The 230,686-nt window shown below is 61.6% G+C and carries 204 protein-coding genes, 1 tRNA gene and 8 pseudogenes (2 of these 213 cut by a window edge); 114 read left to right on the top strand and 99 right to left on the bottom strand.

Features of this window, described 5'->3' with window-relative positions; genetic code table 11:
- Positions 1 to 264, top strand: a pseudogene (locus tag LZK81_RS27325) (IS6 family transposase) (its annotated part extends 230 nt beyond the left edge of the window); the annotation flags it as partial.
- Positions 265 to 573: 309 nt separating this feature from the next.
- Positions 574 to 2,010 (top strand): amidohydrolase family protein, encoded by a 1,437-nt coding sequence (locus LZK81_RS27320; RefSeq protein WP_233957121.1) that lies wholly within the window; start codon positions 574 to 576, stop codon positions 2,008 to 2,010.
- Between the two features lie 171 nt (positions 2,011 to 2,181).
- Here the strand turns inward: LZK81_RS27320 and LZK81_RS27315 are convergent.
- Positions 2,182 to 2,841 (bottom strand): annotated as a pseudogene (locus tag LZK81_RS27315) (ISNCY family transposase); the annotation flags it as partial.
- On the opposite strand from LZK81_RS27315, the pseudogene LZK81_RS27310 reads away from it, so the two are divergent.
- A pseudogene (locus LZK81_RS27310) lies at positions 2,786 to 3,966 on the top strand (IS3 family transposase). The pseudogenes LZK81_RS27315 and LZK81_RS27310 overlap by 56 nt on opposite strands.
- Positions 3,967 to 4,187: 221 nt before the next feature.
- Here LZK81_RS27310 and LZK81_RS27305 read toward each other — a convergent pair.
- From LZK81_RS27305 to LZK81_RS27290, 4 genes and pseudogenes are all read right to left on the bottom strand, one after another.
- Positions 4,188 to 4,997, bottom strand: coding sequence for a shikimate dehydrogenase family protein (locus LZK81_RS27305; RefSeq protein WP_233957119.1), 810 nt, complete (start codon positions 4,995 to 4,997; stop codon positions 4,188 to 4,190).
- Positions 4,991 to 6,964, bottom strand: coding sequence for an FG-GAP repeat domain-containing protein (locus LZK81_RS27300; protein ID WP_233957118.1), 1,974 nt, complete (start codon positions 6,962 to 6,964; stop codon positions 4,991 to 4,993). The genes LZK81_RS27305 and LZK81_RS27300 overlap by 7 nt, the downstream gene beginning before the upstream one ends.
- Before the next feature lie 461 nt (positions 6,965 to 7,425).
- Positions 7,426 to 8,250, bottom strand: a complete 825-nt coding sequence (locus LZK81_RS27295) for an IclR family transcriptional regulator (RefSeq protein ID WP_233957116.1) — start codon at positions 8,248 to 8,250, stop codon at positions 7,426 to 7,428.
- Between the two features lie 190 nt (positions 8,251 to 8,440).
- A pseudogene (locus LZK81_RS27290) lies at positions 8,441 to 8,786 on the bottom strand (biotin/lipoyl-containing protein); the annotation flags it as partial.
- 212 nt (positions 8,787 to 8,998) lie between these two features.
- Between LZK81_RS27290 and LZK81_RS27285 the strand changes: the two are divergent.
- From LZK81_RS27285 to LZK81_RS27275, 3 genes are all read left to right on the top strand, one after another.
- Positions 8,999 to 9,877, top strand: coding sequence for a ribokinase (locus LZK81_RS27285; RefSeq protein WP_233957114.1), 879 nt, complete (start codon positions 8,999 to 9,001; stop codon positions 9,875 to 9,877).
- 146 nt (positions 9,878 to 10,023) lie between these two features.
- Positions 10,024 to 11,034, top strand: a complete 1,011-nt coding sequence (locus tag LZK81_RS27280) for an IS30 family transposase (RefSeq protein WP_233953407.1) — start codon at positions 10,024 to 10,026, stop codon at positions 11,032 to 11,034.
- 107 nt (positions 11,035 to 11,141) lie between these two features.
- Positions 11,142 to 12,152, top strand: a complete 1,011-nt coding sequence (locus LZK81_RS27275; RefSeq protein ID WP_233957112.1) for an IS30 family transposase — start codon at positions 11,142 to 11,144, stop codon at positions 12,150 to 12,152.
- On the opposite strand, the gene LZK81_RS27270 is transcribed toward LZK81_RS27275, so the two are convergent.
- From LZK81_RS27270 to LZK81_RS27230, 9 genes are read right to left on the bottom strand one after another with little or no spacing between them, the layout of a single operon-like run.
- Positions 12,149 to 12,385 (bottom strand): hypothetical protein, encoded by a 237-nt coding sequence (locus tag LZK81_RS27270; protein WP_233957110.1) that lies wholly within the window; start codon positions 12,383 to 12,385, stop codon positions 12,149 to 12,151. The genes LZK81_RS27275 and LZK81_RS27270 overlap by 4 nt on opposite strands.
- A 17-nt stretch (positions 12,386 to 12,402) precedes the next feature.
- On the bottom strand, positions 12,403 to 14,769 hold the full coding sequence (locus tag LZK81_RS27265) for a penicillin acylase family protein (protein ID WP_233957108.1): 2,367 nt from the start codon (positions 14,767 to 14,769) through the stop codon (positions 12,403 to 12,405).
- Positions 14,770 to 14,778: 9 nt separating this feature from the next.
- Positions 14,779 to 15,756: an ABC transporter ATP-binding protein gene (locus LZK81_RS27260; RefSeq protein ID WP_233957107.1), complete on the bottom strand. Its 978-nt coding sequence runs from the start codon at positions 15,754 to 15,756 to the stop codon at positions 14,779 to 14,781.
- On the bottom strand, positions 15,753 to 16,748 hold the full coding sequence (locus LZK81_RS27255) for an ABC transporter ATP-binding protein (protein ID WP_233957104.1): 996 nt from the start codon (positions 16,746 to 16,748) through the stop codon (positions 15,753 to 15,755). The genes LZK81_RS27260 and LZK81_RS27255 overlap by 4 nt, the downstream gene beginning before the upstream one ends.
- 9 nt (positions 16,749 to 16,757) lie before the next feature.
- Positions 16,758 to 17,540, bottom strand: coding sequence for an SDR family NAD(P)-dependent oxidoreductase (locus LZK81_RS27250; RefSeq protein ID WP_233957102.1), 783 nt, complete (start codon positions 17,538 to 17,540; stop codon positions 16,758 to 16,760).
- 28 nt (positions 17,541 to 17,568) lie between these two features.
- Complete coding sequence (locus LZK81_RS27245) at positions 17,569 to 18,432, bottom strand: ABC transporter permease (RefSeq protein WP_046604674.1); 864 nt, start codon at positions 18,430 to 18,432, stop codon at positions 17,569 to 17,571.
- A gap of 10 nt (positions 18,433 to 18,442) precedes the next feature.
- Positions 18,443 to 19,363, bottom strand: coding sequence for an ABC transporter permease (locus tag LZK81_RS27240; protein WP_233957101.1), 921 nt, complete (start codon positions 19,361 to 19,363; stop codon positions 18,443 to 18,445).
- Between the two features lie 18 nt (positions 19,364 to 19,381).
- Positions 19,382 to 20,875, bottom strand: coding sequence for an ABC transporter substrate-binding protein (locus tag LZK81_RS27235; RefSeq protein ID WP_233957100.1), 1,494 nt, complete (start codon positions 20,873 to 20,875; stop codon positions 19,382 to 19,384).
- A gap of 42 nt (positions 20,876 to 20,917) precedes the next feature.
- Entirely contained in the window at positions 20,918 to 21,853 is a 936-nt protein-coding gene (locus LZK81_RS27230; protein WP_233957098.1) for a polysaccharide deacetylase family protein, read from the bottom strand.
- 109 nt (positions 21,854 to 21,962) lie between these two features.
- Between LZK81_RS27230 and LZK81_RS27225 the strand changes: the two genes are divergently transcribed.
- Both LZK81_RS27225 and LZK81_RS27220 read left to right on the top strand, forming a co-directional pair.
- Entirely contained in the window at positions 21,963 to 22,721 is a 759-nt protein-coding gene (locus LZK81_RS27225; protein ID WP_233957096.1) for an IclR family transcriptional regulator, read from the top strand.
- A gap of 321 nt (positions 22,722 to 23,042) precedes the next feature.
- On the top strand, positions 23,043 to 23,702 hold the full coding sequence (locus LZK81_RS27220; protein WP_233957095.1) for a peroxiredoxin: 660 nt from the start codon (positions 23,043 to 23,045) through the stop codon (positions 23,700 to 23,702).
- A gap of 100 nt (positions 23,703 to 23,802) precedes the next feature.
- On the opposite strand, the gene LZK81_RS27215 is transcribed toward LZK81_RS27220, so the two are convergent.
- Both LZK81_RS27215 and LZK81_RS27210 read right to left on the bottom strand, forming a co-directional pair.
- Positions 23,803 to 23,994, bottom strand: coding sequence for a hypothetical protein (locus tag LZK81_RS27215; protein ID WP_046604678.1), 192 nt, complete (start codon positions 23,992 to 23,994; stop codon positions 23,803 to 23,805).
- A gap of 174 nt (positions 23,995 to 24,168) precedes the next feature.
- Entirely contained in the window at positions 24,169 to 25,488 is a 1,320-nt protein-coding gene (locus tag LZK81_RS27210) for an LLM class flavin-dependent oxidoreductase (RefSeq protein ID WP_233957093.1), read from the bottom strand.
- 269 nt (positions 25,489 to 25,757) lie between these two features.
- Between LZK81_RS27210 and LZK81_RS27205 the strand changes: the two genes are divergently transcribed.
- Entirely contained in the window at positions 25,758 to 26,975 is a 1,218-nt protein-coding gene (locus tag LZK81_RS27205) for an SfnB family sulfur acquisition oxidoreductase (protein WP_233957091.1), read from the top strand.
- Between the two features lie 59 nt (positions 26,976 to 27,034).
- Here LZK81_RS27205 and LZK81_RS27200 read toward each other — a convergent pair whose 3' ends face one another.
- Both LZK81_RS27200 and LZK81_RS27195 read right to left on the bottom strand, forming a co-directional pair.
- The gene (locus LZK81_RS27200; RefSeq protein ID WP_233957089.1) at positions 27,035 to 27,490 is read right to left on the bottom strand and encodes an RrF2 family transcriptional regulator; all 456 of its coding nucleotides are present in this window, start codon (positions 27,488 to 27,490) and stop codon (positions 27,035 to 27,037) included.
- Positions 27,491 to 27,599: 109 nt separating this feature from the next.
- On the bottom strand, positions 27,600 to 28,832 hold the full coding sequence (locus tag LZK81_RS27195) for a M24 family metallopeptidase (RefSeq protein WP_233957086.1): 1,233 nt from the start codon (positions 28,830 to 28,832) through the stop codon (positions 27,600 to 27,602).
- 226 nt (positions 28,833 to 29,058) lie between these two features.
- Here LZK81_RS27195 and LZK81_RS27190 point away from each other — a divergent pair, with 226 nt between their 5' ends.
- Both LZK81_RS27190 and LZK81_RS27185 read left to right on the top strand, forming a co-directional pair.
- Positions 29,059 to 29,262: a hypothetical protein gene (locus LZK81_RS27190; protein WP_233957084.1), complete on the top strand. Its 204-nt coding sequence runs from the start codon at positions 29,059 to 29,061 to the stop codon at positions 29,260 to 29,262.
- A gap of 30 nt (positions 29,263 to 29,292) precedes the next feature.
- A complete protein-coding gene (locus tag LZK81_RS27185) occupies positions 29,293 to 30,147 on the top strand; it encodes an NADPH-dependent oxidoreductase (RefSeq protein ID WP_233957083.1) in 855 nt (284 codons plus the stop codon).
- A 16-nt stretch (positions 30,148 to 30,163) separates the two neighbouring features.
- On the opposite strand, the gene LZK81_RS27180 is transcribed toward LZK81_RS27185, so the two are convergent.
- The 9 genes and pseudogenes from LZK81_RS27180 to LZK81_RS27140 form a co-directional block, all read right to left on the bottom strand.
- Positions 30,164 to 31,234 carry an ABC transporter ATP-binding protein gene (locus tag LZK81_RS27180; RefSeq protein ID WP_233957082.1) on the bottom strand — a complete coding sequence of 357 codons (1,071 nt, stop codon included), beginning with the start codon at positions 31,232 to 31,234 and terminating at the stop codon, positions 30,164 to 30,166.
- Positions 31,235 to 32,983, bottom strand: coding sequence for an ABC transporter permease (locus tag LZK81_RS27175; RefSeq protein WP_233957080.1), 1,749 nt, complete (start codon positions 32,981 to 32,983; stop codon positions 31,235 to 31,237).
- 97 nt (positions 32,984 to 33,080) lie between these two features.
- Complete coding sequence (locus LZK81_RS27170; protein ID WP_233957078.1) at positions 33,081 to 34,130, bottom strand: ABC transporter substrate-binding protein; 1,050 nt, start codon at positions 34,128 to 34,130, stop codon at positions 33,081 to 33,083.
- Between the two features lie 112 nt (positions 34,131 to 34,242).
- Positions 34,243 to 34,932 carry a GntR family transcriptional regulator gene (locus LZK81_RS27165; RefSeq protein WP_233957075.1) on the bottom strand — a complete coding sequence of 230 codons (690 nt, stop codon included), beginning with the start codon at positions 34,930 to 34,932 and terminating at the stop codon, positions 34,243 to 34,245.
- Positions 34,933 to 34,936: 4 nt separating this feature from the next.
- On the bottom strand, positions 34,937 to 35,914 hold the full coding sequence (locus LZK81_RS27160; protein WP_233957073.1) for an NAD(P)/FAD-dependent oxidoreductase: 978 nt from the start codon (positions 35,912 to 35,914) through the stop codon (positions 34,937 to 34,939).
- Between the two features lie 2 nt (positions 35,915 to 35,916).
- Positions 35,917 to 37,584: a hypothetical protein gene (locus tag LZK81_RS27155; protein ID WP_233957072.1), complete on the bottom strand. Its 1,668-nt coding sequence runs from the start codon at positions 37,582 to 37,584 to the stop codon at positions 35,917 to 35,919.
- 88 nt (positions 37,585 to 37,672) lie between these two features.
- Positions 37,673 to 39,203 (bottom strand): annotated as a pseudogene (locus LZK81_RS27150) (malonate--CoA ligase).
- The gene (locus LZK81_RS27145; protein WP_233957070.1) at positions 39,203 to 40,576 is read right to left on the bottom strand and encodes a malonyl-CoA decarboxylase; all 1,374 of its coding nucleotides are present in this window, start codon (positions 40,574 to 40,576) and stop codon (positions 39,203 to 39,205) included. The pseudogene LZK81_RS27150 and the gene LZK81_RS27145 overlap by 1 nt, the downstream one beginning before the upstream one ends.
- A gap of 82 nt (positions 40,577 to 40,658) precedes the next feature.
- A complete protein-coding gene (locus tag LZK81_RS27140) occupies positions 40,659 to 41,873 on the bottom strand; it encodes a polyhydroxyalkanoate depolymerase (protein WP_233957842.1) in 1,215 nt (404 codons plus the stop codon).
- Positions 41,874 to 41,989: 116 nt separating this feature from the next.
- Between LZK81_RS27140 and LZK81_RS27135 the strand changes: the two genes are divergently transcribed.
- The 4 genes from LZK81_RS27135 to LZK81_RS27120 all read left to right on the top strand — a co-directional run bounded on the left by LZK81_RS27135 (position 41,990) and on the right by LZK81_RS27120 (position 44,926).
- Positions 41,990 to 42,643: a glutathione S-transferase gene (locus LZK81_RS27135; protein WP_233957068.1), complete on the top strand. Its 654-nt coding sequence runs from the start codon at positions 41,990 to 41,992 to the stop codon at positions 42,641 to 42,643.
- 24 nt (positions 42,644 to 42,667) lie between these two features.
- The gene (gene kynA, locus LZK81_RS27130; RefSeq protein WP_233957066.1) at positions 42,668 to 43,507 is read left to right on the top strand and encodes a tryptophan 2,3-dioxygenase; all 840 of its coding nucleotides are present in this window, start codon (positions 42,668 to 42,670) and stop codon (positions 43,505 to 43,507) included.
- A 74-nt stretch (positions 43,508 to 43,581) separates the two neighbouring features.
- Positions 43,582 to 44,430, top strand: coding sequence for an AraC family transcriptional regulator (locus LZK81_RS27125; protein WP_233957064.1), 849 nt, complete (start codon positions 43,582 to 43,584; stop codon positions 44,428 to 44,430).
- A 73-nt stretch (positions 44,431 to 44,503) separates the two neighbouring features.
- Complete coding sequence (locus LZK81_RS27120) at positions 44,504 to 44,926, top strand: VOC family protein (protein ID WP_233957062.1); 423 nt, start codon at positions 44,504 to 44,506, stop codon at positions 44,924 to 44,926.
- Between the two features lie 16 nt (positions 44,927 to 44,942).
- On the opposite strand, the gene LZK81_RS27115 is transcribed toward LZK81_RS27120, so the two are convergent.
- The 21 genes and pseudogenes from LZK81_RS27115 to modA all read right to left on the bottom strand — a co-directional run bounded on the left by LZK81_RS27115 (position 44,943) and on the right by modA (position 62,255).
- Positions 44,943 to 45,266, bottom strand: a complete 324-nt coding sequence (locus LZK81_RS27115; RefSeq protein WP_046624862.1) for a hypothetical protein — start codon at positions 45,264 to 45,266, stop codon at positions 44,943 to 44,945.
- A 73-nt stretch (positions 45,267 to 45,339) separates the two neighbouring features.
- Complete coding sequence (locus LZK81_RS27110) at positions 45,340 to 46,275, bottom strand: 2-hydroxyacid dehydrogenase (protein ID WP_233957060.1); 936 nt, start codon at positions 46,273 to 46,275, stop codon at positions 45,340 to 45,342.
- 38 nt (positions 46,276 to 46,313) lie between these two features.
- Positions 46,314 to 47,093, bottom strand: coding sequence for an amino acid ABC transporter ATP-binding protein (locus LZK81_RS27105; RefSeq protein ID WP_304656251.1), 780 nt, complete (start codon positions 47,091 to 47,093; stop codon positions 46,314 to 46,316).
- A gap of 35 nt (positions 47,094 to 47,128) precedes the next feature.
- The gene (locus LZK81_RS27100; RefSeq protein WP_233957059.1) at positions 47,129 to 47,929 is read right to left on the bottom strand and encodes a transporter substrate-binding domain-containing protein; all 801 of its coding nucleotides are present in this window, start codon (positions 47,927 to 47,929) and stop codon (positions 47,129 to 47,131) included.
- 52 nt (positions 47,930 to 47,981) lie between these two features.
- Positions 47,982 to 48,638: an amino acid ABC transporter permease gene (locus tag LZK81_RS27095; protein ID WP_233957840.1), complete on the bottom strand. Its 657-nt coding sequence runs from the start codon at positions 48,636 to 48,638 to the stop codon at positions 47,982 to 47,984.
- A 16-nt stretch (positions 48,639 to 48,654) separates the two neighbouring features.
- Entirely contained in the window at positions 48,655 to 49,323 is a 669-nt protein-coding gene (locus LZK81_RS27090; RefSeq protein WP_233957057.1) for an amino acid ABC transporter permease, read from the bottom strand.
- A gap of 114 nt (positions 49,324 to 49,437) precedes the next feature.
- Positions 49,438 to 50,469, bottom strand: a complete 1,032-nt coding sequence (locus tag LZK81_RS27085) for a LacI family DNA-binding transcriptional regulator (RefSeq protein WP_233957055.1) — start codon at positions 50,467 to 50,469, stop codon at positions 49,438 to 49,440.
- Positions 50,470 to 50,563: 94 nt separating this feature from the next.
- Positions 50,564 to 51,388: an inositol monophosphatase family protein gene (locus tag LZK81_RS27080; protein ID WP_233957053.1), complete on the bottom strand. Its 825-nt coding sequence runs from the start codon at positions 51,386 to 51,388 to the stop codon at positions 50,564 to 50,566.
- Positions 51,389 to 52,402 (bottom strand): LacI family DNA-binding transcriptional regulator, encoded by a 1,014-nt coding sequence (locus LZK81_RS27075; RefSeq protein ID WP_233957839.1) that lies wholly within the window; start codon positions 52,400 to 52,402, stop codon positions 51,389 to 51,391. It lies immediately after the preceding gene.
- A pseudogene (locus LZK81_RS27070) lies at positions 52,397 to 53,128 on the bottom strand (glycerophosphodiester phosphodiesterase); the annotation flags it as partial. The gene LZK81_RS27075 and the pseudogene LZK81_RS27070, both read right to left, overlap by 6 nt.
- 11 nt (positions 53,129 to 53,139) lie before the next feature.
- Positions 53,140 to 54,195 carry an ABC transporter ATP-binding protein gene (locus LZK81_RS27065; RefSeq protein WP_233957051.1) on the bottom strand — a complete coding sequence of 352 codons (1,056 nt, stop codon included), beginning with the start codon at positions 54,193 to 54,195 and terminating at the stop codon, positions 53,140 to 53,142.
- Positions 54,195 to 55,052 (bottom strand): carbohydrate ABC transporter permease, encoded by an 858-nt coding sequence (locus LZK81_RS27060; RefSeq protein WP_233957049.1) that lies wholly within the window; start codon positions 55,050 to 55,052, stop codon positions 54,195 to 54,197. The genes LZK81_RS27065 and LZK81_RS27060 overlap by 1 nt, the downstream gene beginning before the upstream one ends.
- Before the next feature lie 2 nt (positions 55,053 to 55,054).
- Positions 55,055 to 56,356 carry a carbohydrate ABC transporter permease gene (locus LZK81_RS27055; protein ID WP_233957047.1) on the bottom strand — a complete coding sequence of 434 codons (1,302 nt, stop codon included), beginning with the start codon at positions 56,354 to 56,356 and terminating at the stop codon, positions 55,055 to 55,057.
- Positions 56,357 to 56,488: 132 nt separating this feature from the next.
- Positions 56,489 to 57,835 (bottom strand): extracellular solute-binding protein, encoded by a 1,347-nt coding sequence (locus LZK81_RS27050; protein ID WP_233957045.1) that lies wholly within the window; start codon positions 57,833 to 57,835, stop codon positions 56,489 to 56,491.
- 182 nt (positions 57,836 to 58,017) lie between these two features.
- Entirely contained in the window at positions 58,018 to 58,314 is a 297-nt protein-coding gene (locus LZK81_RS27045; protein ID WP_046604704.1) for an addiction module antidote protein, read from the bottom strand.
- Position 58,315: 1 nt separating this feature from the next.
- Positions 58,316 to 58,603 carry a type II toxin-antitoxin system RelE/ParE family toxin gene (locus tag LZK81_RS27040; RefSeq protein ID WP_233957043.1) on the bottom strand — a complete coding sequence of 96 codons (288 nt, stop codon included), beginning with the start codon at positions 58,601 to 58,603 and terminating at the stop codon, positions 58,316 to 58,318.
- 42 nt (positions 58,604 to 58,645) lie between these two features.
- Positions 58,646 to 59,707 (bottom strand): molybdenum ABC transporter ATP-binding protein, encoded by a 1,062-nt coding sequence (gene modC, locus LZK81_RS27035; protein WP_233957041.1) that lies wholly within the window; start codon positions 59,705 to 59,707, stop codon positions 58,646 to 58,648.
- Complete coding sequence (gene modB / locus LZK81_RS27030; RefSeq protein WP_046604707.1) at positions 59,704 to 60,405, bottom strand: molybdate ABC transporter permease subunit; 702 nt, start codon at positions 60,403 to 60,405, stop codon at positions 59,704 to 59,706. The genes modC and modB overlap by 4 nt, the downstream gene beginning before the upstream one ends.
- Before the next feature lie 212 nt (positions 60,406 to 60,617).
- Positions 60,618 to 60,845 (bottom strand): hypothetical protein, encoded by a 228-nt coding sequence (locus LZK81_RS27025; protein WP_046604708.1) that lies wholly within the window; start codon positions 60,843 to 60,845, stop codon positions 60,618 to 60,620.
- An 85-nt stretch (positions 60,846 to 60,930) separates the two neighbouring features.
- A complete protein-coding gene (locus LZK81_RS27020) occupies positions 60,931 to 61,161 on the bottom strand; it encodes a hypothetical protein (RefSeq protein WP_233957040.1) in 231 nt (76 codons plus the stop codon).
- A gap of 299 nt (positions 61,162 to 61,460) precedes the next feature.
- Entirely contained in the window at positions 61,461 to 62,255 is a 795-nt protein-coding gene (gene modA, locus LZK81_RS27015) for a molybdate ABC transporter substrate-binding protein (protein ID WP_233957037.1), read from the bottom strand.
- Between the two features lie 245 nt (positions 62,256 to 62,500).
- Here modA and LZK81_RS27010 point away from each other — a divergent pair, with 245 nt between their 5' ends.
- Positions 62,501 to 63,388 (top strand): hypothetical protein, encoded by an 888-nt coding sequence (locus LZK81_RS27010; protein WP_233957035.1) that lies wholly within the window; start codon positions 62,501 to 62,503, stop codon positions 63,386 to 63,388.
- A gap of 177 nt (positions 63,389 to 63,565) precedes the next feature.
- Here LZK81_RS27010 and LZK81_RS27005 read toward each other — a convergent pair whose 3' ends face one another.
- A complete protein-coding gene (locus tag LZK81_RS27005) occupies positions 63,566 to 64,921 on the bottom strand; it encodes an ATP-binding protein (RefSeq protein WP_233957033.1) in 1,356 nt (451 codons plus the stop codon).
- Between LZK81_RS27005 and LZK81_RS27000 the strand changes: the two genes are divergently transcribed.
- Positions 64,920 to 66,029 carry a MipA/OmpV family protein gene (locus tag LZK81_RS27000; protein WP_233957031.1) on the top strand — a complete coding sequence of 370 codons (1,110 nt, stop codon included), beginning with the start codon at positions 64,920 to 64,922 and terminating at the stop codon, positions 66,027 to 66,029. The two genes, LZK81_RS27005 and LZK81_RS27000, sit on opposite strands and share 2 nt — an antisense overlap.
- A gap of 248 nt (positions 66,030 to 66,277) precedes the next feature.
- Here the strand turns inward: LZK81_RS27000 and LZK81_RS26995 are convergent, their stop codons facing one another.
- From LZK81_RS26995 to LZK81_RS26985, 3 genes are all read right to left on the bottom strand, one after another.
- Complete coding sequence (locus LZK81_RS26995; RefSeq protein WP_046609676.1) at positions 66,278 to 67,000, bottom strand: response regulator transcription factor; 723 nt, start codon at positions 66,998 to 67,000, stop codon at positions 66,278 to 66,280.
- Between the two features lie 274 nt (positions 67,001 to 67,274).
- Positions 67,275 to 70,331 (bottom strand): efflux RND transporter permease subunit, encoded by a 3,057-nt coding sequence (locus tag LZK81_RS26990; protein WP_233957029.1) that lies wholly within the window; start codon positions 70,329 to 70,331, stop codon positions 67,275 to 67,277.
- Complete coding sequence (locus tag LZK81_RS26985) at positions 70,328 to 71,563, bottom strand: efflux RND transporter periplasmic adaptor subunit (protein WP_233957028.1); 1,236 nt, start codon at positions 71,561 to 71,563, stop codon at positions 70,328 to 70,330. The genes LZK81_RS26990 and LZK81_RS26985 overlap by 4 nt, the downstream gene beginning before the upstream one ends.
- A 380-nt stretch (positions 71,564 to 71,943) precedes the next feature.
- Between LZK81_RS26985 and LZK81_RS26980 the strand changes: the two genes are divergently transcribed.
- The 3 genes from LZK81_RS26980 to LZK81_RS26970 all read left to right on the top strand — a co-directional run bounded on the left by LZK81_RS26980 (position 71,944) and on the right by LZK81_RS26970 (position 74,677).
- Positions 71,944 to 72,213 carry a hypothetical protein gene (locus LZK81_RS26980; protein ID WP_233957026.1) on the top strand — a complete coding sequence of 90 codons (270 nt, stop codon included), beginning with the start codon at positions 71,944 to 71,946 and terminating at the stop codon, positions 72,211 to 72,213.
- A 260-nt stretch (positions 72,214 to 72,473) separates the two neighbouring features.
- A complete protein-coding gene (locus tag LZK81_RS26975; protein WP_046609680.1) occupies positions 72,474 to 73,196 on the top strand; it encodes a response regulator in 723 nt (240 codons plus the stop codon).
- 44 nt (positions 73,197 to 73,240) lie between these two features.
- Positions 73,241 to 74,677, top strand: coding sequence for an ATP-binding protein (locus LZK81_RS26970; RefSeq protein WP_326491522.1), 1,437 nt, complete (start codon positions 73,241 to 73,243; stop codon positions 74,675 to 74,677).
- Positions 74,678 to 74,801: 124 nt separating this feature from the next.
- Here the strand turns inward: LZK81_RS26970 and LZK81_RS26965 are convergent, their stop codons facing one another.
- The 4 genes from LZK81_RS26965 to LZK81_RS26950 form a co-directional block, all read right to left on the bottom strand.
- Positions 74,802 to 75,779, bottom strand: coding sequence for an aliphatic sulfonate ABC transporter substrate-binding protein (locus LZK81_RS26965; RefSeq protein ID WP_233957024.1), 978 nt, complete (start codon positions 75,777 to 75,779; stop codon positions 74,802 to 74,804).
- 40 nt (positions 75,780 to 75,819) lie between these two features.
- A complete protein-coding gene (locus LZK81_RS26960) occupies positions 75,820 to 76,590 on the bottom strand; it encodes an ABC transporter ATP-binding protein (RefSeq protein WP_233957022.1) in 771 nt (256 codons plus the stop codon).
- On the bottom strand, positions 76,587 to 77,327 hold the full coding sequence (locus LZK81_RS26955; protein WP_233957838.1) for an ABC transporter permease: 741 nt from the start codon (positions 77,325 to 77,327) through the stop codon (positions 76,587 to 76,589). Before LZK81_RS26955 ends, LZK81_RS26960 begins: the two co-directional genes overlap by 4 nt.
- A gap of 115 nt (positions 77,328 to 77,442) precedes the next feature.
- On the bottom strand, positions 77,443 to 78,879 hold the full coding sequence (locus LZK81_RS26950) for a sulfatase (RefSeq protein ID WP_233957021.1): 1,437 nt from the start codon (positions 78,877 to 78,879) through the stop codon (positions 77,443 to 77,445).
- Between the two features lie 154 nt (positions 78,880 to 79,033).
- On the opposite strand from LZK81_RS26950, the gene LZK81_RS26945 reads away from it, so the two are divergent.
- Positions 79,034 to 80,083 (top strand): LacI family DNA-binding transcriptional regulator, encoded by a 1,050-nt coding sequence (locus LZK81_RS26945; RefSeq protein WP_233957020.1) that lies wholly within the window; start codon positions 79,034 to 79,036, stop codon positions 80,081 to 80,083.
- Positions 80,084 to 80,189: 106 nt separating this feature from the next.
- On the opposite strand, the gene LZK81_RS26940 is transcribed toward LZK81_RS26945, so the two are convergent.
- Together LZK81_RS26940 and LZK81_RS26935 are read right to left on the bottom strand one after the other, a co-directional pair.
- Positions 80,190 to 81,728 (bottom strand): ATP-binding protein, encoded by a 1,539-nt coding sequence (locus tag LZK81_RS26940; protein ID WP_233957018.1) that lies wholly within the window; start codon positions 81,726 to 81,728, stop codon positions 80,190 to 80,192.
- The gene (locus LZK81_RS26935; protein ID WP_046604720.1) at positions 81,725 to 82,444 is read right to left on the bottom strand and encodes a response regulator; all 720 of its coding nucleotides are present in this window, start codon (positions 82,442 to 82,444) and stop codon (positions 81,725 to 81,727) included. Before LZK81_RS26935 ends, LZK81_RS26940 begins: the two co-directional genes overlap by 4 nt.
- A gap of 400 nt (positions 82,445 to 82,844) precedes the next feature.
- Here LZK81_RS26935 and LZK81_RS26930 point away from each other — a divergent pair, with 400 nt between their 5' ends.
- Positions 82,845 to 83,294, top strand: coding sequence for a c-type cytochrome (locus tag LZK81_RS26930; protein ID WP_233957016.1), 450 nt, complete (start codon positions 82,845 to 82,847; stop codon positions 83,292 to 83,294).
- A gap of 61 nt (positions 83,295 to 83,355) precedes the next feature.
- Here the strand turns inward: LZK81_RS26930 and soxA are convergent, their stop codons facing one another.
- From soxA to LZK81_RS26890, 8 genes are all read right to left on the bottom strand, one after another.
- A complete protein-coding gene (gene soxA / locus LZK81_RS26925) occupies positions 83,356 to 83,979 on the bottom strand; it encodes a sulfur oxidation c-type cytochrome SoxA (protein WP_233957837.1) in 624 nt (207 codons plus the stop codon).
- 156 nt (positions 83,980 to 84,135) lie between these two features.
- Complete coding sequence (gene soxZ, locus LZK81_RS26920) at positions 84,136 to 84,453, bottom strand: thiosulfate oxidation carrier complex protein SoxZ (protein WP_046604722.1); 318 nt, start codon at positions 84,451 to 84,453, stop codon at positions 84,136 to 84,138.
- Between the two features lies 1 nt (position 84,454).
- Positions 84,455 to 84,913, bottom strand: coding sequence for a SoxY-related AACIE arm protein (locus LZK81_RS26915; protein WP_233957014.1), 459 nt, complete (start codon positions 84,911 to 84,913; stop codon positions 84,455 to 84,457).
- Positions 84,910 to 85,386 carry a sulfur oxidation c-type cytochrome SoxX gene (soxX, locus tag LZK81_RS26910; RefSeq protein ID WP_046604724.1) on the bottom strand — a complete coding sequence of 159 codons (477 nt, stop codon included), beginning with the start codon at positions 85,384 to 85,386 and terminating at the stop codon, positions 84,910 to 84,912. The genes LZK81_RS26915 and soxX overlap by 4 nt, the downstream gene beginning before the upstream one ends.
- Complete coding sequence (locus LZK81_RS26905) at positions 85,346 to 86,614, bottom strand: NAD(P)/FAD-dependent oxidoreductase (RefSeq protein ID WP_233957011.1); 1,269 nt, start codon at positions 86,612 to 86,614, stop codon at positions 85,346 to 85,348. Before LZK81_RS26905 ends, soxX begins: the two co-directional genes overlap by 41 nt.
- Positions 86,611 to 86,931: a c-type cytochrome gene (locus LZK81_RS26900; protein WP_233957835.1), complete on the bottom strand. Its 321-nt coding sequence runs from the start codon at positions 86,929 to 86,931 to the stop codon at positions 86,611 to 86,613. The genes LZK81_RS26905 and LZK81_RS26900 overlap by 4 nt, the downstream gene beginning before the upstream one ends.
- 32 nt (positions 86,932 to 86,963) lie before the next feature.
- The gene (locus LZK81_RS26895) at positions 86,964 to 89,144 is read right to left on the bottom strand and encodes a xanthine dehydrogenase family protein molybdopterin-binding subunit (protein WP_233957009.1); all 2,181 of its coding nucleotides are present in this window, start codon (positions 89,142 to 89,144) and stop codon (positions 86,964 to 86,966) included.
- 11 nt (positions 89,145 to 89,155) lie between these two features.
- On the bottom strand, positions 89,156 to 89,614 hold the full coding sequence (locus LZK81_RS26890; RefSeq protein WP_233957007.1) for a (2Fe-2S)-binding protein: 459 nt from the start codon (positions 89,612 to 89,614) through the stop codon (positions 89,156 to 89,158).
- Positions 89,615 to 90,091: 477 nt separating this feature from the next.
- Here LZK81_RS26890 and LZK81_RS26885 point away from each other — a divergent pair, with 477 nt between their 5' ends.
- The 4 genes from LZK81_RS26885 to LZK81_RS26870 are packed head-to-tail and all read left to right on the top strand — an operon-like array spanning position 90,092 to position 95,161.
- Positions 90,092 to 91,264: an acyltransferase family protein gene (locus tag LZK81_RS26885; RefSeq protein WP_233957005.1), complete on the top strand. Its 1,173-nt coding sequence runs from the start codon at positions 90,092 to 90,094 to the stop codon at positions 91,262 to 91,264.
- The gene (locus LZK81_RS26880; protein ID WP_233957003.1) at positions 91,249 to 92,352 is read left to right on the top strand and encodes a glycosyltransferase family 2 protein; all 1,104 of its coding nucleotides are present in this window, start codon (positions 91,249 to 91,251) and stop codon (positions 92,350 to 92,352) included. Before LZK81_RS26885 ends, LZK81_RS26880 begins: the two co-directional genes overlap by 16 nt.
- A complete protein-coding gene (locus tag LZK81_RS26875) occupies positions 92,352 to 93,374 on the top strand; it encodes a glycosyltransferase family 2 protein (RefSeq protein ID WP_233957001.1) in 1,023 nt (340 codons plus the stop codon). Before LZK81_RS26880 ends, LZK81_RS26875 begins: the two co-directional genes overlap by 1 nt.
- Positions 93,368 to 95,161 (top strand): ABC transporter ATP-binding protein, encoded by a 1,794-nt coding sequence (locus LZK81_RS26870; protein WP_233957834.1) that lies wholly within the window; start codon positions 93,368 to 93,370, stop codon positions 95,159 to 95,161. Before LZK81_RS26875 ends, LZK81_RS26870 begins: the two co-directional genes overlap by 7 nt.
- Before the next feature lie 72 nt (positions 95,162 to 95,233).
- Here the strand turns inward: LZK81_RS26870 and LZK81_RS26865 are convergent, their stop codons facing one another.
- Together LZK81_RS26865 and denD are read right to left on the bottom strand one after the other, a co-directional pair.
- Positions 95,234 to 96,799 carry a diguanylate cyclase domain-containing protein gene (locus LZK81_RS26865; protein ID WP_233956999.1) on the bottom strand — a complete coding sequence of 522 codons (1,566 nt, stop codon included), beginning with the start codon at positions 96,797 to 96,799 and terminating at the stop codon, positions 95,234 to 95,236.
- A gap of 212 nt (positions 96,800 to 97,011) precedes the next feature.
- A complete protein-coding gene (denD, locus tag LZK81_RS26860; protein WP_233956997.1) occupies positions 97,012 to 97,995 on the bottom strand; it encodes a D-erythronate dehydrogenase in 984 nt (327 codons plus the stop codon).
- 179 nt (positions 97,996 to 98,174) lie between these two features.
- Between denD and LZK81_RS26855 the strand changes: the two genes are divergently transcribed.
- From LZK81_RS26855 to LZK81_RS26835, 5 genes are all read left to right on the top strand, one after another.
- Complete coding sequence (locus LZK81_RS26855) at positions 98,175 to 99,620, top strand: FAD-binding oxidoreductase (protein WP_233956994.1); 1,446 nt, start codon at positions 98,175 to 98,177, stop codon at positions 99,618 to 99,620.
- Positions 99,621 to 99,654: 34 nt separating this feature from the next.
- Positions 99,655 to 100,365 (top strand): FadR/GntR family transcriptional regulator, encoded by a 711-nt coding sequence (locus LZK81_RS26850; protein WP_046609697.1) that lies wholly within the window; start codon positions 99,655 to 99,657, stop codon positions 100,363 to 100,365.
- A gap of 338 nt (positions 100,366 to 100,703) precedes the next feature.
- Positions 100,704 to 101,237 (top strand): TRAP transporter small permease, encoded by a 534-nt coding sequence (locus LZK81_RS26845; RefSeq protein ID WP_046604736.1) that lies wholly within the window; start codon positions 100,704 to 100,706, stop codon positions 101,235 to 101,237.
- Complete coding sequence (locus LZK81_RS26840) at positions 101,237 to 102,514, top strand: TRAP transporter large permease (RefSeq protein ID WP_046604737.1); 1,278 nt, start codon at positions 101,237 to 101,239, stop codon at positions 102,512 to 102,514. The genes LZK81_RS26845 and LZK81_RS26840 overlap by 1 nt, the downstream gene beginning before the upstream one ends.
- A gap of 32 nt (positions 102,515 to 102,546) precedes the next feature.
- On the top strand, positions 102,547 to 103,551 hold the full coding sequence (locus LZK81_RS26835) for a TRAP transporter substrate-binding protein (protein WP_233956992.1): 1,005 nt from the start codon (positions 102,547 to 102,549) through the stop codon (positions 103,549 to 103,551).
- A 77-nt stretch (positions 103,552 to 103,628) separates the two neighbouring features.
- Here LZK81_RS26835 and LZK81_RS26830 read toward each other — a convergent pair whose 3' ends face one another.
- Entirely contained in the window at positions 103,629 to 104,543 is a 915-nt protein-coding gene (locus LZK81_RS26830; protein ID WP_233956990.1) for a DMT family transporter, read from the bottom strand.
- An 11-nt stretch (positions 104,544 to 104,554) separates the two neighbouring features.
- On the bottom strand, positions 104,555 to 105,757 hold the full coding sequence (locus tag LZK81_RS26825; protein WP_233956988.1) for a mandelate racemase/muconate lactonizing enzyme family protein: 1,203 nt from the start codon (positions 105,755 to 105,757) through the stop codon (positions 104,555 to 104,557).
- A gap of 484 nt (positions 105,758 to 106,241) precedes the next feature.
- Here LZK81_RS26825 and LZK81_RS26820 point away from each other — a divergent pair, with 484 nt between their 5' ends.
- The 20 genes and pseudogenes from LZK81_RS26820 (at position 106,242) to LZK81_RS26725 (ending at position 131,509) form a co-directional block, all read left to right on the top strand.
- Positions 106,242 to 108,026: an IucA/IucC family protein gene (locus tag LZK81_RS26820; protein WP_233956986.1), complete on the top strand. Its 1,785-nt coding sequence runs from the start codon at positions 106,242 to 106,244 to the stop codon at positions 108,024 to 108,026.
- Entirely contained in the window at positions 108,010 to 109,746 is a 1,737-nt protein-coding gene (locus tag LZK81_RS26815) for an IucA/IucC family protein (protein ID WP_233956984.1), read from the top strand. Before LZK81_RS26820 ends, LZK81_RS26815 begins: the two co-directional genes overlap by 17 nt.
- The gene (locus LZK81_RS26810; protein ID WP_233956982.1) at positions 109,743 to 111,023 is read left to right on the top strand and encodes an AMP-binding protein; all 1,281 of its coding nucleotides are present in this window, start codon (positions 109,743 to 109,745) and stop codon (positions 111,021 to 111,023) included. Before LZK81_RS26815 ends, LZK81_RS26810 begins: the two co-directional genes overlap by 4 nt.
- The gene (locus LZK81_RS26805; RefSeq protein WP_233956980.1) at positions 111,020 to 112,321 is read left to right on the top strand and encodes a DUF6005 family protein; all 1,302 of its coding nucleotides are present in this window, start codon (positions 111,020 to 111,022) and stop codon (positions 112,319 to 112,321) included. Before LZK81_RS26810 ends, LZK81_RS26805 begins: the two co-directional genes overlap by 4 nt.
- Positions 112,322 to 112,579: 258 nt before the next feature.
- Positions 112,580 to 113,095 (top strand): sigma-70 family RNA polymerase sigma factor, encoded by a 516-nt coding sequence (locus LZK81_RS26800; protein ID WP_046604744.1) that lies wholly within the window; start codon positions 112,580 to 112,582, stop codon positions 113,093 to 113,095.
- Positions 113,096 to 113,195: 100 nt separating this feature from the next.
- Positions 113,196 to 114,170 carry a FecR family protein gene (locus tag LZK81_RS26795; protein WP_233956978.1) on the top strand — a complete coding sequence of 325 codons (975 nt, stop codon included), beginning with the start codon at positions 113,196 to 113,198 and terminating at the stop codon, positions 114,168 to 114,170.
- Positions 114,171 to 114,367: 197 nt separating this feature from the next.
- Positions 114,368 to 116,581 carry a TonB-dependent receptor gene (locus LZK81_RS26790; RefSeq protein ID WP_233956977.1) on the top strand — a complete coding sequence of 738 codons (2,214 nt, stop codon included), beginning with the start codon at positions 114,368 to 114,370 and terminating at the stop codon, positions 116,579 to 116,581.
- A 107-nt stretch (positions 116,582 to 116,688) separates the two neighbouring features.
- Entirely contained in the window at positions 116,689 to 116,988 is a 300-nt protein-coding gene (locus LZK81_RS26785) for a DUF2218 domain-containing protein (protein WP_233956975.1), read from the top strand.
- Positions 116,989 to 117,031: 43 nt separating this feature from the next.
- Complete coding sequence (locus LZK81_RS26780; RefSeq protein ID WP_233956974.1) at positions 117,032 to 117,931, top strand: siderophore ABC transporter substrate-binding protein; 900 nt, start codon at positions 117,032 to 117,034, stop codon at positions 117,929 to 117,931.
- The gene (locus LZK81_RS26775) at positions 117,928 to 118,905 is read left to right on the top strand and encodes an ABC transporter permease (RefSeq protein ID WP_233956972.1); all 978 of its coding nucleotides are present in this window, start codon (positions 117,928 to 117,930) and stop codon (positions 118,903 to 118,905) included. The genes LZK81_RS26780 and LZK81_RS26775 overlap by 4 nt, the downstream gene beginning before the upstream one ends.
- A 10-nt stretch (positions 118,906 to 118,915) precedes the next feature.
- Positions 118,916 to 119,857 carry an iron chelate uptake ABC transporter family permease subunit gene (locus LZK81_RS26770; protein WP_233957833.1) on the top strand — a complete coding sequence of 314 codons (942 nt, stop codon included), beginning with the start codon at positions 118,916 to 118,918 and terminating at the stop codon, positions 119,855 to 119,857.
- A complete protein-coding gene (locus LZK81_RS26765) occupies positions 119,854 to 120,612 on the top strand; it encodes an ABC transporter ATP-binding protein (RefSeq protein ID WP_233956971.1) in 759 nt (252 codons plus the stop codon). Before LZK81_RS26770 ends, LZK81_RS26765 begins: the two co-directional genes overlap by 4 nt.
- A 324-nt stretch (positions 120,613 to 120,936) precedes the next feature.
- Complete coding sequence (locus tag LZK81_RS26760) at positions 120,937 to 122,769, top strand: dipeptide ABC transporter ATP-binding protein (RefSeq protein ID WP_233956969.1); 1,833 nt, start codon at positions 120,937 to 120,939, stop codon at positions 122,767 to 122,769.
- A 37-nt stretch (positions 122,770 to 122,806) separates the two neighbouring features.
- Positions 122,807 to 124,342, top strand: a complete 1,536-nt coding sequence (locus tag LZK81_RS26755) for an ABC transporter substrate-binding protein (protein WP_233956967.1) — start codon at positions 122,807 to 122,809, stop codon at positions 124,340 to 124,342.
- Positions 124,343 to 124,408: 66 nt separating this feature from the next.
- On the top strand, positions 124,409 to 125,332 hold the full coding sequence (locus tag LZK81_RS26750; RefSeq protein ID WP_046604752.1) for an ABC transporter permease: 924 nt from the start codon (positions 124,409 to 124,411) through the stop codon (positions 125,330 to 125,332).
- Between the two features lie 5 nt (positions 125,333 to 125,337).
- Entirely contained in the window at positions 125,338 to 126,183 is an 846-nt protein-coding gene (locus LZK81_RS26745; protein WP_233956965.1) for an ABC transporter permease, read from the top strand.
- Positions 126,180 to 127,916 carry a M14 family zinc carboxypeptidase gene (locus tag LZK81_RS26740; RefSeq protein ID WP_233956963.1) on the top strand — a complete coding sequence of 579 codons (1,737 nt, stop codon included), beginning with the start codon at positions 126,180 to 126,182 and terminating at the stop codon, positions 127,914 to 127,916. Before LZK81_RS26745 ends, LZK81_RS26740 begins: the two co-directional genes overlap by 4 nt.
- Positions 127,917 to 128,252: 336 nt before the next feature.
- A pseudogene (locus LZK81_RS26735) lies at positions 128,253 to 129,747 on the top strand (DUF4153 domain-containing protein).
- 47 nt (positions 129,748 to 129,794) lie between these two features.
- A complete protein-coding gene (locus tag LZK81_RS26730) occupies positions 129,795 to 130,499 on the top strand; it encodes a response regulator transcription factor (RefSeq protein ID WP_233956961.1) in 705 nt (234 codons plus the stop codon).
- Positions 130,499 to 131,509: a HAMP domain-containing sensor histidine kinase gene (locus LZK81_RS26725; RefSeq protein WP_233956959.1), complete on the top strand. Its 1,011-nt coding sequence runs from the start codon at positions 130,499 to 130,501 to the stop codon at positions 131,507 to 131,509. The genes LZK81_RS26730 and LZK81_RS26725 overlap by 1 nt, the downstream gene beginning before the upstream one ends.
- 79 nt (positions 131,510 to 131,588) lie before the next feature.
- Here LZK81_RS26725 and hutC read toward each other — a convergent pair whose 3' ends face one another.
- Together hutC and LZK81_RS26715 are read right to left on the bottom strand one after the other, a co-directional pair.
- The gene (gene hutC / locus LZK81_RS26720) at positions 131,589 to 132,314 is read right to left on the bottom strand and encodes a histidine utilization repressor (protein WP_233956957.1); all 726 of its coding nucleotides are present in this window, start codon (positions 132,312 to 132,314) and stop codon (positions 131,589 to 131,591) included.
- Positions 132,311 to 133,657, bottom strand: coding sequence for a formimidoylglutamate deiminase (locus tag LZK81_RS26715; RefSeq protein ID WP_233956955.1), 1,347 nt, complete (start codon positions 133,655 to 133,657; stop codon positions 132,311 to 132,313). Before LZK81_RS26715 ends, hutC begins: the two co-directional genes overlap by 4 nt.
- A gap of 98 nt (positions 133,658 to 133,755) precedes the next feature.
- Here LZK81_RS26715 and hutI point away from each other — a divergent pair, with 98 nt between their 5' ends.
- The 11 genes from hutI to fhuB all read left to right on the top strand — a co-directional run bounded on the left by hutI (position 133,756) and on the right by fhuB (position 147,341).
- Entirely contained in the window at positions 133,756 to 135,009 is a 1,254-nt protein-coding gene (gene hutI, locus LZK81_RS26710) for an imidazolonepropionase (RefSeq protein WP_233956953.1), read from the top strand.
- Positions 135,006 to 136,541, top strand: a complete 1,536-nt coding sequence (gene hutH / locus LZK81_RS26705; protein WP_233956951.1) for a histidine ammonia-lyase — start codon at positions 135,006 to 135,008, stop codon at positions 136,539 to 136,541. The genes hutI and hutH overlap by 4 nt, the downstream gene beginning before the upstream one ends.
- 1 nt (position 136,542) lies before the next feature.
- Positions 136,543 to 137,361, top strand: a complete 819-nt coding sequence (gene hutG / locus LZK81_RS26700; protein WP_233956949.1) for an N-formylglutamate deformylase — start codon at positions 136,543 to 136,545, stop codon at positions 137,359 to 137,361.
- 13 nt (positions 137,362 to 137,374) lie between these two features.
- On the top strand, positions 137,375 to 139,048 hold the full coding sequence (gene hutU, locus LZK81_RS26695) for a urocanate hydratase (RefSeq protein WP_233956947.1): 1,674 nt from the start codon (positions 137,375 to 137,377) through the stop codon (positions 139,046 to 139,048).
- Between the two features lie 4 nt (positions 139,049 to 139,052).
- Positions 139,053 to 139,637 carry a HutD family protein gene (locus tag LZK81_RS26690; protein ID WP_233956945.1) on the top strand — a complete coding sequence of 195 codons (585 nt, stop codon included), beginning with the start codon at positions 139,053 to 139,055 and terminating at the stop codon, positions 139,635 to 139,637.
- A gap of 170 nt (positions 139,638 to 139,807) precedes the next feature.
- The gene (locus LZK81_RS26685; RefSeq protein ID WP_233956943.1) at positions 139,808 to 140,308 is read left to right on the top strand and encodes an RNA polymerase sigma factor; all 501 of its coding nucleotides are present in this window, start codon (positions 139,808 to 139,810) and stop codon (positions 140,306 to 140,308) included.
- Between the two features lie 78 nt (positions 140,309 to 140,386).
- A complete protein-coding gene (locus LZK81_RS26680; RefSeq protein WP_233956940.1) occupies positions 140,387 to 141,322 on the top strand; it encodes a FecR family protein in 936 nt (311 codons plus the stop codon).
- 100 nt (positions 141,323 to 141,422) lie between these two features.
- Complete coding sequence (locus LZK81_RS26675) at positions 141,423 to 143,861, top strand: TonB-dependent siderophore receptor (protein WP_233956939.1); 2,439 nt, start codon at positions 141,423 to 141,425, stop codon at positions 143,859 to 143,861.
- Positions 143,862 to 143,871: 10 nt separating this feature from the next.
- The gene (locus tag LZK81_RS26670) at positions 143,872 to 144,756 is read left to right on the top strand and encodes an ABC transporter substrate-binding protein (protein WP_233956938.1); all 885 of its coding nucleotides are present in this window, start codon (positions 143,872 to 143,874) and stop codon (positions 144,754 to 144,756) included.
- 24 nt (positions 144,757 to 144,780) lie between these two features.
- Positions 144,781 to 145,344, top strand: coding sequence for an ABC transporter substrate-binding protein (locus LZK81_RS26665; RefSeq protein ID WP_233957832.1), 564 nt, complete (start codon positions 144,781 to 144,783; stop codon positions 145,342 to 145,344).
- On the top strand, positions 145,341 to 147,341 hold the full coding sequence (fhuB, locus tag LZK81_RS26660; protein ID WP_233956936.1) for a Fe(3+)-hydroxamate ABC transporter permease FhuB: 2,001 nt from the start codon (positions 145,341 to 145,343) through the stop codon (positions 147,339 to 147,341). Before LZK81_RS26665 ends, fhuB begins: the two co-directional genes overlap by 4 nt.
- A gap of 48 nt (positions 147,342 to 147,389) precedes the next feature.
- Here the strand turns inward: fhuB and LZK81_RS26655 are convergent, their stop codons facing one another.
- From LZK81_RS26655 to LZK81_RS26645, 3 genes are all read right to left on the bottom strand, one after another.
- On the bottom strand, positions 147,390 to 148,148 hold the full coding sequence (locus tag LZK81_RS26655; RefSeq protein ID WP_233956935.1) for an SDR family NAD(P)-dependent oxidoreductase: 759 nt from the start codon (positions 148,146 to 148,148) through the stop codon (positions 147,390 to 147,392).
- Positions 148,145 to 149,164: a ketopantoate reductase family protein gene (locus tag LZK81_RS26650; RefSeq protein WP_233956933.1), complete on the bottom strand. Its 1,020-nt coding sequence runs from the start codon at positions 149,162 to 149,164 to the stop codon at positions 148,145 to 148,147. Before LZK81_RS26650 ends, LZK81_RS26655 begins: the two co-directional genes overlap by 4 nt.
- A gap of 293 nt (positions 149,165 to 149,457) precedes the next feature.
- The gene (locus tag LZK81_RS26645; RefSeq protein ID WP_233956931.1) at positions 149,458 to 150,366 is read right to left on the bottom strand and encodes a helix-turn-helix domain-containing protein; all 909 of its coding nucleotides are present in this window, start codon (positions 150,364 to 150,366) and stop codon (positions 149,458 to 149,460) included.
- A 165-nt stretch (positions 150,367 to 150,531) separates the two neighbouring features.
- Here LZK81_RS26645 and LZK81_RS26640 point away from each other — a divergent pair, with 165 nt between their 5' ends.
- The 9 genes from LZK81_RS26640 (at position 150,532) to kduI (ending at position 159,270) form a co-directional block, all read left to right on the top strand.
- Complete coding sequence (locus LZK81_RS26640; RefSeq protein WP_233956929.1) at positions 150,532 to 150,705, top strand: hypothetical protein; 174 nt, start codon at positions 150,532 to 150,534, stop codon at positions 150,703 to 150,705.
- Positions 150,702 to 151,586 (top strand): carbohydrate ABC transporter permease, encoded by an 885-nt coding sequence (locus LZK81_RS26635; RefSeq protein WP_046609739.1) that lies wholly within the window; start codon positions 150,702 to 150,704, stop codon positions 151,584 to 151,586. Before LZK81_RS26640 ends, LZK81_RS26635 begins: the two co-directional genes overlap by 4 nt.
- Positions 151,587 to 151,588: 2 nt before the next feature.
- Positions 151,589 to 152,497: a carbohydrate ABC transporter permease gene (locus LZK81_RS26630; protein ID WP_233956927.1), complete on the top strand. Its 909-nt coding sequence runs from the start codon at positions 151,589 to 151,591 to the stop codon at positions 152,495 to 152,497.
- A gap of 4 nt (positions 152,498 to 152,501) precedes the next feature.
- Positions 152,502 to 153,611, top strand: a complete 1,110-nt coding sequence (locus LZK81_RS26625; RefSeq protein ID WP_233956925.1) for an ABC transporter ATP-binding protein — start codon at positions 152,502 to 152,504, stop codon at positions 153,609 to 153,611.
- A 32-nt stretch (positions 153,612 to 153,643) separates the two neighbouring features.
- Positions 153,644 to 154,900 carry an ABC transporter substrate-binding protein gene (locus LZK81_RS26620; protein ID WP_233956923.1) on the top strand — a complete coding sequence of 419 codons (1,257 nt, stop codon included), beginning with the start codon at positions 153,644 to 153,646 and terminating at the stop codon, positions 154,898 to 154,900.
- 4 nt (positions 154,901 to 154,904) lie between these two features.
- Positions 154,905 to 156,419, top strand: a complete 1,515-nt coding sequence (locus tag LZK81_RS26615) for a glycoside hydrolase family 28 protein (protein WP_233956921.1) — start codon at positions 154,905 to 154,907, stop codon at positions 156,417 to 156,419.
- Between the two features lie 6 nt (positions 156,420 to 156,425).
- Complete coding sequence (locus LZK81_RS26610) at positions 156,426 to 157,571, top strand: glycoside hydrolase family 88/105 protein (protein ID WP_233956918.1); 1,146 nt, start codon at positions 156,426 to 156,428, stop codon at positions 157,569 to 157,571.
- A 94-nt stretch (positions 157,572 to 157,665) separates the two neighbouring features.
- Entirely contained in the window at positions 157,666 to 158,292 is a 627-nt protein-coding gene (locus tag LZK81_RS26605) for a class I SAM-dependent methyltransferase (protein WP_233956916.1), read from the top strand.
- A 129-nt stretch (positions 158,293 to 158,421) separates the two neighbouring features.
- Positions 158,422 to 159,270 carry a 5-dehydro-4-deoxy-D-glucuronate isomerase gene (kduI, locus tag LZK81_RS26600; RefSeq protein WP_233956914.1) on the top strand — a complete coding sequence of 283 codons (849 nt, stop codon included), beginning with the start codon at positions 158,422 to 158,424 and terminating at the stop codon, positions 159,268 to 159,270.
- 61 nt (positions 159,271 to 159,331) lie between these two features.
- Here the strand turns inward: kduI and LZK81_RS26595 are convergent, their stop codons facing one another.
- On the bottom strand, positions 159,332 to 160,381 hold the full coding sequence (locus LZK81_RS26595; RefSeq protein WP_046604777.1) for a LacI family DNA-binding transcriptional regulator: 1,050 nt from the start codon (positions 160,379 to 160,381) through the stop codon (positions 159,332 to 159,334).
- Positions 160,382 to 160,553: 172 nt separating this feature from the next.
- On the opposite strand from LZK81_RS26595, the gene LZK81_RS26590 reads away from it, so the two are divergent.
- From LZK81_RS26590 to LZK81_RS26535, 12 genes are all read left to right on the top strand, one after another.
- Positions 160,554 to 162,479, top strand: coding sequence for an ABC transporter substrate-binding protein (locus LZK81_RS26590; protein ID WP_233956913.1), 1,926 nt, complete (start codon positions 160,554 to 160,556; stop codon positions 162,477 to 162,479).
- 87 nt (positions 162,480 to 162,566) lie between these two features.
- Entirely contained in the window at positions 162,567 to 164,675 is a 2,109-nt protein-coding gene (locus tag LZK81_RS26585; protein WP_233956912.1) for an alpha-amylase family protein, read from the top strand.
- Positions 164,676 to 164,784: 109 nt separating this feature from the next.
- On the top strand, positions 164,785 to 165,771 hold the full coding sequence (locus tag LZK81_RS26580; RefSeq protein WP_233956910.1) for an ABC transporter permease: 987 nt from the start codon (positions 164,785 to 164,787) through the stop codon (positions 165,769 to 165,771).
- A gap of 10 nt (positions 165,772 to 165,781) precedes the next feature.
- On the top strand, positions 165,782 to 166,972 hold the full coding sequence (locus LZK81_RS26575; RefSeq protein ID WP_233956908.1) for an ABC transporter permease: 1,191 nt from the start codon (positions 165,782 to 165,784) through the stop codon (positions 166,970 to 166,972).
- A 10-nt stretch (positions 166,973 to 166,982) separates the two neighbouring features.
- Entirely contained in the window at positions 166,983 to 168,689 is a 1,707-nt protein-coding gene (locus LZK81_RS26570) for an ABC transporter ATP-binding protein (protein WP_233956906.1), read from the top strand.
- A gap of 11 nt (positions 168,690 to 168,700) precedes the next feature.
- Positions 168,701 to 169,498, top strand: a complete 798-nt coding sequence (otnI, locus tag LZK81_RS26565; RefSeq protein ID WP_233956904.1) for a 2-oxo-tetronate isomerase — start codon at positions 168,701 to 168,703, stop codon at positions 169,496 to 169,498.
- Positions 169,499 to 169,607: 109 nt separating this feature from the next.
- Positions 169,608 to 171,716: a beta-galactosidase gene (locus tag LZK81_RS26560; RefSeq protein WP_233956903.1), complete on the top strand. Its 2,109-nt coding sequence runs from the start codon at positions 169,608 to 169,610 to the stop codon at positions 171,714 to 171,716.
- 126 nt (positions 171,717 to 171,842) lie between these two features.
- Entirely contained in the window at positions 171,843 to 173,138 is a 1,296-nt protein-coding gene (locus LZK81_RS26555) for a flavin monoamine oxidase family protein (RefSeq protein ID WP_233956901.1), read from the top strand.
- 115 nt (positions 173,139 to 173,253) lie between these two features.
- Positions 173,254 to 173,970: a GntR family transcriptional regulator gene (locus LZK81_RS26550; RefSeq protein WP_046604785.1), complete on the top strand. Its 717-nt coding sequence runs from the start codon at positions 173,254 to 173,256 to the stop codon at positions 173,968 to 173,970.
- 36 nt (positions 173,971 to 174,006) lie between these two features.
- Entirely contained in the window at positions 174,007 to 175,257 is a 1,251-nt protein-coding gene (locus LZK81_RS26545; RefSeq protein ID WP_233956899.1) for an NAD(P)/FAD-dependent oxidoreductase, read from the top strand.
- 104 nt (positions 175,258 to 175,361) lie between these two features.
- Positions 175,362 to 176,504: a M24 family metallopeptidase gene (locus tag LZK81_RS26540; protein ID WP_233956897.1), complete on the top strand. Its 1,143-nt coding sequence runs from the start codon at positions 175,362 to 175,364 to the stop codon at positions 176,502 to 176,504.
- A 55-nt stretch (positions 176,505 to 176,559) separates the two neighbouring features.
- Complete coding sequence (locus LZK81_RS26535; RefSeq protein WP_046604788.1) at positions 176,560 to 177,471, top strand: dihydrodipicolinate synthase family protein; 912 nt, start codon at positions 176,560 to 176,562, stop codon at positions 177,469 to 177,471.
- A gap of 73 nt (positions 177,472 to 177,544) precedes the next feature.
- Here LZK81_RS26535 and LZK81_RS26530 read toward each other — a convergent pair whose 3' ends face one another.
- Entirely contained in the window at positions 177,545 to 178,903 is a 1,359-nt protein-coding gene (locus LZK81_RS26530) for an MFS transporter (RefSeq protein ID WP_233956894.1), read from the bottom strand.
- Between the two features lie 329 nt (positions 178,904 to 179,232).
- On the opposite strand from LZK81_RS26530, the gene cyoA reads away from it, so the two are divergent.
- The 6 genes from cyoA (at position 179,233) to LZK81_RS26500 (ending at position 184,874) form a co-directional block, all read left to right on the top strand.
- Positions 179,233 to 180,423: a ubiquinol oxidase subunit II gene (gene cyoA / locus LZK81_RS26525; RefSeq protein ID WP_233956893.1), complete on the top strand. Its 1,191-nt coding sequence runs from the start codon at positions 179,233 to 179,235 to the stop codon at positions 180,421 to 180,423.
- Between the two features lie 31 nt (positions 180,424 to 180,454).
- Positions 180,455 to 182,458 (top strand): cytochrome o ubiquinol oxidase subunit I, encoded by a 2,004-nt coding sequence (gene cyoB / locus LZK81_RS26520; RefSeq protein ID WP_233956892.1) that lies wholly within the window; start codon positions 180,455 to 180,457, stop codon positions 182,456 to 182,458.
- Positions 182,459 to 182,462: 4 nt separating this feature from the next.
- On the top strand, positions 182,463 to 183,095 hold the full coding sequence (gene cyoC / locus LZK81_RS26515) for a cytochrome o ubiquinol oxidase subunit III (protein WP_046604792.1): 633 nt from the start codon (positions 182,463 to 182,465) through the stop codon (positions 183,093 to 183,095).
- Complete coding sequence (cyoD, locus tag LZK81_RS26510) at positions 183,092 to 183,508, top strand: cytochrome o ubiquinol oxidase subunit IV (protein ID WP_037082809.1); 417 nt, start codon at positions 183,092 to 183,094, stop codon at positions 183,506 to 183,508. The genes cyoC and cyoD overlap by 4 nt, the downstream gene beginning before the upstream one ends.
- Before the next feature lie 36 nt (positions 183,509 to 183,544).
- Positions 183,545 to 184,294 (top strand): SURF1 family protein, encoded by a 750-nt coding sequence (locus LZK81_RS26505; protein ID WP_233956890.1) that lies wholly within the window; start codon positions 183,545 to 183,547, stop codon positions 184,292 to 184,294.
- Positions 184,295 to 184,418: 124 nt separating this feature from the next.
- Positions 184,419 to 184,874 carry a hypothetical protein gene (locus tag LZK81_RS26500; protein ID WP_037082810.1) on the top strand — a complete coding sequence of 152 codons (456 nt, stop codon included), beginning with the start codon at positions 184,419 to 184,421 and terminating at the stop codon, positions 184,872 to 184,874.
- A 74-nt stretch (positions 184,875 to 184,948) separates the two neighbouring features.
- Here the strand turns inward: LZK81_RS26500 and katG are convergent, their stop codons facing one another.
- Positions 184,949 to 187,132: a catalase/peroxidase HPI gene (gene katG / locus LZK81_RS26495; protein WP_233956889.1), complete on the bottom strand. Its 2,184-nt coding sequence runs from the start codon at positions 187,130 to 187,132 to the stop codon at positions 184,949 to 184,951.
- A gap of 208 nt (positions 187,133 to 187,340) precedes the next feature.
- Here katG and LZK81_RS26490 point away from each other — a divergent pair, with 208 nt between their 5' ends.
- The gene (locus tag LZK81_RS26490; protein ID WP_233956888.1) at positions 187,341 to 188,258 is read left to right on the top strand and encodes a hydrogen peroxide-inducible genes activator; all 918 of its coding nucleotides are present in this window, start codon (positions 187,341 to 187,343) and stop codon (positions 188,256 to 188,258) included.
- Between the two features lie 283 nt (positions 188,259 to 188,541).
- Here the strand turns inward: LZK81_RS26490 and LZK81_RS26485 are convergent, their stop codons facing one another.
- The 3 genes from LZK81_RS26485 to LZK81_RS26475 all read right to left on the bottom strand — a co-directional run bounded on the left by LZK81_RS26485 (position 188,542) and on the right by LZK81_RS26475 (position 191,073).
- Positions 188,542 to 188,706 (bottom strand): glycoside hydrolase family protein, encoded by a 165-nt coding sequence (locus LZK81_RS26485; protein ID WP_233956886.1) that lies wholly within the window; start codon positions 188,704 to 188,706, stop codon positions 188,542 to 188,544.
- Positions 188,678 to 188,923: a hypothetical protein gene (locus tag LZK81_RS26480; RefSeq protein ID WP_233956885.1), complete on the bottom strand. Its 246-nt coding sequence runs from the start codon at positions 188,921 to 188,923 to the stop codon at positions 188,678 to 188,680. The genes LZK81_RS26485 and LZK81_RS26480 overlap by 29 nt, the downstream gene beginning before the upstream one ends.
- Positions 188,924 to 189,021: 98 nt before the next feature.
- Positions 189,022 to 191,073 (bottom strand): thiol-disulfide oxidoreductase DCC family protein, encoded by a 2,052-nt coding sequence (locus tag LZK81_RS26475; RefSeq protein WP_233956884.1) that lies wholly within the window; start codon positions 191,071 to 191,073, stop codon positions 189,022 to 189,024.
- A gap of 316 nt (positions 191,074 to 191,389) precedes the next feature.
- Here LZK81_RS26475 and LZK81_RS26470 point away from each other — a divergent pair, with 316 nt between their 5' ends.
- On the top strand, positions 191,390 to 191,665 hold the full coding sequence (locus LZK81_RS26470) for a hypothetical protein (RefSeq protein ID WP_233956883.1): 276 nt from the start codon (positions 191,390 to 191,392) through the stop codon (positions 191,663 to 191,665).
- 16 nt (positions 191,666 to 191,681) lie between these two features.
- Here LZK81_RS26470 and LZK81_RS26465 read toward each other — a convergent pair whose 3' ends face one another.
- From LZK81_RS26465 to LZK81_RS26455, 3 genes are all read right to left on the bottom strand, one after another.
- Positions 191,682 to 192,062, bottom strand: a complete 381-nt coding sequence (locus LZK81_RS26465) for a hypothetical protein (RefSeq protein ID WP_233956881.1) — start codon at positions 192,060 to 192,062, stop codon at positions 191,682 to 191,684.
- 22 nt (positions 192,063 to 192,084) lie between these two features.
- Positions 192,085 to 192,171, bottom strand: a tRNA-Leu gene (locus LZK81_RS26460).
- Between the two features lie 102 nt (positions 192,172 to 192,273).
- The gene (locus tag LZK81_RS26455) at positions 192,274 to 192,576 is read right to left on the bottom strand and encodes a SelT/SelW/SelH family protein (protein WP_233956879.1); all 303 of its coding nucleotides are present in this window, start codon (positions 192,574 to 192,576) and stop codon (positions 192,274 to 192,276) included.
- Positions 192,577 to 192,727: 151 nt separating this feature from the next.
- Between LZK81_RS26455 and LZK81_RS26450 the strand changes: the two genes are divergently transcribed.
- Positions 192,728 to 193,177, top strand: a complete 450-nt coding sequence (locus tag LZK81_RS26450) for a DoxX family protein (protein WP_233956878.1) — start codon at positions 192,728 to 192,730, stop codon at positions 193,175 to 193,177.
- A gap of 31 nt (positions 193,178 to 193,208) precedes the next feature.
- On the opposite strand, the gene LZK81_RS26445 is transcribed toward LZK81_RS26450, so the two are convergent.
- Positions 193,209 to 194,078 (bottom strand): NAD(P)-dependent oxidoreductase, encoded by an 870-nt coding sequence (locus LZK81_RS26445; protein WP_233956876.1) that lies wholly within the window; start codon positions 194,076 to 194,078, stop codon positions 193,209 to 193,211.
- Between the two features lie 138 nt (positions 194,079 to 194,216).
- Between LZK81_RS26445 and LZK81_RS26440 the strand changes: the two genes are divergently transcribed.
- From LZK81_RS26440 to LZK81_RS26425, 3 genes and pseudogenes are all read left to right on the top strand, one after another.
- Entirely contained in the window at positions 194,217 to 194,702 is a 486-nt protein-coding gene (locus LZK81_RS26440; protein ID WP_233956874.1) for a GFA family protein, read from the top strand.
- Between the two features lie 23 nt (positions 194,703 to 194,725).
- Positions 194,726 to 195,227 (top strand): annotated as a pseudogene (locus tag LZK81_RS26435) (maltose acetyltransferase domain-containing protein).
- Positions 195,228 to 195,354: 127 nt separating this feature from the next.
- Positions 195,355 to 196,428 (top strand): glycoside hydrolase family 25 protein, encoded by a 1,074-nt coding sequence (locus LZK81_RS26425; protein ID WP_233956873.1) that lies wholly within the window; start codon positions 195,355 to 195,357, stop codon positions 196,426 to 196,428.
- A gap of 93 nt (positions 196,429 to 196,521) precedes the next feature.
- Here LZK81_RS26425 and LZK81_RS26420 read toward each other — a convergent pair whose 3' ends face one another.
- On the bottom strand, positions 196,522 to 197,598 hold the full coding sequence (locus LZK81_RS26420; RefSeq protein WP_233956872.1) for a class I SAM-dependent methyltransferase: 1,077 nt from the start codon (positions 197,596 to 197,598) through the stop codon (positions 196,522 to 196,524).
- A gap of 149 nt (positions 197,599 to 197,747) precedes the next feature.
- Here LZK81_RS26420 and LZK81_RS26415 point away from each other — a divergent pair, with 149 nt between their 5' ends.
- Complete coding sequence (locus tag LZK81_RS26415; RefSeq protein WP_233956870.1) at positions 197,748 to 198,791, top strand: GlxA family transcriptional regulator; 1,044 nt, start codon at positions 197,748 to 197,750, stop codon at positions 198,789 to 198,791.
- 48 nt (positions 198,792 to 198,839) lie between these two features.
- On the opposite strand, the gene LZK81_RS26410 is transcribed toward LZK81_RS26415, so the two are convergent.
- Complete coding sequence (locus tag LZK81_RS26410) at positions 198,840 to 200,195, bottom strand: PLP-dependent aminotransferase family protein (protein ID WP_233957830.1); 1,356 nt, start codon at positions 200,193 to 200,195, stop codon at positions 198,840 to 198,842.
- A gap of 213 nt (positions 200,196 to 200,408) precedes the next feature.
- Between LZK81_RS26410 and LZK81_RS26405 the strand changes: the two genes are divergently transcribed.
- Both LZK81_RS26405 and LZK81_RS26400 read left to right on the top strand, forming a co-directional pair.
- Positions 200,409 to 201,272, top strand: coding sequence for a DMT family transporter (locus LZK81_RS26405; protein ID WP_233956869.1), 864 nt, complete (start codon positions 200,409 to 200,411; stop codon positions 201,270 to 201,272).
- Between the two features lie 87 nt (positions 201,273 to 201,359).
- The gene (locus LZK81_RS26400) at positions 201,360 to 201,683 is read left to right on the top strand and encodes a hypothetical protein (RefSeq protein WP_046609797.1); all 324 of its coding nucleotides are present in this window, start codon (positions 201,360 to 201,362) and stop codon (positions 201,681 to 201,683) included.
- A 67-nt stretch (positions 201,684 to 201,750) separates the two neighbouring features.
- On the opposite strand, the gene LZK81_RS26395 is transcribed toward LZK81_RS26400, so the two are convergent.
- The 3 genes from LZK81_RS26395 to LZK81_RS26385 form a co-directional block, all read right to left on the bottom strand.
- Complete coding sequence (locus tag LZK81_RS26395; protein WP_233956867.1) at positions 201,751 to 202,422, bottom strand: DUF2161 domain-containing phosphodiesterase; 672 nt, start codon at positions 202,420 to 202,422, stop codon at positions 201,751 to 201,753.
- 37 nt (positions 202,423 to 202,459) lie between these two features.
- Complete coding sequence (locus tag LZK81_RS26390; RefSeq protein ID WP_233956866.1) at positions 202,460 to 204,178, bottom strand: ABC transporter ATP-binding protein; 1,719 nt, start codon at positions 204,176 to 204,178, stop codon at positions 202,460 to 202,462.
- 125 nt (positions 204,179 to 204,303) lie between these two features.
- Complete coding sequence (locus LZK81_RS26385) at positions 204,304 to 205,245, bottom strand: LysR substrate-binding domain-containing protein (RefSeq protein ID WP_233956865.1); 942 nt, start codon at positions 205,243 to 205,245, stop codon at positions 204,304 to 204,306.
- A gap of 172 nt (positions 205,246 to 205,417) precedes the next feature.
- Here LZK81_RS26385 and speB point away from each other — a divergent pair, with 172 nt between their 5' ends.
- The 13 genes from speB to LZK81_RS26320 all read left to right on the top strand — a co-directional run bounded on the left by speB (position 205,418) and on the right by LZK81_RS26320 (position 218,294).
- Positions 205,418 to 206,476: an agmatinase gene (speB, locus tag LZK81_RS26380; RefSeq protein WP_233956863.1), complete on the top strand. Its 1,059-nt coding sequence runs from the start codon at positions 205,418 to 205,420 to the stop codon at positions 206,474 to 206,476.
- A gap of 74 nt (positions 206,477 to 206,550) precedes the next feature.
- Positions 206,551 to 207,639, top strand: coding sequence for an ABC transporter substrate-binding protein (locus tag LZK81_RS26375; protein ID WP_046604810.1), 1,089 nt, complete (start codon positions 206,551 to 206,553; stop codon positions 207,637 to 207,639).
- Between the two features lie 195 nt (positions 207,640 to 207,834).
- Positions 207,835 to 208,872, top strand: a complete 1,038-nt coding sequence (locus LZK81_RS26370; RefSeq protein WP_233956862.1) for an ABC transporter ATP-binding protein — start codon at positions 207,835 to 207,837, stop codon at positions 208,870 to 208,872.
- Complete coding sequence (locus tag LZK81_RS26365; protein WP_233956860.1) at positions 208,869 to 209,723, top strand: ABC transporter permease; 855 nt, start codon at positions 208,869 to 208,871, stop codon at positions 209,721 to 209,723. Before LZK81_RS26370 ends, LZK81_RS26365 begins: the two co-directional genes overlap by 4 nt.
- Entirely contained in the window at positions 209,720 to 210,514 is a 795-nt protein-coding gene (locus tag LZK81_RS26360) for an ABC transporter permease (RefSeq protein WP_233956859.1), read from the top strand. Before LZK81_RS26365 ends, LZK81_RS26360 begins: the two co-directional genes overlap by 4 nt.
- Positions 210,515 to 210,526: 12 nt before the next feature.
- Complete coding sequence (locus LZK81_RS26355) at positions 210,527 to 211,297, top strand: carbon-nitrogen hydrolase family protein (protein ID WP_233956858.1); 771 nt, start codon at positions 210,527 to 210,529, stop codon at positions 211,295 to 211,297.
- Between the two features lie 87 nt (positions 211,298 to 211,384).
- Positions 211,385 to 212,464, top strand: a complete 1,080-nt coding sequence (locus tag LZK81_RS26350; protein ID WP_233956857.1) for an iron-containing alcohol dehydrogenase — start codon at positions 211,385 to 211,387, stop codon at positions 212,462 to 212,464.
- A 59-nt stretch (positions 212,465 to 212,523) separates the two neighbouring features.
- A complete protein-coding gene (locus tag LZK81_RS26345) occupies positions 212,524 to 213,426 on the top strand; it encodes an IclR family transcriptional regulator (RefSeq protein ID WP_233956855.1) in 903 nt (300 codons plus the stop codon).
- Between the two features lie 239 nt (positions 213,427 to 213,665).
- Positions 213,666 to 214,715, top strand: a complete 1,050-nt coding sequence (gtdA, locus tag LZK81_RS26340) for a gentisate 1,2-dioxygenase (protein ID WP_233956854.1) — start codon at positions 213,666 to 213,668, stop codon at positions 214,713 to 214,715.
- Between the two features lie 25 nt (positions 214,716 to 214,740).
- Positions 214,741 to 215,610: a fumarylacetoacetate hydrolase family protein gene (locus LZK81_RS26335; protein ID WP_233956852.1), complete on the top strand. Its 870-nt coding sequence runs from the start codon at positions 214,741 to 214,743 to the stop codon at positions 215,608 to 215,610.
- Entirely contained in the window at positions 215,607 to 216,104 is a 498-nt protein-coding gene (locus tag LZK81_RS26330; protein WP_046610196.1) for a MarR family winged helix-turn-helix transcriptional regulator, read from the top strand. The genes LZK81_RS26335 and LZK81_RS26330 overlap by 4 nt, the downstream gene beginning before the upstream one ends.
- A gap of 187 nt (positions 216,105 to 216,291) precedes the next feature.
- Positions 216,292 to 217,350 (top strand): alcohol dehydrogenase, encoded by a 1,059-nt coding sequence (locus LZK81_RS26325; RefSeq protein ID WP_233956851.1) that lies wholly within the window; start codon positions 216,292 to 216,294, stop codon positions 217,348 to 217,350.
- The gene (locus LZK81_RS26320) at positions 217,347 to 218,294 is read left to right on the top strand and encodes an acyl-ACP thioesterase (RefSeq protein WP_233956850.1); all 948 of its coding nucleotides are present in this window, start codon (positions 217,347 to 217,349) and stop codon (positions 218,292 to 218,294) included. The genes LZK81_RS26325 and LZK81_RS26320 overlap by 4 nt, the downstream gene beginning before the upstream one ends.
- A 184-nt stretch (positions 218,295 to 218,478) precedes the next feature.
- On the opposite strand, the gene LZK81_RS26315 is transcribed toward LZK81_RS26320, so the two are convergent.
- The 5 genes from LZK81_RS26315 to LZK81_RS26295 form a co-directional block, all read right to left on the bottom strand.
- The gene (locus tag LZK81_RS26315) at positions 218,479 to 219,201 is read right to left on the bottom strand and encodes an enoyl-CoA hydratase/isomerase family protein (protein WP_233956848.1); all 723 of its coding nucleotides are present in this window, start codon (positions 219,199 to 219,201) and stop codon (positions 218,479 to 218,481) included.
- 10 nt (positions 219,202 to 219,211) lie between these two features.
- A complete protein-coding gene (locus LZK81_RS26310; protein ID WP_233956847.1) occupies positions 219,212 to 221,563 on the bottom strand; it encodes a xanthine dehydrogenase family protein molybdopterin-binding subunit in 2,352 nt (783 codons plus the stop codon).
- Between the two features lie 273 nt (positions 221,564 to 221,836).
- The gene (locus LZK81_RS26305; protein ID WP_233956845.1) at positions 221,837 to 222,616 is read right to left on the bottom strand and encodes an alpha/beta fold hydrolase; all 780 of its coding nucleotides are present in this window, start codon (positions 222,614 to 222,616) and stop codon (positions 221,837 to 221,839) included.
- A 14-nt stretch (positions 222,617 to 222,630) separates the two neighbouring features.
- Positions 222,631 to 223,755, bottom strand: coding sequence for an LLM class flavin-dependent oxidoreductase (locus LZK81_RS26300; protein ID WP_233956844.1), 1,125 nt, complete (start codon positions 223,753 to 223,755; stop codon positions 222,631 to 222,633).
- Positions 223,756 to 223,821: 66 nt separating this feature from the next.
- The gene (locus tag LZK81_RS26295; RefSeq protein ID WP_046610203.1) at positions 223,822 to 224,433 is read right to left on the bottom strand and encodes an NADPH-dependent FMN reductase; all 612 of its coding nucleotides are present in this window, start codon (positions 224,431 to 224,433) and stop codon (positions 223,822 to 223,824) included.
- Between the two features lie 194 nt (positions 224,434 to 224,627).
- On the opposite strand from LZK81_RS26295, the gene LZK81_RS26290 reads away from it, so the two are divergent.
- On the top strand, positions 224,628 to 225,335 hold the full coding sequence (locus LZK81_RS26290; protein ID WP_046604825.1) for a GntR family transcriptional regulator: 708 nt from the start codon (positions 224,628 to 224,630) through the stop codon (positions 225,333 to 225,335).
- Between the two features lie 49 nt (positions 225,336 to 225,384).
- Here LZK81_RS26290 and LZK81_RS26285 read toward each other — a convergent pair whose 3' ends face one another.
- From LZK81_RS26285 to LZK81_RS26270, 4 genes are all read right to left on the bottom strand, one after another.
- Positions 225,385 to 226,059, bottom strand: a complete 675-nt coding sequence (locus LZK81_RS26285) for a spermidine synthase (protein ID WP_233956842.1) — start codon at positions 226,057 to 226,059, stop codon at positions 225,385 to 225,387.
- Positions 226,060 to 226,250: 191 nt separating this feature from the next.
- Positions 226,251 to 226,436, bottom strand: coding sequence for a hypothetical protein (locus LZK81_RS26280; protein WP_233956841.1), 186 nt, complete (start codon positions 226,434 to 226,436; stop codon positions 226,251 to 226,253).
- A 405-nt stretch (positions 226,437 to 226,841) separates the two neighbouring features.
- The gene (locus LZK81_RS26275) at positions 226,842 to 228,002 is read right to left on the bottom strand and encodes an LLM class flavin-dependent oxidoreductase (RefSeq protein WP_233956840.1); all 1,161 of its coding nucleotides are present in this window, start codon (positions 228,000 to 228,002) and stop codon (positions 226,842 to 226,844) included.
- Positions 227,999 to 228,784 (bottom strand): alpha/beta fold hydrolase, encoded by a 786-nt coding sequence (locus tag LZK81_RS26270; protein ID WP_233956838.1) that lies wholly within the window; start codon positions 228,782 to 228,784, stop codon positions 227,999 to 228,001. The genes LZK81_RS26275 and LZK81_RS26270 overlap by 4 nt, the downstream gene beginning before the upstream one ends.
- 224 nt (positions 228,785 to 229,008) lie before the next feature.
- Between LZK81_RS26270 and LZK81_RS26265 the strand changes: the two genes are divergently transcribed.
- Positions 229,009 to 229,800 carry an SDR family NAD(P)-dependent oxidoreductase gene (locus tag LZK81_RS26265; protein ID WP_233956837.1) on the top strand — a complete coding sequence of 264 codons (792 nt, stop codon included), beginning with the start codon at positions 229,009 to 229,011 and terminating at the stop codon, positions 229,798 to 229,800.
- A gap of 139 nt (positions 229,801 to 229,939) precedes the next feature.
- Positions 229,940 to 230,686, top strand: the 5' portion of a protein-coding gene (locus LZK81_RS26260) for an NAD-dependent succinate-semialdehyde dehydrogenase (protein ID WP_233956835.1). It continues 717 nt past the right edge of the window; 747 of the gene's 1,464 nt are visible here — the first part of the coding sequence; its start codon is at positions 229,940 to 229,942; its stop codon lies beyond the right edge, outside the window.

The raw sequence follows: 230,686 nt of genomic DNA, 5'->3' as shown, positions 1-230,686 counted from the left end.
CGTCAGATCATGCCCACGGTCGAGCATCGATCGCACCAGGGCCTGAATAATCGCGCCGGAAATTCGCATTTACCACTGCGAAAACGGGAACGGCTGATGCAACGGTTTCGCTCGCCAGGCGCGCTGCAACGCTTCACAAGCGTCTTCTCGGCAGTCCGAAATCTCTTCGTGCCGCCGCGTTCGAAACACTCAGCTATCGCTGTCCATCTACACCGCCACAGGGCGATCGCGCATTGGAAGGCCGTGGCCGAGACAGGTGCCTGACCCACACGTCTTGTCGAACAAGTACTTCAAGAACTTAACCTGACATCACCAGAGCGAGATGTTTGTTATTTCCAATTAGGTTGCCGCCAAACAAAAAGCATGATCCAAATGAACACGTTAATCTGCGAAAAAGCCTCACTCCTACGAAGGCTTGGCAACAAAAGAGGGGAGGTTTCCCAAGGTTCATCAATGGCCGATGGAGACTTCATGACAAAGAGAATATCTGCGGACCGCTCCGCTTGTGATTGCTGCGGAGATCCCATTCTCCCTAATTTTTCAAGGCGTTCAATGCTTTTTGGCGCATCTGGCATGGCTGGTCTCGGCATGTTGACTAGCGCGGCCCCATTTGCAGCCCCAGCAGCATATGCCCAGCAGGGCACTTCAATTAAACTACCCGGTCGGAGCGAACTGGTAATCAGAAAGGGTTCGATCGTCACCGTTGATGATAAGCTTGGCAATATAGAAGGTGGCGACATTCATGTCCGCAATGGCGAGATCATTGCGATCGGAAAGGACCTTCAAGTTCCCGCGGGCGTGGAGGAGATCGATGCCTCGCGGAGGATCGTCATGCCGGGTTTGGTTGAAACTCACTGGCATACATGGACAAGTGCCGTCAGAAATCTGCTGGCACCCGAATTTGAGTATTTCAAACTGAAGGGCGCCGTCGTTCCGCATATGACGCCCGAAGATTTTTATGCAGCCGACATGCTGGCGATGACTGAGGCGCTTAACGCGGGTATCACCACGATCCACAACTACTGCCACCACGTCATGTCGCGTGAGACCGTGGAGGCAGAGATGCGCGCCCACCAGGATGCCGGTATTCGTGCGCTCTACACGTTCGGGCATCGTGACGGGCTGGCGAACGACAAACTGATCGACCTCGATCTCGCCGCTGGTATCCAGGCCAATTGGTTCGGCAGCAGTTCGCCACTCGACGGGAGAGTGACTTTCGGCATCAACTCGCGCGGGCCGGCATCACTTTCGGAGGCGATTTTCCGGAAAGAACTGGACTGGGCGTTCGAGCGTGATTTGATGGTTGCCATGCATGCAGGCCAGAACCGCTACAGTTATTCCGTGGTGCCGCTGAAGCAGATGGGTTACCTCGGTCCCAAGACGCTAATCGTTCACTTCGTTCTGGCCAAGCCGGAGGACCGGGCTGTCATGGCCGAGACCAACGCACCCCTCAGCTATTCCGTCCACTCCGAACTCAGGTTGGGCGGTGGCGGATATCAGGCGCAGCAGCTGGTAGCCATGGCCAATGACGGCGTGCTTGTCTCGTTCTCGTTCGACGGGAACACGCTTGCGCCGATCGACATGTTCGAAACCATGTCGACTGCCTGGTACATGGGGATTCCGTATACCGGTTCCGAAACTGAAAAGATGAAACCGCTGAACTTCAAGCAGATCATCGAGATGGGCACGATCAACGGCGCAACGGCACTCGGCCTCGGGGACAAGACCGGCTCGCTGACGGTTGGAAAACGGGCGGACATTACCCTGGTCCGGGCGGACGACCTGAACATGATCCCCCATGGGTTCGTCGATGGCATGATTGCGCGCACCGCCCGCGCTTCCAATGTCGATACGGTGATCGCTGATGGGCGCATCATGAAGCGAGGCGGAAAAATCGTCGGTCTTGATGTGGAGAAGGTGAAATCTGATGCGGTGAGATCAGCCTTCAACTTGCGTCAGAAGGCTGGTGGCCGCATCGCTCCGAGTTCGACTACGCCTCCCGCCTTCTGATCAGAACCAAACGCAAAACGGGTTGGATGCTGGCGGAAGAGGCGGGCTTGGATGCGACACTGGCTCTGGCGATCACCCCCGATCCGACCGGCTGGGCCGGGTTGAGAGGGAGGAGCGGGGCGGGTGAGAGCACCGCTTCGGCTTTAGCTTTGAGACTGTGAATGCAGGCGATCATTCCGCTGCTTCCACGCGCGCCAGCACCTTCTGCCGTTTCGCAATGACTTCCGGATCGTTCATGAAATCCGTCCGCCGACCAGGCTTGCTACCGCGCTTCTGATAACCATTGCTCTTGCTGCCATCCGGTATCCCAAACATATGATCCGTCTGGCCAGTGCGGCGAGGGCCGCTCTTGCTACGCTGCTCTTCCCGCCCAGCTTGCAGCTCAGCGACGATCAACAGCACGTCGCACAAACGCTTGTTCTCAACGACTCCGGATGATGTACCGATCGCAACTTGTCGAAGGTTCTGTAGGGTAGGGCAAAGCTCTCGTGCATGATCTCGATGCGACCCTCCGATAGTCGCAGACGAGAACTTCTTACCCGCCAAGGGCCTAGAAAGGTCCGTCGGATCAAGAATGAACAGCACCTTGTCGTAGCGCAGCGTCAGGGCCTGCGACAGCGTGCGGACTTCCTTCCGACACACGGCGCCGTCAAGGTTCTCAAGATCGGCCAGTGGCCGATGCATATCCTTCGGATTGCGTGGCGGTTTGCCAAAACGGGAATTGAAATCCGCAATGAATTCTGACGCATAAGCGTTGGCCGCCTCAATCGTATCAATGCCAAGAAGCCGCAATTCCTTGACCAGTCGGTCCTGCGGCGTCTGGACGAGACGACCGCGCCGGGACCACACCCCGGCTTTCAAGGCGAAGGTGGCGCTTGCCGCCATCAGGGGCGAGCAGACGCTGGTGGAATTGTCCCAGCAGTTCGACGTGCACGCCAACCAGATCAAGCAGTGGAAAGACCCGCTCCTTGTGGGGGCGACAGACGTTTTTGGTGATGAAGCCAAGACGGAACCGGCGGCACCCCCTGTCGATGTGAAACCGCTTCATGCCAAGATTGGCGAACTGACACTGGAGAACGATTTTTTGTCCGGTGCGCTCAGCAAAACCGGATTGCTGGGCGGAAAGAAATGATCGACCGCTCGCACAAATTGTCCGTCGTGCGCCAGGCGAAGCTTCTCGGCTTCAGTCGTGGCAGCATCTATTATCTGCCTCGTCCTGTCTCCGATGGCGATCTCATTCTGATGCGGCGGATCGACGAACTGCACCTCGACTATCCGTTCGTCGGAAGCCGCATGTTGCAAGGGCTTTTGAAGGCAGAAGGGCTTTCAACCGGGCGTCTTCACGTCACCACGCTGATGAAAAAGATGGGCATCGAGGCGATCTACCGTCGTCCGAACACCTCCAAACCAGCGCCGGGGCACAAGGTCTATCCCTATCTGTTGCGCAACCTACCCGTCATCCGGCCAACCAAGTCAGGGCGATGGACATCACCTATATTCCGATGGCATGCGGCTTCGTCTATCTTGCCGCCGTCGTTGACTGGTTTAGCCGCCGGGTCCTGTCGTGGCGGCTGTCGATCACGCTGGAACGGCTTTCTGCATCGAGGCGGTCGAGGAGGCGCTTGCCCGCTATGGAAAGCCAAAAATTTCAACACCGACCAAGGTTCGCAGTTCACCTCTGTCGACTTTACGACCGCGCTGAAGAAGGCTGAGATCGCCATCTCGATGGACGGCAAAGGCGCGTGGCGGGACAATGTCTTCGTCGAGCGGCTCTGGCGTTCGATCAAATACGAGGAGGTCTATCTCCACGCCTACAAAACTGTGCCCGAGGCCCGCGCTGGCATTAGCCGTTATCTGACCTTTTGCAACAGCCGACACCCGCATTCATCCCCTGACCGGCAGACGCCGGATCAGGCTTACTTCAACGCGCTGATGCGAATCCAGGCAGCAGCATAATCAAGGCGGAAATCCACTTACCCAAAGGCCCGAAACTGTTCAAACAAACCGAGCCAGCTCTGTCCGGGGTCAAACACCTAGTGCAAGCCGTCCCGTTGTTGGAATTATCGAGGGACAGCGCGTAACGATGATACGGGATTTGCTGCAACGCCGGATGGCCCGCGAGAATGTGATGCATGACCGGTCAGGAATCACGCTTGGTGCACCAAGTCGAAACGCAGCTAAGCCCAGAGCTCACAGATGTGGTCCACGGTGAGGTTGGCTTGTCCGGTGATCATGTGCATGCCGGAATGGGTTTCGACACCCTTTGCGGCGGCCAGTGCGAGAAGTCTGGTAGTCTCGGGTTGGGCAATGACTTCGGCGAATGTCATGCTAGGCTGCAGGAGATCTGGATTAAGCGGTAGCGCGTCCGTATCCTGAAGGCCGAGTGACGTGGCATTGATGACGAGCTGGCCTGCTTCCGGCTCGGGTTTGCCTGCCTTGGCAACCTTTCTTCCAAAGTCAGCGTTCACCGTCTCCACCAGCGCTTCGGCTTTGTCAAAGGTTCGATTTGACACCGTGATGCTATTGGCGCCGGCCTCGACGAGGGCAAAGGCTATAGCGACCGAAGCACCACCAGCTCCGATGATGAGCGCGTCGCGACCTTCCATCGCGATCCCCTTCGACCGGAGGCCGCGCACAAAGCCCTTGCCGTCGAACTGATAGCCTCGAAAGCTGCCGTCGCGCTCGCGCCGGACGAAGTTGACGGCGCCGACCCGGACAGCCACCGGATCGAGACTGTCGCAGAGATCGATCGCCGTCTGTTTATGAGGTAGGGTAATGCCGAACCCCACGAGGTTCGGCATCGCCTTCAGACCGGCCCAGATTGTAGTCAGGTCCTTTGCGGGAACATGGAGCGGGACAGATACGATATCTGCTCCGCGTGCCGCAAAGAGTGGGTTGACCGCCGCTGGCGACTTGGCCTGGGCGATAGGGTCGCCGATGATGCCAATCAGCCTGGTTGTGCCGCGAATGTTGACACTGCTTACCACGACAGTTCCTCGCGCTTGAGCCAGACGATGCTGCCGTCCTCAATGCCAACAATGATGTCGAGCGCGCCGCGGCCGGCCCAGTCGACGACCTCGGGAGAGGCGACATGCATCGCCATCTGAATGGCCTCGTCCCGGTGCTTAATCGGAACTGGCAATGCAAAGCGCGGCTCTTCCGGTGTTCCGACATTGCGCGAGTAGAACAGTCCTGCCTGCTTCGTTGTATTGCGGGGCGCGCCGGTCTTCGGATCCGGTGGCACGCAGGCGCGGGCATGGGTGCCGAAGATTAGATCCGTGCGACCCGTGCCTTCCCAATCGCAGAAGCAGAGCTTGACGCGCCCGCGACCGCCGCCGACATCGACCGTAAAGCGAATAGCCTCGCCATCTTCCCAACGCAGGAAACGTTTGTCGATGAGTTCCGTGTCGGACGCCTTCCTCCAGTCGCAGAGGACTCCGTCTTCATCCAATGCCACATAGTGGAGGTCGTTGTCCTTGAGCCAGTCGACGACCGCCGGTCGAACCCGCCAGACCGTCTTCAACGGCTTGCCCTTGAAGGTTAGGAACTCCTCCTCGCCAAAGCGTGGCGGCAGAACCTTTTCGCCGGTGTTGCGGAATAGCCTGTGACGGCCCGTAACGTCGCTGACCAAGATGTCCATTCTGCCATTGCCGGTCCAATCCGCAAGGGTCGGGCAGGAATAGCCGAACATCTTCTCCGAAGGTCCCTGGATAGAGCCCGTCAATCCTGCTGCAAGCCGGATCGGCGTGTCGCCACCCTTCAGCATGACTTCCTTGTCGAGATAGATGATCCCGTCTTTTTCAAGGCTCTGGTAGAAGAGCAACTCGCCCGTGCTGTTGCCGACGACCAGATCGTAGTGACCGTCACCGCTGAAATCATAGGCGGCGGGGCTTGGCAGGATGCCCGCGTGAATCAATGGCTTCGTGGTCTCGATGCGGCCGCGCTGCTCGAAACGCGGAAGTCCGTCTTCGCCATCACCGACGTTCTTGAGGAAGCTGATGTAGCCATCCTCGGCACCGTAAAGGATATCTTCGCGACCGTCGCCATCCCAATCGACGACGCAGGGGAGATGGATGCACTGTTCGAGTTCCAGAACCCTGTCGTCGATAGTGCGGATCAGGCTGGTGGGCTCGAAGGTTCCGTCTTCGCGCTGTCGGGCAATATGCAGGATATTCCAGAACTCGCCTGCGATGACGTGTTGCTGCTTAGTCCCGAACTTGCCGAATGTAGGCGCCAGCTGCCCATAGACCTCAAGTGGCGTTTCGCCGGCGATGAGGGCATGACCCTTTTCAAGCACGGGAGCTGCGACCGTACCTTTGTTCTTAAATGCGTATAGGAAGCCTCGCAGCGGTCCGCCGAGCCACCGGTCTGCGTCGTCATAGCCGCGATAGCCTTCGTCGTTCCATTCCAGACCGTTCGGCCAATAGTCGTTCCAGTAGTCGCTACCGACGATCAGTTCCTGCACCCCGTCGCCGTCGATATCGTGGAACCGGGCCATATGGAAATATTCGTTGCCCTTAACCCACTCGGCATCGAGGTCAAGGCGGATCGGGTCACCAAATTCAGGCGCGCCTTTTTTACCAACGTTGGGAAACACATAAATCTGCTTGCGCAGCCGCGACGCGGAGACAAGATGGAAAATATCTCCATCCTTGACGGCCGTTATGTAGCCGCGGACGCCTTCAACCAGCTCTTCTTCACCCAGGATAGGTGTGCCGTCAGGATTGGTGCCGATTTGGCGACGCAGGAAGACGCGACCGTCATAGCAAGCATCCCAAGCCGAAATCAGCATGTCCTTCGTACCCGTACCGCTCCAGTCAACGATCTCGACACAGGTGATGATCCGGCCTGCGACTGCTGCCGTCTCGACGTCCGGATGGTACTTCAAACCTTCAGAGCCGTAATTCGGACCGTGCCAAACAGTGGCGTCATCCTCCCATCGCGTCACGCTCATCGCAAATCCTCTCCACTCGCAGAGTATTAATGGAAACGAATTCTAAAACGAAAGTGCCTTTCAAATCCAGTGAAAAATGGTTCCGGCGCTTCTCCAGGATATGTGCGACACGAACTCAGGGGACAGCGATGGACAACGAGGCGGCGGCTGATGTTATTTCTGGCTAAAGCACAGGGTAACAGCGAGTGCGCTGAAACCTAGCGCGCCTGTCCATCGCGAACGATTAAAGCGAACTGATCGGATAACATCGCAGGACAGATCCAGCGGGTGACTTCGTTAGCCGCCCACCAGTGAACTAACCACTTTCCAGCACAGAAGCGAGGGAGGTTGCGGGAGTTCCTCAGCAAAGGCATATGATGATGTCTGCGATGGCAGAGACCACAATCTTAACGGCATAGCCCTGCGGAGATGGGCGAAGTTCCGAGATGGTGCAGTGAAGTACATAAACAGCCAGGTAGTTGCTACCGCACTGCCCCGGTAGCAACAATCAAAGGGGTCATGGTTCGCTGACGAACTCGGAGAGGCCAGATATCGCTCAGCTCCGCCGCCGCCTTATTGAGAGAACGGACTAAGTCAGGCCAACGATCTTCGGTTATCCGCATTAGGGGCCCTGCAACCGAGATCGTTCCAGCTACCGGAGCTTCGATGTCAGAACTTGTTCGAAACGGAACCGCAACCGCTGCAGTACCAGCCTCTCCCTCTTCGACAGAGGTCGCGAAGCCCCGTTCGCGGGTTTCATTCAGCCGAACTCTGAGTTCATCGATTGATCGAGCAGAATTAGGACCGAGCTTTCGTTTAGCCGTGAAGCCGCGAGAGTAGACGATTTCCAACGCCCGTTCTTCGGGAAGAGTGGAAAGCCATGCCTTCCCGTTCGCCGTTGCGTGAAGAACAATCTCTTGTCCCATGTCCGGATCATATCGGAGACCGGTTGTCGCACCTTGTGCGCGTGCCACCCACACCAAATCCTGACCTTCAAGGATTGCTAGGCGACAATATTCCTGCGTTTCCGCGGCCAACCGATTCAAAACGGATTGGACCACGTCAGGCACATTCCGCGCATCAAGGTTCCGGAACGCTAAGGCGCTCAATCTAAGAGACAGGGCATAGTGTTGACTCGCGGCATCTTGGGTCACCCACCCGTGGCCAATCAGCGTCGTCAAAAGACGATGGACCGCACTAGCCGGCATATCGAGGCGTCCGGCGAGGTCGGACAACTCAATCGCTCCTGCTTCTCCAGCCAGCACTTCCAAAAGGGTGAGGCATCGTGATACGGCTGCAACGGTCAAACCTCAAATCTCCTTTTAATACAGCATATAAGGTTTGTTTCCAATTTGGAATAGGCTTCCACAAACGATCCTCATCTGTCATTGGCCGGGTGCTCGTCCAAGATCATTGTAGGACCCTCTGCGCCATTTTCTGTGGCGCTCAACTTGACAGCCACATCCGTAAAATGGTGAGCGTCGATGGTGAATTGTCTCAAAAGTATATGAGAAGCAGATCCTTGGCATCGATCTGATCGCTGGCCTGCGAGGACTTCTGCCACCGCCCCGTCCTTTCGGCATCAGCACCGTCCGCCTCTTCATCGCCTCGATGGCGAGAAGCACGTCGCCGGGCTCGCGACCTGGCCACCCGTCATGAAGACGCCCCGCATCGGCGCGCCGAGATGAACGTCATTGGCGGCATCCAACTTGCGGCGCACTGCGCCCTTGGCTGCGCCGTGCGCCCCGACCGGCACCTTGATGCGCCGCGGCTGGCCGTGGAACTCGAAGAACACCGTGACTATGCCTTGGCGGTCCACGACGCTCATCGTCTGATTGACGATGGCAGCATCATCATACTTGATGAAAATGGAAATGGATTCTAAAAGGTAAGCAAATTTCAAATATGGGAGCTTCAAATGAGAGTGAGAGCTGATGGCGTCGTTCCAGTGACGCTCACCCGAATGACTGAAGACGATCACATTGCTAGGGCAGGTCATGAGGGAACCGAACATTTCCGCGCCGGCGTCGCAAAGCAAGCTTAGGATTAGCAGTTATGATCGTCACGTTTGGATCAATCAATGTTGACCTCATCTACCTGGTCGAGGAGATACCTCAAGCGGGTCAGACCGTCTTAGCGCGGGGTTCGCGAACCGAGGCTGGAGGGAAGGGGGCCAACCAAGCGTTGGCGGCTGCGCGGGATGGCGCAAAGGTCGTCATGACGGGGGCGGTCGGTGACGACGCCATGGCCCCTATCGCCCTTCAGAATTTGGAGGGCAAGGTCGATATCAGCCGCGTGGTCCGATCGAGGGAACCCACTGGCTCCGCCGCGATAATGATCGATGCCAATGGCCGCAACATGATTGCGGTTGCAGCAGGTGCCAACCTTGCCGCGCAGTCTGATGGTGTTGAAGATGAGCTGCTTCGGAATGCAAGTTACGTCCTGATGCAGATGGAGAGCCACGCTACTCAGATCGAAAATCTAATCAGACGCGTCTCCAATCATCCTGCAAAATCGATCCTCAACCTCGCGCCTGCCTACCGGCTGGATCGCGACCTTCTGTCCTTGATCGACATCGTAATCGTCAACGAAGACGAGGCCGAAGCTCTTGCAGGTTGGCTTGGATGCGAGCCGGGCGCGAGATCATTGTCAGACGCTCTCAACACCGGGGTCTTGCGTACCATGGGAGGCGAGGGAGCCGAAGCTTTCATCAACGGCGAGGAGTTAAGAGTACCGGCGCTCCCCGTCGATGCCGTGGATACGACTGCAGCTGGCGACTGCTTTGTGGGCGTGCTGGCTTCAGCTCTCGATCGAGGCCTCTCTTTCGACGCGGCGATGCGGCGAGCGGCAACGGCCGCTGCAATTGCCTGCTCCCGCCCGGGAAGCCAGTCGAGTATTCCGCACATTACCGAGACGGATAGTTGGATGACCTGAGAACAACCGCGAGAGCACGGATAACAGCATTTTTAAAGTTCCATAATCTATCTTATGCGATACTAGACCGGGTGGGGGGTGGGTTCAAGGATGAAGTGCGACTTGCGAATGATGCCAATGGGTTATCACTCCGCAAGGAAGACGCAATGAGACGCACCTATTCCCAGATTGGATTGGACGAACGCCGTAAGATTGCTCGCTGGAGGACGGCTGGCCTCAGTGTCGCGGTCATCGCCGAGAAGCTCGGACGACATCGTTCGACGATCTTTCGTGAAGTCAGACGCAATATGTTCGTCGACAAGCAGATACCCGATCTCAGCGGCTATTATTGCGTGACGGCGCATGAGATGGCTTGCGAACGTCGTGCGAAGCTGCGGAAGCTTGCGCGCTTCTCACACGTTCGACAATCGGTGATCGAGCGCATCGTGCACGGCTGGTCACCGCAGCAGATCGCCGGTCGAATGCGGCTGGAACGTCATCCGATCTCGGTGAGCCATGAGACGATCTACAAGTTCGCCTATTCGGCCGACGGCCATGCCATCAAGCTGTGGCGGCATTTGCCGGAGCATCGTGCCAGGCGCAGACCACGACACGCCAGACGCAAGCACGGCCAACGGTTTAGCCCGGACTTGAACATCCTGCGCCGCCCAGACGTCGTTGCCGATCGCAAGCAGTTCGGCCATTGGGAATGCGATCTGATCCAGTTCCGCAAGAAGTTCGGAAAGGCCAATGTGACGTCGCTTGTCGAGCGGGTCAGCCGCTTTGCGATCTTTCTGCGCAACAATGATCGGCAGTCCCGGCCTGTTATGGACGGCCTCATACAAGCCCTGCAGTCCCTGCCCCATCTTGCCCGCCGTTCGATCACCTTCGACCGCGGGACGGAGTTCACCGACTGGCCGTATCTCCAGGCCAGCATCGGCACCCAAACGTGGTTCTGCGATCCACAATCACCCTGGCAGAAGGGCACGGTCGAGAACACCAACGGCAGGGTAAGGAAATGGCTTTCGAGAGAGGTCGATCCACTGTCGGTCACAGACGCCGATCTGATCGAGATCTGCAATCGGCTCAATGCGACACCGCGCAAATGTCTTGGCTATCGAACGCCAGCCGAAGTCTTTCGCAAAAAACTGCTCGCTCAGATGAGACACGCCGGTTAGCTTGGGCAGCCCCGCAAGTCGCGGTTCAGCATGAACTCACAGGGTTCAAGGATGAAGTGCGACTTGCGAATGATGCCAATGGGTTATCACTCCGCAAGGAAGACGCAATGAGACGCACCTATTCCCAGATTGGATTGGACGAACGCCGTAAGATTGCTCGCTGGAGGACGGCTGGCCTCAGTGTCGCGGTCATCGCCGAGAAGCTCGGACGACATCGTTCGACGATCTTTCGTGAAGTCAGACGCAATATGTTCGTCGACAAGCAGATACCCGATCTCAGCGGCTATTATTGCGTGACGGCGCATGAGATGGCTTGCGAACGTCGTGCGAAGCTGCGGAAGCCTGCGCGCTTCTCACACGTTCGACAATCGGTGATCGAGCGCATCGTGCACGGCTGGTCACCGCAGCAGATCGCCGGTCGAATGCGGCTGGAACGTCATCCGATCTCGGTGAGCCATGAGACGATCTACAAGTTCGCCTATTCGGCCGACGGCCATGCCATCAAGCTGTGGCGGCATTTGCCGGAGCATCGTGCCAGGCGCAGACCACGACACGCCAGACGCAAGCACGGCCAACGGTTTAGCCCGAACTTGAACATCCTGCGCCGCCCAGACGTCGTTGCCGATCGCAAGCAGTTCGGCCATTGGGAATGCGATCTGATCCAGTTCCGCAAGAAGTTCGGAAAGGCCAATGTGACGTCGCTTGTCGAGCGGGTCAGCCGCTTTGCGATCTTTCTGCGCAACAATGATCGGCAGTCCCGGCCTGTTATGGACGGCCTCATACAAGCCCTGCAGTCCCTGCCCCATCTTGCCCGCCGTTCGATCACCTTCGACCGCGGGACGGAGTTCACCGACTGGCCGTATCTCCAGGCCAGCATCGGCACCCAAACGTGGTTCTGCGATCCACAATCACCCTGGCAGAAGGGCACGGTCGAGAACACCAACGGCAGGGTAAGGAAATGGCTTTCGAGAGAGGTCGACCCACTGTCGGTCACAGACGCCGATCTGATCGAGATCTGCAATCGGCTCAATGCGACACCGCGCAAATGTCTTGGCTATCGAACGCCAGCCGAAGTCTTTCGCAAAAAACTGCTCGCTCAGATGAGACACGCCGGTTAGCTTGGGCAGCCCCGCAAGTCGCGGTTCAGCATGAACTCACATGCGTTCGGGATCGATGATCCGATATCCCTCAGATCCTCTTCGACCAGCAAAAGTCGCCGCCGCGCGGCGAGATCCGGCAATAGCGCCTCAAGCGCGGGGTTGAAGAACAAGGCGTCGAGATCGCCATGGAAGAGGTACTGCATCTTAAGAAAGCGGCCGTAGCGAGCGGTTCGGCGTCGTGCGGCACGCATCCCAGCCTCTCGGCAGCTCAAGCCGGAAGAAGCACGATGCGGTGGATCGTTTCCTGGGCGATGCGGGCGTCGCTGTAGAGGAGTGGCACGTATTCGCCTTTCGACCAAATACTGGCCAAATCCCCGTAATGAGACGAACGGGGATCGCCGGACTGGCCGGGTGTGTTGATGCAGACGCTGTTGTCCCAGTCGCCGACATCCATGACGAGGCGGACCGAGGCGCCGGCGTTGACGCCGAAATCCCCCATCCGGTAGCCGGCATGCATGGGTGTGGAGCGGCTGCCGCCGAGCGGCAGCGGGCCGATGTTCCAGCTACCGGCCCAGTCCGTTGCGCCCTGGGACTTGATGCGGCTGGTCGCGTGTTCGAAGAGCGCCCGGTGAAGGTCGCCCCAGCGCCAGAGGACCGGGTCGGGGCCGAGCCGGGCTTCGCAATCGGCAAAGCCGGCAGAAAGTGTCGAAAGCAGCATGGCGTCCCGTTCGGTGGCATTCCAGTGCGTGCCAGGCTCGCTGAGAAGAAGCAACATGCGGTCGACATCGCCGGGCAGCAGAAGTTGGCGAACGGCTAGATTCGGTGCAAACCTTGCCAGCAGAGCGGGCCGCAGATGCTTCATCCACCATACTTCGAAGAGTGCGGCCGGTGCACTGCCCGCTCCGAGGCGATAGTCCCAGCCAACAAAAAGTTCCGCAGCACGGTTCTGTCGCTCATCTAGTGGTCGGCGGCTGGCAGTTTTTCCCAGCAGGCCGCAGATGATCGCAGCAGGGCGGGAATAGACGTCGGTCTGCAAAGCCATCGAGGCCTTCAGCGTGTGTTTGGGATCGGCGCGCAGGACCGATTTGATGCGCTGGGCGCGGCTCACCTCCGCCCATTCGTGGCCGATCGACGGAGCTCTCGGGTCACGGCTCGCCGGCAGATTCATCTCGTTGGCAGAAGCCACGAAACCATCGGCCGGATTATAGGCGCGCGGAAGCTCGCCGGCGGGCAGGAAACCGTCCCATTCATGGCTGCCGTGGCCCGGCACGGGCAGCAGGCCTTCCCAATTTCGGCGCACCGGCGTGAAGCCGGCGGTGAACCAGCCTAAATTGCCATCCACATCGGCGCTGACATGGTTGACCGAGGGCGTACCCCAGGACCCGAGCGTCTGCGAAAACGCATGCACCGAACCGCTGCGCATATAGGACAGGCTGCCGAGATAAGCGGCGGAACCGGGTGACAGCCAGACGGAGCGCATGGCAATGACCTGGCGGATCTTCGGGTTTTCGTGGAGGATCGGGCCGTGGCGGGTAAACGAAAGCGTCAGCGTCTGGTCGGGATAGCCCCTGACCGGGAAACTCTCCTCGATGCGAGTGATCTTCTCCCAGCCGTCGCCAAAGCGGTACGAATCTGGATCGCCTTCTTTGGTCTCGTACACATAGACGTCTTCCTGGTCGGCGCCGAAGATGGTGAGGCCGAAGGCGGTGCGGTCGTTATGGCCGAGCGAGATGCCGGGCGCGGTCGGTTCACCGGTGCCGATGACGTTGAGGCCGGGAGCCTCGAGATGGACGAGATAACGCAACGACGGCACGGCATGGGCTCGGTGCGGATCGGTTGCAAGGATGGGCCGGCCGGTCTCGGTGCGGGAGCCGTGCACCGCCCAATTGTTGGACCCCTCCTCCGCGATCGCCTGGACGATATCGCCGAGATCGGTGACCTCAGTCCATTTCCAGACGTCGTCCAGCCCAGCGGTTAGGCGGGCCTTGTCGAAGGTGACGGCGGCTGTGGCGAGCTTGAACAGACGCGTCGCGACGAGCGGGATATCGGCGAGTGAAATCCCCTCCTCCGGCTTCGGCGAGACCGGCGGATCGAGCTCGAAGCGCAGCAGGTCGGTCTCTGCGTCCGCAAGTGCCATGATGTTGGCGCGCAGGATTTCGGAAATGCCGTTGCGGGTTAGCGCATGGCTGCGGATACGCACCACATCGGCCGGCTGCCAGCGTGACGGCTTGGTGCCGAAGACGGCGAATTCTGGCGGCAAGCGAGCTGGCTCCACTTCGCAAAGCGCGACATAGGCATTGATGCCGGCGGCGAAAGCGGTGCAGATCGCTTGCGTATCCGGCGCGTAGGAAGTCCATTCGGGAGCCATGTCGCCGCGGTAGAGGAAATGCCGTGCGGCATGGTCCTGCGCCAGGTAACCGGGGCCGAAATCGGCAGCGAGCAGGCCGAGGCCGCGCTTGCGCCACAGGTCGAGTTGCCACAGCCGGTCGCGGGCGGCATTGAAACCCTGGACGAAAAACAGGTCCTTTTCGCTCGCCGCCTTGATATGCGGGATGCCCCATCGGTCGATGCGGATTTCCGCCTGGGCTTCGAGGCCGGCTAGCCGGAGGGTTTCGTGTACCTGGTCGTCGCTCATTTCATTCTTTCATGCGTGATGGCAGGCGACGCGCGCGCCATCGGCACGCAGCGTCAGTTCAGGCCGCTCTTTCGAGCATATTTCGGTCGCAAGCGGGCAGCGCGTGTGGAAGGCGCAACCGGAGGGGATGTTTGAAGGACTTGGCAGCTCACCGCTAAGGATAAAACGCTGCTTGGCACGCTGCACTTCCGGGTCGGCTTCCGGCACGGCCGACATCAGCGCCTTGGTATAGGGATGTTTCGGATTGGCGAAAAAGGTATCACGGTCGGCCATCTCGACGAAACGGCCGAGATACATGACGACGACCCGGTCGCAGATATGCCGGACCACGCCGAGGTCATGGCTGACGAACAGGTAGGAGACGCCAGTGCGCTTCTGCAGCGCGACCAGCAGGTTGAGAATCTGGGCGCGAACAGAAACGTCGAGCGCCGAGACCGGCTCGTCGCAGATCAGGAGATCCGGCTCCAGCGCCAATGCTCTTGCGATCACCACGCGCTGCCGCTGGCCGCCGGAGAACTGGTGCGGATAACGGTCCGCATATTCGGGCCTCAGGCCCACCTGCTGCAGCAGCATCGCGACACGTTCCTTCAGCGCCCTACCCTTGGCGACGCCGCGCACGATGAGCGGTTCGCCGATCGTGGCGCCGACGGTCGAGCGCGGATCGAGCGACAGCGCCGGATCCTGGAAGATCATCTGCACCTTGCGGCGAATGTCGTTGAGCTCCCGGCGGCTGGCGCCGACCACTTCGTCGCCGCTGATCCGGACGCTGCCGGAGATCGGCGCCTGCAGGCCAACGATGGTGTTTGAAAGCGTCGACTTGCCGCAGCCGGATTCGCCGACCAGCGCCACGGTCTCGCCGCGGGCGATATCGAGGTCAACGCCGTTGACGGCCTTGATCACCGGGCCGGCCTTGCCGAGCAATCCGCCGCGGCCGCCGAAATGGACTGCGACATCGCGAATTTCGAGAACGTTCTGCTGCCCGCTCATGCCGCCACCTCGCGGATTTCCGCCATGCGATCGATATGCCAGCAGGCCGAGCGGTGGCCTCCGCCGCAATCGAAAAGCGGCGGCTGTTCGGTGCGACACTTGTCGGTCGCGAGCGGACAGCGCTCGGTGAAACGGCAACCGGTGCCGAATTCGTTCGGCGTCGGCACCGTCCCCTCGATGGTCGCGAGGTCCGCCTTCGGCGCGTGATCGAGTTTCGGTACGCTGGCCAGCAACAGGGCCGTGTAAGGATGTTTCGGCTCACGGAACAGCGCATGCACCGGCGCGATTTCGGCGATGCGGCCGGCATACATGACCGCCACGTCGTCGGCGATATCGGCAACGACGCCCATGTCGTGGGTGATCAGCACGATCGCGGTGCCGCGGTCTGCGACCAGTTTCTTCATCAGGTCGAGGATTTGCGCCTGGATCGTCACGTCGAGCGCCGTGGTCGGTTCGTCTGCGACCAGCACGCGCGGGCCGCAGATCAGCGCGATCGAGATCATGATGCGCTGACACATGCCGCCGGACAGTTCGAACGGATACTGGTCGAGCCGCCGGGTCGGGTCGGGAATGCCGACATCGACCAGCATCTGCCGCGCCTTCTCATAAGCCTCCGCCTTGGAGACGCCGTGGTGGACCCGGTAGGCCTCGGCGATCTGTGAGCCGACCGTCGTCAGCGGGTCGAGCGAGGCGCTCGGCTCCTGAAAGATGATCGAGATGTCTTTTCCGCGCGCCTTGCGGAACTGCCGTTCCGAGAGGGCGGCAAGGTCGGTGTTTTCCAGCATGATGCGGCCGGCGATGCGTTTCGCGGCAGGCGGCAGCAGGCCGAGCATGGCATAGGAGGTCAGCGACTTGCCGCAGCCGGACTCGCCCACCAGCGCCATGACCTTGCCGGGCGCGACGGTGAAGGAGATGTCGTCGACGACATTGGCACCACCGATATCGATGGTCAGCCTATCGACGGAAAGCAGCGGGTTGGCGGCGGCGTCCATCATCTCTCCTCAGCCTGCCGTCTTCGCCCGTTCGGGGCGCTTGTAGTTGCCGATCGAATTGCCGCCATCAACGCTGATCACGGCGCCGGTGATGAAGGCGGCCTTGTCGGAGCAGAGATAGGCGATGGCGCCCGGCGCATCCTCGGGACCACTGGCGCGGCCGAGCGGAATGTTCTTCAGCATGTTGGTGACGTATTCGTCGGAAAGCTCGCTCACCTCGCTGCCCGGCGCAAAGCCCGGCTCGACGACGTTGACGCGGATGCCGTATTCGGCAAGCTCCAGCGCGAAACCCTTGGAAAGCCGCTCGATCGCCGTCTTCGAGGTGCAATAAGGCACGGAATTCTGGTTCATCTTGCGGGCGGCGCCCGAGGAGATGTTGACGATCGAGCCTTTTTTATCTTCGGCGATCATCAGCTTGGCGAACTCGCGCGACAGCACGAAGGGCGCCCGCAGGTTGACGCCGAAGACGCGGTCCCAATCGGAGAATTCCATCTCCAGCAGGCTGAAGCGGGTATAGATGCCGGCATTGTTGACGAGGATATCCGGCGCCTTCCATTCGCGCTTCACGAGGTCGACGAGTTCGAGCATCGAGGCGTCGCTGGTGAGCTCCGTCGCGTGCAGCAGTACCCTGGAGCGGTCAAGGCCGAGATCGGAGACCGCCTTTTCAAGGCCATCCATGCGCACGTCGCTGAGGCACAGCTTTGCGCCTTCCCGAGCGAAATAAGCGGCGATCCAGCGGCCGAAAATGCCGGCCGCGCCGGTGATGACGATGGTCTTGTTTTCGAATTCCATGACTTAAAACCTCAACGCGCCAAAAGACTCAACGGGTACGGGAACGTGGGTCGAGCTGGTCTCGCAACCAGTCGCCAAGCACGTTGACGGAAAAGACGAGCAGGAAGAGACAGGCGCCCGGAAAGGCGACAATCCACCAGGCCCGCTCGATATATTGACGGCCGACGCTCATGATCGAGCCCCAGCTCGAAGCCGGCGGCTGGATGCCGAGGCCGAGGAAGGAAAGGCCGGCTTCCATCAGGATCATCAGGCCGAACTCGGCGGTGGCGACGATCAGCACAGGGCCCGCGATATTCGGCAGGATGTGATGGAAGAGAATGCGCGCCGCCCCCGCCCCGGCAAGCTCGGAGGCCTTGATGAAGGGCAGGTTCGCCACCTGCAGCGTCTGGGCGTAGGCGACGCGGGTATAACGCGGCCAGCGCGTGAGACCGAGCACCAGCACCAGCTTCAGGAAGCCCGGGCCGAGCACCGCGACGGTGAGCACCGCCAGCAGGATCGCCGGGATCGACATCATGATGTCGACCAGGCGCATGATGAGGATCTCGATCTTGCCACGGAACCAGCCGGCGATCATGCCGAGCGTGACGCCGACCAGCGACGAGACGACTACCGACAGCACCGCGACCGAGAGCGAGACCCCGGCCCCGTAGAGCGTGCGCGACAGCAGATCGCGGCCGAGGTCGTCGGTGCCGAGCCAGTAGGTGATGCCGCGCATCTCGAAGCCCGGCGGCTTCAGGCGGCCGAGCAGGTTCTGCCGGTTGGGGTCGGCTGGCGCCACCCAGGGCGCGAAGATCGCCAGAAGCACGATCACCAGGAAAATGACCGATACGATGACGACCGAGATGGGAACCCGGCGAAGGCGTTGGCTAAGGGCGAGGACGGCGGTGCTCAAAGCCTTCTCCTTATCGGACCAGACGGATGCGCGGATCGACGAGCGCGTAGACGAAATCCGCGATCACGCTGGTCAGCACATAAACGAAGGAAATCAGCAGCACGATCACCTGGACGACCAGGAAGTCGCGCGACTGGATGGATTGGATCGCGAGCTGGCCGATGCCCGGCCAGGCGAATACCGTCTCGACGATGACAGCACCGGCGAGCAGGTTGCCGATTTCGAGTGCGGCGATGGTGATGACCGGGATCGCCGCATTGCGCAGCACATGGCGGAACACGACGGAGCCGAGCGACAGGCCGCGGGCGCGCCCTGCCCGCACATAGTCCTTGCCGAGCTCGTCGATGATCGAAATCCGGGTCATGCGGGCGAAAGTCGACATCGAGATTGCCCCGAGTGCGATCGAGGGCATGATCAGCGAGGCGAAGTCGCCGGAGCCGGAGGTCGGCAGCCAGCGCAGCGTCACGCCGAAGAAGAAGATCAGCACGATGCCTGACAGGAAGGTCGGCACGCTCTGGCCGGTGACGACGATCGCCGTCAGAAGCCGTTCGAGCCAGCCGCCACGCCGGGTCGCCATGATGATGCCGGCCGGAATGCCCATGCCGATCGCCACAACCAGCGCGCCTGCTGCGAGCATCGCCGTATAGGGTACACGCGAAATGACGATATCGAATGCCGGCACCCGCTGGACGACGGAAATGCCGAAGTCGAAATGCGCAAGGCCTCCCAGATATTCCAGATATTGCACCCAGATCGGCCGGTCGAAACCGAGCTGGCTGCGCAATTGGGCGATCATCTCGGCCGATGCATCCTGCGGCACCAGCAGCAGGGTCGGGTCGCCCGAGAGATGCATGACGACGAAGACGATGGTGAGAACGCCGAAGATCGCAATGATCGCCTGTATCAAACGCTCGACGGCGTATCTCAACATGGTCGTGTTATCCGTCTGTTACTGCTGCCAGCTCATGTCCATGACGAACATGGCTTCGTTGGCCGTCGGCTGCCATTTCAGCTTCTTGGCGGCTCCGTAGAGCGCATAAGCCTGGTAGAGGCCCATGCCCGGAACGTCGTCCTTCAGGACCTGGTAGGCCTGTTCGTAGAGCTTCAGACGCTCCTTCTGATCGAGGATGACGCGTGCCTTATCCACGGCCGCATCGAACTTCTCGTTCGAGTACTTTGCCCAGATGCTGCCGGTGCGGAACAGCGGGAAGATCACGCCGTCGACGTCCTGGCAGGCGCAGGACCAGGCGCCGAAGGCAAGACCGCCGGCATTGGCCGGATCGCCTTGGCGGCGCTTCAAGAAGGTCGCCTGGTCGCTGGACGAGATTTCCACCTTGAGGCCGGCTTCGTTGACCATCTGCTGAATGGCTTCGACGGTGGCGCGGCTATAGGCGGGAGAGGTGAGGAATTCGACGGTCGCGCCCTCCGCGCCGGCGGCCTTCACCAGTTCCTTCGCCTTGTCGAGGTTGTATTCGTAGCCCTTGATCTTGTCGGTGTAACCGAAGACCGGTTCGGCACCGAGGACTTCGACCGGCTTGCCGTAGCCTTCGAGCAGTGCTTCGACAAGCGCCTGACGATCGATCGCATAGGCGATCGCCTGGCGGACACGGACATCCTTGGTAACGCCGCCCTGGGCGTTGATGAACAGGTAACCGATGCGCTCGGTCGGAACCGAGAGGACCTGCGAATTGCTGTCGTTCTTGATGCTTTCGGCCTGATCCGGTGGCACGTCGCGGACAAGGTCGGCCTTGCCGGTCTTCAGGTCGGCGATACGGGTGGAGACGTCGGGCACGGTGCGGAAGACCACCTTCTGGAACGGCGGCTTGGCGCGCCAGTAGCTGCCATAGGCTTCAAGCTCGGTCTGGACGCCCTTCTGCCAGTTGGCCATCTTGTAAGGGCCGGAGCCGAGCGGCTTCAGGTTAAATTCCTGGTCGCCGACCTTTTCGACATAGGCTTTCGGCACAATCGAAAGCTTGACCAGCTGGGCGAGCAGCGCCGGATAGGGTGACTTGGTCGTCATCTTGACGAGGGTGGGGCTCACCGCCTCGGCCTTGGCGATCTGGTCGAACTGCGAAAGCTGGGGGCTCTTCAGCTTCGGGTCGATGATGCGGTTGATCGAGAAGGCGACGTCTTCGGCGGTCAGCTTCGAGCCGTCCTGGAAGGTTACGTCGTCGCGGATCTGGAATTCGATCGTCTTGTCGTCGAGATATTTCCAGGACTTGGCGATCTGCGGGACGATCTCGCCCTTCACGTCGCGCGTCAGCAGATTGTCGAAGATATTGCGGTAGATCGAATAGCTGTCGGTGTTCCACTGCAGATGCGGATCGAGCGTTGCCGCATCGTTCGGCAGGTCGATGGTCAGCGTATCCTTGGTTTGCGCAAGCGCGGTCGACGCGGTGAGCGCCAGTAGCATGGCGGCTATGGATGCGAATTTGGCAGACATTCCCTTACCCTCATTGTTGTTGCTGCTGTATTCAAGAACTGTTTACGCCGCCTTCGCGCCGGTCTTGAGCCCGGCCTCGTCGGCGCAGAAACGCGCCAGTTCCGCATGGGTGCAGAACCAGACGTCGCCCTTCGATTTGGCGAGCCGAATGATCTCTTCCAGAATGAAGATGCGTGAACGGTGTCCGACGTGATGCGGGTGCATGGTGAGCTGGAACAACCCGCCCTCTTCCCAGGCGACTTCGAGCTCGCGGGCGAAGATGTCGAAAACCATGGCGGGGCCCCCATAAGGTCGGGCGCCGGTCATCCGGTCCATCGCCACATAAGGTGCGTCGTCGCGGATCCACTCGACCGGGATCTCGACCACGCCGGTCGGCTCGCCGTCTTCCAGAAGTTCGTAGGGCTCCTCATCGGCCATCAATGATGAATCATAGAGCAGGCCCATCTCGCGGGCGATCTTCAGCGTATAGGGGCTGAAATCCCAGGACGCGGTGCGCATGCCGACCGGGCGGATGCCGGAAAGCTTTTCCAGAACATCTGCGGCGCGCAGCGCCAGATCGCGTTCCGTTTCTTCGTCGAGGCGGGAATTGAATTCGTGGATCCAGCTATGGATGCCGAGTTCATGGCCGGCAGAGACGACGGTCTTCACTTCCTCAGCGTTTATCATCGCCGAGACGGCCGGCATGAAGAAGGAGGCGGGAACGGAGTACTTTTCCAGAAAGCGCAGAATGCGCGGCATGCCGGAGCGTGCACCATACTGGCCCTGACTCATCTTGCCAAAGGATATGCCGCCATTCTTCAGTTCCAACGTCTCGTGATCGGAATCGAAGGACAATGCGACTGCCATGCGTGCGCCGTTTTTCCATTTCGCGGGCTTAAGGGAACGCCCGGCGCGCACCTTCTGAACCTTCTGCTGCCAGACACTATCCGACCAGGTCCAGGGTTCGGAGACATCATTTTGCTTATTCGGCGCATTCATGAGATCGTTCATCCTATCAGCGCGACACTCGAAATGTGAGTGGCTGCTTTCTAGGCAGAATTGTTATGAGCCGATCCGATAGCCATCAATGGGGGTTTCGTTCACATACATGAACTCCGAAATCAAAAGCGCCGGCAGGATTCTCGATCTCCTGGAATATATGGCTTCCCGCCGGGAAGCGGTGCCGCTGGCCCAGATCGTGCGCGATCTCTCTTTCCCGAAAAGCAGCGCCCATGGCCTCGTCCAGACGCTGGCTGCCCGTGGACACGTGGTCCAGGACGATGCCGGCCGCTATATGCTGGTCGAGGCGAGCCGGCACGGCTTTCCGTTCAGCCGCCATGAAGAGCCGCTGGTCGTGGTGGCAAAACCGTTCATGGAAAAGCTGCGCGACGAATCCGGCGAGACCATCCTGCTCGCCACGATGAACGCCCATTGCGACATAAGACGGCTGGCGAAATGCGTCAGCCGGCATCGGGTTCGTTATGACGTCAACCTTGACGCAGCGATCGCCGCCTATTGCACCGCGACCGGCCGCGTGCTGCTCGCCTTCACGCCGAAGGAAGCGCTGGAGCATTACCTCTCCCGCGTCCAGTTGCTCTCCTATACCCGCTATACGGTGACCGATATCGAGCGCATCCGCGAGATGCTCGTGAAGATCCGCCGGGATGGCTATGCACTGAACGACCAGGAATTCGTCACCGGCTCGACCGGCATTGCCGCGCCGATCTTCGATAGCAACGGCGCGGTCGTCGCCGCCCTCAATCTCGGCGTTCCGACCGTACGCTACAACGAACAGCGCGAGGGCTTTCTGCTGATGGTCCGCAGCGCAGCCGACGATATCAGTCGGGCGCTTGGCTACCGCCGCTGAGGCTCATTCCTGACGCGGATGACGGAACCGATGCAGCTACGGCATGATTTGGAAAGCTACACTCTTTCCTGCCGGCATTTTGGAACAAACTGCGTCGGCCCGCAATGTTGAAGCGGCTATACCCTTCTTGTGATGACGCGGTTCCGGAGCTTTCAATGGTCGATCCTCGCTTTTGGCCCACCGTGGACAGCAGGCCGCTGGAAGAGCAGGCGGGTATCCGCGAAATACTCTATAATTGGCAGGCGACCCAAGCGGCCGATCGATCGGGCCGGCTTTGAAGTCCCGATCGCTGCAGACACAACAATTCAAGGGAGCTGAAACATGAGCCTTCGTATCAACGACATTGCACCGGATTTCACTGCCGAGACCACCCAGGGCACGATCCATTTCCACGACTGGATCGGCAGCGGCTGGGCCGTGCTGTTTTCTCATCCGAAGAACTTCACGCCGGTCTGCACGACCGAGCTCGGCGCCATGGCTGGGCTGGAGGGCGAATTCAAAAAGCGCGGCGTCAAGATCATCGGCATCTCCGTCGATCCGGTCGAAAGCCACGGCAAGTGGAAGGACGACATCAAGACGGCGACCGGTTTCGACGTGGAATATCCGCTGATCGGCGACCGCGACCTCAAGGTGGCCAAGCTCTACGACATGCTGCCGGCCGCAGCCGGCGAAAGTTCGGAGGGCCGTACGCCTGCCGACAATGCGACGGTGCGCTCGGTCTACGTGATCGGCCCGGACAAGAAGATCAAGCTGATCCTCACCTATCCGATGACCACCGGCCGCAACTTCAACGAAATCCTGCGGGCGATCGACTCGATCCAGCTCACTGCCAAGCACCAGGTGGCGACGCCGGCCAACTGGAAGCAGGGTGAGGATGTGATCATCACCGCCGCCGTTTCCAACGAGGATGCGATCACCCGCTTCGGTTCGTTCGATACTGTCCTGCCCTATCTGCGCAAGACCAAGCAGCCCACGGCCTGATATCGGCTCGTCTATTCGAACATCAAAAGGCCGGCGGAGCGGATCGCTTCGCCGGCCTTTTATGTGTTCCGTGTAAACACCTAGTGCGGGACGACCCGTCTCAATAGACGGGATACATGCCCCAGAAAAAGCTTTCCGAATGCTCGCGGTCGAGATCGCGGTTTTTGTCACGATCTTCACGCACCTTTTCAAGCGGCGTGTACTCGGTGCTTTCTGTGTCTGCCTTGCCCGGCACCCGCTGGCTCAGTCCGAACAGATCAAACCCAAACAGGGATAAGCCACTAGCGATCATCGTCAGCCTCCAGTCGGTTGAGCGTCATACCTCCCCACTTTCAGGCCAAATACCGTTTCGGTCAATGTAGTCTATCAAAACCCTATACTAATTCATTGACACATTTGAAATTGTTATGTCCAAAATGTGGCAGTCGGCGAAATAGCGATCCCTGCCCGCTTCCGGTTGATGCCCTCAGGCAAAAAAGCGGTTGGTCGGCCGCGGCAGGCCGAGATGGTCGCGAAGCGTCGCTCCTTCATAGTCTTGGCGGAAGATGCCGCGGCGCTGCAATTCCGGAATGACCCTTTGCGTCACGTCGTCCAGCCCCTGCGGCAGGTAAGGGAAAACCACGGTAAATCCATCGCTTGCCTCTTCCGAAAGCCAGGCCTGCATCTCGTCGGCAATGGTTTTCGGGGTGCCGACGAAGGCGAGGCCGGAATAACCGCCATAACGCTGCGCGAGCTGGCGTACCGTCAGTTTTTCCTGCTCGGCGAGTTTGAGGACCTGGGCGCGGCCGGACTTGCTGGCATTGGTTTCCGGAATGTCCGGCAACGGACCGTCCGGATCGAAACCCGACGCATCGTGGCCGAGGGCTATCGACAGCGAGGCGATGGCGCTGTCGTAATGCACGAGGCTGTCGAGCGTCGCCCGCTTCGCCTTTGCCTCTTCCACCGTATCGCCGACGACGATGAAGGCGGCCGGCAGGATCTTCAGGTGGTCGGGATTGCGCGAGGCGACGACCATGCGGCCCTTGATATCCGCATAAAGCGCCTTGGCAGCGGATAGATCGCGTGGCGAACAGAAGACCAGTTCGGCGGTCTCAGCCGCGAGCTGGCGTCCCGGTTCCGACTGCCCGGCCTGCACGATCACCGGCCAGCCTTGTACCGGCCGGGCGATATTGAGCGGCCCCCGTACGCTGAGTTCGTCGCCCTTGTGGTCCAGCACGTGCATCTTTTCCGGATCGAAGAAGATGCCACTTTGCTGATCGCGGATGAAGGCATCGTCTGCAAAACTGTCCCACAGCCCTGTGACGACGTCGTAGAACTCGCGCGCCCGCTTGTAGCGCTCACCGTGCTCGACATGCTCGTCGAGGCCGAAATTACGGGCGGAATCCGGGTTGGACGTGGTGACGATATTCCAAGCGGCGCGGCCGTTGCTGATATGGTCGAGCGAGGCGAACCGGCGGGCCACATGATAGGGTTCGTCGAAAGTCGTCGAGGCGGTCGCCGCAAGGCCGATCTTCTCGGTGACGGCTGCCAGCGCAGAGAGCAGCGTGAACGGCTCGAACGACGTCACGGTTTGGCTGCGCTTCAGCGCTTCGACCGGCATGTTCAGCACCGCCAGATGATCGGCCATGAAGAACGCATCGAATTTCGCGGCCTCCAGCTTCTGTATGAAGGACTTGATATGCCCGAAATTGAAATTGGCGTCCGCATAGGCGCCGGGATAACGCCAGGCGCCGGTATGCAGGCTGACGGGGCGCATGAAGGCGGTAAGGTGCAGGGATCTTGCCATGGGACGACGCTCTTGTGGGATGAGAGAAGGCTTATCGGCTTAAAGTAGGCATTCCCGTTTCACATGCTAAGCAACGTTGTTGCGCCGATTGCATCGTGCCGGAGAAATTCTCTCTCCTTCCACTCAACTTGGCGTGACAATCCCCAGAACTCTCTCTTCGGCCACCAAAAGAGAAAATTCACTTCGTTCAACGCGTGCAATTGAAGCTTTATTCCTTCTCCCGGCCTTCGTGACGTGGCTCAATGACAGACTTGATCCGGGAGGCGCGTATGAGCAAGGTTTTCCATTTGGCAGGAAAGATCAGAGCAGTGGCTCCGTACCTCGCGACAGAGGACCAGGCGATCGACGTAGCCAAGGGGCTTTCGGCGCGGATCGCCGAAGGATCGAGCCACCGCGACCGGGAGCGGCTGCTTCCGCATGACGAGATGGAACTGGTCGCCCAGTCAGGCCTGCTGGGGATAACCGTGCCCGCCGAATATGGCGGCGCCGACATTTCCAACGCCTTCCTGGCGGAGGTGATCGCCATTCTGTCGGAGGCAGATGCATCTGTCGGGCAGATCCCGCAGAACCATTTTTCCATCCTCGAAGCCTTGCGCCTTTCCGGCAGCGAGGAGCAGAAGAAATATTTCTTCGCTCGGGCGCTGGCTGGTGAACATTTCGGCAATGCCCTTGCCGAGTCCGGAACGAAGGCTGCGGGCGATATCGAAACCCGGCTCGTGCCGCAAGGCATTGGCTATCGTATCACTGGTCGCAAATATTATTCGACCGGCGCGCTGTTTGCCGATTGGGTGGCCATCTTTGGTCTCGATCCCGAGGGAAAAGCCGTCATGGCGATTGTGCCGCGCGATGCTGAAGGACTGACGATCGTCGACGATTGGGACGGGTTCGGCCAGCGCACCACAGCCAGCGGCACCGTGCTGATCGACAACGTTTACGTTTCGCCGGATTCGGTCATCAGCTACTACCGGAGTTTCGAACGGCATGCGCCACTCGGCTCGCTTGGCCAGCTCTTGCATGCCGCCGTCGACCTGGGGATCGCGCGCGCCGCCTTTGCCGACATGCTCGGCTTCGTTCGCAGCAAATCCCGCGGGATCCGCAATGTCGGCATCGAGACGGCAAGTGCCGATCCGCTGACCATCGCGCGGACCGGTTCGATCGCCGTGAAGCTGGAGGCGGCAAGTGCGGTTCTCGAGCGTGCCGGTCGCAAGGTCGATGTCGCCCAGATCAACCCATCCTCGCAGACTGCGATCGAGGCCTCGCTTTCCGTCGCTGCCGCAAAGATCCTGACGACGGAAGCAGCACTCGACGCGACCAACGGTCTGTTCGAACTCGCCGGAACTTCTGCGACCAAGGAGGACCTGAACCTCGACCGCCATTGGCGCAACGCCCGCACCCATACGGTGCACGATCCGGTACGCTGGAAACATCACGCGATCGGCGACTTTCACCTGAACGGCAACGTCCCGCGGCCGAACGGACAGTTCTGAAACCATGCCGCGCAGAAGGCGCAGTGGTGTGCGGTTGCGACAGGCGAACCGGTTGAATTCTATTTGCTGCCGGCCTGAGCGTCGTCGAGAAGGCCGCTCGAGCGCTTGGCGACCATCTGTTCCAGCGTCATGTTGTCGAGGACCGCGGCGATCGCGTCACGCACTTCCGTCATCGAATGGCGGATCTGACAGTCTTCCGGGTGGTCGCAATCGTCGCAGGCCTCGAATGCCGTCTTGCTGGCGCAGCGGATCGGCGCCAGCGGACCGTCGAGAATGCGGACCGCCTGGCCGACATAGATCTGTGAAGCGGGCTTGGACAGCGCATAACCGCCGCCCGGCCCTTTTTTCGAGCGTAGCATGCCGCCCTTGCGCAGCTCCAGCAGGATCGCGTCGAGGAATTTCTTGGAAATATTGTTCTGTTGGGCGATGTCGCTGACGAAAGCGGTCTTGCCGGGTTCGAGCTGTGCGAGGTGGACAAGCGCCTTGAGCCCGTATTTTCCCTTTTTCGTAAGCATCGAGGATCGAAATTCCGCCTGACTGGTGTCCTTCCCGGCGAAACCGCCGAAGGTGTGACACCGATACAGGAGCGGTGCCAAAGGTTCAACGTCGGTTTGCACGTCTGCCCTATTCTGCCGAAAGATCGCGCAATGTCCGCGGCAGCGTATTCATGCATTCGGCCCCCGTTTCGGTGATCAGGAACTGATCCTCGATCATCAGCGCGCCGATGCCCTGTCCGTAGAACGGCGCCTCCAGCGCCACCACCATGTTCGGCTGAATGATCTCCGGATTGCCGGCGGAGAAGAACGGCCATTCCTCAATGCCGACGCCGCCTCCGACCGAATGGCCGAAATGGCCGCGATCATATTCTGCAAAGCCGTCCTCTCGCATCGAGGCGAGCATGGCCGCATGCACCACGCCGAACGTATTGCCTGGACGAAGTATATCGAGCCCGGCTGCGAAAGCGTTTTCGAGCGCCTTGAAGATTTCGCGCGACAGTGGCGATGCACGGCCATGGGTGAAGGTCCGTGCGCCGTCCGAGGAGTAGCCCTCGACCAGCGTTCCGACATCGGCCTTGATCAGCGCGCCCGGCGTCACGACCGCCGACATGTCCGAAAGATCGGCGCCGACCGAGATGAAGTCCCAGTGGCCGCTCAGATCGAAGCCGCCTTCCGCGGCGGCCTCCTGGGCGCCCGCCTTCCAGGCGCAAGAGAGTTCGGTAAGCCGCGCGCCGGGTTTCACTGCCGCCGCCATGCGGGCGAGCCCGGCTTCCGCAGCCTTGGCGGCACGACGCAGCCGTTCGATCTCGCGCGGCGTCTTGACGGCCCGCAGACGGCGCAGCACGTGCGAGCCGTCGGTCCAGGTTACCGTCGGCAAAGCCAGTTTCAGGGCCTCGAAATCGGCGGTCGGCATGAATTCCAGGTCGGCGCCGATCCGAGCGCGATCAAGGCCACGCTCGTTCAGCAGATCGCCGAGCAGGTCGAAACAGGCGGACCGATCGAACGTTTCCGGCCGGGGTCCGGAAGACCCGAGCCGGCGATAGGCCTCGTTGATCTGCTCGACGCTCTCGGCTCCCGTCAGATCGAGCATGTCGATCCAGATGCGATGGGTGCGCAGGTCCACGTCTGCCGCGGCCTTGCGGATCGAGCCGGCGGCGTGGTCGCTGGCGATTGCGGCGAGACCAATCGAGGCATCGGCCGGCACAAGCGCGATTGCGGCACCCGCCCTGCCCCACATGGTCGCCACACCGGCCGGCGCGCCGATCGCGTACCGAAAGGCTTCGGGCTGGAAAATTACCAGGGCGTCGAGGCCGGCGTGCTTCATCAGGCGCTCTGCATGGCGGCGGTCAATATCACTCATCGCGCTCTCCAAAACCGTCTTTTCTCAAGGCCTTAGCCGGCCTCCGGCCAAATCGCCAGCAGGTAGAACAAAAATTCCTGAATGCTGCCGTGGCGGCGAAGAGCATTTCCCGCCCGTGCCCAAAATCGCCCTCCGTCATCCTTCCGGCTGAAAGGGACTGAGATATTCTCCGCCAGTATACAATGGCTGAAAAAGGTCAGCATGATCAGGGGGGTAACATGGCCGGTTGACGATCCGCGTCGTCGAACTGCTCAGGCAACTGTCGAAGACCTTGACGCTGGTGCTCGTTTCCCAGGATATCGGCCTCGTCGCCTCGCTTTGCGAGAAAACCATCATCCTCGAACGCGGCAGAATCCGAGATATCCTCGCCATCCCTCGTCATGCCCACACGCAAAAACTCTTGTCCAGCATTCCCAGCATGCCGGCCTGACCCCTCTCTCATATTCAAAGGAGTTCTTCGATGTCAGTTTCCCGCTTCGCCTCCGCGCCTGAAACTTCCCCGACCCCGGCCGATCTGGTGCGCCAGCGCTATGGATCGGACCAGCCGGCCGCGACGGCGGAGTGGAATGCCGCGCTCGAGGCGATCCTTTCGCACCGTTCCGTTCGCACCTATCTCCCGAAACCGGTGCCTGAAAGCGTGCTGCAGCTGATCGTCGCGGCCGCCCAATCGGCGCCGACCTCTTCCAGCCTGCAGGCCTGGAGTGTCGTGGCGGTCGAGGATCCCGAGCGGCGGGCTAAGCTCGCCGAACTCGCCTCCCCCAATCCGCAGATCATCTCCGCACCGCTCTTCCTTGTCTGGATCGCCGATCTGTCACGGCTCCGGAAAATCACCACCGAACAGGGCAAGACCGGCGAAGGCCTCGACTATCTCGAGAGCTTCCTGCTGGCGGCAATCGACGCGTCGCTGGCCGCCCAGAATGCGCTGGTCGCGCTGGAATCGCTCGGCCTCGGCACCTGCTATATCGGCGGCATCCGCAACCATCCGGCCGAAGTGGGCGAAATCCTCGGCCTGCCGCCGGAAGCATTTGCGGTCTTTGGCATGACCGTGGGGTATCCCGATCCGGCCATCGAGACGGATGTGAAGCCGCGCCTGCCGCAATCGCTCGTGTTGCACCGCGAGAAATATCAGACAGCGCAGCCCAAGGCGGATCTCGCTACCTATGACGACACGATGCGGTCGTTCCAGACCGACCAGGGAATGGCTGTCCGCGGCTGGACGGGCGTTGTCGCCAGCCGCATCGCCGATGCACCGGCCCTCAAGGGCCGGCACGTGCTGCTCGATGTCGTGCGCCGCATGGGCTTCAGGGTAAAATAGCGGACTGAGGCAAGCCTCAATCCACGATTGGGACGATCTGGGTCGGATCGATCTGCAGCCAGGCCGGAGCGCCGACCTGGAAGACATCGGCCGGCGGCGCTGCGACGCGGAACTGCAGCCCACTGTCCTTCGGCTGGAAGACGTAGTCCCAGGTCTCGCCGAGGAATGCGGATTGCCGAACCAAGCCCTCCAGGTTGATGGCCTTGTCCTTGGGCGCCTCCGTCGCCGAAAGCTTCATCGCCTGCGGCCGGATCGAGACGGTGACCGGTCCGTAGCCCTTCACTTCCTCACCGATCAGGGCAAGCGGCACGCTGAAGCCAGCGAAGTCGATCATCTGGTTGCCGCAATTGCCCGAGAGGAAATTGGTGCGGCCGATGAAGCTCGCCACGAACCGTGTCTTCGGCCGACTGTAGAGCGCATATGGCGTGTCGATCTGTTCGAGGCGACCGTTGTTCATCACCGCGATGCGGTCCGAGGTCACCATTGCCTCGCCCTGGTCGTGGGTGACGTAGACCGAGGTGATCTTGAACTCGTCATGCATGCGCTTGATCTCGAAACGCATTTCTTCGCGCAGGTTTGCATCGAGATTGGAGAGCGGCTCGTCGAGTAGCAGAACCGCCGGGCGGATGACGACGGCGCGGGCGAGCGCCACGCGCTGCTGCTGGCCGCCCGAGAGCTCGGCCGGATAACGGTCGGCGAGATGGCTCATCCGCACCGTTTCCAGCACTGCGCCAACGCGTTTCTTGACTTCGTCGGAGGGCAATTTCCGCAGGTTGAGGCCGAAGGCGACGTTCTGCGAAACCGTCATGTTCGGCCAGATCGCATAGGACTGGAAGATCATCGACATGCCACGCTTTTCCGGCGGCACCGAGCCCGAAGGTGCCGACAATATCTTGCCGTCGAGCTCGATCGAACCGGAGGTCGGGTCGATGAAGCCGGCGATCATCCGAAGCGTCGTCGTCTTGCCGCAGCCGGAGGGGCCAAGCAGCGAGACGAATTCGCCGGGCTTGATATGCAGGTCGAAATCAAGCACCGCATCGACGGCTCCGAAACGACGACCGAGTTTCCTGAGGACAAGTCCGTCCATTTAGCTTCTCCTCAACATGAAGTCGCGTCCGAGATAACGCATCCCGATGGCGACGACAGCGACAATGATGATCAACAACAGGGAGCCCAGCGCGGCGAGCTTTTCGAGCTCGCCTTCCTCGCTGAGATCGAGCAGCACGACTGAAACGACGCGCGTGGTGGGGCCGACCAGAAAGATGGCGGTCGAGAGTTCCTGTGCGGCCGGCACGAAGATCAGCAGCCAGCCGCCGGCCAGCGTCCGCTTCAAGAGCGGCCCGACCACATGCCGGAGCGCCGTCACCCGCCCGCCGCCGAGAATGCGCACCGCCTCCTCCATTTCCGGATGGATGCTGCGCACGCCGGCCGAGCTGGTGGTGAAGGCGATCGGCAGGAAACGGGTGATGAAGGCGAGCGCCATGATCGTATAGGTGCCGTAGAGCGCGATCGGCGGCAGGGCATAGGCCGCATAAAAGCCGATGGCGAGCACGATGCCGGGCACGACATAGGGCGAGACGGCGAGGAAGGCGAGCAGGCCCGAGAACGGGATCAGCTTGCGCTGGACGATATAGGCGATGAACAGCGCCAGCGTGATCGCCACCGTCGCCGCCACGATGCCGAGCCCGATACTGCCGACCAGCGCCTTTTGTGAACTCGAATGTTCGAAGAGCACATAGTGGAAATTGGAAAGCGTCAGGTTGCTGAACGAGAAACCGGTCGTCCAGGAGTTCGAGAAGGCAGCGAGAAGCAGCACGAACAGCGGCATCAGCACCGAAAGCGCAACGACGCAAAAGCAATAGCCAAACAGCACCCAGCGCCATCTGCCGAGCTTGACGATGCGCCGCTCGCCTCCCTTGCCGCTGACCGACACATAGCCCTTGCGGCGCAGGATCAGTTTCTGCAGCCCGAGCATCGCGGCGGTGATCAAGAGCAGCGGGATCGAATAGGCGGCCGCCACCTGGATCCGCAACGGGAACGAGAAGAACTCGGTGAGTTGGATCACCACGACCGGATAGCGCGCCGGGATCGAGATCAGCGCCGGCACGCCATAAAGCGCGATTGCGCCGAGGAAGGACAGAAGCGCTGCGCCGATGATCGCCGGCATGACGAGCGGGAAGGTTACCTTCATCGCCGTCTTGAACGGTCCGGCGCCGAGGATATTGGCGGCATCCTCCATCTCGGAATTGATCATCTCGAAGGCCGAGCTCACCAGCACGAAGACGAGGAAGAAGCCGCCGATCGCGGTGACCAGCACCAGTCCGCCGAAGGAGAAGACATTGACAAGCGGTTCGGTCGAACCGGAAAGGCTGTGCCAGACGCGGTTTATCCAGCCGGTATTGGGGCCGGCGAGCAGGATCCAGCCGACGCCGGCGAGATAGGGCGGCATGATGAAGGCGCCGAACACGCTGTAGCGCACGAAATTGCGGCCCGGCATGTCGGTGCGGGTGCAGGCCCAGGCGAGCGGCACGCCGAAGGCCAGTTTCAGCACGACGACGACCGCGCCCATCTTCAGCGTGTTGGTGAGCGCCGTGATATGGCGTTCCTTGCCGTAGGCCTCGACATAGTTGTGAAGCGTCCAGCCGCCGGTCTTGGCGTCGGTGAAGCTGGAGACGACGAGCGTCCACATCGGCGCTACGATCAGCACGACCAGAATGCCGGCCAGGAAAAGCCAGAGCAGATTGGCCGGCTGAAGCCGCTGGTGCCAGGGCACACGCACCTTCACCGGCTGGTCTTCCGACCAGGTGGAGGCCGCGGGATGGGAAACACTCGTCATAATCGGCGCTCGCTTTGTCACTGGAGGCGTCGGAAACAGGTCACGCCGCCGGGCGTGATGGGCGGAGGCCAGCAGATGCCGGCCTCCCGGTTACGGTTCAGATCCCGAATGTGTCGCGGAACTTCTCCTGCACCTCGGGCAGTTTCTTGATGCCGTCGGCCGTCGCGATCGACTTCGTCTTGTAGCTGCTGAGCGGACGCATGCCCTCTGCCAGCGGCACGCCGGCCCGAAGCGGGTAACGGTAATCCTTGGCGAAGTATTCGGCGATCTCCGGCCCGAGCAGGAAGTTCTCGAACAGTCTCGCGGCATTGGGATGCGGTGCGTCCTTCAAGATGGCGGTTGCCGAAGGCGGCAGCAGCGCGCCGTCGGTCGGATAGACGACCCCGATCGGTACCTTTTTGAGCATCGAGTCCGACAGGATCAGCGGCAGCGGCGCCAGCGCCACCTTGCGTTCACCCGAGGCGACGAGGTTATGACCGTCGGCCACGGAGCGGCCGATCTGGGGCTTGTTCTTCTCGATATTCTTGAAGAAGTCCCAGCCGTAGAGATCGTTCATCAGCACCGTCCACAGCCCGACGCTGCCGGAGAAGCTCGGATGGCCGATGGCGACCTGGCCCTTCCACTTCGGATCGGCAAGATCGGTCCAGTTCTTCGGTGCTTCCGCCTCGGTCACCAGTTTGGTGTTATAGGCGATGACCAGCGGCGAGACGCCCGAGGTGATCCAGTAGTTGTCCTTGTCGGCCAGTGCGCGAAGTTCCGGCACCATATCCTTGAGGTTTTCCGGTGCGAACTGGGCAAGCGCACCCTGTTCTTTGAGCTGCAGCATCTGGCCGTCGTCATTGGTGGACATCAGGTCGCCCTGCACGGCCTTGGCCTGCAATTCCTGCACGAGGCGCTGGAAGATGACCTGGCCGGAGGCGCGCACGACGTTGCAGCCGACGCCGGCATATTTCGCCTTGAACAGACCGCACATGCCGTCGGCGAACTCGGTGGTCGTCTGGGAGACGTACCAGGTAACAGAACCTTCCTTCTTCGCGGCGTCGTAGAGCTGCCTTTCGCCGGCCGTCATATCGGCCGCGCCGGCAAGACCGGCCGCCAGCAAGAATGCCGGAACCAGGCCGGCCACATAGGTAATGGCATGCTTCATGATCTCTCCTCCCATTGATCCGGCCCATCGCCGGCGATAAGCTCGACCCTCCCGAGCTTAAAAACTCATGCGTTCGTTCCGTCCCGCTCGATCCCGGTGGCGATGTTCCTCATCATTCGCCGGGGATCAACTGGCGTTCCACCGGGCGCATCAACGCCAGGAAGTCGCTGAAATATTCGCCCTGGATGACCACGTGGTTGCGCATCGCATCGCGGGCGCGGGCATCGTCTCGGTCCCGGATCGCTGCAAGCACCTCCTCGTGCTCCGACAGCGAGCTGTTGACGCGCCCGGGCACCCGCAGCTGCAGGCGTCGATAGGGCTTCAGCCGCCGCTGCAGCGCATGGGCGTTCTCGGCGAGGAAGCCGTTGCCACTCGCCTCGTAGATCAGGCGGTGGAATTCCGCATTGGCGTAATAATAATCGTCCGAATTGCCGGCCTGCTGGGCCGTAGCACAGGCGGCTTGGGCCTCTTCGAGCCGCGTCAACTGTTCCGGGCGGATGCGGCGGGCGGCAAGCCGGGCACACATGGCCTCGAGCTCGCCCATCACCTCGAACATCTCGACAAGCTCGGTGATCGACAGCTGAGTGACGAAGGCGCCGCGATTGGGCACCATCTTGACGAGGCCCATGGTGCTGAGCTGGATCAGCGCCTCGCGCACCGGCGTGCGGGAGACCTGGTGTCGGGCCGCAAGCCCCGCCTCGTCGAGCCGGTCGCCGGGAGAATAGAAACCCGTGACGATATCCTGCTCGATCGCATCGCGAACGCTCGGTTTGCCCTGCTTGCCTTTGAGCTGCACGTTCATGGGCCTATCCTGCCGATGCGGCCGCCGCAAACCGCGGCTCCGCCTGTTGGGTATCGCCGTTCCGTTCCGCGAGATAACGCACGGCGGAAATCGCGGCCGTCACGCCGTCACCTGCGGAGGCTGCCAGATGTGCAACCGAGCGCGAGCGGATGTCGCCGGCCGCGAAAATGCCCGGAACGGACGCCTGCATGTCGAGATCAACGACGATCCGGCCATCGACCGCAAGCGTCACCGTATCGCCGAGGAAGGACGTATTGGGTTCGAGCCCGACATACACAAAGACACCGTGACAGGGGAGCTCGCTCTCTGTGCCGGTCGACAGATCGCGGGCGGTTATGGCGCTGACGCCGCCGTCACCGCGGATCGCGGTCGCGACCGTGTTCAGTCTGACTTCGATGTTGGAGGCTTCGTTGGCTTTCGCCTGCAAAGCGGCGCTGGCGCGGAGGCGCGAGCCGCGATGAATGACGGAGATGCGGGCAGCATGCGGGACCAGCGCCAGCGCTTCGTCGAGTGCGGAATCCCCGCCGCCGATGATGCAGACGTCTTTGCCGCGCATCAGCGGTCCGTCGCAGGAGGCGCAGTGGGAAACGCCGCGTCCCTCGAATTCCGCCTCGCCCGGAATGCCGAGCGTGCGCTTGGCGGAGCCGGCGGCGATGATCACCGCGCCCGCCGTCAGATCGAGATCGGCGCCGGCGATGCGGAAGCCGGTATCCGTCTTCGAAATTGTCTCGATCGTATCGAGCGCGAATTCGACGCCGGCCTCGTCCGCCTGCATCTGCAGCATCGGGCCGAGTTCGAAACCGGACATGCCCTCGGCCGGCCCCGGAAAATTGTCGATGCGATCGACATTGATCACCTGGCCGCCGGCGCCGAGCATGTCGACGATCATCGTGCGCGCGCCGTGGCGTGCGGCGGCGATGGCGGCGTTGAGCCCCGCCACGCCCGCGCCGATCACCACGATGTCGTAATCGTTCGGGCTCATCGTTAGCGCCAATCGTCGACGGAAACGGTGGTGCGGTAATGCGCGCCGTAGATCTGCCAATAGCCGTTGGACTCGCCGCCGACGACCACGACGTTGATATCCTGCGGGCGGAAGATATGGACGAGTTCGTCCTTGCCGGGTTTCAGCTTGCCCGCCATCGGCTCTTCGCCGAAGGTGGCGCGCGGATAGATGTAATTCTGGACGAGCTGCAGATCCCAGTAACGCCCCGCCGGCATCTGCGCCGTCTCGTAGATGAAGTCGAGCAGGTCCTGTTTCTTCACGAAGCCGCCGCGATCGATGAACTGCCGGGCGCAGATCGGGTCGAGCACCAGGGTCGGCGCGGTGATCGCATCGGTGCCGAGCAGCATGTCGCGCACGTGTTCGCGCCAGTATTCCTTGCGCAGGCCGAGGCTGAAGGTCGTGGAACGGCAGCCGTGGAAGATGCTGACGGTGCTTGTCCTGGCGTCGAAACCCTTCTGCACATGCAGCGGCTCCCACGGACTGCGCTCCTCGTTTTCCGCGAAGGTGAGGTTGTTGTAGGTGTAGTTGTTGCCGAGCGATCCCATGAAGGTTTCGCCCACGACCGAACCGCCTTGCAGGTTCTGCGACAGGAGCCCGAAGGCGCGACCGATCGTGGCATTGGCATGGCTGTAGGGGCCGAGCGCGCCGACGCCGCAGTTCATGCCGATCTCGTTGCGAACAGGTCCGTTGACGACGGCCATCGCCGCTGCCGAAGAGGAGGTCGATCCGCGCGCGGAGACCTGTGCCGCCGCCAGCGCCAGGATGACCGGGAAATATTCGGGCGACGCACCGGCCATGACGGCGTTCACGGCAACCTTCTCGACCGTGTATTCCCAAAGGCCGCGATTGGTGGTCGGCTGCATATGGCCAACGACCTCGTCCGGCTTTCGACTTGTCCCGGCCAGCATGTCGGCGACGCGGGCGTCGGTCGGCAGGATGATCGGCAGCTTGTCGGTCCAGTTGTTACGCAAAAAGCCGACGTGGAGATTATCCTCCGTGTCCGGCTCAATCAGGCGCGGCGTGCTGCGCTCGAATTGCGTATCCTCGGCACCTGCCGAGAGGCCGACGGTCAGCGCCTCGATGATTTCCTTCATCACCAGCTTGCCGCTGATCGGATCGATGCCTTCCACATAGGCGCGCAGCTCTTCCGGCGTCTTGCCCATCACCGGCTGCGGCACGAAGACCAGCGGTTGCTGCGAGAGGCCGCCCATCTTGGCGACGGAGCGGACCACCTTGTCGAACTTTTCGGTATGGATCGCCGCGGTCGGCACCCCGTATTTGGTTTCGAGCGTGATCGCGTGGGTGGTGACGGCTGGTGCGCACGTGCTGCAATGGCCGACGCCGATAACCGCGGCATGGCCGTTCGTCTTGATCTCTTCCCAGAGCTGCGGATCATCCTTGGAATAGGTGTTCGCCATCTGGCGGATCCGTACATCGACGGAGGGCATGTTGCGTGCAAACCAGGCCTCGACCTCCTTCAGGAGCTCGACGGAATCGTCAAAGCGGCTGTCGACGAGATAGACGACCTTGCCGTCGAGGCTGGCGGGCCGATTGGCCGGCTGCTTGCGGCTGACCTTCGGCGGATAACCCATCGGGTTGTGGACGGTGACGAGCGGCTGAGCGCTCTGCGGCTTTCCCTGTTGCAACATCCCATTTCCTCCCGAAATGATCCGTGCTCGTATGCAATTAATAGTCCACTCGTATACATCAGCCGTCAAGTCCTAAAATTTCTATCGCCTATTTTACAGCCACCGCAGGCTCGAAAACTCCGGAAAACCGATCGCGAAGTATATTCTTCTGGACCTTGCCCATCGTGTTTCGCGGCAGTTCGGCCATGAAGGCCACCTTTTTCGGGCGTTTATAGCCGGCCAGACGGCCGTCGAGCGCCTTGATGACCTCCTGTTCGGTCAGTTGGGCACCTGATTTCAGGACGATCGCGGCGATGATGCCTTCGCCGAAATCCGGATGGTTGACACCGAAGACGGCACTTTCGGCGACGCCCGGCATGGCGTCGATCTCCATCTCCACCTCTTTCGGGTATACATTGTAGCCGCCGGTGATGATGAGGTCCTTGCCGCGGCCGACGATATGCAGATAACCGTCGGTATCCACCTTGCCGAGATCGCCGGTGATGAAGAAGCCGTCCTTGCGGAATTCCGCGGCGGTCTTTTCCGGCATGCGCCAGTAACCCGAAAACACGTTCGGGCCGCGCACCTCGATCATGCCGATCTCTTCCGTGCCGAGGGAGGCACCTGTTTCCGGGCCGGCGATCCGCACCTCGACGCCCGGCAGCGGGAAACCGACCGTGCCGGCGACACGCCGGCCGTCATAGGGGTTCGAGGTGTTCATGTTGGTCTCGGTCATGCCGTAGCGCTCGAGGATGGCGTGACCGGTGCGCGCCTGCCATTCCGCGTGGGTTTCGGCAAGAAGCGGCGCGGACCCGGAAACGAAGAGGCGCATATGGGCGGTGCTGTGCCTGTCGAGCCCCGAGTGCTGCAGCAGGCGGGTATAGAAGGTCGGCACGCCCATCAGCACGGTCGCCTTCGGCATCGCCTCCATGATCTTGTTCGGGTCGAATTTCACCTGGAAAATCATCGAGGCGCGCGAGGCGAGCACGACATTGGTGGCGACGAAAAGCCCGTGCGTGTGGAAGATCGGCAGGGCGTGGATCAGCACGTCCTTGTCTGAAAAACGCCAGCTGTCCACCAGCGACATGGCGTTCGACAGGAGATTGTCGTGGCTGAGCATGGCACCCTTGGAACGCCCCGTCGTGCCGGACGTGTAAAGGATCGCGGCGATATCCGCGCCTCCCCCGCGCCGAGGTTTCGGCAATCGGCTTGGCAATGGCGACCGCGTCCGTCAAAGTCCCCTTCCCCGCGGGATCGAGCGTCAGGATCTTCGCGCCGGCCGCCTTGGCGATCGGCTGCAGCGCCTCGAGTTTCGAGGGATCGCAGACGAAGATCGAGGGCTCGGCGTCGGTGAGGAAATATTCGATCTCCGCCGGTGTATAGGCGATGTTGAGCGGCAGGTAGATGCCGCCTGCCCTGACCGTCGCGAGATACAGCGCCAGTGCCGCGACCGACTTTTCCGCCTGGACGGCGACCCGGTCGCCCGGCTGCAGGCCAGCTTCGAGAAGGGCTCCGGCAAGCCGCGCGCAGTGATCGGCAAAGGCTCGGTAGCTCATCGCGCCGACCGTTTCGTCCGTCAGGAGCAGCCGATCCTCCCGCTCGATGCCGCCGAGCAGCGCGTCATAGAGATTACCAGCCATTAAAACACCTCCTGGGAAACCGGTTGGGCCAGTTTGCGCAGCGCCGGCGTGGCTGCGATATGGCCGTTTTCGGCGTAAGCCTCGTGGTTCTTCTCAATTTCGCCGAGCCGGTAGCGATAGTTGACCATCAGGCCGTATGACTGGCGCATGCCCTTCGGCGATCGGTCGCCGAGGAAATTGAGCCGTTCGGCCTGCGCGCCGTTGCCAAGATGGAACCGCGCCACCGGATCGACCGGGCGGCCATTGCCTCGCCGGACGTTCAACAGGTAATGCGCCCCGAGCGGCAGCATGGCGCGCTGGATCTGGTCGAGTTCGTGCTCGCCGGCAGATGCCCAATCACCTTCAAGCCTGGCGATAAGCCGCTGCTTTTCTTGGCTGATTTCTTCGCTGTCGGTCGCGCGGCTTTCGCCGCGCAGCCAGGCACCGAAGCCCGGGATGGGGGATAGTGTCACGAAATTCTCGAGCCGCGGAAGGTCGCGCTTCAGATCGTTCACCACCTGTTTGATGAGGAAGTTGCCGAGCGAAATGCCGGCCAGGCCGCGCTGGCAGTTGGAAATCGAATAAAACACCGCCGTCGTCGCCTGCTGCACGTCCAGCGGCTGACGGTCGCGGGCGAGGAGCGCGTCGACCGAGGCGGGCAGATGGTCGGTCAGCGCCACCTCGACGAAGATCAGCGGCTCGTCTTCCAATTGCGGGTGAAAGAAGCCGAAGCAACGGCGGTCGGCCGGCGCCAATCGCCGGCGCAGATCGTCCCAGCCGTCGATATCATGCACGGCTTCATAGCGGATCAGCGCCTCCAGGATATTGGCGGGCGTGGTCCAGTCGATCGATCGCAACATCAGGAAGCCCCGGTTGAACCATGAGGAGAAGAGATGGCAGAAGTCGAGGTCGACCGGCTGCAACGCCGGTTCCTTGGACAGCATGTCCATCAGATGTTCGCGCATCTCGACCAGCGTCGCGGTGCCGCGCTTGGCGAAATTGATGCGCCGGAAAAGCTCCTGCCGGCGCGGCTCGGCCGCCTCGTGCAGCCTTGCAATATTCTCCGCGCTGGGGTCGGCACTATAGGCGGCGGCCGCGGCATCCAGGGCCGTGCGGTCGGGGCCGAAACGATCCAGCAGCGCGCGCATGAAGATGTCACGGTCCGGGGCGCTTGCCTGGCGATAGGCTTCGAGGAACGCTTCGGCAAGAATGGCGCCGGAGACTTCGCCGCGGCGCGACAGGATCATCTCGGCAAGGCCGGTGAGATCGCGGTTCTGCACCGGCGGTGATGACAGGCCGAACAAGGCCCGGCCGCGGCCCGATAACGACTGGATCAGCTCGCCGATAAACGGAGGAGCGTCCCACCAGCCGAAAACTGGATCCCTGCTGCTCATCTCTTTTCTCCTACCCATTCATTGCATACAGCAGATAGAGGATCGTATGCAAGTCAAGGCATGAGACTTGACGCCTTCGGCGTCATTCCATTGCGAGGATCAGATTGCGCACGACGGGATAGATTTCCTTCTCCCATCGGCGTCCGCTGAAGACGCCATAGTGCCCGACATTGGCTTGCAGATGGTGGCGGCGCAGATGCGGCCGCAGCGAGCGACAGAGGTCGTGCGCGGCCGAAGTCTGGCCGAGCCCGCAGATATCGTCGCGTCCGCCCTCGACGGTCAGAAGCGCCGTGGCGTGGATATGGTTCGGATCCACCTTCCGGCCATGATGGGTGTAGGTGCCGCTCGCCAGCTCCGCCTTCTGGAAGACCCGGTCGATGGTCTCGATGTAGAATTCCTCGGTCATGTCGAGCACCGCGAAATACTCGTCGTAGAAATGCTTGATCTTGTTCGCCTCAGTCGTCTCGCCCTTGGCGAGATGGCCGTAGAGCTTGCGATGCGCCTCGACATGCCGCTCCATGTTCATGCTCATGAAGGCGACGAGCTGCAGGAAGCCCGGATAGACGCGCCGGCCGCTGCCGGGAAAACCCATCGGAACGCCGGTGATCAACTCGCTCTTGAACCACGACAGCGGCTTCGAGACCGCGAGTTCGTTGACCTTGGTCGGGCTCTCGCGGGTATCGACCGGCCCGGCCATCAGCGTCATCGTGCGCGGAGTCGCCGGGTTCTTCGCCTCGGACATGACGGCGACGGCGACAAGCGCCTGGACGCAGGGCTGGCAGACTGCGAGAATATGCCCGCGCGGGCCGATCTCCTCCAGAAAGCGGATGATGTAATCGACGTAGTCGTCCATGCCGAAACGGCCGGCGGACGTGGACACGTCCCGCGCGTTGGCCCAGTCGGTGACATAGACGTCATGGTCCTTCAGCAGCGTCTGGACCGTGCCGCGCAGCAGCGTCGCGAAATGGCCCGACAACGGCGCCACTACGAGCACCCGCGGGCGGGGCGTATCGACGTCGGCGACGAAATGCAGGAGCCGGCCGAAGGGCAGCTCGAGCGCCGTTTCGACTGATATCGGCACGTCGCGATTGCCGATCGTGACCGAGTTGATCTCGAATTCCGGCCGCTCGTGGGTGATCTTGAAGCGGGACATCAGTTCGAGTGCCGCGGCGGCATGCCGGCCCATATCCGTGCCGGCGCCGAAGAACAGGGCCGAAGACATCAGTTGCAGGCGTCGGGCCATATCCCGCATCGGCGCGAGGAGGTCGTCCTGGAATTGATAGGCCTGATAGAGCATGAACATGACCCCGCGCGCCGCTAAAATGCGGCAGTGCAAAAATGCTAGTGCAATATGTCTCGCGATGCGAGAAGATTGTCATCGGACGCACAGTTGTCCGGCAGGAGTTTTGAGCGATGACACAGGCGACACTGACGATTTCGTCGAAAAACTATTCCTCGTGGTCGCTTCGCGGATGGCTCCTCTGCCGCATGGCGGGCCTCGATTTCGGGGAAGTGCTGGTCGAGATGAACGACGACGCGCGCCAGGAACTGCTGCTCCTGTCACCCTCCGTCCTGGTGCCGCGGCTGACACATGATGGCGTCAACGTCTGGGATACGCTGGCGATTGCCGAATATTTGAACGAAATCACGCCGGATGCCGGTCTCTGGCCGGCCGACATCGCCGACCGTGCCCGTTGTCGCGCCGTTTCGGGGGAAATGCATTCCGGTTTCCACAATCTTCGCTCGGCCCTGCCGATGAACCTCAAGGCCCGGCACGAGCGTTTCAAGATCTTTTCGGGCGCCCGGCCGGATGTCGAGCGGGTCAAGACGATCTGGACCGAGTGCCTGGAGGCAAGCGGCGGCCCGTGGCTGTTTGGCGCCAATCCGACGGTAGCGGATGCGATGTATGCGCCGGTCTGCAGCCGATTCCGCACCTATGCGGTCGAGCTTGAACCGAGGCTCGCGGCTTATGCGGAGATGGTTTTAGCCTGGCCGCTGATGCTGGAATGGACCGAAGGCGCACTTGCGGAACCGGACGAAATCGTCGAGTTGGAAGTGGAATTCTAACCGGCGAAAGACATATCGGACATCATGAGCGCAAAACCCTACGATCCCAGCGAAGACGGCGCGGAAATGTCTTTTCGCGAAAAGATGTCCTATTCCGACTACCTGCATCTCGAAAAGGTGCTCGACGCGCAGGCGCCGATTTCGGCGGCGCATGACGAACTGCTGTTCATCATCCAGCACCAGACGTCCGAACTGTGGATGAAGCTTGCGATCCACGAGATCACCTCGGCGATCGAGGCCATCCGCAATGACGATCCGCAGCCGGCCTTCAAGATGCTCACCCGCGTCGCCCGCATCTTCGAACAACTCAACAATGCCTGGGACGTGCTGCGCACCATGACGCCCAGCGAATACACCGAATTCCGCGCCTCGCTCGGCCAGTCTTCCGGCTTCCAGTCCTATCAATACCGGGCGATCGAGTTCCTTGCCGGCAACCGCAACGTCGCGATGCTCGGGCCGCATGCGCATCGGCCCGATATTACCGAGATGCTGGAAGGCATCCTGGCCCGCCCGAGCCTTTACGACGAGGCGCTGATGCTGCTTTCCCGGCGCGGGTTCGATATCGGCGAGGACGCGGCCAGAACCGGCTGGCGCACCAAACGCACCGAGAACGAGCGGGTGCTGGAGGCCTGGAAACAGGTCTATAGCGCACCCGGCACCTATTGGGAGCTTTACGAACTCGCCGAAAAGCTGGTCGACTTCGAAGACTATTTCCGCCGCTGGCGATTCAATCACGTCACCACGGTGGAACGGGTGATCGGCTTCAAGCGCGGCACCGGCGGCACGTCGGGAACGTCGTATCTCAAGAAGATGCTGGAGGTCGAACTGTTTCCCGAACTCTGGCGGGTGCGCACAGTCCTGTAAGCTGCGCGAGGCTCGGAGCTGCCGGTTGGTGATCTTCTTGAGCTGAGTTATGCTGGCTCAAACGCGAGGAGCCGATGCGGGCGAAGGGACAAAACGGATTTAGGATGTTTCGATGCGGCATGGCCGGCGTGCAGGCGGTCTTGGCCCGTTCCGATCACCATTTCGCCCGTCACACCCACGACCAATTCGGCATTGGCGTGATCGAGAGCGGAGCCCAGAAGTCCGCAAGCGGACGCGGTCGGGTGGAAGCCGGACCGGGCGACATCATCACCGTCAATCCCGGCGAAGTGCATGACGGCGCGCCGATCGGCGACGAGGGCCGTTTCTGGCAGATGCTCTATTTCGATCTGGATGTGATGGCCGGCGCGGCGGCCGATATCCGCCAGGGCAGGCCCGGCGATTTCGAGTTTACCGATCCGGTGCTGCGGCAATCTCCGCAGGCCGCGACGATGCGGCAGCTGTTCGCGGCGATGACCGCCGAGCAAGCCGGCGCCGAGCTCCGCCGCCAGGAATTGCTGCTGACGCTGCTGGCCGAGGTGATGCGGGACGCGCCGGAGCCGAAACCGGTACCGCGAGGTATCCGGGCAGCGCGGGAGCGGATTGATGACGATCCGGCCAAAGCGGTCAACCTTGCCGATCTGGCCCACCTCGCCGGCCTTAGCCAATTCCAGCTCCTGCGCGCTTTCGACAAGGCAATGGGGCTTACCCCGCATGCCTACCTGATCCAGCGGCGCATCCAGCTGGCGCGAAAACTGGTCGCCGGCGGAGCGGGACTTGCGGAGGCGGCGCTGGCCAGCGGTTTTGCCGACCAGAGCCACATGACCCGCATCTTCACCCGCAATTTCGGGCTTTCCCCGCACCTTTATGCGGTTTCAGTGCGTCCGCGGCGAGCGTTCAACGGCCTTGCTGAGGAAGGGGGATGACGCTTGCCCTCTGTTGTGGGAGTATTAAGCTCCGTGTTTCGGATATCCACCTGACGTCGGGAGGGCGCAGACCATGTCCGCATGCTTCAGATATATCGTCAACGATGTAAAGGCAGCGATCGATTTTTACACCGCACACCTTGCCTTCAAGCTCGAGATGCACCCTGCCCCGCCCTTCGCGGAAATTTCGCGCGGCGACATGCATCTCTATCTGTCCCAGCCGAACCCGCGGGGTGGCGGTGGTGCGCCGATGCCGTCCGGAGAGCAGCAGGCACCCGGCGGCTGGAACCGCATCCATCTGACCGTCGACGACCTCGATGGGATGGTCGAGCGCCTGAAACTGGCCGGCTGCCGCTTCCGCAACGAGATCATCCAGGGGACGGGCGGCAAGCAGATTTTGTTGGAAGATCCGTCCGGAAACCTGATCGAACTGTTCGAGCCGAACACGCCCGCTTATCGCGCGCCCGGCTCAGGCACCAAGACCGCCGACGGTTGACCGGCGGTCGATGAACTCAGGACAGCGCCAGGTCGAAGACGTGGTGATGGATGTGGCCGTCGAACATGGTGAGCAGACCCTTGGTCATGTCCCGGCTCTCGTAACGCACCGGCGATTCAAGGGCCGCGGCCAGCGCCTCGCGGCTTTCGTACATTGTCGACAGCACCATCGGGTAGGACGGAGCGCCCTCGTCCCGCTCGATATTATAGAGCACGCGGACTTCCTTGATGCCCGGAAAGGCGAGCCACATGGGCATCAGCTTCTCGGCCACATAAGCCTTGAACGCCTCTTCCAGGCCGGCATGGATCGTGCCTTCGAAAAAGGCCTGACGGATGATCATCTTGTTTCTCCGGCTCACTTTTGCGCTGCGCAATTCCGAACGGAAAACCGCTTCACACTTTTCCTGGAATTGCTCAATTGACGGTGGTCGGCGGCTTTTCGCCGGCGAGATGCGCGGCGATATTGGCAAGCACCAACTCGCCCATGGCGACGCGGGTCTCGACCGTGGCGCTGCCCTGGTGCGGCATCAGTACCGTATTCGGCGCGGTGAAAAAGTCTTCGCGAATGCGCGGTTCATTGAGATAGACATCGAGACCGGCGGCGCCGATCGTGCCGTCGTTCAGGGCTGCCAGCAGTGCGTCTTCATCGACGACGCTGCCGCGGGCGATATTGATCAAAATACCCTTCGGCCCCAGCGCCTTCAGGACCTCGGTGTTGACGATGTTCTGGGTCGCAGCGTTCGCCGCGACGATGACGCACAGCACGTCGCTGTCTTCCGCCAGTGCCACCGGCGAGGCGCAGGACTTCCAGGTCGTGTCCTTGACCGGCGAGCGGTTCCAGAAGCGGATGTCCATGCCGAAGGCTTCGGCGCGACGGCCAAAGGCCTTGCCGATCTGGCCGAGGCCGAGAATGCCGAGGCGCTTGCCTTTCGGGCTATTGCCGAGCGGGAATCCTTCCTTGCCCCACTTGCCGGCGCGCACGAAGGCGTCGCCCTTGGCGATATGGCGCAGCACGCCGAGCATCAGCGCAATGCCCATGTCGGCGACGTCATCGGTCAACACGCCGGGCGTGGTGGTGACGTCGATATTGCGGCCGCGGGTGAACTTGAGGTCGACCTTGTCGGTGCCGACACCGTTGATGGCGATGACACCGAGCGCCGGCAGCTTCTCGATCCATTCGTTGGAGAGGCCGGAACCGCCGCCTGTCGCAACGGCGCGGATGTTCGGCAACGCCGCTTCCAGCGTTTCCTTCTGTGCCGGGTCGTACAGCCGATGCACGGTATAGATGGCATCGAGCTGATCCTCGATGAACTGCATCAGCGGTTCCACAAGCAGGATATCTGGTTTCATGTCCGGAACTCCTTAATTTCAATGAGTGGCAGCAGCGTTCAAGAGATCTGTCCGAGGAAGATCTTCAGGCGCTCGTTCTTGGGATTGCCGAAGAATTCTTCCGGCGCGGCGGTTTCGAGAATCTCGCCGCGATCCATGAAGATCACCCGGTCGGCGACCTGCCGGGCAAAGCCCATTTCATGGGTGACGCAGAGCATGGTCATGCCCTCCTTGGCGAGGTCGATCATGGTGTCGAGCACTTCCTTGACCATTTCCGGGTCGAGCGCCGAGGTCGGCTCGTCGAACAGCATGATCTTGGGATTCATGCACAGCGCCCGGGCGATCGCCACGCGCTGCTGCTGGCCGCCGGAAAGCTGGGCGGGATATTTTTCCGCCTGTTCGGGAATGCGCACCCGCTCCAGGTATTTGCGGGCGGTCTTTTCCGCCTCCACCTTGGAAATGCCGCGCACCTTCATCGGCGCCAGCGTGCAGTTCTCCAGAACCGTCATATGCGGGAAGAGGTTGAACTGCTGGAAGACCATGCCGGTCTCCTGGCGAACGATATCGACATTCTTAGCCCCGGCGGTGAGGTCATGCCCATCGACGACGATTTTGCCCTTCTGGATCGTCTCCAGCTGGTTGATGCAGCGGATCAGCGTCGACTTGCCGGAGCCGGAAGGGCCGCAGATGACGATCCGCTCCCCCCGGTTGACCGACAGGTCGACGTCCTTCAGCGCGTGAAAGCCGCCATACCACTTGTTGACGCCTTCCATGCGCACGGCGAGTTCGGAAGTTCCTCGCGTGGCCGCGGCCGATGCGTTTGCGTTCACCTCAGTCATCACGAGGAACTCCCTTTTAAAGCGTGGTTCTGGTCTTACTTGGCGTTGGCGACGAAGTCCGGCAGCGGAGCGCCGAGCCACTTTTCATGGATCTTGCCGAGTTCGCCATTGGCCTTGACCTTGGCGATGAAGGCGTTGACAGCCGTCAGCAGTTCGGTCGAGCCCTTGCGGACGGCGATGCCCTGAACCTGCTGGCTGAGCTGCAGTTTCTGGGTGAACCGGCCCGGAGCGGCCTTTTCGATCTGGGCAGCGACGACGTTCGAGACGCCGATCAGCTGAACCTGGCCGGACAGCAGGGCCTGCACCGCGCTGGCATCGTCGTCGAAACGCTGGATCTTGGCATCCTTCGGGGCGATCTTGGTGACGCCGGTATCCTGCGTCGAGGCGCGGGCGACACCGATCGTCTTGCCGGAAAGGTCTTCCGGCTTGGAGACTGCGGTCGCCTTAGCGCCGAAAACGCCGATCGAGATGCCGGCATAGGGCTGCGAGAAGTCGACGCTCTTGGCGCGCTCTTCGGTAATGCCGAGCGAGGCGACGAGCAGGTCGACTTGGTTGCTCTGCAGGTAGGGAATGCGGTTGGGGCCGGTGACCGGAACGATCTGCACCTTCACGCCGAATTCCTTGGCGAGCAGCTTTGCCACGTCGGCGTCATAACCGTCCGGCTCGTTCGAGGTGTTCATGATACCGAAGGGCGGGAAATCGACCAGCATGCCGATCTTGACGGTGCCTGCGGACTTGATGCTTTCGACGGTCTGTGCCGATGCGGTGGAGGCGCCTGCGCCCATCATCAGGCCTGCGCCGATGACGGCCATAACCATGCGTCTAGAAATGTTCATTTTCCTACCCTTTTCTGTTGTGCCGGTTTTCCTCCCTCCGGCTCGGGTCCCGTCAACGTGCCGTTGCGCGGGAAAATCTCAGTTCCATGCGTCGTGCCAGCACCGAAAGCGGCCAGCAAAGGACGAAATAGACCGCGGCCACCGTGCCGAACACCATGAACGGGCTGAATGTTGCGTTGTTGATGATCTGGCCCTGGCGGGTGAGTTCGGTAAAACCGATGATCGCCGCAAGCGAAGTGCCCTTGATGAGCTGCACCAGGAAGCCGACCGTCGGCGCCACCGCGATCTTGGAGGCCTGTGGGAGCACGATGTATCGCATACGGTTGAAATAGCGCAGGCCAAGCGCGGTCGCGGCCTCCCGCTGGCCGGGTGGCACGGCCTCGATGCAGCCGCGCCAGGTTTCGCCGAGAAAGGCGCTAGCATGCAGCGTGAGGGCGACGGTTGCGGCAAGCCAGGGATTGATGGCGAAACCGAGGATGTTCATGCCAAAGAATACCAGGAAGAGCTGCATGAGCAGCGGCGTTCCCTGGAAGACGCGGATGAAGCCGGTGGCAATCAACCGCGGCCATTTCGCGTCCGAAACGCGCATGAGCGCGATCAGCAGGCCGCCGATGCCGCCGCCGGCAAAGGCGATCGCCGACAGCGCGATGGTCCACTGCGCCGCAAGCACGATGATCCAGAACTCGTTGATGCCGAAAGGTCTGATCAATGGCATGGCCAGGCTCCTATCGGCTCAGCGGATATTTGAAGGCGGCCTTCTCGATCACCGAGAAGATCGTCGAGAAACCAACCGACATGACGAGGTACATGATCGTGATGACGATATAGACCTCGAAGCTCGCGAAGGTCTGCGACTGCAGATTGTTGCCGGCAGCGGCGAGGTCGTCGGCCGAGATCGCCGAGACGACGCTCGAGGTCAGCATCAGGTAGATGAACTGGCTGGTCAGCGACGGATAGACGGTGCGCAGCGCCGGCTTCATGATGATGTAGCGGAAGATCTGCAGCTTCGAGAGGCCGAGCGCGGTGCCGGCCTCGATCTGCCCCTTCTGGATCGACTCGATGCCGGCGCGGATGATTTCCGTGCCATAGGCGCCGAAATTGACCACCAGCGCCACGAGCGCCGCACTGTTCGGCGTCAGGAAAATCCCGAGCGACGGCAGACCGAAGAAGATGAAGAAGATCTGCACTAGGAACGGCGTGTTGCGGATGATCTCGATATAGGCGTCGATGACCCAGCGCAGCGGCGCAATGCCCGAGGTCTTGCCCGCGGCACAGGCGATCGAGACGATCAGGCCGACGATCATCGCCGCCACCGAAAGCTGGATCGTCAGCCAGGCGCCGAGCAGAAGCTGGTCGAAACCCGCAAATACGGGTTCGAAATTGAAATTGTACAACTTGGGACCTCCCCAATGATGTCGAAAGAGCGCCACTCCTCTGCGGCGCCTGTTCATTTAGATCGATCTAAAAGCTTTTGGTCCGGACGTCAACCGCAAGCCGCCGGATTGTTGTCAGGCCGAAATGGCCACTGGCCCGCAGGATTGGCGGATATGCAAAACCGTTTCATTCACAACCTTGCGAGACGGGTGGGTGGGATCGGTCAGCCGGTCGAGGAGAAGCCTCGCGGCATTCGCGCCGATCGTCACCGGTGCGGTGGAAACGGAGGTGAGCCTTGGTCGCATAGCCTCCGCGTCCGTCACGTCGTCGAAACCGATCAGCGAAAAGTTCTCGCCGACCTTCAGGCCCCGATCGTAGAGGCCGGCGGAAAGGCCGAGTGCGATCACGTCGTTGAAGCAGATCACCGCCGTCGGCTGTTCGCCCTCGCCGAACAGGAGATGCGCCGCATCGGCGATCTCGCCGATCTGGATCGGCAGGCGCACGATCATGCTCGGATCGAGCCCGCGCGACTGCATGGCATCGCAAAATCCTTCGACGCGCTCGCGATAGGCGGAATGGATCGGCCCATGGACGGCAAAAGCGATCGTCCGGTGGCCGAGCGAAGCGAGATAATCCACCGCCTGGCGCATGCCCGCCGCATAATCGGAACCGGCATAATCGACTTCTTCGGAAATCTGGCGGAGCACCTGCACCAAGGGTAGATTCCATTCGGCGAGCCGGTGAAGGAACGCGGGTTCGGTGTCGGCCGCCGGGCAGACGATAACGCCATCGACGCCGTGTTCGCGCATGCGCCGCATCACCATGTCCTGCCGTTCGACGAGATCGCCGCTATTGGCAAGGATCACCACCATGCCGGCCGAATCGATCACCGCCTCGATGCCGGACAGCAGTTCGGCGAAGAACGGGTTCGTCAGATTGGGTACGATGACGCCGACGGTGTGGCTGCGCTCGGCCCGGAGCCGGGCGGCCCCCATGTTGTAGACATAGCCGAGCTCGCGCATCGCTTCCTCGACACGCGCCCGCGTCTCAGTACCGACCAGCGGGCTCTTGCGGATGACGAGCGAGGCGGTGGCGCGGGAAACATTGGCGCGCCGCGCTACGTCGAGAAGCGTCACACGGCTTTTCTTTTTGTCTTCGAATGGCATCAAAATCACTTAGCAGAGGTATCAGGAACCCGAAGGGGTCCCTCTATACATCGACCTCGACATCTGCGCGGTCAATGCACCTGCCATCTTCACCTCATTCAGCCGCGACGAACAGGCCTTCCATTTCCATCAGGAAGGCGAATTCACTGGCAAGCCCGCGCGAACAGGCGACCACTGGCCCACCGCGTGAAAGCAGTTCCTCGAGCGGCGGCACGGCGATCGTTGCGCCGGCCTCCGAGGCGATCAGCACCCCGGCCAGCATGTCCCAGGATGAAAGGTGCCGTTCGTAATAGAGATCGGATACACCCTCGGCGACGCGGATGAGGCCGATCGCGGCGGCCCCCATGCGGCGGTAGTCGATGCCGCGCTCGTAGAGTTTTCGGGAGATCGCGAGGTAGTCCTCGAAATCGGTGCGGCGGGAATGGCCGAGAATGGCGATCGCTTGGTTGGGATCGCTGGTCTTGGCCGCCGCGATCGGCTTGCCTTCCTTGAAGGCGCCCTCACCCCGAATCGCGTGAAAAACCCGGTCCTGCGCGGCGTCGTAGATCACGCCCACCAGGATCTCGCCGCCGGAGACGAAGGCGATCGAGACACCCCAGTGGCGGAAGCCGCGGATGAAATTGGTGGTGCCGTCGATCGGATCGACCACCCAGGTACCGCGGTCTCCGGACTGCCCCCCACCCTCCTCGCCCATGAAGGAATCGTCAGGGAATTCGCCGAGCAGGGATGCGCGGATCGCTTTTTCAGCCCGCTTGTCGGCGACGGTGACGAAATCCTGCAGGCCCTTGTTCTCGACACCGAGCGTTTCGGGAAGCGCTTCGGCGCGGAAGGCAGCGGCCTCCATGCCGACCCGGCGGGCGACCTCGATTGCGATCTTTTCGCGGGATTGCAGGGAGGAGAGATCGAATGCAGATACCATTTATGCACTTCTTCTTTTGATCAGCGTCACCGGCGTGAATTCCACCCGCGCGACCGCGTCCGGTTCGGACATCCGGCTGGTCAGGAGATCGATCACCTGTTCCGCCTGGACGTCGCAGGGCTGTACGAAGGTGGTGAGGTCATAGGCCGACCAGCTTGCCTGAGGGATGTCGTCATGACCGATCACCTTGACCGAACCGTAGCTCCGGCCGGCCTTGGCGAGCCCGTCGAGCACGCCGCAGGCCATGTAGTCGTTGACCGAAAACACCCCGTCTATGCCGATGTCGATCAGCGCCCGCGCCGCCTCGTGCCCATGGGCGTAATCATTGATGGCGACCGGGATCAGTGGTGCATCGAGCCCGAGCATCTGGCAGCGGCTCTGAAACGCCTCGGCGCGGCGGCGCGAGGAATAGGAGACGGCCTTACCGGCGATGACGGCGAGCCTCTTGGCGCCCGCTTCGACGAGATGGTCGACGGCGGTGTAACCCGACATCCGGTCATCGGAGACGACCCGGTCGACGAAGGGAAAATCCTCGCCCTTGTTGACCAGCACGATCGGCACGCCCTCGACCGCGCATTCCTCGAAAATATGCGAGGGCGGCGCATCCGAGGTGATGATGACCCCGGAGACGGCGTAATGCAGCAACTGGCCGATAACGGTGGCGCTGTCCGCTTCCTTGGAGGTCGGCAGCAGGATCGGCCGGTAGTTGCGGGCGATCAGCGCACGGGCGAGATTTTCGAGCTGCTGGGTGCGGAACGGGTTGTCGAGGCCCGCCGCAACCAGGCCGACGAAATCGGACCGCTTGTTGGTGAGGCTGCGGGCGAGATAGTTGACCCGGTAGCCGAGCTCCTTGGCAGCCTGATACACTTTCTGCCGGGTTTTTTCCGAAACGCTGGCATCCGGTGTGAAGGCGCGCGACACGGCGGCACGGGAGACGCCGGCCGCCCGGGCGACGTCGAAGGAGGTGACGCGGCGGGGCTCGCGGGAAACGCTGTTCGTTTCCCTTGACCGCATCAGGTCCGGCAGATCGGTGCAGATGCCGAGCACCGGCAGTGCCATGATGTCTTTCAGCACATCCGGTCGCTCCTCGTGCCAGAGCACGAGCTCCTTGCCCTCGGCAAAAGCCCTGTCGATCAGTTCCTCGGTGACGAATTCCTGCGGCGTATCGCTCGCCTTTTCCCAGCACAGATGCAGGATATCGGCGCCGGCCGCCTCCCCTGCCGCATGCGGATCGTGGCCGACACGGATCAGCACCGAAAGCGGATAGTCGCAGCCCATCTCGCGCAACTCGCGCACCTGGGCGGTATCGAAGGAACCGAGACAGGCGAACGGCTGGTCCATGTCCTTCAGGTGCTGCCAGCAGAGCGGGCCGGTGCCCGGCCGCTTCAGCTCGACGTAAAGGCCGCAACCGGTCTCCCGCCCGAGCGCTGCGACTTCCGCAAAGCTCGGCACATCCGGTACCGCCGCGCGCAGCTCCGCAAACGTCATCTGCGAAATGTGCAGGTCCTTCTGGAAGACCCGTTGCAGGTGATCGTCATGGGAGACAACGACCACGCCGTCCGAGGTCATCTGGGTATCGAGTTCCCACATTTCGGCGCCGAGTTCGGCAGCGCGGCGGAAGGCGGTGAGCGTGTTTTCCCGTTCATGGCCGCTTGCACCGCGATGGCCGATGCAGAATGGCAGCCGGTTCTTCCCTTCCGGCCAGCCGAATTTGCCGAAGAAGGCGGAAAAGTCGCGCATCGAAGCCTCCGTCACAATCTCTGTCCGTCTTCGGCGAAAACGAAGGTCGAGGCGCTGTCGAGGTTCCAGCGCACGCTGTCGCCCGGCTTCACGTCGTCGCGCACCGGCTGGATCGAGCGCAGCACGGAGCCGTCCGGCAGTACGACGTCGTAAAGGTTCTCGCGGCCTTGCGTTTCCGCAAACACGACCTTGCCCTCGACGGGCACACCGCCTGCCGTCCCGAAATGCTCGGGACGGACACCGAGGCTGAGCGCGGTGCCGTCGGAAATACCCGAAACCGCGGCAAGCGGCAGGCGCAGGCCGTTTTCACCGAGCACGAAAACCCCCTGCTGGGCCCGGCCCTTGAGGAAGGAGATCGGCGGATTGCCGAGGAAACTGGCAACGAAGGACGTCCGAGGATCCTTGTACATATCCGACGGGGTGGCGATCTGGACGATCTCGCCCGATTTCATGATGGCGATGCGGTCGCACATCGACATCGCCTCGACCTGGTCATGGGTAACGAGGATGGCGGTGATACCCGTCTCCTTCTGCAGCCGGCGGATTTCCGAGCGCATTTCGAGGCGGAGTTTTGCGTCGAGATTGGCGAGCGGCTCGTCGAGGAGCAGCACGTCCGGGCGGCGGATCAAGGCACGGGCGAGCGCCACGCGCTGCTGCTGGCCGCCGGAAAGCTGCGCCGGGCGCCGCCCCAGGAGATCTTCGATATGGACAAGCGCCGCGATATCGGAGACCTGCCTCTTGATATCGGCGGAGGCAACCCGCTTCACCATCAGCGGGAAGCCGATATTCTCCTCCACCGTCATATGCGGATAAAGCGCATAGGACTGGAAGACGACGCCGACATTGCGTTCCTGGCTCGGCAGATGGGTGACGTCCCGGTCGCCGAACAAGATGCGGCCCGAGGTCGGCCGATGAATGCCGCAGACGGCAAACAGCGTCGTCGACTTGCCGCAGCCGGAAGGCCCGAGCAGTGCCAGCATTTCGCCGGAGCCGACCTCGAGGTCCATGTCCTCGATGATCTTGGTGGAGCCAAAACTCTTAGAAAACTTGTCGAGCAGTATACGCATCAGCCCTTGGTGCCTCCGCCATAGATGTTCATGAGATGCTTCTGGAAGAAGACATAGAGGATCAGCACCGGCACGACGTAGAAGACGCCGACGGCCTTGAAGGTGCCGAAATCGAAATTGTTGTCGTCGATGATCAGGCCCGCCAGATAGACCGACAGGACCTGCACCTTCGCGCCTGGCGCCAGCACCTGCGGCATGATGAACTCGCTCCAGCCGGTGAGGAAGGAAAAGAGGCCAAGCGCCATCACCGCCGGCTTGATCTGCGGCAGCACCAGCCGGCGCCAGACCGTGAAGCGCGACGCGCCGTCGACGATGCCGGCCATCTCGATTTCCCAGGACACCGTGTCGTAGAAACCCTTCATCAGCCAGATGCCGAGCGGAAGTTCGACCGCAGCCTTCACCAGGATCACCCCGATCAGTGAATTGTAGAGGCCGATCCACTGCAGCACGATGAAGATGGCGATGATCAGCGTCACCGACGGGAAGGCGTGCAGCACCATGACGCCGGCGAGGAAAAAGCCGCGTGCCGGCACGTTGAGGCGCGACAGGACATAACCCGCCATCGACGAGACCGTGAGGATGACGCCGGTGATGCAGCTTGCGAAGATGAAGGTATTGAGCGTGACGAGCCAGATGTTCGGCTTGCCGGTCTTGGTCTCCCAAAGGAAACTCCAGTGGCGCAGCGTGAACTCGTTCGGGATCAGCGAGCCGACTTCCGTGTCGCTGATCGTATCGATGAAGAGATAGGCATACATCACCAGCAGCGGCAGGCTGAAAAGGCCGAGCAGCAGGATAACCGGGAGGCTCGAGAAATTCGCCGAGGTCGTGTTTGACGAAATTTGCGGTTTTTCGGCCATGCTCAATCCTCGATCAGCGGCTTGGAGATCAGCGTATCGTAACGGAAGATGCGCAGGTAGATGAGCGACAGGACGATGCCGACAACCACCAGCACCAGCGCCATGGCGGCGCCCAGCCCGTATTCCAGATTGCCGGTATAGTTGTTGAGCGCGGTGTGGTAGGCGGCGAGCGACCATACTTCGGTCGCCCGCCCCGGCCCGCCGCGGGTCGAGAGGAGGATTTCGTTGAAGGAGGCGAGAAGCGACAGGGTCTGGTAGCATGTGACGAACAGGATCGGCCAGCGAAGCTGCGGCAGGATGACGTGGCGGACCTGCTGCCAGCGGCTGGCGCCATCGACCTCGCTTGCATGGAACTGCGTCTGCGGGATCGCCTTGATGGCGGAAGAGAAGACCAGCATACCCATCGAAGCGCCGATGAAGCCGTTGATCAGGATCACGAAGAACCAGGCGTTGTAGGCACTGTCGAGCAGGTAGTTTTTCGCTGGGTAACCGAACTGGCCCATGAACATCGAGATGAAGCCGCTATCCCAGGTCAGCCATTTCCACATCAGCACGTAGATGACGACCGGCGTGATGCGCGGCAGCAGCCAGATGGCGCGGAAGACGGATGCGGTCGAAGCCGGCATGTAGTGGGTCGTGATGGCGAGGAAGAGCGCGTAACTGACGTTGAACACGAGCAGCGTCACCGAGACGTAGAAGGCGGTGTTGAGGAAGATCTGCGCCATGTCCGGCGAGTTGCCGATGATCCTGAAATTTTCCGTCGTCCACACCCAGCCGGTATAGGTGGCCGTGGCGACCGTCTCCTGTTCGGCCGGCGTCAGTTTAAAGCCGAGCTTCTTGAGGCTCGCCATCAGTCCGTCGCGGGTCTCGAAACGGGTATTCAGAACCGAGCGGTTGAAGAGGTCGGAGAGCTGCTTGACCTCGCGGGTCGAGGGCCGGTCCTTCAGCGCCTTGATCATGCGTTCGGCCTCGCGACGCGAGGGAAAGACCTCGCCCATGTGGCTGGTGCGCAGTTCAGTGCTGAAACCTGCCTTGAGCTTCAGGGCCTCCAGCGCTGCAAGCCCCTCCTCGTCGATGACGAAACGCGGCTCGGCAATGCCGCCCGCAAGGTCCGGCATGTCTGCCTTCAGGCGGTTGATGGCGCCTTGCGTGACCTGCCAGGCGCCGCCGGAAATGCCGGTCGCGGTGCTCATATTGGTCATGGCGAAGATGGCGGTCAGGACGACCGGCACCAGGAAGAACAGGACGATCATGACCGCAGCGGGCGCGATCATCACCAGTCCGAGCGTTCGGGACGTTCGCATGGGTGAAGCCTTGGGAGACGGATGGGTGTGGGCGGCGGAGCGAGCGCCGCCCACAGTTCGAGGCGAGGAGTTTCGCCCGGTTACAGTCAGCGACTTATCCCGCCCTGTGCGAGCAGGGTAAGTCGCTCGGCGTCAGCGGATGATGATCGCCGCGCCGAGTGTCGACTTCAGCTCGGCTTCGGCATCGTTGACCGCGGCATCGGCGGTCTTGGCACCCGTCCAGGAGGCTTCGAAGTTCTTCCACATGATCGTCCAGTACTTGCCGAAATCGGCATTGTTCGGCATGGCGTTGGCATGCGGCAGAAGGCGTTCGGTGGCTTCCGAAGCCCAGCGGTCGGCCGCATAGAGGTCGACCTTGGTTTCGGAAGGCGAGATACCGAGATGGGCGGACTTGATCGCATGCAGCGCATTGATGCGTGGCTCGGAGGCGATCTTGATCAGGTCGGCCGCGATCTGGGTTTCTTCTTCGGTATGGCCGGCCATCAGCAGGTAAGCAAGCGGATGGGTCAGTGTGTTGGCCTTGCCGCCTTCGCCGGCCGGTACGAGCGTGAACTGAACGTTGGTGAAGAAGTCCTTCAGGCCTTCCTGGTTGACGAGACGGGCATAATGCCAGGTGCCGCCGTGCCAGATGCCGGCCTTGCCGGTTGCAACTTCCTTCCACCACTGGTCGCCCGGCATGCCGATATGGTTCTTCTTGGTGACGCCGGCCTTCACGAGATCGGCGAAATACTGGTAGGTGCGCTTCATCGCGGCCTTATCGAAGACGAGCTTGCCTTCCTCTTCCATCACGCCGCCGAAAGACGTGTAGAACTGCCAGTAGTCCGGGCCGTTATTGGTGCGCGGATAAAAGCCGTAGCCGGCCTGGACGAGGCCCTTGTCCTGCATCTTCTTGGCGTCTTCGAGCACGTTCTTGAGCGTATATTCGCCCTTTTCGACCTTGGCCGGCAGAGCCTCGATATCGGCCTCCGAATAGCCGATCGCCTTCATGTAAGGCTTCCAGAAGAAGAACGGACGGGACTCAGCGTCTTGCGGGATGCCGTAGACGGAGCCGTTGAAGGAGGTGATCTCCATCAGGTTCGGATAGATGTCGCTGATCGGCCACGAGTCGAGGTCGATGAACTTCTCGACCGGAACGATGAGGCCAGCCTGCGCCCAGGGGCCGATGTCTTCATGGCCGGTGGCGACGATGTTCGGAGCCTTCTTGGCTTCGGCGGCCAGCGTCAGCGCCTGCTTGAAATCTTCCCAGCCGGAATAGGGCGTCTTCTGGACGATGATGTTGAGCTGCTGACCGCGGATGGCGGCTTCGCGCTCGAGAATATCGGCAGCGATATCGAAGGCATCGGTGCGGTAGTTGTCGTTCGGCCCGGAACCGCCGGACCAGACGGAAATGGTGACATCCTTGGCGGACGCGAAGACGGCGGTCGAGGCCAGGAGAACGGCCGCGAGCGTGGCGGACTTGAGTGTCGGAAGAACAGTCATGGTTTACTCCCCGAAGAGCGAAATGGCTTCTTCCGAACCCTGAAAGACCGGTCGGCCCAAGGCTGCGGAAGCGCTGAAGATCATCAACAGGAAGCGGTCTAGCGGGGCTCCATAACACCCGGATGACAAAATGTACGCGTGTGCAAAATTTCTTCGCAGGACAGTTCTGCCGCCTGCGAACCCTATGCCGCTTCGTTGGCGGAAACGACCGTGACTCGGAGTCCGAGGGCCTTCAAGACACCGAGCAGTGTGGAAAGCTTCGGATCTCCCTTATCGCTCAGCGCCTTGTAGAGCGCCTCGCGAGTAATGCCCGCTTCCTTGGCGACATTGGTCATGCCTTTGGCTCTCGCAATGTTTCCAAGAACAACAGCGATGACCGCCGGGTCCCCATCCTCGAAGGCGGCTTCTAGATAGGCGGCGATTGCTTCTTCGCTGGTGAGGAATTCGGTCGGATCCCATTTGGTCGTTTCAATCGCCATGTCAGATCTCCTTCGCCATTTCGATGGCCTGTTGGATGTCCTTCCTCTGCGCGCTCTTGTCGCCGCCACAAAGGAGGAGGATGATCTCACTACCTCGCTTCACAAAGTAGAGGCGGTAGCCGGGACCGTAGTCGATGCGAAGCTCGCCGATACCGTCGAAGAATTTCGCATCCCCGAGCAGCCCAAGCCCGAGACGGTCGATCCGCGTTTGTATGCGGGCCTGAGCGCGAATGTCCTTGAGCGAATTGAACCACTTTGAGAAGGCTGCCGTTCTGCGAACTTCGACCATATGTAATCTATAGTTCACACTCGACGTAAGATCAATGCCCGCCTACCGTTCCAGCGCGACCGTCTTGATCACCGCAAAAACCGGCTTTTCCAGCTTCAGGTCGAGCCGTTCGACGGAAAGCGCAGTTATGCGGGCGAGCACGACGTCTCCACCACAGCGAATGCGGATGCGCACCATGCCGTCGCCGTCCGGCTCGATCGCGGCAATCGCGCCTTCGAGGATGTTGAGGGCGCTAAGGCCCTCCGGCCGCCGGGTGGCGACCATCACGTCCCGTTCGGGAATATGCACGCGGACGCTTCTCCCCTCTTCGGCATGCGCATTCGGCACGACGATCTGCGCCTGCGAAAGCCGGACCGTCGCCAACCGGTGCGGGATATCGATAACCTCGACCACGCCGGTCAGCACCGCGCCGGCATCGCGGCGATCCGCCGATGGCAGAGACAGGACCTCGGACGGTGTACCAACGGCCTCGACCCGGCCGGCCTTCATTGTCACCACCTTGTCGGCAAGCCGCGCCACTTCCGAGACCGAATGGCTGACATAGACGATCGGCGTCGAGGTTTCGTCGCGCAGGCGCTCGAGATAGGGCAGGATCTCGGCCTTGCGCTGGTCGTCGAGTGCGGCGAGCGGTTCATCCATCAGAAGGAGACGCGGAGCGGAGAGCAACGCCCGACCGATCGCGACGCGCTGTTTTTCCCCACCTGAAAGCTTCCCCGGCCGCCGGTCTAGCAGCAGGCTGATGCCCAGCAGTTCGACAATCCGATCGAAATTTTCCGGCCGCGTTGTCTTGGGTGCGAACCAGCGGCCGTAGGCGAGGTTCTGACGCACAGAGAGGTGCGGGAAAAGCCGGCTCTCCTGGAAGACGTAGCCGAAACGTCGTCTGTGCTTTGGCACGAAAATACGGCTTTCGGTGTCGAGCAGCGTTTCGCCATCGACCACCAACCACCCGTGATCCGGCTTCGACAGTCCTGCAATCACCCGCACCAGCGACGTCTTGCCGGAGCCCGAAGGCCCGAACAGCGCGGTCACGCCGCCATCCGACGTGAAGCCCGCGTCGAGAACGAACTCTCCCAGCGTCTGCCGTGCCTTAACGACGAGGGTCATTCGATATTGACCCTCCTGCCGACCAGATAGGCCAGGAACTCCGAGGCGAGTAGCGCTGCAAACGAGATGGCGATCGCGACCAGCGTCAGCCGCATCGCCCCGGCGTCGCCGCCCGGCACCTGCGTGAATGTGTAGATCGCCGCCGAAAGGGTCTGGGTTTCACCGGGAATATTGGAGACGAAGGTGATCGTCGCGCCGAATTCGCCCATTGCCTTGGCGAAGGCGAGGATCATGCCGGCGATCACGCCCGGCAGGATGAGCGGCAGCGTCACGGTGATGAAAACCCACGTGGGTCCCGCGCCGAGCGTGCCGGCCGCCTCCTCCAGCTTGCGGTCGACGGATTCGATCGACAGCCGGATGGAGCGCACCATCAGCGGAAAGCCCATGACGCCGCAGGCAAGTGCTGCGCCCGTCCAGCGGAAGGAGAGGACGATGCCGAGATATTCGTTGAGAAAAGCGCCGACGACGCCGCGTCGTCCGAACAGTATCAGCAGCAGAAAGCCGGTGACGACCGGTGGCAGGATGAGCGGCAGGTGGACGATGCCGTTCAGGACCGACTTGCCCCAGAATTTTCCGCGGGCGAGCAGATAGGCGACGAGAAGGCCGAACGGCAGGCTGACGATCATCGCGACGGCGGAAACCTTCAGGCTGAGCCTGATCGCGGTCCATTCCTCGTCGCTCAATGCCAGCCAGTCCAAACGCCGATCCCATCCGCAGTCGCCATCCAATATATCGCATTGGATATATCGAGACGGATCTGATGGCTAGGTCCTGGTGGAAAAGTTACTGGAAGGTTCTAAAAAAGGCGGTGGGAGAGCGCCGGCCTACCGCTGCTCTCCCTACACCATCGCATTCACAAGATGGTTTGCTGAACGAAGGCCCCTGGAGCCTCGGTTCTCATGCGCGACGGTTAACGGTTGTCGCGGGTCGTGTTGCCGAAGATCGACTGGCTTTCCTGGCGATCGTTGTCGCGGATCTGGATGCTGCCGGTGCGGACGTCGTCCACATTCCCGCCGTTGATCCGGGCGGAAGCATGCGTCTTCGAGGTGCCTTCATAATAGTCGCCCTCAGCGAGAGCCGAGCCTCCGAAGGAAGCGGCGGCGATCATGGCGGCGATAGCGGAGATGGAAGTCTTCATTGTCCTAGTCCTTTCAGAGTTCGCCCGCGGCTTTAGTTTGCGACCTGCCTGCCGGACGATGTTCGGTATCTTGAATGAGCTGCGGTTAGCGATTGTCGCGGCTTTCATGCTTGAAGATCGGCTGGTCGCCGCGATTGTCGTCGGCGCGAATCTGATCGATGCTGCCGGTCCTGACATTGTCGATCTTGTCGTTGGTCTGCACCGCTGCCTGTCCCTTGGTCGCACCCTGATAATAATCGCCTTCTGCAAGGGCGACGCCGGCGAAGGAAGCCGAAGCGATCATGGCGGCGGCAAAAGTGGAGAGAATGGTTTTCATTGTCGTATTCCTCGGTTGCTAAACGGGGCCGTTTGGGAGCCGGCGCCCGCTCGGTGGTATTGCGGAAGCGCGTTGTCTGCTTCCGGTCATGGAGATGGGGGAGCCCGATCGAGGTCGCTAGGGCACGATTTCCAAACGGAATGTTCGGGATTCGAGAACAAACGATCGCGTGAGACCGGTTGAAATCGAGATTGGGACCGGGCTGGGCGGAGAGGCTCGCCGGTAAGAACGGTTCGGCCGGAAACGAAAAACAGCCCCGAAAGGGGCCGTTTCGATGAGTGTTGCCGAAGTGCTTGCGGCTACTTCAGAACCGTAAAACCTTCCTTTTCGAAGAATGGCGCTGCCTTGTCCGACGTCAGATAGCCGAGATAGGCGGGCGCATCCTTGGACTTCGATTCCGACAGGGTGGCGATCGGATAGATGATCGGCGGGTGGGTGTCGGCCGGGAACGTGCCGACGATAGCGACACCCGGATCGGCCGCCGCGTCCGTCTGGTAGACGATGCCGTAGGGCGCTTCTCCGCGCGAGACAAACGCGAGTGCTGCGCGGACACTTTCCGCACTTGCTAGGCTCTTTTCGACCGACGACCAGAGCCCAAGTTTTTCGAGCGAGGCCCTGCCGTATTTACCGGCCGGAACCGCGTTCGGCTCACCCATCGCGAGCCTGCCGCCCTTGAGCAGGCCCGCGAGATCGACGCCCGGCCTGATGTCGACCGGCTTGGCGGTGTCCTTGGCGGCGACCAGCACGATCCGGTTGCCGAGCCAGTTGAGCCTGGTGTCTTCCCGCACGAGCTTTTTGTCGGAGAGATATTTCATCCAGTCGAGGTCGGCCGAAATGAAGATATCCGCCGGCGCGCCACTTTCGATCTGCTTGGCGAGCGCCGAACTCGCGGCGTAGGAAACGGTAACTTGCCCGCCACCCTGGGCGGCCCATGCCTTGTTGGCGTTGTCGAGCGCGTTCTTCATGCTGGCTGCTGCAAAGACGGTGACTTTTTCCTGCGCCGCGGCAGGAGCCGCGAACGAGGCGAACGATACGAAGGCGGCTACCACCGACGTCGCCGCGAGCCTGATCCAGGAATGACGATCAATGTTCATGATTTCCTCTTCGATCCTTGAGCGAGATATTCCTTTGGATATCTCGATCGCGAGGTTTTGACTAGCGTTATATTCCACAGGATATCTTGATTGTTGATTTTCACGCAGAACTGAGCCGGGGCACTGGCGGTCATCCGCACCGCCGACATCAAGGACAATCTTCGGCAACATCATATAACAACTATAAACAATCATCCGCACCAAAGTCGCTTAACCGTCTTCCAGATTATTGATGGAGCGACATGATGGTTACGATTGTTTGCATGAAATGGGGCACGGCTTTCACCGCCAGCCATGTCAATGCTCTTTATGCCGGTGTATTGCGTAACATGGAGGAGCCGTTCGACTTTGTCTGCCTGACGGACGATCGTCGCGGCCTTGCTTCCAGCATTCTCGCTCGTCATATCCCGAACCTCGGCCTGCCTGAGCAGGCGTGGAGACGAGGGTGCTGGCCCAAGATCGGAGTGTTTGCACCGGGTCTTTTCCCGCCCGGAGACGTCGTGCTTTTCCTCGATCTCGACGTCATGGTCCAACGATCACTCGCCCCGCTGATCGGTTTGCTTCGGGAGCGCCGTCATTTTGTGATCCAACGGGAATGGAATCCGGATCTCTGGAGCCTGCTCCCAAATAACTTCAGGCCGGACAGGGGTGCTCAGTCATCCGTCTTTGGATTTCATGCAGGAAATGTCGATGGAATTTACCACGACTTCGTAAGCAAGGCCGACGCGATCATCGCGCAATTCAAGAACGACCAATCCTACCTGACGCATGCGGTGCGGCAAAAAAGTTACTGGCCGGCAGGTTTCTGCGTCAGCTTCAAGAGAAGCTGCACGAAATACTTTCCGATCAATCTGCTCCTGCCGAGGATCAAGCAGCCGCGGAACGCGAAAATCATCGTCTTCCACGGAAAGCCAAGGCCCTGGGATACGATGGTCGAAAAAGGCCAGCGCTGGGGATCGAAAAGGCGATTTGGCGTCGGCCCCGTCCCATGGATCAAACAATATTTCAATCAGGCGGACGCGATGTTGGCTTCCCTCGCCAATGCTGCAGACAATTTCGAGGCGGGCGCCCATGCCTCCACGGCAAATGCCGGCGCAGAGCGGGCAAGCTCGCCGAGTTATAGCCATGGCTAAGGTTGCCTTACCGCACAGATAGGCAAAGCCAGAAAACGCGCCCGCAGGCCGATCATCGACTACGAGATCGTCGTTCATGTCCAGGCGAAGACAATCGAACGGATTCATTTCGATACCGCTGCAGTTGTCCGGCGTATACGCTTTCACATGGCTGATTAAAGCCATTCGCCCAGGCGTTCACCGAAACTGTGCGGCGACTCCGTCCGCCGGGAGATCTGCTGGAAACGTTAACCGCGCCAAGAGCCCGGATGGCTCCCCGTCCAACAGTTCCAGCGTTCCCCGGTGAGCTTGCACGATTTCCGCAACGATGGACAATCCCAGCCCGAACCCAGCGTTGCCATCAGTCCTCGCCGCATTCAGTTTGAAGAATGGCTCCAACACCTGCGCACGTGATTGCTTCGGTATCCCGGGGCCATTGTCCGACACGTCGACCACCACCTTGTCTCCACTTCGCTTGAGCTCGATGGCGGCCCTGTCGCCGAATTTCACAGCGTTTTCGCAAAGGTTGGTCACTGCTCGCGTTATCGCGAGAGGCTTGCAATTGGCGGACAGATGATTGGGGCCGATATAATTGATCTTATGGCCCACATCGTCAAACTCGCTGCAGATCGTCTGCAGCGTTGTTGCCAGGTCGATCGTTTCGACCTGCTCTCGATGATGGTCGTCACGCAGATAGCTGAGGCTCTCTTTGAGGAGGCTATCGATGCGAGAGATATCCGCCAGCAACATATCGCGCAATTGCGCGTCGCCGACCCGCTCCACTCGAAGTCTCAGTCTCGTCAATGGCGTGCGCAGATCGTGGCTCACCCCGCGCAGCATCCGCGTCCTGCCTTGGATCATATCGGTGATACGATCGCTCATCCCGTTCAAGGAGCGTGCAACAGCGACAATTTCCACGCTGCCTTCCTCGTCGAAGATTACCCGGCCGGACGTGATGTCGGCATTCGCAGCCGCTGAAGCAATCTTCCGCAGCGGTCGCGTGATTGCCCGGACCCCGAACGACGAGAACAGTACGATCAAGGTGATGAGCGCCAGTAGATAGTGTGGCCCCCGGACGAGGACCTCGCTCCAGAACGCCGCGCTTGGAAGACCGCCCAAAACGAGGATTGTTTTATCGTCAACCTCGGTTGAGAGGACGCGCTTGTCATCGACAAAGGTTTGCCAGCCACCGAGTGGCGTCTGCCTCCCGTCGGGGGAAAAAAGCCAATCTATCGTCGCGTCCAGGACGCTTTCCTGCGGTGATGAGTTCTTGAACGTTTCCGCCAAGGCGCGCGGTCGCAGATTGAGATCCCAACCGGCACGATTGGCTGCACGAAGAACGATGTCGCGCTCTTCGGGTGTGGCAGTTTTGAGGATGGAACCTATCGTAAACACACTATCGGCGAGTTCCTCAACGTCAACCATCGGATATCCATTTCCAACACGCTGCTCGAGAAAAGAGCCGCCTAAAACGGTGATGGTGAGGCCGAGAACAATAACGCCCGTGATCTGGCTATGGATCGTCGATAGGCCTGGAAGCCGGCGGAAAAACATGAGCACCCGTTTGGCTTGTGAAGCGCGCTTGAGCCGAGGTCGATCGGCGAAGCAGAAATATAGGCGAATTCCCTCACAAGATCCCGCGTTTCCTGCTGCGCGATTATTACGTTTTGTTACGGCAGGGCTGCCTCTTTGCCGATCGCTCGGGCTGCAACAAAGCGTAACAAAAAAACATGCACCGGTGGGCTACGGCATGAAACACAAGCCGTCACAGGCTCCTCTGTTGGGGGGACTGATAACCTGTTCTGGAGCCCTTATGCTACATCTTAAAAAAGCCAAGCGGCGTCTTTCGCCCCTCGCCTTATGCGCCGCATTCAGCGTTGCGGGATTTTCTCCAAACGCCTATGGCGCCGACCAGACCGCCACGGAGCAGACGCCGGAGCCACCTTTCGACAAGCAGCGTTTCGATAAACGCCAACCGGAGCGCAATTGGAGCCTGATCATTGGTGCCGGCGCTTCTTATGACCCCAAATACGAAGGGAGCGATGAATTTGAAGTCAGCCCCATTCCCTTCGTGGTGTTCACCTATGGCGAATGGTTGGAAATCGATCCAGGTGGCATCAGCGTCACTGTCTTGGATCAAGACGGATTTTCCATCTCCGCTGCGGTGGGCTACGAATCAGGGCGGGATGAGGGTGACGGCGATCGCCTCCGCGGCCTCGGCGACATCGACTTCGCCGCAACAGTCGGCGCGAAAGTCGGCTATGATTGGGGTCCGGTCGAAATCTATGCGAGCGTCGACCAGACCATCGGTGGCAGCGAAAGCCTGATTGGAAAGTTTGGGGTGGAGTACTCGGCCCCGGTCACGGAGCGTCTCATTCTGGGCGCACGCGCCGAAGCCACCGTGGCCGATGACAAGCACATGCAGGCTTATTTTGGCGTCGATGCCGCTCAGTCGGCACGTTCAGGCCTGCCTGAATATAAAGCAGAAGCAGGCTTGAAGCGTGTCGATTTTTCTGCCTCTGCCACATACGCTCTGAGCGATCATTGGTTGGTGCGTGGTGAAGCAGGCATCGGAGTGCTCACCGGAGATGCCGCGGATAGCCCGATCGTCGAGAAGAAGATCCAGCCTTCCGTTTCTGCTTTTGTCGGCTACAAGTTCTGAAGCCGGGCAGAGAAAATAAAGGGCGTGTCGCCTGCACGGATCGCTTCCGATCCATAAGGCGGCACGCGTTGCCCGTGCGCAATATTTTTGACTGCCAGATGTTATGCCGTGGCAGCTGGGAGCGGCGTCCAAGCGCCGGTTCCCAGTCATCGGGCTTGCACCAAACGATCGTGCTCGGTTATTTGTGCTGGCCCTGCAACCGCGGCCGCATGGCAGTTGCGGCGCCGGAGAAGGATTGAGGCTCTGTTTCAGACTTCCTCCACCGACGCGGTGAAAGTATATCCTCCCAGCCTGACCGTCTGCAGGAGCGTTGGCTCGCGAGGATCAGCCTCGATCTTTTGACGGAGGCGGCTGATATGCACATCAATACTGCGCTCGATCGGCCCAGCCAGCCCGGAATGGGTAAACAAGAGCAGTTCCTCGCGGGTGATGACCCGGCCCGGATTTCTGCAGAACGCCAGCAGAAGATCGAATTCCGTTGTTGTCAAAGCGATGCGAGCGTTGCTGGGGTCGTGAAGCCGGCGCCGCATTGGGTCGATTACCCATCCGTCAAAACGCAGCTTCCTTTGAGCAGAGCTACTTGTCAGGCCGTAAGAGGCGCGACGCAGGAGACTGCGAATCCGTGCGACCACTTCTCTTGGGCTGAAGGGCTTTGTAATATAGTCATCGGCGCCGACTTCCAGCCCCACGATCCGGTCGACTTCCTCTCCGAGTGCCGTCAGCAGGATTATCGGGATCGTTCTTTCCGAGCGGATGCGTTTGCAAATGCTTAGGCCATCTTCGCCCGGCAGCATGACATCGAGGATGATCAGGTCATAGGAATTGCTGCGAAGCAGGGACTGCATCACGTTTCCGTCCTCAGCCACGGTCGGCAGCATCCCGCTTTCCTGAATTGTCGACGCCAGAAGATTGCCGATTTCGAAATCGTCTTCCACGATCAATATCTTCGCGGATGCTGAATTGGGCTGCATGGGTCTTTTCCTGTTTGAGGACCCTACAATGGGCCGGCTGCTGGTCCTCGAATATTTCGCTTTATTAAGTTTTGTTACGGTCACTACACGCAGTGATACCAAACGCGCCCAGCCATGGCGATAAGCGCTGCAACCGCTCGCACCGCTACGCAGAATTGACGTGACCGACAGAGTGGCGGCGCTGGGAAAAACGCTGCGCTGTACGGCAGGGCCGGCCAGGTGGTTGGCCGGCCCTCCGCTGGTAGTGCAAGCGTCCTTGCGGCGCCTGCAACCTTCAGATCTCGGCCGACTGGAGGAAGGGCTTGAAGATCCGAGCGGTACGATCGCCAAAGTCGGAAACGATCAGGTGGAGCGACGGGATGACGACCAATGATAGAACCGTAGACACCAGCAGACCGCCGATCACCGCGATCGCCATGGGTGCCCTGAACTCGCCTCCGTCCCCTACCGCGAGCGCGGAGGGGGCCATTCCCCCGATCATAGCAAACGTGGTCATGATGATGGGGCGAACCCGCTCCGAGCAGGCTTCGACGATTGCATCGACCCGAGACAGCCCATCGGCTTCGCGTTCAATGGCGAAGTCCAGGAGCATGATGGCGTTTTTCGTCACGATCCCCATCAGCATCAGGATACCGATGACGACAGGAAGCGAAACGGCGTTTCCGCTTAACATGAGGCCGGCTGCTACGCCGCCGATCGACAGGGGAAGGGAGGCCAGAATGGTCCAGGGCGCCAGCACGCTTCCGAAGAGGAGGATGAGGACGACAAGCACAAGCATGACACCCGATCCCATCGCCACCGCAAAGCTTGAGAACACCTCGCCTTCGGTATCGGAATCCCCGGTCGCTTGAATGCGCACGCCCGCCGGCAGGTTCTTGACGCTATCGAGCTGTGCCAGCCTGTCGAGACCCTGGCCCGACGTCATGCCGTCAGCCATGTCCGCAGAGATTTCGATACGACGCTGGCGATCAAATCGCTCGATGGCGGCGACCCTCTCATCGAAGCTGACGTCGGCGACGGAAGACAACGGAACCGATGTCCCTCTCGTCGTCGGTACTGACAAGATTTCAAGGGTTGGCAAATCGTCGCGAGCATGCCTCTGGAGCAGCACACGGATTGGAACCTGTCGACCCCCGTCGATGAAGTTGGGCAGTCGGCTGTCGACGTCGCCCACCGTCGATACCCGGATCGTGCGCGCGAGTTCTGCCGGCGATACGCCGATCGTTGAAGCCTTGTCCGCGTCGATTTTCACCCGCAGTTCTGGTCGCGTTGCCGCGTTGTCGGCGGTCGGGTTGACGAAGTTTTCGTCGACGGTAAGCTCCTGCAGTATGTTATCTGCGGCCCGCTGAGCCAGAACGCCATCCGCGGACAGGACAGCGAAAGATATGTCCCGCCCACCGCGGGTGTTGAGAAAGCGCAGCCTGACGTCCGAAATGGAGGAAAGCGCCTTTTCAAGATCGGCCTGTATCAAGAACGATGAACGGCCGCGCTCGGATTTGTGGAGCAGATCGATCAGGACGACCGCATATCGTACGTCTTCCTGTCCGGCCGTACTCGACCCTGCCCTGACGAATACGCCTTCCACCGCGGGATCCCGCCGGATCAGGGCGGCTATTTCGTCCGTCGCCGCCCTTGTTTCGTGCAAAGCCGCTCCAGGGGGCAACTCCACCGAGAGGGTCAACCGCCCCGTGTCCTCTTCCGGCAAAAAGGCGGTTGGCAGCGAGATCAGGGCGTATAAAGCCAGTGCAAAGGCCGCAAATGCGCATCCGACTGTCATCCATCGCCACCGCAGACTGACCTTCAGCAGCCCCTCATAGGCCGATACCAGACGCCCTCTGCGAATGTGCGACAGAGGAGCGTTCGTCATGATGTATGCAGCCATGATAGGGGTGATCAACCGGGCCACCAGAAGTGAAAAGAACACCGCTATCGCAACGGTCAGCCCGAATTCTCGAAAATACAGCCCGACCACCCCGCTCATGAAGCCCACAGGTGTGAAGACAGCCATGATCGTTGCAGATATGGCTATGACAGCAAGCCCTATTTCATCAGAGGCGTCCAATGCAGCCCGGAAGGCGGATTTGCCCATGTCGCGGTGACGCACCACGTTTTCAATTTCAACGATCGCATCGTCCACGAGAATTCCTGTCACCAGGGTGATCGCAAGCAAACTGAGGATGTTGAGGGAAAAGCCCAGGAGATCGACGGCAAAAAAGGTCGGGATGATCGAAAGCGGAAGCGCGATTGCGGCTACGACCGTGGCCCGCCAGTCGCGCAGGAATAGAAATACGACGACGATTGACAATGCCGCCCCCTCATAGAGGGTATGCATGGCCGAGTTGTAGTTGCCTGCCGTGTAGGACATATTGTCGTCGACCAGCTTGAAGCGGATCGACGACTGTTCGAGATTTAACTTCTCCAGTGCGGTGGCCACTTCCTCCGCAACAGCGAGCTCGCTTGAACCCCTTGCGCGATACACCGCGAAACCTACGACGTCCTCCTGATCCAAAGTAGCAAAGGCGCGGGCTTCGGCGATCGTATCCTGGACGCTGCCGACATCTTCCAGTTTCACACTGGCGTCATCCGACAGGAGGATGCGAGAATCACCAAGTTCGGCGATCGTCTGCGCCGCCGCGACGGCCGTCAGCGTCCGTTCTCTGCCATTCAGGTTGCTGCGGCCACCAGAACGATCCATCTGGCTTGCGATGAGGCTTTCGTTAACGGCATTCGCCGTCAGGGAGAGAGCCTGCAATCGCGAAGGATCGAGTTCGACATGGATCTCCCTGTCAGCACCTCCGACACGATCAATGCGGCCAACGCCCTTCAGACCCTGCAAATTCCGGGAAACAACATCGTCGACGAACCACGAAAGCTCTGCAACGGTCATGTCCGGGCTTGTCACGGCATAGGTCACGACCGCTTGCGCTTCCTCCTCAGCCCGTTCGATCACAGGCTCATCTATTCCGTCGGGAAGATCGCTGCGGATTTTCGCAACTGCGTCGCGGACGTCACCCATGGCGCGGTCTGGCGAAATGACGCCCAACTCGAATTCGACAGCGGTAACGGAACGGCCTTGAGTGACGGTCGACTTGATCTCTTCTACGCCTGCAAGAGAGGCTACCGCGTCTTCGACAAGACGAGTAACTTCAGTCTCCAACTCGCTCGGCGCCCCGCCGGGTTGGTCGACAATCACATTCACAGCCGGCTCGTCGATAGTCGGGAAGTAAGTAACGGGCAGCCGTGAAAAGCTGTAGAGACCTGCGGCGACAAGGACTAGGAATAGGAGGATCGAGGGAAGCGGATTACGAATCGCCCAGGCCGATATGTTCATTGAAGTCGAGCTCCGAGCCGATTTTGGTTAGATGTGGATGCGTCGGCGCGCGTTGCCGGCGTCGCGGCCACTACCGGCCTCACCCGCTCCTGTGCCTTCAGGAAGGCACCCGATTTCAGGACGACCTCCTCACCCTCCCGGATGCCGTCGACGATTTCCACAAAGCCGCTTTGCTGGGATCCGATGCGGACCGGGCGTATATCCACGAGCCCGTCTGAAACGACGTAAACGTTGTGGCCAGCCGCTGTGCTTTTGACGGCCGTCCCCGGGAGGAGAACATTCTGCCGGTCTTCGACACTGATGCTACCGCGCGCAAAGACGCCTGGGACAAGTCTGGCCTTGTCTGCAAGTTCGATCCGCACCGTCCCGCTTCTTGTCTTCGGATCCAGTTGCGCGGCATTCAGCCGGACGGTTCCCGCGACGGCTTGGTCGCGTCCTGGCAAGGTAATTTCGGCGCTCATACCTTCGCGCAGCCGAACGAAGCTTGTCTCCGTCACCTGCGCTACGAACTCGATATCATCATCCTCAGCGATGACAAAAAGAGGCCCGGCGGAACTCGATGTCATCGCGCCGACACGCGCTTTCCGGCTCAAGATCCGACCCGAGCTTGGCGCCCGCAGGATGCTTCTCTGAACAGTCAGTTCGATTTCCCGCCGCTCGCTGGCGATCAACTGTTGATCTGCGTTGGCGAGCTCCAACGACTGGCGCGCCAGTCGCAACTCCGCGACGGCTCGGGCGTGAGCGTTCAGGTCTTCCTCGAGGACGTTGTCGGCGATCGCACCTTTTGGCTGTAGCGAGCGGCTGCGTTCCAGCTTCTTGCGCGCTTCGGCTTCGGTGACCGTTGCCACGTCTATCTTGCTGCTCTCAACGGCCACGGCAGCATGCGCGCGAAGGAGGCTCACCGCATTCTTGTCCAGCGACATCAGGGCTTCGGTCGTGTCCAGGACCGCGAGCGCCTGGCCGCGTTCAACATGTTGCCCAGCCTCTACCAAGATCTGCCGCACCTCCTTGCCGAGGACCGCGGGATAGACCTCGATCTCTTCCCGCGCCGCGAGCGAACCAACCACCTCGATCCTTTCCGTCAGCGCACCTCGCTTGGCGACGACCGTCGTTACCGGCATTTGGGCGTCTGCGGACGCCACTGTCGAAAACACGCATGCGAGCACCGCCGCTTTACCGACAAGCGCGCAGCAGCGTTGAAACGTGGATGATGCGGTTGATAATGCGATCATTGAGTGGACCTCTTAAGTGGGCCGCCGAGCGCCCTGGCTTGTTGGGTCACACGATAGCGATGGGGAGGAGCCGCACTGTGTAGTCACATTAAGAAATGTTACGGCACGCTCGTGCCTCAGGTCCTCAAGATGCGCGGCCCCCACTAAATGGAGCGGACAGACCGCTCTTGAGGCCTCACGGGCAGCCTGGCTGCGTCTCTCAGCCTGGACCAACATGCAAGTCGGCGTGCATAAAATCGTCTGTCTCCACATTCAGGTATGGAATGTTGCGATGCGATACTTTGCGACAATTTCCCTGTTTTGCGGCATACGCGTGCGACAAACACCTTCTATGTTCGGGATGCGTCAAGGAGACGCTTTTGAAACTGAAGGAGAAACTCATGACCAAGATCTTCCTATCCACCGCTATCGCTGCTCTGCTGGCTTCGGCCACGTTCGCTGTCCCGGCACTTGCCGAGGGTGACTATTATGAAGGCGCCTCCAAGAGCGGCGCTTCGCCGCGTTCTGCCGATCCTCTGCGGGCCGAAAGCACCAGGACCTTCGGTTATCCGAACCAGTCCGGCCAGTCGCTGTTTGGCAAGACCACCCGCGATGATCGTCGCCCGTTCGAGAGCGGCGACTATTATGAGGGTGCCAACCGTCCGAACTAACAGCTCGCAGTTCATTCAAGGCACCGTCCGCGGCAAGGTCGCAAATATTGCCGCGGCGGCCCCTCTCCCGTCTGAGGGGTATTCAGGCGGATGAGCGGGAACCAAAGTTATCAATTTCGCTGCAGTCCCACCCCGCCCTATGCCATCCCACGCCCAATCCCGCGGCACGTCATGGGAGCCGGGCCTGGGAACTTGCTACAGAATTCGATGGAAGGGCTTGCCGATGCAATGCTATAATTTCCAGGTCTAGAGGGCAGTTCATGCAGGCATCATCCCATATCGCAGTTGTCGACGACCATCAGGACATCCGGGATCTGGTCGGGAAATATCTCGGACAGCAAGGCTATCGCATCAGCTCCGCCGACAGCGGCGCCGCCTTGCGCAAGATCCTCGAGCGGAACGTCCTTGACCTCATCATTCTCGACATCATGATGCCCGGTGAAGACGGCCTCTCGGTCTGCAGACACATACGCAGCACGACGGATGTGCCCATCATATTCCTGACCGCCATGGCGGATGATACCGACCGCATCATAGGCTTGGAATTGGGAGCGGACGACTATGTCGTAAAGCCGTTTAATCCCAGGGAATTGCTCGCCCGCGTCCGCGCCGTCTTGCGGCGAGCAACCACCCTGCCAACGCAGCAGCGCGACAACATCAAGGCAAAAGTCATCAGGTTCGACCAATGGCGGCTGGATGTCGGCCGGCAAGAACTGACCGACGAAGACGGCGTTGTCGTGTCACTGAGCACCGTGGAATTCCGTCTGCTCAAAGCTTTTCTCGAACATCCCGGGTTCGTTCTCACGCGCGATCAACTCCTTGATCTGACTGCCGGCAAAGCCGCGGAGATCTTCGACCGCAGCATCGACCACCAGGTCAGCCGCTTGCGCAAGAAGATCGAAGCCGATCCCAAGAACCCGACAATCATCAAAACCCATTGGGGCGGCGGCTACAGTCTTTCCACCGATGTGGTGCTGCAATGATAAGGTTTTGGACCAGAAGTCTCGCTGCGCAGTTTATCGGTTTCATGCTCCTCGCGCTCGCGAGCTCCCAGGCACTGTCGTTCCTGATCTCCTGGGACGAACGCGACAAGGCGCTCAAGGCGGTATCAAAAAGCGAGTTCTTCAGCCGCACGGCGACCATTACCAGGCTCATGGAGTCGATTCCGCTCAATCTGAGGCAGGACGCCCTCGTCGCCAGCGAAACCAGCTATGCCCGGTTCTGGCTAAGCGAGCAGGCTCCAGATGACGCCGATACCTGGCGGGGACGGGCCGTCGAAGAGCTTGCACGTCCCCTGCCAAACCTCCCGAACTTTCCGCCAGAATGGCGCGTCCAGCCGGCAGCCATCGACAGGCCCGAGGAACGCAGGAGGATTGCCGCGAAAAACGCCGGCGAAGCCTGGGTCACGCCCGCCTCTGGTTTGTGGAGCCTCTCACAGCCGGCGAAGTTCGCCTATATAGGCCAGTCGGACGGGTTTGGCCTTGCGGTCCAGCTTCAAGACGGACTGTGGCTGAACTCCGCCTATTACAAAGTCATTCCCAACAACTGGTGGACCTCACAATCCCTCTTCACCTTGTCGATAACGGCCCTCATCCTCTCGGTCATCGGGGTGTTGACAGCAAACCGTATCGCAAGACCGCTTCGACGGCTTGCCGTGTCGGCGGAGGCTCTAGGCCGCGGAGAATCGCTCCCGCCCCTGCCGGAAGAAGGACCCGACGATATCCGACGGACCGCAGAGGCATTCAACCGCATGCAGCAGAGCCTTCACCGCTTCGTGGAAGACCGGACCCGGATGCTGGCAGCAATCGGCCATGACCTGCGCACTCCGCTGACATCCTTGCGTTTGCGCGCCGAGTTTGTCGGAGATCCGGAACTCCAGCAGAAGATGTTGGTCACGATCGACGAGATCCAGGTCATGACTGAGGCGACGATCGCTTTCGCAAAGGGCGAGGCGACGGTCGAGGAAACAAAAACCGTCAATCTCAATGCATTGGTGGAGAGCCTGTGTGCCGATCTGGAAGAGATGGGCCAACGGGTTGAGTATGTCGAAAGCAGGAAGATAACCTACAGGTGCCGCCCGGACGGGCTACGCCGCGCTGTCCGCAATCTCATCGAAAACGCGATCCGCTATGGCGGGCAGGCCAGAGTCTTCGTGCGCCAATCGCCATCGGCGACTGAAATCGTCGTGGAGGATCCCGGCCCCGGCATACCTGAGGCGATGCGCGAGAAGGTCTTCTCTCCCTTCTTCCGCCTGGAGAAGTCTCGCAACCGTGAAACGGGCGGTGTCGGTCTGGGCTTGTCAATTGCAAGAGCGATCGTTCGGCACCATGGCGGGGATATCGTTCTTGCCTCGAACAATCCGGGCTTGAGAGCCTCGATCTCTCTTCCCGTCATAGAGCGACCTGAACTATCGCAAGCGGCTCGACGTCCACGAGAAAACATCGCGGCCCAATGGACGCTCTAGCTCTTGCCCGCGGGCGAATATCAGTATCGACGATCGCAACCAGTTGCTCGAGCACAGTGGTTTCCCGTAAGCCTCAGCGAGGAGAACTTCCCGCCGTTAACGGCGGAAAGTGAAGGTCTAACGATCAGGCGCTGGTGAAGAGATCGCCGGTGTAAAACTGTGCCGGCGGCAACGGCTCCTTGATGGTGCCGAACTCCTGGAACATCCTGTTGAATTCCGTCAGCCACTTGTTCACGGTGCCGTCTTTCGTGAAGGCGTCCAGTTCCTTGCTCGTCAGCATCTTGCGGCTGCGCGCCACCTTCTCGGTCGCCTCCACCGGAGCGTTGAGGAATGCGGTGGTGATCTGGATGGATCGATCGAGGTTTGCAACGCGATAGTCCATTGCCTTCTTCATGACACGCAAGAATTTCCTCACAAGATCCGGGTTCTGCTGGACGATCTCGTTGCGGGCGACGAAGGTGTTGATGAACGAGGTCTGCGGGTAGAAATCCTGGTTCGAAGCCAGCTCCTTCATATCCGGCACGCGCGGCTTGATCGTATCGATCAGCGGATACCAGATGCCGGCGCCATCGATTTGCTTGGAAGTGAAGGCGGCAACCACCGTGGACGGATCCATGGGCACGACCTGGATGTCGCCGATGGTCATGCCGGCCTTGGTCAGTGCCATCCGGAGTATCATGTCGCCGGACGTGCCCTGCGGGACGCCGACCTTCCTGGCCTTCAGATCCGCGATCGAGGCGATCCCGCCCTGGACGATGACGCGGTCGGAGAAGCCGATATCGTTGACGCCGATCACCTTGGCCCGACCGCTGGCGGGCAGCCAGAGCGCGCCGGGCCCGATCGTGCCAAAATTCAGGCTGCCAGCGCCCATCGCCTGGATCTGGATCGGGCCGTTGGTGAAGACCTTGACGGACGGCGTGATGCCTTCCGCCTCCCAGAGTTTCTGGTCCTGAGCGATCGCCAGCACGCTGGCATTTGGAAAGTCGGCAATATATCCGATGGTCATTTCGGCAGATTGGGCGCTTGCCTTTCCTCCGATAGAAAAAGCGCTCGCGGCAGCGAAGGCCGCTGTCGTCCTCACCAGATTTCGTCTCGTCAGCATGTTCATCTCCTCCTTGTAACAGCCGGTCTGATTGCAGGTTTCAGGCCACGGCCGGGTGGTAGACCGACCGCCACACCTCATTGCGCAAAGCCGTGAACTCCGGCGAAAGGCGCATCTCCTCAGTGCGCGGATAGGGCAAATCGACCGGAATGATCCTGTGAAGCCGGCCGGGCCTAGCGGCCATGATGACGACGCGGCTCGCGAGATAGACCGCCTCGTCTACATCGTGGGTGATGAACATCACCGTACGCCGCTCCTTGCTCCAGGTGGCCAGCAACTGGCCCTGAAGCTGCACGCGGGTCAAAGCATCCAGGGCGCCGAATGGCTCGTCCATCAGCAAAATCTTCGGATTGACGGCATAGGCGCGGGCAATGGCGCATCGTTGCTTCATGCCGCCGGACAATGTCTTCGGAAGCGAATCAGCAAAATCGGAGAGCCCGACGAGGTCCACAAAGCGGTCCGCGATCCTGCGGCGGTCCGCCTTCGGGTATCTGGCGATCTTCAACCCGAACTCGACGTTCTCGCGGACCGTCAGCCAGGGGAAAAGCGCATATTGCTGGAAGATCACGCCGCGCTCGGGACCAGGCCCCTTGACCGGCACGCCGTCGACCAGGACCTGCCCTGAAGACGGACCTGTGAGGCCTGCGGCAATGTTCATGGCCGTAGACTTGCCGCAACCGGACGGACCGACCACCGTGATGAACTCTCCGTCTTCGATGTCCAGGTTGAGACCCTGCAGCGCGTTGAAGGATGTCTGCCCGGCGATGGTGAACGTCTTGGCGACGTTCTGGAACGAAATCTTGATGCTCATAGCTTTTCCTGCCATGCGGTCAGAACGCCATCGAATGCGATGACGATGCGGTCCATGATGAGACCGAGCACGCCGATCGCGATGAGACTGACGAAGATTGTCGGAAGATCGTAATAGAGCTGCGCCTGCTGCATTCGGAAACCGAGGCCAGACTGCGCAGCAATCAGCTCCGCCGCAACGACGGTCGCCCATGACGAACCGAGGCCGACGCGGACGCCGACCATGATATAGGGCAGCGATGCCGGGACGATGACCCGCCGGAAGATGGTCAAATCGTTGGCACCGAGCACACGGGCGGCATTGATCAGCGTCTTGTCCACGTTGACGACGCCTTGATATGTCGCGACAACGCTCGACAGGAAAGACGCCAGGAAAATGACGAAGATCTTGGGAGTTTCGTCAATACCCATGGTAACGATCGCCAGGGGAATGATGGCAAGCGGCGGGATGGTCCGAAAGAACTGGACATAGGGTTCGATGATGCCGCGGGCGATGCGGTACCAGCCCATCAGGAAACCGACCGGGATTGCCAGCGCAATGCCGAACGCAAAACCGGTAAAAACGCGTCCGAGGCTCGCCAGGGCGTCGGACCACAGGAGACCGCTCTTTGCCTGGATCACCGCTTGCGTCGCTACGGCAAGTGGTGTGGGCAGGCCGACGATGCCTTGGGCCGTTACGGTGGCCCAGACCAGAACACCGAACATGACTGCCGCGAAATTCACCGTCAGCATGCCCATCGGGTGCGACAGCAAAGAGCGCCGCGGACCTCGTTCGGGCTTTTCCTCAATCGTTGAAATTGACAAGGTCATGCCTCCCTCGCGAAAACTTGCCGGTTCTGCTGATATCGGTGGTTCACCGCATCCCGACCGTGACGTCGCGTGTCTTGAAATTCGATTCGATCAACCAGTCGCGCATCACATCCAAAAGCTCGCGCTTCTGCTCAACACAGCCTGGATCGTTCCAGAGGTTCTTCACTTCCTTCGGATCGTTTTCGAGGTCAAAGAGCTGCCCGTCGCTTGAGCCCTTGAAGTGAACGAGCTTCCACCGGTCGCTTCTGACGCCGGTCATGAACTCGACACTGCCTGCCATCGCTACATCGCCGATCTGCTCGCAGAACACATGGGATCGCGGTTTCCAGTTCTCCCCCTCCAGCGCCGGCTTCAGGCTTTGCGCTTCGAAGGATATCGGCGGCGTGATGCCGGCATATTCCAGGATCGTCGGGCCGAGATCGAAGAGCTGGCAGAGTCCATCTACGGTGCGACCGCCCTCGAACCGGTTCGCCGTCGACCAGATGACGGTCGGCACGCGGGTGACTATGTCGTACATCGACCATTTTTGAATCAGTCCGTGTTCGCCGAGGCATTCGCCATGATCGGAGGTGAAGATAACGATTGCATCCTCCAGATAGCCGCGCGCTTCGAGCGCTTCGAGCAATTCGCCGACCTTTTCATCGATCAGCGTGACATTGCCGAGATAATGCGCCCACAGCCGCTGCATCTGGTCTTCTCTCGGATCAAGGCTCCAGACGACGGAGTCATGATCAACCTCGACGTCGTGCTGGCGTTTTTCCTTCAGCTCCTGGTGAAGCGAATCCAGTTCCTCCCTGGTCGGTTTCGGCAGCGGCAGGTCGTTACGCTTGAGATAGGGCTCTACATAGCGCGCAGGCGGATCGAACGGCGGATGGGGGCCTGGAAAACCGACCTGAAGGAACAGCGGCTCGGTCGGCGGATAGGTGTTGACCCACCACTTCGCCATATTGCCGACGAAGGCGTCGGAATGCAGCGCCTCAGGCAGTTCCCATTCAAAGCAGCCCAACCGGTCACGGTAATCCTCGAGCTCGCGGTAAAGCTCGCGTTGCTGCTTGACGAGGCCGTTGGCCGCAAGCGCCTTGTCCCACTCGTCGAAATACCAGCGGCCTTCCATGTAGCGGTCCTTGTTTTCCACGACATAGCGCTCATGGAAACCGGAATCCGAATTGTATGGAATCGTGTGCATCTTGCCGACGTTGACGCAGTGATAGCCTACATCGCGGAGCTGCTCGACCCAAGTATGCTGCCATTTCTGACCGTTCGCCAGAACACCCGTCGTGTGCGGATAATAACCGGTGAACAGACTCGCACGAGACGGAACGCAGCTCGGTGCGGTGATGTGGCAATTGGTGAGCGCCACGCCCTTCTCGACGAGCGCGTCGATATTCGGCGTCACGGCATAAGGGTATCCGAGCGCGGCGATCGAGTCGTAGCGCTGCTGGTCCGTCATAATGAGAATGATGTTTGGCTTTTCAGCCATATGTCCCGCCTCCGCGCCGCCGATTGCCCTCCGTGCCGTCGCTTTCCATTCAAAGAAACCGCCAGCGTTCGGTCTTTCGCTTGCCTCTCCCTCAAAACGATGGCATAAAGTTATCGCTAACGCAACGATCACTCACAGGATTTTTTAAAGCCGAATGACAGTTGACCTTTCCGAGGGTGCGGGGCGCACCGTCCCGACCCTTGCTTCGATCGCCGAGCGTGTGGGCGTTTCGGTCAATACGGTCTCGCGCGCGCTGCGCGCTCCGAACACGGTCCGCATCGAACTACGCCGCCGGATCAATGCCGCCATGGAAGAGCTGAACTACGTGCCGAACCGGCTTGCCGGCGGACTTTCCGGGACGCGGTCGGATATTGTCGGGGTCGTCGTAACTTCGCTCTACTATTCGGAATTCGCCAACATCATCGATTCGCTGCAAATGGCTTTGCTGGAGCACGACCTGCAGGTCATGCTCGCCAACACCAGGTACAATGCCGACCAGGAGCTGCGGCTCGTCCGGTCCATCCTGAGTTGGCGCCCCGCGGCGGTTGCCATCATCGGCGTCGATCATCCTCCGAAAGTCGTCGAGCTTCTCAAGGCAGCCGGCATCCCAATCGTCGAGATGTGGGACACGGGCGGAGACGTGATCGATACCGCTGTCGGTTTCGACCACGCAAGCGTCGGGGCGGCCCAGGCCAACCATCTGATAGCTCAAGGATATCGGCGCTTCGCCTTCGTCGGCAGTGTCCGCGAAAACGATAAACGGGCCCAGAAGCGCCTGAGCGGGCTGGAAGCCGCAGCAGCCGAGGCCTCTCTTCCTGACGTCGTCAAGCACACGGCGCAGCGGGGCGGCAATCCGGAACTCGGAGAGCGGCTCGCAACCGAGCTTCTGCAAAGCCATCCGGAGATCGACGCGATCGCCTGCAACAGCGATGCGGTTGCATTCGGCGTGTTGCGCGCGCTTAGGAAACTCGGCAGGCGCGTACCCGAAGATATCGGTGTCATCGCATTCGGCGACAACGAGGCGGCGAGCTGTGTCACCCCCTCGCTGACGACAGTTCGCCCAGACCGCGAACGCATCGGCAAAATGACGGCCGAGGCGATCGTCTCGCGCATCAATGACGTCACGCCTTATACGACACTCGTGGAATGGGAGCTTATTGCCCGGGAAAGTACGTCTCGTACGCTCCCACCATCGCCGTTTTGATGCAACAACCCCAGCGGAGCAATCCGCTTTACAGATCGATCCCGCCGGTGCCACCCAAGAGCTTGAGAACACCGGCTCCTGCATCTGCAACGGTCCTCGTGCGGGACTAGGCGGACCGCCGTGACGGGGAAGCAATTTTACCGGGTATTCCCGCGGTTTGCGAGGAAGCCGGCGCTCGCGTCAGTTTCCAACCGCGGCCTTGGTGAAGAGGTACCGGATCGACTATTCCTTCTCGTGGAAGGGAGATGACTGTTTGCATTCCCCCTGCACTGCAGAGGAACGAGATGTCGCCGCCATGTTGCCGTATAATGGCACGGGCGATCGACAACCCCAGGCCGATACCGCCCGTATCCTTGTTCCGCGATGCTTCAAGACGGAAGAACGGAGCAAAAACCTTTTCCTTCATGGCCTCGGGTATTCCCGGACCGCGGTCCTCGACGACGATATCGACTGTCGTTGCCGTGTGCCGGATGAAGACCTTGGCCTCGCCGCCATATCGTACGGCATTCTCCACGACGTTTCGGACCGCACGGCGGAGCCCTTCCGGCCGACAGCGATAAGGCGTCTGTTCGGCCTCCATGTAATTTACCGGATGTCCAAGGTCCGACTGGTCGTCACAGATACTGCCGATAAGCGCATCGAGTTCGATGTTACGGGTTTCTTCTACCGTCGATTCCCCTCGCGCAAACGCAATGGCGGCTTCCGTCATCGCCTGAATTTCGTCAATGGTAGACAGCATCTTCTGTTGAGTTTCCTGATCCTTGACGAATTCTGCTCTCAAACGAAGCGAGGTCAGCGGGGTCCGCAAATCGTGGCCGATCGCCGCAAGCATTTTGGTCCGGTCTTCGACAAACCGGTGGAGGCGACTTTGCATCCTGTTGAAGGCTTCCGCCGTGCGCCGGATCTCTCCCGGCCCTCCCTCGGGAATAGGCGGAAGGTTTTCTCCCCGCCCGAGCGCCTCGGCCGATCGCGCGAGATTGCGCAAGGGGCGGGAAATGCGGCTTGCAATGAAGACCCCAATCAATGCCAGGATCAGCGCTGTCAATCCAACCGAGGTCAGCGACTTGGAATTCCACCATCGGCCGGTGTTCTCCTGGTACGAAGCAAAGTTCAGCCAGCGTCCGTCGCTGAGCTGGACCGCAAGACCGAATCCTCTGCGTCGGTCGAAATAGGCGAATTTCGCGGGCTGCGGCAGGTTCCACAAGATCGGCGGCGGGTTCGTCCATTCCTCGTCCGTATTTTCACGCGCGACTTCCTTCGGATCGGGCAATTGCGGCTTGGAGGGAGCGGTCCAGTCGACCTGCTTTGAAAGATCGACGAAGTTTTCGAGTTGACGGGAAAGCTGACCTACCGCCTGCAGACGCCAGGCGCTTGCTTTCTCCGGTTCCTGGTCTGTCAGCCAGATTTTCGAGTAGTTGGTTTCGCTGGCGTAAAAAGCCTGGGCGCGGATCTGCGGCGGTATCAACTCGACCAATCGGGTTATGGACGCGCCCCGGCTGAAGAATTCGCTTTTCGCCGCGGCTCTCAACGCCATCGTGCGCTCGTCCCACGAGATCAGAAATGCCAACGCTTGCGAGATGATCAGGGCGGCAAGCATGAGCCCGATGAACTGCGCCGCGAGGCTCTTTTTCCATAGCTTGATCATTCGAATGCCACCTCGACCGACAGGCTGTACCCGCCGCCCCAATGGGTTTTGATGATTGAAGGATTTTTTGGATTTTCCTCGATCTTCTTCCGCAGGCGGCTCACTTGGTTGTCGATGCTGCGATCGAAGATATCGGCACTTCTTCCGGTGGTGAGGTCCAGAAGTTGTTCGCGGCTCAAGATCATGCCCGGCCGTTCGATGAAGACCTTCAGCAAGCGAAACTCCGCCGTGCTCAAAGGTATGCCGACCCCGTTTTCTCCGGAAATTTCCTGACGCCCCATATCGACCCGCCATCCCGCGATGCGCAGCTTTTTGGACTGCCGTGCCGCCGCCGGGGTCGCGGGATTGGCAGCCCGGCGCAGGACGGCCCGAACACGCGCCAGCAGTTCGCGGAAATTAAATGGCTTCACGAGGTAGTCGTCCGCCCCCAGTTCGAGGCCAAGGATCCGGTCGGTATCTTCGGCCATCGCCGTCAGGAAGATAATGGGAACGTCCAGAGTGGCACGAACCTGCCGACAGACCGACAGCCCATCCTCACCCGGCATCATGATGTCGAGAATGATGAGATCTACGGTGTGGTGTTCGAGCACCCGCCGTAGCACCGAGCCGCTCTCGGCGACGCTGACCTTGTAGCCTTGCTGCTCGAGATATTGTCGAACGAGATCCCGGATATCGCTGTGATCGTCGACGACCACGACATGCGCCAAGTCATGCATTTTGCGTAACCTCTGTTCAGCATTCTATATAAGAACATCCCCCTACCCCGCACCAAGAAAAGTGTATCAAAGTTTCGCAAGCCTGCTGTCCGGCGGCGACGTTCCGTTGACCTTCCGATGCTTCCGATGACCTTACGGAACGTTCCGGAATGCTTTCGTCCGCCCCTTTGGAGGGCTTTATCGTTCTTTTAGGCAGTCATGCGCGGCTTTGCGGATCGGAGAACGTTGCAGAGGCGCAAGACCAGAGACCTTGTTTTGCGACATCTTGCGACAAATTTCCTGCCAGACGGCACAGTTGTGCGACAGGGGTAAAGTATCAGTCGGCAGACCAGCCGGAAGGGCGAGTGTTTGTTCTGACGCGCCCCGACGCATTGTTTCCCAAGCTAAACAGAGAGCAAACATGGCACACCCAAAATATACGGAACGCCCGGGCGCTGCACACCGAAACACCGCACATGAAGGCACGCAGCGGCTGGCTGTTGTTTCGATTCTCGGACTTCTCCTACAGCCGGGCAGCGCATTGGCGCAGAGCCCCGAAGCCGGTGAGCGTGTTTTCGTGCAATGTCGGGCGTGCCACCAGGTCGGCGAGACCGCCCGCAATGTTACCGGTCCCCACCTCAACGGGCTTTTCGGACGCACGAGCGGCAGCGTGGAGGGCTACGCCTATACGGAGGCAAACAAGAATGCCGGCATCACCTGGACCGATGCAAGCTTTCGTGAATTTGTAACCAACCCAAGGGCAAAGATCCCAGGCACCAAAATGATCTATGCGGGGATCAAGAATCCCGACCAGATCACCAACCTGATCGCCTATCTGAAGCAATTCGACGCATCTGGCAAAAGACAGTAGCCGTTGTCGGGTGGCGTGTCGTTGCCTCGAACGCGGGTCGAGCATGTTTCGTCTGGGACGACTATGGCCTGATGGCGGGCGTCTCGATAGGCATGCCTCTCGCCCGAGACATCAGAAACAACTCGAGCGCGATATATTCCTCTGCACCATAGGCGTAGGGCTCCGCGCGAACCCCGATCAGGCAGCCTCGCAGCCGCCGTTGCAAAGATCCGACACTCTGCCACTCCAGTCTATAGAGCGGATAACCGGTCGGATGCCCCTGGGGGATGAGCGAGCCGGCCAGGCGCTGCCCTGAATGATCCTCATGACAGTTGCCGCAGGAGAAGTTGAGCTGTCCCTGCCGCATGTTGTAGAGCGCTTCGCCTTGCCTGCGCGACGGCTCGAGCCGCGCATCGTCCGGCGGCGTGATGGGCATACCCCGCGACTGCTTGCCGACATAGGCCGATAGCGCGAGCAATTCAGGCCCCTCAAGCGGAAGCGGCGGCGCGTTCTGGCGGGTCTCGCGGCAGAGATTGATCTGTCCCTGCAGATCGACCGGCGCATTCCGTGCCGTGCTGAAGGACGGATAGCGCGCGGCGACGCCTCTCATGCTGACCTCGGCATTCTGGTGGCAGTCGGCGCAAGATGTTTTCCGGCTGCCGACTTTCTCCCTCCATAATTCCTCGCCCTCCAATACGGCAAACATGCCTGGGTTGGCAGTATCATCGCGCTGCATTACCCTGCGACTCGCGGCTCATGTCTTCAAACCCCGACCGCCGGGGGTCTCGTGTCTGGGCGGCGGCAATCACGGTTGAAACCGCCACCGCGCAGAGCAGCATCCAGGTGAAGGCGACCGAGGGCATCATTCGACGATGAAATCTGCGATTTCCGTCTGCGACGTGCCGCGGTCATCGATCCACGAGAAGGTCATGGTGCCGCCCTCTTCTGCCTTGATCGTGAACGCGATGAACGGGTTTGCTGCAATCGCCGGGAATAGATCGGCTCGAAAAATCTCGATGTCGTTCAGCTTGCAGACGAAATCCCGAATGATGTCGCGCGGGACCGACGTGCCATCCCCTTTCGGGCGATAGCCGGTTTCCATCGGATGCTGGATCAACGTCCTGATCTCGACGATCTCGCCCCGTTTCGCCTTTGGCAGATTGATCAAGACGCGAGCCATATCAATTCTCCGCACATGCCGGAAGGGTGACGATCAATTCAACCGAGCCGGACCAAAAACTGCCGTCGCTCATATGGGCGATCGCCGTGATGTTCTGGGAATCGCCGAGCCGGATGCGTGTCGATACGAACGCACGACCGGATCGAGGGCTCAGATGGAATACGCCGATGTTCGGCTGCGGGTTCTTCTCGTTGAAGATCGCAATCGCCTTGACGAAGTCACCTTCTGTCATCGCGCTTTCGACGGTGATCGCAAGCGGCACGGAATTGCCGTTCTCAACGAGTGGCGGAATGTCCATCCTCACACGACCGGCCCTGACCGCGGCACCTCCGATGAAATCGCGGATGGCATCCTGCATAGTCTCCGGCGTGGCACGCGCCGGCCGCGCCGCAATCAGTGCAAGCCAGCCGACAAGTGCGGCGCGGCGAGAAAGCTTTGGTTGGAACGATCTCTCCGTCATGGCATATCCTTCAACGTCAGCAGGAAGGCCACGACGTCCTCGACTTCGTCAGCCGACAACACGGGCTTACCCTGCCAAGCACCTCCGACCCGTGTCAGGCCATCGAGACGATAATAAGCGGGCATGATCGTCGGCGGGTTCACTTTGCTGCTGTCCACCAGACGCAATCGCAACTGCCCCTCGTCCCACCGACTGCCGGCGCCGCGAAGATCCGGCGCGAGATTGCCCTGAAACCGCTGTTCGGGGAACGGTCCGGTATGGCACAGAAGGCAAAGCCCCTTCTGGCGGTCGGTGACGACGGTGCGGCCCCGCGCCGCGTCGCCGGCGTGTCCGGTCAGCGATTGCGGAATGGCGTCGCCGACCACAGTGAAGGCGCGCAATTGTGCTATCGCCGGCGGGGCGACGAACAACGCAGCAATGAGGAACGGCCATCTAACCAAAGACTTCGTCCGTGATGGTGCGGAACCAGGCATCGGCGTGCGAGGCTTCCAGCGAGCGGAAGGAGGGCGAACTATCGGCCGGGCTGACACCGCCTGCCCCCTCCACGTCTGTCAGCACGCCGTTGACGGGTCGATAGACACCCGCAACCGTAATGCCGTAATCGGGTGCAACGAGGCTGTAGCAGGTGTTGATCAATTTCGGCGTCTGCGGTGCCTGGCCGCCGAGCAGACTTGCGATCGCCGCGGCGCAGACTTTCGCTTGCGCATTCGCCGCGAACGCCGATTTCGGCATGCCGCCGGCGATGCAGGCGTCGCCGATGATATGAATGCCGGCTTGCTGTCGCGACTCGAAGGTTACCGGATCGATCGGACACCAACCGCTGCGGTCGGTGGCGCCGGCAAGCGCGGCAATTTCGCCCGCGCGCTGCGGCGGAATGACATTGGCGACGTCGGCCTTGTGGCGGCCGAACTCGGTGACGAGCACCCTTTGCCCGACATCGACCTCGATGACCTTGCCGCCCGACGACATCGAGACCCATTCAAGGTTTGGATAAAGCGCCTTCCACGCCGCCTGAAACAGCCCCTGCTTCGAGAACGTGTCCTTGGCGTCGAGAACGATGAGCTTTGCGCGCGGCTTTTGGGTTCTGAGATAATATGCGATCAGGCTCGCCCGCTCATACGGTCCCGGCGGGCACCGATAGGGATTTGCCGGCACCGAGATTATCACGGTACCGCCATCCGGCATCGCCTCGATCTGGCTGCGCAGCAGCGAGGTCTGCTCGCCGGCCTTCCAGGCGTGCGGCATGATCTGCGCGACGTCTTCCGAGTAGCCCGGCAGTGCGTCGAAGCGCAGGTCGATGCCCGGCGCCAGCACGAGGCGGTCGTACCCGAGTATTGTGCCATCCGACAACGAGACGCGCTTCTGCTGCCCGTCAATCTTTGTCGCACGCTGCGCGACAACCGCCAACCCGTCCGTCTTGAGTGCGTCATAGGTGAATTGCTGCCGCGACAGCGGTCGCAAACCGGCAAGGACTCCATTGCTGAACGGGCATGCCGTGTAGATTGCCGATGGCTCCACGAGTGTCACGTCGAAACCGCCGCGCTTGAGTTCGCGCGCGCAGGTTGCCCCGGCAAAGCCGCCGCCGATTACCACGACGCGGCCAGCCGACTGCGCAATCGCGGGCCGCGCTAGTGCCGCGGCCGCGCTGAGAGCCGCGCCAGCCTGAAGCACTGCGCGACGATTGAAGGAAGCTCGGGTCATTCGTCTCCCCTTGCCAGCCATTCCGCGATGGCTCGCATCTCGCCATCGCTAAAGCCCCTTGCAATACGGCCCATCACGGTTGCTTCGCGTTCGCCATTGCGGAAGGCTTGCAGCGCATCAAGGATGTCTGGCGCAGAAAGACCCTGCAGCGCACCGATCGAATGACCGACGGCTGACGGTGCATGGCAACCCGAGCAGGATGACGCGCCCGGCGGCGCCGCAGGCGGACTAACCGCCGGTTGCCCCATCGCGGGAGACGACGCCATTACAAGACCGATCGAGATGCAAACTTCCCTCATGCGCCGCACCCACTTCATCGATGCCACTCACTTTGCGACGGTTGGTGTGCCTACGCCTTCTTCAGACTGGTTTTCGACAGCGGAACCTGCCGCACCCTTATGCCGGTTGCAGCAAAGATGGCGTTCAGTACCGCCGGCGCCGCGACGAAAATCGTCGGCTCGCCCACACCGCCCCAAAAGCCGCCTGACGGCATGATTATCGTTTCGACGTCGAACATCTCGTCCATGCGCAGCATCTGGTAGGTATCGAAATTTTCCTGCTCGACCCGGCCATTGGCGACGGTGATCTCGCCATAGAGTGCTGCGGTAAGGCCGTAGACGAAGGAGCCTTCGACCTGCGCTGCGATCTGCTGCGGATTGACGGCATGGCCGCAATCGGTCGCTGCGACGATGCGATGGATCTTCAAGATGCCGGCGTCGCTTACCGAGACTTCGGCGCAGGCCGCGACGTAGCTGCCAAAACCCATCTGCTGTGCAATGCCGCGATAGACACCGGCAGGCGCAGGCGTACCCCATCCTACCTTTTCTGTGACAGCGTCGAGCACCGCCAGATGTTTGGGATGGTTCGCCATCAACTTGCGGCGAAACTCCAGCGGATCCTGTTTTGCCGAATGCGCGAGTTCATCCAGGAAGCATTCCAGATAGATGGCATTCTGGTTATTATTGACGCCGCGCCAGAAGCCCGCGGGTACGTGCGGGTTCCGCATCGCATGCTCGATCAGCAGGTTCGGAACGGTATAACCCAACTGGCTTTCTGGCCCCTGGGGGTTGAGACCCTGGAATGTTGCCGCATCGCGGCCATTTTGCAGACGGTCAGGACTGAGGGTTGCAAGGATGGATTGGCCGGAAATTCTCATGTGCAACGCGCTCAGGTTGTCCTGCTCGTCAAATCCTGCGACCAAGCGGCACTGCGTGGAGGGATGATACCAGCCATGGGTCATGTCTTCTTCGCGCGACCATATCGTCTTGATCGGCGTGGCCGGCATCTCCTTCGCGATCAACACTGCGTAGCGCACGAAATCGTGGCTCGACGAACGTCGGCCAAATCCGCCGCCGAGATGCAGCCGATAGACCTCGTTCTTGTCGATCGGCAGGCCGGAAACCTCCGCGGCGGTTGCGAGAGCTGCCTCGGCGTTCTGGGTGGCCGTCCAGACCTCGCATTTCTCAGCCGTCCAGAGCGCTGTCGCGTTCATCGGCTCCATCGTGACATGGTGCTGGTGCGGTACGGCATAGACGGCCTCGACGGTACGCGTGGCGCTCGCGAGAGCCCCCGCTACATCGCCGTTCTTGCTGCCCAGAATGGCTTCGCGGGCCGTCAGGCCTTCTTCCTGTGCCGCAAGAATATCGGCCTGCTGCACTTTGCCGTTCGGACCGTCATCCCATTCGATCGGCAAGGCGTCGAGTGCCGTCTTGGCGCGCCACCAGGTGTCGGCGATCACGGCGACGCCGGTATCCCCCAGCCTTACGGCTTTCTTGAAGCCGGGCATCTTCTCGATCTGGGTGACATCGAAGCCCTTGATCTTGCCGCCGAATACCGGACAGACCTTCAGCGCGGCATTTAGCATGCCCGGCAGCTTCATATCGATGCTGTAGACCTGGCGGCCGTTCAATTTCTCCGCCGTGTCCAGACGCTTCAACGGCCGGCCGGCGATCGTCCAGGTTTTCGGATCTTTCAGCGTGATGCCGTCGGCCGCGGGCGGCGTCAATAAGGAAGCCGCCGCTGCAACCTTGCCATAACTGGTCGAGCGGCTCGTACCCACATGCGTGATGACGCCCTTGGCGACGGTGCATTCGCCGACCGGCACCTTCCATTCATTCGCCGCGGCCTGAACCAGCATCATGCGCGCCGCCGCGCCGCCCTTGCGCACATAGTCGTTGGACTGGCGTATGCCCTGGCTGCCGGCAGTGCCGAAATTCTGCCAGACCCGGCCGCGTCTGACATTCTCGCCAGGCGTCGGATACTCCCAGGTGACCTTGTCCCAGTCGCACTCAAGCTCCTCGGCAACGAGCTGCGCGAGACCCGTCAGCGTGCCCTGCCCCATTTCGACGCGTGCGACGCGGACCACCACGGTGTCGTCGGACTTGATAACCACCCAGGCATTGATCTCGGGTGTAACGGACTGTGCAGAAGCGTCACCGGCAAAAGGTACGTGAAAGCCGATTGTGAGGCCCGCGGCGGCGGCAGCGCCGCTGGCAAGGAAGCCGCGGCGGGAAACAGTGATCATGGTCATGGTGTCCTCCCTCAGCCGGCCATCGTGTTGGATGCAAGCTCGATCGCGGCCTTGATCCGATTGTAGGTGCCGCAGCGGCAGATGTTGGTCATCTCATCACGGATCTGCTGCTCGGTTGGCCTGGGATTGGCGCTCAGCAGGGCTGTCGCTGCCATGATCTGGCCGGACTGACAGTAGCCACATTGCGGCACGTCAAGCTCCAGCCATGCCTTTTGAACAGGATGCGTCAGGTCCGGAGAAAGGCCTTCAATGGTGACGATCTTCTGCTGATCGGTGACGCTGGAGACCGGAATGGCGCAGGAGCGCGTCGCAACTCCGTCGATATGCACCGTACAGGCACCGCATTGCGCAATGCCGCACCCGTATTTGGTACCGGTCAACCCGACCTGTTCGCGGATGACCCACAGCAGCGGTGTGTCAGGCTCGACGTCAACGTCACGGATGATATCGTTTATAGAAAGCCGAGCCATGAAACCTCTCCCATGTTGAGTTGTCACCGGCGCCAGCACGTTATTGCTTCGGCACCACCGATCACATGGAAGACCTACCGGAGGTTTGTCGCACAGATGTGCCGCGGGCGTCCGAATTTGTATAAAAGTGTATCGCTGCACGCGTCATTGAAACGGCTGATGCGACCACCAGGCACGGTTGCTGAGCGTGCGATCTTGTCGATCAAGCCGCACCGGCACTCTGGCGGCTCACCGGGCAATGGTCCCAAACAGGCCTGCACAACGTGCAGTCGAAAACCCTGCGCCTGCGAATAGGACTAAAGGCCGCCCTGCTGCGGGGCTAAAGTCTGAAGCGGCTTGGGCGGCCACAGTTTGGTCGGATTCCACCTGAACTTTTCGGAGTGCAAAAGTAATTTTTTGGGGTTCCAAACAAAAGCACGGCGGCAAAATTCGAGCGAGGCGGGAGTTATCACAAGTTCTGCGCAACTGGGGGGCTCCATGCTTCATTCACGCGACCGACAACTGGATGGCCTTAGAACCCTTGCCGTCTCGATGGTTCTATACGCGCATTTTTTCGCGGCCGACGGGTCGCACTGGGGCCATATCGGCGTACGCCTGTTCTTCGTTCTCAGCGGCTTCCTGATAACTCGGCTTTTGCTGGAGGCGCGCTCGACCACTCAGTTCGAACCAGGCACCGCGATAAGATCGTTCTATATTCGCCGGGCCCTGCGCATATTCCCCCCGTACTTTGCGGTGCTGAGCTTCGTCTGGTTGGTCAACCTTGAGCAGGCCCGCGGCAGCATCAAATGGCATGCCCTTTACCTCTCGAATTTCTGGTATGCCCTTCGCGAGGAATGGACGCCCTGGGTACTCTGCCACACCTGGAGCCTGAGTATCGAAGAGCAGTTCTATATCGCGTGGCCGCTCGTCATCCTGCTCGCCCCGCGTCGTTGGCTTGAGCCGATCTGCATTGCTCTCATCGGGTGCTCGCTCGCCTATCGGTTCTACTGGCCGTTCACGGGGACACCTTCGCTCGCGCGGGATCTTCTTCCCCCGGCGTCGATGGACGCGCTGGTGGCGGGCGCGCTCCTTGCGCTCCATCGCGCGCGGTCACGGACATTGCCGCACTGGATGCGGCTGACTTCGGCACCCTTGCTTGTAGCAACAGCCATTTTGATGTGGCTGAAACCCCTGCCCCTGTCACCGACACTTGCCTGGATGAATTGGATCGGGTTGGAGGTTCTTCCTCTTGTACCGCTCACGGCCCTGGTCGGATACTGTTCGTCGGGTCTGCGGGGAGCTCCCGGCCGTCTATTGGCATTGCCCCCGATCACAGCTGTCGGACGTGTCAGCTACGGGGTTTACCTGTTCCATCCGATCGTCCTCTCCTTCGTGGTAAGCGCACAGCCGTGGATTCCGTTCAACGTCTCGGAACAGGGGCTCGGACGCCTCATCGTAGCGACCACGGGAACGTTGGCATTGGCCGCGATCTCATGGCTGGCGTTCGAAAAACCACTCAACCAGCTCAAGCGCTATTTCCCATACGTCCGGCCAAGAAGGCCTGACGCGACGCATGACGCGCCGTCTGCCACAGCCATTTCGGAGGCTGCGCAAATGCAGGAACTTCAATTTGCCACGCCATTGCGAGTCGAACGATGTCCTCCCCGCTGATCTCCGTCGTATTGCCCGTCTACAACGGCGAACCTTATCTCGCTGCCGCGGTCGAGAGCATCCTGCGCCAGGACTACAAGCGCTTTGAGATCGTCGCCATCGACGATGGCTCGAACGATCTCTCGCTGGATATTCTGCACCGATATCAGAAGCTTGACGATCGCGTCCGCATCGTCTCACGCGAGAACCGCGGGCTGATCGCAACCTTGAACGAAGGCATTGCCCTGGCCAGAGGTGACCTGATCGCCCGAATGGACGCGGACGATATCTCCTATCCAACCCGCTTTTCCCGTCAAATCGCGCTCTTTGAGCATCAGCCTCAGCTTGCGATCTGCGGAACGGAGGTCGATCGGCTTCTCGGCAGCCGCGTGGTGCGCAGCACGCCAAATCCCATTTATCAGTCGGGGGATTGGCACATACTGTCGCTGTTCTTCACGATCTTCCTGCATTCGACGGTGATGTACAATCGCAAGATCATTCCCGAGGATATGCTGGTCTATGACGCAAGCTATGTCCACGCGGAAGACTTCGATCTCTTCAGGCGCATTACCCGCGAGTTTCCGGCGGCGATGATCGAGGAGAGCCTGATCGCCTATCGTATCCACAGCGACAGCGTTACCAACAAGCACAGGCGGCAAATGCGCCGAACCCACCTGAAGATCGTCGCCGAGAACCTCGAACGGCAGGCTCTTAACCACGATCCCGACGCTCTTCTCGCTATCGGCGCGGCCGTTACGCCGGATACGGTGCGCCGAGCCGCCGATTGCATGCTCGCGATCGAAGGAAAGGTCGCCGAGCAAGTGGGTACGAGCGCCCGCAGCTACGCAGAAGGAGCCCTGTGCTTCTTCTATTTCCTCTACCAATTCATTGCTGACGAGCAACGTCCGGAGTTGACCCACGCATTTCTTATGCGAACGGGAAAATGGGATGTCATCCGGCGGCGGGAACGCTACGGCCTTCGAGCCGCCGTCGCTGCGCCCTGGTTGAGCCGCATGTCGGAAGAGGCGATCCGGAGGCTCGATGGATTGGCACGGTACTATCAATCGGTGCCGGCCAAGACGGTGTTACCGCTTCGAGGGCTCGCCTGATGTCCCGGGAGCACAAGCAGGCCCTACACGCCGGTCCCCCCTTGTCCCCCGACGGGCGTCACTCCATCGATGCAAGCTTTATCGTCTGCACCCGCAACAGGGCAGCCGCGCTCGAGGCATGCATCAGCTCGATCGAAGCCGCCTGCGAAGCCGGTTCCCTAAGCTGCGAATTGGTGGTGGTCGACAATGGATCCACCGACGATACAGCCGCGCGTTTATCCCGTATCGCGGCGAAATCCGCTGTTGCCGTCAGGTGGATGGTGGAACTGCGGCCTGGCCTCGCTGCCGCGCGCAATACGGGAATGGAGCGGGCGCGAGGCAGGCTTCTGATCTTTATCGATGATGACTGCATCATCGAGAGCTCCTACCTCCAGGATCTCAACCGGCATTATTCGGCAGGTGAGCGGTGTATTGTCCGGGGTGGCCGCGTCGATCTCGGCAGCCCGCACGATCTTCCTTTCACAATCAAACGGTCGCGATTCCGGGCCCGTTTCACGCCGGATGTTCATCCGGGCGGGTTCGTGCTCGGCTGCAACATGACCATGCATCGTGAAGCGGCAGCCCGCATCGGGCGCTTTGACGAACGGTTCGGGGCCGGGGGCCCGTTGCGGTCCGCAGAAGATACGGATTACCTCGTTCGTGCCTATCAGCTCGGCATTCCCATCGAATATGTTCCCGACATGACGGTCCAGCATTTTCACGGCCGAACCACACGCGATGCAATCGAACAGCTTCACCGGGATTACAGCTTTGGAAACGGCGGCCTTTGCGTCAAGCATGCGTTCAAGGCCCCCTGGCTGCTTCGTCACTTCTGCTGGACGACCCGATCGGCCTGGCGGGAACTGTTCGGCGGCTACCGTTTTGATCCGGAGATTTCCCTGTCCCACCTGACGATCGTCGCCATGAACCTGGTCGGAGCAGCCAAGTTTGCCTTGCTCGCCATTCGATGGCCAAAACAGGCGGATGCCCACACGACCAGCCATCTGCCCCGCCGCCCGCAACGGGAATCGCCGCCATGCTAGATTTCCTCACATCGAGTTCTCACCTCCTGCGCGAGGCTCTGGGGAAAAACACCGGCCTGTTGGTGATCGTAGTCATCCTGGGACTGAGCAGCGCCGTGCTCGAGGGCACCGGCATCGGTCTTGTCATCCCGATGCTCAGCATCATTGCCGGTGAAAACGACGCTTCGGGAATGGCCGGCCTTTCCGCCGTCTTTCAGCGGGTGGGAACCGGATTGGACGATCAGACGCGGCTGATCGTCATCGCGGCCGCCATTCTCGGATTGATCACCGTGAAGAACGTGCTGGCTTTTGCCAACGCGGTGCTTGCCAATTTCATATATGGCAAGGCCGGTCATTCGATCCGGCACCGTCTCGCCGACCAGCTCTTGACGATCGGCTACCCGTTCTTCCTGCAGCAAAGCCCGGGGCGGCTGCTGAACATCATCTCCAACGAGTCCTGGCGTGCCTCGGATGCTGTCCAGACCATCCTTGCAGCGATCGTGAATGCATCGGCGGCTGTTATCCTGCTCGCATTTTTGCTGCTACTTTCGTGGCAAATGTCGCTGTGCGTCACACTTGGGCTTGTCCTCATCCAAGCCATCCATGCCTTGCTGTCGGCAGGCCTGAAGGGCCCGAGCCGCAACGTCACATCGTTCAACAGTGAACTTGCGGCGAGGATGCTTCACCTCGTTCACGCCGGGCGCCTGATCCGCGCATTCGGACAGGAACTGCGTGAAAGAACGATCTTCGACACGGCTTCGAATGCCGTGCGAAAGGCGGGCTTCGTCCTTAACAGCCGCCAGGCAGCTCTCCCGCCACTAACCGAAGTGCTGCATTCCGCCCTCTTTCTGGGCGTGGTTGTCAGCGCATGGCGGGTCGGGGTCGGCTTCCCGGTCATCGTGGCTTTCGTCGTCCTGCTTTATAGGCTGCAACCGCATGTCCGCGCGCTGCAGATGGCCTGGAGCCAGATCCAGGGGTGGAGTGGAGCGCTGGAAGAGGTCGGATGGCTACTGGATTCCTCCGACAAACCAGCGGCGCCCCAGGGTAGTCGTCCGATCCAGGGGCTCCGCCAGCAGATCAAGTTCGACCAGGTGACCTTCAGGTATCCGGGTTCCAGCACACGGCCCGTGGTTCTGCGTTCGGTAAGCTTCGACATTCGCCAGGGCCGCTCGACCGCAATTATCGGACGGTCGGGCGCCGGCAAGAGCACGATCGTCAATCTCCTATGCCGGTTTGTGGAGCCGGATCAGGGGAATATCCTTGTCGACGGCATTCCACTCGACCAAATCGATCCCGCTGAGTGGCGCCGACAGATTGCGCTTGCCAGCCAGGATCTTGAACTGGTGGACGGCACCATTTTCGAGAACATCGTCTACGGCCACGATACCTCACTCCCTGAGGCGGAAAGCGCGGCCAGACTTGCCGAAGCGCATGAATTTATCGAGAAGCTCCCTGACGGATATGAAACTGTCGTCGGTTACCGGGGAGCGAGCCTGTCGGCAGGTCAACGACAGCGGATCGCACTGGCAAGAGCTCTGGTCCGCGATCCGGAAATCCTGATCCTGGACGAGGCCACGAATGCCATGGACGGTTTGTCCGAGGCATCGATCGTGGAGACTTTGAAATTAAGAGCCGGGCGCCGCACCACAATCGTTGTCAGCCATCATCACAGCACCATCTCCTTCTGCGACGAGGTTGTCATTCTCGGTGCCGGCCGCGTCCGCAATCAGACGCCCTTTGCCGAGGTTGCATCGTTGAGCATGGAACAGCTTTACGAACATGAGATATCGTATGGCAGCCAATCGTGAGAATGACATTAAACCCGCCGGAACCGCCGCGTTCTCAAGATCGGGTGCCAAGCGACCATGGAGCCCTTGGCCTCAGCGAACCGTGACAGCCAACGGCATAATCTCGTCTTCGGCCATCCGCCAGGTGTTGCGGCCGGCCGACTTTGCCCGATACAGCGCACGATCCGCGGCCTGGACAAGCGTTTCTCGATCGCCGGCGGCAACGCTTGCAGCGGCTATGCCTATGCTGACCCCGATGCTGATCGACAATCCCTTGATCCGGAAAGGTGGGTTCAAGGCCGATATGCACCGATCGGCAAGGCCGCTATCCGCCTGGTCTTCGGTTTTCACGAGGATTGCGAATTCGTCGCCGCCGAGGCGGGCCACCAGATGTCCGCTTGCGGCCGAACGCAATCGCTCACCGGCAAGCTTCAGGACCTCGTCGCCGGCGGCATGGCCGAATGTGTCATTGACCGGCTTGAATCCGTCGAGATCCAGGCAGTAGACGATGACCGCGCCCTCGGTCGCTTCAGTCTTGAATGCCTCATCGAGCGCTTTGTAGAACTGCATACGGTTCGGCAGGCCCGTCAGAATATCATGATGCGCCAACCTGTTGGCCTCCGCCTCCGCCAGCACCCGGTCGCTGACATCCGCGATCGTCAGCAGGAGCCGTCGATCGCCACCGTCGTAGAGCAACCGGACATAAATGAGGACGTGGTGTTCCCGGCCCTCCGCTGTTCGCTGGCGCCAGACGGTGCGGGCTTCGCAGTCGCCATCGAGATTGCGGAGCCTCGCGGCGAACTCTTCACCCTGGCCTTCGGCGTGCATGTCGAAAACGGCTTTGGCAAGAAGGACCGATCTCTCGTAGCCATAGAACTGAAGCGCCGCGTGATTGGCTTCAAGGATCGCAAGGCTGTCCCCGTCACAAAGCAGCATCGGCATCGGGTTGGCGTCGAACAGTTGCCGAAGCCATTCCTCCCGTTGCTTGAGGCTACTAATGTCTATGCGCATCCCGATGGCGCCGCCATCCGGCGTGCGGCGATCGTCATAGCGCAACCATCGCCCGTCTTTCATTTGCCGCTCCTCCTGAGAAACGGGCTGTCGAAACTTCACCATGCGCTCGCTGAGCCAGACGTCCTGGTCCGGCACCACCTCCTGGATGCTGCCGCCCGCAAGGCTGATTTTCAAAATCTCCTCGAACGGAATTCCGGGCGTCAGGTATTCGGCGATATCGGCATAGAGATCGGCGTATTTCTGGTTCCAAAGGACGTAACGGTCCTTGGCGTCGAAGACACAGACCGCCTGCGGCAACATCTCGATGACATATCGCAGACGAAGATTGGCTTCCCGAGCGGCGAGCCCCGCGGACTTCTCCTGGCCGTCGGCATCGATCCAGACCACGGTGAGCGGCTCGTCCGAGCCGGGACATGGCGAAACTCTGATATTGCAGGTCCGGGTTTCCCCTGCCCTGCCGCTCAACAGAACCGACGAACCCTCGGGATTGTCAAGCGGCCACCCGGGCAGAAGATCGGTTATGTCTGTGCCCTGCAAAGTGTCGGCTGCTCGAAACAGTACTCTTGCCTCGGCATTCGCAAAGGTGACGAAGCCCGCTGCGTTCACAATGAGCGCGGCGAGCGGACAGGATTCCAGCAGGGTCATCACTTCCGCACCAAGCATAGCCCCTCAAGCACCGCCAATCTGCCTGGGAAAAATCTACGGATGGAGGATACGCGACAAGAATAAAATAAATCGCTAAAGTTCAAACGCCGCATATGAATGACGCGGCCTCGCTCCAAGGCATTCCGACACCTGGGCGAGGATCGCCGTTCGTTTTTGAGGCAAGCCCCCTCAGTCCACTCGTGGATTTCTCATCACAGGCGACCTCCAAGCTCATCGTCGATATGGACCCGAATGATCTCGTCGAAATTTTTCTCCGCGGTAAAGCCGAGGGCGGTGGCGCGTTTTGCCTCGAAACCAGGTGCCCAGCCCGCAACCATTCTCATGATCATCTCGTCCGGTATGCGACGAATGAGGTTTACCGCCCTTTCGCCCGCCACGCGGCGAAGCGCATCGATCTGATCGCCGACGGTCGCGCTGACGCCCGGCATGGAAAGATTGCGATGCGGGCCGACCCGCTCGAAATCCATATTCGCCGCATGGACGAGGTATCCGACAGCCGAACGAGGCGATGTATGCCAGTGACGAACGTCATCCGACACGGGCAGGATCGCCTCCTGCCCGATCAGCGGCTCCCGCAGAATGTTCGAGAAGAAGCCGGATGCAGCCTTGTTGGGTTTGCCTGGCCTGATGCACACCGTCGGCAGCCGGATGCCGATGCCGTCGAAGAAACCCCGGCGGGTGTAGTCCGAAAGAAGCAGCTCCGAAATGGCCTTCTGGGTGCCATAGCTGGTGAGCGGCGTCAGATGAAAATCATCGGGAATGGGGAACGGTAGCGGGGCACCCGCGACGGCGATGGACGACGTGAAGATGACCCGTGGCCTGTAACCGTCCTCGCCGTTCGCGAGGCGGATCGCATCGAAAAGGTAGCGGGTGCCATCCAGATTGACCCGGTAGCCCTTTTCGAAATCGAGCTCCGCCTCCGCCGAGACGATCGCGGCAAGGTGGAAGATCACGTCGGGGCGGGACCCGATGAGCCTCTCGGCCTCGCCCGGCATCGAGAGGTCGGCGTCGCTCGTCGCCACGGATCCGGAAAACCCCTCCGGATGATCCGGCTTCACAACGTCGACGAGGGTCAGCCTGTTGATCGGCTTGCCGAGTACGCCGCCCTCCGCGATGAGCCGCGCCGTCAATTTGCGGCCCACCATCCCGGCCGCGCCTATGATCAGGATATGCATGCTTCCTCCCATTTCGACCGAAGCACATGACTGCCCGGATACGCCAGATTTATATTGTACGGTTGTCTGATAACCTTATATGCTTCCTTTGAAAACAGGATAGTTGTGCGCCGGGACAAGGCGTGGGGCAAACGAAACTATCCAGCCGGGGAACGGATCATCCGAAGGAACCACCGAGAATGACGAGCCTGCAAAATGACCCGGCCGGAGAGCGTCGCCATCTCCTGCGATCGATGCTTGGCGAGGACCTTGTCCTGACCGACATAGATGCGATGGCGCGGTACTGTCGCGATTGGCACGGCGACGTGACCAGTGCTGCGGTCGCCGTCCTGAGGCCTCGGTCGACGGATGACGTGGTGGCTTGCGTGAAAGGCTGCCGTGACCTCGGCCTCACGATTGTCCCGCAGGGCGGCAATACGGGCCTCGTGTTGGGCGGCATTCCCGATGCGCCGGAGCGTCAGGTTGTTCTCAGTCTGGAACGCATGAACCGTATCCGCAAGATCGATGTCGACGACTTCTCAGCCGTCGTCGAGGCGGGCTGCATCCTGTGGGAGCTGAAGGAAGCGATCGCCGCAGAGGGAATGTTCTTCCCGCTGGCGCTCGGTGCGCAGGGAAGCTGCCGTATAGGCGGCAACGTCTCGACCAATGCCGGCGGCATCAACGTGCTTCGATACGGCATGACACGCGAACTGGTGCTGGGCCTGGAGGTCGTGCTGCCGGACGGTACGATTTTCGACGGCCTCTCGACGCTCCGGAAAGACAATCGCGGCATAGACTTGAAACAGCTCTTCATCGGCGCCGAAGGCACGCTCGGCATCGTCACCGCCGTGTCGATCAAGCTAACGCCCAACCCCGATCAGGTGGCGACCGCCCTTGTCGGCCTTGCCTCCTTGGAGGACGCAATCACCCTCTATCGCCGTGCCCGGCGCGACTGCAGCGATTTGATGTCCGCCTTCGAATTCATGCCGCCCCTTGCCTTCACGCTCGCCCGGGAAGCCATCCCGGACCTGCCGATCCCGATGGCCACCGACTATCCCTGCTATGTTCTCATGGAGGTTTCCGGCTCCGGCCTCGTCGATATCGGCGACCTGATGCAGCGGTTCCTCGAAGGCGTCATGGAAGACGGAATCGTCCTCGACGGCGCGATCGCCTCATCACAGGCGCAGGCGCGAAACCTGTGGCTGATCCGCGAAGGAATGAACGAAGGCCAGGCGAAACGTGGTGTCCACATGCGCAGCGACGTTTCGGTTCCGCTCTCCAAGGTACCCGCCTTTGTCGCCGAGGCCGAAAAGGCGATCCACGGGGCGTTGCCCGACTGCGCTTGCGTCTCCTACGGTCATGTCGGCGATGGGAATGTCCATCTCAACGTTCTGCCATCCGTGGAACTGCCCTATGAGCAGCGGCTCGACAGGATCTACCAATCGAAAACCATCCTGAACCAGGTGCTTGACCGCTTCCAGGGAAGCCTCAGCGCCGAGCACGGCATCGGCCGCCTCAAGCGGGCGGATTTCGATGCGCGCCTTCCGGACACCAAGCGTCGGTTGCTGACGGCTATCAAGAATGCCGTCGATCCCGACATGGTGATGAACCCGGGCTGCCAGTTGAATTTTATTCGGAAGTCATAGAAGAGCGTCACAAGGGAGGGCCGGCGCCTTGGTAATGGACTTCAGCCAGATCAGACGAAACGAGCATCTGCCCGCACGGATCGCGTCGCAGATCGGACGCGAGATCAGTGATGGCCGGATTGCGCCCGGCGAAAAGCTGCCGACGGAACACATTCTGGCAAAGACCTTTGGCGTCAGCCGATCGGTCGTGCGCGAAGCGATCGCACAGCTTCGCAATGAGGGTCTGGTCGAGACGCGGCAAGGTGTGGGAGCGTTCGCCACCGATTTTGAGCACAGGCAGTCGATTCGCATCGAACAGGGCAATCTTGCCGACCACGCGAGTTTTCAAAGCCTGTTTCAGCTTCGGCTGCCCCTCGAGATCGAGGCGGCCGGTCTCGCAGCCGTCAATCACACCGCCGAAGACCTTGTGAAACTCGACGAAGCGCTCGAGCAGATGACGGGCGGAGAAAAGTGGACCGAGAAGGGCGTCCTCGCCGACCTTGCCTTCCATCGCCAGATCGCGGCCTCCACGCATAACGAGTACTTCCTGCTATTCCTCGGTTTTATCGCGGAGCGAATTCATCTGGCCATCAATACGGCCAGGGAGGCAGCCGTGTTGACCGAGATCGTCGAAGTGACGATCGCGGAACATGTCGCAATCCGCGATGCCCTTGCGAGCCGCGATCCCATCCGCGCCCGGGAGGCGATGCGCCATCATCTTCACGGTGCGGCAAGCCGTCTCGACCTTCAATTGAAAGTTTATTAAGCTTCCAGTCAGCCGCCTCGTTAGATCGATCCAGCGGATTTCCCGAAAGCGGCCAAGGGGCCGCTGGACAGCGAGTAAAACTCTCTTTAGAAATACCGCCGGTGGAGGGTTGTCAGACATCCTGACAATTGAGGGAGCGCGGGAGAGATCTTTGCGACGGAGGAGAGTCTGATCGCATACCAAATAGGAAACCGCATCGTGACGTCCAGCCTGCCGCTTGAGCCGCTGGTCGATGAAGCGGATCATCGGGGCAAACGCCCGGAGCGGAATTTGAGGTTGTCGGCGGTGACGAAGACCTTCGCTTGGCGCGGGCTCTTGTAAGAATTCGGGAGGGGAACATGCAAAAGGCAATCGATCTTTTTTTTAAGGCGTTGGAAGTCCTATTGATCCTGCTGCTTTCAGCAATGGCGATCATGGTGTTTGCCAATGTGGTTCTTCGCTACGCCTTCAATTCGGGCATGTCCGTCTCTGAGGAACTTTCCCGCTACTTCTTCGTCTGGCTGAGCTTCGTCGGCGCAGTCGTCGCATTTCGCGAACATGGTCACCTCGGCGTCGAAAGCGTCGTGGCGCTTTTCGGCCGCAAGGGCCGGCTCGTCTGCATGATCCTGGCTAACCTCGTCATCCTCGCTTGCTCGATGATCTTTTTCTGGGGGACTTGGCAGCAGTTCGAGATCAACGCCAGCATGAGCGCGCCGGTGACCGGCATTTCGATGATCTGGGTCTACGGCATCGGCCTGTTTACCGGCGCCGGCTTGTCGCTGATCGCGCTGGAGCGGCTGTTCCGCTATGTCACCGGGCGGGCGACGGCGGAGGAGATCAGCATCTTTGCCGGTGAAAACCTGACGATCGAGCAGATGGCGGAGCGTACCTGATGACCCTGATCGTCTTCATCGTATCGCTTCTCGGCGCCATGGCGATCGGCGTGCCGGTCGCATTTTCGCTGATGTTCTGCGGTGTCGTGCTCATGTGGTACATGGACATGTTCAACACCCAGATCATCGCTCAGAACATGATCGCAGGTGTCGATACCTTCACCCTGCTCGCCATTCCGTTCTTCATCCTCGCAGGAGAACTGATGAACTCGGGCGGCCTGTCGCGCCGGATCATTGATTTCGCGATTGCCTGCGTCGGCCATATCCGCGGCGGCCTCGGCATTGTCGCGATCATGGCGGCAATCATCATGGCGAGTATCTCGGGCTCGGCCGCGGCCGATACCGCCGCGCTTGCCGCCATCCTCATCCCGATGATGGCCAAGGCTGGCTATAACGTTCCGCGTTCCGGCGGCCTGATCGCCGCAGGCGGCATCATTGCACCGGTCATCCCGCCATCGATGGCCTTCATCGTCTTCGGCGTTGCCGGCAACGTCTCGATCACCCAGCTTTTCCTTGCCGGCATTTTCCCCGGCATCCTGATGGGCCTGTCACTGATCATCGCCTGGCTCATCGTCGTGCGGAAGGACAATGTCCAGCCGCTGCCGAAGGCGTCGACGAGCGAACGCCTGCGCGTCACCGGCCGTGCCGCCTGGGCGCTCGGCATGCCGGTGATCATCCTCGGCGGCATCAAGGCCGGCATCATGACGCCGACCGAGGCCGCCGTCGTCGCCGCTGCCTACGCGCTCTTCGTCGGCATGGTGATCTATCGGGAGCTGAAGCCAAGCCACCTGCCGCACGTCATCCTGCAGGCCGCCAAGACCACCTCGGTCATCATGTTCCTGGTCGCGGCGGCGCTGGTCTCCTCGTGGCTGATCACCGCGGCCAACATCCCGGCCGAGATCGTCGGTTACATCGAGCCACTGATCGACCGCCCGATGCTGCTGATGTTCGCCATCATGATCCTGGTGCTCGTCGTCGGCACTGCGCTCGACCTGACGCCGACCATCCTGATCCTGACGCCGGTCCTCATGCCGATCGTCAAGCAGGCTGGCATCGACCCGGTCTATTTCGGCGTGCTCTTCATCATGAACAATTCCATCGGCCTTATCACGCCGCCGGTCGGCGTAGTATTGAACGTGGTCAGCGGCGTAGCGCGTATTCCGCTTGGCAAGGTGACGGCCGGGGTCTGGCCGTTCCTGATTGCTGAGACGATTGTGCTGTTTCTGCTGGTCCTGTTTCCAGACCTCGTGCTCGTGCCTGCACGCTGGCTCCATTAAACCTGTCTCAAGCTCATCCATGGGAGGATAATATGAGAAAACTGCTGCTCACAACCACCGCACTTGCCATCGCTTGCGCATCGGCCGCACCGGCCTTTGCCGAATTCAAGACGCGCAACATCCGCGTTTCGAACGGCATCAACGCCGACCATCCGGTCGGCAACGGCATCGCCGCCATGCAGAAGTGCCTCGACGAGAAGTCCGGCGGCAAGATGAAGCTGACAGCCTTCTGGGGCGGGGCGCTCGGCGGCGACCTGCAGGCCACCCAGGCCCTGCGCTCCGGCGTCCAGGAAGCCGTGGTGACGTCGTCGTCGCCTCTGGTCGGCATCGTTCCGGCACTCGGCGTCTTCGACCTGCCCTTCCTGTTCGGCAATTCGCAGGAAGCCTACAAGGTGCTCGACGGCAAGTTCGGCGACATGATGAACCAGAAGCTGGATGCCGCCGGCCTTGTCAACCTCGCCTACTGGGAAAACGGCTTCCGTAACCTGTCGAACTCGGTTCGCCCGGTCACCAAATGGGAAGATTTCTCGGGGATGAAGGTTCGCGTCATGCAGAACAACATCTTCCTCGACACCTTCCAGAACCTCGGTGCCAACGCCACCCCGATGGCCTTCGGCGAGGTCTTCTCGGCGCTCGAAACCAAGGCGATCGACGCACAGGAAAATCCCTATGTGACGATCGATACCTCGAAGTTCTTCGAGGTCCAGAAATACGTCACCGAGACCAACCACGCCTACACGCCGTTCCTCTTCTTGTTCTCCAAGGCAATCTTCAACACCTATGCCCCGGACGAGCAGGCTGCCCTTCGCGCTTGCGCGGTCGTCGGCCGGGATGTGGAACGCCAGGTGATCGGCGATCTCAACAAGAAGTCGCTTGAGAAGATCAAGGCGGCCGGCCTGCAGGTCAACACGCTTTCGCCGGAAGAGCAGCAGCGCATCCGCGAAAAGTCCGCGGTCGTCTATGAGAAGCACAAGGCTGCAATTGGCGCCGAGGTGGTCGACGCCATCGTCGCCGAGCTCAAGGAAGTCCGCAAGTAACGGAACGCGCCCGTATCCCGGATGTAGCCCGTCTGAGGAATGAAAACCCGCGGTGCCCCAAGGCGCCGCGGGTTACTTCATTCCGGAACAGCCGGAAGCACGCTCTGGCGCTTCTTGAGCATCTGCTCTCGGATGAAGATGAAGAGGCCGGACGCGACGATCAGGGCCGCCCCGACCATCATGCCGAACCGTGGGATGTCGCCGAAAAACATCCAGCCGAAGATCACCGCCCAGAGCAGCAGCGTATATTGAAGCGGTGCCACGGTCGCGGCATCGGAAATCTTCAGGGCGCGGTTGACCAGCATATGCGCCGCCATTGCGACGATACCGAGCAGCCCGAGCAGAAGAAGATCGCGGCTCGATGCGATCGGTGACCAGTCCATGGGCGCGAAGGCAAGGCCGGCGATACCGGCGCCCACGACCTGGAAAAAGACCAGCGCACTATCCGGCGTGCCGCGCAGGAAACGCCCGGAGATCAGCATGAAGGCAAAGGCGGCGCTGCCGACGATCGAAATGACGGCCGGCATGCTGAACATGGCGCTCGAGGGTTCGAGCGTGATGATGACGCCGACGAAACCGACGGCGATCGCCGTCCAGCGCCGCCAGCCGACCTTTTCACCGAGCAGGAAGGGCGAGCACGCCGCAACGTAGATCGGCGCCGCCAGCCAATAGGTCATGACGTCGGCGAGCGGCAGGTACATGACCGCATAATAGAAGCAGAACACTTCAGCCGTCGAAAACGCCACGCGGAAGAACTGCATGCCGGGCCGTTCGACGGCCAGCAGATTGCCAAAACCCGCCTTCCAGACCATCGGCACGAGGAGGATCAGTGCTGCAAGGCTGCGGATCAGGACAACCTGACCGAGCCCGTAGTTTGCAACGAGCCATTTGCCCATGGCATCGTTCAAGGCAAACATCAGCATGCCGAGAAGCATCAGCATCGGGCCGGTCATGCTCGCGGTCTTGAGCACGGTCGCCGAGGATATCGTCATTTCATTGCACCTTAGAGAATGGAGGCGTCGGACGTCCGCCGGCTGACGGTGAAGGCTCGATCGAGCTCGGGGTTGAGCTCCAGCCCAAGACCCGGACCTGGCGGCACGGTGATCATGCCGTTTCTTACCTCCGGCAGCGCCGTCACCAGGTCCCGGTACCATGTCCTGTAGAATGCGCGCACGCTTTCCTGCACCAGCGCGTTCGGCGCGTTGAGAGACAGATGCGTCGAGGCGCAGAGGACCACGGGACCGGTGCAGTCGTGCGGCGCGACCGGCAGATGCCAGGCTTCCGCCATGGACGCGATCTTGCGGGCCTCCGAAAGGCCCCCGCACCAGGATATGTCGAGCATGACGATGCCGGCAACGCCGGTTTCCAGGTAATCGCGAAAACCCCAGCGGGTCGCGAGCGTCTCGGAGGCTGAGATCGGCGCCGGCGAAACTTCCGCATACCGCTTGAGACTCGACAGGCTGTCCATCTTGATCGGGTCTTCATGCCAGAAGGTCTGGTACGGTGTCAGGGCCTTGGCGATCTGCATGGCCGGCAGGAGTTGCCACATGGAGTGGAACTCGACCATGATATCCATCCTGTCGCCCACGGCCTTGCGGATCTTCTCGAAAGGCTGAAGCGCAAGTTTCAGGTCCGGCATCGAGATATACTGGCCCTTCGTCCTCTCCGCAGCCGCGTCGAACGGCCAAATCTTCATCGCCGTGATGCCCTCTTCGAGCAGCGATTCGGCCAGTTCGTCGGCACGATGCAGAAAGCCGTTCAGGTCGTCATAAGTGGTGCCCCCGGTCAGACCGTAGTTGGCTGTCGCCTGGCCGGTTGCCTTCTTGATATATTCCGTGCCGGCGCAGGTATTGTAGGTGCGGATTTCCCTGCGGCTGAAGCCCCCCAGCAGCTGGGCGATGGGCTGGTTCGTGACCTTTCCGAAAAGGTCCCAAAGGGCGATATCGAACGCGGAATTGCCCCGAACCTCCGCGCCTGATGAACGAAACCCGATATACCCGACCAGTTCCTGCGCCAGGAGGTCGATCTGGAGCGGGTCGCGGCCGATGACCCGCGGAGCCACGTATTCGTGGATATAGCTCTCCACGGTCTCTGCCCCGAAAAAGGTTTCGCCGAGGCCGGTAATACCCTCGTCGGTGTGGACCAGTACCCACAACAGGTTCGCACGCTCTGCGACGCGCACAGTTTCAAGCTTGGTGATCTTCATTGCTGCCTCCCTTGCGAATTCAACCACAGGCCTTGGCCTTTGGTAAGGCAAGACCCGCTATTTTGTCGCCCACAGGATAATCATCAAAGCGGAGCCTGCCGGCGCAGATCAAAAATTCTGAAAGCGATGAAAAAAAGGAGCGGACAGATCGTCCTTGTTGCCGAGCGCCTGCAGAGCAAGAGCAAGGCGTGCAAAAACGGATGACAGGGACGGGTTCGCCGCCATGAGATCACAGCTTCAGGCATCGCAGACCGCAACGAGCCCGTCGCATCGCGGCAATGCGGGGCGTTCGGCTCCTGCTCTTCCTGCAGGGCCAAACGTCAAACAGTCCCCTGCCCCGGCGCTGCAGCCGGCAAACCAGAGAAAGCAGCCAGATCACTGTCGGCGGTGGCCTGGCTGAAAACCGGCACAGGCTGTCGGCCGCTTGACGCTGACTGGAAAGCCATTGCGTGGCCATCGGCTTGCGCAACGGGGATGGAGACATATGCAATCGTCAAGGCAGACCGCGGAAGCGGCGACATTCCAGAGTTTTGCGAACTGCTATCTGCGGGAGGTCAGTTCCGGCACCCGGATTGTCCACCGCAGCATCAGCGGAGCGGTCGATGCCATCGAATGGCCACTGCCGCAGCAGCAGATTCTCTTGCGCGCGGAGATCGTCTCCGCGTCCGTCTGCGGACCGCAGCATTTCGGCAGGTTGTGGACGCGCACCGCATCCGATATGTCCTGGCGGGCGGTCGAGCCGATGTCGGCGCTGCATCTCCTCCTCCAGGAAGCCTACCGGCAAATGGAGGGCGACCGGTCCGATGCCCTGCGCAGCTTTGAACTGGAGCTGCTGGTGCGTGTTCTCGACAGCTACCAGCAGATGACGCTCTACCTTGAAAAGGCCTCTCCCGCGCCGCCGGACGAGGGACATTTCATCGAGGCGGAACAATCGCTCGTCTTCGGCCACTGGCAGCATCCGACGCCGAAGAGCCGGCAGGGCATGACATTCTGGCAGCAGGAGCGATATGCCCCGGAACTGCGCGGACAATTCCAGCTGCAGTATTTCGCCGCCAAGACCGAACATGTCCGCGAGGCTTCAGCGCGAACGATGCAGGCGCACGAAATCATCCGCTCCGAACTTGGCGCATCCGGAGCCGATCTCGGCATCGACCCGGACGAGTGCCTCATACCCATGCATCCGCTGCAGGCTGAAGCGCTGCTTCTCGATCCGAGCATCCAGGCGATGCAGCGCGACGGCCGCCTGCGTCATCTCGGCCCCGCCGGGTCTCTCTTCACCGCGACGTCATCGGTACGTACCGTCTACAGCCCTCATTCCGATTGGATGCTGAAGTTCTCGCTTCCCGTGCGCATCACCAATTCCGTCCGCATCAATCGCCGGCCGGAGCTTGAAGCCGGGGTAGCGATGGCAAAACTGATAAAGGGCATCGGCTTTGCCGAGCGCTCCAAAAATTTCCACATCATCCAGGATCCCGCCTACATCACCCTCGATATACCGGGTCGCGAGGAAAGCGGTTTCGAAGTCATCTTGCGCGAGAATCCATTCAAGGGCGCAAGGGCACAGGGCGTCGTGACGGTCGCCGCCCTGACCGCCGACCCGCTTCCTGGCGACCTGTCGAGACTGGAGCGGACCATCCGCAAGCTCGCAGCAAGAGGCGGCGACGGTATTTCAAATACTTCGCTTGCATGGTTCCGCCGTTATCTCGGCTGTGCCGTGGAGCCATTGATCCGACTCTACGATGACTACGGGGTGGCGCTCGAAGCCCACCAGCAGAATACTCTCCTCGATATCGGCATGGGTTATCCGACCGCCAGCTACTATCGCGACAACCAGGGTTTCTATCTCTCCGAGCGCTACCGCAGCCTGCTTGCCGGGCATGCGCCGGAAACGGAAACGATCGCCTCGCTCTATTTCGCGGATGCCGAAATCCGTGACCGGTTCGCCTATTACCTGATCGTCAACCAGGTCTTTTCCGTCATCAGCCGCATGGGCCATGACGGAGTTTGCGACGAGGCTGTCCTTCTATTTGCCCTGCGGGCGCATCTCGAACACTGCGCCGAAACGATGTCCGGCGCCGGCCGGGATTTTGCAAGGCATGTTCTCGATCTGCCGACGATCACGTCGAAGGCCAATCTCACGACCCGCCTTTTCGATGTCGACGAACTGCAGTCGAGCAGCGTGCATTCCCTGTATCGGCCGATCCCGAACCCGCTGAGGGTTCCGATCGCGCTTGCAGCACCGAGGACCGGCCATGCCATTGCCTCTTGAAGCCGCGGGAGAACCTCGCGATCGCGTCATCCGCCAGCTCGTGGCGGCACTGCTGTTCGAGGGCGTCATTGAGATGCGCGAAAGCGCCCGTGACGGTGCGACGCAATTTCAGTGGACGCTCGGCGGCCGGGAATTCCGGTGTCTCGGCACGATCGGCCCGTTCGGGCGCGCCCGCATCGCGAAGGGTTCGGTGGAGATGCGAGCCGTGGATGGCCATTGGGAAAGCGCCTCGCTCGGCGCGATCATCCCGTCATTGCCCGGCACCGGGATCACACGCGGCAAGCTGCTCGGCGAGCTGGAGCAGACGATCGCCTTTTCCGAATGGAACCACCAGAATTTGCCTCAGAAGAACCGCCGCGCCCTCTCCTTTGTCGAACTGGAAGGTGCGGTCGACGAAGGGCATCCGTACCATCCCTGTTACAGAGCCCGAACCGGATTTTCGTTTGCCGATCATGCCGCCTACGGACCGGAAGCCGGGCAGGCATTCCAGCTCGTCTGGCTGCTCGTCGCGCAAAAACATCTCGCTCAGGCGCTACCGGGCATCAGAGACGCCTTCTGGCGTGCCGAGCTCGGCGACGAGACCTGGACAGTGCTGGAGGCGAGGCGGAAACAGCTCGGCTTGCCGGCCGGGGATTTCGGGCTGGTGCCACTCCACCCGTGGCAATGGAAAGATCTTGGCGAAACCATGCGCGCGGGGTGGATCGCCACGGGAGAGGCGCATTACCTCGGCCCCGCGGGAGATCGTTACCTGGCGAGCCAATCGGTCCGGTCCCTGTTCAATGTCGACCGGCCGCTCGCGGCAAGCATCAAGCTGCCGCTCAACATCATCAACACTTCGTCCCGCAGGACGCTGGAGCCGCATTCGGTCTGCACGGCGCCGGTACTGTCCGCCTGGATTGCCGGCATCGTCCGCGACGATCCGTTGTTCGGCCGGGAGTTTCCCCTCACCATCCTGCAGGAATATGCAGGGGTCATCGCCGATGCCGGAGGTCCATTGGCCGGCCAGCTGGGTGCGATCTGGCGGGAGAACGCCGAGGTGACGCTGTCGCCCGGCGAGGCAATCATCCCGTTCAACGCCCTGATGATGGTCGAAGCGGACGGAAAGCCCTTCGCGGATGAGTGGATCGAGCGTTTCGGCCTCATGCCATGGATCAACCGGCTTCTGGAGGTCGCCGTCCTGCCTGTCTGGCACCTCCTTGTCGCCCACGGGATCGCGGTTGAAGCCCACGGCCAGAACATGCTGCTCGTCCACCGGGACGGCTGGCCGCTGCGGCTTATCCTGCGCGATTTCCACGAGAGCGTGGAATTTGCGCCCGATTTCCTGCACGAGCCGAAGAGAGCTCCGGATTTCGCTTCGCTGAACCCACTCTACCGCCACGCGGAACCGGATCAGTATTACTGGACGGACAATCTCGATTCCCTGCGGGAACTCGTGATGGACACGCTTTTCGTGTTCAACCTGGCCGAAATCTCGCATCTTCTCGACGTCTGTTACGGACTTCCGGAATTCCGCTTCTGGCAGCGGGTCGAAAGTCTGCTCGCCGGCTATGCGCAAGAGCGGGGCATGCAGCACCGGCAATCGCTGCTGGGGCATGACCGCGCGCTCATCCTCACTGAATCCCTGATCACCCGAAAGCTCCTCGCGCTGAGGCCGGAATATCACCACGAGGTGCCGAATGCCTTGGCTGCCAGGACGTCTGAACGAAGGAGAAAGCCATGATCCAGATCGATGGACGGCTCTACGATCACGCCTATTTCGATGAAACATCACGACGCATCGCCGCGCAGATCGGCCTTGCTGAAAACGACAGCGGACGCTACGCGGTCTGCTTCAGCGAGGCGGCGCAATGGCTGTCCCTGTTCTTCGCCATCCGCAAGGCCGGCGCCAGCGTCCTGCCGATTCATCCCGGCACGCCCTATGCCGCCGCCCGAAAACTGGCGATCACGGCGAATTGCGACCGGCTTTTCTACAACAGCCTGACGGCCGAAGTGCTCGATGCGAGGCAAGAGGCCCCTAAGCCGGGCCGGCTGCTGCATATGAGTTCGGGAACGACCGGGGCAGCAAAATGCATCGCCCGGCCCTGGGCCGAAATCGACCGGGAAGTCGAAAGCTATGTCGCAACCTTCCGCGAACCCGAAGGCATGACGCCGGTCATCGCTTGCCCGACCACCCATTCCTACGGGCTGATCTGCGGGATTCTCGTGGCCCTTAAGCGGGACCAGATCCCCGTCATCGTCGAGACCGCCAATCCGAAATTTCTCCTGAAAGTGCTGCGCGAGACCGAGCGGCCGCTCCTCTATTCCTCCCCCGCGATCCTCCACACGCTCTCGCGGCTTTTGCCCGAGGGAGAAAAGCTTCATGCGGCGATGACCTCCGGCACACTGCTGCCCGATCCGTGGTTCGTGCAGATCCGCTCACGAAGCGAGCATCTCTTCCAGCAATATGGCTGCTCGGAATCCGGCTGCATTGCCATCAACCCGGACATGCGGGCCGCAGGCGACATGGGTTTCGTCCTGCCGCATCTGACGGCCGAGACCGGATCGGGCGTTGACGATACCGGGGAGATCGTCGTCCGGAGCGATGGCGGCGCGGCAATCCACACCCGCGACCTCGGCTACCGCCGCAAGGACGGCATGCTGGTCTTCGTGTCGCGCATGGACGACATGATCAACGTATCGGGTCTCAACGTCTATCCCGGCGACGTGGAGGATGCGGTGATGGCCATGCCTGGCGTTACCGACGCCGTCGCCTTCCGCAAGAGCGACCGTTTTGCCGGCGAACGCGTGGCCTTGCTCTACAGCGCCAATCAGCCGGTGGCACCGCAGGATATCCGCGAATGGTGCAGCCGCCATCTCGCCAGCCACCAATTGCCGATGGAAATGATCCAGGTCGCAGACGTTCCCCGCCAGGCGAACGGCAAGATCAGCCGCCGCGAGGTCGCGGCCCGCCATGCGGCCGGCGAGTTCACCGGCCCCGAAGCAGGAGTTGCCTCATGACGCGCGAAGATATTCTCGAAGCCGTCCAGGCCGTGCTTTCCGAGCACATGGCCCATCCGCATATGAGTGGCTTCGCACCGGAAGCGCGCCTCAACGAGGATCTTTATCTCGATTCCGTTCTGATCCTGCAGATCTTCCTCAATCTCGAGCTGGAATACGGCCTCGCCATGCCGGAAGAGGCGATCGCGCGGCAGGAACTCGACACGGTTGCGGATCTCGTGGCGCTCTATGTGCCGAAGGCCATCATTCCGTCATTCCCGATGACAGGCGGGACGGCAGATGAGGGCGTCCATGGTGAAGCCTATTACGACATCAAGGTGCATTGCTTCGTCAGTTGCGTCTGCGATGGTCTGAAACGGCAGGGACTCGACCAGCGGCCCTTCTATTTCGGGGTCTGGGATGCGAGATTCACCGTCAGCGAAAGCTTCCAGCTCCTCTATCATTCGCCGGAGATAACTCAGGACTTCTTCCGCGACTGGTTCCAGCGGCTTTACCAGGTCCAGGTCCGGGAATGGTACGACCCGGCAAAATCGAAGAGCGACAACCTCGCCACGCTTTTCCATCTCGTCGACAGCCGCCCGGACACCGGCTCGGTCATAGTCATGCTCGACATGTTCCATCTTCCCGAGCGAGAGAACAAGTTCAACCAGAACCCCTTCCCGCATTACCTGATGCTGCAGAAGACCGCCGACCCGGACAAATGGTTCGTGCATGATCCCGATTACCGATGGGAAGGCGAGATCGAGCGGGAAAAGGTGATCCACGCGATCATGCAGCCGACGGTCGGCGGCGGTTACGTCTTCGACAACGCACAGGCACGCAATCCGGCGCCGGAAGATCTCAGGGATTATTTCGAGGCCTGCTTCGTCGCAAACCGCAATCCGTTGTCCGACGCCGTACGCGGCATCGTCACAGCCCATATCGAGGGCCGCGATGGGCTGCAGCTGGCGAACCTGGCATCAGCCGTTCGCGAACTACCGGTGATCACCATCCGCAAATATGCCTATGAGCACGGTTTCGCTTTCTTCTGGCGCGCCCTGAAACTGCCTTCCGCCGAATTCGAGAGCTGGTGCGAAGAGATCGAAGCGCTGGTCCAATCGCTGAAGAACCTGCACTACGCCTGCATGAAGCTCGGCCAGACCGGCGACAGGAACCAGGCCGGTGCAGTCTTCGAGCGCCTTGACGAGGCCGACCGGCTGGAACGCAAACTGAAGGACAGGCTTGGCGAGGTCTTTTCCGATTGGTGCGACCAAAATGTACCGCTCACCGCCCCGAGACTTAGAAGAGCGGCCGGATAGGGCTGAAACCTGCATATATCTCGCCGCTTCGCTTCTCCTGAAGTGTCGCGGCGGGTCGGAGGGACTGATGACGGCAGCAAAGGCAACCCGGCCTTTGCTGCCGTCATCATAATATGACTATTGCATTCAAGTTTTTGATGGTAGATATGCGTCGCATGATAGGTAGTCCAACCGTGTCATTCATATCATCGACCCATCCGTTGCATATCGTGGCGAGCGCGGGTCAGCATATTAGACGAGCTCAGATACTCTGACCCCATGACCTTGGAAGCTGAAAGTCGTCACAGCCTCTATCTCGCCCACCGCTCGGCGCTGGTCGACTATGCCGCCCGGATCCTGGGCTCCCGTGAGGCGGCCGAGGATATCGTGCAGGAAGCCTATCTGCGTTTCGCGCCGGGGAAGACGACCGGCGAATCGGCGCGCCAGGGGCTTGCCTATCTCTATCGCATCGTCCGCAATCTCTCCTTCGACGTCCTGAAGCGCCGCAAGATCGAGTATCGTGGCCATGCCGAAGACCCGCCCTTCTGGACCATTCCACAAGCCGCCGACAATCCGGAACAGACGGTGATGTTCGGCGACGAGGTGCGCGTTGCGGCAGCAGCACTCGATGCGCTTCCAAGCGAGATCCGGATTGCCGTGGAAATGTACCGGTTCGGTGGCCATACGCTCGAAGGCGTAGCCGACCACCTGGGCATCTCCGTCGCCACCGCCCACCGCCACGTGCGGACCGCCATGGTCAAGATCGCCACCGCGCTCGATAGAAAAAACGCCTGAATATTTCTACACATGCGAAAAATCCGGACCAGCCAATCGTTCCTACGCAAGAAGGGGAATTTCGGATAGAGATCGCAAGACATCCGAAGCAGGTTGAGACTTGGCAGGGCACGACAAAACGGACGAAAGCATTCTGGAGGAGGCGATGGACTGGTTCCTGCGCCTGCGCGAACCACATCGTACAGCCGCCGACGAGCGTGATTTCAGCCTCTGGTTCAACCGGTCGCCTGCAAATCGTGATGCCTGGACGAAAGCCTGCAAGACCTGGGAGCTGATGGGCGAGACGACGCCCATCCACGAGGACCTCTGGCGACCGGCCGGCCAAGCGAAAATGCTTGCCGCTCGCCACCGACGGCGCGTCTGGGGTGCGGGCGCGGCGCTGGCGCTGGCGGCCTGTCTTGTGCTGGCGTTGGCCGGCCCCTCCCTCTTCATTCGCTACCGGGCAGATTTCACGACGGCAACGGCCGAGCTGCGCAAGATCACGCTCGAGGACGGCAGCGCGGTCGAACTCGGCGCCGAAAGCGCGATCGATGCGGATTTCGCCAACGGCGCACGGCATGTGACGCTGCTTTCCGGCGAAGCCTTCTTCGACGTCAAACATGATCCGGCGCGGCCCTTTACCGTCACCGCAGCCGGCGTGAAGGTCACCGTGCTCGGCACCGCGTTCGACGTCCATATCAGGCCCGAAAATACCACGGTGGAACTGGTTCGCGGGGTGGTCGGCCTCACGGTCGACGGCGCGGCGCGCACTTTCGAGCTTTCTCCCGGCGATTCCGTGACCGTCAGCCGCACAGATGGCCAGGTGTCGCGGGCAAGACTGGCGCCGGAAGACATGGCGGCCTGGCGGAACGGGCGGCTGTTCGTCAACGACGTGACCGTCGCCTCGGTCGTCGAGGAACTACAGCGCTATCATTCCGCGTGGATCAGCATCCCGAGCGGCGATCTCGCCAATCGGCGCGTCACCGGCCTCTACGATCTCTCCGATCCCGATCGGGCGCTCGAAGCGCTGGTCCAGCCCTATGGCGGCAGGGTGCATCACATCTCGCCCTATCTCAGGGTGCTTGCGCTTTTCTAGGCCGTTAAAATTTCCTGAAAATTTTTGCGATGCGGTGAAAAAAGCGCCGGGCGCAGTCGTCTTTACCCTGAAGCGCAGGCCGGGGGGCCTTGGCGAACACAGTGTAGCAGGAGACGGGGCAGATGATTTTGCCGGTGAGTGGAGTAGTGCGCGGCGTGGGGGCGAAGGGCAAGCGGAACGCTTTTGCAGTCAGTTTGATGACAACGGTCGCAGCCGCCGCGATTGGCGGAAGCGCGATCTTCGCGTCCCCCGCCCTCGCCCAGACGGCGACGCGCAGCTTCGATATCCCGGCTCAGCCGCTTGCTTCGGCTCTCAATGCCTTCGGCCGCCAGTCCGGCCTTCAGGTGACGCTGGCTGCCTCGACCTCCCGCGGCGTCGCCGCGCAGGCCGTCAGCGGCAATCTCACGCCGGACCAGGCGCTCGCCCGCATGCTCGCAGGGACGGGCGTGAACTACAGGATCGCCAACGGCACGGCCGTCATCGGCACCCCCGCAAATGCTTCCGGCGATGTGCCCGCCGAAGGAGCCACGACGCTGAGGCCGATCGTCCTGCAGGGCCAGCCGGGTGCCGAAGGCGATGTCGGCGAAACGGTCATCGGACCCGAGCAGCTCGAGCGCATCAACCCGACCGACCTCGCGGACGTGTTCCGGGAACAGGCCGGCATACAGGTGGGCAGCTCGCTTCCCATGTCGCAGAAGGTCTATGTCCATGGAGTCGAGGAAACCAATCTCGCCATCAGCATCGACGGCGCGCGCCAGAACAACAAGGTCTTCCATCACAACGCGACCAACCTGATCGACCCGAGCCTCCTGAAGGCAGTGGACGTGGACGCAGGCATCGCGCCGGCTGACGCCGGTCCCGGCGCGCTCGCCGGCTCGATCAACTACGAGACCAAGGATGCGATCGATCTTCTGGCGCCGGGCAAATCCTTCGGCGGCTTCGTCACATCGACCTACAACTTCAACAGCGATACGGTGACGACTGGGCTTTCCGCTTACGGCAAGCATGAGGGCTTCGAGTTCCTCGGCTACCTGACCTTCGGCAAGGGTGATGATTTTGTCGGCGGCGCCGGAAGCGAGGTTTCCGGGACAAGCACAGATATCATTAGTGGCCTTGGCAAGCTTGCCTATGAGTTCGAGAGCGGCGACCGCATCGAGATCAGCCACGACCGTGTGGTCGACGATGCGCCCCGTCCATTCCGTGCGAATGCCGGCTTCGTCGATACGGGCCGGCTCTGGGAGCCGCGCATTCGCGACTATCGTCTCGAACGGCAAAATACAGTCCTCACCTACACGGATACCAGCCCGGAAGGCTGGTGGGACCCGACTATCATGCTGGCATATAGCGGAACGGAGGTCAGCGTACCGGTTTATGGTTCTCCGGGCCTCCTCTATACCGCGATCGGCGAGACCACGAGTTTCAACGGCAAGTTCGAGAACAAGTTCTCTTTCGAGATCGGCAGCATTACCGCCGGCGTGGACTTCTATAACGACCGGACGGAGCTTGAAGCGTCTACGGATTCCGGAAGGGAAAAGGCGAGCAATATCGGAATTTATGCGCAGGCACGGCTTGAGCCTTGGGAAAGAACCCGGCTTTCCTTCGGCGCCCGTGGTGATCATCAATGGTTCACAGGCGTCAACGGCTCGCAATTCGACAATAGCGGCTTGAGCGCCAACATTTCAGGCGAATACGATCTCACTGATTTCCTGACCGCCAAAGCCGGCTTCTCGCATGTTTGGGCCGGCGTTCCGATGGCGGAGACCTTCAACATCAATCCGGTCTGGAGCTACGGCCCCGATGGCCCGGAAGTAGTCACGGCGGACAATTACATGATCGGGCTCGAAGCCGAATATGAAGGTTTCACCGCCGAAGCCAACCTGTTCCGCACAGATATCAACGATGCCCGTGTTGCGCGCTACAGTCCGGCTGCCGCCGGAGCGCTCCTCAATCACGATCTGAAATCCAAAGGTTTCGAGATCGGTGCCGGTTATGAGTGGTCGAGCGGTTATGTTAAGGTGAAATACGCCCATATCGACGTCGATATCAACGGCCGACCGGCGGATTCCGAAACGGGGAACTACCTCGCAACGCCTGTGGGTGACATCATCACGGTCACCGCCGCACACACATTCTCGGACTGGGGGCTGATAATCGGCGGCGACATCGAGATCGCTCCGGAATACGATCATATTGCATCGGGCTCTCCGCCCTTCAGGGCCTATGAGGTGGTCAATATCTTTGCCGAATGGAAACCGGAAGCTCTGCCCAACTTCACATTCCGTGCCGAGGTGCAGAACCTGCTCGACAAGACCTATTCCGACCGTGCCACCTATGGTCAAGAATTTGGCAACGTGACCCCCCTCTACGAACCGGGCCGCAGCTTCCTTCTGACCGCCAAGGCGACGTTCTGAAGAACATGATCATGCGTTCACATGACCGTGCGGCAACCGCGTTCCCGGTTGCCGCGGAAGTATGGGTGAGATAAGTGGAGAACAACATTCATCTTAAGGAGAGAGCTTTGTTACAGGCGACTACGGAATGGAGCACGGAGCACGGCGGAAAATACCTCGTCCAGTTGTGCAAACATTTCGCGCACAGGATCGACGTCTCCTATTCCGAGACCCATGGGGAGTGCCGCTTTGCCTGCGGCACCGCCATTCTCGATGCGGATGACGGCGGCCTCAGGATCCTCGCGACGGCAGCCGACGAGGAACAGCTGACGGAAACGGAATCGGTGATCGAGAGGCATCTCGTGCGCTTCGCCTTCCGTGAAAATCTGGAAGCCCTGCAATGGCAGAGACCGGATCGGGCCGCCTGAGGCCAGATCCAGCATTCGGCCCAGGTCAAGACATGGTGAGAGAATGAACTTGAGGACGATCGCGGCTTTTGCCGCTTTTGCTTTTTCAGCCCTCCCCGCGCACGCGGTGGATATCCTGACTGCCAAGGGCCTGGTGCAGATTGCCGTCTCACCCACCAAAATCGCGGTCCTGGATATCGCGGCGCTCGATACGCTCGATCGCCTCGGCATCAAGCCAGCCGGCGTTCCGCAGAAGCTATACCTCCCGCAACTGGAGCCTCTGAAACAGGGCGCGGAAATCGTCGGCGATCTTTTCGAGCCCGATCTCGAGGCTCTCAGCGCGCTCGGTCCGGACCTGATCATCGTCGGCGGCCGCTCCTCGACAAAGGCTTCGGCGACCGCGCAGGTTGTGCAGACTATCGACATGACCATGGATGGCGACGACCTCGTTGCCCAGGCCAAGGAACGGTTGGCTGCCTATGGCGTGCTCTTCGGCAAGACGGCCGAGGCCGCTTCCGCCGTGGAGGAACTGGATGCCCGGATAAAAGCCGCCAAGGCAGCGATTGCCGGCAAGGGTAACGGCCTGATCATCATGACCAACGGGCCGAAAGTCACCGCCTATGGTCCCGGCTCGCGCTTCGGCTGGGTGCATGCCGCGCTAAACCTGCCGGCGGCAGTGCCCGACATCGAAGCCGCCAATCACGGCGAAGCGATCTCCTTCGAGTTCATCGCCAAGGCAAATCCCGACTGGCTTCTGGTGCTCGACCGCGCCGCCGCGATCGGTTCCGGCGAACAGGGCGCCAAGACGACGCTCGACAATGAACTGGTCGCCGAGACGACAGCCTGGAAGAAGAACCAGGTGATCTATTTGCCGGCCGCAGAATTCTACATCGCCGCCGGCGGGGTGCAGTCGATACAGCGGGTCGTCGCGACCATCGCTGAGGCGTTCACCGCCGCCAGATGAGCATTGCCGCCGCCAAGCAATCGTCGAAAACGGGGTGGATCGCCGGCCTGATGCTTGCGGTCCTTTTTGTTTTCAGCCTTTGTGTCGGGGTCGGCGACATGCCGATCATCCGGCTGTTCTCGGACGGGCGGGTGCTGGAACTCCTGCTCGTCAGCCGCCTGCCCCGGACACTCGCGGCGATCCTTACCGGCGCCGGCCTGGCGATCGCCGGGCTCATCATGCAGACGCTTGCCCGCAACCGCTATGTGGAGCCCGCAACCGCCGGAACGGCGCAAAGTGCCGAACTTGGGATCCTGCTCGTCACCCTGCTCCTTCCCTCCGCCAGCCTTCTGTTCAAAAGCCTGGCGGCGAGTGCCGCCGCTCTTCTCGGAACCACGCTCTTCCTGATGACCGCGCACCGGCTTCCGCCGACGCAGCCCTTCCTCGTGCCGCTCTTCGGGCTCGTCTATGGCGGCGTCATCGGCGCGGCAGTCACCTTCGTCGCCTGGCAGGCCGACCTTCTGCAATATCTCTCGGTCTGGACCAATGGCGACTTTTCCGGCGTCCTGCGCGGCCGTTACGAACTGCTATGGCTCGGGGCACTGATGGTGGTGATCGCCTGGATCGTCGCCGACCGGCTGACGATCATGGCACTCGGCCGCGATGCCAGCATCGGGCTCGGCCTTGATTATGCGCGCATGCTGCAGCTCGGGCTGGTCATCGTCTCCGTCATTTCGGCCTTGAGCGTCGTGGTTGTCGGCATGATCCCCTTTGTCGGCCTCGTGGTGCCGAACATCGTCTCCCGACTGATGGGCGACAATATTCGCGGCACGCTACCTTTCGTGGCCGCCAGCGGCGCGATCCTGGTGCTCGGCTGCGACATCCTCGGGCGGTTGATCCGCCATCCTTACGAAATTCCGGTTGGAACGGTGATGGGTTGCGTCGGCGGGCTGATCTTCCTTTGGCTTCTGTTCCGGCGGCCTTCCCATGTCTGAGCGCCGGCACATGCCCGATCGCCGGCTTCTCTGTCTTGCCGGAGCAGCCCTCCTCTGCATCGTCGCCTTCATGACGATCGGCCTGCGCGGCAATATCGGCTTCGTGCTCGCCCTGCGCGCCATGAAGCTTGCCGCCCTTCTGCAGGTGAGCGTGTCGATCGCCGTCTCGACGGTGATCTTCCAGACAGTCACCAACAACCGTATCCTGACACCGTCGATCATGGGTCTCGACGCGCTTTACCTGTTCGGCCAGATGCTGCTCGTCTTCCTGCTCGGCGGCCTCGGTTATGCGGCGCTCGACGCGCAGCTCAAGTTCGGCGGCGAGATTATCGTACTGATGGCACTGGCAACGGGCCTCCTCTTGCCGATGCTCCGCCGCCGCACCGACATGGGTCTGATGCTGCTCGCCGGCATCATCTTCGGCATCCTGTTCCGCAGCCTGCATTCCCTGCTGGCACGCCTGATCGATCCCAATGATTTCGCCGTCGTCCAGGGCGCGAGTTTCGCCAACTTCAACGACGTCCGCACCGACCTTCTCGCCTTTGCCGCCATCCTCACAATCGTCGGCATCGTGATTGCCTGGAGGGCCCGGCATGTGCTCGATGTCATGGCACTCGGCGCCGATACGGCGACCGGGCTAGGGATCAGCTGGTCGCGTACCGTTACCGGGCTGCTGCTGCTCGTCTCGGCGCTTGTCGCCGTTTCGACGGCGCTGGTGGGGCCTGTCGCATTTTTCGGCCTCCTGGTCGTGGCGCTTGCCGAACGCGTCGTCGATACGCGCAGCCACGCGGCTCTGATGCCAGCCGCCATGCTGACGGCCGTCATCATCCTCGTCGGCGGGCAGGCGCTGTTTCAGCATGCGCTGGGCAGCAGTTCGACACTCGGCGTCGTCATCGAATTCGTCGGCGGCTTCGCCTTTCTTGTTCTGCTCGTTTTCGGGAGCCGCAAATGATCCGGATAGAAGACGTCTCGCTGCGGCACGGCCAGACGCAGATCCTCCACGACATTTCGCTGACGATCCCGAAGGGCGGCATCACCGCTCTGGTCGGTCCGAACGGCGCAGGCAAGTCCTCGCTCCTGTCGCTCATCGCCAGGCTGCAGCCGTTGCAGGCCGGAAGGATTAGCATCGACGGTTTCCCCGTCGACACGACACCGAGCCGCGATCTCGCCCGGATCCTCGCCATCCTGCGGCAGGATTCGATCGTCACCAGCCGGCTGCGCGTGCGCGAACTCGTGGGCTTCGGCCGTTTTCCGCATGGACGTGGACGCCTGACGCCCGCTGATTACGCGATCATCGACCAGTCGCTGCAGCAGTTCGACCTGACGGATCTTTCCGACCGCTTCATCGAAACCCTTTCCGGCGGCCAGCGGCAGCGGGCTCTGGTGGCAATGGCCTTTGCCCAGGGGACGGACTATCTGCTGCTCGACGAACCGCTCAACAATCTCGACATGTATTTCGCCCGGGAACTGATGCGTTCGCTCCGCAAGATCGCCGACGAAAACGGAAAGACCATCGTCATCGTGCTGCACGACATCAACCAGGCGGGTGCTCACGCCGACCGGATCGTCGCAATGAAATCCGGCCGAATTGTCGCCGACGGCAAGCCTTCCGACTTGCTGACGCCCAAAACCCTGCAAGCCATCTTCGGTTTCGAGATGCGGGTGGAAACGTTCGACGACACGCCGGTTGTCCTGCATTTCCGATAGCTTGAGGACCTTCAACGGGGCGGAAATAGTAAAGCTGCCCGGGCAGACGACCATCTGAGCCTTCGCCATCCAACCATGAAGAATATCAGCTCGTTGCGCCGTTGACAAATTGTCGACAAAGTGATGACATATTCTTATCAAGGCAGGGATGGGGCAGTTGACGGAAAGACCGAAAGAAATTCGGAGCCGGGAAAGCAAGCGGGTACCGATGGGGGTGGCTGCCAGCAGCAGCCACGCCAAACGTCGCGAGCATCTCGTAGATCCCACTGCCGATGCCTTCAATCAGGCGCCCTGCGCTGCCGCAATCGGTAGGGAGTTCCCCGCGTGACGCCAACCGCCTCTACCCCTCTTCTGGCCGTGGATGACCTGTCGGTCGAGTTCGGCGCCTCCCGCGTCATCGAGAACCTGAGTTTCTCCGTCTCCGCCGGCCAGACGGTCGCCATCGTCGGCGAGTCCGGTTCGGGCAAGTCGGTGACGTCGCTGTCGATCATGCGGCTTGCAGACATGCTCGGTGCCAACTATCCGACCGGACGCATCCTGTTCCAGACCGCAGGCGGCGAGATCGATCTCCTGAAACTCGACCAGAAGAGGATGCGCAGCATTCGCGGCAAGGAGATCTCGATGATCTTCCAGGAGCCGATGACCTCGCTGAACCCTGTCTTCACGATCGGCGATCAGGTAGCCGAGATCCTGAAATTGCATGAGGGCAAGTCGAACAGCGCGGCACTCGCCGAGGCGAAGCGACTGCTCGACATGGTCCGCCTGCCCGATGCCGCGGAACTCTTGACCCGCTATCCGCACCAGCTTTCCGGCGGCATGCGCCAGCGGGTGATGATCGCCATGGCACTCGCCTGCCGACCGCGGCTGTTGATCGCAGACGAGCCGACGACGGCGCTCGATGTCACCATCCAGGCGCAGATCCTCAATATCCTGCGCGACCTGCAGAAGGAACTCGGCGCCGCCGTCATCTTCATCACCCACGACATGGGCGTCGTCGCCGAGATGGCGGACGACGTGGTGGTGATGTGGAAGGGCAAGGCAGTCGAAAAGGGCAAGGCGCTCGATATCTTCGAAAAACCCGTCAATGCCTATACACGCACGCTGCTCGCAGCGGTGCCGAAGCTCGGCAGCATGACCGGCGAAGAGTTTCCCAAGCGCCTGCCGCTGACCGTCCTTGAAAACGGCGAGCCGAAGCTTTCGGGCGTCGAGCGCATCCAGAATACCGCCCGCTACGATGCCGCTCCGCTATTGTCGGTGCGCGATCTCGTGGTGCGCTTCGACATCAAGAAGGGCCTGCTCGGCAAGGTCACTCACCGCGTCCATGCCGTGGAAAAGGTCTCTTTCGACATCCATCCGGGCGAGACGCTGGCGCTGGTTGGCGAATCCGGATCGGGCAAGTCGACGATCGGCCGCACCATCCAGCAGCTTCAAAAGGCAACGGCCGGCAATATCACCTTCTCGGGCAAGCCGCTGTCGGCGATGAGCATGGCCGAGCGGCACAATCTGCGCCGGGACGTGCAATATATCTTCCAGGACCCGTTCGCCTCGCTCGATCCGCGCAAGACGGTCGGCTTCTCGATCGCCGAACCGATTCGTACCCACGGCCTTCTCGACAGCGAGAAGGAGATCGCAAAAACCGTCGATGCCCTGCTCGAACGGGTCGGCCTCACCTCCGTGCATGCCCGCCGTTACCCGCACGAATTTTCCGGCGGCCAGCGCCAGCGCGTCTGCATCGCCCGCGCACTTGCCTCGAAGCCGAAGCTGATCATCGCCGACGAGGCACTTTCGGCACTCGACGTGTCGATCCAGGCACAGATCATCAACCTGTTCATGGACCTGCAGGAAGAGCGCGGCCTCGCCTATCTCTTCATCAGTCATGACATGGCCGTGGTCGAAAAGATGAGTCACCGGGTGGCGGTGCTCTATCTCGGCCAGATCATGGAATTCGGCAATCGCCGCCAGATCTTCGAAACGCCTTCGCACGACTATACGCGCCGGCTTCTTTCGGCCGTGCCGGTCGCCGATCCGCGCCGGCGCAAGCCGCTGGCGATGATCGAGGGCGACATTCCGAGCCCCGTCCGGGCGGTCGGCAACGAACCGGTGCTTCTTGCCCGGGAGGAGATCGCGCCAGGACATTACGTGGCACGCGGTGCATGACGATTTGACATTCGGTTTTTCAACAGGAGCAAAAACGATGATAAAAATGCAGAGGGGTTTGCGGACGGCATTCGTGGCGATGGCGCTCGCAGGCACGGCGTTCGCGCCGGTCTCGGCTCTCGCCGCCGGCAAGCTGACGGTGTCTTCGCCACAGGATCCGGGCAGCTGGGATCCGATCGACACTTTCCTGGTCAACTGGGCCTCGGTCTCGACCAACATCTTTGACGGCCTCACCTATCGCGGCCCCGACCTGAAGCTCGTCCCGGGTCTTGCGACCTCCTGGGACGTGCTCGACAACGGCATGCGCATCCGCTTCAAGCTGCGTGAAGGCGTGAAATTCCACAACGGCGAGGCGTTCGACGCCGAAGCCGTGAAGTTCACCTTCGACCGCTTGCTCGGAGCCGAAGGCGCCAAGGGTCCGCAACAGTCCAACTACAACTCGATCGGCAGCGTCGAGATCATCGACGCCAACACCGTCGAGTTCAAGATGAAAGTCGCCGATCCGGTCATCCTCACCAAGTTCGCCGGTTACGGCGGGATGATCGTTCCGCCGAAATACATCGCTGAAAAGGGCGACGCCTATTTCAACGCCCATCCTGTCGGCACCGGCGCCTTCAAGTTCGTCTCCTACGAGCCAAAAGTGAACATCGTTCTCGCCGCTAACCCTGACTACTTCGGCGGCGCGCCAAAAATTTCGGAACTGGAATACAAGTTCATTTCCGAGCCGGCGACAGCGGTTGCCGAACTCCAGGCCGGCCGTGTCGATCTGGTCATCCCGCCGACCATTCCGATCGGCATGATCCCGACGATCCAGGGCAATGCCAAGCTTGCCGTGGTCACCTCCCCCGGCCCGACGGTCTATGCGCTGCGCTTCAACACGCGCGACGGCATCACCAAGGACCCGAAGGTCCGTCAGGCGCTGATCATGGGCGTCGACCGCGATGCGATCATCAAGTCGATCCTCGGCGGCCAGGCACAGCCGATCGCCAGCTTCCAGGGACCGCTGTCCTTCGGCTTCGACAAGGCCATGAAGCCGCTTCCCTACGATCCGGCCAAGGCACAGGCTCTCCTCAAGGAAGCCGGCGTCGCTCCGGGCACGGCCCTGCAGATCGACCTTCGCGGCAACGAGGCGACCTTCATCGAAGTCGCCCAGGCGATCTCCGCCTATCTGCAGGTGATCGGCATCACCGCGACGATCAAGCCCTATGAAACCAACGTCCTGCTGAACGACATCATCCCGAACGGCAAGACGGGCGCGATGTTCCAGCAGTCCTGGGGCGGCTGGACGCTCGACTACGACAACACCGCGGTCGCCATGTACAAGACCAAGGAAAAGTGGAACCCCTACGACAGCGACCCGAAGATGGACGACCTGCTCGCCAAGCAGCGCACCATCACCAATGTCGCCGAGCGCGAGAAGGTTCTGCAGGAAATCGCCCATTACGCCGCCGACCGGGCGCTCGAGATGCCGCTCTACAACCTCAACGCCATCTTCGGCATCAACAAGCGCGTGAAGAATTTTACGCCCGTGCCGGATAGCCGTCTGAAGTTCACCGACGTCACTGTCGATTAAGACTTCGCGAGCCGCCGCCTTTCAAACGGAGGCGGCGGCTCCGACAAAAATAAGGGAACGAGAGATTTGGCCGCATTCCTGATTAAACGCCTGGCTCAGGCGATTTTCGTCGTGATTGCCGTGACGCTGACGGTCGCTTTCGCGATCCGCCTCACCGGTGACCCGGCGCTGATGCTGACGCAGGGCGCCGGCAGCGTCACCGAGGCCGATCTCGTGAAAATCCGCGAGGGGCTCGGGCTTAACGAACCGTTCTTCGTCCAGTACTTCAATTTCCTCAAGGGCATCTTCACGCTTGATTTCGGCAAGAGCTTCCTCGGTGGCACATCGGTTTCGCTGCTGATCGGCAAGGCGCTGCCCGCAACACTGGCGCTCGCCTTCACCTCGCTGATCGTCTCGATCGTCATCTCCATTCCGCTCGGCATCAAGGCCGCCACCGCACGCGGCAAATGGGCCGACCAGATGATCCGCATCCTGTCGCTCGTCGGTCTGTCGTTTCCGAATTTCTGGCTGGCCACCATGCTGGTGCTGCTTTTCGCGATTGCCGTGCCACTGCTTCCGCCAAGCGGCATGGACGGATTTGAAAGCTTCATCCTGCCGGCAGTCACCATGGGCATCATCCTGACGGCGACCAATGTCCGCCTGGTGCGCACCACCATGCTGGAGACGCTGCGCTCGCAGTATATCATGGTCGCGCGCGCCAAGGGCCTCAGCGAAAACACGGTGCTCTACAAGCATGCGCTACGCAACTGCGCCATTCCGCTGATCACGTTTTTCGGGCTGCAGTTCGGCGGCCTGCTCGGCGGCATCGTCGTCGTCGAGCGGGTATTCAACTGGCCGGGCCTCGGAACGCTCGCTTTCGACGCCGTCGGAGCCCGTGACTATCCGGTACTGCAGGCAGTCATCACCGTTTTGTCGCTGATGATCATCGGCATCAACCTTCTGGTTGACATCGCCTACGGCCTCGTCGATCCCCGCATCCGGACGGAGTGAGAGCCATGGCTTCGCGCGCTGCTTCCTCGAATTTCCTGAAACTCGAATTTGTCCTTGGCGCCTTCCTGGTAGGCATTATCGGGGCTGCGGTCATCTTTTCCGGTGTAATCTTTCCCGGCGGCGCCGAAAAGATCGACCTGATGTCGCGCCTCGTGCCGCCATTCGTCAGGCCAGCGCATGTCTTCGGCACCGATCCGCTTGGGCGCGACGTGCTCGCCCGCGTCATGGCCGGCGGCAAGATCTCGCTTCTGGTCGGCTTCGTCTCCGTCGCCGGCGGCGTCACCATCGGCGTCGTGATGGGCCTGATCGCCGGTTATTACCGCGGCATCTGGGACATGCTGGTGATGCGCTTTGCCGATATCCAGCTGGCAATGCCCTTCATCCTGCTCGCAATCACCTTCATCGCCATCGTCGGCGGCGGGCTGGCGAACACCATCATCCTGCTGATCGTCTCGCAATGGGTGCAATATGCCCGCCTTGTCCGCGGCTCGGTGCTGACGCTGCGCGAGCGCGAATTCATCCTTTCGGCGCGCGCCATCGGGGTCAAGGACTGGCGCATCATCGTCCAGCACCTGCTACCCAACCTCATCGGCCCGGTCATCGTGCTGATGACGCTGAATGTCGCCACCAATATCCTGCTCGAATCGAGCCTCACCTTCCTCGGCCTCGGCATCGACCCGACCATTCCGAGCTGGGGCGGCATGCTGGCCGAAGGCCGCACTTATCTGCAGACCGCCTGGTGGGTCAGCGTCTTCCCGGGTCTTGCCATCCTTCTCACCGTCCTTGGCCTCAACCTCCTCGGCGACTGGCTGCGCGACAGTCTCGATCCCACAGGCAGAACCTCCGCATGACACTGATCCACGAACAGCAGGTCGAGCGCACGCTCGACACCCTCGTCGCGCGCTTTGCCGACGCCAAGAGCGCGAAGGTCGAAGCCTGGGTGTTCGACGACGAAAAGAGCCGCAGCAAAGCCGAGGCGACACTTGCCGCCGCAGGCGTCGAGGCGAAGTTCCGTAGCGCCTACAAGCCGTTGCTGCATTTCTTTCTCGAAGAGGTCGATCTCGAGAACCTTTCGGCTCTGCATATCGTCTACCCCGTTCATCGTGCTTGCCCGAAAAACCGTTTCCTGCTCGAAGCCTATCCGCTCGCCGGTCTTGTCGGGGCGGCACGGCTGACCTTCGAAGCTGGGGCCGAAGATGCATTTTACGTGGTGACGCTGACCGCAAGGGATGGCAACATCGGAACCCATAAGGTCTTCGCGCCGAACCGGCTCCACACGGATTTCATCGGCGAAACGCTGCTGTCGCCGACCGGTTGGCTATGCCTCGACGGCGGGACCGGCGAACGGCTGGAGACCGACTACGAACTGCTGTTCTCCTCGGCCATGGAAGCCATCGCGGCCCATGACTGGGGGACGAAGGAGCCTTATTTCGACGAACTCAATATCGCCGTCACCCTACCGGCCCAAGACCGGCGCTTGGCCGTCGGTGAGGAGGTCGTCAGCCTGCGCGAGGCGCTGCACGAGGATTTCTATTTCTCGCTTCTGGAAGTCTTCCAGAAGAAATCCGGCCGGCCGATCGGCGACCGTGGCCTGCAGCCCGGCCAGATCATCCCGGAAATCCGCGAGGGAGACACCATCTCCGTCCGCATCGAAACGCGACCGCTCTGGACCTTCGAAGCTAGTGCAGAACTGCAGCAGCTCGGCTCGGCCATGTCGCCGGTCCCGGTGGCGCAGATCCGGCAGGAACTCGCAGCGATAAAGGGCGTCGCCTTCGAAGCCCGTTCGCGGACCGGCCGCGCCGTGGAAGCCCGCTATCACGCCGGCGGCGACAAACCCGTCATCATCAGCGGCGGCCAGCATGCCAACGAGACGACCGGCATCGTCGGCGCGTTGCGTGCCGCTCAGACGCTGAGTTCAAGACCGAACGCGCATTTCGTCATATCGCCGCTCGAAAATCCGGACGGTTATCAGGTACACTGGCGGCTTCGCACTGACAACCCGCTGCACATGCACCATGCGGCGCGCTACACCGCGCTCGGCGACGATCTCGAATACCGCTCGGGCAAGGAACTGTTCGAAAAGGCGATCCGCCTTGAAGCGGAAAGGCTGAGCGGTGCGAAGCTGCACGTCAACCTGCACGGCTATCCTTCCCATGAATGGACGCGACCGCTTTCCGGCTACGTGCCGCGTACGTTTGCGATGTGGACGGTACCGAAGGGGTTTTTCCTCATCATGCGGCATCACGCCGAATGGACGGTGCAGGCGGAAATCCTGGTCGACCGCGTCAGCCGCCACCTCGCCGCCATTCCGGGCCTCGTCGCCTATAACGCCACCCAGATCAAGCTTTTTGAAACCCATGCCGGGGAAACCGGCTTCCGCATCATCAACGGTTTCCCATGCCTGATCTCGATCGACGACCGCCATACGGTTCCGCTGACGCTGATCACCGAATATCCGGACGAAACCATCTACGGCCCGGCCTTCATTCAGGGCCACACGGCGCAGATGGAGACCGTGCTTTCCGCCTATGATGCGATCCAGGCGATCGAGGAACCGTCGCAGGCCCCGGGACCAGCAGTCTGACCCCTCGGTGTTACCTGATTTCGGATGAAATCCATCCAGCGATGAACCATGCTTCTTCGCTGGATGGCCGCGCTTCGAAAGCGCGGACCGCGGCCTCGCCAGTCTCCTGAATTACTCCTTGCCGCCTGCACAGATTCTGCAATCCGGTCCCGCATTCTCTTGTCATGAACAAGAGCAGCACCCCGCCCCGCATCACTCCCTCCACACTGCCAGATCGCCTCCGCAATGACGGATGGTGGCTGGTGGACGATCGCCAGCCCGAAGGAATTCCTCCTGACCGGCGTCCGGCGACCATGCTCATCGTGATCGAGGGCCGCGTCAGAGAGAGGGCCAGCAGTGCAAATGACTGACAAGCTGCCGGCACCGATGCCCAGGACACGCGGCGCCAATCGAATCGCCGCTCTTCTAGCGGTCGTGGCGATTTCGGATTTCCTGATCTTCGGTCAGGCGCCGGGGCTCAACCTTTTCCTGTTTGCGATTCTGGTAGCCGCCACACTTCTCTTGTCGGCAAGGCGGCGCACGCGGCCCTTGACGGCGGTCCTCTTGTTCGGCCTTTCGGCTTTCGCCGCGGCGCCGCTCATAGAAACTCCATCTCCAATGGGTGTGGCCGTTTCACTTGGCGCGATCATGTGCGTTGCGCTGGCGAGCGCCAGGCTCGTGCCGCAGCGGCTGAGCGGTCTTCCCCCGGTTCTTTTTCGTTTTGTCCTCGTTGTCCCGCTACGACTTCTGCAGGATTGCAGAAAACATCTTGCCTCGCGGGCCGAACGCTCATCATTTGCTGCGATCTGGCGGAATCTCGGCATCTGGATGGTGCCGCTTATTCTCGCTTCGGGTTTTCCTGCTTCTCTTCGCCATCGCCAATCCGCTGATCGAAGACGCGCTGCGCAGCATCGATCTCGCATTTCTGCTGCAATTCATGGATCTCTGGCGGATCGGCTTCTGGATGACGACGGCCGCTTTCGTCTGGGCCATGCTGCGACCGCGCCTGAAGCGTAGAACCGCTCGGCACCGAGCGCACGACCCGGCCGCAGGTGACATCGAAATTCCGTTTCTCACCCATGCCTCGCTGCTGCGGTCGCTGCTCCTCTTCAATGCGCTCTTTGCCATGCAGACGCTCTTGGATCTCGTCTATCTCTGGGGCGGTGTCGATCTCCCGGACGGCATGACCCATGCGGAATATGCCCATCGCGGCGCCTATCCGCTGATCGCCACGGCTCTGCTTGCCGCAGCCTTCGTCCTGATCGCCATGCGTCGGGGCGGCCCGGGCGACAAAAGCCCTCTGATCCGCGGCCTCGTCCATGTCTGGATCGGCCAGAACGTGCTTCTCTGCCTGTCGTCGATCCTGCGGCTCGACCTCTATGTCGAGGTGTATTCGCTGACGGAACTGCGCGTTGCCGCCGGAATATGGATGGGCCTCGTTGCCCTCGGCCTTGTCTTGATCCTGCTGCGGATCGTGTTGCGCCAATCCAACCAATGGCTGATCGCCACGAATATCGCCGTGCTGGCAAGCGTGCTCTACCTCAGTGCCTTCATCGATTTTCCGGCCTTCATCGCCCGCTTCAACGTCACGCACAGCCTGGAACTCAGCCATGAGGGCGTTCCGCTTGATATCGGCTACCTGTCGTCGCTCGGCCCCTCCGCCATCCCGGCGCTTGATCTCTATCTCTCCGCCCTGCCCGAGGAGGCGATCGACAAGAAGCACAGGGCGCTGTCGGTCAGGCAGTCGCTTGCCTATGATTTTGCGTGCCGGCCGCGTGACTGGCGGAGTTGGAGTTTCCGAGCGGAGCGGATCGAAGCCTATCTCCGTTCACCTGCAACCATTGCAAGATAGAGGAAGAACGATAACAACAGCGACAGTGAATTTCTGCAGGATCCATCATGGCGCATCGCATCCTCGTCGTCGATGACGAACCCCATATTCGCGACGTGATCTGCTTTGCCCTGGAACGCGCCGGCATGGTGTCGACGACCGCGCGCAACGGCACCGAAGCGATGATGGCGTTCCATCGGGGAAACATCGACCTCATCGTTCTCGATATCGGCATGCCGGAAATGGATGGCCTAGAGGTCTGCCGCCAGATCCGCAAGACCTCCGGGCTTCCCATCCTGTTCCTATCGGCCAGAGACGAGGAGATCGACAGGGTGCTGGGGCTTGAGATCGGCGGTGACGACTATGTCACCAAACCCTTCAGCCCGCGCGAACTGGTCGCCCGCGTCAAGGCGATCCTGAAACGCAGCGGCAATGGTGGCGGTTTCGACAACCGTGAGAATATGCTCGTCGCCGGAGAGGTCAGCCTCGCCCGGGCCGCAAGGACCGTGAGCTTCGGCGGCACCATGGTCACGACCACCGCGCTCGAATTTTCCATTCTGGTCGCGTTGCTTTCCCGCCCCGAGATGGTGTTCAGCCGCGAGCAGCTCATGGCGGCGGCTTATGGCCCCGGCATCCATGTGGCGGATCGCACGATCGACAGCCATATCCGCAACATCCGGGCCAAATTTTCGGCGGCGGGCGCGATCGGCATTATCGCTACCGTTCACGGCGTAGGCTTCAGGTTTGGCAGCGATCTCGGGAGGAAGGCGTAATGACGGCGCCACGAGTGCGGACGAAATGGCGGCCGCCGCTGGCGCTGATCGTGTACGCGGTGCTTCTGGCCGTGATGGTACTGCCGGTCCTGATCATCATCTGGTTTCGCGCCCCGGAAACGACCTCGATCCGGATGACGCCTGCCGAAACAGCGGCACTGGTCGTCGTCCTCACACTGACGCTCGCGGTTGCTTACGTGCTCGCCCGCACCATAACCCGCCCCATCAATGCGCTGATCGCCCGCACCGAGGAGATTGCCCGCGGTGGCAAGGTGGCAATCCGGCCGCTGGAACGTTATGGGACGCGCGAGATCGCGACACTGTCGCAAAGCTTCCTCGACCTCGCGGGCAGGCTGGTCGACCGCACCGAATATGTCCGCTCCTTTGCCGCGCATGTCTCCCACGAACTCAAATCGCCGTTGACCGCGATCCGGGGCGCTGCCGAACTGCTGCGCGACGACGACGATCTGCCGATGACAACAGCGCAACGCCTGCGTTTTCTCGACAATATCATCGCCGACGCGGAAAGGCTCGACGCCTTGCTGTCGAGGTTGAGGGAACTGGCTCAGGCGGAGCTTCCCATGGCTCAGGGCGAAACGAGCGTCAAAGATGTCCTGCCCCTGCTGCGCAACCGGTTTCCCGGCCTTGAAATTTCCGGGGCGGGAGACACGCAAAGTACCGTCGCCCTGCCATTCGAAGCAGCCGGCATCGTCTTTGCCAATCTTGCGGAAAACGCGGCTCAGCATGGCGCCACCAGACTGGAACTGGCGGTAGGAGCCGACACGCGAACCGCTACCATTCTCGTGCGCGACAACGGCGGCGGCATTTCCGAGGGAAACCGGGAGCGCGTCTTTCAACCCTTCTTTTCGACCCGTCGCGAACAGGGCGGCACCGGCATGGGTCTCGACATCGTCCGCACCATGCTGGGATCATACGGCGGCACGATTCGCCTGCGGCAGGCGAACAGCGCGGGGACTGAATTCGAGATCATTGTGCCTCTGACGCCCTGACGGGCGAGGGAAACTAGGCCGTGGCACAACCTGCCGCGATCGTTTGCGGATGCGGGTATTGATAGCGCAGTGGCGTCGCCTAGCTCTCTCCGCCGGGTGTAAACCGGGCGACCAATGCGTGCCGGTCGCCCGGATAGGTGAAGCGCACGAATGTTACCGGACCGGTGTTGCCCCAGGTCCGTCGTTCGATGACCAGACAGGCTGCGTTCCTGGAAATGTCGAGCGTCCTTGCGACCTCCGCGCTGGCCGACTGGGCATAGATCCGATGTTCCGCAGTGCTCCACGGGATCTGGCTGATGAGCCAGGTCCCCGGCGCCGACTTCGAAAAATCCTCGGTTTCCGCTTCGGGCACCGTCGTCAGGTTGATCAGCCGCTCCTCAAGGCAGAACGGTCGTTCGCCGGCATGATGAAGGCAGACGAGATCGAGGACCGGCGCCGCTTCCGAAAGCTCCAGATGCTGCCGGTCAACTGGGCTTGCCTCGCGCCGAGCCCGCTTTTCCAGCCGGTAGGAATAGGGAAGTTTAAGGGAGCGGACCTCTGCTTCGATACTATGGATTTCAAGCACTGCGGACTGGGTCACCGGCTGCGATACGAAGCTGCCGGACTTCTTGCGCCGCTCGATCAGCCCGGCTCTGGCAAGATGCGTCAGCACCTTGTTGGCGGTCATCCGCGAGCAGCCGTATTGTACGGCAAGATCGACCTCGAAAGGCAGTCGGTATCCCGGAGGCCATTCGCCGGAGACGATCCGTCCCTCTATGTCGCTTAAGATACGATGATGGAGGGTGGCTTCCTTGCCATTGGTCATACTGTCAGCAGTTCCCGCATTACCGTCCTGAACCGCCGGCCGATCGCATCCCGCTGGACATGCCGTCCGCCTTCGACCCGCTTGCGGCCAAGCGCCCAGACGCAATCCACGGCAATGCCGTCCGCAAATATCCAATGGTCGAGAATCTGATCGGCGGCAAGATAGGGAACGTGCTCGACGTCGAGCGAAACGATATCGGCGTAGTTGCCCTGGGCCAAGCCAACGGCAGCGTTGAGCGCCATTCCGCCGCCCGAAAGCGCCGTCTCGAACAGCCGCCCCCCCGTCGAGCCTTCCGGTTTTGCCAGGACGTTGCGCCTCTTCAGGCCGAGGCGCTGGGAATATTCGAGCTGGCGCAGCTCCTGCGCCACGGAAATCAGTATGTTCGAATCCGAACCGATGCCGAAGCTGCCGTTGTGGCCGAGGAAGAGATCTCCGGGGAAGATCCCATCGCCGAGATTGGCCTCGGTGATCGGGCAGAGCCCGGCGACAGCCCCACTTTCCGCCATGCGGCGGGTTTCATCCTCGGTCATATGCGTCGCGTGGATGAGGCACCAGCGTTCGGTGACCGGCATGTTTGCGAACAGCCAGTCGACGGGCCGCGCGCCAGACCAGGCAAGGCACTCCTCGACCTCCTTCACCTGTTCGGCGATATGGAGATGCACAGGCCCGTCGCCTGCCATCGGCACGACCTGCCTGAGCTCCTGCGGGGTTACGGCTCGCAGGCTGTGGGGCGCGACGCCGAGTTCCGCGCCGGGCATCGCCGCAGTCAGGCGACGGCAACCGTCCATGGTTCTGGCGAAATCGTCGACCGAGTGGATGAAGCGGCGCTGGCCTTCGATCGGCGCCGCACCGCCGAAGCCGGAATGCGCATAAAAGACCGGCAGGAGGGTCAGGCCAATTCCCGCCTCCGCACTCGCCGCCCCGATGCGTTCGGCCATTTCGGCGATATTGGCGTAGTGGCCGCCATTCCTGTCGTGGTGGAGATAGTGGAATTCGCCGACCCGGGAAAAGCCGGCCTCCAGCATTTCCATATAGAGCTGCGAAGCGACGGCCTCGACCTGTTCCGGCGTGATCGACAGCGCAAACTTGTACATCAGCGTCCGCCAGCTCCAGAAGCTGTCGTCGCCGGGACCGCGAACCTCCGTGAGACCTGCCATGGCGCGCTGGAAGGCATGGCTGTGCAGGTTCGGCATCGCAGGCACCAGCACCTTGTGACGCTCGTCTTCGGTCGCGGCCTCGATGCCGACCTCCACCCCGGCGAGCCGGCCTGCCTCGATCGTCAACCTTACATTCTGCTGCCAGCCTTCCGGCAGAAGAGCCAATTGCGCATGAAGCGTGGCCATGGACGCCCTTCCCTTTTCCTCGCGGAGACCAAAATTCTTCTTGTCACCTGGATTATTATGTATATACATGTTCGCCCATAAGGAAAGGCGAAAAGCTTATGGATGGGGAAGATTCTTCAAAATCTGCAGCAGGCTCCGCTACGCTTTGGCACAATGCGCGGATCGCCACTTTTGCTCCCTCTGCATCCGGCCTCGGCATTATCGAAGCCGGCGCGATCGCCGTGCGCGACGGGCGGATAGCTTTCGTCGGCGCACTGGCCGACCTGCCTGCCGAATTTGAGAAGTCCGAAAACAAAACCGATTGCGGCGGGCGCTGGATCACCCCGGCGCTGATCGACTGCCATACCCATCTGGTATTCGGCGGCGACCGCGCGATGGAATTCGAAATGCGCCTGGCCGGATCGACCTACGAGGAGATCGCACGAGCCGGCGGCGGCATCATCTCGTCGGTAAAGGCAACCAATGCACTCTCGGAAGACGAGCTCCTCGCCCAGGTGCTTCGCAGGCTGGACACGCTTCTGGCCGAGGGTATCAGCACGGTCGAGATTAAATCCGGCTATGCGCTGAACATCGAGGGCGAGCTGAAAATGCTGCGGGTTGCCCGCAGGCTGGGCGAAGTCCGACCGGTGCGGATCGTCACCAGCTGGCTTGCCGCGCATGCGACACCGGCGGAGTACAAGGGCCGCAACGGCGATTATATCACCGACGTGGTCCTGCCGGGTCTCGATGCGGCGCATTCGCAAGGGCTCGTCGATGCGGTCGACGGTTTCTGCGAGGGCATTGCCTTCTCGCCCGCCGAAATCACCCGGGTTTTCGACAAGGCGAAAGCGCTTGGCCTTCCCGTCAAGCTGCATGCGGAACAGCTCTCCGATCTTGGCGGCGCACGCCTTGCCTCTTCCTATGGCGCGCTGTCGGCCGACCATCTGGAATATCTTTCGGCGGCCGACGCGAGGGCCATGGCTGACGCCGGTACGGTCGCCGTGCTGCTGCCGGGTGCCTTCTATACACTTCGCGAAAAGCAGGCGCCGCCTGTCCAGGCGCTGCGCGACGCCGGCACCCATATCGCGCTTGCGACCGACAGCAATCCTGGCACATCGCCGCTGACCTCGCTGCTCATGACCATGAACATGGGCGCGACATTGTTCGGCCTGACGGTCGAGGAATGCCTTGCCGGCGTCACGCGGGAGGCCGCGCGCGCACTCGGCCTTCAGGCTGAAACCGGCACGCTCGAAGTCGGCAAATCCGCCGACTTCGCGATCTGGGATATCGAGCGGCCGGCGGAGCTCGTCTATCGCATCGGCTTCAATCCGCTGACGGCACGGATCTTCAAGGGCGAGAGGGTTTCCGCATGAGCATCGTTCTGACACCCGGCTCGGTGAGCCTTCGCGAGCTTCAGGACATCTACTGGAACGGCACGCCGGCACGGATCGATTCTTCGTTCGACGCAGGCATTGAGAAGGCTGCGGCGCGGATCGCCCAGATTGCCGCCGGCAACGAACCGGTCTACGGCATCAATACCGGCTTCGGAAAACTGGCGTCGATCAAGATCGACAGTGCCGATGTCGCGACGCTCCAGCGCAACCTGATCCTGTCGCATTGCTGCGGTGTCGGCGCGCCGCTCGCCGAGAATATCGTCCGCCTGATCATGGCACTGAAACTCATTTCGCTCGGTCGCGGTGCATCCGGCGTCCGGCTCGAACTGGTGCGCCTGATCGAGGCGATGCTGGAAACCGGCGTGATCCCGCTCATTCCCGAAAAAGGCTCGGTCGGCGCGTCGGGCGATCTGGCGCCGCTTGCGCATATGGCGGCCGTGATGATGGGCGAAGGCGAGGCCTTTTATCAAGGCATATTGCTGCCGGCTGCCGAGGCGCTTGCGAAGGCCGGATTGAAACCGGTCGTGCTTGCCGCCAAGGAGGGCCTTGCCCTGATCAACGGCACCCAGACTTCTACGGCCCTGGCACTGGCCGGCCTGTTCCGTGCCCATCGCGCCGCCCAGACAGCACTGGTGACCGGCGCGATGTCGACAGATGCCGCCATGGGCTCCTCCGCACCTTTCCATCCGGATATCCACACACTTCGCGGCCACAAGGGCCAGATCGATGCGGCCGCGGCGCTGCGCGCCCTACTGTCGGGTTCGGTCATCCGCGAAAGTCATCTTCAGGGCGACGAACGGGTTCAGGACCCCTATTGCATCCGCTGCCAGCCCCAGGTCGACGGCGCCTGCCTCGATCTGCTGCGCTCGGTTGCCCGCACGCTTGAGATCGAAGCCAATGCGGTGACCGACAATCCACTGGTGCTTTCCGATGACACCGTCGTTTCCGGCGGCAATTTCCACGCCGAGCCGGTGGCCTTTGCTGCCGATCAGATCGCGCTTGCCGTCTGCGAAATCGGCGCGATCTCCCAGCGCCGCATTGCGCTGCTCGTGGACCCGGCCCTTTCCTACGGTCTGCCGGCCTTTCTCGCAAAAAAGCCGGGGCTCAATTCCGGGCTGATGATCGCGGAAGTCACATCCGCCGCCCTGATGTCGGAAAACAAGCAGATGTCGCATCCCGCCTCGGTCGATTCGACGCCGACCTCCGCCAACCAGGAAGACCACGTTTCCATGGCCTGCCATGGGGCACGCCGACTTCTCCAGATGACCGACAATCTTGCGACCATCATCGGCATCGAGGCGCTGACGGCGGCGCAGGGCGTGGAACTGCGCAAGCCACTGACCACCAGCCCCGAACTCCAGAAGGTGATCGCCACCATCCGCTCCGTCGTTCCGAGTCTGGAAGAGGATCGTTACATGGCAAACGACCTCAAGGCGGCGACAGATCTCGTTGCTTCAGGCGCGCTTGGCGCGTCCGTTTCCACGGATATCCTGCCGGTCCTGGAGGCGTGAAATGGCTGTCTTTGAAGTGACCCAAGGCGCCTCCCCAGTCATTCTCGGCTTTCCGCATACGGGAACCGATGTGCCCCAGGCGATCTGGGACCGGCTGAACGACAACGGTCGCCTGCTTGCCGATACGGACTGGCACATCCATGAACTCTATTACGGACTCCTGGCGGATGCGACGACGGTGCGCGCCACGTTCCACCGCTACGTGATCGACGCCAACCGCGATCCGCAGGGTGCCAGCCTCTATCCCGGCCAGAACACCACCGGCCTGATCCCGGAGACGGATTTCGACGGCAAGAGCATCTGGAATGACGGTGCCGCGCCGACCGAGGCCGACACCGCCGACCGGCTGCGGGATTTCCATGCGCCCTACCACGCGGCGCTCGCAGCCGAAATCGAACGGGTCAAATCCATCCACGGCATTGCCGTTCTCTACGATTGCCACTCGATCCGCTCGCACATCCCGTTCCTGTTCGAAGGCGCCCTGCCCGATTTCAATATCGGCACGGACATGGGCAGGACTTGCGCGCCGGCCATCGAACAGGCAGCGTTCGCTGTGACGGCCGCGGCATCGGGCTACACCAGCATCCTCAACGGCCGCTTCAAGGGCGGCTGGACGACGCGGCACTACGGCAAGCCGGAAACCGACGTCCACGCCATCCAGATGGAACTTTCGCAATCCACCCATCTCGAGACGGAGACTCCGCCCTTTGCCTATGATCCGGCCAAGGCAGAGCGACTGCGTGTCCATCTGAAAGATATCCTGACGCGGATCGAGCGGATCGCGCTCGGCCTCGCATCACAGAAAAACAACAACCAATAAAGGGAACGTTCCGATGACCAATCCCCGCCACAACATCCGCGAAATTCGTGCGCCCCGCGGCAATCAGCTCAACGCCAAAAGCTGGATGACGGAAGCGCCCCTGCGCATGCTGATGAACAATCTCGATCCGGACGTGGCGGAAAACCCCAACGAACTGGTCGTTTATGGCGGCATCGGGCGCGCCGCCCGCACCTGGGACGATTTCGACCGGATCGTCGCGACACTGAAGACGCTGACGGAGGAAGAAACCCTGCTGGTGCAATCGGGCAAGCCGGTCGGCGTGTTCCGCACCCACAAGGACGCGCCGCGCGTGCTGATCGCCAACTCGAACCTCGTGCCCCACTGGGCCACCTGGGACCATTTCAACGAGCTCGATAAGAAGGGGCTGGCCATGTACGGCCAGATGACGGCCGGTTCGTGGATCTATATCGGCACCCAGGGCATCGTGCAGGGCACCTATGAGACGTTCGTGGAAGCCGGCCGCCAGCATTATGGCGGCAACCTCAAGGGAAAATGGATCCTGACCGGCGGTCTCGGCGGCATGGGCGGCGCCCAGCCGCTTGCTGCCGTCATGGCCGGCGCCTGCTGCCTTGCGGTCGAATGCAACCCCGACAGCATCGATTTTCGTCTGCGCACCCGCTACGTCGATGCCAAGGCGGAAACGCTCGACGAAGCCATGGAGATGATCACCCGCTGGACGGCCGCCGGCGAGGCAAAATCCGTCGGCCTGCTCGGCAATGCGGCGGAAATCCTCCCCGAGATGGTCCGTCGCGGCATCCGTCCGGACATGGTCACGGACCAGACCTCCGCCCATGACCCGATCAACGGCTACCTGCCCAAGGGCTGGACGATGGCCGAATGGAAGGCCAAACGCGAAAGCGATCCGAAGGCGGTGGAAAAAGCAGCCCGCGCCTCGATGCGCGAACATGTGGAGGCGATGATCGCCTTCTGGAACGCCGGCATTCCAACGCTCGACTACGGCAACAATATCCGCCAGGTCGCCAAGGACGAGGGGCTGGAAAACGCCTTCGCCTTCCCGGGCTTCGTGCCGGCCTATATCCGTCCGCTGTTCTGCCGTGGCATCGGCCCGTTCCGCTGGGCCGCCCTTTCCGGCGATCCGGAAGACATCTACCGCACCGACGCCAAGGTGAAGGAACTGCTGCCGGACAACACGCATCTGCATAACTGGCTCGACATGGCGCGCGAACGGATTTCCTTCCAGGGCCTGCCGGCGCGCATCTGCTGGGTGGGCCTCGGCGTCCGCCACAAGCTCGGCCTTGCCTTCAACGAGATGGTCCGCAATGGCGAACTGAAAGCGCCGATCGTGATCGGCCGCGACCATCTCGACTCCGGATCGGTCGCCTCTCCCAACCGGGAGACGGAAGCGATGAAGGACGGCTCGGATGCGGTGTCTGACTGGCCGCTGCTGAATGCGCTCCTCAATACGGCATCCGGTGCCACCTGGGTGTCTCTGCATCACGGCGGCGGCGTCGGCATGGGTTATTCGCAGCATTCCGGCATGGTCATCTGCTGCGACGGCAGCGAGGACGCCGACCGCCGCATCGAACGCGTGCTCTGGAACGACCCCGCCACCGGCGTCATGCGCCATGCGGATGCGGGCTACGAGATCGCCGTGGATTGCGCCAAGGAAAACGGACTGCGCCTGCCCGGCATCCTCGGGAACTGAACCCATGAAAACCCTGCGCGCATCCGGCCACAAGCGAATGCCGTGGAAGAACGGAGGCGGCGAGACGGTGGAGATCGCCGTCTATCCAGCCGGTGCTTCGATCGCGGATTTCGACTGGCGCATCAGCATGGCGACCGTCGCCTCCGACGGACCGTTCTCGATCTTTCCGGGCGTGGACAGAACCCTGTCGATTCTCTCCGGCAACGGGATGGAGCTGACGATCGATGGTGGCTCGCCCGTCACTCTCGATCTCAATTCCGAGCCCTGTCCGTTTCCTGCCGACAGGCCGGTTTTCGCCGCGTTGGTCGATGGCGTGACAACGGACCTCAACGTGATGACGCGACGCGGCCGGTTTTCTCACCGCGTCATCAGGCTTCCGACGCCCATGTCGCTACCGCCGTCGGCATTTTTGAGGTTCGTTCTTGCCACAGGAAAACACACGATTGCGTTCGGTTCGGAGAAATTTGACCTCGGGCCACTTGATTGCCTGACCTTCGGCGCCGAAGTGACAGGCGATCTTGTTATCTCCGGGGACTCGGAGGTTTTCCTGATAGAACTGAATCCCGAAGGTGGGGACGACTTGCGCTGACACTCTCAGCCAGGTTCATCAAGCGCGATCGACGGCGGCGTCGCCCATTCGTTGAGCAGCAACGCGCCGATTTCGAGCCATGCGGGATCTTGATAAAAACCTGATATAATCAGTCATGATTTTTAGATGGGCCTCTTGCCGCCACCCCGGGCGCCGGTATAGTCGGAGACATGGACGATATCCGTAGACGCGATTTTCTTGAGGTTTTTCTCTCCGTGAGAGAACGTCTGGCCGCCGCCATTCAACGGCGGGTGGAATGTGCGGCGACCACAGCCGATCTCACGCAAGACACGTTTCTGAGACTCTGGGAGCGACCTGGCCTTCTGCGCGACGTCTCCGATCTGGCAGGTTACTTCGTGACCACCGGACGTAATCTGGCTGCCGACCATGAGCGTCGCCGACGCATCGCACCTTTCGTCGCCGGCGTCGATCACCTCGAATACGTCGCAGACAATCGTCCTTCTGCCGAGGACGCGGTTCTCAGCCGCGATGAATTGAAAAGACTGCAGGAAATCGTCAATTCGCTGCCACCGAAATGCCGGCAGGTCTTTCTACTCTCGCGGATAGATGGGCTAAGCTATGTCGAGATCGGCACAAAGCTCGGAATTTCTCCCAAAACGGTCTTCAGCCATATGGTGACTGCGCTGGAACGGCTGAAAGCCGGAATGTAAGCAGTTTCTTCATGATGCCGGACCAGATTTCTCCCCCTCCTATTCGTTCTGTTCATGGGTTTTGAGGAATCGCATCTCATGGAAGAAGCGCCGGACGGCCACAGACAGGCAGAGGATGAGATCTCCCGCAGGGCAGCGGAGTGGTTCGCGCTTCTGCTGGATGGCAGCGAGACCATGTCCGATCGCCAGCGCCTTCGGGAATGGCTGCTGGCCGACGAGAGACACGCGAAGGCTTATTCCGATCTGGAAAGGTTATGGTCCGGGGCCGGCATTGTCCATGATCTCGGAAAGGCGCAGTCCCCATCGCGACGAGCCGTCCTGAAAACGGGCGGGGCTGCCATGGTGCTGGCCGGCGTCGTCTGGGGCAGCATGCGCCTGTTGGGTCCCGCCGCGGCCTATAGCACGGGGACGGGCGAGACCGCCTCGGTGACGCTGCCCGATGGTTCGGTCGCCACTCTGTCGACCCGGACCGCATTGGCACTCAATTTCGATGCAGAACGGCGCCGGGTTATCCTTGAAAAAGGCGAGGCATTTTTCAAGGTCGCAGCGGACGCATCCCGCCCCTTCGTCGTCGAGGCCTCGGACCTCTTTTCCACAGCGCTCGGCACTGCCTTCTCAGTCGGGTTCCAGGAAGACGGGATCGCCGTGACGGTCACCGAACATGCGGTCAGCGTTTCTACTCGCGAAAAATTCCAGCGTGTTGAACAGGGACAGAGCCTGATCTACAGGAACGGACGGATGTCGATGCCTGTCAAGGCGGACGTCGAGACGCAGCTTTCCTGGAGGAGCGGCAAGCTGGTCTTCCTTTCGACCCCCTTTCGTGACGTCATATCGTCTCTCTCCCGCTGGCGCACCGGCAAGATCATCGTCATGGACGACAGGCTTGCGCAGAGCCGGGTGACGATCATCGTCGACGTGAAGCGGTCCGATAGCATCCTCGACACGCTGGCGCTCGGCCTGCCGATCAAGGTCCAGACGCTATCGCCATGGCTGACCTTTATTTACCCGAGATAAATATTTCAAAAATCACTCAGGTTTTTGGGGAAAGCGTTCGTCCCCATGATCAGAGCGTGTGTATCGCGCTGGTCTGTCGCGTTGCCTAAGGGGGATTTTCGTGTCGCGTCCTATCATCAATCGCCATCTGCCGAGCATGTCGGCAGGATCGTTCCGTAAGCTGCTTCTGGCGACCACCTGCGTCATTCCGCTGTTTCAGGCCATGTCGGCGGCGGCGCAGGCTCCGGCATCGTCCTACACATTCTCGATCCCTGCCCAGCCTCTTTCCTCAGCCTTGGTGCGCTTTTCCTCGGTGACGGGTATCGACGTGCTTTTCAACGGCACCCTGCCGGCCGGCGCTCGCACTCAGGGTCTCAGCGGTTCCGCGTCACCGGAGGAGGCGCTCACGAGGCTGCTCGCCGGAAGCGGTCTTTCCTGGCGGTTCCAGGATGCCAATACCGTCGTGCTGACGGATCCGACCGCCACCGGTGCCGCCGCATCGGCGGGCAGTGCGACAGAGCTTGCTCCGATCATATTGACCTCGGAGACCGCCTGGGGGCCGGTGGACGGCTTCGTGGCGACCCGTAGCGCGACAGGCACCAAGACCGATACGCCGCTGATCGAGACCCCGCAGTCGATATCCGTGGTCACGCGCGATCAGATGGACGTGCAAGGGGTCAACAGCCTCAACAGCGCGCTGCGCTATACCCCAGGCGCCAGCGGCGACCTGTACGGCACGGACAATCGCGGTCTCGGCGTCCAGCTTCGCGGCATGGGCACGGGCAGCAGCGGCATCTTTTATCGCGACGGCCTGCAGCTCAAGGACTCCAATTTTACCATGTTCAACGCCATCGAACCCTATGGCGCCGAGCGTTATGAGGTCCTGCGCGGTCCGGCTTCCGTTCTCTACGGACAGGCCACACCCGGCGGCTTGATCAACTACGTCAGCAAACGGCCGACCGAAGACGTGCTGCGCGAGGTCGAGATCGTCGGCGGAAGTTTCGAACATTATGAGGGCCGGTTCGATTTCGGCGGACCGGTCGGTAGTGACGACACGCTGTTCTATCGCATGACGGGCGTTGTGCGCGACAGCTCGACGCAGATCGATTTCGTCGACGATGACCGCCTCTTCCTGGCGCCGGCGATCACGTTCAAGCCGGACGAAGACACAAAACTCACCGTTCTCGGTCAGTATCAGCGTGATCGCTCCGGCTGGGCCATGCAGTATCTTCCGGCATCGGGCACTGTTTTTGGCAGTCCTTTTGGCAAGATCCCGAATAGCCGGTTCGTCGGCGAGCCTGCCTTCGACGAATACAACAATACGCTCGGTTCCGTCGGTTACGAATTCGAACACCATTTCAACGACGCCTGGCAGATCCGCCAGAACGCGCGCTATGTCTGGCTGACCCATGAGGAACAGGGCGTTTTCGGCGCCGGGCTGCAGGCGGACGGCCGGACTTATGATCGTTATGCCGACGGCGGCAGCACCAATCTCCAGGGCGGCACGATCGACACGCAGATCATCGGCGAGTTCGATACGGGGGAGTTGGCGCATACCCTGCTCGCCGGTATCGACTTCAAGCGCCACTATTATCGCGACTACGCATCGAGCGGTGACGTGGATCCGCTCGACATCTTCGATCCCGTCTACGGCAAACCGATCGGTCCGATGATCCCTTACAGGAACACCGAGACCGTGCAGAGTCAGCTTGGCATCTATGGACAGGACCAGATCAAGCTCGATCGGTGGACGCTGACATTGGGCGGACGTTACGACTGGGCATGGGGAACGGCCCGTGATGCCGTCGACTCCGGCAATAACGTGAACATGAAAGACGATGCGTTCACCGGACGCGCCGGCCTCGTCTATCTCACCGACAACGGCCTGGCGCCCTACGTCAGCTACACGGAATCCTTCAACCCGGTCACCATGGCCGGATTCGAACCGGAGACAGGCCGCCAATATGAGGTCGGCATCAAGTATCAACCGCCGGGCTCAAATTCCTTCATGACTGTGTCTGCCTTCGATCTCGCCCGCCAGAATGTCGTGAGCTACAGCGGCCCGGGTGGAGGCACGGTTTCACAGACCGGTGAAATCACCTCGCGCGGCATTGAAGTCGAGGGTGTGGCAAGCCTTGATTCCGGTGTGGATGTGCGGCTTGCCTACACCTATCTCGATACGGAAGTGACAAAGGAAACCACCGGGGATTCTGCCACCGGAACAAGTGACGTCGGCAACGCACCCTTCGGCGTGGCCCGGCACCGTGTCTCGCTCTGGGCGGACTACGAGCTGCAGAATGGACCGCTGGAAGGCCTCACCATTGGCGGTGGCGTTCGATATGTGGGCAAGACCTGGGGCGATGACGCCAATACCTTCAAGGTTCCCGGTTATGTGCTCGCCGACGCGGCGCTCAGCTACAAGAAGGACAACACGACACTTTCGCTCAACGTCAGCAACATTTTCGACAAGGATTACGTTGCTTCCTGCTTTGCCGACGGCTTCGGTTGCTTCTATGGCGAGGGGCGCCGGATCACTGCCTCCGTGCGAGTTACCTGGTAAGGAAGGCAACTTGAGCGCCGGCTTCCACTCTCCGACAAGGCGCGCGTTCCTGGGCGGGACGGGCGTCTTTGCCGCGTTCCCTTTTCGCGGTTTCGCCTCGTCCCCTCTCCGGCGCGTCGCCTGTCTGGAGTGGACGGCAGCCGGGATGGTGATGTCCCTTGGACTTGCGCCGATCGCCGTCGGCGATCTCAAAGGGTATAGGCAGTGGGTCGATCAGCCGACATTGCCGGAGACGACGCTCGACCTCGGGTCGCGGGGTGAGCCGAGCCTTGAGCTGCTGGAAGAGCTCAATCTGGACCTGATCATCGCAACCTACGGATACGGATTGGAGGTCGGCGATTTTGAACGCTTCGCGCCGACCTACGACCTCCCCCTCTATGCCGATAAAACCTCGCCATATGCGCAGGCCAAACGGGAGACGAAAAGGCTTGGCGAGCGCCTGGGGCGGGAGCGCGAGGCCGAAGCTCTTCTTCTTGGGACGGAACGCACGATCGACGAATCCCGCCTGCTGCTCGCGGACCGCAAGGCTACCCCTCTCTGCCTCTTCACCTTTTTCGACAACCGGCACCTGCGCATCTACGGTGCCGGCAGCCTGCTTCAGGATGTGCTGGACCGGCTGGACCTTCGGAACGCATGGGACCGCGAGACAAGCGAATGGGGAATTTCGACGGTCGGCGTGGAGCAGCTCGCAACCATCGGCGACGTCCGGCTCGTTTGCCTGGAACCGATCATGCCGCATGCGGTGCGGATGATGCGCGGAAGTTCATTGTGGCAAAACCTGCCCGCCGTGCGTACCCACCCGATCACGACCATTCCCACCCTCTGGCCGTTCGGCGGACTGGATGTAGCGGCCCGTTTTGCATCGCTCCTCGCCGACAACCTGGTCTCGGCATGATAACCGGCTCGCGGATTTCGCTGGATCGGAGATCAACACCGCTTCGCGCCGACCTACGACCTCCCCCTCTATGCCGATAAAACCTCGCCATATGCGCAGGCCAAACGGGAGACGAAAAGGCTTGGCGAGCGCCTGGGGCGGGAGCGCGAGGCCGAAGCTCTTCTTCTTGGGACGGAACGCACGATCGACGAATCCCGCCTGCTGCTCGCGGACCGCAAGGCTACCCCTCTCTGCCTCTTCACCTTTTTCGACAACCGGCACCTGCGCATCTACGGTGCCGGCAGCCTGCTTCAGGATGTGCTGGACCGGCTGGACCTTCGGAACGCATGGGACCGCGAGACAAGCGAATGGGGAATTTCGACGGTCGGCGTGGAGCAGCTCGCAACCATCGGCGACGTCCGGCTCGTTTGCCTGGAACCGATCATGCCGCATGCGGTGCGGATGATGCGCGGAAGTTCATTGTGGCAAAACCTGCCCGCCGTGCGTACCCACCCGATCACGACCATTCCCACCCTCTGGCCGTTCGGCGGACTGGATGTAGCGGCCCGTTTTGCATCGCTCCTCGCCGACAACCTGGTCTCGGCATGATAACCGGCTCGCGGATTTCGCTGGATCGGAGATCAACACCGTTCGCCATCCTTGCGCTCCTGGCGTTTGCTGGTCTGTGCGTTCTCCTGACCTCGCTTCGGCTTGCCGAACTGCTGCCGTTGAACCTCTGGTGGAGCGCACTGATCGCACCTGACATGACCAATGTCGGGCAATTGCTCTTCCATCACTCCGCCCTTCCCCGTGTGGCTGTCAGCATCGTCGCCGGCGCAGCGCTCGGCCTTGCGGGAACGATCTTCCAGCAGACCCTGCGCAATCCGCTCGCAGAACCCGCAACCGTCGGCACGGCAGCCGGGGCCAATCTGGCGCTCGGCACAGCCGCCATCCTTGCGCCATTCCTGCTGGATACGGGTCGCGAACTGGTGGCGATCGGCGGTGGCGCGTTGGCGACGGCGGCGGTCATCCTGATCGCCTGGCGCCGACATCTCTCGCCGGTTTTGCTGGTGCTCGCAGGCCTCGTCGTCAGCCTGGTCTGCGGTTCGGCAAGTGCGCTCCTCGTCGTCCTCGACCGCGACTACATGACGGAGCTTTTCATCTGGCAGACAGGGTCCCTCATCCAGAACGGCACGGCCGTGGTGACGGACCTTTCGGTCAAGCTGCTGATCGGATTTGCCCTGGCGACAAGCCTGATCCGACCGATGCGCATTCTCGAGCTTGATGACGAGAGTACCCGCAGCCTCGGGTTTTCCCCCGCGGTACTCCGGTTGGCCGGTCTGGCCGTCGCCGTCTGGCTAAGCGCGGCCGTCGTTGCCGCGGTCGGTGTCATCGGTTTCGTCGGACTTGCAGCGCCGCATATCGCAGGAGCGCTCGGCGCGCGCACCTTTGCGCGGCGGATGGTTGCGGCGTCGGCAGGCGGCGCATTGCTCCTCTGGTTCACCGACCAGCTCGTGCAGGTTCTGCCGCTGTCGGAAAAAGTGCCGACAGGCACGGCCACGGCGCTCATCGGCGCTCCTCTGCTTCTCCTGCTTCTGCCGCGCATGCGGGCAATCATGCCGACGCAGGGCGGTGCCGACATGGCGTCGCCTCGCCACGTGATCCGTTGGTGGATGCCGTTTGCGGCGATAGCCACAATTGCCGTGACGATCGCCCTCGGCCTGTTTTTCGCACGCGGCGTCGAGGGGTGGCACTGGGCTTCCGGAGCCGAACTTGCGACCTTCCTGCCACTACGCCTGCCGCGCGCATTGGTGGCGCTGTCGGCGGGCGCGATCCTTGCCGTCTCCGGTACGCTGATACAGCGCATGACAGGCAACCCCATGGCTTCGCCGGAGGTGCTCGGCATATCTTCCGGGGCCGCGATCGGCATCATCCTGCTGTTTCTGATCGGCATCCAACTCGACCGGACGAACATGATCCTGGCGGCCACAGCCGGCGCGTTGCTGACGCTCGGGGCAATCGTGCTGATGGCGGCAAGGGCATCCTTTTCGCCCGACCATATCCTGCTTGCGGGAATTTCCTTGTCAGCCATCGGCACGGGGCTTGCTGCTCTCGTCCTTGCAAGCGGCGATCCGCGTATCGATTTTCTGCTCGCCTGGCTCTCCGGCTCGACCTACCGGGCGACCCTGGCCGATGCGGCAACGGCGGGCTGTATTTTGCTCGTCATCCTGGCCGGCTCACCGCTCATGGCGCGCTGGCTTGAAATTCTGCCGCTCGGCCAAGCGACCTCGATGTCGCTCGGCATCCCGCTGAAAACCGTGCGACTCTCCATCCTCCTGGCGGCCGGGCTCTGCGCGGCTGCCGCAACCGTGTTTGTCGGCCCGCTGAGCTTCGTCGGCCTGATCGCGCCACGTGCCGCCGACTATCTCGGCTATCATCGACCGCTGCCTCAGCTTTTCGTCAGCGCGTTCCTTGGCGGTGTCACAATGGCGGTTGCCGACTGGCTGAGCCGGACCATCATCTTTCCCTGGCAGGTGCCTGTCGGCCTGCTGGTCGCCCTCGTCGGCGGTCCGTTTTTTCTCTGGCAGATTGCGAAACGCAGATGAGCCCCTTTTTCAGGCCTGATCATGCGCGTCGAGATAGGCCCTCGACGCTCATTTGCCGCCATCCACGCTGATGATTTGCCCGGAAATCCATCCGGCGAAGTCGGACGCGAAGAACATCACCATGGCCGCGATGTCGTCAGGCGTACCAAGGCGTTTGAGGGCAATATTCTGCAGGAGCCGCGCCTGCCCTTCCTCGCCCATCGCCTCCCATTGTCGCTCGGTCGCCGGGTTGGAGCGCACGAAGCCGGGCGCGACATTGTTGACGGTGATGCCCCACGGCCCCAGTTCGTGGGCGAGTTGGCGCGTCAGTCCGATCTGGCCGGCCTTGGCACTGGCATAGGCCTGGATTCCTGTCAGCGAGATTCCAAGCCCGGCGCCGCTGGAGATATTGATGATGCGCCCGGCGTTTTTCCTCTTCATGCCCGGCGCGACCGCCTGGGCCATGAAGAAGGCGCCTGACAGGTTGACGTCGAAGATCGTCTGCCAGTCGCTTTCGGATATTTCCTCGATCGGCCGGCCCACCTGCCCGCGCACGCCGCCCGCATTGTTGACCAGGACGTCCGGCGCGCCGGAGGCTGCCTCGATCGCCCGGACGGTCTCCTGCACGGCACTGCGATTGCCGACATCCAGTACATGCGCTTCGGCCTTCGGCCCGCAGAGCCCGACCGTTTCATCGAGCCCCGCCGCATCGACGTCGCAGGCACGCACCGCCGCGCCACGGCTCGCGAACCCTTGTGCGATCGCCCGCCCGAACCCGTGGGCAGCACCCGTGACAATCACCACCTTCCCGTCGAACGAAATGTTCATGCCGTCACCGTCGCCAGTTCTTCGAGATTGGCCATGTCGAGCGAGCGCTTGCCGTCCTCGATCTCGTGGATCATGGCGATCAGGCGGGCGGCAAGCGGCGTCGGAACGCGCGATTCCCTGCCGATCTCGACGACCGGCATCACCTGCGCATCCACCTCGGTCTTGCGCTTGCGCACGGCGAGATCGCGCCAGATGCCGGAATGCGATTTTGCCGACCTGCGATTATGCGCCACCATGTCGTCGAACGACGTGCTGGTCTGCTCCGGTGAGGCCAGCGGCCCGAAGGCGGCCGGATCGAACCCGTCGAAGGCTTCCGGCCGGATGTTGTTGATAGCCGCCACCGTCGCCACTTCCAGCGCAAGCCGGCGCAGAACCGGGCGGGCGATCGGATTTTCGAGTACATCGGCAATGCTGTCGTTGGTGAGAGCCGTGCCGAACAGCAGCGCACCGTAAATGAGCTTGCCCCACAAGAAGCCCCAGATATTGTTGGTGATCAGGGCCTTCGGCTCGACATGCCGCATCAGTTGATAGATATCCTCGGCTCGATCGGTGAAACGCCCGTCGAGTTCACCGATCACCGCGGCGCCATGGCCGCTATACTGCACGACGCCCGGCTCCAGATAATCCGCCCCGAAATTGACGAAGCAGCCGATGACGCGATGTTCTCCGACGATGCGGGCAATCACTCGTTCGTTGAGCCCGTTCTGGGCCGAGACCACATATCCGTCGGCGGGGAGATGCTGGACGAGAGACCTTGCCGCCGCCTCCGTATGATGGGCTTTGACGCACAGGAAAGTCCGCTGATACGCGCCTTCCAGCTCTTCCGGCAGATACGCACTGGCCTGGACGGTATCTTCGAAGATCGGGCCGACGATCTTCAGTCCCTTCTCGTTGATCGCATCGACATGGTCCTTGACGTTGTCGACGAAGATCACATCCGCGCCGGCGCGGATGAAAGCCGCACCCAGCGTGCCGCCGATCGCGCCGGCGCCCCAGATCAGAATTGGCTGGCTCATGCCCAAGGTCCCTCTAAAAGCGCCCGCATTCCCGCGAGCGCGACATCCCACATTGCCTAACGCGCGCTCGTTGCAGTTTGCTTAAAACGACAGGACTGCAGCATGACGATATTCGATCACCGGCATGGCGGACACGCGCACTCCGAGGAGTAGACCACTACGGTCGTGCGGTCGAGTACAGGTCGGGATCGAGAAGCGTGGGGCGACGGCGACCGGGCTCGTGCCTCCGATCGCCGCTTTTCCGAATGGGATTTCAGCCAGCCTTTAAACCCGGCCCAAAGGCTTCGACCTATTCAGCGGGTCAGCGGATAGATGAGCTGGCCATCCTCCTCGCCTCTCGGGAAGGCGCCCTCGCGGCTGCGCTTTTCTGATTGCTGATAACCCTGCGGGCTAATGCCGATATAGCGCTTGAACATGCGGGAGAAGTAATAGGCGTCCGCATAGCCGGAAAGCTCGGCGGCGCGCTTCACCGTGCAGCCGCCGGCCATCAGGCCCATGGCCCGCTCCATCCGCTTGAATTCCTGGAACTTGTCTGGCGTCCAGCCGACGCGCTTGCGGAACTCCCGCTTGAAGTAATCCGGATTGTAGGGCACCGAACTGATCGTTCTTCCAACGATCTCCTCGCCCAGCGGATCGGCGGCGATCTGGCTCGCCGCCACCATGACCGAAAAGGACAGCGCATCCGGATTGTTGACGTTGCCGACCGACTGCTCCCTCCAGCCGATATGAGCCTGTTCGATGAATTCGATCAACAGGAACATGAAGAGGTGATGTTGAAGCAGCGTCGTCGAGTAGGGCGGCGAATTGTCGTGGTAATAACGCGTCAGCGGCTCCATCATCTCCCAGCGGGCGAGCGTGACGGCGTGCTTCAGGTTCATCTGGGCGATCAGGTCGAGCCGTCCGAAGAGGTCGAGCGTGAAATGCTGGGCGATGCCGGTATAGGCCTCCAGAGAGGTCGAATGGCCGGAAAACCACGTATTCGCAGGCAGGAGCATCGCCCTGCCCGGCGCCATGTCGATCGTCTCGCCCCCGACTTCATAACGTGCCGAGCCCGTCAGGCAGATGATCAGGTCATGCACGCTGTTCGATTTGTCCACCCCCCAGCTATGCGAATGCTGCATCCTTATGGTTGAACGCGTCAGCGTCAACGCCATAGCATTCATCGGAATCGCAGACAGAACGCTACCTTCGATTTTCTCCATCCTTTTCCCCGAATTCGTCGATTTGATCTGACTGGCAAAGTGAGAATATCAGCCCGGGAGCTGAGAACTCAACACGACTGAGACATTAATGGGAGGAAATGGCGCTTCAATTGCGGGAGCCTGATGGATCAGGTCTGTGCGCAAATCGAAGGGCCGGAAGTCGCGATGCACAATAAAGCAAGTGTCTCTTCGTTCAACATCGCCTCTATCTGCGGCGGCTCGCTCAACTGGGCGACGAAACTCGTGGGCGACCTTGCCTGTGACGGAACCGTCACCGCGTATGCCGGTCGGATGCACCGCCTGCCGGAAGCGCTGGCCAGACTGGGGCAGGCGGCATGAGCGGCGACAACAAGTTCCTTGGGCTCATCTATCTGTCGCCCTTCATCATCGGGCTCCTGGTTTTCACCGCCCTGCCCTTCCTCGCGTCGCTCTACCTGAGCTTCACCAACTACAACCTGATGAACGAGCCGGTCTTCACCGGCCTGCAGAACTATATCCGGCTGTTCACCAACGACCGGACGTTCCGCAAATCGCTGTGGGTGACGCTGATCTACGTGTTCACGACCGTGCCGCTGAAGCTCGTCTTCGCGCTCTTCATGGCGGTGATCCTCAATTACAAGCTGAAGTTCATCAACGTCTTCAGGACGGCCTATTACGTGCCGTCGATCCTCGGCGGCTCGATCGCCATTGCGGTTCTGTGGCGCTACATCTTCGCCGATGTCGGCCTCGTCAACATGGGCCTCGCCCTCATCGGTTTTGAGCCGGTCAACTGGTTCGGCGATCCGACCAATGCGCTGTTCACCATCACGCTCCTGCGCCTGTGGCAGTTCGGCTCGGCCATGGTGATCTTCTTGGCAGCCCTGCAGAGCATCGACAAGACGCTCTACGAGGCAGCCTCGATCGACGGCGCCGGCAAATGGACGAGCTTCGTCTACATCACCCTGCCGCTGATCACGCCTGTCATCTTCTTCAACCTGATCATGCAGATGGTCCAGGCCTTCCAGGAGTTCAACGGACCCTACATCATCACCCAAGGGGGGCCTTTGAAATCCACCTATCTCCTGCCGATCTACATCTATGACGAGGCCTTCAAGCGCTTCGACATGGGTTATGCCTCGGCCATCGCCTGGGTCCTGTTCCTGATCATCATGGCCCTCACCCTCATCGCCTTCTGGTCTTCGCGCCATTGGGTCTATTACGCCGGCGACAAGAGGAGCTGACCATGACCGATCACATCCTCTCCCAGAACACGCCCGCCGCCCGCGACATCGACATCGTCCGCAGCCGCGAAACGCGCCGCCACCGCTTCAATGCCGCCCTGCGTTACGCTCTACTGACCGCGGTCGGGCTGCTGATGCTTTATCCGCTGATCTGGCTGGTCGGTGCATCCTTCAAGACAAATTCGGAGATCTTCTCCAATCCCGGCTTCTGGCCGGAGAACCCGACACTCGACGGCTATATCAAGGGCTGGAAAACCTCGACGCCCTATTCCTTCGGCACGTTCTTCTTCAACACGATGTGGATCGTCATCCCGAAGGTGATCGGCACGGCGATTTCCTGCACGGCGGTCGCTTATGGCTTCGCCCGCTTCGATTTCCCGTTCAAGAAGGTGCTGTTTTCCGCGCTGATCGCGACGCTGCTCCTGCCGAACGTCGTCACCCGCATTCCGCAATACCTGATCTTCCGCGATCTCGGCTGGCTCGACAGCTACCTGCCGCTCTGGGTACCTTCGGCGCTTGCGGGCGACGCCTTCTTCGTCTTCATGCTGGTGCAGTTCCTGCGCGCCATACCACGCGACATGGAGGAGGCCGCCCGGGTCGACGGAGCCACCACCTGGCAGACGCTGATCTTCATCGTCGTACCGCTTCTGATGCCGGCGCTGATCTCGGTCTGCCTGTTCCAGTTCATGTGGACGATGAACGACTTCCTCGGCCCGCTGATCTACATCTCCTCGGTCGACAAATACCCGATCTCGCTGGCGCTGAAACTGTCGATCGACACGACCGAAGCCTTCGAATGGAACCGGGTCCTGGCCATGTCGGTCCTGTCGCTGGCACCGGCACTCGCGGTCTTCTTCCTCGCCCAGAAATATTTCATCGACGGCATCTCGTCCGGCGGGATCAAAGGATAGTCACATGGCGCGTCTTCAACTGAGAAACCTCGAAAAGGATTACGGTGAGTTTCGCGCCGTGCATGGCATCAATCTGGATGTCGATGACGGCGAGTTCATGGTGCTGGTCGGCCCGTCCGGCTGCGCCAAATCGACGACGCTCCGGATGATCGCCGGGCTGGAACGGGTGACCGGCGGCGAGATCCGCATCGGCGGCGAGTTGGTCAACGACAAGACGCCGGGCGACCGCGGGATTTCCATGGTGTTCCAGAACTACGCGCTCTATCCGCATATGAAGGTGCGCAAAAACCTCTCCTTCAGCATGCGGCTGAAGCGCCGCCCGGCCGCCGAGATCGAACAGGCCACCCAGCACGTCTCCAATCTTCTCGAGATCGACCCCTTGCTCGACCGGCTTCCCAAACAGCTCTCCGGCGGCCAGGCGCAGCGCGTCGCGGTCGGCCGGGCGCTGATCAAGAAACCGCAGGTCTTCCTGTTCGACGAGCCGCTCTCCAACCTCGACGCCAAGTTGCGGGCCTCGATGCGCGTGCGCATCACCGACCTGCACAAGCGGCTGAAGGCGGACGGCCAGCAGGCGACCGTCATCTACGTTACCCATGACCAGACCGAAGCCATGACCATGGGCGACCGCATCTGCGTCATGAGGGACGGCCACATCATGCAGGTCGCCGATCCGGTGACGCTCTACAGCCGTCCTGCCAATACATTCGTCGCGGGCTTCATCGGCAGCCCGGAAATGAATTTCCTCGACGGCACGTTCGAGGGAGAGAACAGCGTGCGGGCAGCGGAGCAGGTGATCGTGCTCGGCGACGAGTTCAGCAAGCGGATTTCCGGACGCAGCGAGCACGTCACGCTCGGCATCCGGCCGCAGCACCTGCACATCGTCGCGGCCGAAACACCCGGCACCATCAAGGGCAAGCTTACCCATATCGAGTTCATGGGCCACGAAGTCTACCTCTATGTCGACATCGGCCCGAAACGCCTCATCGCCGTGGTGCCGTCCGCGTCCTACGACCGCGGCGCGCTTCGCGACGACTGGGTCTGGCTGAGCCCGGACCCGAAGGGAGTGCATCTGTTCGACCGCCAGTCCGGGGAGAACATCAGCCTGGCGATTTGAAATTTCATTGTTCCAACTTGGGAGGAGCCAAAATGAGAACCATGTTCATGACGGCGGCTTTGTTTGCCGCCACCAGCCTTTCGGCCGCATTCGCCGCGGATCTGCGCATGTCCTGGTGGGGCAGCGACGACCGCCATGTCGCAACCCAGCAGGCCCTGAAGATCTGCGGCGCGAAATTCGGCCACACGATCGCGCCTGAATTCACCGGCTTCCAGGGCCATCAGGAAAAGATCGCCACGCAGCTCGCCGGACGCACCGAGGCCGACATCATGCAGGTGAACTGGCCCTGGCTGCCGCTGTTCACCAAGAACGGCGACGGCTTTGCGGACCTGAACCAGTACAAGGACATCATCGACCTCAGCCAGTGGTCGAAGCCGGATCTCGACAGCGGCACCGTCAAGGGGAAGCTAAACGGCATTTCCGTCTCCACGACTGGCCGCGTCTTCATGTTCAACAAGACGACCTACGACAAGGCCGGCATCCAGATCCCGAAAACCTGGGAAGAGCTGATCGCCGCAGCCCCGAAGATGAAGGAAAAGCTCGGCAAGGAGTATTATCCGTTCGAAGGTGCGGCTCTCGACGCCCGCCTGATGGTGATCCTGCGCACCACTCAGAAGACCGGCAAGGACCTGATCGACCCGGCCACCAACAAGGTCGCCTGGAGCGAAGCCGAACTCGCAGAAGGCCTGGAATTCTACAAGACACTGGTCGACAAGGGCGTCATCGAGAGCTGGAAACAGGTTGCCGCCGGCGGCAATACGCCGCTGCACGAAAACCAGAAATGGGCCAAGGGCCAGGTCGCCGGCACCTACCAGTGGGACAGCACCTACGGCAAGATCGCAACGCCGATGGAAAAGGGCCAGGAGCTCGTGCCCGTCAAGCTGTTGACGATCGAGGGCGCCAAGACTGACGGCGTCTACCGCAAGCCCTCCATGCTGTTTTCGATCTCCAGGAACAGCAAGGATCCAAAGGCCGCGGCCCAGGTGCTCAACTGCCTGCTCAACGACCCGGAAGCGGTCAAGATCATGGGGGCGACGCGCGGCATTCCGTCCAGCAAGGCGGCGCTCGATACGCTGACCAAGGAAGGCAAGATCAAGCCGGTGCAGCTGGAAGCCTACAAGCGGGTGATGGAGCCCTCGAGCCCCGGCGTCTCGCCGCTCAACGAGCATCCGCGCGTCACCGAAGTCTTCGACACCAATTTCGAAGCCTTCGCCTATGGCCAGCAATCCTCCAAGGAGGCCGCAACCGAGATCATCGCCGGCATCAACCAAGCGCTGACGGGGATCTGAGGACGTGACGGACGCCGCCATCGAACTCCTGATCACCGGCCCCCGCAGCGCGACCTTCCGCGTCGATGCCGAAAGGCATCTTCACACACGCGATGACGCGCTTGCCTGGCAGGTTCGGGAGTTCGGCGGCACGTTGGTCGCCGAGGGGACGACACGGACGGTCGTCTTCTCGGTCGCTTCCCTCGAGCCGGGCACAACCTACCTTTTCCAAGCAGGTGATGCCCGGCTCGAATTTATCACGCGGCGGGGAACCGCCCTGATCGACATCCGCGATTTCGGCGCGTCGACGGACGCACAGGACAACGCGCCGGCGATCCAGCGGGCCATCGCGGTGCTCGCTCCCGGAGGTACGCTGAGAATACCGGCCGGGCGCTGGCTGAGCGGTCCGATCTTCCTCAAGAGCGACATGACCCTGTTTCTCGAAGACGGCGCGGAGCTCGCGGCAATCGCCAACAGACACGATTTTCCCATCCTGCCGGCGCGCCATGCGGACGGTCGCATTCTCGGCACATGGGAAGGCGTGGCGGAGGCCTGCTACGCCAGCCTCATCAACGCGATCGACTGCCGCGACATACATCTTGCCGGCACCGGTATCATCGACGGTGGAGGTGACCGCGGCGACTGGTGGTCGTGGCCGAAGGAAACACGCCAGGGCGCCAGGCGCCCCCGCACCATCTTCCTGTCGGCATGCGAGGACATCACCCTTTCCGGCCTCACGATCCGCAATTCCCCGTCCTGGACTGTCCACCCGGTTTTCTGCAAACGGCTCATCGCTGCGGATCTCACGATAGAGAACGATCCGGACTCTCCGAATACCGACGGCTTCAACCCCGAAAGCAGCTCCGATATCCATCTTATCGGCCTGCACATCTCGGTCGGCGACGATTGTATTGCCCTCAAGGCCGGCAAACGCAGCCTTCTCGGTGCACCGGACCACCCGACCGAACATGTGCGGATCGAGAACTGCCTGATGGAGCGCGGCCATGGCGCGGTGGTCATCGGCAGCGAGATGAGCGCTGGCGTAAGCGACATCGCCATCCGAAACTGCCATTTCAAGGGAACGGATCGGGGGCTGCGCATCAAGACGCGCCGGGGACGCGGCGGCACGGTCGCCGGCATCCGCCTTGCCGACAGCCTGATGGAGGACGTTGCAACCCCGGTCGCCGTCAATTCCTTCTATTTCTGCGATGCCGACGGCCGGTCCGATTACGTCCAGTCCCGGTCGCCGCTGCCGGTCTCCCTGGAGACGCCGAGCATAAGCTCGATCACCGTCGAGAACGTCACCGTTTCCGGCGCTCGAACGGCAGCTGCCGTCTTCTACGGTCTGCCGGAAGCGGCGATCCGCGACATTGCCTTCGAAAACTACACCGTCTCCTTCGCGCCGGATGCCGAGGCCGAAGTGCCGGAAATGGCCTCTCTACTCCTGCCGCTCCGGCATGCCGGGATCGTTGCGGAAAACGCCGTTTTCAGCCGCCTGGCGCGGCTTTCTCCGGTTTCCATTCATCCAGCTCAAGACTGAAATCCAATGCTTCAGGACTATTTCGAGAATTACGCGCGCGATTATGAATATTACAAAGCCGGCGCCTGGTGTTACGAGGACGGTTGCCTCTATCGCGGCCTGATCACGCTTTACGAAGCGACCGGCGACCGCCTATGGCTGGATCATCTCATCCGGCTGGTGAGCGGCCAGATCGACGCGCAAGGCCGGCTTGTCGGCTACGCGATCGACGAATTCAACATCGACAACATCCTGCCCGGCCGGGCGCTCGTCTTTCTCCATCGGCTGACGGGCGAGAGCCGCTGGCTTGATGCCGCCGCACCGCTGGCGCGACAGCTCGAAACGCATCCGCGCACCGGCAGCAACGTCTATTGGCACAAGCTGCGTTACCCGCATCAGATCTGGCTGGACGGGCTTTACATGGCGCTGCCCTTCAAGGTGGAATACGCACAAGCGGTCTCAAAGCCCCAGGCCGTCGAGGAAGCGCTCCGGCAGTTCACGACGGCGCTCGACCTCACCTATGACCGGCAGGCGGATCTTTATCGCCACGGTTACGACGAGGCCCGGCAACAGGCTTGGGCGGATTCGGAAAGCGGCCTTTCGCCGGCCCATTGGGCAAGATCGATCGGTTGGCTGGCGATGGCCTTCGTGGACATCATCGAAAACCTGCCCGCCGGCACATCCAGACGGGAGCTGACCGAACGCGCCGCAGCGCTGGCGTCCCGGATCATTGCTCTTCGCACCGCGGATCACCGCTGGCTGCAGGTGATCGACCGGCCGGACGAGGCGCAGAACTATCCCGAAAGCTCGGCCACGGCGATGTTCTCCTACTTCCTTCAGAAGCTCGCGCGGCTCGGCGGCCCGGCGGCCGTTTCCGAGGCCGGTCGGGCCAGCCTTCAATCGCTGACCGGACAGGAGCTGCGGCGGGATGCGGATGGACGGCGGAGGCTTCACAACATCTGTTGCGTCGCAGGTCTCGGAGGCTTCAACGGCCGCTATCGCGACGGCACCGTCGGCTATTACCTCTCCGAGGAAATCCGCCCCGACGACATCAAGGGTGTCGGACCGCTGATGATGGCCTATGCGGAAACGCTGCTGGACACGCAATCGACGATGTCCCAGCCTGGGCGGCTGGGAGACCGGGTCGAGCTCAGCGCCGCCGTCAAACGATAGCAGCGCTCGGTAGTGTCTCAGACCGAACTTCTGCTATGGTCGGGAGGTGGGCTTCTCGCTCGTTGGGGGCCTTGACTTGAGGGGGGAGCGCTAGATGAGCACCGACGGGGACACTGTGCGGTCTTATGACACGGTCGCGGCGGAGTACGCTGCTGAAGCCGCAGCGATGCCCGAATGGGTCGCGACGGAGATCGATGCATTCGTGACCGAGCTGGGTGGCTCGGGGAGGGTGCTGGAGATCGGAAGCGGTGGAGGGCGAGATGCACTTGAGCTTGAGAAGCGGGGGATTAGCGTCCGGCGCACCGACATTTCGAAGGGTTTCGTCGAACTGCTTCGCGACAGTGGCTTCGAGGCCGACCTGCTGGACCCGCTGACCGAAGACCTGGCCGATCCGCAGCGTCCCGGCACGCCGTATGACGGGATCTGGGCCTGTGCCTGCCTGATTCACGTCGCGCGCGAAGATCTGCCCATAGTGCTTGGACGACTTGCCGAGGCGACCCGGACCGGTGGCCGGCTGCACGCCTCGGTCAGAGAGGGTGATGGCGAGGATGTGTCCACACACGGCAGCGCTGCAGCACCTCGGCGCTACGTCGAAATCTATTGGCGCGAGCCCGCCCTGCGATCCGCACTCACAGAGGCAGGCTGGATTGTCAGCGACGTACGTCGGTGCGTCGGAAGCCCCGATGATTGGTGGCTGAGCGTTCGGGCGGTTCGGGCGTGACGCACAGAGTTTTAGGTCCGGATGGACACCAGGCCGGGCAGACCGAACTTCCGGTTCGGGTCGAAAGCCGAAATTCAAACTGAGACACTACCCAGCGCGCTCGCGCCGAGAAACAGGAGAAAACAGACCATGACGATCGATGTCCGGACGCGCCATGCCGTTCACTACAACCAGTCGGAGCGTATGACGAGCGTGGACTTGCGCGAAAATTTCGTGATCGAAAATCTGTTTGTCGCGGGGACGCTGCAGGCCGTCTACACCCACTATGACCGCATGCTGGTGGCCGGTGTCACGCCGACACAGGAAGGCCTCGGCGTCGGCAGTGAATTGGCCAGACTCGTCGGCGCAGACTATCTGCTGGAGCGTCGCGAGCTAGGCCTCATCAATATCGGCGGACCCGGCCGCGTCATCGCCGACGGCAAAGCTTACGAGCTCCTGCCAATGGACGGACTCTATCTCGGCATGGGAACGAAGGAGATCTTCTTCGAGAGCGACGACCCGTCGGTGCCCGCGAAATTTTATATCAACAGTGCGCCGGCGCACGCCGCCTTACCCTCGCGGATCGTCAGCAGCACAGAAGCGATCGAGAACAATCTCGGCGACAGTGCCACGTCGAACAAGCGCAAGCTTTACCAGTATCTGCATCCGAAAGTGCTGCCGACCTGCCAGCTGCTGATGGGGCTGACCCGGCTGGAGACCGGCAGCGTCTGGAATACCATGCCGGCGCATCTGCATGACCGGCGGATGGAGGCCTATCTCTATTTCGAGATCCCGGAAAACGCCTTCGTCGTTCACCTGATGGGCCGGCCGGCGGCGACCAACCATCTGATCATCCGCAATGAACAGGCCGTGCTCTCGCCGCCCTGGTCGATCCATTGCGGCGCCGGCACCGGCGCCTACGCCTTCATCTGGAGCATGGCCGGAGACAACCAGTCCTTCACCGACATGGACATGGTGGATATGAAGAGCCTCAAATAGGCCCCTCGAAGTCCATTCGCCACCGGAGCAGCTATGCTCGGACTGGCGGCGGCGGGGATCGTCAGACGGGCACTATACGCGGTTCCTGCCGAAACACCGTGTGATCGCTTGGATGTGTCGGGTCCTTGCACGGGCTGGTGGAGCGGCGCTCGATGATCCTCGACGCGACCTGGACCCTGCGGGCGGGGGTTCCGGGCTGGCGCGGGGTCTCGATCCGCTCGAGCAGGAGCCGCAGGCCGACGGCTCCGCATTCCTGGCCTTCCATGCGCACCGTCGTCAGAGCCGGCGAGATCTGCTTTGCCGGCGAAAAGTCGCCAAAACCGACCACCGAGACATCATCGGGGATGCGATAGCCCTGGCCCAGGAGTTCGGAAACGACGGTGAGCGCCAAGCCGTCATGGGCGCAGAAGAAGGCGGTCGGCCGATCGCCTTTTTCCTTCAATGCGCGATAGGCTTCGGCAAAACCATTCTCCTCCTCGAACTGCACGACATGCAACGTGACATCCGGGTGACGTTCGGCAATTTCGCGGGCGCCATAAAAGCGCTCGCGGCGGCCACGATAACCGGGAGTGCCATAGATATAGGCGATGGAACGATGGCCGAGGTCTATCAGGTATTGGATCACGGCCTGCCCTGCCTCGTGATCTGTCCCGGAGACCTGATCGGCATCCTCGAGCGGATCGACCCAGCCGAACCGGATGATCGGTGTGCCGGTCGCCATCGCGGCGCGGATCGCCTCGCGGTCATGCGGTCCGACCAGCAGCAGCCCGGCGCAGGTGCGCGCCAGTTCTTCAAGCTGCCCTTGGCTGTGGGTCCATAACATCCTGAGAGCCATGCCGAGCCTGTGCGCCTCTGCCTGAACCCCGTTCTGGATCTGCATGTGCAGCTCGCTATTGACCGGGTCGAGGTCGTGAAACACGACCGCGATATCGCCCGGCGCGGTCTGGCTGGCAGGCCTGCTATAGCCGAGACGCAGGGCTGTTTCGCGGATCCGCTCGCGGGTTTCCTCGCTGACGCCGCTCTTGCCCGACAACGATCTGGACACCGCATATTTCGAAAGGCCAACCTCGCACGCGATGGTCTGTAAGGTAACCCGCCCCCTGTTTTTCATTCCAGCCCCTTCTGCAATCGCCGCGTGGCGACACTGCTGCACTGCAAAACGCAATTTTACCAAACAACACTACATAACACTTTACCTAACAGTATTCGAATGTAAACTTTTCGTTATCCACGCCCAAGGGAAACAATAGGTAACGGCGGGGGACTGTGTGGAGGAGACACTCATGATCAAGCTGAAACGTCGCGCGTTTCTGGCCGGGAGTTCGGCTGTTTTGATTTTGCCGGCCCTGCCGGCTTTAGCCCTCGACTACAAGGAAGCAGGTCTCTTGAAGGATAAGGTCGCAACTGGCGCCCTTCCCCCCGTCAAGGATCGGCTGCCCGCCAACCCGCTTGTCATCAAGCCGCTTGAAAGCGTTGGAAAATATGGGGGAGACTGGAAGCTGGCGCTGGTCGGCGGCGGTTCGCTCTCCATGCTCTTCCGCTACCAGGCCTATGAGCCGCTGCTGCGCTATACGCCGGATTGGTCGGGCGTGACGCTCAATGTCGCGGAATCCTTCGAAGGCAATGCGGATTCCACCGTCTACACCATCCGCCTGCGCAAAGGCATGAAATGGTCGGACGGGCACCCCTATACCACCGCCGACGTCAAGTTCTGGTATGATACCATCCTCACCGACAAGCGCGTCGCCGTCACCAGCCAGGGCCACTGGAAAACCGCCGGCAAGCCGGCCAAGCTTGAAGTGGTCGACGAGCAGACCTTCAAGGTGATCTTTGAAAAACCTAACGGTATGTTCCCGTTGCAGGTCGCATGGTCCAACTGGGATCATACCACCCGCTGCCCCAAGCATTATCTCGAGCAGTTCCATATCGATTACAATCCGAAGGCGGACGAGCTTGCCAAGCAGCGCGGTTTCCAGAGCTGGATCGCCGCGTTCCAGTCGGCCTCCGGTTTCCAGGACGACAATGCCTTCTTCCTCAATTCGTCGAAGAAGCCTTGCCTCAATGCCTGGTATTTCACGATCGCGCCGGGCGAAAACACCGAGCGGGTGGTGGCCGAACGCAACCCCTATTATTGGAAGGTCGATACCGCGGGCAACCAGCTGCCCTATATGGACCGCATCGTCTACCAGATGGTCGCCGATCCGCAGGTGCTGCTCTTGAAATGCATGCAGGGCGAAATCGACCTGATGGACCAGTACATCGCAACGCCCAACAACAAGTCGGTTCTCTACGACGCGCGCAAGCAGGGCGACTACGATTTCTACACGCTGACCTCGACCGAGGCCAACGTCATGAACTTCATCTTCAACCTGAACCACGCCGACGAAACGAAGCGAAAGCTGTTCCGCAACAAGACGTTCCGCGCAGCTCTTTCGACGGCGCTCGATCGTCAGACGCTGATCGACGCGGTGCTCGTCGGCCAGGGCGCGCCCGCCCAACCGTCGATCAAGGAAGGCGATCCCCTCTATAACGAGGTGCTTGCCAAGCAGTTCACCGAATACAGCGTCGACAAGGCGAATGCTATGCTCGACGAGCTGGTCCCGAAGCGCGACAGCCAGAATTTCCGTCTCGACGAGAAGGGCCGCCGGCTGACGATCATCTTCGAGATCGACCAGGCCCGCCCGATCTTCCTGGATCTCTTCCAGCTGGCAATCCCGATGTTCCAGGCGGTCGGCATCGATGCGCAGATGCGCACCATGGACCGCTCCCTCTGGGAAACACGCGTTCGCCAAGGCCGCGACTTCGATGCCACCGCGCACCAGTTCGGCGCCAATGGCGGCGTCGCGGCGATGCTCGATCCGCGCTACTACGTGCCGACCGACAGCAATGCGATGTATGCCCCGGCCTGGCAGCTCTGGTATCTCGATCCCAAGAACGCCAATGCCGAGGAGCCGCCTGAGGATACCAAGAAGCTGCTTGCGCTCTACGACAAGCTGAAGGCGACCTCGGATCAGGCAGGCCAGCGCGAGATCATGAAGCAGATCCTGCAGGGGGCCGCGGAAACCTTCTATGTCTTCGGCATTTCGCAGCCGCCGGACGGCTACGGCATCGTCAAGAACAACATGAGGAACATCACCAAGACCATGCCGAACTCGTTCGGCTGGCCGACGCCTGCCCCGACCATGCCGGAGCAGTTCTACAAGGTCTGAAGGCCTCGCAAATTCCGATGTTTTCCGGGCGCCGGTCTCACCCGGCCGGCGCCGAGGGCACCCCTTTTCCGATGATTGGATGCTATCATGCTCGAGGCGAGACGACAGAACACCGACACCTTGCGGACCCCCGACTGGTTCAGGACCGCGACGCGCTGGACGCAGCTGACCTTCGTCGAGGATGATCCGGACAAATACGATCCGGCCTTCTGGATCGACGTCTTCAAACGCACGAAATCCAACGCCGTCTGCCTCAGTGCAGGTGGTTACATCGCCTACTATCCAAGCAAGGTTCCCTACCACTACGTCAGCCAATATCTAGGCGACAAGGATATTTTTGGCGCGCTGGTCGATGCAGCCCGTAAGCTCGACATGCATGTCATGGCCCGCGTCGATCCCCATGCCATCCATGACGATGCGGCCAAGGCCCATCCGGAATGGGTGATGATCAATGCCGACGGCAGCCCACGCCGTCACTGGGCCTATCCGGATGTCTGGGTCGCCAATGCCTATGGCGACTACAACTCGGTGTTCATGCCGGAGGTGGTGAAGGAGATCGTCCGCGAATACGATATCGACGCGATCTTCGCCAATCGCTGGCAGGGCCACGGCGTCGACTACAGTGAGGACAGCGCCCGCCGTTTCAAGGACATGTCCGGCCATGCCCTGCCCAAGAGTGCGGACGCCGAAGACCCCGCCTGGCAGGCCTGGCTGCAATGGCGCCGCCGCGTGCTGACCGACGTGATCGCCCAGTGGGACGACGCCGTCAAAGCGATCCGGCCGCATGCAAGCTTCATCCCGAATATGAGCGGCGCGTCGCTGATGGAATTCGACCTCTCGGTCATCACCAAACACTGCCCCTTCCTCGTCGTCGACCACCAGGGCCGCAAGGGGCTGGAGCTCGGATGGTCGGCGGGGCGCAACGGCAAGCGCATCCGCGCCACCTTTGCCGATCGTCCGGTGGTACTGATCACCTCGATCGGCCCGGAGGAGGAATACCGCTGGAAGGATGCGGTGACCTCGGGCGAGGAGATGCAGCTCTGGATCAACAACGGCACGGCCCACGGGCTTTTCGCCTGGTTCACGAAATTCAACGGCGTGGTGCCCGACAAGCGCTGGGTGGATCCCGTTGCTGAGGCCTTCGTGCTGCAATCGGCCGTCGAGCCGGTCATCGAAAGCATGAAGCCAACGGCTGATATCGCCGTGATCGACCCATCGACGACCTTGCGCCACTGGGCGCCGGAGGAACGCCATGCCGCGGAAAAACACGACCTCGGCGTCTACCACGCCCTGGTCGAGGCCCGCCTGCCCTTCGAGCTTCTCTCCGATCAGGTGTTGACCGAGGACAATCTCGACCGTTTCAAAGTCATCATCCTTGCCAATGCCTCCTGCCTTTCGGATGCGCAGAACGAGGCGATCCGCGCCTATGTGGCGCGCGGCGGCAGCATCGTCGCCTCCTACGAGACCTCGCTTCGCGACGAATTCGGCAAGACGCGGCCCGAATTCGGCCTCTCGGACGTGCTCGGGGCGAAATTCGTCTCTGGCCCGCGCGGTATCGTCAAGAACACCTATGTGGCGCTGTCCGGCGACCACCCGGTCAACAAGGGTTTTGATGGCGCCGAGCGGATTATGGGCGGCACAAGGCTGATCCATGTCGAACCGGCGGCAGGTGCCGAGACGCCGTTCCTCTACGTGCCCGACTTCCCGGACCTGCCGATGGAAGAAGTCTATCCGCGTAAAGACCCGGAAGGGGCGGCGGTTATCGCCCGCGAAACAGGCACGGGTGGCCGCACGGTCTACATCCCCTGGAATATCGGCGAAATCTTCTGGGAGGTCTTTGCAGTCGACCACGGCCGGCTGCTGTCCAATGCCGTCCATTGGGCGCTCGGCAAAACCCCGCGGGTCACCGTGAAAGGCCCGGGCGTCATCGACCTCGCGCTCAGGGAAAACGCCGAGGGTATCGCCCTCAGCCTCTTCAACCTCACGAACCCGATGATGATGAAAGGCCCGATACGCGAAAATTATCCGCTGGCGGCCCAGACCGTTTCAGTGGAAGTTCCAAACGGCAAGTCAGTGGCGAAAGCCTGGCTGGTGGTTGCAGACCGGGCAGCAAGCTTCAGCGTGAAGGACGGACGCGCGGAAGTGGAGGTGCCGGGAATAGAGCGGCTGGAAGTGCTGCATCTCACCTGGAAATAGGGTGGGAGACTGAAATGCATGAGCGTTTCCGGCCTGGAGGGGCCGGGAGCGGAAGGAGATCCGAAGGTGGCGCCTGCGCGGCGCTTTCAACGGGAGGAGAACTATTCCGATGCTTGGCTATATCTTCAAGCGCGTGCTCTACATGATCCCGACCCTGTTCGGCATGTCGCTGATATCGTTCCTGATCATCCAGCTGCCGCCGGGTGACTACCTGACGTCGATGATCGCCACGATGAGCGACAGCGGCCAGGCCGTCGATCCGGCCCAGATCGAGCGGCTGAAGGAAATCTACGGCTTCGACGATCCCTTCTACATCCAGTACCTCAAATGGATCTGGGGCATCGTCAGCCGCGGCGACTTCGGTCATTCGTTCGAATGGAACCAGCCCGTCTCCGGCCTGATCTGGGGCCGGATGGGTTCGACGCTGGTCATCTCGCTCTTAAGCCTCCTGTTCGTATGGATCGTCGCGCTGCCGATCGGCATCTATTCCGCCGTCCGTCGCCATTCGATCAGCGACCACGTCTTCACCTTTTTCGGCTTCATCGGTCTTGCCGTGCCGAACTTCATCCTGGCGCTGGTGCTGATGTATTTCGCCTACCGCTATCTCGGCCAGAGCGTCGGCGGCCTCAATTCTCCCGAATATGCCGAAGCCCCCTGGAGCCTTACCAAGGTCGGCGATTTCCTCGCCCATCTGTGGATCCCGATCATCATCATCGGGGCCTCGGGAACGGCGGCGCTGATCCGCGTCCTGCGCGCCAACCTGACCGACGAACTGCACAAGCCCTATGTGATCACCGCCCGCGCCAAGGGCCTGCCGGAATACAAGGTCATTCTCAAATACCCGGTGCGCATCGCCCTCAACCCATTCGTCTCGGCGATCGGCTGGGTGCTGCCGCATCTGGTGTCCGGCGTGACGATCACCGCCATCGTGCTCAACCTGCCAACCGCCGGCCCGCTGCTGTTCAGGGCGCTGGTGTCGCAGGACATGTATCTCGCCGGCAGTTTCATCCTGCTTTTGAGTGCCCTCACCCTTGTCGGCATGCTGCTCTCGGATCTGCTGCTCGCACTGCTCGATCCGCGCATCCGGTTCAATTGAGGGAGGCGGCATGAGCACGCACGAAACATTCGGAACCTATTCCGGCCCCGCCTACACCGTCGCCGACGGCCCCTCGATCAGTCCGTTGAAGGCGGGCAAGACCGTTTCGACCGCAACCGTCGGCCCGTGGAGGCTGATCGCCGGCAAGCTGGTCCGCCAGAAGGTGGCGATGTTCGCCGGCGCGGTCATCCTCATCCTCTATCTGATCGGCCTGTTTGCCGAATTCCTGGCGCCCAGCCTGCCTTCGACGTCGCGGCCGCAATATACCTATGCGCCACCGCAGGGCTTGAGCTTCTTCATCACCAAGCCGGACGGCAGTTCCGAGTTCAATTTCCATGTGAAGGGCTACAAGGTTGAGATCGAAAAGGTGGCGCTGCGGCGCACCTTCGTTGTCGATGAAGCCAAGGTCGTGCCGGTCGGCCTGTTCGTCAAAGGCGCCCGCTACGAACTCTGGGGCCTGATCCCGATGGACCGCCACCTGATCGGCCCGCTCAATCCGAACGACCCGATGTATCTGCTCGGCGCCGACCGCCTCGGCCGCGACGTCTTCTCGCGGCTGGTCTACGGCACGCGGATTTCCATGTCGATCGGCCTCGTCGGCGTCGTCATGTCGCTCGTCCTCGGCGTCGTGCTCGGCTCGATTTCGGGTTTTTACGGCGGCTGGGTCGATACGGTGATCCAGCGCATGATCGAGGTGGTCAGCGCCATGCCGACCATCCCGCTGTGGCTCGGCCTTGCGGCGGCGATCCCGCTCACATGGTCTCCGGTCAACGTCTATTTCGTGATCACCATCATCGTCTCGCTGCTCGGCTGGACCAGCCTTGCGCGCGAGGTGCGCGGCCGCTTCCTGGCGCTACGAAGTGAGGATTTCGTCACCGCCGCGGTGCTCGACGGATCGAGCGAGAAGCGGCTGATCTTCCGCCATATCCTGCCGTCGCTGACGAGCCATATTCTCGCTGTCGTGACGCTCGCCGTGCCAACCATGATCGTTGCCGAAACCTCGCTTTCCTTCCTCGGCATCGGCCTGAAACCACCGGTCGTCAGCTGGGGCGTTCTGCTGCAGGACGCCCAGAACATCCGCACGGTGGCAACCGCGCCATGGCTGCTGATCTGGCCTTCGCTCGCGGTGATCGTCGCCGTGCTGTCCTTCAATTTCTTCGGCGACGGCCTTCGCGATGCCGCCGACCCCTATGACAATTGAGGAGGAAATCATGACCGATCCCGCCCAAGACACCGTCCTCTCCGTCGACGACCTTTCGATCGATTTCCGGTTGAGGACCCATATCCTGCATGCCGTCGAGAATGTCAGCTTCGACCTGAAGCGCGGCCAGACGCTTTGCCTCGTCGGCGAGAGCGGCTCGGGCAAAAGCGTCACCGCCCGCTCGCTGCTGCAGATCGTCGATAGGCCGGGCAGCATCGTCGGCGGGCGCATCCTTTTGCGAAACGCCAGCGAGGTCACCGACATCGCCAGGCTCGATCCGGATGGCCAGGCCATGCGCGCCATTCGCGGCCGCCGTATCGGCCTGATCTTCCAGGAACCGATGAGCTCGCTGTCGCCGGTCCACACCATCGGCTCGCAGATCATCGAAGCTGTGCGCTTGCACAGCGATCTCGACAAGCGCGCGGCGCGGGCGAAAACGGTCGAACTGCTGCGCCAGGTGGAAATCCCCAATCCCGATCAGATGGCCGACCGCTACACGTTCGAATTTTCCGGCGGCATGCGGCAGCGGGCGATGATTGCCATGGCGCTTGCCGGCAATCCCGACATCCTCATCGCCGACGAACCGACGACGGCGCTCGACGTCACCACCCAGGCCGAGATCCTCGACCTGATCAAACGGCTGCAGGTGGAGCGCGGCATGGCGATGCTGCTGATCACCCACGACATGGGCATCGTCGCCGAAGTGGCGGACGACGTCGCCGTCATGCGCTTCGGCCACATCGTCGAGCGTGGTCCGGTCGATGCGATCTATCACGACGCCCAGCATCCTTATACCCGGCAGCTTCTCGCCTCGACGGTGAAGCTCACCCGCCATGTCGAAGGCCGGCTACCTGCGATGGCCGCCTCATCGCACCCGCCGCAGCCGATCCTTTCGGTCCGCAATCTCGGCAAGACCTTCGGCTGGCACGGCAAGACCAGTTCGCTGCGCGCCGTCGACGACGCCAACTTCGATCTCTATCCCGGAGAAAACCTCGGCATCGTCGGAGAAAGCGGCTCGGGCAAGACGACGCTCGGCCGGCTGATCCTGCGCACCGTCGAGCCGACGACGGGCAGCGTGGTCTACCGCAACAAGGATGGCCGCGAGGTCGAGGTCACCAGCCTGACCAAGAAGGAGCTTCGTGGCTTCCACCGGGAAGTCCGCCTCGTCTTCCAGGATCCGTTTGCCTCGCTCAACCCGCGCATGACGGTCAAGGAAGTGATCGGCGACCCGCTGATCATCAACGGTCTCGCCAAGGGCAAGGCGCTCGAGGAACGCGTCGCCGAACTGATGCGTCTCGTCGGGCTCGATCCGATGGGCATGGAACGTTATCCGCATGCCTTCTCCGGCGGCCAGCGGCAGCGCATCGGCATTGCCCGGGCGCTGGCGCTCGATCCGCGCATCATCATCGCCGACGAGGCGACCTCGGCGCTCGACGTATCGATCCGCAGCCAGATCCTCGATCTGCTGCTCGATATCCGCCAGCGGCTGAACCTCAGTTTCATCTTCATCTCGCACGACATTTCGGTGGTGCGCTATTTCTGCGATCGCGTCGCCGTCATGCATCGCGGCAAGATCGTCGAACTCGGCGAGGCCGAGCAGATCTGCACCGCCCCGCAGGAGGCCTATACCAAGAGCCTGATTTCCGCCGTTCCCAATCCCGACCCCCGCGACAAGCGCATGCTGCACCGGCACCGCTTTATCGCACCCGTACTCTGAGGACAGTGTCAGTGCCGAAATTCTCCGCCAATCTCTCCTTCCTCTACCAGAATCTGCCCTTCCTCGATCGCTTCGCCGCCGCTGCGAAAGATGGTTTCGGCGGGCTCGAATATCTTGGCCCCTACGCCGAACCGAAGGAGAAGGTCGCTGATGCACTGAAAGCAAGCGGCCTCGTCCAGGCGCTCTTCAACGTGCCCTCGGGCGACTGGGCCGGCGGCGAGCGGGGCATTGCCTGTCTGCCGGACCGCATCGAGGAATTCCGAGACGGTGTCGCTCTGGCGCTCGACTATGCGAAGGCGCTCGGCTGCAAACAGGTCAATGTCATCTCCGGCCTCGTGGCGAAGGGCGCCGACGCCGACGCCGACGCTCTGGAAAAGGTACTGGTCGACAACCTGAAATACGCCGCACCGCGTTGTGCCGATGCTGGCGTCAGGCTGCTGATCGAGCCGATAAATCTGCGCGACATTCCGGGCTTCTTCCTGTCGACGACCGATCACGCGGAACGCATCCTCGACAAGGTGGGCTCCGACAATCTCTACATCCAGTACGACTTCTACCATATGCAGATCATGCAGGGCGATCTGATCCCGACCTTCGCCCGCCTGAAGGACAGGATCGCCCATGTGCAGATCGCCGACAATCCCGGCCGCAACGAGCCGGGTACCGGCGAGATCAACTACGATTTCATACTCTGCGAACTCGACCGCCTCGGCTACGACGGCTGGGTTGGCTGCGAATACCGGCCGAAGGCCGGCACCAGCGAAGGCCTTGGCTGGATGAAGCCCTATCTCGCCGGAGGGCCACGCTAAGATCAACGCTTTTCAGGACTAACCGGACGCCATCTTCGCCGCTTCCAGACCGGAGCCCTTCCCCGGAGGGCGGAGCCATGTCCGAACATCGATGAAGAAGGACAGGACCATGCTCAAAAACGATATCCAATTCCCCTACGGCGCCGTCTATTTCCGCAAGTCCAATCCGCCCCGCGAAGACTGGGAGCGCGATTATACGACGGCGGGCGAAGACGGCCTCAACATCTTCCGCCACTGGTTCATGTGGAGTGCGATCGAAACCTCGCCCGGCGTCTACGACTGGGAGGAATACGACCGGCAGATGGACCTTGCAGCCAAGAACGGCATCAAGACGGTCATCGCCGAGCTCATTCATGCCGTGCCCGACTGGGCGGTCCGCAAATATGCCGATGCGCTGCAGGTCAATGCCGACGGCACCAGGCTCGGCTCCTATATGGGCGTGTCGGCGGCGACTGGCGGCTTCTCAAACAATGGCGGCGGCGCTGGCGCACTGACGCTGAACTGCCCCGAGGTGAAGGAAGCGGCCGGCAAGTTCCTCACCGCGCTCGCCACCCGCTACAAGGATCATCCGGCGATCTACGGCTACGACGTCTGGAACGAGTGCAATTATTCCGCAGATGTCGATTACAGCAGCTACGCCAAAGCGGCTTTTAGAAAGTGGCTGGAGAAGAAATACGGCACGTTGAAAGTGCTCGCCAAGGCCTGGCATCGCTACAGCTATGCCGAATGGGAGGATGTGGAGCCGCCGGTTCACATGGCGCCCTATCCGGAATGCATCGACTGGCTGCAGTTCAAGCGCGACAATTTCTACGACCAGATGCAATGGCGCATCGACACGATCCGCGCCGTCGATCCGAACAACACCATCGCCGCCCACGGCATATCCGGCGCGATCCCCAACATGGCGGCGAACGGCTGCGACGACTGGCTGGCGGCCTCCAAGGTCGAGATTTACGGTTTCACCTGGATCCAGGCCCGCAAGGGGTCGGAAGCCTGGAAGAACTGGTACGGCGTCGACATCAACCGCGCCGCCGCTCGTGGAAAACCCTTCTGGCACGCCGAGCGCCAGGGCGGGCCGCTCTGGCTGCAGCCGCAGGTGATCGGCCGTGACAAGGAAGACGGCCGCGTCGCCGAGCCGGAAGATATCCGCTTGTGGAGCATGACCTCGTTTGCGGGGGGTGCCCGCGGCGTGCTGAACCTGCGCTGGCGGCCGCTGCTCGACGGCCCGCTCTTCGGTGCCTTCGGCGCCTATGGCATGGACGGCGCCCGCACGCCACTCTCGAAGCTGCAGAGCGACATGGCGAAATGGGCGAACGACCCGGCGCAGGCCGCCCTCTGGGAGGCAAAACCGGTGCGCGGCGAAATCGGCATCCTCGTCGTTCCGGAGACTCAGGAATGGGATTACCTGCTGAACTACGACCGCAAGGAAAAGCCCTATCCGGAAGCCATGTGGGGCGCCTATCGCGCCTTCCTCGAAAACGGCGTCCAACCGGACTGGGTCCATATCGACGATATCGACGCCTATGACCGCCTCTATTTCCCCTATCCGATCATGTTCACCGCCGAGCAGGCAAAACGCCTCACCGCCTGGGTGGAAAACGGCGGCACGCTGATCGCCGAGGCCTGCCCCGGTTATTTCGGCGACCGCGGCCATGTCGGCCAGGTGCAGCCGAACATGGGCCTCGACAAGGTTTTTGGCGCCCGCGAGGATCAGGTGGAGTTCATGCCGGATATCGGCGACCGCATCCATTTCAAGCTGGACGGAGCGGCAGTCGATGGCGGCGGTTTCCTGCAATCCTATGTGCTGGCCGGCGGCACCGCTCGCGGCAATTTCGACGACGGGCGTCTTGCCGTGGTCGAAAACACCTACGGCAAGGGCCGCACGCTGCTGATCGGCACCAATCCGTCGGTCGCCTATTACAAGTCGCGGGGCAAGGCGAACGGTGCCTTCTTCGCCGAATTGCTGCGCTGGAGCGGCTGCACGCCCCATGCGGCCCTGTCAAACAGGGCGCTGTTCGCGCGTATCCACCGGAGCGAAAAAGGCAGCTTCCTCTGGCTCGTCAATCCGACACGCTCGGCGCAGGTGACCGAGGTGAAACTGGCCGAAGGCCATGGACGGCTCGCCGCCGGCAAGGCGGTCTGGCCGGTCGGAAACGCTCATGACGGCGGCAAGATCGAGGTGCCCGCCCGTGACGTCCTGATCCTGCCGCTCGAATGACGCCGGTCCGCCCTCAGGTATCGATGTCCGAGGGCGGCATGATTCGGACCGCTCCCTTCCCAGCCTCATGGACGCGCCCAAGCGCTTGCGGTAATGGCAAAGGCAGGAAGATAGTCGGAGAAAAGAATGCCTGAGCGGGATGCCATCGTCGTCGGCGCAGGGTTTACGGGCCTGAGCGCCGCGCTGGAGCTTGTCGATGCGGGGCTCGACGTGCTGCTGCTCGAGGCGCGCGATCGGGTCGGCGGTAAGGTCGAATCCGAGACGCTGCCGGACGGTACCCGGGTCGATACCGGCGGGCAGTTCTTCTGCCGCGACATGAGCGAGCTGATGGCCGTCATCGAGGAAAACGGCAAGACGCCGGTCATGACCCACTATGATGGCGAGGCCATCTACCGGCCGCCGGTCCCGCCGCAGCAGGGTTTTGCGCGCTGGCGGGGGGTCGATGCGCTCCGCGACCGGATGATCGCCACCGATCCGGACGACCCGGAGCTCGCGAAACTGACGGTCGCCGACTGGGTGGCCCGGCAGGACGACGTGGCCCCCGACGTGAGGAAAAGTTTCCTGCGGCTGATCAAGGGCCTCTGGTGCCGCGCGCCGGAGGAAGTCGCCTTCACCTGGCTCGCCTCTAACGATCGGCGCATCACCAATACCTATTCGGAAATGGAAATGTTCCTGCCCGGCACGCTGCATGCGCTGGCCGACCAGCTGGCGGCCCGGCTCGGCGACCGGCTGCGCCTTGGCACGCCGGTGACGGGGATCGAATATTCTGACGCCAGCGTCACCGTCATCGCCGGCGACGAGCGTTTCTCGGCGAAACGCCTTATCCTGGCGCTGCCGCCGGTGATGATCCGCCGGCTTCCGTTTTCGCCAGCCCTTGCGCAGCCGCTACAGAAGGCGCTTTCCGCTTGGGCGCCCGGCCTGTCGATCAAGCTGCAGGTCAGTTACGACAAGCCGTTCTGGCGCGAACGGGGGCTTTCCGGCGCCGTCATGTGGCACGAACCCCAGGGCCTCTATGCCTGCGATGCCAGCCACGACGATTATGCCGGCCTCATCGTTTTCGTCGGCGGGCCGGAAGCGCAGCAATGGCATGGGCGACCGCGCGAGGAACTCATCGCTTTCATCCGCGAACAGCTGACCGCGGCCTTCGGCCCCGAAGGCGGCAATCCGCGCGACATCCACGTGCGCGACTGGGTCGACGATCCCTGGAGCGGCGGCGCCTATAGCGATGTCATCATCGATCTCGACGCCCGTTATGCGGAAGACATCATCAACGAAGGCGTGCCCCCTGTCCATTTCGCATCGTCGGAACTGTCCCCGTCCTATCCCGGCTATGTCGATGGCGCGATCGTCGCGGGCAGACTGGCGGCAGCGCGGATCGTCGCTGCCATGCTGCACGGCCAGTCCAAGGCCGGCGGCGACTGAGGCTTCGATCCGACCAAACTGCACCACATCCGTTCTGTCACCCTGAGGGCTTTCCTGTCGACAACACGTGTGCAATTGTCCTGACGCATTGGCTTGCGACGCAGAACGGTGAACGATGGCGACGAACGAACCTGCAGAAACCGATATCCCCCGCACCCGCGGCTCCGGGACGCAGAGCGTCTATACGATCCTGCGCCGGGAAATCCTCGCCATGGCCTTGGCCCCCGGCAGCCCGTTGGACGAAGTCCGGCTGTCCGAGCGTTTCGGCATGTCGCGCACGCCGATCCGCGAAGCATTGTTGCGGCTTTCTGCCGATGGTCTCGTCACCACGCTGCCGAACCGCAACACCATCGTCGCGACGATCGATTTCGCCTCTCTGCCTCCTTATTTCGATGCGCTGATGCTGATGTACCGCGTCACTACCCGCGGTGCCGCCATGCGCGCGACGCCGCCGGCGATGGGCGAAATCCGCAAGCGGCAGGCGGAGTTCGCTGCAGCGGTTGCCGCCCACGACGCCTTCGCGATGATCGAGGCGAACCGGGAATTTCACGTGGCGATCGCCGAACTTGCCGGCAATTCCTATTACACCACCTTCTTCGCCCGACTGCTCGACGAAGGGCGCCGCATCCTGCGCCTCTATTATCGTACCTTCGATGATCGGCTGCCGCGCCAGTATGTCGACGAACACGAGGAGATGATCGCCGCCATCGAAGCGCGCGACGTCGAGCGTTCCGATAGGCTCGCCATCAAGCATGCGGAACAGATCGTCCGGCAGATCCAGGATTATATCGCCCGCGATCTCGGCCAACCGATCGATCTTGCCGCATCCTGATCCCCCTTCCGCATCCGCTTCACAGGACCAGAAATCATGAACTCCTCTTCGGTCGACGCCGTCGTCATCGGCTCGGGCATAATAGGCGCGATGTCGGCGCATTACCTGCTGGAAGACGGCCGCTCGGTGCTGATGATCGAGCGCGGCGAAGTGGCCCGCGGTGCGAGCAGCGGCAATGCCGGCATTCTCGCCTTTCCGGAAATCATTCCGATCGCCGCACCCGGCATGATGTGGAAGGCGCCGAAATGGCTGCTCGATCCGCTCGGTCCCCTCAGCCTGCCGCCGTCCTACGCACTCAACATGGTGCCGTGGCTGTGGCGCCTCTGGCGGGCCAGCGCCCGGCCTGCCTATGAGCGTACCGTCGGCGTACATGCCAGGATGATGCCGATGGCGCGCAACGAAATGCTGCGGACCGTCGAACGCGCCGGCCTTCGGGCAATGGTGAAGCAGACCGGCACGCTCGACCTCTACGACAGCGAGGCAAGCCTCAATGCCGCTGGTGACGACTGGCAAGCGAAACGCAAGGCCGGTTTCGAGTTCCAGAAGGTCGGCCGCGACGAGATCGACTCCCTGCAGCCGGGCCTTGCGCCGCAGTTTCGGCACGGCATCTTCACCCCTTCCGGCCTGCAGGTTTCCGACCCGCTGGAATTCACCCAGGCCCTTTTCAGCAACGCCATGTACCGTGGCGCATCGCTCAGGATCGGTGACGTCATCCGCATCGAGCCCATAAACGATGGCGCCAGGGTCATTCTGGCGGATGGCGCCATCTTCGATGCGAAAACCGTCGTGCTGGCCGGCGGCGCCTGGTCGAAGAAGATTGTAACCGGCCTCGGCGATCATGCCCCGCTCGAAACCGAGCGCGGCTATAATACGACGCTGCCGCAAGGGGCCTTCCCGCTGCATCGCCAGCTTTATTTCAACGACCACGGCTTCGTGGTAACGCCGCTTTCCTCCGGCATCCGCGTCGGCGGCGCGGTCGAGCTCGGCGGGCTGACACTGGCGCCGAACTATAAGCGCTCGGAGGCGATGCTGAAAAAGGCGAAAAGCTTCCTGCCCGACCTGAAGACCGATGGTGGCCGCCAGTGGATGGGTTTTCGTCCCTCCATGCCGGACTGCCTGCCGGTGATCAGTGCTTCGACCGCGACGCCGGCGATCATCTATGCCTTCGGCCACGGGCATCTCGGGCTGACGCAATCAGCTGTGACCGGCCGGTTGGTCGCCGATATCGCGGCGCGCCGAAAGCCTGCCCTCGATATCGAACCTTACAGCATCAGCCGGTTTCGCTAACATTGGCGAGGGCGGAATGCAGGTCGGCTGCGCGTGCCAAATATCCCTGTCGACAAACTGACTACAACAGAATATAACCGGAGCGAAATCGAAAGGAAGCGGACATGGCCTGGTCTCACCCCGTCCCGAAGATCACCGACGACGAGCGGCGGCAGCGTCTTGCCCGGCTTCAGGCGTCGCTGGACGAAAAGGGGCTGGGCGGCATCCTGCTCGGCGCCAGCGAAAGCCTGCGTTATTTCACCGGCCTCGTCTGGCACCAGAGCGAACGCCTGCTCGGCGCGCTGGTGACGCCGAAATCGGTGACCTATATCGTGCCGGGGTTCGAGCGGAGCCGGGTTGAAAGCTTATCCCATCTGCCGGGCGAGATCGTCGTCTGGCAGGAGGATGAAGCGAGCGCCGCGTTGGTCGCCGCACTTCTGCCTTCCAATGTGAAAGTCGCCCTCGACGACGCGCTGCCGCTATTCGTCTACCACCAGCTCGCCGCCGTTTTCGGCACTGAGCGGCTCACCGATGGCGGACGGCTGATCCGCGATCTCAGGCTCCTGAAATCGAAGGCCGAGATCGATCTCATCCAGCATGCGATGAACCTGACGCTGGAAGTGCATCGCCGAGCGCATGCCTTCATCAAGCCGGGCGTGCTTGCCTCGGACGTGGTCCGCCATATCGACGAACAGCATCGCGCCCTCGGTGCCACAGGCGGTTCGAGTTTCTGCATCGTCTCCTTCGGGGTTGCGACCTCCCTTCCCCACGGCGCCGACGGCGAGCAGGCCTATGCGCCTGGCGACGTGGTCCTGGTCGATACCGGCTGCCGGCTCGACGGTTATTATTCCGATCTCACCCGTACCTATGTGATGGAAGAGCCTACTACGGAATTCGCAGCCGCCTGGGCGATCGAGCGCGAGGCGGAACAGGCCGTCTTCGAGGCCGCCCGCCTCGGCGCCACCTGCGGCAGTCTCGACGATGCGGCCCGCAAGGTGCTGGCGAAACACGGCCTCGGCCCAGACTACATCCTCCCCGGTCTGCCGCATCGCGCCGGCCACGGCCTAGGCCTCGAGATCCACGAGGAGCCCTATATCGTGCGCGGCAATGCGACCGTACTGGAACCGGGCATGTGTTTCTCCAACGAACCGATGATCGTTTTCCCGGACCGTTTCGGCATCCGCCTCGAAGACCACATCCACATGACCGACAGCGGCCCGCAATGGTTCACTGAGCCAAGCAAAGGCCCGGCCGAACCCTTCGCGTAACAGATATCGGCGCAACCGCGCATAATATGATCCATCAACCAGAGGAGTGCATTTCATGACCACAGGCTGGAGCGGCGTTTTCCCCGCAGTGACGACACAGTTCAACGAAGACTTCTCGATCGACCTCAAGGCCACGCAAGGCGTACAGGACGCGCTCGTCAACGACGGCGTCAACGGCCTGATTGTCATGGGCACCTGCGGCGAGAACAACTCGCTCGATCCGGAAGAAAAGCGCACCATCCTCAAGGCCGCCGTCGAAGTGGTGAACGGCCGCGTGCCGGTCGTGACCGGCGTGTCCGAGTTCGACACCCGCCGCGCCGTCGCCTATGCCCAGGATGCCGAGAAGCTCGGCGCCGACGGCCTGATGCTGCTGCCGGCCATGGTCTACGTGCCGAAGCCGGAAGAACTGGTCGCCCATTTCAAGACGGTCGCCGCCGCCACCTCGCTGCCGATCATGCTCTACAACAACCCGCCGGCCTATCGCGTCAACATCGGCGCCGACGTGCTGCGGCAGCTCGAAGACGTGCCGAACATCAAGGCCGTCAAGGAAAGCGCGCCGGACCCCCGCCGCTTCACCGACCTGATCAATGCCTTCGGTGACCGCTTCGACATCTTCGCCGGCCTCGACGACGTCGCGCTCGAGGGCCTGATGCTTGGGGCCAAGGGCTGGGTCTCCGGCCTCACGAGCGCCTTCCCGCAGGAATCCGTCGCCCTCGTGGCTGCCGCTGCCCGCGGCGACTGGGTCGAAGCCCGCGCCATCTATCGCTGGTTCATGCCGCTATTGCATCTCGATGCCGAGCACGACCTCGTCCAGTCGATCAAGCTCGCCGAGCAGATCATGGGCCGCGGCTCCGAGCGCGTCCGCATGCCGCGCATGCCGCTGACGGGTGCGCGCCGTGCTGAAGTGACCGCGATGGTGGAAAAGGCCGCTGCGACGCGGCCGACGCTTGCCAAAAAGGCAGCCTGAGGAGGCGACACCCCTCGTCCGATGCTTCGGATCACCTTCTCCCCGCCGGGGAGAAGGAAAGTAACGAAAGCCGTTACCGCTCCTGCCCGGGCTCGCCGCTCTGGTCCAGAACCCGGCTGAGGCTGAGGGCCGCGATGGTGCAGATCGCGCCGGAGATCAGATATCCGCCGATGAAGATGATGCCGAAACTGCTGGCAAGTCCGAGCGCCACCAGCGGTGCGAAACCGGCGCCGACCAGCCAGGCAAGGTCGGAGGTGAGCGCCGCGCCGGTATAACGATAATATTGCCCGAAGCGCGAGGAGACGGCACCGGAGGCCTGGCCGAACGAGAGGCCGAGAATGCCGAAGCCGATGATGATGAAGGCGTCCTGCCCCTTGCCGCCGGCATCGAGTAGGAAGGGCGCCGAGAACGAGAAGATCGCGATGATCACCGCGCCGATCATCAGCTGGCTGCGGCGGCCGATACGGTCGGCGATCAGGCCCGAGAGAATGATGCCGACGATGCCGACGGCGGCCCCGATCACCTGCACGAACAGGAATTCCGCCGCGGACTGCCCGCCATAGAGCGTCACCCAGCTCAACGGGAAGATCGTCACCAGATGGAACATGGCGAAGCTGGCAAGCGGCACGAACGCACCGAGCACGACGTCATGGGCATGCTTGCTCAGCATTTCGAAGATCGGCCGGGCCTGCAGCTCGTTGGCTTCGAGCGCCGAACCGAACTCCTTGCTGGCGACGATGCGAAGGCGCGCGAACAGCGCCACGACGTTGATCGCAAACGCCACGAAGAACGGATAGCGCCAGCCCCAGGAAATGAAATCCGCTTCCGAGAGATTGGCGACGAAATAACCGAACAGGATGCTCGCCAGCGCAAAACCGATCGGTGCGCCGAGCTGCGGGATCATCGCATACCAGCCGCGCCGGTTAGGTGGCGCATTGAGGTTCAGGAGCGAGGCGAGCCCGTCCCAGGCGCCGCCGAGCGCAAAACCCTGCCCCATGCGGAACAGCGCCAGCAATGCCACCGCCCAATAGCCGATCGTGTCGTAACCCGGCAGGAAGGCGATCGAGGCCGTCGATCCGCCGAGCAGGAACAGCGCGATCGTCAGCTTGGTGCCGCGCCCATAATTGCGGTCGATCCACATGAAGACGAAGGTCCCGACGGGTCGCGCCATGAAGGCGAGCGGGAAGATTGCGAACGACATCAGCGTTGCGGCTACCGGGGTCGGCGCAAACGGGAAGATCAGCTTCGGGAAAACGAGGACGGAGCCCAGCCCGTAAACGAAGAAGTCGAAGAATTCCGACATGCGGCCGATGATCACACCAAGCGCGATGCTGCCTGGCGAGATCGGCTTGTCGTCATGAATGCGGCGGGCGTCCCTTTCGAGGCCGGACGATGTCGGGCCTGTTGACGCGGGATTGACGACCGTGGTCATGAACTCCTCCTGGCGATAGTTCGCCTCGCCCCGAAATGTTGATCAACATGCTGCCGAGATCAAGGAACAAGGCTAAAAAAACTGACAATTGCGGCGAGCCGCACCGTCTTCCCATTCACACCCTCTGGTCAGCCGGGTAGGTTGTCCTAGATTTCCGGTTGGCGGAGGCAAATGCCGAGTGTGCCGGTGGTGCCGCAAAACGGTGCCGAAGGCCATGCGGTTTTTTGCTGCACTGCGACACATTGCTGCACTGCGACGAACCACCTCATTTCAGCCCGTACAGGAACAAGCCTATTCCGAGCTAGACAAAACGCAAACTTGAGCCCGAGATGACCCCTCAGTTGAAAATCGTAGCACGGTTGTTCGCTCTTCTGGTCCTTGTAGGCCTTTCCGGATGCAATCTGGTCGTCATGTCGCCTTCCGGCGATATTGCCAAACAGCAGGCCAACCTGATCATCGTCTCCACGGTGCTGATGCTGATCATCATCGTGCCGGTGATCTTTCTCACGCTGTTTTTCGCCTGGCGCTATCGCGCCTCCAACACCAGTGCGCCCTATGATCCCGAATGGCACCATTCGACGCGACTCGAAGTCATCATCTGGTCCGCACCGCTCGCCATCATCATCGCGCTCGGTGCCGTCACCTGGATCAGCACCCATAAGCTCGACCCTTACCGGCCGCTCGAACGACTGGACGCCCAGCGTGCCGTCCCGGCGGAGACAAAGCCGCTCACGGTCGAGGTCGTGGCGCTCGACTGGAAATGGCTGTTCTTCTACCCGGACTACGGCATCGCCACCGTCAACGAGATGGCGGCCCCGGTGGACGTGCCGATCAACTTCAGGATCACCGCCTCGTCGGTGATGAACTCCTTCTATGTGCCGGCACTGGCCGGAATGATCTATGCCATGCCTGGCATGGAGACGAAGCTGCATGCCGTCATCAACAAGCCCGGCGAATACGAAGGCCTCTCCTCGAACTACAGCGGCGACGGTTTTTCCCACATGCGCTTCAAGTTCCACGGCGTCGACCAGGCAGGCTTCGACCAGTGGATCGCCCGCGTCAAGCAGAACGGCACGGCGCTCAACCGCGATGCCTATCTGAAGCTCGAAAAGCCGAGCACCAAGGAACCAGTGCGCTATTACGCCAATGTCGAGGACGGGCTCTACAGGACCGTGCTCAACATGTGCGCCACGCCCGGCAAGATGTGCATGGACGAAATGATGCATATCGACATGACGGGCGGCGGCGGAATCGAGAGCCACGAAAACCGTGCCAGGCTGGAGCATGACAACCGCCATGCGGGCGAAGCGGGCCATGCGGCACCTGCCGCGACCTTTCCGGCGACGGGCAACCCGGCCCGCAGCGATCAGCCGGCCGAGGGCGTCGACCAGAATTCCGGGCAGCCGCAATCGCAGGCGCCATCGACAAACCACGACATGCAAGGCCACACGATGCCCGGAGGCAATCCGGGCGGCGCAGCGCCGGCGCAGCTCAACAACAATGCCCCGGCGCAGCCGTAAGGCCGCGTTTCAACAGATCTGGTAGAGACCCATGTTCGGTAACACCACCCTGACGCAATTCCTTTTCGGACGGCTTACCCTTGAAGCCATCCCCTATCACGAGCCGATTCTCGTCGTGACCTTCATCGTCGTAGCGCTGCTCGGCATCGCCGTTCTCGGGCTCGTCACACGATATCGGCTCTGGGGTTATCTGTGGAGCGAGTGGTTCACCAGCGTCGATCACAAGAAGATCGGCATCATGTATATCGTGCTCGCCATCATCATGCTGCTGCGCGGTTTTGCCGATGCGATCATGATGCGCATCCAGCAGGCGATCGCCTTCAACGGAAACGAGGGATACCTCAACCCGCATCACTACGACCAGATCTTCACTGCCCATGGCGTGATCATGATCTTCTTCGTGGCGATGCCCTTCGTTACCGGTTTCATGAACTACGTGGTGCCGCTGCAGATCGGCGCACGCGACGTCTCCTTCCCCTTCCTCAACAACTTCTCCTTCTGGATGACCACGGCCGGCGCCATCATCATCATGATGTCGCTCTTCGTCGGCGAATTCGCCCGCACCGGCTGGCTCGCCTATCCGCCGCTCTCGGGTGCCGACTACAGTCCGGGCGTCGGCGTCGATTATTACATCTGGGGCCTGCAAGTGGCGGGCGTCGGTACGACGCTATCGGGCATCAACCTGATCGCCACGATCGTGAAGATGCGCGCGCCTGGCATGACCTTCATGAAGATGCCGATCTTCACCTGGACCTCGCTCTGCACCAACGTGCTGATCGTTGCAACTTTCCCGATCCTGACCGCCACGCTCGCGCTGCTGTCGCTCGACCGCTATGTCGGAACGAACTTCTTCACCAATGACCTCGGCGGCAATCCGATGATGTACATCAACCTCATCTGGATCTGGGGCCATCCGGAAGTCTACATCCTCGTGCTGCCGGCCTTCGGCATCTTTTCCGAAGTCGTCGCCACCTTCAGCGGCAAGCGGCTGTTCGGTTACGCCTCGATGGTCTATGCCACTTGCGTGATCATGATCCTCTCCTACATCGTGTGGCTCCACCACTTCTTCACGATGGGCGCGGGCGCGAGCGTGAACGCCTTCTTCGGCATCACGACGATGATCATCTCGATCCCCACCGGCGCGAAGATGTTCAACTGGCTCTTCACCATGTATCGCGGCCGCATCCGCTACGAGCTGCCGATGTACTGGACGATCGGCTTCATGGTGACCTTCGTCATCGGCGGCATGACCGGCGTCATGCTGGCCATCCCGCCGGCCGACTTCGTGCTGCACAATTCGCTCTTCCTGATCGCCCACTTCCACAACGTCATCATCGGCGGCGTGCTGTTCGGGCTCATGGCGGGCGTCGTCTACTGGTGGCCGAAGGCCTTCGGTTACAAGCTCGACAGGTTCTGGGGTCTCATCAGCTTCTGGTGCTGGCAGATCGGCTTCTTCGTCGCCTTCATGCCGCTCTACGTGCTCGGCCTGATGGGCGTCACCCGCCGCGTCAATCAGTTCGAGGATCCTTCCCTGCAGATATGGTTCATCATCGCCGCCATCGGCGCCGGGATCATTGCCTGCGGCATCGGAGCCTTCATCATCCAGCTCGTCGTCTCATTCATGCGCCGCGACCAGCTGCGCGAGACCTCGGGCGATCCGTGGGACGGGCGCACGCTGGAATGGTCGACCTCCTCGCCGCCGCCGGACTACAACTTCGCCTTCACGCCCGTCGTGCATGATCATGACAGCTGGTACGACATGAAACTTCGTGGCTACGAACGCCCGCTCGGCGGCTTCAAGCCGATCCACATGCCGAAGAACACCGGCACCGGGATTATCCTGGCTGGCATCAGCATCGTCTTCGCCTTCGCGATGATCTGGTACATCTGGTGGCTGGCGGCCGTCTCCTTCATCGCCATGGTCGCCACGGCGATCGGCCATACCTTCAACTATAACCGGGATTTCCACATTCCCGCCGAAACCGTGACCGCAACAGAGGACGCGCGCTCGAGGCTGCTCGCGGAACGGACCTGAGACCATGAGCCAGACGCAAGTTCAATCCAACGGCATGGAAACCGAAAAGCCGCAATTCTACCTCACGGAAGATCATCATCCGGAAGGCAGCACGATGCTGGGCTTCTGGCTCTACCTGATGAGCGATTGCCTGATCTTCGCGGTGCTTTTCGCCACCCATGGCGTACTCGGCCGCAATTATGCAGCCGGTCCCTCGCCCGCCGACCTGTTCGACCTGCCGCTCGTCGCCGTCAACACGGCAATGCTGCTCTTCTCGTCGATCACCTACGGCTTTGCCATGCTGCAGATGGAAAGGGGTGCAAAGACCGAGACCCTGTTCTGGCTCGGTGTGACGGGCGTGTTCGGCGCGGCCTTCCTCAGCCTTGAGCTTTACGAGTTCAACCACCTGATCCACGAGGGCGCAGGACCGACCCGTTCGGCTTTCCTTTCCTCCTTCTTCACGCTGGTCGGCACCCACGGTCTGCACGTCACCTTCGGCATCATCTGGCTGATCACGCTGATGGTGCAGGTCGGCAAACACGGCCTGATCCCGGAAAACAAGCGCCGCCTGATGTGCCTTTCGATGTTCTGGCACTTCCTCGACGTCGTCTGGATCGGCGTCTTCTCCTTCGTTTATCTCATGGGAGTCCTTGGATGAGTTCGCACGGCCAAACCCCGCACGCTCCCGCTCACGAAAGCGCCTCCCAGGCCCATCATGGCCATAGCAACGGCCACCAGGCCGGCCACGGCACGCTGAGAAGCTACCTGATCGGCTTCAGCCTGTCGGTGATCCTGACGGCCATTCCGTTCTGGCTGGTGATGAGCGGCGCCATCGACAGCAAGCTGTTCACCGCCTTCCTCGTCATGGGGCTGGGCGTCATTCAGATCGTCGTGCACATGGTCTATTTCCTGCACATGAACCCGCGCTCCGAAGGCGGCTGGACGATGATGGCACTGCTATTTACCCTGGTTCTGGTCGGCATCACGCTTGCCGGGTCGCTCTGGGTCATGCACCATCTGAACACCAACATGATGCCGATGTCGCCGGAGATGATGAAGAACATGCCGTGATCCCCCGGAGGGGATGAGCCTGGAAAGGATAGACGCATGGCTCTCGATCATCCTTTGACTGGAGAAACAGTGGATGCGGAGCCGGCCCGCTCCCGGCTCATCTTCGCGGGAGCGATGCTCTTCCTGACACTGATCTTTATCGGGCTCGGCACCTGGCAAGTGCAGCGGCTCTTCTGGAAACTCGATCTGATCGCCCGCGTCGATGCCCGCGTCACCGCGACGCCGGCCCCCGCTCCCTCATCGCCAGCCTGGCCTGCCATCAACGCGGAAAACGACGAATACCGCCGCGTCACCGCCGCCGGGGTTTTTCACCATGACGACGAAACACTGGTTCAGGCCGTCACCGATCTCGGCCCCGGCTTCTGGATCCTGACGCCGCTGGAACAGAAGGACGGAACCACCGTCCTCATCAACCGCGGCTTCGTCCCCGCCGACCGCCGCGATCCGGCGGCACGCGCGGACGGCGAGATCGAAGGCCCCGTTAAGATCACCGGCCTCATCCGCATCAGTGAGCCGGGCGGCGCCTTCCTGCGCTCCAACGATCCTGCCGGCGGCCGCTGGTACTCGCGCGACGTGGCCGCGATCGCGGCAACAAAAGGCCTCGAAAAGGTGGCGCCCTATTTCATCGACGCCGACGCGACGCCGATCCCGGGCGGCCTTCCCGTCGGGGGATTGACGGTGATCCGCTTCCGCAACAGCCACCTCGTCTATGCCGTGACCTGGTATCTGCTGGCGGTGATGAGCGCCGGCGGCGCCTACGCCATCCAGCGAAAACGGCTTGCCTGAACTCGGGCGTGGATTTCCACTGAATAGCAGGCTGGCAACCTGTTCATCGCGCGCCGAATTTCCCATAGTCCGAGAAACGGCATTTGCCAGCGCCGCAGGCGGCCGGTTTAGAGCGGATCATATTATGCGCCAGTTTTTCAACTCGAAATACAAGATCATCCTGGCGGCAGCGCTGTTCATCCTGACGTCGATCTTCATGTCGATTTCCGCGACCGGGCATGTCAGCGGCAACTACATCGCCATCGTCCTGGTCGCGTTCCTGTTCACGATCCTGTCGCTCTATTCGACAGCCCGATCGCAACATGCCGAATACCTGATCATCGGCAGCCTGCTTCTGTCCCTCTCGACATTGGTCGGGATAACCGAGGTGCTGACCAAGAAGATCTCCAACATGGAGTACGGAATTTACTTCTTCGCCTTCCTCGGTTGCGTCGGACTGCTTTCGCTGGGCCTGATCGCGCGGTATCTCACCAGCGAGGGATGGGGCGTCAGCTCTGAAAAAACCCGCGAAGCGCTGTCGGTCTGCGCCACGATCCTCGGATTCGTGCTGGCGATCGCCTCGGCTTTCGTGCCGACCTGAAAAGCCCGGCGTTTCGTCAGCATTGAAAAAGGTGCCCGGACGTAGCTGAGCCACGTCCGGGCGATTTTGGTCGATCAGACGAGATCGAAACGGTCGGCGTTCATGACCTTGGTCCAGGCCGCAACGAAGTCCTTGACGAACTTCGCCCTGGCGTCGGACTGGGCATAGACTTCCGCGATCGCACGAAGCTGCGAATGCGAGCCGAAGATCAGGTCGATGCGGGTGCCGGTCCACTTGGGTGCCTTGGTCTTGCGGTCACGGCCTTCGTAAACACCATCCTTACCGGCAACAGGCGACCATTCGGTGCCCATATCGAGCAGGTTGACGAAGAAATCGTTCGTCAGCGTTTCCGGTTGGGACGTGAAGACGCCGTGTTCGGGCTGGCCAGCCTTCAGCACGCGCAGGCCGCCGAGGAGAACCGTCATTTCCGGTGCTGTCAGCGTCAGCAGCTGAGCGCGGTCCACCAGGGCCTCTTCAGCCTTCATGAACTGCGTCTTGCCGCTGTTGACATAGTTGCGGAACGCGTCGGCACGGGGTTCCAGCGCGGCGAAGGAAGCGGCGTCGGTCTGTGTTTCGGACGCATCCATGCGACCCGGCGTGAAGGGCACGGTGATGTCATTGCCACCTGCCTTTGCCGCCTTCTCGACACCGGCAACGCCGGCAAGCACGATCAGGTCAGCGAGCGAGATCTTCTTGCTTCCGGTACGGGTAGCGGAGAAATCCTTCTGGATTCCTTCGAGAACACTCAAGACCTTGGCGAGTTGTGCCGGCTGGTTGGCCTCCCAGTCCTTCTGCGGCGCAAGCCGGATCCGCGCGCCGTTGGCACCGCCACGCTTGTCGGAACCGCGGAAGGTCGAGGCGGAAGCCCAGGCGGTCGACACCAGTTCCTGTACCGTGAGGCCGGATGCAAGTATCCTGGATTTCAGGTCGGCAATATCATGTTCATCGACCAGATCGTGGTCGACGGCCGGGATCACATCCTGCCAGATCAGGTCTTCGGCCGGAACTTCCGGGCCGAGATAACGAACCTTCGGCCCCATGTCGCGATGGGTCAGCTTGAACCAGGCGCGGGCGAAGGCATCGGCGAATTCGGCCGGGTTTTCCAGGAACCGGCGCGAGATCTTCTCGTAGATCGGGTCGAAACGCAGCGCCAGATCGCTGGTCAGCATGGTCGGCAGCTGCTTCTTCGACGGGTCGAAAGCGTCCGGGATGGAAGCTTCAGTATTCTTCGCCACCCACTGCTTGGCGCCAGCCGGGCTCGTGGTCAGCTCCCATTCGAAGCCGAACAGGTTCTCGAAGAAGTAGTTGCTCCACTGGGTCGGGGTCTGTGTCCAGGTCACTTCCAGGCCGCTGCCGATCGCATCGCGACCGACGCCGGTGTTGAACTTGCTCGACCAGCCGAGGCCCTGGGCTTCGAGCTCGCCGCCTTCCGGATCGATACCGACAAACGATGGATCACCAGCGCCGTGGGTCTTGCCGAAAGTGTGGCCGCCGGCGATCAGCGCCACGGTCTCTTCGTCGTTCATCGCCATGCGGGCGAAGGTTTCGCGAATGTCGCGTGCCGAAGCAAGCGGATCGGGAGTGCCGTTCGGGCCTTCCGGATTGACATAGATGAGGCCCATCTGCACAGCGCCGAGCGGTTCCGCGAGCTGGCGTTCGCCGCTGTAGCGCTCATCCCCGAGCCAGGTTCCTTCCGGACCCCAGTAGAGTTCTTCCGGCTCCCAGACGTCGGCGCGGCCGCCGGCAAAACCGAACGTCTTGAAGCCCATCGATTCGAGCGCGACATTGCCGGTGAGGATCATCAGATCCGCCCAGGAGATCTTGTTGCCGTATTTCTGCTTGATCGGCCAGAGCAGGCGACGAGCCTTGTCGAGGTTGACGTTATCCGGCCAGCTGTTGAGCGGCGCGAAACGCTGCTGGCCCTGGCCTGCGCCGCCGCGACCGTCGGTGATGCGGTACGTGCCGGCGCTGTGCCAGGCCATGCGGATGAACAGGCCGCCGTAATGCCCGAAGTCGGCCGGCCACCATTCCTGCGAATCGGTCATCAGCGCATGAAGGTCGTTCTTCAGGCCCTCGAGATCGAGCGTCTTGAACTCTTCGGCGTAATTGAACGCCTCGCCCATCGGGTCGGAGCGAACGGAGTGCCCATGAAGGATCTGGACGTTCAGCTGATTGGGCCACCACTCGCGGTTCGATCTGCCGCGAGGTGTATGGGCGACCGGACATTTGCCGGCGTTTTCGCTAGATTTCGCATCCATGACTATCTCCTTGATTTCTTTAATTATCTGCCGTGCAAAAGAGGGTATTTTCTCCCGAACCATCTGGTTCAGCCGCGCTGTGTCCGACTGTAGTCCCCACTCGTTTCGTCGGGGCAGCCAAGCGCGCGCCCTCCCTCGTATCCCTTCTTACCGGAAGCGCCTCATAAATTTAAGTTGGATTTACTGATCGTCGCGATAAGTTGAGATTATGAAAAATCTCACACTCAAACAGCTCCGCTATTTCGAAGCCCTGGCGCGGGATGGCCGCTTCCGCCGCGCGGCCGATGCGTGTGCGATCTCTCAACCGGCCCTGTCGATGCAGATCAAGGAACTCGAACAGGAAGTGGGGGGCGACCTCTTCGAGCGGAATGCGCGTGAAGTGAAACTTACCGCCTTCGGTCAGACATTCGCGCTGCGGGTCCGCGACATCCTCCGGGCCGTTGATGAACTGGCCGACCTCGCCCGCGCTTCGCGCGACCCGTTTCTGGCACGCCTGCGCATCGGCATCATCCCGACGATTGCGCCTTATCTGTTGCCGGCCATCATCAACGATCTGAACAAGGCGTTCGAGGGGATCGAATTACAGGTGCGCGAAACGCAAACGGCAAAGCTGGTCCAGGAGCTGGCCCAGGGCGAGCTGGATCTGGCAATCGTCGCCCTGCCCGTATCGGCACCGTTTCTGACCGAACTCAAGCTGTTCGAGGAGGAGTTCGTGCTCGTCCGGCGCCGCGAGGACGAGGGCAAACCGGTACCCGAACGCGAAGCGCTCCGCGAAATGCGCCTGCTGCTTCTGGAGGAAGGACATTGTTTCCGCGATCAGGCTCTATCGTTCTGCAAGATAGGATCGACACGCGCCCGGGAAGTCATGGAAGGCAGCTCTCTGTCCACCCTAGTCCAGATGGTCAGCGCGGGTATCGGCATAACTCTGATCCCGGAAATGGCGGTGCCTTTGGAAACGCGTTCGGCGCAGGTTTCGATCTCCCGGTTCCAGGCGCCCTGGCCCTCGCGCACCATCGGAATGATCTGGCGCAATTCGACGCCTCTGGTCACCCAGCTCCTGCAGATCTCCGAGGTGGTTCGCGGGTCAGCCGACACGATGCGCGAACACTACACCGTGCGCCCCTGAGACCGCGGTAAAACGCTCCTCGGACGAGCCCCGGCAGGGGGTATGCGCAACTGTTTGGAAAGGCGTTAAGTATTTGATCTTGGTAGGGATCAAATAGGAATGGTGCCCAGAAGATGACTGGAAGATCGAGCCCCGCCATCCCGGTAACTTATTGATTTCTTTAATTTCGAGTTCGGACCACGGCTCGACTTGTGAGCCAGTCTGAAACCCACTACGCCATCGTGAGCAACCAGCCTTGATTACAATTGTGTTGCTGCAATCGCTAGAGATGCGCTCCATGCATTCAAAGCGCTTCCTCGCCGCGCGTCTCGCCAAAGCAGACAGTCGGAACGCCGACGATATCCTTGTAAGCGACTGTCTTCGCGCCTTCCCACGCCGCCACCAGTGCAACCGCCGCCGCGGCTATCGTGCTGCCCTTCTTAAGTCTGGTCTTCGTGGTCGGCTTCATTGGGAACTCCTGTTTGAGCGACAAGGCGCGCGACAAATGCCGCCGCTGTGGTGAGGCCGGACAGCGCGGCGAAGATGCCCTGCGGCCAATCGAGACGGTCGGCGATGTCGGGGAGCGAGAAGATCACTTCCAACCCGGAGAGGATGTCAGCGAGGATCATCAGCCGGACCGACCAGGCGCGCTTAAGCACCCGGCGCCAGTCGGCTACGAGTTTCATGGGTGATGTCCTTTGAGGTTAGGTCCGCGCAAAAGCAAAAGAGCCCCTTACGAGGGGGCCTTCATGGTAGGCTATTAAGCTCAGTAGGGCGGAATCCGCTAAAATATTACTTCACAGACAAGTCGTCTCTCGCTCGCCATATATTGGCCCCGCAATAGCAAATCTACGCTGGGAAGCGGCTCCAGGTACTGGCGATAAATAAGGGTGTCACCGTTCAGGTGTTCGTTCTCGACCAGATAGCTGACCTTCTTGCGAAACGCTTCGAATTGGCAGCCTTCCTTGCCGATTACCCCGCGCCTGAACGCCACCGTATGCCCAAAATAGACCCGGTCAGACCTGTGAGCCGCTAGGCGCTTCCCATCCTCGGAGAATATAGGAAGAAGCTGTTCGAGGCCGTCCTTGGTCTTCTTGCTGAGGGTAAACCAGTTCTCAGCCATCCGAAGATCGGTAGAATTAAACACGTTGATTGGACCGACTCCGTAGATACCGGCTGCGTTCGTCGGCGTCGCAACGGATCTCTGGATTTTCGACAGGACCTTCGGAGGGTTTTTCACCACGTACGGCAGAGGAAGCGAGATTACATAGCATGTAAGTAGGATCATTACATGACAGAAGACGGTGGAGATAGGATCACCAGGGACGACATCCTTGTGGACCATCTGACCTGTTTGCAACAGCGTATACTCTGGCTTTGGCGTGGGGATTTGGCAGACGCCGAACATCCTCGTCCGGCGCTCGGCAACGAACCTGTAGACCGCCGGTCCGCCCAAGTACCGACCAATTACGAGCGCCGGATGAAGCGGCAGCAAAAGGAACACGTGCTTCGATAAAAGCACGTAGAACTCGTAACCTTTGACTGCCTTCCCATTGCTGGCATCCACCGCGTAGAGATCCTTTTGAGCATCATCAGGGTCGATGCCGACTTCGAGAAGCCACGGAATGTTCTTGGACAGCGGCTTAAGGTGGACCCGCCTAAAGAGATCGACGGCCTTTACGAACGTCACCGTTCTATCACACAGATTGCAGCGGTCATCGTACGCCACCTGCAGCCTATTTGCGCCACTGATGAACGTCTTGGTCCAAAACAAGGCTGCCAGGAACAGGAACTCGAATTGGGCCAGCCACCCGAGCTGGAGGACGAACAGGCTCAGCCCGAAGAACAGCAAGCCCCATACGATTACATACTTGCGAAACACTCCGCCGAGAAGCACAAACGGCAGCAGCAGAAGATACCATGGCAACATCGCCCAGAGTGATACCCGCGCCAGGAAAACCGGGATCGGGCCTTGCGAAAGCAACCAACTAAACTCAGTCGAATATCTGGACATGAAGTTGTTGGTGAGCAGCATCGGACCCGCCGAGCCTGACATCCAAGCAGGCTCCGCCAGGTGGATCGAAAGCGAGTACAAGCACACGCACCAGTAGCAGGCAAGCGTCATCAGCTTCGCGAGCTGCAGTCCGGATTCGCTTGGCAATCCGTTGTCATAGTAGAACGCTGAGATGGCCCTTCCCGCGAACGTGCCACTTTTCATCAGCAACCGGTCTAGCGAAAAGTTCGCACCGGCGTTTGCAAAAATCAGGAGCACTGAAAGCATCGCTGCGATATAATTCGCCAATGTGTACGTGCTGAGGAGTCTGTCTCCCATCTGCCATTGGAAAACTATCAGGTACACGAGGGCGTATTGGGTGAAGAGACCGAATGTCACCAAGACACCGCATAGCAATCCCGTCATGGCAGTCAACCAAACAGTTGGCTGCCCCCAATCTGAGGGCCCAAGATAGGCTAAAATCCAGAAGGCTCGCTCGATCATGAAGAGCCCAAAAGCGATGCGTATGAGCGCAAATTTGGGTGCTTCTTGCTCTGGGCTTGATGCAAAGGCCCCACGTTTAGTGAGCCAGTGCGCGAGGCCACTAAGCACGGCCGCAGCCTTCACCCTGATAACTGGGTGTATGCCGAGGACGAACAATCCGATCAGTATCGAGAAGAACCCCAAAAAACGCTTCCCGAACCCGTCCCAAGTTCCGGTAGACACGACCAAGGAAAGAGCAATGATAAATATCAGGCTGGTTACGACCGTCCCTTTGCTGCGGTGCACGTTTAAAAGGGATTTCATCCCCGCTGACGTTTCCGTCGCATCAACCATACCCATCCGTCGCCTTCAGTTTCTTCGCGAAGTCTCAACTGGGGCTTATTGAAAGGCGCCAAGGGGACTGCGAACCGCTTGCTTCAGTGATTTCTGTACAAGCGAACGCTTACTTTAGAATCTTACGAAGCTCAAGGTATGACGGCGAGCCCATCGGCGGCGACCAAGTGACTTTTGAGAGCTCGGACGGGAAAAACGGGTGAGAACTCTTCTTTCTGAACCTGTTTGTACCGCGTCGGGTTGAGGGCCTGCACTACGGCGGACCGGCGCAGGCCCTTACGCCACTACTGTTTCTCAGAGGTTCGGCCAGACGATCGGCGCGATGCCGCCGATGAACTCTTCAATGGTCGGCGCGCGATCTCGCCTGCCTCGACACCGGCGCCTGCTGGAACATGTAGATCAAGGCGGCATCCTGCCAGGCGATGAAGGCTTCCGCCTCCGCCGCCCATTGCGGATTGGTGCTGCCGGCGTAGCTGACGACAGTCAGGCGATTGTCGTATTGCCGTTAGGCAGCGACGGCGTCGAGGTGATCATCGAAAGCCGACTTGTAATGATCGAGCGTCGGCACCTGGCCGGCGATCATCGCATTCCCGAATAACCTTGGCGCCATCCCATCAACTCCACTGCATGACGACACCGGAAACGGCGACATTCTTGTTGACCGTATCGATTTCCCACTTCATCGACCCGCCGGAACCAAGGCTGGAGAGGTTGATACTGTCCGCCTCGTAGACCCCTGGAAGGAATTGGTGTTGCGCCAACGTCAGAACGGCGGTTATCGCCGCCGAGAACGGCGCGACCGACGACGAGCTGATGGCAATCTTCGGATGGACCACAAAGAAGCAGACGACGCTCCACACGAAGCAGGCAAACCGCAAGAAGCTGGCGGCCGGCGCGATCCTCAAACTGAGGTCGGAACAAACGAGAATCGAAAATTGTCCCACGCCCCAAGGGGTTGGTGAAAGTAAGACAAAAAACGATGAAAATGCGAGCAAAATCAATGCTCGAAAATAGGAATGGTGCCCAGAAGAGGACTCGAACCTCCACACCCTTTCGGGTACCAGCACCTGAAGCTGGCGCGTCTACCAATTCCGCCATCTGGGCGACGGAGAGCCATGTACGGGTGTGACCTTCCCCTGTCAACTGGCTTTTTGAAGTTTCCGCGCCCGTCGCCGAAAAACCTTCACGGATCTGTCACGGACGGCCTCAGCTCTCGCGGTCTTCCTTCGCCTTGCGGTCCACGTGGCCGAGGTCGCGGTCCGGGGCGATCATGTCGCGGACCCGCTGCTTCAACTCCTTAGGCCCGGGAAACCCGCCGTCCCGCTTGCGTTCCCAGATGAGCTCGCCATTCACCTGGATCTCGAAATTACCGCCGGTGCCCGGGATCAGCGCCACTTCGCCGAGCGCATCGCCAAAGGTCTGCAAAAGCTCCTGCGCCATCCAGCCGGCCCTGAGCAGCCAATTGCACTGGGTGCAATAGAGAATCGTAATGCGCGGTTTTTCCATCATGTTTTGCCTTCTACCTTAGTCAATTTGGTCTCACGATAATGTCAACCAGAAGGGTCAGGTTTTGACCGCACGCATCTCGACAGGGAGGACGCGAACGTCAATTTGGGGCTGCAGCGACGATAGTCCCATCGTTTTCACAAAAAGAGGTCCCATGGCTCTTCAATCCACCACCCGCTCCCGCCTGATCATTCCGGCACTCGCCCCCGTTTACACCTCCGCCCATGAGATCGTCGAGACGATCCTGCGCGTGACGGCCGGCGCGCTGCTGGTTACCCACGGTTTCGGCAAGATCACCAATCCCTTCGGCGCAGCCGGCATGGTGGAAAGCCTCGGCTTCTATCCGGGCGTCTTCTGGTCGCCGCTGCTCGCGGCCACGGAATTCTTCGGCGGCATCCTCGTCGCCATCGGCCTCTTCACCCGCCCGGCCTCCTTCGCGGCGATGATCGTGCTTCTGGTCACCGTCTATTTCCATGGCATTGCCCAGAACCAAGGCCTCGCCGGCGCGGAAAAATCCATTCTCTGGGCGGCGATCTTCCTGTTCTTCGCCCTGCGCGGCGGCAACAGCCAATCGGTCGACGCCCGCCTCGGCCGGACGTTCTGACCTAGCGATCAGGGCTGAGCCTCTCCCGGGCTCAGCCTTTTCCTTCGAGCGCCAGCCGCACGACGGTGCCGAGATCCGCCTCGGCGAACCCAAGCGCCGCTGCATTCTCGAAGCTGGCGCGTGCCGCCTCGATGGCCGGCGTTGCGACGCCAAGACCGCGGGCAAGATCGAGAACCACCCCCATGTCCTTCAGCACGCCGGAGACCGGAAAGCCGACCGCCTCGGTCTCGCCGAGTATGACCGGAAGCCGGGACCGCATGGCCGGGCTCGCCGCGGGGCTGCCGGACAGGATCTCGATCATCTTGCCGCGCCCAAGCCCCGCCTTGCCGCCGAGTTCTACGGCTTCCTTCATGATCTGCCACAGCCCCATCAGCATCATGTTGTTGACGAGCTTGGCGGAGGCGCCATCGCCCAGCGTCCCGACATGGTGAATCCTGTTCGAGAGACTTTCCGCGACCGGCAGGAAACGCTGAAAGTCCTTCTCCGCGCCACCGATATAAAGGCCGACCGCGCCCGCCAGCAGCATTTCCGGCCCGCCGGAAATCGGCGCGTCGAGAAGCGCCGCCCCCGCCTTGCCCATCGCATCCTGATGGACACGTAGCGTCTCGGGACTGACGGTGCTGGTATCGACGATCAGCCTGCCGGTGAGATCGGCGGCGGTGAGCTTACCGAGCATCGCGTGCACCGCGGCATCGTCGAGCAGTGCCAGGATGACGATATCCGAAGCATCGAGAAGCGCAGCTAGGTCAACTGACGTGGCGATCCCGATGGCCGCAGCCTTGTCCGCGGAAAGGCCGCTGCGTGTCCATCCCGTCACCGCAAAGCCCTGCGTTGCGAGGCGTTCCGCCATGGCGCTACCCATCCGGCCCAGGCCGACGATACCAATGCGCTCTCTTGTCATACGTTTGATCCTGCTCATGTCGTGTTCGCGAACTTTAAAGCAGAACCTGCCGATCTCGTCTTGTTCATTTTGCGTTGCGAGAGGACTGAGGAATATTTCATATTCGACGTGCGTAATCTGAGGGAGCCCGGACGGAAGATGAGCGAAATATTCGAGGGCGGCTGCTTCTGCGGCAAAGTGCGTTATCGCATGCATGGGCGGCCGATGTTCATCCATTGCTGCCATTGCACCGATTGCCAGCAGCAGACAGGCGGCGCCTTTGCCATCAATGCGCTGATCGAAGCCGACCGGCTGGAAATCACCGAGAGCCACCCGGTCGCTGTGGCCATGAAGACCGATAGCGGCCTGCCCCACGATATCTACCGCTGTCCGCAATGCCAGACAGCGGTCTGGAGCGACTACGGCCGGCGGCAATGGATGCTGTTCATCCGGGTTCAGACGCTCGAAAGGCGCTCCGAGTTTTCCCCCGACGTACATATATTCACCCGCTCGAAGGTCGGCTGGGTGGGCCTGCCGGAAGGCGCTAACGTCTTCGATGAATATTATAGTACGAAGACGATGTGGCCGCCCGAAAGCCTCGCGCGGCGCGAGGCTGCCCGGGTCAAGGCCGGGGCGGAACGCTGAAGCGGGAAAGATCACGAGACGGGATGGCGAGCGAACGCGAAAAGATGGCGGCTGGCGAGTGGTATTGCTGCCTCGATCCTGAACTCGATGTTTTGAGGAACAAGGCACGCATTGCCGTCCATGCGCATAACACCATGCCGCCCGCCGAGCGGGGTGCAATGGCGCCTGCCCTGCGCATGCTGTTCGGCGCAGCGCCCGACGCATTTCTGGAAGCGCCCTTCCACTGCGCCTACGGCTTCAATGTCTTTCTTGGGCAAGGCGTCTATCTGAATGCCGGCTGCACGATCCTCGATACCGCACCGGTCAGAATCGGTGCCCGTTCGATGCTGGGGCCGGGCGTCCAGCTCTATTGCGCCGATCAGCATTGGCGCCGACGTCTGGATTGGTGGCGGCGCGATCATTCTCGGCGGCATCACGATCAGCGACGGAGCGATCGTCGGGGCGGGCTCCGTCGTCACACGGGACGTGCCGCCGGGCGCCACGGTCGCGGGAAATCCGGCGCGGTTGATCACGCCGCGCGGCTGATTTCAGAACATCTCCGCGCGTAAAGATTGGATTCAGCATTTTTTGGTAATTTTCCGTTAGCAATTCCTGTCGGGGTTTATCGACGGCGGGGGCGGCCGTCTTTGTTGTCTTGCGTACGGGTTTCAAAATGCGTTTATCGGCTGTGCCAGCACTCCTCGTCACCTGCCTCGCCCTGGCGGGCTGCGCTTCGGCATCCGGTCCGGACGAGCTGGCCGCCGGCGTCGCGACCCAGGAGAAGACAGGCTCGGTCGATCTGCCCGCCGCCCCCGTCCCGTCGGTCGGTGTCGGCAAGACCTCGCGCCTCGGCGCGCCGCAAGTCCCCCAGCAGCAGACCTTGCCGCAGCAGCAGGATATCGCCTGGAACGGTCCGATGCCGGCGCCGCAAGCCTTCGCGCGGGAAACGACGGTCGGCATGCCGCTTCCCGCCGAACGACCGGTCGCCATGCTGATGCCCGACAGCCCGGAGGCGGAACCCGCCCCCCGCAGAGGGCGCATGCAGATTTACAGCCGCCAGTTCCGCGATGCCAAGCCGATCAATTTCGGCAGGGTTTCGCCGAGAAGCTACCCGGTGCACGGCGTCGACGTGTCGCGCTGGCAGGGTGACATCGACTGGGCGAAGCTCCGGACCCAGGGCGCCAACTTCGCCTATATCAAGGCCACCGATGGCGGCGACCATCTCGATCCGATGTTCAGGACCAATTGGCGAAGAGCCAAGGAGGCGGGCATCAGGCGCGGCGCCTACCATTTCTTCTACTGGTGCCGCACCGCCGGCGAACAGGCCGACTGGTTCATCCGCAACGTGCCCCGCGACCCGGACGCGCTGCCGCCCGTGATCGACGTCGAATGGAACGGCGAGTCGAGTTGCAAGGCAAAACTCTCCCGCGCCCGGGTGCTCGAAAAGATGCAGGTCTTCATGGACAAGCTGGAGCGCTATTACGGCCAGCGGCCGATCATCTACACGGCACCGGACTTCTACGAGGACAACCTGTCGGGCGAGCTGCTCAACTATCCCTTCTGGCTGCGCGCCGTCGCCCAGCATCCTTCCAAGGTCTATCCGGGCCGCAGGTGGCTGTTCTGGCAATATTCCGGCTCCGGCCTGTCGCACGGCGTCGACGGCAAGATCGATCTCAACGTCTTCCACGGCTCGGAAGAGCAGTGGCAAAACTGGGCCTCGCCGCGCACGACGATTGCACAGAATTAAACGCCGGCAACGAGGCAGGCGAAAGAACAAAGCGCGCAGGGCCTGTGAAACCTGCCCCGCGCGCTCCCTGGAGGTTACGTCAATGCGGCCGGATTACAGCCGCGCCTCGAGGACGAGGTTGAACGGCGTCGCCATCGCCCGTCGGAAGCGGGTGAAGCCGGCCTTGTAGAAAATCTCCCGCAGCCTTGCTTCGCCGGCTTGCGCGCCGAGCACCATGTGGCCGCCGTCGGAAATCGCGTGGGCGCAGCAGATCGTCGTCGACGCGGCGTAATACATGCGGGCGACGGGCGAGATGTTGTCGTCGACGCGGTCGTTGGCGAAGGGCTCGACCAGCATCACCGTACCATCCGGCGCAAGCGTTCTCGCCGCATGCCGGGCTGCCGCCAACGGGTCGCCCATGTCGTGCAGGCAATCGAAGAAGCAGATCAGGTCATAGCCCTTGCCGGGATAGTTTTCGGCGCGCGCCGTCTCGAACGCGACCCGTCCGGTGACACCCGCTTCTGCCGCGATCTTGCGGCCTTCGTCGAGGGATACCCGATGCGTATCGAAGCCACGGAAACGCGAAGCCGGGAAAGCCTGCGCCATCAGCACCGTGGAGTGACCATGGCCGCAGCCGACATCCGCCACCGAGGCGCCGGTCTTCAGCTTGTCGACCACACCATCGAGCGCCGGCAGCCATTCCGGGACCAGACTTGCCTTGTAGGCGTTGCGATAGAGCGAGGCGACGCCGCAATAAAGCCGGCCGTCATGGTCGCCCCAAGGAATGCCGGAACCCTTGCGAAAGGCCTCCAGTGCCTTTTCCTCGTCCGACCACATGGAAGCCGGCACGCCCCAGGCGGCGGCGAGGAAGACCGGGCTATCCTCGTTGGCAAGCACCAGTGCCTGTTCCGGGGTAAGTTCGAAGCTGTCGCTGACGGCATGAAACAGAACATAACCGCCGGCAACCTGCGAATTCAGCCACTCGCGGATATAACGTTCGGCGCAGCCGGTACGGGTCGCCAGTTCGTGGGCACTGAGCGGTCCGGCCCCGGCCATCGCCTTATAGAGGCCGAGACGGTGGCCGATACTGACCATGACGCCTCCGTACCCCGCCGATAGATCGCCGATGGCGCGGGAAACGATCGCGTCCAGCTTGGCCGGATCGATCTCGTGTGTCTTGACGTAGTCCATATTGCTATCTCCTGTTCCTTCATCGGAATTTGATGATGACAAAGGATCGCAGGTCCGAACCGGTTGGGGCAGAGCGGGAAAATCCACAATCGGGCCGTTTGCGCCATTCTCAGGCTCGGTGTACGGATTTGATCATTGGAGGGATCGTTATGCCGCGTGAGGCGACCGGGACAAGTTTGAAGCCGCTGCATGTAAGCCTGGTGGCCATTCCCGACGCCGTGGTCTCGACGCTGAGCGGCGTCTTCGACGTGATGAACGCCTTTTCCGTCCTGCCGCCGCCGGACGTTGCGATAACCCGCCCGTTCGAAGTCCAGATTGTTGGAATAGAGACCGGGCCGCTGACGCTCGCGAGCCTTGTGCCGGTCACCGTCCAGCGCAGCATCGCCACGGTTGAGGCGACCGATATCGTCATCGTTCCGTCGATCCTGCTGAGGCCGGACGGCTGGCGGAAAGGCCGCTACCCGGAGCTGGTCGACTGGGTAAACCGGATGCATGCGGGCGGCGCGCTGATATGTTCGGCCTGTTCAGGCATTTTCCTGCTGGCCGAGACCGGCCTCTTCGACGGCGCCGATGCGACCGTGCATTTCGGTTATGCCGGTGCCTTCGCGGCCGCCTTTCCGCAGGTGCCGATCCATCCCGAACGAGTGCTGGTGGTTTCCGGACGGCGCGAAGAGCTGATCAGCTCGGGCGCCTCGATGACCTGGCACGATCTCGTTCTCTACCTTATCGCGCGCCATATGGGCGCCGCGGCCGCCCGATCGATTGCGCGCTTCTTCGCGCTGCAATGGCATCAGGACGGGCTCGCCCCCTATATCGTCTTCGAAGGCCGCAAGGACCATGGCGACACGGCGATCCAGGCGGCACAGGATTGGGTCGCAACCCGCTTTTCCGTGGCAAACCCGCTCGAGGAGATGATCCTGCGAGCCGGTCTTACCGAACGCACGTTCAAGCGTCGTTTCACGGCCGCAGCAGGTGTCAGCCCGATCGCCTACGTGCAGCGCCTCAGGATCGAGGAGGCCAAGCGCCGGCTGGAGGGGACGGAAGCTTCGGTCGACGAGATCAGCTGGCAGGTCGGTTATGAAGAGCCCGCCTTCTTCCGCCGTCTGTTCAAGCGCGTCACGGGCCTGGCACCCGGCGCCTACCGGCGGCGTTTCCAGATCCCGGATTTTGCGCGCTCGGACAAGAATACCTGACGACCGAACCCCGATCGGAAGCTCTCAACCCGTTATCGACCCAGGCCGTCATCGACCCAAGGCGTCGAGCGCCCGTCCGAGGCTCCGGAATATCCGCGCATCCTCCGACTGCGCCACGTTGAAGCGCAGGAAGCTGCCGGCGTTCTGGGAGAGGCTGAATGCGTTGCCGGGAGCCAGCACGATATTGTCGGCGAGGCAGGCGCGCGCCACATCCGCCGCCTCTATCCCGTTCGGAAGCCTGCACCAGAGAAACAGGCCGGCGCGCGGCTGCAGCCAGGGCGAGATGCCGAGCGTCGCAAGGTGCCCCGTCGTCGCCTCCATTGCCCGCGACAGCCGGACGCGCAGTTCTTCCAGATGTTTCCGGTAGCTGCCATCGGTCAACAGCAGCAATACGAGCTCCGAGGATAGCCGGCCCGCCGCGAAGCTCGTGGCAATCTTCAGGTCGACCAGACCCTCGATCCATTCCCGCCTGGCGGCGATGAAGCCGCAGCGCACCGAAGCCGACAGCGTCTTCGAAAAGCTGCCTATATGCACCACCCGGTCGAGCCCGTCGAAGGCGGCCAGACGCGGCGCCGGCTCGTGTTCCAGATCCGCGAAGATGTCGTCCTCGATGACCGTCAGCCCGGCCCGGTCGGCCAGTTTCAACAGCCGATGTGCCACAACCGGCGAAAGCGTCGCGCCGGTCGGATTGTGGATCGCCGAATTGGTGATGTAGAGCCGCGGCTTGTGCTCCTCGATCGCCTGGCCGAACGCCTCGATATCCGGCCCGGCCGGCGTCATCGGCACGCCGACGACTTTTGCACGATGCGCACGCAGCAGGGCGTGGAAATTGAAATAGCAGGGATCGTCAACCAGGACCGCATCGCCCGGCTCGATCAGGAGACGGCAGAGAAGGTCGATCGCCTGGGTGCCGGATTCAGTGAGGATGATCTGGTCCGGAGCCGCCGGTATGCCGTGCTCGCTCATCCGGCGGGAGAGGAGTTGCCGCAGTTGCGGTGAGCCAAGCGGCGTACCGTAGTCGCACAGGACCCGATCCTCGGTACGCGACAGGCTGCGCAAAGCCCTTCGGATCGCGGCCTCGGGCATCCAGGAGGACGGCAGCCAACCGCAGCCGGGCTTCAACAGGTCGCCATCCTCCAGCGCCTGGCGTGACACCCAGAACGGATCGATGGCCCGGTCGAGCTTCGGGCCGATCTCGGAGAGCGACAGCGGCGCCAGCGGGCTCGACACATAGAAACCCGATCCCGGCCGGGAGCGGATCAACCCCTCTGCGGCCAGCCGCTCATAGGCCTCCACCACCGTCGAGGCGGAGACATGCATCGCCTTGGCGAACGCACGCACCGAAGGAAGCCGTGCGCCAGGCACCAGTCCGCGGCCGGCGATGCGACTGCGGATCTCCGCCATGACGGCCCCGATACGCTGGCCACCGCCCTTCTGATCCGCCCTTGCATCCACCGTAGTGCTCCATAAACCATAACAGTTTCTGGAAATTGTATCGCATTGTCTCTGGCGCCGCCATGGCTTCCGGCCGATAGCGGGGAAATACCCAAGGAATGCCTGCGATGAACGTCCAAGGGAGGTGTTCAAGGGCAAAGCTTGGAAATCAGGAGACTTTCGATGAACAACACGACAAGCGGCTGGATCAGCGGTTTCGTTGGCGTTTTGATCTTCAGCGGGTCGCTTCCCGCTACCCGCATTGCCGTTGCGGATTTCGATCCGCTGTTCCTGACCGTGGCGCGGGCCACGATCGCCGGGCTGCTCGCCATATGCCTGCTGCTGGCCTTTCGCGAAAGACGCCCGGCGCGGTCCGATCTTCTGCCGCTCGCCATCGTTTCGCTTGGCGTCGTCATCGGCTTTCCGCTGCTGACGGCGCTGGCGCTGAAACACATTACCTCGGCTCACTCCATCGTGTTCGTCGGCCTGCTGCCGTTGTCGACAGCGATCTTCGGGGTGCTGAGGGGCGGCGAACGCCCGAAGGCCGTCTTCTGGCTGTTCTCCTGCCTCGGCAGCGCCATCGTCGCCGGCTTCGCGCTGTTTCAGGAAGAGGCCGCCTCCTCGGTCGGCGATCTCCTGATGCTGGGGGCGATCATCGCCTGCGGGCTCGGTTATGCGGAAGGCGCCAGCCTGTCGCGCAAACTCGGCGGATGGCAGGTCATCTCCTGGGCGCTGGCACTTTCCCTGCCTGTGATGCTGACCCTGTCGATCGCCGCGATGCCGGTCTCCTTGCCCGATCTCGACAGCACGTCCTGGCTCGGTCTCGCTTATGTCTCGCTGTTCAGCATGCTGATCGGATTCATCTTCTGGTATCGCGGCCTGGCGCTCGGCGGCATTGCCGGAGTAAGCCAGCTGCAGCTTCTTCAGCCCTTTTTCGGCCTGGTTCTGGCCGCAGCACTTCTCGGCGAAAAGGTCAGTCTCGGCATGTTCGCCGCGACGCTTGCGGTGGTTGCCTGCGTTGCAGGCGCCAAGAGATTTGCACGTTAATTCGGCACGACCTGCTTGCGTCGTTCACGAATTCGGGAACCAAACGCGTACCGAGGCATTATCCGGCTGCAGAAGGAGGAAGCAATCATGACTTTTGATCCCAATGACAGAAAGTTCGAGACCCGTGATCCGGACCTCCGGGCCACCGAAGTCCGGAGCAGCACCTCTTCGTGGGTACCGTGGGTAGCCGTGATCGCGGTCATTCTGGTCGGCGCTTTCGTATGGTCGCAGATGGGCGGTTCCTCGACCGACCCGCAGACTACGTCTTCGACCAACCCGCCGGTAACCGACAACTCCACGTCGTCCCCCGCACCGGCTCCGATGACCCCGGCAGCTCCGCCGGCAGCTAGCCCCGCTCCGGCAACTCCGCCGGCAGGTGGTGCAACTGGCGGCACCGGTACGCAGCCGTAAGGTTGGTGCTTGAGAGATAAACAAAGCCGCCCGCCTTTCGAAGCGGGCGGCTTTTCTGTTGATGCAATTAAAGCTCGATCTCGCCCGGCACCGGCTGCGGCCAGCGCTGCAGCGCCTGCCGCCCGACCTCGGTGAGCCCATAGACGCCCTTGTCGATGCGCTCGAACCAGCCGTAATAATTGGCCCGCAGGATCGTGCCGGCGGTAGGCGCCGCCTGCTTCATGTCGCGCGGCCGGAGCGGGCCGCCGCTAAGCGCCGAAGCGCAGGCGAGCGCTTGCTGACGATAGGCGGTCATGACCGGTACCTTGGTGCTGCCGCCGACGGCCGGATCGCCTTTGCGCTTGCGATGTTCCTTGACCAGCCGCGTGCGCCGTTTCGGGTTGGTGCGCGGCATCGGCGAGACCGAACTGACCAGCACGCTCACCTCGCCCTGATCCGAGACGCCGAGCATGCCTATCCCGAGCCGGCGGCAGAGATCGCGATACCGCTTGTCCGCCTCCCGGCCTCTGCCCTTGGCGGAAACACGTGCCGCTATCCAGACCTCATCCGAAACACCGGCCCGGTCGACCGCCTGCAGGATCAGTTCGAGATTGAAAGTGAGCTTCAGCTCGCAGATGACAACGACGGCCGGATCCGTCCCGCTCAACCCCACCAGATCGCAGCCGCCTACCTCCCCCTTCACCTCGTATCCGAAGCTTTCGAGAAAGGTTTTGACGGGGAGATAAAGCGAAGTTTCCATGCGGTCCGGCGGCGGTGAATCAGGTCGGCGGACATTATCACATCGTCCCCACCTGCGCCGCGTGCAGCCTGGTATAGGCACCACGTTTGGCGATAAGGTCCTGGTGGGTGCCCTGTTCGAGGATGCCGTTGCCGTCGATTACGACGATGCGGTCGGCGCCCTGGATGGTGGCGAGGCGGTGGGCGATGATCAGGGTCGTGCGGCCTTGCGAGAGCTCGGCGAGCGAGCGCTGGATGGCGCGTTCCGTCTCGGTATCGAGCGCCGAGGTGGCCTCGTCAAGGATCAGGATCGGCGGGTTTTTCAGGAACATGCGGGCGATCGCCACCCGCTGTTTCTGGCCGCCCGAGAGTTTCACCCCGCGCTCGCCGATCACCGTGTCGAGCCCCTGCGGCAGGCCGGCGAGCATTTCTTCCAGCCGCGCCTGTCGTGCCGCCTCGATAATATCCGTTTCGGTGGCGCCGAGGCGTCCGTAGGCGATGTTTTCGCGGATCGTCCCGCCGAACAGGAAGACGTCCTGCTGGACGATGCCGATCTGCTGGCGCAGCGACACCTTGGTCATCTTGCGGATGTCCATGCCGTCGATGGTGATGCTTCCGCCCCCGATCTCGTAGAAGCGCGGCAGCAGCGAGCATATGGTTGTCTTGCCGGCGCCCGAAGGGCCGACGAAGGCGATCGTCTCGCCGGCGCGGATCGAAAGATTGACGTTTTCGAGCACCGGCTTGTCCGGGCTGTAGCCGAAGGAGACATTCTTATAGGCGATCTCACCCTTGAGGTGATCGACATCCATCGCATCGGGCGCATCAGCGATATCCGGCTCGGTGTCGATGAGTTCAGTGAAGCGGCGGAAACCGGCAATGCCCTTGGGATAGGTCTCGATCACCGAGTTGATCTTCTCGACCGGGCGGAAGAACACGCCGACCAGCAGCAGGAAGCCGATGAAGCCGCCGGCGGTCAGTTCGCCCGACAGCACGAAATAGGCGCCGGCGATCATCACCACCATCTGGGTAAGCCGCATGCTCATGTAGCTGAGCGAGCTGCTGGCGGCCATCAGCTTGTAGGCATCGAGCTTGACGCGCCGGTAGTTCTGGTTGTCCTGTTCGAACAGTGTCCGCTCATGTTGCTCGTTGGCAAAGGCCTGCACCACGCGGATGCCGCCGACATTCTCCTCGATACGGGCGTTGAAATCACCCACACGCTGGAACAGCCGGCGGAAATTATCGGTCATGCGGCCGCCGAAATGGCTGGTGACCCAGGCGGTCAGCGGCACGACGAAAGCGGTGATCAGCGCCAGCTGCGGGTTGACCGAGAACATCAGCGCGAGAGCCCCGGCAAAGGTCATGATGGCGATGAACAGATCTTCCGGTCCGTGATGGGCGACCTCGCCGATCTCTTCCAGGTCCTTTGTGAGGCGCCCGACGATATGGCCGGTCTTCTGGTTGTCGAAATAGCTGAACGAGAGCTTCTGGAGATGGTTGAAGGCGGCCCGGCGCACGTCCGTCTCGATATTGATGCCGAGCATGTGGCCCCAATAGGTGACGATCGCCATCAGGCCCGTATTGATCACATAAATCACCAGCAGTGCCGCCGAGGCGAGCAGGATCAGCAGCCATTCCTGGCTGAGGAGAAGCCGGTCGACGAACAGCTTCACCGCCATCGGAAAACCAAGTTCCAGCACACCCGAAATGATCGCGCAGCCGAAATCCAGGATGAAAAGCCCGCGGTATGGCCGGTAATAGGCAAAGAAGCGACGAAGCATCGGACACTCTATGAAATCAATAGATGAGCAACGGTGGCAGGTTTTCGAACCCCGCTTAGCCGGGTTCGCCTTCAAGGTAAACCTCCGCTCTCCTGATCGCCCGGACAATGGATATGGGATAGATATCAGGCGCGGCGGCTGCGCAACAGCGTGCGAGCCGAGGTATGCGGTTCGGCGAGCTGATCGGCCTCCAGCGAGGCGAACAGCCAGTCGATAAAGACCCGCACGATCGGTGCCGAACGCATGGCCGGCCGGCAGGCGACGTAGAAGGCGTCATTGGCCGGAACGCTGAGGTCGAAAGGCACGACCAGCTCGCCGCGGGCGATCAGCTTGCTGGCGGTGATCGTGTCGCCGAGCGCAATCCCCTGGCCATGCAGCGCCGCTTCCGTCGAAAACCGGGCGTCGCCCATGAAATATTGCTGCCGGCGCGGCAGGTCGACGGCGTCAGCGGCGGAAAGCCAGGTGTTCCACTCACGCCCGTCCGCATCGCCATGCAGCAGGACATGATCTTCCAGGTCGTGCATCGAGCGTAGCGGCCGGCTGTTCAGCAGAGTCGGGCTGGCGACCGGGAAGAGCTGCAGGTTGCTCCAGAGCCGCGTCCAGGCATCCGGCCAATTGCCGTCACCATAAAGAACGGCGACGTCGACATCCGAGGAATGCAATACCGCCGGATCGTTGGAAGCGGCGAGCTTCAGCCTGACACCCGGAAACTGCTCGGTGAAGGAATTGAGGCGCGGCACGATCCAGAAGGACAGCAGCGCCGGCACGCAGGTGATCGACAGCTCGCCCGATGTCGCCGGCCGCTTCATCAGCGCCGTCGCGGCGGCGATCTCGCCGAACGCCTGGCTGACGGCGGGCAGCAGCAGCGCGCCCTCCGAGGTGAGCTTCAGTCGCTTGGCGCCGCGTTCGAACAGCGAGACCTGCAGCGAGTTTTCCAACGCCTTGATCTGGTGGCTGACCGCGCCGTGGGTGACGTTGAGCTCCCGGGCCGCCGCGGAAACCGAACCGCGGCGGGCCGTTGCCTCGAAGGCACGCAGCGGATTGAGGGGCGGCAGCCGGTTGGTCATTTCATTCCTTGGATTGAACCTAAGTGTTAGTTTTTCTCACAGCTACCGCTAGAACAATCTCAATTGCTTTTCCACCCGCACCTGACGGATAATGATGAAAACAAGGGCGACAAGCCCGGTGGAACAAAAAATAGGCTGCGCACAAGCGGCCCTGCAGGCAGGTGAGGCGATCATGACATTCGACGCGAAGAAGCTCGACGAATTGCGCGCAAAATATCTCGACAGCCCCGGCGGCGAGATTTTCGATCCGAAATTCAAAAAGGTCGGCGAAAAAATCTTCGACAAGGCCGGCACCCGCGTCGCGCCCTATGCGGGCATTCCCACGCTTCTCGATGCGCCCTACAGGCCACTCGATGCGGAGAACCCGGATTTCGGCGACCTGCAGGTGGCGATGGTCGGCATGCCGATGGATCTCGGCGTCACCAACCGCCCGGGCTCACGTTTCGGGCCGCGGGCGCTGCGCACGATCGAGCGTGTCGGCCCCTACAACCACGTGATGGAATGCGCGCCGATCTACGAACTGAATGTCGCGGATATCGGCGACGTTGCCTTCCGCAGCCGCTATCGGCTGGAAATGAGCCATGACGACATCGAAAAGCGCGTGGGCCAGATCGTCGATGCCGGCGTATTACCGCTCTCGGTCGGTGGCGACCATTCGATCACCCATCCGATCCTGAAGGCGGTCGGCAAAAAGGCGCCTGTCGGCATGATCCATATCGACGCCCATTGCGATACGAGCGGCTTTTTCGACGAGACCAAGTTCCACCACGGCGGCCCGTTCCGCAACGCGGTGCTCGACGGCGTGCTCGATCCGACCCGGACGGTCCAGATCGGCATCCGCGGTGCTGCCGAATACCTCTGGGAGTTTTCCTACGAGTCCGGCATGACCGTCATCCATGCGGAGGAAGTGACCGGCATGGGGCTGCCCGCGATCATCGAGAAGGCGAAAAAGATCGTCGGAGACGGCCCGACCTATGTCTCCTTCGACATCGACAGCCTCGACCCGAGCTTTGCGCCCGGCACCGGAACGCCGGAGATCGGCGGGCTCACCACCCGCGAAGTGCTGGAACTGGTCCGTGGCCTCAAGGGCATCAACATCGTCGGCGGCGACGTGGTCGAGGTGGCGCCGCAATATGACGCGACCAACAACACGGCGCATGCGGGCGCCCAGATATTGTTCGAAATTTTGAGCCTGATGGTCTTCAGCCCTTCCGTGAAGGGCCGCACCTGACGTAAACTGCAATCAATTGGGGAACTCGCCAGCCGGCCAAGCACCGGCAGGCCTAAAAAACAAAGGAGAAAATCATGCGTGACATTCTGAACGCCAAACTCGGCCGGCGCGGCGTGCTCGGTGCCGGTCTCGCCGGCGCCTCCATGCTGGCCATGCCCTCGGTGCTGCGCGCCCAGGACAAATCGCTGAAGGTCGGCGTCTATGGCGGCTTCTTCAAGGATTCGTTCGACAAGAACATTTTCCCGGACTTCACCAAGGCGACCGGTATCGCCATCGAATCCGTCGCCGAGCCGACCGGCGAAGCCTGGCTGGTTCAGCTCGAGCAGGCCGCCAAGGCGGGTGCCGCTCCGGCCGACGTCTCGATGATGTCGCAGGTTGCCATGCTGAAGGGCCAGACGACCAAGCTCTGGGCGCCGCTCGACGCCGCCAAGCTGCCGAACGCCAAGAACCTTATCGACAACTTCGTCAATAAGTACCCGGACGGCAAGATCGCCGGCATCGGCGCCGTCTCCTGGTACATCACGCTGGTGACCAATACGCAGGCCTACAAGGAAGCCCCGACCTCCTGGGCAGCCCTGTGGGACAAGGCGAATGCCGACAAGCTCGGCCTTTTGGCGCTTGTCTCCAACTCCTTCCTGCTCGAAGTGACCGCGAAGACCTTCATGGGAGGCACCAAGGCGCTCGACACCGACGAGGGCATCCTCAAGGCGCTCGAAAAGCTGTCCGAAGTGAAGCCGAACGTCCGCCTCTGGTATCGCGACGAGGCGCAGTTCGAACAGGCGCTGAAGTCGGGCGAGATCCCGATGGGCCAGTATTATCACGACGTCACCGGTCTTGCCGCCTCGCAAGGGAGCCCGGTCCGCTCCACCTTCCCGAAGGAAGGCGGCATCCAGGATTCGGGCTGCTGGGCGCTGTCGCGTGCCTCGAAGAAGACCGAGGAAGCGCACACGTTCATCAACTACATGTGCCAGCCGGCCATCCAGGCGACTCTCTCGCGGAAAGTCGGCACCTCGCCGACCGTCAAGCGCGACCTGCTCGACCTCACCGCCGCCGAATTCGCCTCGGTCTCCTCCGATATCGAGCCGATCATCCCGCGCTACGATCTCTACCAGACCAAGTCCGACTTCCTGAACCAGAAGTGGACGGAGATGATCGCGGGCTAAGATTGCCATCTGGCTGCCCCTCATCCGGCTGCCGCCACCTTCTCCCCGTTTTCACGGGGAGAAGGTATATGCTGCGACCGTTTCCGCCATATCAAGGCGAGGCGGGCACGTGCCCTCTCCCCTTAAACGGGTGAGGGTTATAGGTGAGGGGCAATTCATGCTATCTACAACCGCTCCAAGACGCGCGGAGACCGTATGTCCGGATTGATCCTGAGCCAAGTGACGAAGCAGTTCGGCAATTTCACGGCCGTCAACGACGTGAACCTTTCGGTTCCGGACGGCACGTTCGTCTGCCTGCTCGGGCCGTCCGGCTGTGGCAAGACCACGCTGATGCGGATGGTCGCCGGGCTGGATCTTCCGACCGGCGGCTCGATCGAACTCGGCGGCGCCGACATCACCCAGGTGCCGACCCACAAGCGCGATCTCGGCATGGTGTTCCAGTCGCTGGCGCTTTTCCCACACCTGACGGTCGGTGAAAACATCGCCTATTCGCTGCGCATCCGCGGCGTGGCGAAGGACGTGCAGAAGAAACGCGTCGACGAGCTGCTGGCGATGATCCATCTGCCGGGCTTTGCCGATCGTTCGGTGGCAAAACTCTCCGGCGGCCAAAGGCAGCGCGTGGCAATCGCGCGGGCGCTCGCCATCTCGCCAAAGCTCTTCCTGCTCGACGAACCACTGTCCGCGCTCGACGCAAAACTGCGCGAGGCGATGCAGGTGGAGCTGCGCCAGCTTCAGCAGCGGCTCGGCATCACCACCATCGTCGTCACCCACGACCAGCGCGAGGCGATGACCATGGCAGATACGGTCGTCGTGATGAATGGCGGCGAGATCCGCCAGGCGGCTGCGCCGGTCGATATCTACCGCCGTCCGGCCGATAGTTTCGTCGCCGATTTCATCGGCCAGACCAACCTCCTGCCTGTTGCGGCCGACAGTGCCGGCCGCGCCAGCGTGCTCGGCGAAGTGGTCGAAGGCATCGCGCTCCCCGCCGGTGCGGCAAAAGGCCTGCTGTCGGTCCGGCCGGAGGACGTGCAGCTCACTGCTCCCGGTCACGGGGCGATTGCCGGCACGGTCACCTTCATCCGCGATCTCGGCGGCGCGATCGAAACCTTCGTGGCGGCAGGTGGCACCCAGGTGATCGCGGTATCCTCGCCGCGCAACCGGCCGGACGTTTCGGTCGGCCAGAGCGTCGGCATCCGGCTCGATCCGGCCACCAGCGTGGTGCTCGCCAGATGAGACGCGAACCGCCGCAGCGCCTTGCCGACTACGGACCGCTCTTTTTCCCGGCGGGCATGCTGACCCTGTTCTTCGTGGTGCCCTTCGCCACCATGATCGCCGTGTCCTTCTTCCAGCGCGAACAGGGCGGCTTCTATACGCCCGCCTTCGTGTTCGACAATTACGCCCGGTTCATCAGCCTGTTCTTCGGCAAGGTCCTGGGCTTCTCGCTGTTCCTCGCCGTCGCGGTGGCGGTCGCCTGCGTGGTGATCGGCATTCCCTTCACCTATCTGCTCTCCCGGTCAGCGCGAAAAATCCAGATCGTCTGGCTGGTGGCGCTGCTCTCGATCCTGTCGCTGTCGGAAGTGATGATCGGGTTTGCCTGGTCGACCCTCTTCTCGCGCACCGCCGGCATCACCAACCTGTTCGTCTGGCTGGGACTGATGGCGCAACCGCAGGCGCTGACCCCGAGTTTCGGCGCGGTCATGACCGCCATGACCTACCAGGCCTTCCCCTATACGGTCCTGGTCCTCTATCCGGCGCTTGTCCGCCTCGACCCGACGCTGACCGAAGCCGCCCGCACGCTCGGCGCCTCGCCCGTAAAAGCCTTCTTCACCGTCGTGGTGCCGGCGCTGCGCAACACCATTCTCGCGACGCTGATCATGGTCTTCATCTTCGCGCTCGGCTCCTATCTGCTGCCGCAGCTTCTCGGAAGGCCGCAGCACTGGACGCTGTCGGTGCTGATCACCGACCAGGCGATCTACCAGTCGAACATGCCGTTTGCCGCCGCCATGGCCGTTTTCCTCGTGCTTGTGTCGCTGGCGCTGGTCGGCCTGGCCCTTTACGCCGGACAGCAGAGGCAAGCGAAATGACAGCTCTCCGCCGCCTGTTCTTCTTCGTCGTCGGCCTGTTCCTGGCTTTGCCGCTGATCGTCGTCGCCGGCGTCTCGATCAATGCCCGCCAGACGCTCGCATTTCCGCCCCAGGGTTTTTCGCTCTCCTGGTACGGCCAGATTTTTACCAATCCCGAATGGCGTAATGCGCTGGTCGCCTCACTGACCCTGGCTGCCTCGTCCGCGCTTCTAGCCCTGCTGATCGCCCTGCCGCTTGCCTGGTTCCTGTGGCGGCGGATCGCCCCCTGGGCCAACATCTTCCAGCTTCTCGGCGTTGCGCCCTTCACCCTGCCGCCGGTCATCACCGCGCTCGGCCTGCTCACCTTCTGGGCGACCACCGGCTTCTACGGCCAACCGTGGACCGCGGTGATCAGCCACGGCATCTTCTTCGTCACCCTGCCGCTGGTGACCCTTTCGCTCGGCTTTTCGGCGATCGACCGTTCGTTGGTGGAAGCCGCCGCCACCATGGGCGCCGACGACCGGGTCATCTTCAGAACCGTCGTGCTGCCGCTGATCCTGCCCTATCTCGTCTCCGGTTATGCCTTTGCCTTCGTTCTGTCGCTGAACGAATATATCGTTGCCTATATGACCGTCGGCTTCACCATGGAAACCCTGCCGATCAAGATCTTCAACGCGCTGCGCTACGGCTATACGCCAACCATGGCCGCCGTGACGGTGCTGTTCCTGGTCATCGCTGCGGTCGTCTTCGGTCTGGTGGCCCGGTTCGGAGACCTGCCGAAGCTGCTCGGCGCCATGTCGGACGAACGCTGAAGGGATAAGCCCATGAAGATCGCCGGTTTCCAGATGCAGCCCGTCGTCGGCGATGTCGAGGCGAACCTCGCCAAGATCGAGGCGGCGGCCGAAGAGGCGGCCGCCAAGGGCGCCGCGCTGCTGATCGCCCCGGAACTGGCGCTGACCGGTTACGGCGCGGCGGAGAAATTTCCCGATCTTGCCACGCCCGCCCATGGCCCGGTGACCGACCGGCTGTCGGAGATCGCCTCAAAACATGGCCTCGCGATCGTCGCCGGTTTTGCCGAAAAGACCTTCGAAAACATCTTCAACAGCGCCTTCTTCACCGACGGCAAGGGCCAGACGGCGGTCTACCGCAAATGCAATCTCTACGGCCCCTATGAGCGCAAATGGTTCGCCCAGGAGGACCGCCGCCAAGTTCTGGTGACGCTCGGCGACATCAGGCTCGGTTTCCTGATCTGCTACGATGTCGAGTTTCCCGAAAACGTCCGGCAACTGGCAAAGGGCGGCGCCGATCTCGTCGTGGTGCCGACGGCGTTGCCGACCGGCGGGTCCGGTCAGTTCATCGCGGAGCACATGATTCAGGTCCGCGCCTTCGAGAACCAGGTCTTCGTTGCCTATATCAACCACTGCGGCTCCGACGATCTGTTCGCCTATGCCGGTCTGTCGCGGATCGCCGCACCGGACGGCAAGCTGATTGCCGAAGCGCCCCCCGAGGGTGAGGCCCTGATCATCGCCGGGGTCGATCCGGCGGCCTACGCCCAGTCGCGGGCGGAAAACACCTATCTCGCCGATCTCGTTTGAGTCCCAGGCCTCCGGAGTAACGCGAAGCTCCCATTTCCTTTGATAATGTTGTATAGCATTCGGCGTTACAGCATTCCGGGGGGAGGCATGACACGTATATTCCGGGCGCCGGCTTTTTATATCCAGGGTCCGGGGTCCTTAAATCTGCTTGGCGAAAAGGCGGCGACGCTCGGCCGTTCGGTCGTGGCGATCTGCGATTCGGTTGTGCTACCGCATATCGAGGCGGATCTCACCGAGACCCTGAACCGGCAGGACATCACGCCCACAATCATACCGTTCGATGCGGACGTCACCCATCGGGAAATGGACCGCCTGGCCGAGCTGGTGCGGTCAAAGGGCGGCGAGGTGGTGGTCGGCATCGGCGGCGGCCGCACGCTCGATGTCGCCAAGGGTGCCTCTCGCCGCGCCGGCCTTCCCTTCGTCAGCGTGCCGACGGCCGCTTCCACCGATGCACCCTCGACCCGCGGCATCGTCATCTATGACGACCATCACACGATGATCGCCGTCGAGCAGATGGACCAGAACCCGGCCTTCGTGATCGTCGACACCGCGATCATCGCCAAGGCCCCTGCCCGGCTGCTGCGCGGCGGCATAGGCGATGCGCTGACCGCAAAATTCGAGACGGAAGGCGCCTGGAAGGGCACCGGCCTCTCCAAGCAGGGTACGCGGCCCTTGAAGACGGGCGTGATGCTCGGCGATGTCTGCTACCGGATGCTGCTCGAACATGGGGCCGGCGCCGTGCGGGTGGCCGGCACCGGCGAGGTGACGCCGGATTTCGAAGCCGTCGTCGAGGCGATCCTCTGGCTCAGCGCCGTCGCCTTCGAAAATACCGGCCTCTCCATTGCCCATGCGGTGGCGACCGAACTCGGCGCGATCGAGCCGGTGCGAAAACACTCGCTGCATGGCGAACACGCCGCCTACGGCACGCTGGTGCAGACAATGGCGGAAGGCCGTCCCGAGGACGAACTGACGACGCTGTTCGGCTTCTACGACGAGATCGGCATGCCGCGCCGGCTTTCGGCGCTCGGCATGCCGAATGTCGGCGATGCGGCGATCGAAAAACTTGCGACGGCCTGCGCAGAAAGCCCGTTCCTGGTCAACCAGGAGCGGATGCTCGATGCGAATGATCTGGTCGCCGCCTTCCGTGCTGTGGAAAACTACGTTTAAAGCGGGCTCGACCTGCTACAGATATAAATATAATCAACTGGGAACACAGGGGATTTAGGATGCCGTCAGATAAGACCAAGGCGCCGGAGGAATGGACTCAACGCCGCATTCAATCGATCGAGGTCGGCTTCCAGGTCATTCGCGCCATGGAGGCGGCGAACGGCCCGCTGCCGCTGCGCGATATCGCCGCCGCCGCCGGCATGCCGCCCAGCAAGGCGCATCTCTACCTCGTCAGCTTCGTCAAGGAGAGTGTTGCCTTCCAGGATCCGGTCACCGGGCATTACGGGCTCGGCCGCTTCGCGATCCAGCTCGGCCTGTCGGCCATCCGCCAGCTCGACGTGGTTGAATTCGCCCGTGAGGAACTGGCGGCGCTGCAGCGCACCGCCGGTTTCGCAACCTATCTTTCGCTCTGGGGTGATCGCGGCCCGGGCATCGTTTCCAAGGTGGACGGCGAGCGGCAGGGATCGCTTGCCGTGCGCCTGGGCTACGTGCTGCCGCTCCTGACCTCGGCAACCGGCCAGGTCTTCCTCACCTATCTCAACGAAAGCGAGACCATGGCGGTGCGGCAGGACGAGATCGCTGCTGCCAAGCGGGGTGCGTCGGATGACGCGGCCTCGCTCTCGCCGCGCGTCACCACGACCAAGGAAATCCAGAAGATCATCGAGACCGTGCGCCACCAAGGTTATGCGATGACGGTCAACAGCATCAATTCGAGCTTCGCCGCGATCGCCGCGCCGGTCTTCGACTATAGCGGCCGGATCGTCGCGACCATGACCGTGCTCGGCTCCGACAAACAGCTCGCCGGCCCCCGCAAGAAACCGACGATCGACGCCCTGATGGCCGCCGCCCACCGGCTTTCCGAACGGCTGGGTGCGCCGGGTCGCGGGGCGAAGGGCGAGGACAACGTCAAGCCGCCCGCGCAGCCGAAGCCAACAAGGGCGAAGGGCACGGCGGGACGATAGGCTGAATCTCCCCCCTTGTGGGGGAGATGCCCGGCAGGGCAGAGGGGGGTGTCGCAGCATACTCTTCGACGGTTGAATTCGTGGCGCCCCCCCCCCCTCTGTCACCTCTGGTGACATCTCCCCCACAAGGGGGGAGATCGGGTACAGCCCGCGGCATCCTCCACCACCACGATTGACCTCCTCAAATTAATTAGTATACCTTACGATCTCCGGCTGGAGGAGCCAAGGAGGAGGATTTCATGCACGAGATCGATGCAGCCACCGTTGCGAAACGGGAGGAATTTTATGCGCGGATCAAGCCGCACAACATGGCGCCCCTCTGGGAAGTGATGAAGGGCATGCTGCCGCCGGAGCCGGCTTCCAAGGCGCAGGCGCATCGCTGGCGTTACGACGACATCCGCCCGCTGATCCTCGAATCCGGCAGCCTGCTGACCGCCGAAGAGGCGGAGCGTCGCGTGCTGATCCTCGAAAACCCCGCCTTCCCGGCCCAGTCGCGCGCCACCTCGACGCTTTATGCCGGCATCCAGATCATCATGCCGGGTGAAGTGGCGCCGGCCCACCGCCACACCCCGTCGGCGCTGCGTTTCATGCTGGAAGGTTCAGGCGCCTATACGACCGTCGGCGGCGAGCGCACCCGCATGGCATTCGGCGATTTTGTCATCACACCCGTCTGGGCCTGGCACGACCACGGCAATGACGGCTCTGACCCGGCCGCATGGCTGGACGGTCTCGACGTGCCGATGATCGCCTTTTTCGAAGCGGTGTTCCGCGAGGATTCCAACGACACCGAGCAGGAACTGCTTCGGCCGGAAGGTGACTCGCTCGCCCGTTTCGGTTCCGGCATGATGCCGATCGGCGGCACAAGCCCCTATGGCCAGACGACCCCGATCTTCAACTATCCCTATGAGCGCAGCCGCGAGGCCCTTTACCGCGCCTCGCGTGGCGAGGAAATCGACGCCCATATCGGCACGACGCTGCGCTATGCCAACCCGATCGACGGCGGCTGGACGATGCCGACCATGTCGGCATGGCTCAGCCATGTCCCGAAAGGCATGGAAACCGCAAGAATCCGTTCGACGGATCATATCGTCATGTGCATCGCCGAAGGCACCGGCTCAATCACGGTCGGCGCTAAAACCTTCGATTTCGGCCCCAAGGATGTGATCGTCGTGCCGGGCTGGTCATGGCGCTCGTTCAAGGCCAACGAAGACGTCGTCGTATTCTGCTTCTCCGACCGCGTGGCGCAGGAGAAGCTCGGCTATTTCCGCGAAGACCGCACCCGCGTCTGAGCGAACGAGATCAGGGAGAGAAATCATGCGTTTTTGTCGCTACGACGATAATCGTCTCGGCGTGGTCGGCGGCGATCAGGTGAAGGACGTCACGAGCGTCCTCGATCGCCTGCCGAACTACCGTTACCCCTTCCCCCATGGCGACCAGTTCATGGCCCATTTCGCCGAGCTGCGGCCCGTCATGGAGGAAATGGCGAAGACCGCGCCGTCGAAGCTGCTGTCCGACGTCGCACTTCTGAGCCCGATCGCCAATCCGGGCAAGATCGTCGGCGCCCCGGTCAACTACCGGCTCCATCTCGACGAGGTGCTGGACAGCGACCAGCTGCATCACGGCATGAAGATCAAGCCGATCGCCGAGGCTGGCGTGTTCCTGAAGGCGGTGAGCTCGCTGGTCGGCCCGTCGGAAGGCGTCGTCGTCGACTGGGCGGATCGCCGCACGGACCACGAGATCGAACTCGCCGTCATCATCGGCAAAAAGGCGTTTCGCGTGTCGGAAGCCGATGCTCTCGACTACGTCGCCGGCTACGCGATCTGTTACGACATCACCATCCGCGGCCCGGAAGAACGCAGCTACCGCAAGTCGCTCGACACGTTCAGCGTGCTCGGCCCCTATGTGGTCACCGCAGACGAGATCCCGAACCCGAACAATCTCGAGTTCGAACTGACGATCGGCGGCGCAAGCCGCCAGAAGTCGAACACCAACATGCTGATCTTCAACGTCCAGAAGCTGATCGAATTCACCAGCAAGGCCTATACGCTTTATCCCGGCGACATCATCATGACCGGCACGCCGGAAGGCGTCGCCCCGATCGCTCCCGGCGACGTGCTGCACGGCACGTTCGAAGGCATCGGCACGATGGACGTGAAGGTCTACGGCAACTGGGACAAGACATGAGTTCGGAGCCCAACCCATCGGCAGAGGGGGACGGGCATGCCGTCCTTCTCGACGGTGTCGTCGGCATCCGCATCCGCCGCCTGCAGGCGCTGTTCGGCAACCATTGGCAGAACTGGTTCCGCGCCCGCTCGCTTGCGGTCACCCCGGTCCAGGGCGGCGTGCTGCTCTTGATCCGCCGTTATCCCGGCATCAGCCAGATCGCGCTCGCGAGGCGGTTGCGCATCGAACCGCCGACGCTCGTCCAGACGCTCGGTCCGCTCATCAAACACAAACTCGTCGAACGCGACCGCGCCGCCGATGACGGCCGCGTCTATGAACTGCGGCTCACCAAGGCAGGGCTTGAAGCCGCCGCCCTTGTGGAAACCTCGCTGCCGCAGCATGAGGCCGACCTGCTGCGGTTTTTGTCTGTGGAGGAGCGGCAGACGTTTCTGGAGTTGCTGGATAAGGCGATTGCCGGAGCGGAGGCGGCGATCGAGGGGCAGGAGAAGGAGTAGCGGTCTCCGTGCCTCCCCTCCGTCATCCTCGGTCTAGACCCGAGGATGACGGCCGTATTTTGAGCCGCCGCCCCCTGCCAATTTTCCGGGCAGCTGTCCCATCCAATAACTCCACCACCCATTTCTCGATTGCCACATAACAGGCGGCCTGATACTCATTTCTCATGCATCTGGGAGGAGCGGCATCATGCGGTCATGGCAGGTATTCGAGGCATCGGAAGTGTTGCGGGAAATCGAGGAGGCGACGCCCCAGCCCACCGGCAGCGAGGTCGTCGTTTCGGTGTCTCATTGCGGGCTTTGCCATTCGGATCTGACCCTGTGGAAGGGCATTTTCGACATGGGCGACAAACAAGTGTCGATCGACAGTATCGGGATGAAGCACCCGCTCACCCTCGGCCATGAAATCCTCGGCACCGTCACCGCCATTGGCCCCGATGCGACGGATGTGAAGGTTGGCGATGTCAGGCTTGTTTATCCGTGGCTCGGTTGCGGCGAGTGCGAAACCTGCCGTGCCGGCCAGGAGAACCTCTGCATGCAGGGCCGGCCGCTCGGCATGCGCAGGCCCGGCGGTTTCGGCAGCCATGTGGTGGTGCCGCATAGCCGCTATCTCATCGATACCGGTGATCTCGACCCCGCACTTGCCGCCACCTATGCCTGCTCCGGCCTTACCGCCTATTCTGCCATCCGCAAGGCGATGCCAGTTCGCCCCGACGAGGCGATCGTCGTGGTTGGGGCCGGCGGGCTGGGCCTCAGCGGCATCGTCATCCTGAAGGCGCTCGGGCACCGGAATATCGTTGTGGTCGATATCTCCGAAGAAAAACTGAAGATCGCAACCGATGCCGGCGCCCACAAGGCGGTGCCTTCGACCGGCGACGACGTGACGAAGAGGATCGCCGATACGGTCGGCCGGCCGGTGCGCACCATCATCGATTTCGTCAACAACAGCCAGACGGCAGCCTTTTGCTTCCCGGCGCTGGCGCGCGGCGGCCGCATCATCATGGTCGGCATGTTCGGCGGCCAGCTCACCATCCCGACCATGCGCATGGCGCAAGGGGGCCTGAGCCTGATCGGCAGCATCACCGGCTCGCTACAGGAATTGCGGGATCTGGTGGAGCTCGCCAAAAGCGGAAAACTCGATGCCATCCCCTATGAGGCTCTGCCGAAATCATCAATCAACGACGCGATGAGCCGATTGTCCAAAGGTGCGGTCAAGGGACGTATCGTTCTGGAGGAGGAGCCGGTGTGAGTGCACAGCAAGGCGAAATGATCGAGGTCTGGCGCGGCAGCGTGCGCCAGTGGGAAGTGGACGAGAACGCCCACTGGAACACCCAGTATTATGTCGCCCGTGCCAACGAAGGCCTTGCAGTGCTTTTCGGCTTCAACGGCCTGCCCGGCCTTTTCTCGCCAACGTCGGCCACCACGATCGCCTATAACGAGCATCATATCCGCTTCCACCGCGAAGCGCATGCGGGCACGTCGCTGCATATGACCGCCGGTTTCCTCGATATCGGCGAGACGACGGCGTTTGCGGTGCTGATGCTTTATAACAGCCATTCCGGCCAGCTGGCCGCGAGCTTCAGGGTGCGGCTAACCCATGTGGATACGGCCGACCTCAAGACGCCTCGCCCCTGGCCAACGGCCTTCCGCGAAAAGGCCTCCGCCTCGCTGGTCGACGTTCCCAAGGAGGCGCTCGCCCGCGGCACCAGCAACGAACCGGTGACGATCAGCGCCTCCCGCGATCGGGCGATCACGCTCGGCCTGAAATGCACCGCGATGAGCCTGATCGAGCCGGAAGCCTGCGACGCATTCAACCGCCTCGGTCCGCAGAAATTCATCGGCGCGGTCGGCGGCGGGGTGAAGCAGCTCACCGGCCCGATCCGCGAAATCGTCAGCAAACATGCCGAGACGCCGCCCGGCAAGATCGGCGGCGCGGTGCTGGAATTCCGCATCCTTTATGGCGAAACCCCGCGTCTTGGCGACTGCTTCGAGATCTGGGGCGGGTTGCAGAAGACCGACCAGCGCGTCATGTCGCTGATCTTCTGGATGGTCGATCCGTTCAGCGGCCGGGTATTCGGCACGATGCAGTCGGTCGCTGTCGTGTTCGATCTCGATGCACGGTCGATCGTGCAGATCTCGCCGGCGGCTAAGGAGGCGCTGGCTCCGCTGGTCACCGAGGGGCTGGCGCTTTAAGGGGCGTGACCCTTAGGGCCTGAGTTTTCTCACGGCAGCTCCCTTTCATCCGACCCTTCGGGCCACCTTCTCCCCGCTGGGGAGACGATATTTGTGCCTTGCCGCGGCCGATCATCCCCTCCCCTCCGGGAGAGGGTGACCGGGCAAAGCGGAGGCCGGGTCAGGGGGCAGCAGCCGATGACACCTACCGGAACTTCTCCGCCGTCGCCACACAGTTGATCAGCGCGGCCAGTTCCTTGCGCGAGGCGAAGGAGGTTTCCGGGCTCATCGAGAGGAAGGCCTTGATGCCGCGAACGGTTGGGACCGAGTTCTTCTCGAGCTGGCCGACGACGCGTTCCACTTCCGCATCGATGCCGGCATCGGCGACCGTGACGCCGACGATGCCGAGCACCTTGGCTTCGGTCGCGGGGATCACGTCGCGGGTGAACACCATGCGGGCCAGCGTGGCGCGGGAAACCCGATCGGCGAGCGCGTTGAGCACCAGCGTCGGGGCGATGTCGTGATTCATTTCCGGCACTTGGAACGTGGCGCTTTCGGCGGCGATCGCGACGTCCGCAAGCGCGGCGATGGCGCAGCCTACGCCGGCGGCCCTGCCGCGGATGGCGGTGATGAACGGAACCGGGATTTCGCGCAGCACTTCATAGAAATCGAGGACCGGATCGGAAATCGCGGTGCGCAGGTCGAGCGCGGTGGCGCGGCTGCCGGCTGCCGGCATGGCGGCGCTGCGGCCGGTGCAGAAATCGCCGCCCTTGGCGTTCATCAGCACGACGCGGGTTTCCGGCGACAGAGACTTCAGCGCGGCGGTGATGGCCTGCGCCATCTCGGGCGTCAGCGCATTGCCCTTGTCGGGACGGTTGAGAGTGATCTCGAGGACGTTCCCCCGGGTATTGATCAGGACGTCGGGCAATGCTTTCTCCTCACGCTTCTTGTTTGGCTTTTGCCGCCCGGATCGCTTCCCAGATACGGGAGGGCGTTGCCGGCATTTCGATATGGGTCACGCCGAGATCGGCGAGTGCATCGGTGATGGAGTTGATCGTCACGCCGAGCGACGGTGTCGTACCACCCTCGCCGCCCGGACGGAAACCGAGCGGATGGCTTTTTGCCGGCACTTCGCTGATATGGGTGTCGAAGCTCGGGAAATCGGACGCACGGGCCACCTGGTAGTCCATGAAGGTCGCCGACAGGTTCTGGCCGGTCTCGCGGTCGTAATGCGACCATTCGAACAGTGCCTGACCGGCGCCCTGGACGATGCCGCCATGGGTCTGGCCGTCGACGATCATCGGGTTCAGCGCCTTGCCAACGTCATCGACGGTCGAGTAACGCGGGATATGGAAGAAACCGGTTTCCGGATCGATCTCGATTTCGCAGACCGCCGCACCATAGGGGTAGGCCAGCCCGTGGGTGGTCTCGTCGGAAATCGCCGCGAGCGAACCCCGCAGCTCGTCCGGCAGGCCGAGATCGTTTTCCGCAGCCTGCGCCGCCTCGAACAGGCTGACGACGCCGTTCGATCCACGGGCGCGAAAATGACCCTCGGCGAAGTCGATCTCTTCCGGCGCGACGTTCAGCATGAAGGCGGCGATCCTGCGGCCGCGTTCGATGATCTCGGCAGTCGCCTTGTGCATGACGATGCTCGCGAAGCGCAACGAGCGGCCGGAATGCGAACCGCCGCCGGCCGAGACGAAATCCGTATCGCTGGCGCGAATCTGCACCACCTCGTGGGAAATGCCGAGGAAGGACCCGACCAGCTGGGCGAATGCCGTCTCGTGCCCCTGCCCCGTGTTCTGGGTGCCGATAACGACATCGACGATGCCGGCGGTCGGATCGACGGTGATCTCGGCCCGCTCGCGCGGCACGCCGCTGGTGCCCTCGATATAGTTGGAAAGGCCGATACCACGATACATGCCGCGCTTGCGGGCTTCTGCGCGGCGCGCCTCGAACCCCTTCCAGTCGGCCATGTCGAGCACCTTGTCCATGCAGCCGATATAGTCGCCATTGTCATAGGTGACGCCCATCGGGTTCGAATAGGGCGAAGCCTCTTCCGGGATCATGTTGATGCGGCGCAGCTCCACCCGGTCGAAACCGAACTTGCGGGCGGCAAGGTCGATCATCCGCTCGATGATGTACATGGCTTCCGGACGGCCGGCGCTGCGGTAGGGGATGGTCGGCACGGTATTCGACATGGCCGCGCGGAATTCCACATGCGCGACCGGCACCCGGTAAAGGCTGGTCATCAGCTGGATGCCCTTGTTGAGGGGCGTGTAGGACACCGTATGGGCGCCGATATTGCTGGTATTGACCGAGTGGAAAGCCAGGAACTTGCCGTTTTCGTCGAGCGCAAGCTTTGCCTTCACATGCAGGTCGCGGCCCTGGAAATCCGACAGGAACGCTTCGATGCGCTCCGCCTGGTGTTTGACCGGCCGGCCAGTGAGCTTGGCGGCGTAGGGCAAAAGCACGAATTCCGGATAGGTGGCATTGCGGGTGCCGAAATTGCCGCCGACATCGCGGGGCGCGACGACCCGCACGAAGGCCATGTCGACGCCGAGAGACGCAGCGATCTGCTCACGCATCATCACCACGCCATGGCCGCCGGAGGCGTGGATGGTGAACTTGCCGGTCTCCGGGTCGTATTCGGCGGCGGAGGAACGCGGCTCCATATGGACGCCGGTGACGCGTTGCGCCCAGCTGGTGAATTCGAGGACATGAGCGGCCTTGGCGAAAGCTTGCTCAGTGCCGGCCCTCTCGCCGACTTCGCCGTCCATCGCCTTGTTGCCCGGAACATGGTCCCAGAGCTGCGGGGCACCCTCTTCCAGCGCGTCGACGCCGCGCACGACGGAAGGCAGCTCCTCCCAGTCGATCTCGATCGCTTCCGCGGCATCCTTGGCGAGATCGGTGCTCTCGGCGATCACCATGGCGACCGCCTCGCCGACGAAGCGGGCCCGGTCGGTCGGCAGCGCCTGGTGATGGGTGCGGGCGCGCTCTGTGCCGTCATAGTTCTTGATACGGATGTCGGATCCGAACTGCGAACTGCCGATCGCATGCGGGATCGGCGCGATGCCGGCGGCGACGATATCCTCGCCGGTCAGGACGGCGAGCACGCCCGGCATGTCGCGGGCGGCGGACGTGTCGATGCTGCGGATGATCGCATGGGCATGCGGCGAACGCACGAAGGCGGCATAGGCGGTGTTTTCGAATTTGAGGTCGTCGGCATACTGGCCCTTGCCGGTGATCAACCGGTTGTCTTCCTTGCGCCTGACGTCTTCGCCGATCATGCCATTCCTCCCATTCACATCGTCCCACATATCCCGGACGATGGCATTCCGCATGCGGCTCTTGGGCCATCCTGAAGCGAAACGCAAATCAATTCATAATAGACATATTATATCCGTCAATGTTGAAAATTATGGTCTGTGGAAATCGGCTTGGAAAGCCTTCCTCTCTCGACGAGAACCGAGCGCCGACCGGAATAAGGGAAAGTGCAAAGTCTCGCAAGAAAAAGGCCCAGACCGGGGTCTGGGCCAGGCTTCCCTGGGAAGGGAATAGCGTCAGGCGGCTTCCGGTCCCTGGTTGAGCACGTAGCCGGGGCCGCGCTTCAGGAAGTCGGCCCAGAGCCGCAACGTGCGCTCCGGCTGGTCGACCTCGATCGAATGGGCGGCGTCGAAGATGAAGGCACGCTGCGAGGTCGGGATGTTGCGCTTCAGGTGCGCGCCGGCCTCCGCCGGCACGACCTTGTCTTCGGTGCCGAGCAGGATCAGCGTCACCGCCTCGATCGAGGGCAGGCGGGCACTCAGTGCCTCGTCAACCTGAACATTATTGGCGAGGCGCTCGTAAGTTTTGCCGTTGTTGGCCATGACTTCAGGCGATTTCGGCGCCGACTTGATCTTTTGCGGATGGGCGTAGAGCGCCTTGAACCGCGCGTCCGGATCGGCGGGCAAACCGCCCTTGCCCTCGAACCGGAAGCCGGCCGGCACGCCGAGGATCAGGTGGTCGACCATTTTTGGGCGCTCGGCAGCAAGCCACAAGGCCGACCAGCTGCCGAAGGAGGAGCCGATCACGTCGAACCGCGGGCCGACCAGCTTTTCGGCGAACTCGGCGACCATGGCCACCCAGTCCCGCACCGTCTTCAGGCTTTCGTTCGGCTCGGTGCCGTCGAAGCCCGGGCAGATCGGTGCATAGACCGTGTGGTTACCGGTCAGCGCCCTCAACGGCTCGGTCAGCATCACGCCGCCAGCAGCATGCAGGTAGACAACCGGCTGCCCCGTGCCGCCGACATGATAGGAGAGCCTGCCGCCGGAAAGCTCGATCGTCTTCAATTCAAAGCTCATGGGTCAAACTCCTCTTACAGGCCAGCGACTTCAGGCGCGACGCGGTCGCGGAACAGTTCCATGCCACGGCGAACGACGCTGCCCGGCATGTTGCCGACCTTGACCGTCAGGTTCAGCAGGCCGCAATCCAGTTCCTGGCGCAGGCGCTTGATCTGCCTGATGACCGACTGAGGGCTACCGCAGATGATCGAACCGGCTTCTATCTGCTCTTCCACTGTACGGCCGCGCAACGTTGCGAGGCGCTTCTGGAAGTTTTCGCCGGCGTCGGCCTCGGTGTAGTAGCGGCTCTGCCCGAGAACGAGTTGCTGGGCGGAGCGCTGCGGGCGCATCAGCGTCTGGTGGAAGTAGGTCTGGGCGGCGGCCATGTGGTGCCTCGCCTCCTCGTCCGTATCGGCGATGCAGATCTGCTGGCCGACCAGGATGTCGTCCGGTGTCGGCTCCCAGCCGTAGGAGCGTGCGGTCTTCTTGAAATTCTCGATGGCGGCCTTGGCGATCGACAGGTCCTGGATCAGCGTGATGCCCATGATCGCACGCATCTTGGCGACGAACTCGGCCGATTCCGCGTTGCTGGCTGACATCAGGATACGCGGATGCGGCTTCTGGATGGGCTTCGGCCAGATCGAGACGGCCGGGAACTGATAATGCTCGCCTTCCCATCCGAAGGGCTCGTCTTCGGTCCAACACTTGATGATCAGTTCGGTCGCTTCGCGCAGACGGCTGCGGGATTCGCTCGGGGGGATGTTGTAGGCGATGTATTCGTGCGGAATGCCGCGCAGGAAACCGGCGACAAGGCGCCCGCCCGACATCACGTCGATCATCGCATATTCTTCGGCGACGCGGACCGGGTTCAGGAGCGGCAGAAGGTTGCCGACGATGGCGATCTTCGCCTTGGACGTCTGGCGGGCGAGCGCGCCGGCGATCAGGTTCGGGTTCGACATCAGGCCGTAGGGGCTGAAATGGTGCTCGTTGCAGCCCACCCAGTCGAAACCGTAGTTCTCCGCGTCGACCATCTCATCGAGATATTCGTTGTAGAGCGCCTGGATGCGGGTGCTGTCGATCCCGTGCGTGCTGACCGGCCATTCATGCGGCAGCTTGTCGTAATCGGGATAAGGCATCAGGTGGAAGAAATTGAACTTCATGGAAAGCTCCGCTGGGACCGTCGCCCGGATGAAGGCAAAACGGATCCGACGACGATTGAAATTGGATCAGTTGCTGGCGACGAGGCGCGGTGCGACGTCGTCGACGCGGCTGGCCATCGCCATTTCGGCAAAGCTGACGACCTGCGAAGCGACGATCTCGAGCGGCTGGGCAACCTCGCGGCGAGCTGGTTTGCCGTCGACGAAAGGTTTCTCGTTGGATTTGATGGTCGCCGCGTAGGGGGTCGGCCAGCCGCGCAGCGCATGCACGACCGAGCGCAGGCCGATCAGCGTCGCACCGAGCGCCTGGTCGCCGGCGGCGCAGACGATGCAGCCGACGGCGCGGCCCTCGAAATAGGAACGGGCGTCCTCGCGCATATCTTCCGTATAGTCGATGGCGTTCTTGATCATGCCGGACATGCCGCCGTGATAGCTCGGCGTTGCAATGATGATGCCGTCGGCGCGACGAAGGGACTGAAGAAGACGAAGGGCGGCCGGAGTGCGGTGCGTCACGCCCGGATCGAAGAGTGGCAGTTCGAGCGCCGCACCGCAGATGAGGTCGGTTTCCGCGCCGGCCCTTTCGGCAGCGGCGAGGCAATGGCGCAGGGCGAGCTCGGAACTCGAGCCGGGGCGCTGGGTCCCGCCGATACCGACGATAAAAGGTTTGCGGGCTTGCGTCATGGTGGTCTCCTCCCTCGGCCGAAGCCGATTGCCTTATCAGGCCTCCTGAAAGGATCTTTGTATACCTTTCAGGCGGAAGTCAAGAAATATCCGCCATCACCCCACCAGGTACGCTCGTCTGGTATACACTTTTTGACGATAGACGATTGTCATATTTTCCCGCATCATCATCACGACAAGGAAAAGGTGGCCGCTTGACCAACGAGACAACCAGAGACGGAGCGAAGGACGGGGCGACGCAGAGCGCCGTCGAAACCGCCTATCATCGCATCCGGCACCTGATCCTCACCGGCGAGATGCGCTCCGGTGACAAGCTGCTCGAAAACCAGCTCGCCGCCGCGATCGGCGTTTCCCGCACGCCGATCCGCGAGGCTTTGAACCGGCTGAATGCCGAGGGCCTCGTGGTGCTGGAACGTTACCGGCGGGGGATCGTCGCGGATTTTTCGCTCGACGACGCGGTCGAGATCTTTCGGCTGCGTGCCATTCTCGAAGGTCATGCGACCAGCCGCGCTGCCACCCGCATCTCGGAAGCCGAGCTGCAGCGGCTGCAGGAGCTGGAACGGTTGATGGAGACCCAGTTCGAGGAACTCGGCTGGAACGAACATCTCGAAGGGTTCGACAAGCTCAACGGCGAATTCCACGCGGTGATCGCCGCTGCCGCCGAAAGCCCGCGGCTCGAAAAGATCCTGGCCTCTTCGCTGGAACTGCCGGCCTCGATCTTCAACCGCTATTCGGAGCCGGTCGAAGTGCGCACCCGCCGCACCCATGCCCAGCATCGGGAAATCCTCGCGGCGCTCAAGGCCCGCAATCCCGAATGGGCGCAGGCGGCGATGAACGCCCATCTCTTTTCGCTCTTGCCGTCCGCCTCAGGCTCACTGGAGCATGAAGACGGGGCGAAATGAGTGCGGTAGTGCCGCTCTTCGAAGCTCCCGCGGACTGGCCGTTGCAGACCTACTGCCGGTTGGTGGCCATCCACAGGACGTGGCGGCCACCGCGCTTGCCATTGGCACGCACATAAACCTCCTCGGCGGCAAATCCCACGTCCCGCAGCCGCCGGGTGAAGGCGGCATCCGGCGCTGACGACCAGACGGCCAGGACGCCGTTGTCGCGCAGCGCAGCCTTGGCGGCTCGAAGCCCGGTGTGGTTATAAAGGCTGTCGTTGGAAGCACGCGTAAGCCCGTCGGGGCCGTTGTCGACATCGAGCAGGATGGCATCGTAAGCGGCGTCGCGCGACCGGATCAGCGCACCGACATCGCCGACATGAATATCGACACGCGGATCGTCGAGCGTCCCCTTGTGAAACTCCGCCATCGGCCCGCGCGCCCAGTCGACCACGGCCGGAACCAGTTCCGCGATGGTGACCCTGGTATCGTCCGACAGGGCTCCCAGGGCCGCCCGCAGCGTAAACCCCATGCCGAGGCCTCCGATCAGCATGTGGGTATTTTTCCGCCCGGCAATCCGCTCACAGGAGAGCGTCGCCAGCGCCTCTTCCGAACCGCTCAGCCGGCTGTTCATCAACTCCGTCGAACCGAGCATGATCGAAAATTCGGCTCCGCGCTGCTTCAGGCGCAATTCGCCGCCCTCGCCGGGAATGGTTGCGCGGTCAAGCTGTATCCAGGGAAGCATCGGTCTATCTCATCGTCTCGTGTGGGACGCCTCCTAACACAGACGTTGCGGCGAAAACACGGACTATCGGCGGTCGGCGGAAGAATCGGCTCACCGAGGCCATGCTGAAGGATGGTGTTCGATATCGCCGGCCTGGAAGCGGCCGCCGGAGGCTGAGCTCGGGTCATGGAGGGCGGGAACTACCTTCCCCTTCATTCCGATGGTAGTTGTGGGGCAAGGTCCGCAATACCCGACCTGGAACAGGCCGACAGCGGCGGAATTGTCAGTGCCTCGATCAGCACAAAAGCGAGCTCTTCGAGTTCGCCATCGGTAAGCTCTGAATAATCGTCTCCGTTCGGAAGATCATCCGCGCAACCATCGTTGTTTTTTGGAATCATGTCTCGCCCCAGCCCGCGGCGAACATGCATGAAATTTTGTAAATAGCATCACCTTTTTTGATGCTGTGCTGCAAAATAAAAAGGCCCGCGCCTTTTCCCCCTGCGCGGGCCCCTCCTAAGACGTAACCTCTTCTACGCTCGACTTAGGAGAACACCATTGTACTCCGGACTGCGAAGTCCTCAACTCGTCCAAAAGACCTAGCACAAGGGGTATAGCCCCCAGGGGAGCGGCCGGCTTTTGGGGCGCCGGCCGCTAAGACCGCAGCGACTGGGGGGTGACAATTGTGCGGTCCTGCGCCTCAAATGACGACAATCGTGATCGCACATCAAGATGAACCTTGGGTGATATGACTACGCCCAAAGGCTTCATAGCCTTACCAAAATCATCAAATCGACATCCCCCCGTCAGGCCGTCCGCCTGGCGGTCACGTTGCGCAGATATGGCATGACCTCCTTGGAGTAGATCTCCATGTTCTTGCGGGTTAGCTCGGCCGGCAGGGTGCCGAACTGCAGAAGCGTCAAGAGATGACCGAAGCCGATCTGGGCCTGGTATTCTTCCAGCTTCTCGCGCACCGTTGCCGGGCTGCCGCAGATGAACTTGCCCTCTTCGATGACGCTGTCGATCGTCTGCTTCATCGCATGGCCGGCCTTGGCCGACATCGCCCCGACCATGGATTTCACCGAGGTGTAGCCCGGCGGCAGCAGCATCTCCATCGGCATGCGCAGGAACTTCTGCAGGAAGGCCTCGATATGGTCCTTGGCTTCGCGGCGGGCGATCTCGTCGGTCTCGGCCACATAGAGTGGCAGCGACCAGCCAAGCTGGTCCTCGGTCGCCTCATAGCCATAACCGGCAGCGACGTCCTTATACATCTTCATGTAGCGGGCGACGATCGAGACCGAGGCGAAGGTCTGGAGATAGGTATATTTGCGATCCGGATGGGCGGCCCATTCGATGGTTTCACTGGAACCCTGGCTCGGGATCCAGATCGGCGGGTGCGGATTGTCCTGGTAGACGCGCGGCCAGACGTTCACATAATCGAAATTGTAGTGCTTGCCTTCGAAGACGCTCGGCCCGGGTTGCGTCCAGGCCTGCAGGATCAGGTCATGGGCTTCCTGGAAGCGCTCGTGGCTGAAGGCTGGATTGACGCCCCAGGAATGGTACTCGGCGCCGATGCCGCGCACCATGCCGGCAATCAGGCGGCCGCCGGTGATGTTATCGACCATCGCGAATTCTTCCGCGACGGTCAGCGGGTTGTTGAGAAGCGGCAGCGCCCGGCCGAGAATGGCGATCTTGACGTTCTTGGTGCGGCGGGCGAGCGCGCCGGCCATGACGCCCGGGATCGGCATCAGGCCGTAGGCGTTGGAATGGTGCTCGTTGACGCAGATGCCGTCGAAACCGAGCTGGTCGGCATATTCGAGCTCGTCCAGATAACGGTTGTAGAGCTGGTGGCCCTTCTTCGGGTCGTAGTAGGTGTTTGGCAGGGTGACCCAGGCGGAATTGTGCTTCTCGTCATAGGACAGATCGAGATCCGCATAGGGCATCAGGTGCATGAAGTAGAATTTCATCGCGTAACCTCCCCGATGAAGCCGTTGACCAGTTCGACGAAACGGTCGGCCTTTTCGATCTGCGGCAGATGTCCACAGTTCTCGATGATCTCAAGCCGCGAATTGGGAATGAGGTCGCGCCAGGCCGGAGCGTAACCGACCGGCATCGCCTTGTCGTCGTCGCCCCAGACGATCAGTGTCGGTACCGAAATGCGATGCAGCCACTTGTGCAGGTCAGGATTGAGAAAACGCGGCTCCCAGGCGAGCTTGGCCGACGTGAGCTTGTTCCTGAGAAGGATTTCCATCCCTTCCTTCGACGGCGGCGGGGCCGCCAGCATCGCTTCCGCAAACGCCTGGTCGTGGAAGAGGTTGCGGGCGGTCTCCTCCGGGCTCCACATGAAGACGTCGCCCTTGCGAATGCCCTTCACGCGGATGCCGGCCGGCGCCACGACAGTCAGGGAGCCGAGCTTGGTCTCATTGCGGATTGCGATTTCCGCGGCGAGCCAGCCGCCGATCGACGTGCCGACGAGATGGACCTTGTCGAGGCCGAGATGGTCGAGGACATCCAGATAAAAGAAGGCGAGGTCGGAAATATTGTCGAGCCATTCCGGATTGTCGGAGGCGCCGAAACCCGGATGTTCCGGCACGATCACCTCGTGGGTTTCGGAAAGCTTCTCCATGAAGGGCAGCCAGCGCGAGGCGCCGCTCGCACCGTGCAGGAAGAGCAGCGGAGCGCCCTTGCCTCCCCGCATGAGCCGGATCTTCGTGCCGGTGACGGTTTCAAGGCTTTCGGTAAAGCTCATCGGTGTTTCACCCTCCCCGGGACCTGACGACCGTTAAGGCAGGCGCTCCTCGGCACCCGCGAATGGCGGCAATCTGTATAACCTTTTCGGGAGGGTCAATATGATTCTGTCAAATTTTGATTGATAATAGCAAATTTCTAACTTGCATCTTGGGGAATTGCATACAAGGTTGGAGCCGCTTGGGTGGAGAGGTCATGCTCGCCCGGCTCTCAGGGAGGAGAAAAATGCAGGCCGAAAAACTGTTTGATCTCAAAGGCCAAATCGCGATCGTCACCGGTGCGGCGAGCGGCCTCGGGCTCGCCATCACCAAGACGCTGGCGGCCAACGGTGCGTATGTGGCGTTGCTCGATCTCGACGCCGAGGCACTCGCCGCCGCCTATCAATGGCTGAGCGGCCAGGGTTTTTCCGCCGAGAGCCATCAGGTCGACGTCTCCGACAGTGCAAGCCTGCGCAACACCATCGACGGCATTGTGCAAAAGCACGGACACCTCGACATCCTCGTTGCCAATGCCGGCATCAGCGGCGGCCCAAATTCCCGCACGGAAGCGGGAGCGATCGAAAATGTCAGCGACGAGCTGTGGAACAAGGTGGTTGACGTAAACCTCACCGCCACGTTCATTGCTATCCAGTCCGCCGCAAAGCACATGAAGAAGCAGAAAAGCGGCCGCATTGTCGTGATCGCCTCGATTGCCGGCTTACGCGCCGACCCGATGACCGGTTATGCCTATGCATCCAGCAAGGGCGCCGTCGTCAATCTCGTCAAGCAGGCCTCCTGGGAGCTTGCGCCCTATAACGTGCTCGTCAACGGCATCGCGCCCGGCCCCTTCCGCACCAATATCGCCGGCGGCCGCATCCGCGAACCGGAGGTGGAAAAGGCCTTTGCCGACACCGTGCCGCTCGGCCGCATTGCCGAGACCGACGAGATCATGGGCCTTGCACTGCTTCTGGCATCGAAGGCCTCGAGTTTCATGACCGGAGCGGTAATCCCGATCGACGGCGGTACGGTCGCTATTTGAGCCGACGTGAACGTCGGAATTGACAATATCAGGCTCCCTGCTTTATCCCCTTGAAGCGGACGAGGAAGCCGGGTTTGAGAAAAGCCCGAAATTGACGGATGCCAGACGCACTCGTCTCATGAAAACGGAGGAGACGACCATGAACATCGCGACCAATCCAGCCCGTTCGTCCGACGGTTACCAATCCGCGCGTCTCCTGATCGACGGTGTCTGGCTGGAAAACGGCGGCCGCAAGACGCAGCCTCTCATCAATCCGGCCACTGAAAAGGCGATCGGCGTGGTGCCGCATGCGACGGCGCAAGATCTCGACCGGGCGCTCGAAGCCGCCAAGCGCGCCTTTCCGCTCTGGCGGGCCACCAGCCCGCGCGAACGCGGCCGCATCCTCAAGCGCGCAGCAGGGCTGATGCACGACCGGCAGGAAGAGATCGCGACACTTGCGACGCTCGAAATGGGCAAGCCGATCGCCGAAGCGCGGCTGGAAACCCATTTCGCCACGGAAGAAATGGAGTGGTTCGCCGAGGAAGGCCGCCGCACTTATGGCCGCGTCATTCCCGGCCGCATCGGCGAAACCCGCTTCCAGGTGGTCAAGGAACCGGTCGGCCCAACCGCCGGCTTTTCGGCGTGGAATTTCCCGATCGGTAATGCTGCCCGCAAGATGGGCTCGGCGCTCGCCGCCGGCTGCACGATGATCTACAAGCCCGGCGAAGAGGCTCCGGCATCGGCCGCCGCCGTCGCCCAATGCCTTGTCGATGCGGGCGTGCCGGCCGGCGTCATTGCCGTCGTCTATGGCGTGCCGGACTTCATCTCGCGCCACCTGCTGGCCTCGCCGATCATCCGCAAGATCTCGTTTACCGGCTCGGTCCCGGTGGGCCAGCACCTCATCCGG

Source organism: Neorhizobium galegae, from assembly GCF_021391675.1.
Classification (GTDB): domain Bacteria; phylum Pseudomonadota; class Alphaproteobacteria; order Rhizobiales; family Rhizobiaceae; genus Neorhizobium; species Neorhizobium galegae_B.
The sequence above is the reverse complement of the archived record's forward strand: the minus strand, read 5'-3'. Positions and strand labels throughout refer to the sequence as shown.

Bases quoted from the DNA above. Each gene is read 5' to 3' on its own strand.
- LZK81_RS27320 (WP_233957121.1), top strand. From the start codon at position 574: ATGGCTGGTCTCGGCATGTTGACTAGCGCGGCCCCATTTGCAGCCCCA.
- LZK81_RS27300 (WP_233957118.1), bottom strand. From the start codon at position 6,964: ATGAGCGTGACGCGATGGGAGGATGACGCCACTGTTTGGCACGGTCCG.
- LZK81_RS27285 (WP_233957114.1), top strand. From the start codon at position 8,999: ATGATCGTCACGTTTGGATCAATCAATGTTGACCTCATCTACCTGGTC.
- LZK81_RS27280 (WP_233953407.1), top strand. From the start codon at position 10,024: ATGAGACGCACCTATTCCCAGATTGGATTGGACGAACGCCGTAAGATT.
- LZK81_RS27275 (WP_233957112.1), top strand. From the start codon at position 11,142: ATGAGACGCACCTATTCCCAGATTGGATTGGACGAACGCCGTAAGATT.
- LZK81_RS27270 (WP_233957110.1), bottom strand. From the start codon at position 12,385: ATGCGTGCCGCACGACGCCGAACCGCTCGCTACGGCCGCTTTCTTAAG.
- LZK81_RS27265 (WP_233957108.1), bottom strand. From the start codon at position 14,769: ATGAGCGACGACCAGGTACACGAAACCCTCCGGCTAGCCGGCCTCGAA.
- LZK81_RS27260 (WP_233957107.1), bottom strand. From the start codon at position 15,756: ATGAGCGGGCAGCAGAACGTTCTCGAAATTCGCGATGTCGCAGTCCAT.
- LZK81_RS27255 (WP_233957104.1), bottom strand. From the start codon at position 16,748: ATGGACGCCGCCGCCAACCCGCTGCTTTCCGTCGATAGGCTGACCATC.
- LZK81_RS27250 (WP_233957102.1), bottom strand. From the start codon at position 17,540: ATGGAATTCGAAAACAAGACCATCGTCATCACCGGCGCGGCCGGCATT.
- LZK81_RS27240 (WP_233957101.1), bottom strand. From the start codon at position 19,363: ATGTTGAGATACGCCGTCGAGCGTTTGATACAGGCGATCATTGCGATC.
- LZK81_RS27235 (WP_233957100.1), bottom strand. From the start codon at position 20,875: ATGTCTGCCAAATTCGCATCCATAGCCGCCATGCTACTGGCGCTCACC.
- LZK81_RS27230 (WP_233957098.1), bottom strand. From the start codon at position 21,853: ATGAATGCGCCGAATAAGCAAAATGATGTCTCCGAACCCTGGACCTGG.
- LZK81_RS27225 (WP_233957096.1), top strand. From the start codon at position 21,963: ATGAACTCCGAAATCAAAAGCGCCGGCAGGATTCTCGATCTCCTGGAA.
- LZK81_RS27220 (WP_233957095.1), top strand. From the start codon at position 23,043: ATGAGCCTTCGTATCAACGACATTGCACCGGATTTCACTGCCGAGACC.
- LZK81_RS27215 (WP_046604678.1), bottom strand. From the start codon at position 23,994: ATGATCGCTAGTGGCTTATCCCTGTTTGGGTTTGATCTGTTCGGACTG.
- LZK81_RS27210 (WP_233957093.1), bottom strand. From the start codon at position 25,488: ATGGCAAGATCCCTGCACCTTACCGCCTTCATGCGCCCCGTCAGCCTG.
- LZK81_RS27205 (WP_233957091.1), top strand. From the start codon at position 25,758: ATGAGCAAGGTTTTCCATTTGGCAGGAAAGATCAGAGCAGTGGCTCCG.
- LZK81_RS27200 (WP_233957089.1), bottom strand. From the start codon at position 27,490: ATGCTTACGAAAAAGGGAAAATACGGGCTCAAGGCGCTTGTCCACCTC.
- LZK81_RS27195 (WP_233957086.1), bottom strand. From the start codon at position 28,832: ATGAGTGATATTGACCGCCGCCATGCAGAGCGCCTGATGAAGCACGCC.
- LZK81_RS27185 (WP_233957083.1), top strand. From the start codon at position 29,293: ATGTCAGTTTCCCGCTTCGCCTCCGCGCCTGAAACTTCCCCGACCCCG.
- LZK81_RS27180 (WP_233957082.1), bottom strand. From the start codon at position 31,234: ATGGACGGACTTGTCCTCAGGAAACTCGGTCGTCGTTTCGGAGCCGTC.
- LZK81_RS27175 (WP_233957080.1), bottom strand. From the start codon at position 32,983: ATGACGAGTGTTTCCCATCCCGCGGCCTCCACCTGGTCGGAAGACCAG.
- LZK81_RS27170 (WP_233957078.1), bottom strand. From the start codon at position 34,130: ATGAAGCATGCCATTACCTATGTGGCCGGCCTGGTTCCGGCATTCTTG.
- LZK81_RS27165 (WP_233957075.1), bottom strand. From the start codon at position 34,932: ATGAACGTGCAGCTCAAAGGCAAGCAGGGCAAACCGAGCGTTCGCGAT.
- LZK81_RS27160 (WP_233957073.1), bottom strand. From the start codon at position 35,914: ATGAGCCCGAACGATTACGACATCGTGGTGATCGGCGCGGGCGTGGCG.
- LZK81_RS27155 (WP_233957072.1), bottom strand. From the start codon at position 37,584: ATGTTGCAACAGGGAAAGCCGCAGAGCGCTCAGCCGCTCGTCACCGTC.
- LZK81_RS27145 (WP_233957070.1), bottom strand. From the start codon at position 40,576: ATGAGCAGCAGGGATCCAGTTTTCGGCTGGTGGGACGCTCCTCCGTTT.
- LZK81_RS27140 (WP_233957842.1), bottom strand. From the start codon at position 41,873: ATGCTCTATCAGGCCTATCAATTCCAGGACGACCTCCTCGCGCCGATG.
- LZK81_RS27135 (WP_233957068.1), top strand. From the start codon at position 41,990: ATGACACAGGCGACACTGACGATTTCGTCGAAAAACTATTCCTCGTGG.
- kynA (WP_233957066.1), top strand. From the start codon at position 42,668: ATGAGCGCAAAACCCTACGATCCCAGCGAAGACGGCGCGGAAATGTCT.
- LZK81_RS27125 (WP_233957064.1), top strand. From the start codon at position 43,582: ATGCGGGCGAAGGGACAAAACGGATTTAGGATGTTTCGATGCGGCATG.
- LZK81_RS27120 (WP_233957062.1), top strand. From the start codon at position 44,504: ATGTCCGCATGCTTCAGATATATCGTCAACGATGTAAAGGCAGCGATC.
- LZK81_RS27115 (WP_046624862.1), bottom strand. From the start codon at position 45,266: ATGATCATCCGTCAGGCCTTTTTCGAAGGCACGATCCATGCCGGCCTG.
- LZK81_RS27110 (WP_233957060.1), bottom strand. From the start codon at position 46,275: ATGAAACCAGATATCCTGCTTGTGGAACCGCTGATGCAGTTCATCGAG.
- LZK81_RS27105 (WP_304656251.1), bottom strand. From the start codon at position 47,093: ATGACTGAGGTGAACGCAAACGCATCGGCCGCGGCCACGCGAGGAACT.
- LZK81_RS27100 (WP_233957059.1), bottom strand. From the start codon at position 47,929: ATGAACATTTCTAGACGCATGGTTATGGCCGTCATCGGCGCAGGCCTG.
- LZK81_RS27085 (WP_233957055.1), bottom strand. From the start codon at position 50,469: ATGCCATTCGAAGACAAAAAGAAAAGCCGTGTGACGCTTCTCGACGTA.
- LZK81_RS27080 (WP_233957053.1), bottom strand. From the start codon at position 51,388: ATGGTATCTGCATTCGATCTCTCCTCCCTGCAATCCCGCGAAAAGATC.
- LZK81_RS27075 (WP_233957839.1), bottom strand. From the start codon at position 52,402: ATGCGGTCAAGGGAAACGAACAGCGTTTCCCGCGAGCCCCGCCGCGTC.
- LZK81_RS27065 (WP_233957051.1), bottom strand. From the start codon at position 54,195: ATGCGTATACTGCTCGACAAGTTTTCTAAGAGTTTTGGCTCCACCAAG.
- LZK81_RS27060 (WP_233957049.1), bottom strand. From the start codon at position 55,052: ATGGCCGAAAAACCGCAAATTTCGTCAAACACGACCTCGGCGAATTTC.
- LZK81_RS27055 (WP_233957047.1), bottom strand. From the start codon at position 56,356: ATGCGAACGTCCCGAACGCTCGGACTGGTGATGATCGCGCCCGCTGCG.
- LZK81_RS27050 (WP_233957045.1), bottom strand. From the start codon at position 57,835: ATGACTGTTCTTCCGACACTCAAGTCCGCCACGCTCGCGGCCGTTCTC.
- LZK81_RS27045 (WP_046604704.1), bottom strand. From the start codon at position 58,314: ATGGCGATTGAAACGACCAAATGGGATCCGACCGAATTCCTCACCAGC.
- LZK81_RS27040 (WP_233957043.1), bottom strand. From the start codon at position 58,603: ATGGTCGAAGTTCGCAGAACGGCAGCCTTCTCAAAGTGGTTCAATTCG.
- modC (WP_233957041.1), bottom strand. From the start codon at position 59,707: ATGACCCTCGTCGTTAAGGCACGGCAGACGCTGGGAGAGTTCGTTCTC.
- LZK81_RS27025 (WP_046604708.1), bottom strand. From the start codon at position 60,845: ATGAAGACTTCCATCTCCGCTATCGCCGCCATGATCGCCGCCGCTTCC.
- LZK81_RS27020 (WP_233957040.1), bottom strand. From the start codon at position 61,161: ATGAAAACCATTCTCTCCACTTTTGCCGCCGCCATGATCGCTTCGGCT.
- modA (WP_233957037.1), bottom strand. From the start codon at position 62,255: ATGAACATTGATCGTCATTCCTGGATCAGGCTCGCGGCGACGTCGGTG.
- LZK81_RS27010 (WP_233957035.1), top strand. From the start codon at position 62,501: ATGGTTACGATTGTTTGCATGAAATGGGGCACGGCTTTCACCGCCAGC.
- LZK81_RS27000 (WP_233957031.1), top strand. From the start codon at position 64,920: ATGAGCACCCGTTTGGCTTGTGAAGCGCGCTTGAGCCGAGGTCGATCG.
- LZK81_RS27005 (WP_233957033.1), bottom strand. From the start codon at position 64,921: ATGTTTTTCCGCCGGCTTCCAGGCCTATCGACGATCCATAGCCAGATC.
- LZK81_RS26995 (WP_046609676.1), bottom strand. From the start codon at position 67,000: ATGCAGCCCAATTCAGCATCCGCGAAGATATTGATCGTGGAAGACGAT.
- LZK81_RS26990 (WP_233957029.1), bottom strand. From the start codon at position 70,331: ATGAACATATCGGCCTGGGCGATTCGTAATCCGCTTCCCTCGATCCTC.
- LZK81_RS26985 (WP_233957028.1), bottom strand. From the start codon at position 71,563: ATGATCGCATTATCAACCGCATCATCCACGTTTCAACGCTGCTGCGCG.
- LZK81_RS26980 (WP_233957026.1), top strand. From the start codon at position 71,944: ATGACCAAGATCTTCCTATCCACCGCTATCGCTGCTCTGCTGGCTTCG.
- LZK81_RS26975 (WP_046609680.1), top strand. From the start codon at position 72,474: ATGCAGGCATCATCCCATATCGCAGTTGTCGACGACCATCAGGACATC.
- LZK81_RS26970 (WP_326491522.1), top strand. From the start codon at position 73,241: ATGCTCCTCGCGCTCGCGAGCTCCCAGGCACTGTCGTTCCTGATCTCC.
- LZK81_RS26965 (WP_233957024.1), bottom strand. From the start codon at position 75,779: ATGCTGACGAGACGAAATCTGGTGAGGACGACAGCGGCCTTCGCTGCC.
- LZK81_RS26960 (WP_233957022.1), bottom strand. From the start codon at position 76,590: ATGAGCATCAAGATTTCGTTCCAGAACGTCGCCAAGACGTTCACCATC.
- LZK81_RS26955 (WP_233957838.1), bottom strand. From the start codon at position 77,327: ATGGGCATGCTGACGGTGAATTTCGCGGCAGTCATGTTCGGTGTTCTG.
- LZK81_RS26950 (WP_233957021.1), bottom strand. From the start codon at position 78,879: ATGGCTGAAAAGCCAAACATCATTCTCATTATGACGGACCAGCAGCGC.
- LZK81_RS26945 (WP_233957020.1), top strand. From the start codon at position 79,034: ATGACAGTTGACCTTTCCGAGGGTGCGGGGCGCACCGTCCCGACCCTT.
- LZK81_RS26940 (WP_233957018.1), bottom strand. From the start codon at position 81,728: ATGATCAAGCTATGGAAAAAGAGCCTCGCGGCGCAGTTCATCGGGCTC.
- LZK81_RS26935 (WP_046604720.1), bottom strand. From the start codon at position 82,444: ATGCATGACTTGGCGCATGTCGTGGTCGTCGACGATCACAGCGATATC.
- LZK81_RS26930 (WP_233957016.1), top strand. From the start codon at position 82,845: ATGGCACACCCAAAATATACGGAACGCCCGGGCGCTGCACACCGAAAC.
- soxA (WP_233957837.1), bottom strand. From the start codon at position 83,979: ATGTTTGCCGTATTGGAGGGCGAGGAATTATGGAGGGAGAAAGTCGGC.
- soxZ (WP_046604722.1), bottom strand. From the start codon at position 84,453: ATGGCTCGCGTCTTGATCAATCTGCCAAAGGCGAAACGGGGCGAGATC.
- LZK81_RS26915 (WP_233957014.1), bottom strand. From the start codon at position 84,913: ATGACGGAGAGATCGTTCCAACCAAAGCTTTCTCGCCGCGCCGCACTT.
- soxX (WP_046604724.1), bottom strand. From the start codon at position 85,386: ATGCCTGGTTCCGCACCATCACGGACGAAGTCTTTGGTTAGATGGCCG.
- LZK81_RS26905 (WP_233957011.1), bottom strand. From the start codon at position 86,614: ATGACCCGAGCTTCCTTCAATCGTCGCGCAGTGCTTCAGGCTGGCGCG.
- LZK81_RS26900 (WP_233957835.1), bottom strand. From the start codon at position 86,931: ATGAAGTGGGTGCGGCGCATGAGGGAAGTTTGCATCTCGATCGGTCTT.
- LZK81_RS26895 (WP_233957009.1), bottom strand. From the start codon at position 89,144: ATGACCATGATCACTGTTTCCCGCCGCGGCTTCCTTGCCAGCGGCGCT.
- LZK81_RS26890 (WP_233957007.1), bottom strand. From the start codon at position 89,614: ATGGCTCGGCTTTCTATAAACGATATCATCCGTGACGTTGACGTCGAG.
- LZK81_RS26885 (WP_233957005.1), top strand. From the start codon at position 90,092: ATGCTTCATTCACGCGACCGACAACTGGATGGCCTTAGAACCCTTGCC.
- LZK81_RS26880 (WP_233957003.1), top strand. From the start codon at position 91,249: ATGTCCTCCCCGCTGATCTCCGTCGTATTGCCCGTCTACAACGGCGAA.
- LZK81_RS26875 (WP_233957001.1), top strand. From the start codon at position 92,352: ATGTCCCGGGAGCACAAGCAGGCCCTACACGCCGGTCCCCCCTTGTCC.
- LZK81_RS26870 (WP_233957834.1), top strand. From the start codon at position 93,368: ATGCTAGATTTCCTCACATCGAGTTCTCACCTCCTGCGCGAGGCTCTG.
- LZK81_RS26865 (WP_233956999.1), bottom strand. From the start codon at position 96,799: ATGACCCTGCTGGAATCCTGTCCGCTCGCCGCGCTCATTGTGAACGCA.
- denD (WP_233956997.1), bottom strand. From the start codon at position 97,995: ATGCATATCCTGATCATAGGCGCGGCCGGGATGGTGGGCCGCAAATTG.
- LZK81_RS26855 (WP_233956994.1), top strand. From the start codon at position 98,175: ATGACGAGCCTGCAAAATGACCCGGCCGGAGAGCGTCGCCATCTCCTG.
- LZK81_RS26850 (WP_046609697.1), top strand. From the start codon at position 99,655: ATGGACTTCAGCCAGATCAGACGAAACGAGCATCTGCCCGCACGGATC.
- LZK81_RS26845 (WP_046604736.1), top strand. From the start codon at position 100,704: ATGCAAAAGGCAATCGATCTTTTTTTTAAGGCGTTGGAAGTCCTATTG.
- LZK81_RS26840 (WP_046604737.1), top strand. From the start codon at position 101,237: ATGACCCTGATCGTCTTCATCGTATCGCTTCTCGGCGCCATGGCGATC.
- LZK81_RS26835 (WP_233956992.1), top strand. From the start codon at position 102,547: ATGAGAAAACTGCTGCTCACAACCACCGCACTTGCCATCGCTTGCGCA.
- LZK81_RS26830 (WP_233956990.1), bottom strand. From the start codon at position 104,543: ATGACGATATCCTCGGCGACCGTGCTCAAGACCGCGAGCATGACCGGC.
- LZK81_RS26825 (WP_233956988.1), bottom strand. From the start codon at position 105,757: ATGAAGATCACCAAGCTTGAAACTGTGCGCGTCGCAGAGCGTGCGAAC.
- LZK81_RS26820 (WP_233956986.1), top strand. From the start codon at position 106,242: ATGCAATCGTCAAGGCAGACCGCGGAAGCGGCGACATTCCAGAGTTTT.
- LZK81_RS26815 (WP_233956984.1), top strand. From the start codon at position 108,010: ATGCCATTGCCTCTTGAAGCCGCGGGAGAACCTCGCGATCGCGTCATC.
- LZK81_RS26810 (WP_233956982.1), top strand. From the start codon at position 109,743: ATGATCCAGATCGATGGACGGCTCTACGATCACGCCTATTTCGATGAA.
- LZK81_RS26805 (WP_233956980.1), top strand. From the start codon at position 111,020: ATGACGCGCGAAGATATTCTCGAAGCCGTCCAGGCCGTGCTTTCCGAG.
- LZK81_RS26800 (WP_046604744.1), top strand. From the start codon at position 112,580: ATGACCTTGGAAGCTGAAAGTCGTCACAGCCTCTATCTCGCCCACCGC.
- LZK81_RS26790 (WP_233956977.1), top strand. From the start codon at position 114,368: ATGACAACGGTCGCAGCCGCCGCGATTGGCGGAAGCGCGATCTTCGCG.
- LZK81_RS26780 (WP_233956974.1), top strand. From the start codon at position 117,032: ATGAACTTGAGGACGATCGCGGCTTTTGCCGCTTTTGCTTTTTCAGCC.
- LZK81_RS26775 (WP_233956972.1), top strand. From the start codon at position 117,928: ATGAGCATTGCCGCCGCCAAGCAATCGTCGAAAACGGGGTGGATCGCC.
- LZK81_RS26770 (WP_233957833.1), top strand. From the start codon at position 118,916: ATGCCCGATCGCCGGCTTCTCTGTCTTGCCGGAGCAGCCCTCCTCTGC.
- LZK81_RS26765 (WP_233956971.1), top strand. From the start codon at position 119,854: ATGATCCGGATAGAAGACGTCTCGCTGCGGCACGGCCAGACGCAGATC.
- LZK81_RS26755 (WP_233956967.1), top strand. From the start codon at position 122,807: ATGATAAAAATGCAGAGGGGTTTGCGGACGGCATTCGTGGCGATGGCG.
- LZK81_RS26745 (WP_233956965.1), top strand. From the start codon at position 125,338: ATGGCTTCGCGCGCTGCTTCCTCGAATTTCCTGAAACTCGAATTTGTC.
- LZK81_RS26740 (WP_233956963.1), top strand. From the start codon at position 126,180: ATGACACTGATCCACGAACAGCAGGTCGAGCGCACGCTCGACACCCTC.
- LZK81_RS26730 (WP_233956961.1), top strand. From the start codon at position 129,795: ATGGCGCATCGCATCCTCGTCGTCGATGACGAACCCCATATTCGCGAC.
- LZK81_RS26725 (WP_233956959.1), top strand. From the start codon at position 130,499: ATGACGGCGCCACGAGTGCGGACGAAATGGCGGCCGCCGCTGGCGCTG.
- hutC (WP_233956957.1), bottom strand. From the start codon at position 132,314: ATGACCAATGGCAAGGAAGCCACCCTCCATCATCGTATCTTAAGCGAC.
- LZK81_RS26715 (WP_233956955.1), bottom strand. From the start codon at position 133,657: ATGGCCACGCTTCATGCGCAATTGGCTCTTCTGCCGGAAGGCTGGCAG.
- hutI (WP_233956953.1), top strand. From the start codon at position 133,756: ATGGATGGGGAAGATTCTTCAAAATCTGCAGCAGGCTCCGCTACGCTT.
- hutH (WP_233956951.1), top strand. From the start codon at position 135,006: ATGAGCATCGTTCTGACACCCGGCTCGGTGAGCCTTCGCGAGCTTCAG.
- hutG (WP_233956949.1), top strand. From the start codon at position 136,543: ATGGCTGTCTTTGAAGTGACCCAAGGCGCCTCCCCAGTCATTCTCGGC.
- hutU (WP_233956947.1), top strand. From the start codon at position 137,375: ATGACCAATCCCCGCCACAACATCCGCGAAATTCGTGCGCCCCGCGGC.
- LZK81_RS26690 (WP_233956945.1), top strand. From the start codon at position 139,053: ATGAAAACCCTGCGCGCATCCGGCCACAAGCGAATGCCGTGGAAGAAC.
- LZK81_RS26685 (WP_233956943.1), top strand. From the start codon at position 139,808: ATGGACGATATCCGTAGACGCGATTTTCTTGAGGTTTTTCTCTCCGTG.
- LZK81_RS26680 (WP_233956940.1), top strand. From the start codon at position 140,387: ATGGAAGAAGCGCCGGACGGCCACAGACAGGCAGAGGATGAGATCTCC.
- fhuB (WP_233956936.1), top strand. From the start codon at position 145,341: ATGATAACCGGCTCGCGGATTTCGCTGGATCGGAGATCAACACCGTTC.
- LZK81_RS26655 (WP_233956935.1), bottom strand. From the start codon at position 148,148: ATGAACATTTCGTTCGACGGGAAGGTGGTGATTGTCACGGGTGCTGCC.
- LZK81_RS26650 (WP_233956933.1), bottom strand. From the start codon at position 149,164: ATGAGCCAGCCAATTCTGATCTGGGGCGCCGGCGCGATCGGCGGCACG.
- LZK81_RS26645 (WP_233956931.1), bottom strand. From the start codon at position 150,366: ATGGAGAAAATCGAAGGTAGCGTTCTGTCTGCGATTCCGATGAATGCT.
- LZK81_RS26640 (WP_233956929.1), top strand. From the start codon at position 150,532: ATGCACAATAAAGCAAGTGTCTCTTCGTTCAACATCGCCTCTATCTGC.
- LZK81_RS26635 (WP_046609739.1), top strand. From the start codon at position 150,702: ATGAGCGGCGACAACAAGTTCCTTGGGCTCATCTATCTGTCGCCCTTC.
- LZK81_RS26630 (WP_233956927.1), top strand. From the start codon at position 151,589: ATGACCGATCACATCCTCTCCCAGAACACGCCCGCCGCCCGCGACATC.
- LZK81_RS26625 (WP_233956925.1), top strand. From the start codon at position 152,502: ATGGCGCGTCTTCAACTGAGAAACCTCGAAAAGGATTACGGTGAGTTT.
- LZK81_RS26620 (WP_233956923.1), top strand. From the start codon at position 153,644: ATGAGAACCATGTTCATGACGGCGGCTTTGTTTGCCGCCACCAGCCTT.
- LZK81_RS26610 (WP_233956918.1), top strand. From the start codon at position 156,426: ATGCTTCAGGACTATTTCGAGAATTACGCGCGCGATTATGAATATTAC.
- LZK81_RS26605 (WP_233956916.1), top strand. From the start codon at position 157,666: ATGAGCACCGACGGGGACACTGTGCGGTCTTATGACACGGTCGCGGCG.
- kduI (WP_233956914.1), top strand. From the start codon at position 158,422: ATGACGATCGATGTCCGGACGCGCCATGCCGTTCACTACAACCAGTCG.
- LZK81_RS26595 (WP_046604777.1), bottom strand. From the start codon at position 160,381: ATGAAAAACAGGGGGCGGGTTACCTTACAGACCATCGCGTGCGAGGTT.
- LZK81_RS26590 (WP_233956913.1), top strand. From the start codon at position 160,554: ATGATCAAGCTGAAACGTCGCGCGTTTCTGGCCGGGAGTTCGGCTGTT.
- LZK81_RS26585 (WP_233956912.1), top strand. From the start codon at position 162,567: ATGCTCGAGGCGAGACGACAGAACACCGACACCTTGCGGACCCCCGAC.
- LZK81_RS26580 (WP_233956910.1), top strand. From the start codon at position 164,785: ATGCTTGGCTATATCTTCAAGCGCGTGCTCTACATGATCCCGACCCTG.
- LZK81_RS26575 (WP_233956908.1), top strand. From the start codon at position 165,782: ATGAGCACGCACGAAACATTCGGAACCTATTCCGGCCCCGCCTACACC.
- LZK81_RS26570 (WP_233956906.1), top strand. From the start codon at position 166,983: ATGACCGATCCCGCCCAAGACACCGTCCTCTCCGTCGACGACCTTTCG.
- LZK81_RS26560 (WP_233956903.1), top strand. From the start codon at position 169,608: ATGCTCAAAAACGATATCCAATTCCCCTACGGCGCCGTCTATTTCCGC.
- LZK81_RS26555 (WP_233956901.1), top strand. From the start codon at position 171,843: ATGCCTGAGCGGGATGCCATCGTCGTCGGCGCAGGGTTTACGGGCCTG.
- LZK81_RS26550 (WP_046604785.1), top strand. From the start codon at position 173,254: ATGGCGACGAACGAACCTGCAGAAACCGATATCCCCCGCACCCGCGGC.
- LZK81_RS26545 (WP_233956899.1), top strand. From the start codon at position 174,007: ATGAACTCCTCTTCGGTCGACGCCGTCGTCATCGGCTCGGGCATAATA.
- LZK81_RS26540 (WP_233956897.1), top strand. From the start codon at position 175,362: ATGGCCTGGTCTCACCCCGTCCCGAAGATCACCGACGACGAGCGGCGG.
- LZK81_RS26535 (WP_046604788.1), top strand. From the start codon at position 176,560: ATGACCACAGGCTGGAGCGGCGTTTTCCCCGCAGTGACGACACAGTTC.
- LZK81_RS26530 (WP_233956894.1), bottom strand. From the start codon at position 178,903: ATGACCACGGTCGTCAATCCCGCGTCAACAGGCCCGACATCGTCCGGC.
- cyoA (WP_233956893.1), top strand. From the start codon at position 179,233: ATGACCCCTCAGTTGAAAATCGTAGCACGGTTGTTCGCTCTTCTGGTC.
- cyoB (WP_233956892.1), top strand. From the start codon at position 180,455: ATGTTCGGTAACACCACCCTGACGCAATTCCTTTTCGGACGGCTTACC.
- cyoC (WP_046604792.1), top strand. From the start codon at position 182,463: ATGAGCCAGACGCAAGTTCAATCCAACGGCATGGAAACCGAAAAGCCG.
- cyoD (WP_037082809.1), top strand. From the start codon at position 183,092: ATGAGTTCGCACGGCCAAACCCCGCACGCTCCCGCTCACGAAAGCGCC.
- LZK81_RS26505 (WP_233956890.1), top strand. From the start codon at position 183,545: ATGGCTCTCGATCATCCTTTGACTGGAGAAACAGTGGATGCGGAGCCG.
- LZK81_RS26500 (WP_037082810.1), top strand. From the start codon at position 184,419: ATGCGCCAGTTTTTCAACTCGAAATACAAGATCATCCTGGCGGCAGCG.
- katG (WP_233956889.1), bottom strand. From the start codon at position 187,132: ATGGATGCGAAATCTAGCGAAAACGCCGGCAAATGTCCGGTCGCCCAT.
- LZK81_RS26490 (WP_233956888.1), top strand. From the start codon at position 187,341: ATGAAAAATCTCACACTCAAACAGCTCCGCTATTTCGAAGCCCTGGCG.
- LZK81_RS26485 (WP_233956886.1), bottom strand. From the start codon at position 188,706: ATGAAGCCGACCACGAAGACCAGACTTAAGAAGGGCAGCACGATAGCC.
- LZK81_RS26480 (WP_233956885.1), bottom strand. From the start codon at position 188,923: ATGAAACTCGTAGCCGACTGGCGCCGGGTGCTTAAGCGCGCCTGGTCG.
- LZK81_RS26475 (WP_233956884.1), bottom strand. From the start codon at position 191,073: ATGGGTATGGTTGATGCGACGGAAACGTCAGCGGGGATGAAATCCCTT.
- LZK81_RS26470 (WP_233956883.1), top strand. From the start codon at position 191,390: ATGCCGCCGATGAACTCTTCAATGGTCGGCGCGCGATCTCGCCTGCCT.
- LZK81_RS26455 (WP_233956879.1), bottom strand. From the start codon at position 192,576: ATGATGGAAAAACCGCGCATTACGATTCTCTATTGCACCCAGTGCAAT.
- LZK81_RS26450 (WP_233956878.1), top strand. From the start codon at position 192,728: ATGGCTCTTCAATCCACCACCCGCTCCCGCCTGATCATTCCGGCACTC.
- LZK81_RS26445 (WP_233956876.1), bottom strand. From the start codon at position 194,078: ATGACAAGAGAGCGCATTGGTATCGTCGGCCTGGGCCGGATGGGTAGC.
- LZK81_RS26440 (WP_233956874.1), top strand. From the start codon at position 194,217: ATGAGCGAAATATTCGAGGGCGGCTGCTTCTGCGGCAAAGTGCGTTAT.
- LZK81_RS26425 (WP_233956873.1), top strand. From the start codon at position 195,355: ATGCGTTTATCGGCTGTGCCAGCACTCCTCGTCACCTGCCTCGCCCTG.
- LZK81_RS26420 (WP_233956872.1), bottom strand. From the start codon at position 197,598: ATGGACTACGTCAAGACACACGAGATCGATCCGGCCAAGCTGGACGCG.
- LZK81_RS26415 (WP_233956870.1), top strand. From the start codon at position 197,748: ATGCCGCGTGAGGCGACCGGGACAAGTTTGAAGCCGCTGCATGTAAGC.
- LZK81_RS26410 (WP_233957830.1), bottom strand. From the start codon at position 200,195: ATGGCGGAGATCCGCAGTCGCATCGCCGGCCGCGGACTGGTGCCTGGC.
- LZK81_RS26405 (WP_233956869.1), top strand. From the start codon at position 200,409: ATGAACAACACGACAAGCGGCTGGATCAGCGGTTTCGTTGGCGTTTTG.
- LZK81_RS26400 (WP_046609797.1), top strand. From the start codon at position 201,360: ATGACTTTTGATCCCAATGACAGAAAGTTCGAGACCCGTGATCCGGAC.
- LZK81_RS26395 (WP_233956867.1), bottom strand. From the start codon at position 202,422: ATGGAAACTTCGCTTTATCTCCCCGTCAAAACCTTTCTCGAAAGCTTC.
- LZK81_RS26390 (WP_233956866.1), bottom strand. From the start codon at position 204,178: ATGCTTCGTCGCTTCTTTGCCTATTACCGGCCATACCGCGGGCTTTTC.
- LZK81_RS26385 (WP_233956865.1), bottom strand. From the start codon at position 205,245: ATGACCAACCGGCTGCCGCCCCTCAATCCGCTGCGTGCCTTCGAGGCA.
- speB (WP_233956863.1), top strand. From the start codon at position 205,418: ATGACATTCGACGCGAAGAAGCTCGACGAATTGCGCGCAAAATATCTC.
- LZK81_RS26375 (WP_046604810.1), top strand. From the start codon at position 206,551: ATGCGTGACATTCTGAACGCCAAACTCGGCCGGCGCGGCGTGCTCGGT.
- LZK81_RS26370 (WP_233956862.1), top strand. From the start codon at position 207,835: ATGTCCGGATTGATCCTGAGCCAAGTGACGAAGCAGTTCGGCAATTTC.
- LZK81_RS26365 (WP_233956860.1), top strand. From the start codon at position 208,869: ATGAGACGCGAACCGCCGCAGCGCCTTGCCGACTACGGACCGCTCTTT.
- LZK81_RS26360 (WP_233956859.1), top strand. From the start codon at position 209,720: ATGACAGCTCTCCGCCGCCTGTTCTTCTTCGTCGTCGGCCTGTTCCTG.
- LZK81_RS26355 (WP_233956858.1), top strand. From the start codon at position 210,527: ATGAAGATCGCCGGTTTCCAGATGCAGCCCGTCGTCGGCGATGTCGAG.
- LZK81_RS26350 (WP_233956857.1), top strand. From the start codon at position 211,385: ATGACACGTATATTCCGGGCGCCGGCTTTTTATATCCAGGGTCCGGGG.
- LZK81_RS26345 (WP_233956855.1), top strand. From the start codon at position 212,524: ATGCCGTCAGATAAGACCAAGGCGCCGGAGGAATGGACTCAACGCCGC.
- gtdA (WP_233956854.1), top strand. From the start codon at position 213,666: ATGCACGAGATCGATGCAGCCACCGTTGCGAAACGGGAGGAATTTTAT.
- LZK81_RS26335 (WP_233956852.1), top strand. From the start codon at position 214,741: ATGCGTTTTTGTCGCTACGACGATAATCGTCTCGGCGTGGTCGGCGGC.
- LZK81_RS26330 (WP_046610196.1), top strand. From the start codon at position 215,607: ATGAGTTCGGAGCCCAACCCATCGGCAGAGGGGGACGGGCATGCCGTC.
- LZK81_RS26325 (WP_233956851.1), top strand. From the start codon at position 216,292: ATGCGGTCATGGCAGGTATTCGAGGCATCGGAAGTGTTGCGGGAAATC.
- LZK81_RS26310 (WP_233956847.1), bottom strand. From the start codon at position 221,563: ATGATCGGCGAAGACGTCAGGCGCAAGGAAGACAACCGGTTGATCACC.
- LZK81_RS26305 (WP_233956845.1), bottom strand. From the start codon at position 222,616: ATGAGCTTTGAATTGAAGACGATCGAGCTTTCCGGCGGCAGGCTCTCC.
- LZK81_RS26300 (WP_233956844.1), bottom strand. From the start codon at position 223,755: ATGAAGTTCAATTTCTTCCACCTGATGCCTTATCCCGATTACGACAAG.
- LZK81_RS26295 (WP_046610203.1), bottom strand. From the start codon at position 224,433: ATGACGCAAGCCCGCAAACCTTTTATCGTCGGTATCGGCGGGACCCAG.
- LZK81_RS26285 (WP_233956842.1), bottom strand. From the start codon at position 226,059: ATGCTTCCCTGGATACAGCTTGACCGCGCAACCATTCCCGGCGAGGGC.
- LZK81_RS26280 (WP_233956841.1), bottom strand. From the start codon at position 226,436: ATGATTCCAAAAAACAACGATGGTTGCGCGGATGATCTTCCGAACGGA.
- LZK81_RS26275 (WP_233956840.1), bottom strand. From the start codon at position 228,002: ATGAAATTCTACTTCATGCACCTGATGCCCTATGCGGATCTCGATCTG.
- LZK81_RS26270 (WP_233956838.1), bottom strand. From the start codon at position 228,784: ATGAGCTTTACCGAAAGCCTTGAAACCGTCACCGGCACGAAGATCCGG.
- LZK81_RS26265 (WP_233956837.1), top strand. From the start codon at position 229,009: ATGCAGGCCGAAAAACTGTTTGATCTCAAAGGCCAAATCGCGATCGTC.